We start from the raw sequence: 224,349 nt of genomic DNA on the forward strand, positions 1-224,349 counted from the left end.
CCATGTAACACAAACGGGCTACCGCTTCGCGTGCACGGAAGGGATCAGCAACCGAACACTGAGGGCAATATACAAGTCACCAAAGAAAGCAGCTATCCCCAGCCTGAGCACTTCACACCGGCCGCGGCACAGGCGATTGGCTGAATGGAACCCGGAGTAGCGAGTGCTCTCACAAAACTCGCGGGGCTTGGATCGCGCACGGTCTGTTTCATCGCACCGCTTAACGAACTGGCGCAGCCCCTGCAAGCTCCGGCCCGCTTCGCGGCCGACGGGTCGATCGGGTTTGCGTGCACGCGACGCGTTTGCCGCACGTGGGTTTCCCTTGCTTACCCGGCGGCAGCGCGTAGCGCTGTGCCGAAGCTATTTCGTGCTGAACCAGCACGCTTGACGTTATCGGGCGGCAGACCGTGCGCGATCCAAGCCCGGTTGGGCCTTTGGGGGCACTCGCTACTCTGGGTTCCATTCAACCAATCGCCTGTGCCGCGGCCGGCATGAAGTGCTTAGGCTGGGGATAGCTGCTTTCTTTGGTGACTTTCTTTGCAGCAGCAAAGAAAGTTACCCCCGCCCCGGGGAGGGGCAATGCTAATAAACCAACGCGAATGTGGGATCCGGCGAAGAACCCGAGGCTACCCCCCCGTCCCCCTCTTGCGATTAACAATCGCAGTCTCCGATAAATCAACCTCCCGCATCAGCTTATTCAAAGTCTCATCATTGATAGCCTGCGAATACCGCAACTTCAGCAACTCAGCCCGCTCCGCCCGCAACGCAGCCATCTTGAGCCGCGTCTCCATCATCTCGCTCTTCTTGGCGGCGACACGCGGCGCCTCTTCCTCACCCAACTGCTCCAGCCGGCGCCGATACAAACTCATCACCCGCGCCGTCGAATCGGCGCACCGTGCCGAAGCGGCTTCGTCCATCTGCTCGATCAACTCGTCGTGCGTATCGTCGATCGCGCGAATCGCCGCCTGCGCCGCACGACGCCGCGCCATCCGCTCCTCCGCCGCGTGCGGATTCTTCTCGCGCTCGATGCCGAGCAGCATCAGCGGCAAACCCACCACCGCGATCAATAGGGACACCAGAATCACCGCCGACGCGATGAATATCGCCAGATCGCGTCCTGCGAGCGGCGCGCCATTGTCCAGCGACACCGGCAGCGACAGCACGCCCGCGAGCGTCACCGCGCCGCGCACGCCGCCGATCGTCGTCAGCGCCAGCGTGCGAAAGCCGGGCGCGGCGCTGTCGAGTCCCTGCTTCGCCGTCTTGCGCGCCGCGACCCAGCGCAGCGAGTACACCCAGACGAAACGCAGCGCGTACAGCGCGATCACGGTCGCGAACACATAGCCGATCAGCAGGCCGACCTGCGCATCGCTGTCGTGATGCGCCTCGATCAGCGCCTGTCCGAGAATGTGCGGAAACTGCAGCCCGAGCAGGATGAACACCATGCCGTTGAAGACGAACTCGATCATCGTCCACGTGCTCGTCATGCGCACGCGCACCGCGCTCGGAATGCTGTCGCGCAGGCTCTGGATGTTCATCATCATGCCCGCCGACACCGCCGCCAGAATGCCCGAGCAGCCGAGATGCTCGGCCACGACGTACGACGCGAACGGAATCAGGATCGTCAGGATCACGCCGGCAGCGGGGTCGTCGTCTTCGGAGAACTTCAGGAGACGCGCCGGAATCTCGGTGACCGCCCAACTGATCGCCGCGCCGATCACGAGCCCGCCCGCCGCGATGATGAAAAAGCTGATCGTCGCGTCGCGCAGCGAGAACACGCCCGTCAGCGCGGCCGCGATCGCGAACTTCAGCGCGACGAGGCCCGATGCGTCGTTCATCAGCGCTTCGCCTTCCAGGATATGCATGAGGCCCGCCGGAATGCGCTTGCGCCCCGCGATGCCCGTCAGCGCGACGGCGTCGGTGGGCGAGAGCACGGCGGCGAGCGCGAACGCGACGGGCAGCGGCATCGACGGAATCATCGCGTGAAGAAAGTAGCCGAGCACGCCGACGGTGATGAACACGAGTCCGAGCGCGAGCATCAGGATCGCGCGGCGCTGCATGTAGAGCTCGCGCTTCGGAATGCGCCAGCCGTCCGCGAACAGCAGCGGCGGAATGAACAGCAGCATGAACAGCTCGGGATCGAACGTGACGTGCAGTCCGAGTCCCGGCCACGCAAGGCACGCGCCGATCGCAATCTGGATGAGCGGCAGCGGCAGCTTCACCGGAAGCAGGGAGAGCCCGAATCCGGAGAGCGCCACCGCGAGCAAAAGAATGAGGACGGTAAAAACGATTTCCATATGTGCGATGCAGCCGATACCCGTTGAGCGCGGCGTCTTACATTGATTCGATGAGCCGAAAGTTTAGCCCGGCCCGACAGTGCAGGCAGCGAAGAGGGCAGGACGATCACGCACCGAGACGGTGCGTATGCACGTGAAAGCGCCTGTTGGCGGTGCATCGCGCGAAGCAAATCACGGCGATGCGCGGCGCGCCGTGCGCATGGAGCTTGCTTTATCGCAAGCCACGGGACATCGAGACTCCCGACGAGATCACCGAGGGCGGTTCTTATGACGAAGGTACGCAAGGCGTGGGCGATCGATCAGGCGAGGGCATCGGCATGGTGATCGCAAACCCCGAAAAAACGACCGTTTGCGCGCGCAGCTTCGAGCTGGGCGTGACATCGGGATTCGACCGCTATTCGGTCGAACACGGAGACTGGACGCTGTCGAGCGTCTTTCAGCCAGTATTCAGCCTGTCGCACATGCGCGCGGTCGGCTACGAAGGTCTGCTGCGCGCGCACGATGCGCTCGATCGTCCGGTGTCGCCGCTCGATGTGTTCGGGCAGGCGTCGCGCGTCGGCGAAGCGCTGCAGATCGACCGGCTCGCGCAGGCGCTGCATCTGGAGAACTTCAAGATGCTCGGCGCGCAGACCGAATGGCTCTTTCTCAACGTGCATCCCGGCGCGCTGACCGAGCCGTATCACGCGGCGGCGCTGCTCGCGAACCTGCGGCGGCTCGACATCGAGCCGCGCCGCGTCGTGCTCGAAGTGCTGGAGCAAAGCGCGGAAGACATCGAGCGGCTCGCGCTCGCGGTGCAGCAGTTCCGCGAGCACGGTTTTCTCATCGCGCTCGACGACTTCGGCGCGGGTCACACGAACATCGAGCGTATCTGGCAACTCGATCCCGATATCGTCAAGCTCGACCGCGTAATGCTTTCGCACGCGGGCCACAACGTGCATGCGCCGCCCTCGGCGCGCACGCTCAAGCAGCGGCGCAACATGGAGGCGGTGCTGTCGGGGATCGTGTCGCTGCTGCACGAAGCAGGCAAGCTCGTGCTGATCGAAGGCGTCGAGACGGAGCACGAAGCGCAACTCGCGCTCGCGAGCGGTGCGGATTTCGTGCAGGGATTTTTCTTCGCGCGACCGCATCCGGGACTGGCCGACGGCATGCACGCGCGCGACATCATCGGCGAACTGACCGATCGATATCGCATGCAGACCGAAGCGCGCGAGCGGCGCGTTGCCACACGCCTTCAGCCGTACATCCGCGCGTTCGAACGCGCCGCGGAACGGCTCGCGGCAGGCGAACCGCTCGACGAAGTGTGCTGGAATTTCCTCGCGCTCGATCACGCCGCGCGCTGCTTCCTGCTCGATCAGAACGGCAGGCAGGCGGGCCGCAACGTCGTGCTGCGCGCCGATCGCGCCGCGCACGAAGCGCGCTTTCTGCCGCTCATCGACGCGCAGGGCGCGAACTGGCTGCGCCGCCCGTACTTCCGCGCGGCGCTCGGCGATCCCGAGCGTGTGCATGTGACGAAGCCGTATCTGTCGATCAACGAGGCGATGCCGTGCGTCACGCTGTCCGTGGAGACGCGCTCGCAAGGCAAGCGCTGCGTGTTGTGCGGCGACATCGACTGGCTGCCCGACGATATCGACTGATCACTTCGCCACGACCACCGGAATGCCCTTCAGCGACGACGCACCTTTCATCGTGCCGATGGCGGCGCGCACCGCATCGCCCGTCGCTGCTTCGATGCCGATGCGCGCGGCGATGTCGCGTTCGCTGCGCTTGACCATCGCGACGTTCGCCAGCTTCACGTGACCGTAGCCGCGCACCTTCTCGAACAGCGCGGCGAGCGCTTTTACTTCGTTCGCGTTATCGGCGTTCACACGCGATAAGGCGCGCGACATCGTGATCTCGAAGTCGTCGGCGAGTTGGCGTTCCATGCGGCGTTCGAGCGTCTTGCCGAACGGATCGAGCACGGTGCCGCGCAGCGCGCGGAACTTCGCCAGTCCGCCGAACACGGGCCACATCCACTGGCCGAACGTCTTCTTCTTCGGCACGCCGCCGTGCGACAGAACCGGCGGCGCGAGATTGAACTTCACCGTGTAGTCGGAGCCCGCCGCGCCTTCGAACTGCGCGGCGAGCGCGGCGCGAAACGCCGGGTTCGCATGCAGGCGCGCGACTTCGTACTCGTCCTTCACGGCGAGCAGTTTGTAGAACGAGATCGCGATGGCGCGCTTCACGTCTTCGTTCGTCGAGGCTTTTGCGAGCAACGCACGATAACGGCCGACGACCTTCGCGCCGCCATAAGCGAGCAAACGCTCTTCGCGATCGCTGATGAGTTCGGGCAGCGTCATCTCGCTCATCGGGATGTGCTGCGCCTGCACGCGCGCCGTCAGCGATTCGAGCGCGGTCATGTCGTGCGCTGCGAGACGGCCGATCGAAAACGCGAGCTTGTTCGCCGCGACCGCGACGTTGTTCAGCTCGATCGCGCGCATCAACGCTGCCAGCGACAGCGGCACGAGACCGAGCTGCCACGCGAAGCCGAGCATCAGAATGTTCGCGCCGATGGTGTCGCCAAGAAAACGCTGCGCGATCGCCTGCGCGTCGCAACTGCGCATCGCGTCGTGCGCGCCGGGGCCGGCGGCGTGGTGCATCTTGGCGAGCAGGGCATCGGCATGAAGATTGGCTTCGGGGTTCTGCACGAAACTCGCGTTCGGAATCGCGTGCGTATTCACGACGATCTTCGTGCGGTCGTGCCGCACCGTCTGCAACGCTTCCGGACTCGCGCCGACGACCATGTCGCACGCGAGCAGCAAATCGGCCTGTTGCGTATCGATGCGCACCTGATTCAAGAGCGCGTCCGTCGCGGCGAAGCGCACGAACGACAGCACGGAGCCGCCTTTCTGCGCGAAGCCCATGAAGTCGAGCACCGACGCGCTCTTGCCTTCCAGATGCGCCGCCATGCTGATCAACGCGCCGACCGTCACGACGCCCGTGCCACCGACACCCGTCACGAGAATGTCGTAGGGCGCGTTGTCGAGCGCGCCTTGTGGCAGCGGCATCGCATCGACGCGGCGCGCGAGCTCGGCGGGATCGAACGCGTGGCCTTCGGCCTTCTTCAGCTTCGCGCCTTCGAGCGTGACGAAGCTCGGACAGAAGCCGTTCACGCACGAATAATCCTTGTTGCACGACGACTGATCGATGCGGCGCTTGCGTCCGAGCTCCGTTTCGACCGGCTCGACGGACAGGCAATTCGACTGCACGCCGCAATCGCCGCAGCCTTCGCAGACGGCTTCATTGATGAAAAGACGCTTGTCCGGATCGGGAAACTCGTTCTTTTTCCGGCGACGGCGCTTTTCCGCCGCGCACGTCTGGTCGTAGATCAGCACGGTGACGCCCGGCGTGTCGCGCAGGCGGCGCTGCACGGTATCGAGTTCGCCGCGATGATGAAACGTCGTGCCGCGCGGAAACTGATCTTCGTGACCGATGTACTTTTCCGGCTCGTCGCTGACGACGACCAGCAGCGCGATGCCTTCCGCTTCCACCTGCCGCGCGATCTGCGGCACGGAAATGCTGCCGTCGACGGGCTGGCCGCCGGTCATCGCGACGGCGTCGTTATAGAGAATCTTGTACGTGATGTTCGCCTTCGCGGCCACGGCCTGACGAATCGCGAGAATGCCCGAATGGAAGTACGTGCCGTCGCCCAGATTCTGGAAGACGTGCTTGGTCTTGGTGAACATCGAGTGCGACGCCCAGTCCACGCCTTCGCCGCCCATCTGAATGAGGCCGGTCGTGTCGCGCTCCATCCACGACGCCATGAAGTGACAACCGATGCCCGCCTGCGCGACGGACCCTTCCGGCACTTTCGTCGATGTGTTGTGCGGGCAGCCCGAGCAGAAATAGGGCGTGCGCTTCACGGCATCGGCGACGTTCGACAGGATTTGCGGCGCGACAAGATCGACGACCTTGTCGCGGCGATCGAGCACCGGCTTGTGACGCGCGAGCCATTGCGCGAACACCGGTAGCACGCGCGACGGACGCAGTTCGCCGAGCGCGGAAAGCAGCGGCGCGCCATCGACGGCGTTCTTGCCGACGACAACCGGCCGCGCGCCATCGACGCGGTTATACAGATGATCCTTGATCTGCTGCTCGATGACCGGACCTTTTTCTTCGATCACGAGCACTTCGCTCAGGCCATCGACGAAGGTTTCCAGCCGCGTCGTTTCGAGCGGATACGACAGCCCGACCTTGTAGATGCGCACGCCGGCGGCATCGAGATCATCGACGGTGAGTTCGAGGCGGCGCAACGCTTCCATCAGGTCGAGGTGCGCCTTGCCGCACGTCACGATGCCCACGTTCGCGCGCGGGCTCGGCGCAATCCACTTGTCGATGCTGTTCACGCGAGCGAAGTGGCGCACGGCGTCGATCTTCGCGGCGAGGCGCGCTTCGATCGTCAGGCTCGGCAGATCGGGCCAGCGGTTGTGCAGACCGCCCGCCGGCGGCGTGAAATCTTGCGGCGCTTTCCAGTCGAGCTTCAGGGCATCGAGATCGACGGTCGAACCGGATTCGACCGTTTCCGAAATCGCCTTGAAGCCGATCCACGCGCCCGAGAAGCGCGACAGCGCCCAGCCGTAGAGCCCGAATTCCAGCATGTCCGCGACGTTCGACGGATTCACCACCGGCATGTGCCAGGAAATCATCGTCTGGTCGCTCTGATGCGGCATCGACGACGACACGCAGCCGTGGTCATCGCCCGCGACGACCAGCACGCCACCGTGCGGCGACGAGCCGTACGCGTTGCCGTGCTTGAGCGCATCGCCCGCGCGGTCGACGCCCGGTCCTTTGCCGTACCACATCGCGAACACGCCATCGACGGTGCGTTCCGCGTCCGATTCCACGCGCTGCGTGCCGAGCACGGCCGTTCCGCCGAGTTCCTCGTTGATCGCGGGCAAAAAGCGCACATCGTGCGACGCGAGCAGTTTCTTCGCCTTCCACAACTGCTGATCGACCATGCCGAGCGGCGAGCCGCGATAGCCGCTGACGAAGCCCGCCGTATTCAGGCCGGCGGCGCGGTCGAGTTCGCGCTGCATCAGCACGAGGCGCACGAGCGCCTGCGTGCCGGTCAGGAAGATGCGGCCTTTGGTGGCGGAGAGGTTGTCACCGAGCTGATAGTCGGACAAAGCGGGAGGCGAAAAGATATCGGCGGGGACGCGCGCGTTCATGGGTTCTCCAGTCTTTCTAGGTATGCGAGGCAATGCGACATTCTTTGTCGACAAATGCAGAATGTTTTTGCGCACTTGCCCCGATTCCGCGCGCATCGAGGAGCAACCGGCCTATTTTCGAGATGAGCGAGAGGAATTTTCTCGATCCGGTGCGGCTGCGCGTAAACCCGGATCAGGCAGCGGCTCACGAAGGGACTAATCTGAACGCCTGGAAAGCCGACAAAAAGCGACGCCGATGAAGCTCTTCTACTGGCCGAAGACGCGCGCCTTCCGCGCGCTGTGGATGCTCGAGGAAATGCGCGTGCCGTATCAGCTCGAGTTCGTGAATATCCGCGCGGGCGCGCAGAACAATGCGAATTTCTGCCGCGTCAATCCGATGTCGAAGCTGCCCGCGCTGGAAGACGGCGGGGTGCGCGTCGCGGAATCGGGCGCGGTGCTGCTCTATCTCGCGGATCGCTATCCGGAAACCGCGCTCGGCGCGCCGCTGGACGATCCGTCGCGCGGCCGTTTTCTGCAATGGATGTTTTTCACGGGTTCGTGTCTGGAACCCGCGATGGCCGAGCGCATGACCGGCGCGCAAGGCAACACGGTGAGTTTCGGCTGGGGCGATCTCGGACGCGTCGAGCACGCGATCGAAAGCGCGCTGGAAGAAGGTCCGTGGCTCCTCGGCGAGCAGTTCACCGCCGCCGATATCCTCGCCGCGAGCACGCTGCAGATCGCGTTCAAGGCGAAGCTGATCGAACCGCAGGGCGTGCTTTTCGATTACGTCGAGCGCTCGCTCGCGCGGGAAGGCTACGAGCGCGCGTCAGCGATCGATCGCCGCGAGGCGGAGCGGCTCGCGTTGGACGCCCATATAGGTCTCGCGCATCCGTCGAACGAAAATTAAGGAAACGCGCGCGGCTTCGGGATGCCCGCGCCGGCTTCGATATCCGACACCGCGCGCCGATGCGCCAGTTCGACGGCTTCGGCGCGGTCGGCGAGACCGTCATCGCCGCCGACGGTCGTCCACGGCTGCACCGCCTTGTCGTGATGACGGATCTCGTATTCCGCGTCCCAGCGCGAGCCCTGGAGCTCGACCGGCCTCACGTGGATGGCGTAGACGCCATAAAGGAAGACCTGCTCCGGCATGATGACCTCCGATGCAGCCATGCAGCGTGGCTAGAGTTCGATTTCCCCAAGGATGCGGTGCGCGAGCGCCCGCGCTTCGTTGAGCGCTTCTTCCTCGTTCCCGGATGCGGCCTCCACCTGGTAGAGCGTCGCATCGGCATCCCCGCCGTCGTCGCGCGCGAGCGAGACGAGACCCTGGAACCTGCCGCTGTCGATGGCGCGCACGCCGATCGTCGCCGTATAGATGCCTTTCGTATAGGTGGTGTCTTCCACGATGGATTCGCCTCCGGGCAAGGACGAAATCCATGCTAGCACGCAGATATTTAACGCGTGCGACAGCTATTGCAGCAGTTCTTCGACCTCTTCCAGCGAAGGCGAATGCGCGCCCGAATGACGGCACGCCGCCGCGCCCGCCGCGAGCGCGAACTTCAGATGATCGGACCAGCCGCCGTGGCGCGCCATCAGGCTGTAGAGCAGTCCGCCGATGGACGCATCGCCTGCGCCGACCGTATCCGCCACTTCGACGCTCGGCGGGCGCGCGCTGAATTGCTCGTCGCCCGCGTAGAGCGTGGCTTGCGCCGAGCCGCGCGTGACGAGCACGGTGGCTTGCGGGTTCATCGAGCGGATTTTTGAGAGCGCGTCCGCTTCGGGCATGCCCTTGAACAGCATGTGCAGATCTTCGTCCGACACTTTGATGAGATCGGCGAGGCCCGCCATGTTGCGCAGGATCGGCTCGTAGCCGTGCTCCATCAGATTGCGATAGTTCGGGTCGAAGCTGATCTTCACGCCGTGCTCGCGCAATTCGGCGGCAAGTTTCGCGAGCGTGGCGCCGAGCGGCTGGCGCACGAGGCTGATGCAGCCGAAATGCGCCCACTTCACGCGCTCCATCCAGCCTTGCGGCAGCCGCGACGGATCGAATGCCAGATCCGCGCCGTTCTCGCCCATGAAGTAGTACGTAGGCGGTTGCGTCTTGTGGACGATCGCGAGCAGCGGCGGACGCTCCACTCGCTGCATGAAGCGCATGTCCAGACCCGATGCGGCGCTCGCTTCCCACAGGTCGTCGGAGAAATTGTCCGTGCCGAGCGAGCCGGCGCAGGCCGTCGGCAGGCCGAGCCGCGCGACCGCGCGCGCGACGTTCCAGCCTGCGCCGCCCGGACGCGACAGCCAGCTCGACACGTCCGTGCGGATCATGTCGGTGAGAATGTCGCCTGCCGACACGAATTGCGGGAAGTTGGGTTGCTCGCTTGCCATCGTTGTCACCGTGAGGTTTGGGGCGGAGAAAGCGCGTTCAGCACTTCGTAGCACGCGCCCATCGTGTGGTAGTCGGTTTTGCCGGCGGGACTCTTCTCGTCGCCGTACTTGCGGTTGTCGCACGTGAGAATGCGAAACCACGCGCCATATTCGTGATCGACGAAGTGCGCCCAGCTATAGCGCCACAGTTCGTCGTAGCAGTCCCAGAAACGCTCGCGGCCCGTGCGCGCGCCGAGCAGCGCCGCCGCCGCGAAGCTTTCTGCCTGCACCCAGAAATATTTGTCGTGATCGCAGATCGTGTCGTCGGGACCGAAGCCGTAGTAGAGGCCGCCGTGACGGCTGTCCCACGCGCGGCTGAATCCGGCGTCGAACAGTTCGACGGCGCGGGCGCTAAGCCACGGCAGCGCGCGATGCCGCTCCAGTATCAGCAGCAGCTTGGCCCATTCGGTCTGATGCCCCGGTTGAAAGCCCCACGGACGGAAGATGTTCGAGCTGTCCGATTCGTTGTAGTGCCAATCCACCGACCAGTCGCGGTGAAAGTGCTCCCACACCAGCCCGTTCGACAGCTTCGCCTGACGCAGCGTGATATTGCCGGCGATCTTTTCCGCGCGGTCCAGATAGATGACGTGGCCGGTCGCCTCGTACGCGGCGAGCAGCGCCTCGGTCGCGTGCATGTTCGCGTTCTGCCCGCGATAGCCGGAAAGTTGCCAGTCGGCAGTTGCTTCGTCGGCGTAGAGGCCGGCGTCCGCATCCCAGAAACGCTTCTCCATGATCGCGAAGGTTTCGTCGATCATCGGCTTCGCTTCGTCGATGCCCGCCATCGCCGCGTGCGCACAGGCAAGCAGCACGAATGCCATGCCGTAGCAGTGGCGCGTGCCGTCGAGCGTGCGCTTCTGGCCGTCGCGCCACTCGAGTTCCCAGTCGTAGCCTTCGTTCGCGGCGTCCCAGTGTGCGTCGCGAAGAAATTTGAAAGCGTGGCGCGCGTCGTCCTGATACGCGGCGTCGCCGAAGTGGCGGTACGCCATCGCGTAATTGAAGACGAAGCGCGTGCTGCTGACGAGATGACGCGTCGTGCGGTCGTAGACGCTGCCGTCGTCCTTGAAGAAATGAAAGAAACCGCCGGACGGGTCGCGCGCGTTGGGTGCGTAGAACGCGAGCGTGTCGCGCACGTGCGAGAGCAGGAAGTCGCGGCTGCGGAAATCGGTCTCGCGTTCCACTGACACTTCTTGCGCGATGGCAGGTAAGGCGGTCATGTTCATGGCGTGCTGATGTCCTGTCTCGTGCCCGAGCTCGCGCGAGGAACGAAAGTGACGGCGACGAGCGTATCGGCCTGGCTCGGCGGGCTCGATTGATCTTCCAACAGCAACTCGACGCCGCGGCGCCCGAGCGCTTCCTTGTCGACGGTGACGGTCGAGAGCGGCGGCGTGCTTTGCGCGGCGGCCGGAATGTCGTCGAAACCGACAAACGCGATGTCGTCCGGCACGCGCAACCCGTGCGCGAGACAGACGCGCATCGCGGCGAGGGCCGCTGCATCGTTATAGGCGAAAACGGCGTCGGGCAGCGGACCGGATTGCGCGCGGGCGTCGGCGATCAGGCGCTCCATTGCGTCGGCGGCGGCGAGATCGGCGGGCAGGCCCGCCTGCGTCATGATTTCTAGCGTCGGATCGAAGAGCAGGCCGGCATCGAAAAACGCTTTCCGATATCCAAGCGCACGCTGCGCGATGCTGTGATGCGCGAGCGACCCGCCGATGAACGCGATGCGCCGCCGCCCTTGCGCGAACAGATGCTGCATCGCGAGCGACGCACCTTTCACGTTGTCGATGTTGACCGAGCGGAAACCCGGCGCGCGCAGATCGATCAGCACGGTGGGTCGCGCGAGCGAATGCAGGTGCGTGAGCAATTCGGGCTCGACGAAACCCGCAACCGCGATGGCGTCGGGCGCGTGCAGCCGCATTTGCTGCGCGAGATCGTGCGTCGGCCCGGCAGTGAGCACCGACGGCACGAGCCGCCGTTCGCGGCACGCTTCCTCGAAACCGTTCAGCACGTGCGAAAAGAACGGGCTGACGGCGAAATTGTTGTGCTGACGGTGCAGCAGAAAGGTCACGCGACGAATGCGCGTGCGCAACTGCCCGGAGTCATAGCCGAGTTGCTGCGCGACTTCGACGACACGCACGCGCGTCGCCTCGGACAAGCCCGGTTGATTCTTGAGCGCGCGCGACACCGTCCCGATCGAGACGCTTGCCGCACGCGCGACATCGCGAATGGTGGTGGCCATCGTGGTGTTCTCTGTCTCCGCCTGTTTGTCGGCTGTCTTTGGTTGCTTAGCGAGCGCGCACGATGTTTATCGCGCCCGCCCGATTCGCTTTTCGAGGGCGATTGTATAGTAAAAAATCGCAAAATCACCCTCGCGGGAGATTGGAGAAAACCAGTAGCCCCTTGTTGTATATACGTTTCCTTGCGGTTTGTTTGTTTAGTAAAATTTAGGAAACGCTAGGCCGATGTTTCCCGATCGTGGATCGAGCGCTTGTCGGGGGTCCAGACATCGAGAACGAGATCATCGTCCCAGTAGTGGCACAGCACCGGCATGCTCATGCGGCCCCGCAGCTTCGCGTGAACGTCGTCGCCGTTCTGGCTCCAGCCTTCGATCGGCCTGCGCCAGTGACACGCGACGACCGCGCCGTTACGCGACAAGGTCTGATGAATATGCTCGACGATATGCCATAGCTGCGGCTCGTCAAGGTAATAGCCGATTTCGCTGATCACGACGAGGTCGAACTTGCCGCTCGGCCAGGCATCTGGCAACAGCATCTGCTGGACCTTCACGTTCGGGCATTGCGCGACGCGTTGCCGCGTGAGCGCGACGGCGTCCTCGGAAATATCGGTGGCGATGAGTTCGTCGCAGCGTGCCGCGAGCAGCGCGGTCAGCTCGCCGTTGCCGCATCCGGGCTCGAACGCGCGCGCATAGTGCTCTTGCGGCAGCGAAGCGAGCGTGAGCGCCCGCTTGCGTCGCTCATACCAGCGATGCCTGATCTTCCAGGGATCGTCGTTTTCGCGATACAGGTCATTGAAGTACTGCTTAGTATTGTTGTTTGTGTTGTAGTTCATATGAGTACGACTTCGAAAGGCCGCGTCAGCCGGGCCAACACATGCTCAGGCAGTACTGGCGCCTGGCCGGTTGCGGCGTCAGGTTCGAGTTGGCTTCGGAAAGCCTGCACGGCCCGAAGCTTCCGGGCGTGCGTTGCGCCGTCGAGAACGATACGGCGAGCACGGCTCCATGGCACGCGCGTATCGTCCGGCGACGCCCAGTGCCACGTCCAGAGCGGCACCTCCACGCAAGGCAGTTCGAGCGCTTCTGCCGCAGCATGAACGGCGCGCCCGGCTGCCTCGTGGTCGGGGTGCCCATCATAGCGCCATGTGGTGAAAACGATATCGCCCGGTTGAAGATGTTTGGATAGCAATCCTGACAAGCCGGCATCGATACGGCCCGGTTCGCCGTCCTGAAGTCCGAGTCTGACCACCTGCACATGACGCAGACGCAACCGCTGCAGCGCAGCCCTCGTTTCCAGCGGGCGCACGCGTGCAAGGCGTTCAGGCGGCCATTCGGGCGAATTCGGATGGCTCGCAGTGCCGTCCGTCACGGCGACGATGAGTATGTTTCGGCTGATTTCCGAGAGACGCGCGAGCAGTCCTCCGGTGCCGAGGATTTCGTCGTCTGGGTGTGGCGCAACTACGACAGCGCGGCCACCGAATGGCACGAGTTCCGCGGGATCGACTTCAGGCAGCGCGCCGAGACGCCCCCATCCCTGCCATGCGGATTCGGGGGTGCCGTCGCCGGAAATGGCGCGGTCGGTGGCGGTGTCGGTCGTCGACTGGTCGGCCGGCGCCCGCGTGCTCACACTTGCCATGAAATCTGTTCCTCCTCGATGACGCGCTCGGCGAGCGACGCTTCGTCGCGCTCGGCGTGGCTTTGTCGGATGAATACGGGCAGGTCGGCCATGAGTTGCGCAAAATGCGCGTCCCGGCACAGCGGACCTGCGCCGAGCGCACGGCCCGCGTGCTCGACGACGAATGCCGCTGCGTGCTCCGCCGCGAGCCGTGCGCGCATCGCGGGCGCCATCGCGTCGGCGGCGGGCTCACGATCGATGAACGCCGCCGTTTCGCGCAGCAGTGCAGCCGTGGCGCACAGCGTCGTGTCGATGGAGCCGAGATGCGCAAGCTTGTGCGGGCCAGCGCGATGCTTCGCGTCGCGCGCGACGAACGTGGCGATGCCAGCGGCCGCGCCGAACCAGCAAGCGGCGATTCCCGCGCCGCCGTGCCAGAAGCCTGGCCGCTCGAGATAGGCGCGTGGCGAGCCGATGAGTCGCGCGCTCACGCGCTCGAAGCGAACGTCGACGCTCGCGCTCGCTCGCATGCCGACCGCTTGCCAGCCAGTGCCGGTGATGTTCACGCCTCGCTCTCTCAGGTCGACGGCTGCGAGCACCGGTTCGTTGCGCTCGTTCCACGCCGTCACGAGCGCATGCGTGACCGATGCCGCGCCGGAACACCAGGACTTCGTGCCGTGCAGCAGCACGGTCTGCGCTTCCGGGTCGCCCAGCGCCGAGAGACGCGCGTTCGGTGGCTCGGCCGCCCACACGGCCCATGCGCTGCCGTCCTGCGGCTGTGCATAGCCGAGTTCCGCAAGGATCGCGAGCGCATCCGTATGACCTTCGTACAGCTTGACCAACGACAGGTCGAACGCTGCTACCACGCCAAGGGCGCGCCAGCGCTCGACAGTGCGGCCCTCGCCGGGCAAGGGCAGACGGTCGAGGCTGGCATCGATCAGCGCGCGCAACGCGCGTCCTGCGTCTTCGGCGCTGCCGCGTTGAAACGGTAGCTCGCCGAGGAAAGCGCGCAGCGTGGACGCCGTCGCATGGTCTTCGACGCAATTCATGTTTCGTTCCGCGCTCGGTGAGTGACGGGCTGTGTCCGCATGACGTGTCCTGTGTGCGCTTTCTGCGTGGTTATGGACAAGAGTGTGGCAAGGGACATGCCCGGGCGCCATTCGGCCAAAAGGAGTAGGCCGAAACGCGGGACGGCAGGCAACGAACGAAATTGAATCGAGACGTCGAGTCAGGTGTTTTGGCCTATCCCGTTTGGCTGAATCGACGCCGGCGCGGAGCCGGGCTCAAATGACACGAAGGCCGCATGTCGCGGCCATCGTCGGAGGAAAGGAAGATGATGGAGCAGGGAGCGTCGCCGCCGCGCGGGTTTGAATCAGCGGCGAACGGGAGCGCCGACGCGCTTGCCGTCGCGCGCAGGTTCGGGCGCGGTCTTGCGCGCGCCCCAGCGCTGCGCGAGCACGGCGCACACCATGAGCTGGATCTGATGAAACAGCATGAGCGGCAACACGACCGCGCCGACCGCATGCGAAGCGAAGATCACTTTCGCCATCGGAATGCCGGAGGCGAGGCTTTTCTTCGAGCCGCAGAAAATGATCGTGATCTGATCCGCGCGCGAGAAGCCGAGGCGCTTCGCAGTGAACGCCGTGATGAAGAGCGCGGCCGCCAGCAGCAGAATGTTGACCGCGAGCAGGCCGGCGAGCGTGGAGAGCGAGATCGAATGCCAGATGCCTTCGTTGACGGCCTCGCTGAACGCCACATACACGACCAGCAGAATCGAGCCCTGATCCACGAACTTGAGCATCGCGCGATGCTTGTCGATCCATTTGCCGATGGCCGGCCGCAGCAGTTGCCCGGCGATGAACGGCACGAGCAGTTGCAACGTGATGTTGCCAACCGTCTGCCAAGGCGAGCCGGTCGTCGCGCCGTGATTGCTCACGACGAGGCCGACGAGCGCCGGCGTGATGAAAATGCCGAGCAGGCTGGACGCGGACGCGCTGCACACGGCAGCCGGCACGTTGCCCTTCGCCATCGAGGTGAAAGCAATCGACGACTGCACCGTCGAAGGCAGCGTGCAAAGGAACAGGATGCCGGTGTAGAGCGCGGGCGTGACGAGCGGCGTGAGCACCGGCTTGAGCACGAGGCCGAGCAGCGGGAAAAGCGCAAAGGTGCTGAGCAGCACGACGAGATGCAGGCGCCAGTGGGTCGCGCCGGCGACGATAGCTTCGCGCGAGAGTTTTGCGCCATGCAGGAAGAACAGCAGACCGATGGCGATATCGGTGATCCAGTTGAAAGCCATCGCCACGCCGCCACGGCATGGCAGGAAGCTCGCAATGATGACCGTGCCGACGAGCGCCAGGGTGAAATTGTCGGGGAGAAATTTGGGCCGTGCCATTCAGAGAATCTCGTGCCTGGACGTCCCGAACAAGCTGTCCGGCGTTTTCGGCGTCAAGTCAGTAAAAACCATGATTTTCGCTCGTACCCGATTAAATTGGCAAATTCATTTGCCGGATCGATTGATTACCAAACCGCATGGACGCTCGTTTCCGAGCAAAAAAGCGGTTTTCCGGCAGCAACATTTGGACCTTTAACAATGGTTTTCCGGTCGGAAATTTCGTCACATGATTGGGCGTCCGAAACGCCTGCATGAAGCGAAAAACTCTGACGTAACACGGTGTTACAACCATCGAGCAGGCATAACACTTTTTGGCTCGACTGCCGACTCGACGCCCAATAAATTGTTGAATACACCGGTCGGCGGGTTTTTGCATCGTATCGATGCCATAGCCCGGGTGCTCCGACTACGGCCGGTTGTCCTCCTGGCGCGCAGCCCCGCTTTCGACGCCACGGACGAGAACATCGGTCGGACGTTGGCAGTTTGGACATGGCGCTCACTGGCTTTCGCAAGACTACCCGGCTTTTCGTATCTGCCGCGCTCGGCGCGCTGGCGGTAGCGGGTTCGCTCGCGCTCGCAGGGCCGCGCGCCGAATGGCTGTCGTCGGCGGTGTTCGACGATTCCGTGAGCAGCCGGCAATCGCTGCATTACACGCCGGTGGCCGCGAAAGATGGCCTGACGCCCGTCAGCGCCGAAGTTCGCCCCGGCCCGCGCGCCGATCAGGCGGTTCCGCTTCGCGGTTCGGGCTCCATCCGCGCCGACATCACGCGCTACAACGAAGAGCGCAGTCTGCCGCGCCCGCCCGGGCGTCCGTCGGACGATGGCCGCACGCCGGCCAACGCAAGCTACCGTAACTGACCACTTCTCTTCACCAGCGTCTGGCGGCGTTCCGTGCATGATTTCGGGCGGAGCGCAAAAGTATCGGCGCGTCTAGTTCCGCTGTCACATTGACGTAATCGCGCCACAGTTGCGCGTCGAATTTCTCTCAGACGTTCCCCTCTTTTTTCCGCGCAAGGACAATGCGCCGTGCGCGGAAAAATGTCTTTTTTCGGTATTTCAGAAGGCTTTCTGTATCTCAAAAAGGCCCGCCGATACTGGCTTTGCAAGGCGTTGATTTCGATGAAAGCCAGCGCGCGCCCGCGACGCCATGTGCCTTTTCGCGTCTGCCACCAGTCAGCATTATCCGAACCGCTATACCCGCAATAACCAAAAACATTTTTGGCCGGAAAAATGGTCCGTAAAGATGGTGCCGCTCCACATGCGATGCCTCTTTCGCCCATTCGTCCGTCAGGCCCGGTCAGACGAGGCGAGTGCAAAGCCCCTCGCCCGCCAAGCTTTCAATTTTCGACAAAGACAGGAGAGTTCATGAAGTCAACCGTCAACCGTGCGCCGAAGACTACGGTGAGAGCAACGGTCAAGGCCACCGCAGTTGCCGCAGCGATGCTCGGCCTATTCGCCGCGGGGGCGGCACACGCGCAGTCGAGCGTTTCGCTGTACGGGCAGGTCGACGAATGGGTCGGCGCGCAGAAATTCCCCGGCGGCGATCGCGCGTGGAATGTGAGCGGCGGCGGCATGTCGACGTCGTACTGGGGTATGAAGGGCGCCGAGGATCTCGGCGGCGGCTACAAGGCGATCTTCACGTTGGAAAGCTTCTTCCGCGCGCAGAACGGCCAGTACGGACGCTTCCAGGGCGACACCTTCTTCGCGCGCAACTCGTACGTCGGCATTCAAGGTCCGATCGGCACGTTCACGGCGGGCCGTCTGACGACGCAGCTCTTCGTCTCGACGATTCTCTTCAACCCGTTCGTCGACTCGTACGTCTTCTCGCCGATGGTCTATCACGTGTTCCTCGGCGCGGGCACGTTCCCGACGTATCGGACGGATCAGGGCGTGATTGGCGATTCGGGCTGGAACAACGCCGTGCAGTACACGTCGCCGGACTTCAACGGTCTGTCGGGCAGCGTGATGTACACCTTCGGCAACCAGGCCGGCGACGGCCGCTCGAAGAAGTACAGCGCGCAGTTCCTGTACTTCCACGGCCCGTTCGCGGCGACCGGCGTCTACCAGTACGTGAACTTCAACAACACGCCTGGCGATCTGACTTCCGTCGACGGTTTCGCGACGCCCGGCTACAAGAGCCAGAGCGTCGGGCAACTGGGCGCGTCCTACGACCTGAAGTACGTCAAGTTTTTCGCGCAGTACATGTACACGAAGAACGACTACGAAGGCCCCGGCACCTTCCACGTGAACACGGGACAAGGCGGCGTGACGATTCCCCTCGGGCCGGGCACGGTGATGGCGTCGTACGCTTACTCGCGCAGCAACGGCGGCCTCGATCAGACGCACAAGAGCTGGGCGCTCGGCTACGACTATCCGCTGTCGAAGCGCACCGACGTCTACGCCGCGTACCTGAACGACAAGTACACGAGCCTGTCGTCTGGCGATACCTTCGGCGTCGGCATCCGCGCGAAGTTCTAAGCGAGTCAGGCCGCATCGAACGAAAACACCGCGCCTCGAGCGCGGTGTTTCCGTTTCTGCATCGGGAAAAATCAGCCGATCGCGAGGCGCTTCTTCGCGCCGTCGTACTCGCGCTTCAGCCGCTGAACCAGCTCGGCGACGCTCGGCACGTCCTGCATCAGGCCGACGCCTTGTCCCGCGCCCCAGATGTCCTTCCACGCCTTCGCCTTGCTGCTCGTGCCATCGCCGAAGTTCATCGCGGTCTTGTCGGACTCGGGCAATGCGTCCGGATCGAGCCCGGATCGGACGATGCTCTCGCGGATGTAATTGCCGTGCACACCCGTGAAGAGATTCGTGTAGATGATGTCCGCCGCTTTCGCATCGACGATCGCGCGCTTGTACTCGTCCGGCGCATGCGCTTCCTTCGTTGCGATGAAGCGCGTGCCCATGTACGCGAGGTCCGCGCCCATTGCCTGCGCGGCGAGGATGGAGCCGCCGTTGGCGATCGCTCCCGACAGCACGATCGGACCGTCGAAGATGCGCCGCACTTCGCCGACGAGGGCGAACGGCGACGTCGTGCCCGCATGGCCGCCCGCGCCTGCCGCGACGAGAACGAGGCCGTCGACACCCGCTTCGAGCGCCTTCTGCGCATGACGCAGATTGATGACGTCGTGCAGCACGATGCCGCCATACGAATGCACCGCGTCGATCATTTCTTTGACGGGCGCGCGCAGGCTCGTGATGAAAATCGGCACCTTGTGCTCGACGCACACGCGCACGTCCTGTTCGAGCCGCGCGTTGGATTGATGAACGATCTGATTGACTGCGATCGGTCCGATGACCGCGTCGGGGTTCGCCGCCTTGTGCGCCGCGAGCTCGCTCTGGATCTGCGTGAGCCATTCGTCGAGCTGTTCGGCGGGGCGCGCGTTCAGCGCCGGAAACGAGCCGACAACGCCCGCCTTGCACTGCGCGAGCACGAGCTCGGGATAACTGACGATGAACATCGGCGAGCCGACGACTGGCAACGCGAGGTGCTGCAAGATGGCGGGCAGGGCCATGGCACAAGTCTCCTGAATGTGTCAGAGCAGCGTCGAGGCCACTCCGCGAGCGTCGCTTGCGACTGGCACGCACCTTCATTGTCCGGGAAAGCACGTGCGCGTGGCCAGCGAACGATCGTTCGATTATAGCGATAGCAGTTCACGTGACACATCGGCGAATCCCGAGGAACTCTTCGGTTTCGATGTTTGCGCGCATGGCGGCGCCCCGGCGACTGCATGAGCGCGCCTACAATCATCGGCAATACCACGAACAAGAACACATCATGTCTTTCGGAGACTACGAGCCGTTTCGCGTCGATGCCGCGGGCGTCGACATCGTCGGCATGAAAGGTGGTGACGGGCCGCCGCTTCTGCTCATGCATGGCCATCCGCAAACCCACGAAATCTGGCACAAATGCGCCGGCGAGCTCGCGAAGCACTTCACCGTGATCGCGACGGACTTGCGCGGTTATGGTGCATCGGGCAAGCCTGCGAGCGACGCGCATCACACGCCGTACTCCAAGCGCGCGATGGCCGCGGATCAGGTCGCGGTGATGCGTCATTTCGGCTTCGAGCGCTTTCTCGTGTGTGCGCACGATCGCGGCGCGCGCGTCGCGCATCGCATGGCGATGGATTTTCCCGATGCCGTCGACCGGCTGATGCTGCTCGATATCGCGCCGACGCTCGCGATGTATGAAGCCACCGACCGCGAATTCGCGACGGCCTACTTTCACTGGTTCTTCCTGATTCAGCCGACGCCGCTGCCCGAGCTTCTGATCGGCGGCAATCCGGATGCCTACATCGATCGCGTGATGGGCAATCGTCACGCGGGCCTCGCCCCGTTCGCGCCGCACGCGTTGCAGGCATACCGCGACGCGCTGGCATCGCCCGGTACGATCTTCGCGATGTGCGAGGACTATCGCGCGTCGGCGAGCATCGATCTCGCGCACGATCGCGCCGATCTCGAACGCGGGCTGAAAGTCGCGTCTCCGCTACGCGTGCTGTGGGGACGGGAAGGCGTCATCGAGCGATGCTTCGATGCGCTCGAAGAATGGCGGCGCGTCGCACGCGACGTGAGCGGCCGCGCGTTGCCGTGCGGCCACTACATTCCCGAGGAACAGCCCGAGATGCTGCTCGCGGAAATGCTCGCTTTCTTCGCCGCCGATGCGCCCTGAAACCCGCGCCGGCATTGGTTCTTACGCGAGTTCAGGTGAGCGTTGGAAGTTTGTAGGGAAAGCACCGATGCACGTGAAATAGTGTCGCGCTACGATGTCTTGGACGTTGATCACGTCCCTATGATTCTGCCGCTTGCCGTAGCTGACAAGCGGCTTTCTTTTTGGCGGTGCGCTTGCTACGCCGCCGACACGACGTCGCCGCTCACCTTCACCGAGCCGCCGCGCGCCAGTTCCCCGACCATGTTTTCGATGAGCGTCCTGCGTTCGTGAGACGCCGCGAGCGTATCGGCGGCGGCGCGCATCGCGCGGGCGTGTTCCGTCATCGAAAGGATCGCGTCCAGCGTCATCGTGCGCACTTCCATCAGCTTGAAGACGATCAGCACCTTGAGCGCGTTCTTCGCGTTGCGCGCGGGATCGGCACGCAGATAGTCGAGACGTGAAGCCGCTGTATCGAGCGCACGCTTGACATCCGTGAACGGCGCGCCGTGGCCGGGAATCACGATATCCACGTCGAGCCGTGCGATCAGATCGAGCACCGCGCGCTCTTCCGCGAAGCCGCTGTCGCCTTCGAGTTCGGGGAAGATCACGCCGAAGCCGTTTTCCCACAACGCATCCGCGCTGATGAGCACGCGCGTTTCCGGACAATGGAGCATGAGCGAATGCGGATCGTGGCCCGGCGCGCCGAGCACGTTCCAGTCGAAGCCGCCGAGCGCGAGCATCATGCCGTTGTCGATCGTGCCCGTGAAGCCGAACCGGTCGCAGCGCTGGCCGGTCGCGCGGAACGTGAGCGCGTCTTCGTCCCACGCGCGCACGGCGTGCGCCTCGCTCGCGGGAATCAGCGTGTCGCACGCGTAAGTCTGCTGAAGCAGCGCGTTGCCGCCGCAATGATCCGAATGCAAATGCGTATTGACGATGAGATCGAGCTTGCGCGCGCCGAGCGTCTGCCTGACGAGCGCGAGCGTCTGCGGCGCATGCGACGCGTAGCCGGTATCGACGATCGCCGTGCCTTCGGCGCTATCGAACAGCACGTTGTTCGACGAGAGCCAGCCGCGCTCGAAGACCGTCATCGACTCGGGGAGCGCCTTCACGCGCGTTGCTCCAATGGCATGACGACGATGGTCGCCGTCGCCTTCATCACCGTTTCGCCGAGCTGATTGCGCGCGCCGCCTTCGAGCTTCACGAGATCGCCGTCGAGGCTCGGCTTCCATTTCGCTTCGGTGACGCGCCAATGCATCGTGAGGACGTCGTTCGCCTTCACCGCGCGCGTCAGCCTGATGCCGAACTCGAGACCGAGCGGCTGCGCGTCGCGCGAAAAATGCGCGGCGAGCATCGCCATCAGATGCGCGGTCGGCTGCGTGCCCGATGCGATGAGCGTGCCGAAGCGGCTTGCGCGCGCGTAGGCGTCGTCGTGATGCAGCGGGTTCGTGTCGTTGACGAGCGTCGCGAAGTGCCTGATCGAGTCGGGCGGCAGTTCGAGCATCGCGTCGAAGGATTCGCCGATCGTCACGACACGCGCGCCTTGTCTGCGGCTCTCGACGCGCGCGAGCACTGCGCGCTTGGCGTCATCGTCGTAAGCGGCCCACGCGGCGATTTCGTCGATGGTGCGACAGCAGCCGTCGCAGAAGCCGGTTTCCGGATTCATGCGACAGACATCGACGCACGGCGACGCTACGGCGGTCACGACTCCGCAGTCTCGCGCAACGCTACATCGACGACCGGCGCGCCCGTCAGCTCGACCAATTCCTGCGGCGAGAGATTAAACACCGCATGCGGATGCCCGGCCGCGGCCCACAGACTTTCGAGCGCGAGCAAGTCCTCGTCGATGAGCGTGACCGGCGTGACCGCGTGGCCGATCGGACACACGCCGCCGATCGCGTAGCCGGTCTTCTCGCGCACGAACTTCGCGTCCGCGCGCGCCAAAGCGCCGACGCGCGCCGCGACCTTCGCTTCATCGACGCGATTCGCGCCGCTCGCGATCACCAGCACGGGCGCGTCGTCTTCCTTGCGGCGAAAGAGGATCGACTTCGCGATCTGCGCAACCGCGCAGCCGAGCCCGGCCGCCGCTTCCGCCGAAGTCTTGCCGGTTTCGGGCAGCATCACGACATCGTGCGGATGCCCGCGTTCCTTCAGCAACAGCGCGACGCGGCGCGCCGATTCCGGTAATGAATCGATCATCGTGTTCCTTTCGTGTTCCTTTCGTGTTCACGCGCAGGCTGCGACGCCATCGCGCTTTTTCGTGAAGATCGCCTTGCCTGCACGCGACGAACTTGGCTTGTCGATCGCGCGCGAAATGAAGTCGCCGATCTCGACGAGCTGATCCAGATCGACGCCCGTCTCGATGCCGAGTCCGTTCATCAGATACACCACGTCTTCCGTCGCGACATTGCCGGTCGCGCCCTTCGCATACGGACAGCCGCCGAGACCCGCGACCGACGCGTGGTAAATCTCGATGCCTTCGAGCAGCGCCGCATAGATATTGCCGATGGCCTGGCCGTACGTATCGTGGAAATGCCCGGAAAGACGTTCGCGCGGAAACACCTTCTGCGCCGCCGCCATCACTTCGCGCGTGCGTTTCGGCGTGCCGATGCCGATGGTATCGGCGATATCGATTTCATCGCAGCCGAGCGCCTTCATGCGCTCGACGACATCCACGACCGATTCGATGCTCACTTCGCCCTGATACGGACAGCCGAGCGCGCAGGAAATGCTGCCGCGCAGCCGCATGCCCGCGTCCTTCGCGGCTTTCGCGACCGGCTCGAAGCGCGCGATGCTTTCCGCGATGCTGCAATTGATGTTCTTCTGCGAGAACGCTTCGCTCGCCGCGCCGAAGATCACGATTTCATCGGCTTTCGATTCGAGCGCGCCTTCGAAGCCGCGCATGTTCGGCGTCAGCACCGAGTAGATCGTGCCCGGACGGCGCTCGATGCCGGCCATGACGGCGGCGGCGTCAGACATCTGCGGCACCCATTTCGGCGACACGAACGACGTCGATTCCACATTGACGATGCCCGCGCTCGCGAGCCGGTTCACCAGCTCGATCTTGGTTTCGGTGGGGACGAACTGCTTTTCGTTCTGCAGGCCGTCGCGCGGCCCGACTTCGACGATTTTCACTTTTGACGGAATCATGTCTCTCTCCTTTCGATGTGTTCTCAGTATCCGCGCCTGAAATCGACGATGCCGCTGATGGGCTCGCCGCGCGCGAGCGCCCTGATCTTGCCCGCGATCTGCACGATGCTTTCCTCGCGCAGCGTTTCCGCGGAAATATGCGGCGTGATCGTCACGCGCGGATGCGTCCAGAACGCGTGATCCTGCGGCAGAGGCTCGGTGTGGAAGACATCGAGCGTCGCGGCGGCGAGCTGGCCGCTGTCGAGCGCGGCGAGCAGATCGTCATCGACGAGATGCGGGCCGCGCGCCACGTTCACCAGATACGCGCCGCGCGCGAGCTTGCCGAACGTGCGCCCGTTCAGAATGCCTTCGGTGTCCGGCGTGTGCGGCAGCAGATTGATGAGCACCTTGACGCCATCGAGAAAGGCGTCGAAGTTCTCCGGTCCCGCGTGGACCTGAACACCTTCGATCGTCTTCGGCGTGCGACTGTAACCGCGCACCGGAACGCCGAGTTTCAGCAAACTCTTCGCGACTTCACCGCCGAGCACGCCGAGCCCGAGCACGCCGACCGTGAACGATTCGCGCGCGTGCTGCGGCAGCTTCTGCCAACGATGTTCGTGCTTCAGCGCTTCGTATTCATCGAAGCGGCGCATGTAGCGCAGCACGCAATACGTCGCGTATTCGATCATCTGCTGCGCCATGCCGGTGTCTTCCAGACGCACGAGCTTCGCGTTCGGCGGCAGCGTGCCGGGTTCCTTGCGCTCGACATCGAGAATCGCATCGACGCCCGCGCCCAGATTGAACACGGCCTGAAGATCGGGGCGATTCGCGAAAAGCTCGCGCGGCGCGCGCCAGACGATCGCGTAATCGGCGCTCGCGGTGTCGCCCGGCTCCCACACGCGCAGGTCCGCGTCCGGCAGTTCGCGGCGCAGGCCGCCGAGCCAGGCGTCGAGATCGGCGCCCTTTTCGTAGAAGATGATTTTCATGGCCGCTTCGGTTTAGTTCGCGTGCTTATGTCCGCAGGCACGCTCTGCCGTCTCCACGCCGACATTTTGCGCGGCCTGAGCGCGCATGCCCAGCCGCTCGATCAGCTTGCGGTCGGCTTCGGCTTGCGGGTTGCTCGTCGTCAGAAGCTGATCGCCGTAGAAGATCGAATTCGCGCCCGCGGCGAAGCACAGCGCCTGCAGCGCTTCGTCCATCTGCTCGCGACCGGCCGAGAGACGCACCATCGCCTTGGGCATCGTGATGCGCGCGACCGCGATCGTCCTCACGAACTCGAACGGATCGAGCGCTTCGGTGCCGGTGAGCGGCGTGCCCGCGACCTGTACGAGATTGTTGATCGGCACCGATTCCGGATACGGCTCCATGTTCGCGAGCTGCGAGATCAGCCCCGCGCGCTCGCGCCGCGATTCGCCCATGCCGACGATCCCGCCGCAGCACACGTTGATGCCCGCGTCGCGCACGCGTTCCAGCGTGTCGAGACGGTCCTGATAGGTGCGCGTCGAGATGATCTGGCCGTAGAACTCCGGCGATGTGTCGAGATTGTGGTTGTAGTAATCGAGGCCCGCATCGCTCAAGGCCTGCGCCTGATGCGTCTCCAGCATGCCGAGCGTCACGCAGGTTTCGAGGCCCATCGCCTTGACGCCGCGAATCATCTCCTTGATCGGTTCGAGATGGCGATCCTTCGGATTGCGCCACGCCGCGCCCATGCAAAAACGCGTCGCGCCGTTGGACTTCGCGACTTCGGCGGCCTTCAGGACTTCATCGACGTCCATCAGCTTTTCGGCCTTCAGACCCGTGTCGTGATGAACCGACTGCGGGCAGTACGCACAGTCTTCCTCGCAGCCGCCGGTCTTGATCGACAGCAGCGTGGACAACTGCACCGCGTTCGGATCGAAATGTTCGCGATGCACGGTCTGCGCGCGATACAGCAGATCGTTGAACGGCAACGCGTACAGCGCGACGACATCGGCGACGCGCCAGCGCTGCATCGGTTGCGGCGTGGCCGTGGAAGGGGTCTCGGCGGCGATTTGTTGCGTCATGGTGTCAATCCTTTCGATGAAGCGGGTCTGTCAGAAGGCCGATGTCAAGCGTTTCGGCGGCGCGCTTTGCGTCGTTCGGCGTGAGATGCGGGATCACGCCGATGAGCGGCGCGTCGATGCGTTGTTTCAGTGAAGCGATGTTTTCGTCGGGATACAGCATGTCCGGATCGACGCGATTCGCGACCCAGCCCGCGAGCTTCAGGCCGCGCGACGCGATCGCTTCGGCGGTCAGAAGCGCATGGCTGATGCAGCCGAGCCGCATGCCGACGACGAGCACGACGGGCAGATTCAGCGCGAGCGCGAGATCGGCGGTGTCGTGCGTGTCGGTGAGCGGCACGCGAAAGCCGCCGACGCCTTCCACGACGACGATATCCGCTTGCGTGACTGCAAAGCGATGCGCGTCGACGATCCTCGAAATGTCCAGCGCGATGTCTTCGCGTCGGGCCGCGATATGCGGCGCGATCGGCTCGCGCATCATGAACGGCGTGCGAATGTCGTTCGGCAGCGCGACGTTCGCGGCGGCGTCGAGCTGATCGGCGTCTTCGTTGTGCAGCACGCCGTCGCGCAGGATCGCGCCCGAGGCGATCGGCTTCATCGCGGCGGCGCGCAGGCCCGCCCGCGCGAAACCGTGAAGCAGCGCGCAGGAGACGAAGGTCTTGCCGATTTCCGTATCGGTGCCGGCGACGAAGAAAGACAAGGCGGTCATAGCGTACTCAAAGCGTGATCGAGGCGCGCGAGATCGTCGTCGCTGTGCGCGGCGGACAGCGAAATGCGCAGGCGCGATGTGTTTTGCGGCACCGTCGGCGGACGAATCGCGGGCACCCAGAGGCCGTGCTTGTCGAGCGCGGCGGCGATGGCCAGCGTTTCATCGTTGCCGCCGATCACGAGCGGCTGCACGGCCGTATGCGAATCGACGGGCATCCAGCGCGTGCGTTTCAACATCGCGCGCGTGGTTTCGATGAGCGACGCGAGATGCGCGCGCCGCTGATCGCCTTCATCGCCCGCGATGATTTCGATGCTCTTCGACACCGCATGCGCGACGGCCGGCGGCGACGCCGTCGTGAAGATATACGGACGCGCGCGCTGCACGAGCCATTCGACGACGGTTTCATCCGCCGCGACGAACGCGCCCGACACGCCCGCTGCCTTGCCTAGCGTGCCGACATAGACGAGATGCGGCGAGCGCAACCGGAGCGCCGCGAGCGCGCCGCGTCCTTGCGGGCCGAGCACGCCGAAGCCGTGCGCGTCGTCGACGATGAGCCACGCGCCGTACTTTTCCGCGAGCTCGGTGAGACGCGCGAGCGGCGCGATATCGCCGTCCATGCTGAACACCGTGTCGGTGACGATGAGTTTCGTCGATGCATCGTCGCGCGACGCGTCGAGCATCGCGTCGAGCGCCTGCATGTCGGCGTGCGGATAAATCTGCGTCTGTGCGCGCGAAAGGCGCACGCCGTCGATCAGCGACGCGTGGTTCAGCGCGTCGGAGAACACGAGCGTGCCGCGTCCGGCGAGCGCGGTCACGATCGCGAGATTCGCCATGTAACCGGTGCTGAAATAAAGCGCGCGCGGGTTGTCGACGAAACCGCCCGAGAACGCGGCGAGATCGTCTTCCAGTTGCGCGTGCGCGCGCGAATGGCCGCCGAGCAGATGCGAGCCGCCGCTGCCCGCGCCGTAGCGCGATGCCCCTTCCGCGAGCGCCGCGCGGATCGCGTCGTGCGCGGCGAGGCCGAGGTAATCGTTGCTCGCGAAGCCGATGATCTCGCGGCCATCGACCGTCATATGCGCGGAGCACGCGCTGTCGATGGTCTTGCGGCGGCGTCGCAGGCCGCGCGCGTCGATATCGGCGAGGCCTTGTTTCAGCGTGTCGTAGAGCGCTTGCGATGTATTAGTGTTCATGCGGTCCCGCCAAGCGTGGCGTCGAGGGTGTCGTGCGTGCGTTGCGCGAGGAGCACGAGTTCGTCGTCGGTGAGGATGTATGGCGGCATCGCGTAGACCGTCGTGCCGATCGGACGCATCAGCAGTTCGCGCTGCAAGGCGTTGGCGAAGAAACGGCGCGAGAACGTCTTGTCGTCGATATCGACATCGAACGCGAAGATCGTGCCGCGATTGCGCAGGTTCTTCACGCGTTCGTGTTTGCCGAGCCGCGCTTCGAACGCTTCGCGCAGCAGCGCCGACTTACGGCGATTCTCCACAAGCACGTTCGCGCTGTCGAACAGATCGAGCGTCGCCAGCGCGGCGCGGCACGCGAGCGGGTTGCCCGTGTACGAATGCGAATGCAGGAAGCCGCGCGTGACGTCGTCGTCGTAGAAAGCGGCGTAGATTTCGTCGCGCGTGAGCACGATCGAAAGCGGCAGGTAACCGCCGCTGATGCCTTTCGACAGGCAGATGAAATCCGGCCAGATGTTCGCCTGCTCGCACGCGAAAAAAGTACCGGTGCGCCCGCAGCCGACCGCGATTTCATCGGCGATCAGATGCACGCCGAACTCGTCGCACAGCGCGCGCAAACGCGAAAGATACGACGCGTCGTACATCGCCATGCCCGCCGCGCATTGCACGAGCGGCTCGACGATCACCGCCGCGAGATGCGATGCGCGTTGCTCGAACAGCGCGCGCATCGCGGCGATGGCTTCGTCGACACTGACCGCGGCCGGCGATGCGACCACGTGCGCATGGCGAATCAGCGGATCGTAAGCGTCCTTGAAAATGGCGACGTCGGTGACGCCGAGCGCGCCGATCGTCTCGCCGTGGTAGCTGTTTGCGAGGCACGCGAATTCGCGTTTTTCGCTTTGCCCGCGATTGCGCCAGAAGTGAAAGCTCATTTTCAGCGCGATCTCAACCGCCGACGCGCCATCCGACGCGAAAAACGCATGACCGAGCGTGCGCTGCGTGAGCGCCGACAGACGCTCGGCCAGTTCGACGGCGGGTGCGTGCGTGCAGCCCGCGAGCATCGCGTGTTCGAGCGTGTCGAGCTGATCTTTCAGCGCGCGGTTGATGTCGTCGTTCGCGTGGCCGAAGAGGTTGACCCACCACGAACTGATCGCATCGAGATAGCGGCGGCCTTCGTGGTCGTAGAGCCACACGCCCTTGCCGCGCGCGATCGGCACGAGCGGCACGCGCTCGTGATGTTTCATCTGGGTGCACGGATGCCACACGGCTGCAAGCGAGCGGGCGACCCAGTCCTGATTGGCTTCTGTGTTCAAAAACGGCTCCCAGGCCCGCGCGCGGTGCGGACCGGATACGTCGGGCAGGCCTCGAAGCGCCTGCGTTGCTGGGAAAACTGCGTGCATCAATTATCCCTAAAACGTGCGCAACCTTCCGTAATCGGAAGGTTTTTTGGTCATGCGTGCGTGCGTGATGGAAATGCGAAAACGCGCTATCGGACGTAACTTCGCTGATTTCGACGCGTTGTCGCGCGAAAGATGCAAAAACGCCGGCGCGAGGCCGGCGTTCGAGGGAAACGGGAAAGGGCGCTTTCAGCGCGAAGCGGTCCGCGTCTCGGCCGCGGGATCGTTCCAGACGACGCGATTGTTCACCGCGTAGAGCCTGCACGGGTCGGCGCTCTGCTTCTGGCAGCTCGCGATGGCGACGGACATCGGATCGTCGCCGCCTTCGGCCCACGACCACGCGCCGGAATCCGATACGGCGAACGCGCGGCTCGAATACTGCGACAGGAAGTTGCGATAGCCCGCGCGGCCGTTTTCATCGAGGAACGGCACGGACTGCACGGCGTCGAGGTCCGCGAAGGCGGTCGCCTTCGGCATGTGCGGCTCGGAAACCTGATACTGCACGGACGTCGGCATGCCGATCTGCGCGAGGAACGCCTTCACGCGCGGCCACCAGATCTGCACGCCGTCGCGATCGCCGACGAGCCGATGTGCGTCGTTCTTGTAGGTGCCGAAATCGACCATGTTCGCGCGCGCGCCGTGCGACGTGAACGCGGTGTACATCTGTGCGGACAAATCGCCTTGCCAGACCGAATCGTTGTCGCCGTAAAGCCACAGCGACGGCAGACGCACATGCTCGCCGTAAGCGCCGAACGCGTTGACGAGATTTTTCTGCCAGCCCGCGCATTCGTCCTGACGCAGACCGCCCGAAAAGTTGATGAGACCGCGCACGCCGGGCGCCGCGACGGCATCGCGCGCGCCGTAGGCGATCGCCGTCAGGCCGCCGTGCGACGTGCCTGCGACGACGATATGCGTATGGTCCACATACGACTGCGCGCTCATGTACGCGACGGTCGCGGCGACGTCCTGCGCCTGCGCGAAACCGTTCGCCTCGACGTTGCAGCCGTTGCCGGCGTACTCGCCGCCCGAGCCCGCGAAGCCGCGGCGATTCGGCACGACCACGACGTAGCCGTGGCGCACGAACTCACGCGCGAGCGCGACCGGACGATTGCGCGGCTGCGCGTGCGAATCGCCGGGAAGCTTGCCGTGATTGAAGACGATCATCGGGAACGGGCCCGCGCCGTCGGGTTTGAACACCGTGGTTTCGAGCGCGATATCGCCTTCGGGGATCTGGACGACGGATTCGTTCAGACCATTCGTGACGGCGGGCAGGCCGGCGTCGAGCGAATCGGGAATGTGCGAGAGGGTCGCGCTGAACGCGGGCGCCTGGAGACCTTCGGACTGACGCACGCCGCCGATCGGTTCGGCGCGCACGGCGGATGTGACGAACGACGTCGCGAGCGAGCACACCATGCTGCATCCGACTAACCAGGTTCTGATCGCCATCCGTTGAACTCCGACTGCGCTTCCAATCAATGCGTTGATACGGCGTGGCCCCAAAGACATCTTTTGAAGTCAAACCTATCGCGCTGCTCGTGAAGAGCAGTATCGGCTGCGGGTTCCGGGAGTCATGTCTGAAAAAGACATGACAATTGGCTTCAAAACGGGGCTTCGCTGCGAGTGTCCGGGCACGGGAATGACTGCGCCCTGACATGTACAGAGATTAACCGTTCAAAATTGCACTGCACAATAAGTGCAACCCCGTAACTGTTTAATCTGAAAGAATATTTTTAGGAAATTAGTACCGTCGCGCCCTCATATTCTTAAAAGGATATTTAGCTTTCTTTTACCTGACCGTCGACGTATATCCAGCGTCCTTCGCCATTGCGGGTGAAGCGGCTCGCTTCGTGCAGCCGATGCGCGCGCCCGCCCACCTTGTAGCGCGCGACGAACTCGACTTCCTCGTGATTCCTGTCTATCGGCGTATGGCGTTTTATCTGAAGCCCGAGCCAGCGCGTGCCGGCGTCGGAGGCATCGAGATCGGGCGGGCAGGTCGATTCGGCCCACGTCGCGCGCAGATACGCCGTGTCGCCGAGCACGTAGGCGGTGTAGCGCGAGCGCATCAGTTCCATCGCGTTTGCGGGCGTTTCGTTGCGTTCGATGAAACGCCCGCAGCAATCGTCATAGCGCGGCGCGCGTGAATTCGGGCGCTGGTCGGGCGCGGCGCCGCCGCACGGGCAATCCACCGGCTTCATTGATCCACGCCCGGCATCTCGACATGACGCGGCTGGCTGCGCACGCGATCGAGCCACGCACGGATCGCCGGATAGCGCGACAGATCGAGATTCGCTTCATCGGCGACATGCGTGTACGCGTAGAGCGCGATATCGGCGATGCTGTAGCGCTCGCCGACGAAAAACGTGCGCGTCGCGAGATGCTGCTCCATCACGTCGAGCGCGCGGTACGAGCCGGCGATTTTTTCGGGGAGCCGTGCATCGTCGGGCTTCTTCAGGAATTGCAGGATGAACCGCGCCACCGCGACGAACGGCTCGTGACTGTACTGCTCGAAGAACATCCATTGCAGCACTTGCGCGCGTTCGAGGCGGTCGGTCGGGATCAGCGGCGAGCCATCGGCGAGATAGCTGATGATCGCGCCGGATTCCGAGAGCGCGGTTTCATCGTCGATGACGAGCACCGGCACCTTGCCGTTCGGGTTGAGTTTTCTGAACGCGTCGGTGCGCGTCGCGCCGTGCATCATGTCGACTTCATGCCACACGTAAGGCAGGCCGAGCTGTTCGAGGACTAGGCGAACCTTGTAGCAGTTGCCCGATGCGGACACGCCATGTACCTGATAAGTCACGTTTGCTCCGGTCTGTGGTTTCACCATTCGAGCTTCGTGCCGTCGTACTGGACGAAGCTGCCGTTGAATTGCTCGCGCATCGCGCCTGCTTCGGCGATGACCGCGCGCATGCCCGATACGCTGTGCGCCACATCGATCGCCGCCGACGGGCCGCCCATCTCCGTGCGCACCCAGCCCGGATGCAGCGCGATGCACGCCGAATGACGCGATTCGATCGACGCCGACTTGAGCGCCGAATTGAGCGCCGCCTTGCTCGCGCGATACAGCCAGCCGGTCGTGCCGCTCGCCTCGGCGATGCTGCCCATCTTGCTCGACACGACCGCGAGCACGCCGCCGGCGGCATCGGTGAGCGGCAGCAGCACGGGCAACAGTTGCATCGGGCCGCGCACGTTGGTGTGCATCACCTGGTCGAAATCCTCCGCGCCGATAGTTTCGACGCCTTCCGTGCGCGGACCGTACACACCCGACACGACGATCGCGACATCGAGTCTTTCTTCGTCGAGCTGCCACGCGAGCGCGGCGATCTGCTCGGGCTGCGTGACATCGAGGGGGAAGGTTTGCGCGCCCATCGCGTCGAGCGCGGAGAGCGAAGTTTTGTCGCGGGCCGTGGCGAGCACGCGCCAGCCGTCGCGGGCATATTCGCGCGCGAACTCGTGGCCGAGGCCGCGCGACGCGCCGACGATCAATACCGTTTTCATGAGCGATACGTTCCGTTGGTTGCCGACCTTGCGACTATAGCGCGCGACCCGCGGTCGCGCCGCGCGCGCCGGCGTTTCGGCTATCGTTGTGCGCTTTCGAATACGTAAGACCAGAAAGATGATGCATACCGATGTCGTGATCGTCGGCGCGGGGCCGGCGGGTTTGTGTCTCGCGAATGCGTTGAGCGGTGCGGGTCTGTCGATCGTGCTGATCGAGCCGCAGAGCATCGAGGTGCTTCGCGACCCCGCCTTCGACGGACGCGAGATCGCGATGACGCAGAAATCCGTCGCGTACCTGAAGACGCTCGGCGCGTGGGAGCGCATCGATGCGCACGCGAAATCGCAACTCTCCGACGCGCGTGTGTTCAACGGATCGTCGCCGTTTTCGATGAAGATCGGCCATGCGCTGAGCGGTCACGCCGAGCTCGGCTGGCTGGTGTCGAATCATCTGATCCGGCGCGCGGCGTTCGAAGCGGTCGAGCATGCTCGCGATTCGGGCGCGGAGATCCGCGTGATGGCGTCGGAGCGCGTGATCGATGTCGATACCGACGCCTGCGGCGCGCGCGTGCGGCTCGAGAGCGGCGCGACGATCACGGCGCAGCTCGTCGTGGCGGCGGACAGCCGGTTCTCTACGACGCGCCGCTTGATGGGCATCGCCGCCCAGATGCACGATTTCGGCAAGTCGATGCTCGTGTGCTGCATGACGCACGAGGCGTCGCACGAACACGCGGCGTGGGAGTGGTTCGGTTTTGAACAAACGCTCGCGCTCCTGCCGATGAACGTCGACCCGGAAAGCGGCGCGCATCGCTCGTCGGTCGTGGTGACGCTCGGCGCGCGCGAGATCGAGCGGCTGAATCGGCTCGACGCGGATGCGTTCAATCGCGAGATCGAACGCCGATTCGAGCGGCGCCTCGGCGCGATGACGCTGCGCTCGACGCGGCATGTCTATCCGCTGGTGTCGGTTTATCCGAAGCGATTCGTCGCGAAGCGCTTCGCCACGGTCGGCGATGCGGCGGTCGGCATGCATCCGGTGACGGCGCACGGGTTCAATTTCGGGCTGACGGGCATCGAAACGCTGTCGGGCGCAATCGCCGAAGCGCACGCGGCGGGAGTCGATATCGCCAGCGATGCGTTGCTTGCGCGTTACGAGCAGAAGCATCGGCACGCGACGCGGCCGCTTTATCTGATCACGCGGTTCATCACGGAGATTTACACGCGGGATTCGCTGCCGGCACGGATCGCGCGGGATGCGATGCTGCGGATCGGGGAGCGGTTGACGCCGTTCAAACGCGCAGTGGCGATGTCGTTGGCGGGTGAGTGAGATTTAGCCTATTTCGTTTGGATGACTAGGTATCTTTCGGGCGGGTTCGATAGAGTGACGGCTGTCGCAACGTCGAAGGAGCCAAGCATGTTCAAGACTATCCGGGCGGAATTGCCGTGGAATATCACCGCCGAAGAGATTCAGGAGTACGCAGAGCAGGCCGCTATCCGGCGCAAGCTTGAGGTGGAAAGCCGCAAAGGGACGCCCGAGGAATATATCGACAGTCCCGAGTACAACGATCGTTTCATCGAGCATCTCCTGAATTTTCCTAAGCTCGACGTGGAGGACAACTTCTTCGATCGTCACCCGGACCGGGGAGCCTCCGATGTATCTGGCTGATACGGACGTGCTCAGCGAAACGAGGCGGGAAGAGCGGGCCAATGAGGGCGTTCGCGCGTTCTTCCGGCAGGCCAGAATTGACGGGCGGGTCGTTCACCTCTCCGTCGTTACAGTCGCGGAACTTCGGCAGGGCGTCGAGCGCGTGCGCCGCAGGGGCGATGCACGGCAGGCCGCGGGGCTCGAGAAGTTGGTGGACAACGTCCTGCGGGAGTACGACAAGAAAATCCTGCCGGCGGGCAAGGAGATCGGCGGGCTATGGGGAAACTTGCGCGCGCCGCATCCTGAACCCGCCCTGGACAAGCTCATCGCTGCAACGGCTATTTTTCACGGGCTGACGGTCGTCACGCGCAACGTCCGAGACTTCAAAGAAACGGGTGTTGAAATGCTGAATCCCTTCGAATAGTGACAACTATTTCGGCCCGGTGCGCCCGGGCCGACTGAAACACTCAAACCAGCTCCAGCCCCATCGCCGTAGCCTCCCCACCTCCGATACACAAACTCGCCACGCCGCGCTTCAAGCCTCGCGCCTTCAACGCCCCGATCAACGTAACAAGAATCCGCGCACCCGAAGCCCCGATCGGATGCCCGAGCGCGCAAGCGCCGCCATTCACATTGACCTTGTCGTGCGGCAGATCGTGATCACGCATCGCGGCCATCGTCACGACGGCGAACGCCTCGTTGATCTCATACAGATCGACATCACCCGCACGCCAGCCGTTCTTCTCGAACAACTTGCTAATGGCGCCCACCGGTGCCGTCGTGAACAGCGCCGGCTGCTGCGCAAACGTGCTATGCCCGACGACGCGCGCAATCGGAGTCACGCCGAGCCGCTTTGCCGTCGATTCGCGCATCATCACGAGCGCTGCTGCGCCGTCCGATATCGACGACGAATTCGCCGCCGTCACCGTGCCGTCCTTGGCGAATGCCGGCTTGAGCGACGGAATCTTCTCGATATTGGCCTTGAACGGCTGCTCGTCGCGACCGACGACGACATCGCCCTTCCTGCCTTGCACGGTAACCGGTGCGATTTCCCATGCAAACGAGCCGTCGTCGTTCGCCCGTTGCGCGCGCCGTAGCGATTCCACCGCGAATGCGTCCTGCGACTCGCGCGAGAACGCATACGACGAAGCGCATTGCTCCGCGAACGTGCCCATCAGGCGGCCTTTCTCGTAGGCGTCTTCGAGCCCGTCGAGGAACATGTGGTCGAGCACCTGAGCGTGCCCCATGCGCATGCCGCCGCGCGCTTTCGGCAGCAGATACGGCGCGTTCGTCATGCTCTCCATGCCGCCCGCGACGATCACGTCGGCGGAGCCCGCAAGCAGCATGTCGTGCGCGAACATCGCGGCGCGCATGCCGGAGCCGCACATCTTGTTGATCGTCGTGCAGCCGGTCGAAAGCGGCAGGCCCGCGCCAAGCGCCGCCTGACGCGCGGGCGCCTGCCCCTGTCCCGCGGGCAGCACGCAGCCCATGATCGCCTCGTCGATCTGTTCGGGCTTCACACCCGCGCGTTCGATCGCCGCGGCAATCGCCGCCGCGCCGAGCTGCGGCGCGGTCAGCGCGGCGAAATCGCCCTGAAACGCGGCCATCGGCGTGCGCGCGGCCGAGACGATGACGATCGGATCCTTCTGCGGGTCTTTCTGTGTCTCACTCATGTTTCATCTCCTTGATGACGTCTTGAATGACGCCGGGAACGTCTCCGAGACGCGCCGCATCGGACACCAGCACGTCGTTTTCCGTGGGATACGCGCCGCCGCGCGTCAATGCGGCGATGCACGACCGGTAAACCGGATCGATTTCTTCCTGAGCGCCGATCATCATGCCCATGTTGCGCAGGCGGCCGTCGTGCACGCCGTAGGTCCAGCCGTGCACGGTGAGTTCCTGTCCGCGCGCCCAGGCATCGTTGACGACGGTCGTGCGGCACACGTTGATGGTTTGCTCGATCGTGTTCAGCTCGACGAGCCGACGATGCCGCGCGTCGCCGATCGGCCAGTCTTCGAGCAGCGCGGCGTGCTTTTCGCGCACGTCCTCGACGTGACGCAGCCAGTTATCGGCGAGACCGACACGCCGTCCGACGAGCGCCGCACCCACGCCCGAGCAGCCGTAATGACCGACGACCATGATGTGCTTCACCTTCAGCAGATCGACGGCGAACTGGATCACCGACAGGCAGTTGAGATCCGAGTGCACGACCACGTTCGCGATGTTCCGATGTACAAACACCTCGCCCGGCGGCAGGCCGATGATCTCGTTCGCCGGTACGCGCGAATCCGCGCAGCCGATCCACAAATACTCGGGCGTCTGCTGATGCGCGAGCCGCTCGAAGAATTTCGCGTCCTCGCCGAGCTTGTGCGCGACCCAGTTCTGGTTGTTCGCGAACAGATGGGCGAGGGGATTGTTGTCGTTGTCTTGGTTCATGTTCATTGAGCAATGCGGGACGTGCGCGCTCAAGCGGCGCGCGCGTCGGATCGTCCGGGCTTCTCGAAGCGCTCCGGATAACGGATGCAGAATCGGACGTCCCGGTCATAGGGAAAGAAGTCGGCGAGTTCGCCGCGCAGCAGTTGTTCCTTGTAATGCTGCCAGAGCGCGGGATCGAAGAAATCCGCGTGATGGCGCATGAACGCTTCGCGCACGCGCGGATCACCGAGCAAAAACGTGCCGTACGTCTCGGGAAAGATATCGTGCGGTCCGACGGTATACCACGGTTCGCCGGACATTTCGTCTTCCTCGAAACGCGGCGGCGGCACGCTGCGCACGTTGCAATCGGTCAGATACTCGATTTCATCGTAGTCGTAGAACACGACGCGACCGTGCCGCGTCACGCCGAAGTTCTTGTACAGCATGTCGCCGGGAAAGATGTTGGCCTGGATCAACTGTTTGATCGCATCGCCATACTCTTTGATGCCGTGATCGATTTCGTCAGCGCTCGCGTTCTTCAGGAACAGATTGAGCGGCAACAGGCGGCGCTCGATATACACGTGCCCGATGACGAGATTATCGCCTTCGTATTCGATCATCGAGGGCGCTTCGTTTTCGAGCTCGCGGATGAGTGCGTCATCGAGACGCGCGACCGGAAGCGCGACACTCGAATATTCGAGCGTGTCAGCCATGCGGCCCAAACGGTCATGCCGCTTCACGAGCTGATACTTGTCCTGGATCTTCTGCCGCGTGGTTTCCTTCGGCGGAGGGAATGCGTCCTTGATGAGCTTGAACACATACGGAAACGAAGGCAGCGTGAAGACGATCATCACGAGCCCCTTGATGCCGGGCGCGACGATGAACTTATCGCTCGAATGCGACAGATGATGCAGCAAGTCGCGATAGAAATCGTTCTTGCCCTGCTTCTGCAAACCCACCGACGTATAGATTTCCGCTTTCGGCTTACGCGGCATGATCGTGGCGAGGAACTGCACGAACGCCGACGGCACTTCCATGTCGACGAGAAAGTACGAGTGCGAGAAGCTGAAGATGATGAGCACCTGCTCGCGCGACAGCAGCACGGTATCGAGCGCGAGCAGGCGAGGCGACGTGTGCCGGATCGCGATGGCGAAGGGCAGGAGCGCATCGCCGTTGATGATGCGCCCGACGATATACGCCGCCTTGTTGCGAAAGAACAGCGACGACAGCACGTGAATCTGAAAATTCGGCGCGGGCGTGAGATCGCCGAAGGTGTCTTTCAGCGTCTGCATCACGCATTGCACGTCGCGCGTCAGGTCTTCGAACGGCGGCTCGAGCTGAAAGTTCGTAACGATGCGCTCGATCGTCGCGGCGAGGCCGTCGCGTTCCGGGTAATACGCGCGATACGTAGGCTTCGCGGCGGGTTCGTCGTTTTCGATGTATTCGGTCGAGATCGCGGGCCGCACGAAGATGAAATCGTTGTTGAAGTACGAGCGATGCAGGATCTTGCAGCACACCGAGTTGAAGAACGTCTCCGCGCATTCCGGCTGTCGATGCGTCGTCAGCAAGCCGATGTAATGCAGCTTGATCTGCTGCCAGACGTCGTCGTCGATGTTCTCGGCGTCGTATTCGTCTTCGAGCAGCGCCACGCATTCGGCGACGCGCTCGTCATACGACGTGATGCGGTCGCGCGCGAGCTGCTGCACCGCGAGCCATTCGGCGCGCTCGAACAGCGTCTTCGCCTCGATCGCGGCCTCGCGAAACACGCGGTAATGATGCTCGAAGCCTTCGAGTATCGTCTTGGCGACATCGAAGCCGATTTGCGACGAGAGCAGCTTGGGGAAGTGATTCATGTCGGCCATTCACTCCGCACGTTGACGTCAGCGCGTTGACTTCGGATCACGCGGCTTTCGGTTTGCGCGCGCGCTTCTCCATGCCCGCCGCGAGCAGCGCGCGTCCCTGTTCCTCGTAGGCAGCGAGCTCCGCGAGCGTCGTGTTCAGGTCTTCGAGCTGGCGCGTCAGCACTTCGCGATGCGCGGCGATCGTATCGACGAAAGCCTGAAGCTGCGTCGCGGTGCCGGTGGGCGAATCGTAGAGATCGAGCAGCGTGCGAATTTCCGACAGCGTAAAGCCGAGCCGCTTGCCGCGCAGCGTGAGCTTCAGCCGCGTGCGGTCGCGCGGCGAGTACACGCGCCGCAGGCCGTTCGCGCCTTCGCGTTTCGGCGCGAGCAGGCCCTGATCTTCGTAGAAGCGGATCGCGCGCGGCGTGATGTCGAACTCGCGCGCCAGTTCGGTGATCGTGTAGTGCGTCGGTTGAGTCATCGCGGGCGGACAGCGCAAAAGCGCGCGCAACGTTAGAATGGACGTTTACGTTATCGTCAACGTAGCCAATTTGCAACGCGGCGCAAACCCGGAGGCAGACACCGAATGAACGCACTCGAACACCAGCTCGACTATGTTTTCGCCGACGCATTGCCGGAATCGGGCGGCGTCAGGGAAGTGGCGCCGGGCGTGTTCTGGCTGCGCATGCCGCTGCCGTTCGCGCTCGATCACATCAATCTCTGGCTGCTGCGCGACGAAATCGACGGTGAAGAGGGCTGGACCGTCGTCGATTGCGGCATTTCGAGCGACACGATCCGCGCGAACTGGGAGCGCGTGTTCGAAACCGTGCTCGACGGCCTGCCGGTGCTGCGCGTGATCGTCACGCATTGCCATCCGGATCATCTCGGCCTGGCCGACTGGCTTTGCAAGGGCGGAGACAAAGCGCGCTGGAACGTGCGCCTGTGGATTTCGCTCGGCGAATACGCGATGGGCCGCGTGATGGCCGCCGGCGATGGCTCCAACGCGGGCGGCGAGCGCGCGGCGGCGCATTTCGCGGCGCACGGTCTGACCGACGCGGCCTCGCTCGACGCCTTGCGCAACCGTGACAGCTATTACCCGACGCTCGTGCCGTCGATTCCCGCGGAATACCGGCGTATCCGCAATGGCGATGTCATCAGGATCGGCGCGCGTGACTGGGAAGTAGTGACGGGTTACGGTCATTCGCCCGAACACACCGCGCTGTTTTCTGCAACGGACAAGCTGCTTATTTCCGGCGACATGGTGTTGCCGCGCATCTCGACGAACGTATCGGTGTTCGCGATCGAGCCGGAAAGCAATCCGCTCGCGCTCTATCTGGAATCGCTCGGCCGCTACGAAACGATGCCCGCCGATACCCTCGCGCTTCCGTCGCACGGCAAGCCGTTTCGCGGCGTGCAGACGCGCATCGGGCAATTGCGGGAGCATCATCGCGCGCGGCTGGCGGAAGTGCGCGAGGCCTGCGCGCAGCAACCGTGCAGCGCTGCCGATATCGTGCCGATCATGTTCAAGCGCAAGCTCGACATTCATCAGATGACGTTCGCGCTCGGCGAAGCGCTCGCGCATCTGAATCTGCTCTGGCTCGATGGAATCCTGAAGCGTGAAACCGGCGATGACGGTGTGATCCGTTTCTCGCCGGCCTGATCATTTACTGCACCGAAACGCCGCCGAAATTCACGCGCCCGAACGGACTCACGCCATAACCGCTGACGTTAGCGCGCGTGAGTGCCGCCGCAGTCGGATAGACGAGCGGAATCCACAACGCCTGATCGTGGATGATCTTCTGCGCATCGACATACGCCTTCGTGCGTTTCGCGACATCGGGCGTAGCCTTGCCATCGGCGATGAGCTTGTCGAGTTGGGGATCGCAATAACGCGCGAAGTTGATGCCCGACTTCACCGCATTGCAACTGAATAGCGGCGACAGGTAATTGTCGGGATCGCCGTTATCGCCCGCCCAGCCCATGAACAGCATGTCGTGCTGACCTTGCTTGGCCTCCTTGATCAGCTCGCCCCATTCGATGATTTTCACCTGCGCCTTCACGCCGATCTTCGCGAGATCGGCTTGCAGCAGTTCGGCGCCCGCCTTGGGATTCGGGTTCAGCACGCTGCCGTTCGGACGCACCCAGATGGTCGTGTCGAAGCCGTTCGGAAAGCCCGCGTCGGCGAGCAGCTTCTTCGCATCATTCGCGGAGTACTTGTACGCCGCAATGTTCTTGTCATAACTCCACGTATTCGGCGGATACGGATTCACGGCTTGCGTCGCCGTGTTGTCGAAGACGGTTTTCATGTACGTCGTGCGATCGAACGCCATGTTGATCGCCTGACGCACCTTCGGATTGTCGAGCGGTTTTTTCTGCGTGTTGAGCGCGACGAACGCCGTCATGAACGCGGGCGCCTCGCTGACTTTCAGCGACTTGTCCTTCTTCGCATCGAGCACGTCCTGCGGCTTCGGCGACAGCGCGATCTGGCATTCGCCCGCCTTGATCTTCTGCGCGCGCACGGCCGCGTCGGGCGTGATCGCGTAGATCAGGCGATCGATCTTCGGTTTCGTGCCCCAATACGACGGATTGACGTCGTAGCGAATGATCGAGTCCTTCGTATAGATCTTCAGCACGAACGGGCCGGTGCCGATCGGCTTGCTGTTCAGATCGGTCTGCTGGTTGGCCTTAAGCAACTTGTCCGCGTATTCCGACGAATAGATCGATGCGAAGCCCATCGTGAGAATCGGCACGAAGGTCGCGTTCGGCTCGTTGAGCTCGAATTTCACGGTGTGGTCGTCGACTTTCGTCACGGCCTTGATCAGCTTCACGAGGCCCATCGACTGCGCGTGCGGAAAGCCGCTCGCGCCCGCGATCTTGTGCCACGGATTGCTGTCCGAGAGCATGCGCTCGAACGTGAATACGACGTCGTCGGCGGCGAGCGGGCGCGTCGGCTTGAAGTAATCGGTCGCTTGGAACTGAACGTTCGGACGGAGATGGAAGGTGTAAGTCAGCCCGTCGCCGCTCACGTCCCACTTCTCGGCGAGCGAGGGCACGACTTTCTTCGTGGCTTCATCGTAGGAGACGAGCGTGTTGAAAATGACATCCGCGGATGCGTTGGTCGTCACGAGCGAATTGAACTGCACGACATCGAAACCGTCCGGGCTCGATTCGGTGCAGACGGTAAGCGGTTTGGACATCGCGAGCATCGGCGCGGCGAAGCATGCGAGGGCCGTAGCCGCGGCGAGGAGTTTGAAACGCATGAGATCTCCCGTGATCTTCATTCTTGTTCGTGGATGAGCGAGGGGCACGCGCAGCAAGCGGCGCGCCCGGCGCGGCTAGCGTAGCGAATGCGTGCGCCTTCGACAACGATTCGATCGGCATACGCTTATACGGCGCGCTTCGATCGGATGCACGCGCGGCTTGCCGAAACGGGGTGCATCGGGCTAAACTTGCGCCGTCTTTGGGGAGTAGCCTTCCTTCGCGTGCGAAGGAGAACGCGTCAACATCCTCGGCTCTGCTGCCGTGGCGCGTTCGACCGGAACGGTTTGGCGAGACCATCGATGCGCTATGTCGTTCCTGGTCGGACGGCGCGTGGCGCATCGTGGTTCGCTCGACGTCCGGCCGTGGAATCATCGTGTCCCCACAACTACAACATCCCTGTCTTTCGCGCACACTTGCGCGCCCATCGCATTTTTCGATGCGAGGTGCCGCATGACGATGCTCTTTCTCGAACTCGCGCTGATGCTCGCAATCATTCTGATCGCGTCGGAGCTGTTCACGAACGCGCTCGAACATCTCGGCGAGCGGCTCGGCATATCCGAAGGCGTGACCGGATCGCTGTTCGCGGCAGTCGGCACGGCCTTGCCGGAAACGACCGTGCCGATCATCGCGTTGCTCGGCGGCACGTCCAGCCGCGCGGTCAACGAGGAAATCGGCGTTGGCGCGATCCTCGGCGCGCCGCTGATGCTCGCGACGCTTTCCACTTGCCTGATGACGGTCGCGATCCTCAAGTCGCGTGGTTTGCGCGGCAGGATCATGCCGGAGCGCAGCGGCTTCGTGCGCGATCTCAACTTCTTCCTGATTGCGTTCCTGATCGCCTGCGCCGCGATGTTCGTGCCGCATCATGCGTGGCCGGTGCGCGCGATGTTCGCGGCCGGACTCGTCGCGCTGTATGTCATTTATGTGATTTCGACGTTCAGAGCGTCGGCGCGGCTCGTCGAGGGCGGGCACGGGACGGAGGCGCCCGAGGCGTTGTTCGCATCGCGGCTCGGCATGCGGACTTCGCTCGGCTCGATCATGCTGCAGTTTCTCGTGGGCATCGTGCTGCTCGTGGGCGGCGCGAAGGGCTTCATTCATGGCGTCGAGGGCGTCTCGCACGCGCTCGGCATTTCCCCGCTGCTGCTGTCGCTCATCATCATTCCGATTGCGACGGAACTGCCCGAGAAGGTGAACAGCATTCTTTGGGCGCGACGCGGGAAAGACACGCTCGCGTTCGGCAACATCACCGGCGCGATGGTGTTTCAGGGGACGTTGCTGCCTGGGATCGGGATCATGTTGACGCCCTGGGAGCCGCGCGTCGAAGTGCTGACCGGCGTGCTGATCACGCTCGCGGCCGCCGCGTGGTTGCGGCTCAATGCGCGGGTCAATGGCGTCGTGCTGTGGGCGCTGCTCGGCAACGGCGTGCTGTACGGCGCGTATCTCGTGCTGACACTGTCGCGCTGAGGGCGCGCTGAAAAGAAGAATGCCCGCCGAAGCGGGCATCGAGGGCGAAGCGGCGCGCCGACCGATCGGCGCGTTGTCGTTGTTGTTAAAAGGATTATCGGCGCAGAAAAAGAAAACTTTAGACACGCGCCGCATGATCTCGCCCGCCAATGGCTCGCGCCCCGCGGCGATCCCTGACGGAACGCGCCCCGCGGGCGCCATTGCCGAAACTGGGGCGCTTTCCCGCCTCATCTCCGCGCTTTGAAACCGGGCCGCCGACCCGATAATTCGCCGATACCTGCAATGCTGCCGCTCACTGAAATTCGACAACGTGACACGGCATTGCTCGAACAAGTCAATGACGGCCGTTCGGCAACTATCGAGGTAACCCAAGCAAACCATGAACAGCTTTGATCTGTCGAGCGCCGAAGCCGCGACTCCCGAACAGCAATTCCAGCAGGATCTCGTCGTCATTCTGGAAGCTGCGCAACAGCACCGGCAAAACGGCGAATTCAGCGACGCCGAAAATCTCTATCAAACGATCCTGGAAGCGGTGCCCGGACAGCCGGACACGAGCTTTCATCTCGGGACGCTGTACATCGAGACGAAAAGGCCGTCCGCAGCATTGCCGCATTTCGAAAGCTGCATCGGATCGATGCCGCAGAACAGTCAGTACTGGTTCGCCTATGTCAACGCGCTGATCGAGGACAAACAGGACAAGGCGGCGTGGATTGCCTTTGAAATCGGTCAGAAACACGGGTTGAACGGGCCGCTGGCCGAGCATCTGATTCAACGGATGACGGGGGCGCCCGTGCTCACGCTTTCGCGTGTCGCGCAGCCGGCGCCGACAGCGGTCGCCGAATCGAAGTCGAAAAAGGCGGGCATGAAGGGCGTCCGCCGTCCGTCGTCGCAGGATATCAATCGCTTTACGCAGTCCTTCAACAAGGGCAATTTCAAGGATGCGGTCAAGATCGCGCAGATGCTGACGCAGCGTTACGCGCTCGACGGATCGAGCTGGCGTTGTCTCGGGGTTGCGCTCAATCGCGATGGCCGACACGCCGAGTCTGTCGCACCGCTGAGAAAATCCGTCGAACTGATTCCCGAGGATATTCAAACTCGCGTATTGCTCGCCGATACGCTCGTCGTGTTGCATCAACACGCTGCGGCGGAAGCCGAATGCCGCTCCATCATCGAACACAAACCCGATGTTGCCGAGGCGCACCGTCTTCTGGGCATCGCGCTGTCGGGAACGGGCAAATTCGAAGATGCCGCCGCCGCTTGCCGCCGGGCCATCGAGCTGGCGCCTTCTTCGCCCGCGACGCACGGAACGCTTGGCATGTTGATGCTCGAAGCAGGCAGAATGTCCGAAGCCGCCGAGTGTCTACGCAATGCGGTTGAACTGAATCCCGATGACGTCGCGTCTCACAGCAATCTGTTGTTCAGCCTGGTTCATCGAATCGATATCGATCAGAAGACGCTGTTCATGGAGCATCGCAAATTCGCGGAGCGCCATGAGGCATCGATCCAGCGAGTGCAACTGAACCCGGACATCGATCGATCGACGGACCGCAAATTGCGCATCGGTTTCGTTTCGGGCGACCTCTTTCATCACGCGGTCACGTCTTATGTGCTTCCCGTGTTGAAGAGCCTGGCCGACGATCCGAGTCTCGAGATCTACGTTTATCAGAATCACACCGTCGAGGATGCGCATACCGAGCGTCTCCAGAGCTGTGCTTCGCAGTGGCGCCGCGTGGCGAGAATGTCCGATGATCGGCTCGCGAGCACGATTCAGGCGGATGACATCGACATACTGGTCGATCTGTCGGGGCATACGGGCCGCAATCGACTGCTTACGTTCATGCGGAAACCCGCGCCCGTACAGGTGAGCTGGATCGGTTATCCGGCAACGACCGGGCTCTCGGCAATGGACTATTATTTTGCCGACCGCTTCTGTGCGCCGTTCGAACTTGCGTCCGAGCAATTCATCGAAGCGCTCGTGCATCTTCCTGCGATCGCGCCTTTCATCGCACCGGAGGCGTGTCCGCCGGTCAATATCCTGCCCGCGCTGCACAACGGCTACGTGACCTTTGGCAGCTTCAACCGGATCAATAAGGTGCGCCCGGAAGTCATCGCGCTTTGGGCGAAAATCATGCACGCCGTGCCGTCATCGAAAATGCTGGTCGGCGCCATTCGCAGAGAAGGCGATCGAAGCGATGAGGCGCACTACGCGGAGCAATTCGCGAAGGAAGGCATTTCGCGCGACAGGCTGATGTTCGTTCCGCGGTCGGCGACGGCCGTCTATTTGCAGCAGCATCATCAGGTCGACATCTGTCTGGACGCGTTTCCGTTTTCCGCGTCGACCACGACGCTCAACGCGCTGTGGATGGGTGTGCCGACGCTGACGATGGCCGGCAATTCCCTCGTTAGCCGTGGCGCGACGACCTGGCTTTCGCACGTCGGTCTCGAATCCTTCGTCACGAAGAGCCAGGACGATTTCGTGCAGTCTGCACTGTCGATCGTAAGCGATCTGCCTGCGCTGAACGAGCTGCGCCTTGGACTTCGCGAGCGTTGCATTCAGTCAGCGGCGTTTCAGCCGGATGTCGTCGCGAATGGCGTCGCACGCGCCTTCAGGACGATGTGGCAACGGTGGAGCGAAGGACTTCCCGTCGCGAATATCGATGTCTCGCATCCGCCCGGCGCGTGATGAGAAGCGACTGTTGATTGATCAAAAAAAGGCCGTTCTCGTTGTAGAGAGAACGGCCTGATTCATTGCATCCGATCTTTGCGACGACGCGTGACCGGATGAAAGCAAGTCACTGTTGCCGACTAATCCTGTCCGCGCTGATAGAAACGCTGTTCGACCGGCACGTAAAACTCTTCGAGCGATTCGGGCACGCGGGCGTTGAAACCTAAAACCTGACGCGTCCACGAATTGCACGTGTGGATGTTGGCATAACCGAACAGCCGCGCGTAGTCGAGTTGGGGTTTGAAGAAGGGGCTCGTGAAGGTGAGCGTCAACGCCCGTCGCGGCAGATGAGTCACATTGCGTCCGGTGGCGTGCCACAGACGCGAATCGAACATCAGAACCGAACCTCGCGGGCCGATGGCGCGCGACGATTCCTTGTAGAACAGTTCATCGTCAGGTGTCTGCTGCAGGTTTTGCGAGTGCGACAGAAGATGCGTTGCGCCGTTATCCACCGTGAAGTCGTCGAGCATCACGAGGATATTGAGCATGAAGCGGCGGTTATCCGAACCGAAGCGGATGTCGCGGTGAACCTGATGCACATACGAGCGGGAATCGTGCTCGTTGATCACGCCGCCGTACGAATTGAGGATGAAGTTTCCGCCGAAATATTGCTTGAGTATCGGCTCGACAACGGACAACTCGTCGAGCAGATCGATATAGCATTCATCGTCCATCAACAGGTGATGCAATGTTCCGGTGGTGTTATCGAGAACGCCGTTGCGCTGCCTGATCTGATTGCGCTTTTCGAGCGATGAAGGCAGTGCCGCAACGAGCGAATCGATCAAATCTGCGCGAACGATGTTCGGCAGGACGGCCCAGCCTTGCGCGGCAAGAGCAGTGTCTACGTCAATGATATTCATTGTTTATGCGCCATCAGGCGGAGAAGACGGCTCGCTGAACTCGGTGGATAGCAGAGCCATGCAAACGACATTGAGATACCGGCCGTCTTTGAAAACGGCCTGCCTGTGAAGACCTTCGGCGCGGAAACCCAGCTTTTCATAGAGCGAGATGGCGCGAGCATTGCCTTCCAGCACGTTCAAAGCGATGCGATGCAGATTGAGATCGACGAACGCATGCGCGAGTGTCGATCGTGCAGCGGCTTCGCCGAATCCTCGGCCGCGCGCGGATTCCGCGCCTATTTGAATCGAGAATTCGGCGCTTCTGTTGAGCCAGTCGATGCCAAGCAGATAGGTCACACCGATCAACTCTCTCGAACTCTTTAGGCAGACGGCGAGCCGCACGTTATTGACGCGCGAGCCGAGGTAACCGTCGAACCATTTGTCGTCGATTTCACGGCCGACATAGCGGAAGTTTCCGCCTAAGAGACTTACCAGAGACCGGTCGGCGCGCCATGCATTGATGGTGGAAAGGTCGCCGCGTTCCAGTTCGCGCAGGAAGATATCGTCTTTGATCATGTAAGCCGCTCCAATACGCTTTGCACGATCGGTTCAAGATCGCCCGTGGTCAGCCTTTGATCGCAAGGAAGGAACAGCGCGGATGCAGGAATGGTGCGCTCGAATTCGGGCGCATCCTTCGATTCCGCAACGTCGGGCCAATACGTGGGCGTGTAGATGCGCTGTTGCCGCAATTCTTCGCGCAATCCTGCCGGTGCGTCGAAAAGGGGATAGCAAAGGGGAACGGCATTATCGCGATCGAAGTGAATCGCAAAGCGATTGTGCCGTTGCAGCCTTTCGTGGAGGTAAATGAAATTCTCGACTCGCCGCGCCCGCACTGCATCGTAATCAATGGACGCGAGGATGCGCTGCGTCAGGTCCGACATTCGCAGCGGTTCCTGATGCTTGAGACTTTCTTCGGCGGCTGCATATGCGGCGTAACCCGCTTCGGCATCGTCCGCGATTCGGCGCAGAAGGTGCGCGCAGCGTTGTATCGATGTCTGATCGCTCGCGTCGGGCATGTCGATGTGCTTGCGCGTCACGAGATAGCCGCCGTCCGGCACACCGACGAATTTGCGCGGCGAGTAAATCGTCGCAAGGCAATCGCGAGGCTGCGCGAACAACGCCTGCGCATTGTCGATCACGACACTGTCGCGCGGAAAACGGTCGAGTACGTCGTCGACCTGACGATCGCAAAGCCCGAAATAGTTCACATAGACGAGCCATTCGTCTTGCTGAAGTTCGACGGACTGCGGACGCATTTGCCGGTCGATCGCGTAGCGCTTCACCGGTATGCGCGCCATGTGTAGCGGCTCCAGCATCGCGTCGCAAATGTACCAGGGCATCCATACGGCCTTCGGACGCAGCGAACGCACAAGCGCAAGAAAAGCTGCCCGCGATGACTGGAAGCGAAGCGCATCGTCATGCAGGAAAGATCTGGCGCGCGGCAGTTCCAGTTCGAAATATCCGCCGACCGCGCGCGGCATGACGGCGCTCATGAACCGGACCCTACTGAAAGCATTTCCCTGACGCGGTCTTTGCTATTGAACATGAGTACATCGAGAATGGACAAGCCAGGCTGGAACGCATGATCGAACTGTGGATACGCGCTCAGATTCGGTTCGACGAACGCCAGTTCGACACCGTTCGAGCGGAACGTCTTATCGTCGTAAAGGTCGCGGCCGCCGGGAAGATTCACATAGATCCGGGCGCGTTCTTTCGCGCAAATATCCAGAACCCGATTCACGCCCTTGAGTTCCGAATTCCCGAATTGCGTCGAGCTGGCGACGAACTCCGTAGCGATATCGAGGTATTTGCACACATCCACGACAGTCTGCGAAGCAAGCGTCGAAATCTGCGCAACCGGCGCAGACAAACACTGCTCGATCAGTTGGCTGACGGCTGCGTAGTGCGGCGCTTTGGCGTACGCGTGCCGAATCGATTCGAGCATCTTGCGCAGCCAGATATCCCGCGGCTGTATCTGAATGTCCCTGATTTTCAGAGACGGACTCGCGCCCGACAAAGGCACCGTCACATAGCGGTTCCCATCGTCGGCAAGTACGCGATTCCGGTTGATCCAGCCGTTCTTGATGAAATTGACGTCGTCGTAGAACACGAAGCGATCGACATCGGCAACGAGCTGAAAATAGCCGATGTACGGGAAAAAATAAGGCTGCATGATAGCCAGCCTCATGATCAGCATTCCTTGATGATATCGACGATCCTGCCGATGTTGGCATCGGAGAGTCCGGGGTAAATCGGCAGGCACAGCACGCTGGAAGACGCCTGCGTGGCCACCGGCAGATTGCCGCGATGCGCAGACGGCAGCCCGCGATACATCGGGAAATCCGAGATCAGCGGATAGAAATAGCGGCGAACCATGACTTCGCGGTCACGGAACTTTTGATAAAGCTCGTCGCGCGTCAGCGGGAAAGCGGAGTCGACCAGGATCGGGAAATATGAGTAGTTCGAGACCTTTTCGCCTGCGTCGCCGAGGCATTGAATGCCGGGCACGCCGCTCAGAAGTTCGCGATAACTCGCGTCGATTCTTTTGCGAGACGCGAGCGCCTCATCGATGTACCGAAGTTGCAGCAGCCCGAATGCCGCATTCACCTCGCTCATTTTTCCGTTGATGCCGGGCGCCACGACCGTGACTTCATCCACGAAGCCGAAGTTCTTGAGATGATCGATTCGCTGCTTCGTCTTTGCGTCGGGGCATACGATCGCCCCGCCTTCGAACGTGTTGAACACCTTCGTCGCATGGAAGCTGAGCACGGCCATATCGCCGTGTTGCAACACGCTGCCGGATTCGGTCTGCACCCCGAATGCGTGGGCTGCGTCGTAGATCACCTTCAGGTTGTAGTTGTCGGCGATCTTTTGAATTGCATCGACGTCGCACGGGTGGCCATAACAATGCACGGGCATGATCGCCGTCGTCTGCGGTGTGATCGCTTCTTCGATCCGCTTCGGATCGAGATTCAACGTCTTCGGATCGATATCGACGAAAACGGGCTTGATGCCGTTCCAGAGCAATGAATGCGCGGTCGCGACGAACGAATACGGCGTGGTGATGACTTCGCCGGTAATCCGGTGCGCCTGCAGCGCCGTGACGAGCGCGAGCGTCCCGTTCGCGAACAGCGAAAGGTGTTTCACGCCGAGGTAGTCGCAAAGCGCCTTCTCGAGCTGCTGATGAAACGGCCCGCCGTTGGTCAGCACCTTGCTCGACCAGATTTCCTCGAGATACGGAAGAAACTCGTCGAGAGGCGGAAGATGCGGCTGGGTGACGTACAGACGCTCATCGACCAGTTCGGCGACGGATTCAAAGGGAAGACTGGCGGTCATGGTAGGGGTCTCACGCTTCTGCAAGTGAAGAGAATTATGAGATGCGCCGCGCATGTTCGATGCGGCGATGTGGCGCCCAAATACCCGCCAATTCCCGGCTTGCGATGCGATGCGCGAAGGCTGCCTGGAAAGGGCTGCGCGTTGGGTCGACGATGGGAACGGAAGCGGTACGAGAAGCGTCCGCAGCGGTGGAGAAGTGAGAAAGAAAGCGGGCCGGAGCCGGCCCGCTCGGGCACGGATTAGAACCGCGCAGCCTGCTGATATCGTCCGGCGGCCTGAGCCTGATCCATCGCGCGCCGATACCCGGTTCCGAGAAGCGCCTGCGCGGCTTCCGCGCGGCCCATCATCGATTCGATGCTCGCCTGAATCCGGCGGATGACGACGAGCGCCTCTTCAGACTGCTCCTTCTCGATGGCCATCACGAGCGCCGTGCGCGCTTGCGTGAGCTCGGCCGCCTTCACCCAGTCTTGCGCGCTGGCCGCCGCTTCCAACGCTTCCGTGAGCGCCCAGGCGCGCTGAATGATTTCATGCTGTTCCATGAGTCCTTCTCCTTACGACTTGTTGGTGGCCAGCGCACCCGCGCTGTTGGTGCCGCCGAAGAGTGCGGTCAGATAGCTCGCCTGCGTCGCCATTTGCGACATCAGCGTGTTGAGCGCCGTGAACTGATCGTTGTACTGCGTCGTCAATTGCTGCGTGTACGTAGTCAGCGTCGCCTGCTGATTGGCGATATCCGAGAGATCCTTGTTGAGCGCCGTCGTGCGGGCATCGATGAGACCGCCCGTCGCGAGGAACGACGTCAGGCTATTGTTCAGTTGCGCGGCGACGCCGTCGGTCGTGTTGAACAGCGATGCCACCGCGCCGGAATTGCTGGTGAGCGCATCGGTGAGCGCGTCTTCGTCGGTTTTCAGCGTGCCGTCCGGTTGCAGCGCAATGCCGATCGATGCGAGATTCACCTTGCTCGCGCCGCTGCCGATCCCTCTGCTGATCGTGCTCGAGATCGTGTTCTTGATCGTGTTCATCATCGAGTCGCCGAGCAGCGCGCCTTGCGAACTGGCCGTCGCATCGAACGACGTGAGCGATGCCGCTGTGCTGATGAAATTGTTGTACGCCGTGACGAACGCATCGATGGTCGTCTTCTGGCCGCTCACGTCCTGACCGATCGTCAGCGTTTGCGTGGTGCCGACCGAATCCGACGTGAGCGTCATGTCGATGCCGGTAATCGAGCCCTTGATCGTATTCGATGCGCTCGACACCGCCGTGCCCGCTACCGTCAGATGCGCGTCCACGCCCGTGGTCGCCTGCGTCCAGCCATTCGCGCCGTCGATGATCGTGTGTTCCGGCACTTCGATGGTTTTGGTCGAGTCGTTCGGATCGACATCCGTCGTCGTGGTCGACGACGTGACCGCGAGCTTCGTGATGGGCGACCCGATCGAGCTCGCGTCCGGCGTGACAGCGACATTGATGGCGTTGTCGAGTCCCGTCGACGCGGAGCGCAGCACGAGGTGCGCGCCGTCCGTGCCGGTGACGATGGTCGCCGTGACGCCCGGATTGTCGGACGCCGAATTGATCGCGGTCGCGATGCCCGAGAGCGTGTTGTTGGTGTCGTCGAGCGTGATCGTGCTCGACTTGTCGCCGACCTTGATGGTCATCGATCCGGTGCCGAGCTTGTCGGTCGTCGAAAAGACGCCGGACGTCAGCGATTGCGCCGATGCGACGTTTGTCACGTTGACCGCATAGCTGCCCGCGACGGCGCCCTTGCCCGCGGTGGCGCTGAGGCCCTTGCCGTTCGTGGTCGCGGTGAAGGCCGACAGCGTCGTGCCGTCGGCGAGATTCGAGAGCGAACTCTGCAGCAGCGAGAGCACGGACTTGAGCGAGCCGACCGCCGTGAGCTGCGTGTTGTCGGCGGTCTTCTTGTTGTTGAGCGCGTCGGTCTGTCCCGCGACCTTTGCGTTGACGAGCGCGGTGACGAGCGAGTTCACGTCCACCGTCGAATTCGTCGAGCCGCTGATGATCGACTGTGCTGCCTGTTGTACGGCGCTGGTCGGATCGACAGTGGTGCCCGATGTGGAGGTCGTGGCTACGGTGGTCATGTGTGCTCCGTTCGTTTCGTCTGGCGATCGTCAGAAAATGGGCGGAAACGCTGAGTTTTCCGCAAACGCGAACCGGGAGACGAGCTCCCGGTGCGCTGACATGCTTTCTTGCTGTGATGCTTCGAGATGACCGGCGCGCATGAAGCTGAACGTGCGTGCCGGTTACCGCGTCGGCGATGTTGCTTAGCCGAGGAGCTTGAGCACTTGCTGCGGCATCGAGTTCGCTTGCGCCAACACCGAGATACCAGCTTGCTGCAGCACTTGCGCCTTGCTCAGATTCGCCGTTTCCTGCGCGAAGTTCGCGTCCATGATCTGCGACTGAGCCGACGACAGGTTCGTCGCTTGCGCCGACTGAGCCGACGCCACCGACGAGAAGCGGTTTTGCGTTGCGCCAAGGCTTGCCTGGAGCGTGTTGATCGTCGCGAGAGCGTTGTCGACCGAGTAGATCGCCGCTGCCGCGCCGCCGCTTGCCGACACGTCGATGCTGTTCACGGACGGCACGTCCGACGCCGTGTTCAGGGACGCCAGTTCCGTCGCTTGCGCGCCGGTCGTAGGAGCCGTACCGCCGCTGAATGCCGCGCCCTTGAGCGTGAAGCCGCCAGCCGTCGCCGCGCTGAACAGGTTCGTGCCGGTGAACGCTGCGCCGGTGTTGTCCTCGTAGGTGAAGCCGCCGCTGCCGTCGGCCTTCACGGTCACCGAAGTGATCGTCGCGCCGGTGGACGTGTATGCGCCGCTCGAGTCCAGCGACAGACCGTCGATCGTGCCGAGGGTGGAGCCCTTGCCCGGGGTGCCGATCGCACCAGCCGAGACGTTGGCCGTCGACAGATCGACCGAAATGCTCTGGCCAACGTTCGCGCCGACCTGGAACGACAGGCTGCCAGCCGAGCCGTCGAGCAGGCTCTTGCCGTTGAACGTCGTTTGCGACGACACACGGTTGATTTCGCTGATACGCTGGCTCACTTCCTGTTGCAGCGCCGACTGGTCCGACGTCGACAGCGAGCCGCTCGAAGCCTGCACGGCCAGCTGACGAATACGTTGCAGGTTGTCAGCGATTTGCGACAGGCCGCTGTTTGCCGTCTGAACGAGCGAAACGCCGTCGTTCGCGTTCGACACGCCTTGATTCAGACCGTTGATCTGAGCCGTCATGCGGGTCGCGATGGCCAGGCCGGCTGCGTCGTCCGCGCCGCTGTTGACACGCTTGCCCGACGACAGGCGGGTGATGGCCGACGACAGCGCGTTTTGCGTGCCGTTGAGGTTCTGCTGGGCAACCAGCGAGTTGATGTTGCTATTGATACCGATCATTTTTTGCTCTCCTGGGAGACTTTGTCTGGCTTAGGCTTTGGCACCGAGTGTTGCCTGGCGGTCCTGCGCTCGGTGATAGCCGGCCGCCTACTTGTGGTTATCGGGCCCCTCGAAAAAAACTTAAGGCCTGCGCAAACGATTTGTGTAATGAATGCCTTCGTAAGCGTCCGCGGCCCCGTCCGGCAAGGCTCGCGTTTCGCGCGTATGCTTTTCGGTCCGTTCCTTTCGCGCATCCGGAGCACACATGCAGACACGCAATATCGGCACATCGGACCTGAAAGTTGCGCCGCTCGTCTTCGGCGGCAACGTCTTCGGCTGGACCGCCGACGAGCGCACGTCGTTCTCGATCCTCGACGCATTCGTCGATCACGGCCTCGATTTCATCGACACCGCGGATGTGTATTCCGCCTGGGTCGACGGACACCAGGGCGGCGAATCGGAGACGATCATCGGCAAGTGGTTCAGGGACAGCGGCAAGCGTCACAAAGTCGTGCTCGCGACGAAGGTCGGCAAGCTGAGCACGCGCGCCGGACTCACGGCGGCGAATATCGCGGCGGCCGTCGACGATTCGCTGCGGCGCCTGAAGACCGATTACATCGACGTCTACTTTTCCCATTACGACGACGAGCACACGCCGCTCGACGAGACGCTCAACGCGTATCAACAGCTCATCAAGGCGGGGAAGGTGCGGGTGATCGGCGCGTCCAACTACACGGGCGAGCGGTTGGGCGAAGCGCTGAAGACGGCGAAGGATTCGGGCTTGCCGGCGTATCAGATTCTGCAGCCGGAATACAACCTCTACGACCGCGAAGGCTACGAAACCGATCTCGAACCCGTGGCCGCGAAGCACGAGATCGCGGTCACGCCGTATTACGGTCTTGCGAGCGGTTTTCTGTCGGGCAAGTACCGGTCGAAAGCGGATACGCAGCACAAGGTGCGCGGCTCGCGTGTCGAAAAGTATCTGAATCCGCGCGGTTTCAGGATTCTCGACGCGCTCGACGAAGTGGCGAAGCGCAGTGACACGACGCCGGCAACGGTGGCGCTCGCGTGGATGATCGCGCGCCCGAGCGTGACGGCGCCGATCGCGAGCGCGACATCGGTGCCGCAGCTCGAAAGCCTCGCCGCCGCGACGCGCATTCGGCTTGCCGCGGAAGACATCGAATTGCTCGACGAAGCCAGCGCGTGGCAGAAATAGATCTGTTGCATCAATGAGTTGGGCCAACGAGTGATAGTTGGCAGCGGCGCGGTGTTCTGGTAACATCGCGCCCGAATCGAGAAATGTGCCCGATTTCCTGCCTTCGCCGCTGACGATCACTGACATTGGCACCGTCATGACAACGTGAATAAGCGGCGGTGAACGGCTCCGAAATGCGCTTTCAAGTCCTTCTTCGAAGGCGCGCGCCGCTCCCGCGGCTGAATCTCAAACTCTCTCTTTTCCGGCCTCCGTGGCCGCTTTGCTCGTGTCCGTCGCGCATTTTGCATCTGGCGGACGATCGGAGTGCCGGGGCGCGATAGTTTCATCGTCGCGCGCTTAGAAATACGTTTAGCAACCAGGATTTACATGACCACTATCGTCCTCAAAGAAAACGAGCCGTTCGACGTCGCGATTCGGCGTTTCCGCCGCACCGTCGAGCGCAATCGCTTGATCGCCGAACTGCGCGAGCGCCAGTCGTACGAAAAGCCGACCACCGAACGCAAGCGCAAGAAGGCAGCCGCCGTCGCGCGTCTGCGCAAGCGCCTGCGCAGCCAGATGCTGCCGAAGAAGATGCACTAAAGCATCGAGTTCGGGCGAGGACTCGCTTCTCGCCCCGGACGGCAAAACGGCGGTGCGACCCGTAAGGGCGCACCGCCGTTTCGTTTTACGCTTCGGATCGCGTCGAAATCAGACGAACGCGTGACGTTTGCCGAGCGCCGCGAGCAGTTCCGGCCAGGATTCGATATCCGCGTAGTCGTGAACTTCTTCCAGTTCGATCAGCAGATCGATGATGTTGGGATCGTACGCATTCACGTGCGACGCATAGAGCGCCCGCAGCAGCTTGCCATCCTGAGCATGCCGATAATAGGAAATGCCGACGCCTTCGAGCTCCGGCCGATACACGTCGTCGCGCACCAGCGAACCGATCGCGCACTTGCGGCCTTCCGGGCTCCGCAGCCGGCAAGAACCGTTGTCGTCTTCCGACACCGCGCGCTGCGTCAGCAGATGCTCGCTGACGCGCTCGTAAATGTCCTTCGGGCTCAACATCGTAATGGGGCTCAACATCACAGCACCTGCAATGGCTCAAGCAGCCGTTTTCAAAAGTTCGGCAGACAACCCGAACTGACGCGCGATCGACGTGAGCCGCTCGCGCCACTCCCACTTGCCGAACACGTCGTGCACGTTCTGCAGGCAGGAAAGCAATTCGACGGTAGTGGGATCGAACACATTGATGCGCGCACGCAGCAGCGCGCGCCTGAGCGCCGCGACGCCGACGTCCATGTACGCCGGAATCTGCTCGGGCGGTTTCGCGATGTAGCGGATGGGCACGCCTTCCATCGCAGTGACGTAGTCGCGCGGCTTGATGAAGCTGCCGACAGGACAGCCGCCGCAGTATCCGCGATACGCACCGCCGCCCTGCGGCAGCAACGCCGCTTGCCCTTGCACGAAGAGATGCTGTACTGCGCTGTTGAAAATCTCCTGATGGGTCAGGAAGTTCAAGCTTTTCATGATCTTCTCCCCTGCGCCCCTGCGCAGCGGCCAAGCGTTGGAGTTCGAGAACCTGCACCTGTTGCATCTGTAGCACCGGAGCAGCGGCATCGTTGCGAATGTGGCGCAACCTGAATCGACGCCTGGCTGTCCGGACACTGCTTCGAGCACGACGGTTTCCCGGTCTGGGCGTGGGTCTCACAACGCCCGATGCGCTCGCGTCGGACTTTTCTACACTCAGTGAACGGTCCGTACACCGTCAGTTATAACGGTTCGGCCCGGTAAAAAGGTGCGCCAACGCACGCGAGAAACCCATTTTTACACGCGCCGAACGATCGTGCAGCGCGGAAAACCGGCCTAAAACCCTTGTAATTCGCGGCTTCGGGCGTGCTTCACTGCAATAAAAACCTCTTCTATCGGGATTTACCCTGATTTTCGCGTTTCGCACTCAAAGATGTTGTCGAAAAGCAAAAATCCCCTCCATAGGAATGGCCTCATTGTGAGGATTTCGCGACAGTCTGGCGTTTCGTCTTAGGTTTTCCTCGCGAGCGGCAGCCGACCACGTGATCGTTGACCATGCCGGTCGCCTGCATGAAGGCGTAGCAGATGGTCGTGCCGACGAACTTGCAGCCGTACTTCTTGAGCGCGCGGCTCATGGCGTCGGACTCGGGCGTGGATGCGGGCGTCGGATTATCGGCGTCGCGCGGCGTGTCGATGGTCTTGTCGCCGACGAAGAACCAGACGAAGTTCGCGAACGAGCCGTGTTCCTGCTGGATCTGCTGCACGGCGCGCGCATTGGTGATGGCCGATTCGATCTTCGCCCGGTTGCGCACGATGCGCGCGTCTAGCACGATCCGCTCGATGTCCTTTTCGGTGAAGCGCGCCACCTTGTCGATCTCAAAGCCCGCGAAGAGCGCGCGATAACCCTCGCGCTTGTTGAGAATCGTCGACCAGGAAAGGCCCGCCTGCGCGCCTTCCAGCACGAGCATCTCGAACAGATGCTGATCGTCGCGCGACGGCACGCCCCATTCGTTGTCGTGATACTGAATCATCGCGTCGGTGGTGGCCCAGGCGCAGCGGATTTGGTCGGTGTCTGGCATGGCGAATCCTCGTTCTTTTTGGATCGCGTCAGCATAGCGGAACGTTCGCGCCGCGCCATCTATGCCGTTCGGCCAATTGGCGCGCGTCGCGGGCACCGGTAAGCTTGCGCCCATGATTCAATTCCAGCACTCGACAACTCAAGGCTTTCTGCTCGGCATCGACGGCGGCGGAAGCGGTACGCGCGTGATTCTGGCCGACGCGCAAGGCAACGAACTGGCGCGCGCGAGCGGCGGCCCCTCGGGCCTCGGGCTCGGCGTCGAGCGCGCGTGGCAATCGATCGGCGATGCGTGCCGGCGCGCATTCGACGCCGCCGCGTTGCCCTTCGACTGGCGTCGCTGCGCGCTCGGATGCGGCCTCGCGGGCGTGAACAACGCGGACTGGCTCGCGGCATTCCTCGCGGCGGCGCCGGACGTGCGCGCGCTGAGCGTCGAAAGCGACGCCTACACGACCGTTCTCGGCGCGCACGGCGGCGAATCCGGCGTGATCGTCGCGCTCGGCACGGGCAGCATCGCGGCATCGCTGGACGAGGGGGGCGTATGCCGCATCGCGGGCGGCTACGGTTTCCCGAGCGGCGACGAAGCCAGCGGCGCATGGCTCGGCCTGCGCGCGGTGGTTCATTTGCAGCGCGTGCTCGATGGCCGCGCACCGGAAGACGCCTGGTCGCGCGCGCAGCTCGCGTTGACGGGCGCGACCGATCGCGACAGCCTCGTTGTGTGGCTCTGCAATGCAAACCAGACCGCCTACGCCACGCTTGCGCCCACGGTGTTCGAGTTCCGCGATCATCCGGTCGCGGCACGGCTGCTCAAGCGCGCGGGGTTCGAGATAGAGCGGCTGGTCGCGGCGCTCGATCCCGCGGGCGCGCTGCCTGTCGCCCTGTGCGGCGGGCTTGCCGTGCCTTACGCGCCGTTCGTGCCCGCCGCGTTGCGCGAGCGCGTGCGGGCGCCGCGCGCGGATTCGGCAGCGGGCGCGCTTGAACTGGCGCGCCGAGCGGCGTCCGCGGCAACGGCTCCCGACAACTCGCCGCGATAAAATAGCGTCCTTTGCGGCATCACAAAGGCAGTCATGTACTCGGTCATCGCTACTGATCTCGACGGGACGCTCCTCAACAGCGACCATCAACTCGATCCCTTCACCGCCGAAACCGTGCGTACGCTTTCGGCGCGCGGCGTGCCCATCATCATCGCGACGGGCCGGCATTATCGCGATGTCGCCGGTATCCGCGACGTGCTCGGCGTCGACGCGTACCTCATCACGTCCAACGGCGCGCGCGTGCATGCGCCCGGCGACGAGCGCATCTATTCGCGCGACCTCGACCCCGCCGCCGTGCGCCGGCTCGTGCAGCCCGAACTCGCGGGCAGCGAGCACGTCATCGTCAATCTGTTTGCCGACGACGCGTGGCTCATCGATCGCCACGCGCCCGAACTGCTGGTCTTTCACCAGGATTCGGGCTTCAAGTACGAGGTGATGGATCTGCGCGAGCATGATGGCGAGAACATCGCAAAGGTGCTGTATATCGGCGATCCGGCGGATCTGAAAGTCACCGCAGCGAATCTGGAGCGCGAGTTCGGCGATTCGCTCTACGTGACGTATTCGCTGCCGGACTGCCTGGAAGTCATGACATCGGACGTATCGAAGGGACGGGCGCTGCGCTTCGTGCTCGAACGGCTCGACGTGGATGTCGCGCAGTGCGTCGCGTTCGGCGACAACATGAACGACATCGATCTGCTCGAAACCGCCGGGCATCCGTTCATGATGAACAACGCGAACCCCGATCTCATCAAACGCCTGCCGAACGTGCCGCGCGTCGGAAACAACTTCGAGGCGGGCGTCGCGCATCAGTTGCGCAAGCTGTTCGGTATTCGCGACGAACTCGCGTCGCCGGGACAGACGCCCGCCTGAGCGTCCGCCGCGGCGGGCCGCCGGCATGCGTCGGCGGCCCGTTTCACTTACCCGCGATGTCCCCAGTTGTTGCCGTAACCGCCGTTGCCGTAACCACCGTGGTTCCAGCCCGCGCGGTTCCAGCGGCCATTGTCGTGGCCGTAGCCGCCGTGCCAGCGCGGCGCTTCATGGCGATAGTACGGCGCACGGTACACCGGCGCCGCCGGACGCACGTACACCGGAGCCGGCGCCACGTAAGCAGGCGCGCCAAGGTTGACGCCGATGTGGAGATCGCTGTGAGCCTGAGCCGCTCCGACAGCACCGATTGCCAGGCCGGTCGCGACGAGCATTTGGGTGACGATGCGCTTCATTGTGTTTCTCCTTTAGGGCGACGTGTGTCGCATGAGTCCAATGTAAGCGCCCGCCGTCTTACAGGCTTCGACGAGTTGTTACGGTGTGCAAGGGCGGCGTAAGGGACGCGGAAAGGAGCGCGGGAACGGCAAAATCGCTGGAAGCCTTATCGGACGGGCATCGCGCGCGCTGCCAATTGCCGCAAAAATAGCCGTCGCGACAATTCATAAGCATGCTGCGTAATTCGGCATTACATTTGTCGCGCGCGTTTAATCATTCGCACGCCCGGTGTGGCGCAAAAACAAAAACGGGCGCATCGTGCGCCCGTTTTCGTTACCGCGAATTTGCTTACTTCTGACGCGTCAGCGACGGATAAAGCACGCCCGCCAGAATCGCGCCGACGATCGGTGCGATCCAGAACAGCCACAGCTGATCCAGCGCCCAGCCGCCGACGAAGAACGCCTGGCTCGACGAGCGCGCCGGATTCACCGACGTATTCGTGACCGGAATCGAGATCAGATGGATGAGCGTCAGGCACAGGCCGATCGCGAGCGGTGCGAAGCCCTTCGGCGCGCGGTCGTCGGTGGCGCCGAGGATCACGAACAGGAAGAAGAACGTCATCGCGACTTCGCAGATCAGCGCTGCGATCATCGAGAAATGGCCCGGCGAGTGCTCGCCGAAGCCGTTCGCGGCGAAGCCGCTCGTCGCGAACTCGAAGTTCGGGTTGCCCGTCGCGATCAGGTAGATGACCCATGCGCCGAGCGTCGCGCCGATCACTTGCGCGGCGATGTACGGCACGAGATCGCGCACCGGGAAGCGGCCAGCGGTCGCGAGACCGATACTGACGGCCGGGTTCAGGTGGCAGCCGGAAACGTGTCCGATGGCGTACGCCATCGTCAGCACGGTGAGACCGAACGCCAGCGAAACGCCGGCGAAACCGATGCCGAGTTCAGGAAAGGCCGCAGCGAGCACGGCGCTTCCGCAGCCGCCCAGTACGAGCCAGAAAGTACCGAAAATTTCAGCGCCGAGACGCTTCGACAAATGCATGATTCTGCCTACGTGAAAAAGATGAAAGCCATTGATTTGAAACAAGAACGTCATACGCGCTTGCGGAGCGGAGTTTAAGCTCGCTCTCTTTTACAAACTGTCAAAAATGGTGGATCGGCTCTTAATTCACGGGCATCAGATCGAAACTTCGGATTGTTCCTTGTCAAGAAGGTGTGTTAAACGCTAAGCGCTTAATTCGACACGCGAAAAAAAGCCGCCCGGCAAGCGGGCGGCTTTCGATACAGCCTGAAGCAGGAAGCGGGGCGATCAGCCCACAGCGACCTGGCGCAGCACCGGGCGCTTCGCGGCCTGGAGCATCGCCGTATAGCTCTCGACGTAGTTCTGAGCCATCGTTCTGGCGCTGAAGCGGCGCTCGAACTGCGCGCGGATTTCGGTGCGCGAGAGTTCGTCGAGACGTTGCAGCGCGCCGACGGCGCCTTGCACGTCTTCGCAGATGAATCCCGTCACGCCGTGGTCGATCACTTCCGGCACCGAACCGCGGTTGAACGCGATCACCGGCGTGCCGCAGGCCATCGCCTCGATCATCACCAGACCGAACGGCTCGTTCCAGTCGATCGGGAAGAGCAGCGCCTTCGCGCCCGACAGGAATTCCGGCTTCTGCGCCTCGTTGATCTCGCCGATGAATTCCACATGCGCTTCCGAGAGCAGCGGCTCGATCGTCGACTTGAAGTATTCCTGGTCGACCTTGTCCACCTTGGCCGCGATCTTCAGCGGCAGACCGCTTTGCGCGGCGATCTTGATCGCGAGATCTGCGCGCTTTTCCGGGCAGATGCGGCCGAGGAACGCCAGATATTCCGGCTTCTTGTGCGGCTGCGGCGTGAGCAGTTCGTCCGGCAGACCGTGATAAACGGTGTTCAGCCAGTTCGCCTGCGGCAGCGGGCCGCGCTGGTTATCCGAAATCGAGATCACGTTCGCCTTCGTGAACGTGTTGAAGATCGGTTGCAGTTCCGGCAGGTCGAGACGGCCGTGCAGCGTCGTCACGAAAGGCGTGTCCATCTGCGTGAACAGCGGGAACGGCATGTAGTCGAGGTGAAAGTGCAGCACGTCGAATTCGTGCGCACGGGCGCGGACGTTTTCGAGCAGCAGCATGTGCGGCGCGAGCGCATCGCGGATGGTCGGATCCAGACGCAGCGCACGCGGCCAGGCCGCTTCCAGCGTCGCCTTGGTTTGCGAATCGCCGCTCGCGAACAAGGTTACATCGTGGCCGAGGTCGACGAGCGCGTCGGTCAGATATGACACGACGCGTTCAGTGCCGCCGTAGAACTTCGGAGGAACTGCTTCGTGCAACGGTGCAATTTGTGCGATTCGCATAACGTGACTCTCCTTGTTGTTGGGCATCGTAGTCACGCTCCGGTCGAGCGCTCAACACATGCCATCGGGCGGGCCGCGTGTGGTAGTGACGCCGCCCGAGATCGGCCCGGAGATGCAGAAAACAGCACGACCGGGTTATCCCTTAATGCCCATTATCGGGATCGAGAGCGGCATTTCACGTCATTTTTCAATCGCTTATCGTTGTTACAGCGCGAAACATGTGCTGTTACGAAGTCAGAAATTGCACCGATGAACCCGATGTAGACGAGTCTGAAGCGTGGAGCAGCCGCAGAGCACAGGTCAGCAAGTCGCGATCCCGCCTCGACGAAGTCGCGCGAGCCCCGCAAATCGGAGGTTTGGCATTAAGTCAGACGAATATATGCCGATAATTAATAGCTCCCGCTCGGCAAACTCCGGCCGCTCTCGTGTAAGAAATTTTCCTACACGAATCTTCGCGAAAATCCGTCGCTGCGTCGGAAGCTTTGTCCGACAGGCGCGCCTCTGCGCATCGGCGACAATCGAACCGAAACCAAACCACACGCGCGGGGCCGGATTCGCTTGTCCGTTGCGAATTCGCGCAAACGTTCCCCCGCCAGGCCTGACCAGCCACGTATCGATTCGGGGAAGAAGATGACGATCAGCAATACGAGTACGCTCGCGGAAATCCGCGAGGTGAACCTGTCGTACTTGCTCCTCGCACAGCGGCTCCTTCAGGAAGACCGCGTTTCGGCGATGTACCGCCTCGGCCTTTCCGACCAGGTCGCCCAGGTGCTGACCGCGCTGACGCTCGCGCAGACGGTGAAAGTGGCGTCGTCGAGCCATCTGCTGTGCCGCTTTCGTTTCGACGATCACGCGATCCTCGCTTCGCTCGCCGACAAGGACAAAAGCGCGTCGCTCGCGCACGCCCACGCGGCGATCCTGCTGGCCGACGGTCCCGTCGAGCAGATCGGCTAAAGGCGCGAACCGCCGATGGCGACGAAAAGCGTGGTCGCGGAAGTCCGCGAAATCACTCTGGCGATCGAGCTGATCGAGCTCGGTGCGCGCCTGCAATTGCTCGAAGCGGAAACGAGCCTGTCGCGCGACCGTCTCATCAAGCTCTATAAGGAGCTGAAGGGCGCGTCGCCGCCCAAGGGCATGCTGCCGTTCTCGACCGACTGGTTCATGACTTGGCAGCCGAACATCCATTCGTCGCTGTTCCACGCGATCTACCGCTTCATGGCGGACAACGACAAGAACCAGCCGACGATCCGCTCGATCGTGAAAAGCTACCGCCTGTATCTCGAACACGCGGCGCTCTACGGCGACGAGCCGGTGCTTTCGCTCACGCGCGCATGGACGCTCGTGCGCTACTTCGAATCCGGCATGCTCCAGACGAACGCCTGCACGCGTTGCGGGGGGCGCTTCGTCGCGCATGCGTACGATCTGCGCGCCGGCTACGTCTGCGGGCTGTGCCAGCCGCCGTCGCGTGCGGGCAAGACGCGCAAGGCCGCGTCGACACAAAGCGCCGCCGAGCCCGCGCCGCGCATCGCGGCCTGACACGGCGCGGCTTCATCTCATCCTCAAAGTTTTCGGGTCGAGTGCCGTAAACCACTTAACGGCGGTCTTACCGCACCCAAACGTGAGGACTCGACTGTGCTGATTTTCATTGGATCGCTCGTGACATTGCTGTCCGTCTTCGGCGGTTACGCGCTCGAAGGCGGCCACCTTGGCGCGCTCATGCAGCCGGTGGAAATCCTGATGATCGCGGGCGCGGGCATCGGCGCGTTCATCCTCGGCAATAACGTCAAGACGATCAAGGCGACCATCCAGGTGCTCCCGACGCTCTTCAAGGGCGCGAAGTACGACAAGAGCATGTACATGGAGCTGATGGGCCTGCTCTACGTGCTGCTCGCGAAGGCGCGCAAGGAAGGCACGCTCGCGCTCGAAGCGGATATCGAAGATCCGTCGAAGAGCCCGGTCTTCAGCCAGTACCCGAAGATCCTCGCGGATCATCACATCGTCGAATTCCTGACGGATTACCTGCGCCTCATGGTGAGCGGCAACATGAATGCGTTCGAGATCGAAAGCCTCATGGACGAGGAAATCGAAACGCATCACGTCGAGGGCGAAGCGCCCGCGCATGCGCTCACCAAGGTCGGCGACGCGATGCCTGCGTTCGGCATCGTCGCGGCCGTGATGGGCGTCGTGCACACGATGGCGTCCGCCGATCAGCCGCCCGCGATTCTCGGCGAGATGATCGCGCAGGCGCTCGTCGGCACCTTCCTCGGCATTCTTCTTTCCTACGGTTTCATCGGGCCGCTCGCGAACGTCGCGGAACAGCGCGTCGCGGAGCAGACCAAGATGTTCCAGTGCATCAAGGTGACGATCCTCGCGAGCCTGAACGGCTACGCGCCCGCGATCTCGGTGGAGTTCGGCCGCAAGGTGCTGTTCTCGACGGAACGTCCGTCGTTCTCCGAACTGGAAGAACACGTGCGCCGGGTCAAGTCCAAGTGACTTCCCGACTGAACGAGACACAGCGATGAGCAACGACAGCGAACGTCCCATCTTCATCAAGCGCGTGGTCGCCGGCAAGAAAGGGCATCACGGCGGCGCGTGGAAGCTCGCCTACGCGGACTTCATGACCGCGATGATGGCGTTCTTCCTGCTGATGTGGCTGCTCTCGTCGACGTCGCCAGTGCAGCGGCGCGGCATCGCGGAGTATTTCCAGATGCCGCTCAAGGCCGCGATGGTCGGCGGCAAGACCGTCGGCATGGACAACAGCATTCTCACCGGCGGCGGCCGCGACATTTCCAGCAACGAGCCGGGCGCGGCGCGCAAGACCTTCGGCAGCACGCAGCTCGCGCAGCGCGCGTCGTCGGATGCCGACGAAGAACTGCTCAAGGCCGCGCAAGGCGAGCTCGAACGGCGCGAGCAAGTGCGCCTGCACGACCTCCAGGTGAAGCTGATGGCCGCGATCGAGGCCAATCCGACCCTGCGCCAGTTCAAGCAGCAGATCCGCATCGAATCGACGCAGCAGGGCTTGCGCATCGAGATCGTCGATACGCAGAAGCGCCCGATGTTCGCGCTTTCCAGCGACAGCGTGCAGCCGTACATGCGCGACATCCTGCGCGAGATCGGCAAGAGCCTGAACGACGTGCCGAACCGCATCGTCGTGCAGGGGCACACCGACGCCGTGAAGTACGCGGGCGGCGAAAAGGGCTACAGCAACTGGGAATTGTCGGCGGACCGCGCGAACGCATCGCGGCGCGAGCTCGTCTCGGGCGGCATGGACGAAGCGAAGGTGCTGCGCGTGCTCGGTCTCGCGTCGACGCAAAACCTCAACAAGCAGGACCCGATGGACCCGGAGAACCGGCGCATCAGCGTCATCGTGCTCAACCGCAGATCCGAAATTTCGATGATGCGCGACGACGGCTCGCCCGGCGCCACGCTCGACAACGGCACGGAAGAAAACGGCGCGCCATCGACGGCGCTCGGCCAGCTCATCCCGGGCATCGCGGCAAAGCCCGCGGCGCACTGAGCAAATTCCCTGAAAAACGCTCAAGACTCGACACGTTTCGACCGTCATCACGGCAAGAGACAAACATGATCAAACACATTCTGGCAATCGACGATTCGGCCGCCATGCGGCAAATCCTCTCGGCGACGCTGGCGACGGCGGGTTACGAAGTGACCGTCGCGTCCGACGGCGACGAAGGCCTGGAGTGGGCGCTCGCGGAGCGCTTCGATCTGGTTCTGACCGATCAGCACATGCCGGGCAGAAGCGGGCTCGATCTGATCGTGGCGCTGCGCGCGAATCACGCGTACAAGGCGACGCCGATCCTGGTCCTCACGACCGAAGGCGGCGAACCCTTTAAGGACGCGGCGCGCTCGGCGGGCGCAACGGGCTGGATCGAGAAGCCGCTCGACCCGGACCTGTTGACGGAGCTGGTCGCCGCGCTCTCCGAAGACACGCAGCACTGAACTGAAGTCAAAAGACAACTAGCGCACGCACGCGCCGATGGTGACTCAAGCATGACACTCGACATTACCCAGTTCTATCAAACCTTCTTCGACGAAGCCGATGAACTGCTCGCGCAGATGGAGCAACTGCTGCTCGTTCTGGATATCGCGAATCCCGATCCCGAAGACCTCGCGGCCATCTTCCGCGCGGCGCACTCGATCAAGGGCGGCGCGGCGACGTTCGGCTTCACCGCGCTCACCGAAACCACGCACATCCTCGAATCGCTGCTGGACCGCGCGCGCAACAACGAGCTCGTCCTGCGCCGCGACATGATCGACACCTTCCTCGCGACGAAGGACGTGCTCTCGGATCAGCTCGCCGCGTATCGCGCGAGCGCCGAGCCGGATGCGGCCGCGGCCGCCGCGATCTGCGCGAAGCTCGAGCGTTTGAAGAACGAGAACGCCGCGGGCACGGGCCAGGTCGAGCCGCCTTTGCTGCCGGGCACGCAGCACGATGCGAAGAGCGCGAACGTCGCGCCCGCCTACGAAGGCCCGAACGCGCCGCCCGCGCACGTGCTCTCGCAGGCGATGGACGTCATCGAGGACGACGGCAACTGGGACGGCGCCTTCGAACTCGCCGATGCAACGAATGCAGGAACCGCTACCGCCGCGACGCCGGGGCACACCGGCGCGCCGGTGGCGGAAGTTGGACCCCACCTGAAAATTACGCTACGGGGGGTGGGCGAGAAGGACCTGGCGACTCTGACCGAGGAGCTGGGCAATCTGGGAAGCATCGTCGGAGAGAAGAAGACGGACGCCGAGTACGTGGTTTGGCTCGACTCGGACGTCCCGGCCGACGATATCGTCGCCGTGTGCTGTTTCGTGATCGATGAAAAGCAGATCACGATCGGCCATGGCGATGCATCGGCGCCAGCCATCGAAGCGCAGCCGGCAGCATTGGCCGCGCCTGCGATGCAACCCACGCTACACGAGGAACCGAAGCAATCGCAGGCGGCGGCGCCTGCATCCGCGATCGGAAATGAAGTAAAAGAAGAAACGGCAGCGGCGGCGGTGCAAACTGCCGCCCAGCCGTCCAAAACCGCAAGCAGCGACGCGGACAAGAAAGCGCGCCCGCAAGCGGCCGCATCGGCGGAAGGCAGCTCGATTCGCGTCGGCGTCGAGAAGGTCGATCAGCTCATCAATCTCGTGGGCGAACTCGTCATCACGCAGGCGATGCTCGCGGAAACCACGAGCACCTTCGATCCCGCGCTGCACGACCGCTTGTTCAACGGCATGGCGCAGCTCGAGCGCAACGCGCGCGACCTGCAAGAGGCCGTCATGTCCATCCGCATGATGCCGATGGATTACGTTTTCAGCCGCTTCCCGCGCCTCGTGCGCGACATCGCCGGCAAGCTCGGCAAGGAAGTGGAACTCGTCACGTTCGGTCAGGCGACCGAGCTCGACAAGAGCCTGATCGAACGCATCATCGATCCGCTCACGCACCTCGTGCGCAACTCGCTCGATCACGGCATCGAAACCGTGGAAGCACGCCGCGCGGCGGGCAAGCCGTCGACCGGACAGCTCGTGCTGTCGGCGGCGCATCACGGCGGCAATATCGTGATCGAAGTGAGCGACGACGGCGCCGGACTGCGCCGCGACAAGATTCTCGCGAAGGCGCAGAAGCAGGGCATGCAGGTCAGCGAATCGATGAGCGACGAAGAAGTCTGGCAGCTCATCTTCATGCCGGGCTTCTCGACCGCCGAGCAAGTTACGGATATTTCCGGACGCGGCGTCGGCATGGATGTGGTCAAGCGCAACATCCAGTCGATGGGCGGTCACGTCGAAATCATGTCGCGTCAAGGCGCGGGCACGACGACGAAGATCGTGCTGCCGCTCACGCTCGCGATTCTCGACGGCATGTCCGTGAAGGTCGGCAACGAGATCTTCATTCTGCCGCTCAACTTCGTGATGGAGTCGCTGCAGCCCGTGGCCGAAGACATCTACACGGTCGCAAATGGCGAGCGCGTCGTGCGCGTGCGCGGCGAATATCTGCCGCTGGTCGCGCTGCATCGCGTGTTCGACGTCGAAGGCGCGCGCACCGAGCCGACGCAAGGCATCGTCACGATCATGCAGACGGAAGGCCGCCGCTTCGCGATGCTGATCGACGAGCTCGTCGGACAGCAACAGGTCGTCGTGAAGAACCTCGAAACGAATTACCGCAAGGTGCACGGCATTTCCGCCGCGACCATCCTGGGCGACGGCAGCGTCGCGCTGATCGTCGACGTGGCCGCGCTCAATCGCGACTCGCGCGCACAGCACGGCGCGCACACCCACTAATACCGAAGGAGTCTTTCATGGCAGACGTTCAATCGATTCTTACCGCTGCGCCTTCGCGACGTGACGCACAACATGCCGAAGCCGCGGGACAGGAGTTTCTCGTGTTCACGCTCGGCGCCGAGGAATACGGCATCGACATCCTGAAAGTGCAAGAGATTCGCGGCTACGACAACGTTACACGCATCGCGAATGCGCCCGGGTTCATCAAGGGCGTGATCAATCTGCGCGGCATCATCGTGCCGATCGTCGATATGCGCATCAAGTTCAATCTCGGCCGCGTCGAATACGACAACCAGACGGTCGTGATCATCCTGAACGTCGCGCATCGCGTGGTCGGCATGGTCGTGGACGGCGTCTCCGACGTGCTCACGCTCACGCAGGAGCAAGTGATGCCCGCGCCGGAATTCGGCGGCACGCTCGCGACGGAATATCTGACGGGCCTCGGCACCGTGGACGGCCGCATGCTCATTCTGATGGACATCGAGAAGCTCATGACGAGCCGCGAGATGGAATTGATCGACACCGTCGCCGCATAAACGCAATCAGGAAAGCAGGAAAAGCCATGCTGAAGAAGTTGTCGATCCGCACGACGCTCACGCTCGTCGGCCTGTTGTTCACCGGCTTCGCGGCGCTGATCGGCGTGCTCGCGCTCGTCGGGCTGAACGCCGCCAGTGCGTCGCTCACCGCGCTCGCGCAGGAAGACATGGTCGCGATGCGCGCGCTCTCGGAAACGTCGTCGTATCTGCTGCGCTCGCGCATCACGCTGGACAAGGTGCGCTCGCTCGCCGAAGCGGGCAACGTCGAAGAAGCGAAGAAGTCGATCGATCGCGGCCAGTATCTGCTCGACAAGAGCAACGAGAACTGGAAGCTCTACCTCGATACGAACAAGCCGACGCTGCCCAAGGAAACGCTCGACGCGCTCGTCACGCACCGCGAGACGCTCGTGAAGACCGGCGTGGAGCCGGAGTTCGCGGCAATTCGCGCGAACGACATGGCCGCGTATCATGCGATCGCCGACACGAAGATCAGCCCGATGTTCGTGAATTTCGATCAGGCCGTGACGGCCGCCGTCGCCGCGCATCAGGCGCATGCCGAAGGCTCGCGTGCGAGCACGGCGTCGCATATCGCGTCGCTCAACATGACGATCGGCGCGGTGCTCGCGCTCGCGGTGCTGATGCTGATCGGCTCGCGCCTGGCGCTTTCGAGCCTGATCGTGAAGCCGATCAACGAAGCCGTCGATCACTTCGACCGCATCTCGCGCGGCGATCTCTCGCAGTCCGCGCAAACGGACAGCAAGAACGAAATCGGGCAGCTCTTCGCGGGCATCGAGCGCATGCGCGGCAATCTGACCGCGATGGTCGGCGCGGTGCGCCGCGGCTCGGAATCCATCGATGTCGGCGCGCATGAGATCGCGAGCGGCAACACGGATCTGTCGCAGCGCACGGAAGAGCAGGCGGCGTCGCTGCAGGAGACGGCGTCGAGCATGGAAGAGCTCACGAGCACGGTGAAGCAGAACGCCGACAACGCGCGCCAGGCGAGCCAGCTCGCGGTGAACGCGTCGGATATCGCGTCGCGCGGCGGTGAAGTCGTCGAGCAGGTTGTCGAGACGATGCACGCGATCGCGTCGAGTTCGAACAAGGTCGTCGACATCATCGGCGTGATCGAAGGCATCGCGTTCCAGACCAACATTCTCGCGCTTAACGCGGCTGTGGAAGCGGCGCGCGCGGGCGAGGAAGGACGCGGTTTCGCGGTCGTGGCGGGCGAGGTGCGCTCGCTCGCGCAACGCAGCGCGGCGGCGGCGAAGGAAATCAAGACGCTGATCGGCGATTCGGCCGCGAAGGTCGACAGCGGCACCGAACTCGTCGCGCGCGCCGGTCAGACGATGGGCGAGATCGTGCAGGCCGTGCGCCGCGTGACCGACATCATGGGCGAAATCAGCGCGGCGTCGGAAGAGCAGTCCGACGGCATCGAGCAGGTAAACCGCGCCGTCACGCAGATGGACAGCGTCACGCAGCAGAACGCAGCGCTCGTCGAAGAGGCGGCTGCGGCTGCGGCATCGCTGGAAGAGCAGACGCGTCAACTGAAGGATGTGGTCGCGCAATGGCGTATCGACAGCGCTGCGCCGGTGCGTGCTTCGAGCGCGACGACGGCGGCCGCCCGTCTTTCGCCGGCTGCGCGCGTCGAGCCTTCGTCGCCTGTCGTTGCGCCGAAAGCGGAAAAACACGCGAAGGCCATCGAGAACGCGAAAGTTGCGCCGGAAGCGGCCGTTATCAAAGAGAAGGAAGTGGTCAAGCACGTCAGCGCCGCGAAGCCCGCGCCGCGAGTCGTGAAGCCCGCACCGCGCGCCAAGGCGACGACCGCCGACGACGGCGACTGGGAAACTTTCTGACACTGTCTGACACGAGAGGGCCATGCGAAGCCGCATGGTCATCCAATCAATCGCGAGGCGCGCGCGCGACGAACACGCCAAGGAAGCACGGAACATCATGACGGCAACGCGCAACGTGCGCATCGAACTGGCCGGCGGCGTACGCGGTCCGGAAGTCGAGCGCGATTTCGAATTCACGGCGGCGGATTTCGCCCGCATTCGCGAGCTGATTCATCGGCGCGCGGGCATTTCGCTGTCGGACCATAAACGCGACATGGCGTATAGCCGCCTCGCGCGACGTCTGCGCGCCTGCGGCATCGATACGTTCAAGCAGTATCTCGACCGCCTCGAAACCAACGAGGACAACGCCGAATGGGAAGCGTTCGTCAACGCGCTGACCACGAATCTCACGGCGTTCTTCCGCGAGTCGCATCACTTTCCGATTCTCGCGGACTTCGTGAAGCGCCGGCAGCAGCCGTTCTCGGTGTGGTGCTCGGCGGCGTCCACCGGCGAAGAGCCGTATTCCATCGCGATGACGCTCGTCGAAGCGCTCGGCGATCACGCCGCGCGTCAGTGCACGGTGTTCGCGAGCGACATCGACAGCCAGGTGCTCGCGAAGGCCGAAGCGGGCGTGTATTCGCTCGATCAGGTGAAGGCGCTGCCGGTCGAACGCCTGAAGCGCTTCTTCCTGAAGGGCACGGGCTCGCACGCGGGCCTCGTGAAAGTGCGCCCCGAACTGCGCGCGATGGTGAACTTCGGCCGCGTGAACCTGACCGATGCGCGCTACGACGTGAAAGGCCCGTTCGACGTGATCTTCTGCCGCAACGTGATGATCTACTTCGACAAGCCGACGCAAGGACAGGTGCTCTCGCGTTTCGAGCCGCTGATGAAGCCGGGCGCGCTCCTGTTCGCTGGGCACTCGGAGAATTTCACGTATGTGTCGCAGGCGTTCCGGCTGCGCGGCCAGACGGTCTACGAACTCACGCGCGACATGAAAGTCGCGAGCGGCGGCAAACGCGTGCTCGCCGGAGAACCGGCATGAGCGCGCTGCCGATGGCGTCGAACCTGTATTTCGACAATCACTTCAAGAAGCAGGGCGTGAAGCTCTTGCCGAACGAGTTCTACATGACGAGCGAAGACATGGTGCTCGTCACCGTGCTCGGCTCGTGCGTGGCGGCGTGCATCCACGATCGCACGGCGGGCATCGGCGGAATGAATCACTTCATGCTGCCCGACGACGGCTCCGACGCGTCGCTCGCCGCTTCCGATTCGATGCGCTACGGCGCATACGCGATGGAAGTGCTCATCAACGAACTCATCAAGCGGGGCGGGCGGCGTGAGCGTTTCGAAGCGAAGGTGTTCGGCGGCGGCGCGGTGCTCGCGGGCATGACGACCATCAACATCGGCGATCGCAACTCGGAGTTCGTGCGGCGCTATCTCGCGCTGGAAAAGATTCGCATCGTCGCCGAGGACTTGCAGGGCGCGCATCCGCGCAAGGTCGCGTTCATGCCGCGCTCCGGACAGGTGATGGTCAAGAAGCTCAAGACCGCGCATGACCCGATCGTCGTCGAGCGCGAGCAGGCGCTCGTGCAGCGCACGCCGGAAGAACGCGCGGAGCGGCTCGCGAAGGCGCGTGCGCGCGTCGAACTGTTTCAGTCGAATGCCAAACCGCGTGCCGAGTTGTTTTCGACGAACGCATCGGCGGCAAAGCGCCCGCGCGTCGAGTTGTTCACGTCGCGTCTGAAGACGGCGGAGGAAGCATGAACACAGCGCAAAAAATCAAGGTTTTGTGCGTCGACGACTCCGCACTCGTGCGCAGTCTGATGACGGAAATCATCAACTCGCAGCCCGACATGCACGTGTGCGCAACCGCGCCCGATCCGCTCGTCGCGCGCGAGCTGATCAAGCAGCACAACCCGGACGTGCTCACGCTCGACGTCGAAATGCCGCGCATGGACGGCCTCGACTTCCTCGAAAAGCTGATGCGCCTGCGGCCGATGCCGGTCGTCATGGTGTCGTCGTTGACGGAGCGCGGCAACGAAATCACGCTGCGCGCGCTCGAGCTCGGCGCGGTCGATTTCGTCACGAAGCCGAAGGTCGGCATTCGCGAAGGCATGCTCGACTACGCGGAAAAGCTCGCCGACAAGATCCGCGCGGCATCGCGTGCGCGCGTCAGGCAGGTCAGTCATGCGGCGCAGGCGCAGGCGCAGACGCAGGCAGCGGCCCACAAGCCCGCGCCGCATTTCAACAACCCGCTCGTGTCGACGGAAAAGCTCGTGATCGTCGGCGCATCGACGGGCGGCACGGAAGCGATTCGCGAAGTGCTCGTGCCGCTGCCGCCCGATGCGCCCGCGGTGCTGATCGCGCAGCACATGCCGCCGGGCTTCACGAAGTCGTTCGCGCAGCGCCTGAACGGCCTGTGCCGCATCACGGTGAAGGAAGCAGAGCACGGCGAGCGCGTGTTGCCGGGCCACGCGTATATCGCGCCGGGCCACGCGCATCTGGTGCTCGCGAGGAGCGGCGCGAACTATGTCGCGCATCTGTCGGATGCGCCGCCGGTGAACCGGCATCGGCCATCGGTGGACGTGCTGTTCCGCTCGGCGGCGCAGCACGCGGGCAAGAACGCGATCGGCGTGATCCTGACCGGCATGGGCCGCGACGGCGCCGCCGGTCTTCTGGACATGCAGCAGGCGGGCGCGCACACGCTCGCGCAGGACGAAGCGAGTTGCGTGGTGTTCGGCATGCCGCGCGAAGCGATTGCAATGGGCGGCGCAAGCGAGATCGCGCCGCTCTCTGAAATGAGCCGGCGCGTAATGGCGCGGCTTGCCTCGATGGGCGAACGCGTTCAGCGCGTCTGATTTTTGGATTGAATTCGCGGCGTCGCCGCATTGAGAAAACAAGGGAGTAGTGATGGACAAGAACATGAAGATCCTCGTCGTCGACGATTTTCCGACGATGCGCCGTATCGTGCGCAACCTGCTCAAGGAGCTGGGCTACGGCAACGTCGACGAAGCCGAAGACGGTGCGGCCGGCCTCGCGCGTCTGCGTGGCGGCGGTTTCGACTTCGTGATCACCGACTGGAACATGCCGAACCTCGACGGCCTCTCGATGCTGCAGCAGATCCGCGCAGACGCGGCGCTCGCGCATCTGCCGGTGCTGATGGTGACGGCGGAATCGAAGAAGGAAAACATCATCGCGGCGGCGCAAGCGGGCGCGAACGGTTATGTGGTGAAGCCCTTCACGGCCGCCACCCTCGACGAGAAACTCACCAAGATTCTCGAGAAGTTGGCCAAAGCCGGGAGCTGATCGTGAACGATCTGACCACTGAACTCGCAGCGGCGGTCGCCGCCGTCGCCGAAGCCGAGGGCGATCCGTCGAGCGACCGTATCCTCGCGCGCATCGGCCAGTTGACGCGCACGCTGCGCGACTCGATGCGCGAGCTCGGCCTCGACAAGCAGGTCGAAGCCGCGGCGCAAGCCGTGCCCGACGCGCGCGACCGGTTGAAATATGTCGCGACGATGACGGAGCAGGCCGCCGAACGCGCGTTGAACGCGATCGAGCTCGCCAAGCCGATGCAGGAAGCGATGCAGACCGACGCCCAGGCGCTCGACGCGCGCTGGGCCAAATGGTACGACGCGCCGCTCGCGCAGGGCGAAGCGGGCGCGCTGCTTGCTGAAACGAGGACGTTTCTGCAAAGCGTGCCGGAGCGGACTCAGGCGACCAATGCGCAATTGCTGGAAATCATGCTCGCGCAGGACTTCCAGGATCTGACCGGTCAGGTGATCAAGAAGATCACGGACGTCGTGTATCTGATCGAACAGCAATTGCTCGGCGTTCTGCTCGAGAACATCGCGCCGGAGCGTCGCGAGCAGTTCGCGGCATCGGCGGCGGCGTTGATGTCGTCGTCGGCGGCGGGCGGCAATCCGGAAAGCCTGCTCAACGGGCCGCAGATCAATCCCGAAGGACGCAGCGATGTCGTGCAGGATCAATCGCAAGTGGATGATTTGCTCGCGAGTCTCGGTTTCTGACACTTATTTGCAATCAAACGTCATTTCGACGTACTCAGCGTTACAGGAGAACGCGAAGCGCATACCATTGCGCTTCGCGTTTTTTCCTATGTGCGCTGGCGAACATTAGAGATCTTCCGTGCGGCTGGCATACTAGATGGTATTCGCGTCTCTAAAAGTAGTGCGAAAAGTGGTGGCGCATCAGTCACGCAATCGTCAAGAGCCGGCCGCAAGCAGAGGGCGCGCGGACGGCCGGAAATCGACAGGAGGCCCAGTGAAGGCACCAAAGCAATCCCGTCATGGGCATCTGGCAAGCGCGCTGGCGGTCGTCGCCGGCGCATTGAGCGTGTGCGCCGCGGCGCCCGCGTACGCAGTGCTCGGCGGTGACCCGATGACCCCGCCGCAAGGCGCCATGACCACGAATGCCGTCGCGCGCGCGGCCGTCGCAAGCGGTGCGTCGAACGCATCGGCGGCATCGGCGTCGAATTACACCGTGCGCTCGACAACGCTCGCGAGCGGCACCGTCGTCAACGAATATTTGTCCGCAGAGGGCACCGTATTCGGTATTGCGTGGCATGGGCCGCGCGTGCCGGATCTCGCCGGCCTGCTCGGCAACTACTTTCCGCAATATCAAGAGGGCCTGAAGGCGCAGCGCGCCGCGCGCGGCGGGCGCGGACCGGTGAGCGTGCAGGATTCGGGGCTCGTCGTGGATTCGGGCGGTCACATGGGCGCGTTCGCGGGCCACGCGTATCTGCCGCAATCGTTGCCGGCCGGCGTGTCCGCCAGCGATATCCAGTAAGCGACGGGAGACTTCAGTATGCATAGCAAGACACTCGGCCTTCCCGCCTCTTTCCAGCGACGCGGCGGCTTCGCCCGCTGGCTCGGCGTGCTCTGTCTTTCCGTCATGCTCGCCGCTTGCGGCGGTGGCGGCGACGACAACTCCAGTTCCGGCGGCTCGTCGGGCGGCTCTGGCGGTTCCGGCGGCGGAGGCGGCGGCTCGGGAGGCGGCAGTTCGACCACCAGCACCGCGAACGCGCAGCCGATCCAGCCCAACGGCACGAACGCGGTGCCGATCAACGTCAACTCAGGCGTCGCGGGCTTCGTCAACATTCCGAACGTGTCGGTGACGGTGTGCGCGCCGGGCTCGTCGGTGTGTCAGACCATCGACAACATTCAGGTCGATACGGCCTCGTTCGGCCTGCGCATTCTCGGATCGGCGGCGCAGTCCGTGCTCGGCAGCCTGCCCAACGTGCGCGCGTCGAACGGCGGCCAGCTCGCCGAATGCGCCGGTTTCGCCGATGGCTACACGTGGGGCACCGTGCGCACGGCCGACGTGAAGATCGGCACCGAAATGGCATCGGCCGTGCCGGTCCAGATCATCGGCGACCTGAACGCATCGGCGGCGCCGACGGGAAGCAACGGCTGCCCGTCCGGCAATGACGAAAACGATGTCGGCGACATCGGCGCGAACGGCATTCTCGGCATCGGCCCGCAGACGTATGACTGCGGCAGCGGCTGCGTGAGCACCGCGCTCAACGCGATGTACTTCTCCTGCACGAACGGCGCGAACTGCACGGGGGTCACGGTGCCGCTCGCGCAGCAGGTCACCAATCCCGTCACGAAATTCGCGGTCAACAACAACGGCGTGATCGTGCAGTTGCCCCCGATTCCGGATGGCGGTGCGGCGAGCGCGTCCGGCGTGCTGATCTTCGGTGTCGGCACGCAGAGCAACAACGGCATCAGCGGCGTGACGAAGTACGGCACCGACCCGTATGGCGACCTCACCGGCACCTACAAGGGGCAGACGTACAAGACGTTCTTCGACTCGGGATCGAACGGCAACTTCTTCCAGGACAGCTTCCCGCTGTGCTCGAATACGAGCGCGTTCTATTGCCCGAGTTCGGAGCAGTCGCTGTCGACGACGATCCGCGGCACCGAAGGCAACAGCGCGAACGTGCCGTTCCAGCTGGTCAGCGCGCGCACGCTGACGCAGGGCGGCAACAAGTTCGCGTTCAACAGTCTCGGGGGGCAACTGGGCATGTCGAACTTCTTCGACTTCGGCTTGCCGTTCTTCTTCGGGCGGCACGTGTATGTCGGCTTCGAGTTGCCGAACAGTTCGGCGTATGTAGCGTTCTGACCGGTTACGCGGTCTCGCAAAGACAAACCGGCTGCGTTTTCGCGCAGCCGGTTTTTTTCACTCGTCGTTCGCGTGCGGTGTGCGCGGCTTGCGCGGCGCGCGCTCGGCGAGCGCGTCGTAGACCCGGCGTGGCAGCATGTGCATCAGCATCCCTGCGATGCGCATCTGCCACGGAAACGTCGCGTAGCGGACCTTGCGCGCGATGGCGTCGGCGGTTTTCGCGGCGAAGCGGTCGGCGTCCATGAGGAACGGCATGCGATACGGATTGTGCGCGGTCATTTCCGAGCGCACGTAGCCCGGCGCGATCGTGACGACGGAAACGCCCAGCGGCCGCATCTCGACGCGCAGCGCTTCCAGATACTTCGCCACCGCCGATTTCGACGCGCTGTAGGCGCCGCCGCCCGGGAGCCCGCGCACGCCCGCGACGCTCGCAATGCCGACGAGCGTGCCGCGCCGCGCGGCTGTCATCGACTCGACGAAGGGCTCGAATGTCGCGACCATGCCGAAGTAGTTCACGTCCATCACGGTGCGGAAGGTATCGAGATCGCCGTGCCCCGTCAGCGCGCCGCGGCTCATGCCCGCGTTCGCGATGACGATATCCGCCGCGCCATGTTCGGCGATGAACCGGCGTGCGGCATCGGCGAGCGCATCGGCGTCGCGCACGTCGGCGGGATAGATCGAAATGGAGCTTTGCGGATGGCGGGCCGCGAAGGCGGCGAGGGCGTCGGCACGGCGGGCGACGAGGCCGAGCACGGCCCCGCGCTTCACATATTCCTCGGCCAGTGCGAGGCCGATGCCGCTCGATGCGCCGGTGATGAAGACCTTCAGGCGAACTGCATTCATGCCGGCGCGGGGATGGTTTGTTACTCGGGTTTTACTTCTTGTCGCGGGCTTGCTGGACGAGGAAGTCCATCACTTGAGTCGTGCCCGGCAGGCTGTTGGTCATCGCCGGACCGGTTTCGTATTTGCCCTGCACAACGACCGTCGGCACGCCGTCGATCTTGTAGTCCTGCATCAGCTTGGCGTCGCGTTGCACGGCGCTTTGCGTCGAGAACGAGTTATAGGCGTCCATGTACTTCTTCGGATCGACGCCCTGCGTCTTGAGGAAATCCGCCTGCGCCTGCGGCGTCAGCAGATAGTTCTTCTTGACGTGAATCTCGTTGAAGACGGCAGGCGTGACTTTCTCCGCGACGCCGAGCGCGTCGAGCGCGTGATACATCTTCGAGTGCGGGATGAAGTCGTCGCGGAACGCCACGGGCACACGCTTGAATACGACGTCCGGACCTTGCTTCTTCGCCCATGCCTCGAGGTACGGCTCGAACTCGTTGCAGTGCGGGCAGCCGTACCAGAAGAACTCGAGGACCTCGACCTTGCCCGCAGGCGCGCCGATCGGCTGCGCGGCCTGCAGCACCGTGTAGTCCTTGCCCGCGGTGGGCGCGGCCATTGCCGAACTCGCGAGGGTCACGGAAGCGGCTGCGATGCCAAGGGAAAGAGCCAACGCGCTAAACAGTTTTTTCATGATGGAAGAAGGTACGCAATGGGAGCGACGGTACGAAAACAGGCCCATAAGTGGGACATACGACGCTTAAGCCACGCTTAAAAACCGTGGACGCGCCGGCGCTTGCCGTGGGGAAAGCGCGAGGCGCGTTGACCTTATTGCTTCGAGAAACGGATGACGGCCGTATCGACGCCCGCATCGGACAGGCGCTGGCGCGCGGTGTTCATGTCCTCGAACTTCGCGAACGGGCCGATACGCACGCGATAGTACGTCACGCCGCCCGCATCCCGCTGCGTGACCCGCGACTCGAAGCCCTGGAAGCCGAGGCGCGCGCGCTGCTGTTCGGCGTCCGCCTGCGTCTTGTACGCGCCCACCTGCAGGAAGTAGCCGGTGTTGGGCTCGCCGGGCGCGGGCGGCGTGGTCTTGGCTGTTGCCGGCGCGGAGCCGCCCTTCGGAGGCGTGGCGTTCGCGTTGCTCGTCGCGTTCGGTGCGTTGGGCGTGGTTTCGGGCTTCTTCGCGGGCGACGTGCTCGCGGTCTTCGGCGCGGAAGCGGTCGCGCCCGACGGCGGCACTTCGACGATCTGCGGCTCGTCGAGCATGCCCGACGACTGCGTCTGATTGTTCGTCTGACCCGGCGCGGTGTTCGGCGGCGTGGGCTGCGCGGCTTGCGGTACCGCCTGGCCCGGCGTCTTGCCTTGCAGCGGACGATTCGGATCGTAGGGCTGCGCGGCGGACGGCGCGGAGTTCGCTTCCGACGGCGGCGGCGCGACCTTCGCCACGAACGGCGTGGGCGCGCGCGTGATGTAGAGCGCGACGATCACGGCGATCGCGAGGCCTACGATCAGGCCCAGCACGATGCCGATAAACGTTCCCCCGGTTTGCTTCGACTGCTTCGATGTGCGGCGTGGTTTTGCCATCGTATGAATCACCTGCGAGAAAGTCTTCTGGTTGGGCGACGATTATAGCGGCGGCTCAAGACAAGCCCGCGCCAGGCATCTGTTCGCGCACGCCGAAAATTCCTATTTCCGTGCGTGCGCGGCAGGGGTTCACATTTTTTGAGGAGCGGATACGCCGATGGTCGCGAGGCCGTTTTCGAGGACCTGGCGCGTGGCCGCGAGCAGCGCGATGCGGGCGGTGCGCTCTTTCTCTTCGTCGACGAGCACGCGCTCCGCATTGTAGAACGAGTGAAATTCGCCAGCGAGATCGCGCAGATAGAACGCGACCGCGTGCGGCGCGAGTTCTTCCGCGGCGTGCGCGAGCATCTCGGGGAACTCGGCGAGCTTGTTCAGGAGCGCCATCGCGCGGTCGCTCGACAAAGGCGACAGGTCGGCCTGCGCCGCCTTCGATACGTCGCCCGCATAGCGTTCCTTCCAGTCGTTCAGGATCGTGCAGATGCGCGCGTGCGCGTACTGCACGTAGTAGACCGGGTTCTCGTCGTTCTGCTTCAGCGCGAGGTCGATGTCGAACACGAACTCGGTGTCGGCCTTGCGCGAGATGAGGAAGAAGCGCACCGCGTCGCGGCCGCGGCGGATAGTCTCTTCGTCGATCTGATCGGGTGCGGTCTCGTGGCCCGGCGTGAGGCCGCCCGACCATTCGATCAGATCGCGCACCGTGACGTAGCTGCCCGCGCGCTTGGAAATTTTCACTTCCTGGCCGTCGCGCATGACGGTCACCATCTTGTGCAGCACGTAGTCGGGATAGCCCTTCGGAATGCCGACGCCGAGCCCTTGCAGACCCGCACGCACGCGCGCGATCGTGCCGTGATGGTCCGAGCCCTGGATGTTGATGACCTTCGTGTAGCCGCGCTGCCACTTTGTCACGTGATACGCGACGTCCGGCACGAAGTACGTGAACGTGCCGTCGGACTTCTTCATGACGCGGTCTTTATCGTCGCCGTCGTCGGTGGTGCGCAGCCACAGCGCGCCATCCTGCTCGTAGGTCTTGCCGGCATCGACGAGCGCCGCGACCGTCTTCTCGACGCGCCCTTCGTTGTATAGCGACGACTCCAGATAGAACTGGTCGAACTTCACGCCGAACGCGGTCAGGTCCATGTCCTGTTCGTGGCGCAGATACGTCACCGCAAAATGACGGATGGCTTCGAGATCGTCGACGTCGCCTTTGCCTTTCACCGGCTCGCCGTCTTTTGCCGCGACGGTTTTGCCCGCCATGTAGTCGCGCGCGATATCGGCGATGTACTCGCCGTTGTACGCGGCCTCCGGCCATTCGGCATCGCCCGGCTTGAGGCCGCGCGCGCGCAGTTGCGTCGATGTTGCGAGATTGCCGATCTGCACGCCCGCGTCGTTGTAGTAGAACTCGCGATGCACGTCGTAGCCCTGCGTTTCGAGCAGGTTCGAGAGCGCGTCGCCGAGCGCGGCCTGACGGCCGTGGCCGACGTGCAGCGGGCCGGTCGGATTCGCCGAAACGAATTCCACGAGCACGTGCCTGCCCGCGTCGCGCGTCGAGCGGCCGAACGCGGCGCCTTCGCCCAGCACGGCCGGGATCACGTCTTGCTTCGCCGACGCGGCAAGACGCAAGTTGATGAAGCCCGGACCCGCGACTTCCGCGCTCTCGACGAGACCCTTCGCAGCCGGCAGACCGAGCACCGCATCGACGATCTGCTGTGCGAGCTGGCGCGGATTCGCGCGCAGCGGCTTGGCGAGCTGCATCGCGACATTCGATGCCACGTCGCCGTGCGCCGCGACCTTCGGTCGTTCGAGGACGATCGCGGGCGAGACGAAGGCCGCTTCGCTGGCGCCCTGCGTAGCTTGCGCGACCTGCTTGACCGCGTCGGTGAGGAGCGTTTCGAGAGTGTGTTTATGTGCGGGCAGCATGCTGAAAGTGATCCAGTGGAGCGAGTCCGATGGGTATGGCGATTGGATTGAAGCTGGCGCGCGCCCGGAACTCGAAGGCGCGAAAGAACGCCGGTCGCCATGTCTGCGAGGCTTCGCGAACATATAACCGTTTGGACCGGTTATATACCTACAAAGTGGGGATTTTAGCAGGTGCTAATATGTCGAATCAGGGTGTTGTCACGTTGTCAGGGAGACCGGCTAGTCTGCGCGGTTTGTGCTCAAACCGGTTTGCAAACCGCCTACGACCCAACATAAGCAAAAGGACCATGCCATGCTGATCACATTCAAGACCCCGGCCGCACCGGATGTCATGATGCTGGACAATCTCGCGGAGTACCTGCTCGGCATCATCGGCAAGCAGCTCACGGAGCGGGGCGTCATTACGCACGATGAACTACCTACGGCCATCCAGAAACTCGAGGCGGCCGTAGTCACCGACAAGAAAGAGCGCGCCGAGCACGACGGCCATTTCCACGAAGGCGAGGCAGGCCACGAGCCGCACGAGATTCCAATCGGGCTGGCGCAACGCGCGTATCCGTTCCTCGACATGCTGCGCCTCGCGCAGAAGGACAACACGGACATTCTCTGGGGCGTCTGAGATTCGCTGCGCTGCTTCGGCTCGGCCATTAACGAAAAAACCCGCATCGGCGACGACGCGGGTTTTTTTCTTCCGATGAAACCAGCTTACTGCGACTGACCGTTCGTCCCGGGTTTCGGCGTGGCCGCTTTCTTCGGCTTCTTCGGTTTCTTCTTGTGCTCGGTCTGCGGCACCGAGTACGACGACGCAGTCGTGCTGCTGGCCGGCTGCGCGATCGCCGCCGGGCTTGCGGCAAGAACGGCGGCTGCGATCGCAACGCTTACGGCGGGCGTCAGCTTCTTCATGCGACTTATCTCCGTGACGAAAAATGCGTGTCCGTCCTCGTGACGGCGCATCGCAGGAGCAAGTCTACGGAAATCAAAAAATTCCCGCCTATTGCGTGGCGCTTTTCTTCGGCATCACGCGCCGCGTATGTTTTTTCCCAACGTTTTCGCGAAAGCCCCAATACCACCGCATCGTTCAGCGCTGCGGCGCGAGCGCGCGTTCGGCGTCCGATGTGGACATCGCCATGCGTTCGGCATAGCTCGCCAGTTGATCGTCGCCGATCTTGCCCACCGAGAAATAGGTGCTGTCGGGATGCGCGAGATAGAAGCCCGAGACGCTCGCGGCTGGCAGCATCGCGAGCGATTCGGTCACGCTCATGCCGATCTCCTCCGCCTGAAGCACTTCGAACATATCGCGTTTGACGAGGTGATCGGGACACGCCGGATAGCCCGGCGCGGGACGAATGCCGACGTACTTCTCCGCGATCAGCGCATCGTTGTCGAGCGTCTCGTTCGCCGCGTAGCCCCACAATTCGCGGCGCACGCGTGCGTGCAGCGCTTCGGCGAACGCTTCCGCAAAACGATCGGCGAGCGCCTTCAGCATGATCGCGCTGTAGTCGTCGTGATCGGCCTCGAACTGTCGTTCCTTTTTGTCGACGCCCAGGCCCGCCGTCACCGCAAAAATGCCGATGTAGTCCTTCACGCCCGAGTCTTTCGGCGCGATGAAATCGGCGAGCGAGCGGTTCGGGCGCATGACGCCATCGACGACCGGACGCACGCCCTGCTGGCGCAGATTGCGCCATGTCATCGCGACCTGCGAGCGGGTTTCGTCCGTGTAGATTTCGATGTCGTCGTCGTTCACCGTGTTCGCGGGCAGCAGCATGACGACGCCGTTCGCCGTCAGCCAGCGGCCCTGAATGAGGCGCGAGAGCATCGACTTGCCGTCGGAGAAGACGCGCCGCGCCGATTCGCCGACGATCTCGTCGTTGAGGATCGCGGGATAGGGGCCGGCGAGATCCCAAGTCTGGAAGAACGGACCCCAGTCGATGTAATTGGCCAGGTCCGCGAGATCGTAGTTCTTGAACACGCGCCGACCGATGAAGCTCGGCTTCTTCGGCGTGTACGCGTTCCAGTCGATCTTCGTCCGGTTGGCGCGCGCCTCTTCGTAGGTGACCATCGGCAGCGCTTTCTTGTTGGCGTGCTGCGTACGGATGCGGTCGTAGTCGCTCTTCAGTTCGTCGAGATACTTCGCGGCCCCTTCGTCCGACAACAGGCTCGACGCGACCGAAACGGAACGCGACGCGTCCGGCACATACACGACCGGACCTTCGTAATGCGGCGCGATCTTCACGGCGGTATGCACGCGCGATGTCGTTGCGCCGCCGATCAGGAGCGGCGTCTGCTTGCCGCGGAAGTATTCGTCGCGCTGCATTTCCGACGCGACGTACGCCATTTCTTCGAGACTCGGCGTGATGAGACCCGACAGGCCGATGATGTCCGCGCCCTCTTCCTTCGCCTTCTGCAGGATGGTCGCGCAGGGCACCATCACGCCCATGTTGACCACTTCGAAGTTATTGCACTGAAGCACGACCGACACGATGTTCTTGCCGATGTCGTGCACGTCGCCCTTCACGGTCGCGATGACGATCTTGCCCTTCGGACGCACGTCCGCACCTGCATCGGCGAGACGCTTCTTTTCTTCTTCGATGAACGGAATCAGATGCGCGACCGCCTGCTTCATCACGCGCGCCGATTTCACGACTTGCGGCAGGAACATCTTGCCCGCGCCGAACAGGTCGCCGACGACGTTCATGCCGTCCATCAGCGGGCCTTCGATCACGTTGATCGGACGGCCGCCGGCCGCGTCGATCTTCTGCCGCACTTCTTCCGTATCTTCGACGATGAAGTTCGTGATGCCATGCACGAGCGCATGCGACAGACGCTGCTCGACCGGATGATTACGCCATTCGAGGTTCTCTTCCTTCTTCGCGGCGCCGGTCTTGAACTTGTCGGCGCTTTCGAGCAGACGGTCGGTGGAGTCCTCGCGGCGGTTGAGCACGACGTCTTCGACCATGTCGCGCAGTTCGGTGTCGAGATCGGCATACACGCCGAGCTGGCCGGCGTTCACGATGCCCATGTCCATGCCCGCCTGAATCGCGTGATACAGGAACACGGTATGGATCGCCTCGCGCACCGGATCATTGCCGCGGAACGAGAACGACACGTTCGACACGCCGCCGCTTACCTTCGCGTGCGGCAGATTCTTCTTGATCCAGCGCGTCGCGTTGATGAAGTCGACCGCGTAGTTGTTGTGCTCTTCGATGCCCGTCGCGATCGCGAAGATGTTCGGATCGAAGATGATGTCTTCCGGCTCGAAGCCGACTTCGTTCACGAGAATGTCGTAGGAGCGCTTGCAGATCTGCGTCTTGCGCTCGAAGGTATCGGCCTGGCCTTGCTCGTCGAACGCCATCACGACCGATGCCGCGCCGTATCGGCGGATCAGCTTCGCGTGATGCTTGAATGCGTCCTCGCCTTCCTTCAGCGAAATCGAGTTGACGATCGCCTTGCCCTGCACGCACTTCAGGCCCGCTTCGATCACCTCCCACTTCGACGAGTCGATCATGATCGGCACGCGCGCGATATCCGGCTCCGAAGCGATCAGATTCAGAAAGCGCACCATCGCGGCTTTCGAATCGAGCATGGCTTCGTCCATGTTGATGTCGATGACCTGCGCGCCGTTCTCGACCTGCTGGCGCGCGACGGCGAGCGCTTCATCGAACTGGCCGTTCAGGATCATGCGCGCGAACGCTTTCGAGCCGGTCACGTTGGTGCGCTCGCCGACGTTGATGAAAAGCGAGCCGTCGGTGACGTTGAACGGCTCGAGGCCGGAGAGACGCATCGTGTGGTCGGTCATATCGTGTATCTCGTTTCGATGTCAGGCGGCGTCGCGATATTGCGAAGGGAAGGCGCGCGGCTTCACTTCGGCCAGCGCTTTCGCGATCTCCGCGATGTGCTCCGGCGTCGTGCCGCAGCAGCCGCCCGCGATGTTCACGAGGCCCGCTGTCGCGAACTCCTTCAGCAATCCCGACGTTACATCGGGCGTTTCATCGAAGCCGGTGTCGCTCATCGGGTTCGGCAGGCCGGCGTTCGGATAGCAGGACACATACGTGTCGCACAGCTTCGCGAGCTCCGCGATGTACGGCCGCATCAGCGCTGCGCCGAGCGCGCAGTTCAGGCCGAAGGTGAGCGGCTTCGCGTGACGCAGCGAGTTCCAGAACGCCTCGACCGTTTGCCCCGACAGAATGCGACCCGATGCATCGGTCACGGTGCCCGAGATCATGATCGGCACGAGCTCGCCGGTATCGTCGAAGAGTTGATCCAAAGCGAACAGCGCGGCCTTCGCGTTCAAGGTGTCGAAGATCGTTTCGACGAGGAACAGATCGCAGCCCGCATCGAGCAGCGCCTTCGCCTGTTCGTAGTACGCGTCGCGCAGCTCATCGAACGTGACGTTGCGCGCGCCCGGATCGTTCACGTCCGGCGAAATGCTCGCGGTCTTCGGCGTCGGCCCGATGGCGCCCGCGACGAAGCGCGGTTTATCCGGTGTCGAATATTTGTCGCAGGCTTCGCGCGCGAGCTTCACCGACTCGATGTTCATCTCGGCCGCGAGCGCTTCCATGCCGTAATCGGCCTGAGCGACGCGCGTTGCGCCAAATGTGTTCGTCTCGAGGATGTCCGCGCCCGCCGCCAGATATTGCTCGTGAATCTCGCGGATCACCTGCGGCTGCGTGATCGACAGCAATTCGTTGTTGCCCTTGATGTCGCGGCCGTAGTCCTTGAAGCGCTCGCCGCGATAGGCGGCTTCGTCGAGCTTGTAGCGCTGGATCATGGTGCCCATCGCGCCGTCGAGAATCAGGATGCGCTTTTGCAGCAGCGCGGGCAGCGCGGCGCCGCGCGTGTAGACGCGCGCGGATGCCGGAGATGCTTTGGGAATGGCGTTCTGGGTCATGACGGACGAGGCCTGCACCAAATGTGAAATAGCCTGACATTGTAGCCGCAGCGCGAGGCGGTCGCTGTCGCGCGCCGCCGGGAGACACGGGAGACGCGGGCGAAAAAAACCCCGCCGTTGCCGGGGCGGGGTCTTCGGGAAGTGGCGAGTGTCGCCTGAGCCGCAGATCCGTGCGGCGGCGGGCGCGGGACGGCAGCCGGCCGCCCGCGCAACGCAAATCAGTGAAGCACGACGGGCTGGTTCATCAAGACATCGAACTGGCCGAGGAATTCATCGACATCCTCGAGCGATGGCTCTTCCGAGATCAGTTGCTGGACGTGCTCCCGGAACTTCGCCGCAAGCGCGCCGTCGATGAAGATCTCCCGCTGCGTGTTCTTGTCGACGATCTCGTAGCCGCCCGCCTTCATGGCGAGATGGTTGTCCTGCGGCGGAAATTCGACAACGCAATAGTTGGGGCTGTTGTAGATCATTTGCATGGCGACACTCCTTATTCCTTGTTTGCTCCGTGGCAATCCTGAATCGTAATTGGAGCGATTGGGTTGGAATTCAAGGGGTGGCCTCGATGTGATGCCGGTTGTACCGAGGCTTTCATCTGCAGCAAAAACTGGAACAATCATGCCGTTCCACGTAAAAAATTCCCCAGCAACGCCGAAAAGCGCTGCGATTCCTCCACAGGTGACAGGTGCGCCGCGTTGAGTAGTTCGAATCGCGCGCCCGGAACCGTGTCTGCAACGACCTTAGAGGCAGCATGCGGCGTGCCAACATCGTGCTGGCCCGCAACGACCAGCGTGCGTTTGTTCACAGAGGCGAGCTTGTCACGCGCATCGAAACGGCTGACCGCCTCCGCCGCACGCGCAAATCCTTCGGCGGGAGTGCGCGCGATCGACTCTCCGATCTGCTCGACCACTTCGGGATGCGCCTTGCGGAATTCGGGCGTGAGCCAGCGTTCGAGCGTCGCTTCCACGATACTCGCAGTCCCGTTTTCGCGCACGGATTCCGCCCTCTGCGCGAAGGTCGGGCGCGCGTCCTCGGGGATGAAGGCCGGCGCGCCGACGACCGTCAGCGTTTCCACCTTGTCCGGGTGATTGATCGCGAGCTTTTGCGCGACCATGCCGCCGATCGACAATCCGACCACATGCGCCGAAGGCGCGCCGAGCTGGTCGAGCATTTGGGCGAGATCGTCGGCGAGGTCGTCGATCGTGAAGTCGTCGGGCGAGGCGGTCGTCTCGCCGTGGCCGCGCAGGTCGTAGCGCAGCACGGTGAAATCGTTGCGAAAGTAACCGGCCATCTGATCCCAGACGGACAGATCGCCCGCCAGTTGATGGATGAAGACGAGCCAGGGGCCGCCGCCTTCGTTGTCGAGAACATAGCGTGTATCGATGCGATTGATCGTCAACTGCATATCGGCTCCGTAAAGAATGCGGTTTGCGATGCTGTTTCCGATGACTGCATTGAAATGCGCGCTTTCGTCATGCCCGGTGTCACGAAGTGTGACGACGGCGTTACGGGTTGTCCGCCTGGGGCGTCTCGGGCGCGGCGAGCGCGGATTCGTCAGACGCACCTTGCGTGCCTGAAGCGGCGTCCGGCTGCCGCGCGGCGGGCTGCGTGAGCGTGCCCGCCCAGAGCAGTTCGATTTGCATGCCGTTCGGCTCGGTTTGCAGAATCCGCACGGGCAGCCAGCCGATCGAAGGCGCGAGCCAGATGTCGAGCTTGCGACGGTCGCCTGCCTTGCGCGGCAGGCGCGTGAAGTGCCGCGCCGTCGTGAAGCCGCCGCGCGCCTGCACGGTTTCATCGCCGACGGTTTCGATCGGCCAGATTTCGTTGCTGTCGTTATCCGCGACGCTGAACTGGCGCGTGACGCCTGGCTTGTATTTGTCCGGCGCGCCGCGCACGAGGCTTGCCAGTTGCATCACGACGCTGAAGCGGTCCTGCGCGCCGTCCGCGAGCGGCTGGCTTTGCGGCGTCTTCGTGTAGACGATCTGCTTCGTCTCGCGGTTGAAGATGGCGATATCGGCAGCGCGACGGCCGCGCTGTTCGGAATATTGCTCCGGCGCGATGCCGAATCCGTCGATATGACCTTTGCTCGAATACACATAGGGACCGACGAGAGGCAGTGGAATCGAGACGACCATCTCGTAGCGCTGGCCGTCGTTGATCCAGTGGATTGTGCCGGTCTGATTCATCATGCCGTTGACGAGCGTGTCGTAACGCAGTTCGCCGCTCGGCGGAACGCTGAATTTGTCGCCTGATATCGCGGCGGGCGCAGGCGCTGCGGCTTGCGTGGGCGCAGCAGCGGGTGCAGAAGCCGCTATGCCCGAAGCTGCGGCTGGCGCCTCCGGTTGCGGTGTCGTCGCGCTCAGAACCGGCGCGGGAGCGGGTGCAGGCGCTGCGATTTTCGGCGGCGTGTGCGGGGCAGCGGCGGGTTTCGGCGGCGCGGGTTTGGGCGCAGGTGCGGGCGCGGGCGGCGCGATCGGCTTCGGCGTCAGCAATTCCACCTGCACGGGCGGCGCTTCAGGCGGCGCGTTCGTCGGCTGCCGGTTGTGCTCGATCCACCGCATCGCGCTCAAATGCAGGCCCGCGACGATCAGCACGGCCAGCGCCCAGCGCACCCAGCGTCGTGGCGAGGCAGAATCGGCGGCGGAATCGGGCGGCTCGCCCGACGCGGTGCGAGGACGGCGGAATTGAAACAGTGGCATCGTGCGGAGTGAAAAGCGCGTAGTGCGGACAGGACGCGGGTCGGGCGAAAGGCGTAAGACATGCGCGATGGAAGCGATGTTCCTCGCGTTCGAATCAGCGCTCGCCCGCTTTGTACCCCAGTTCATACGACAGCCCGCGCGCGCATTCGCGTAATGCGGAATCGATTTCACCGCCCCAGTGCGTGTCGAACGTGCCTTCGTGCCCCAACGCGATGAGACCGAGCGCGAGTTCGCCGGTCGAATCGAACACGGGCGTGCAGAAGGCGTGAATCGTCGGCAGCAGCATGCCTTCGACGCGCGCCGCGCCGTGCTCGCGCACATCGGCGAGAACGGGTTCGACATCGGCCATCGACTGCTTCGTGGCGGCGAGTTCGCGGTCGAGCATCGCCTGCGTCTTGCTGCGCGGCAAATACGCGGCGAACAGCAGGCCCGTCGCGGACGTGAGCAGCGGCATGACGTCGCCCAGCTTGAGCGATGCCTTCGCCGGATGGCTCGACTCCATCCAGTGCACGACGGTCGGCCCCTGATTGCCCCATACCGCGATGCCGACCGTCTGGTCCAGCCGGTCGCGCAACTCCGCGAGCGCGATGCGCGCGAGCCGCACGCCATCGACGCGCGCGAGCCGCGCCAGGCCCATCTGCAACGCGAAGCCGCCGAGCTCGTAACGGCCCGATACCGGATCCTGCGACGCGACGCCGAGCCGCAAGAAACTCACGAGATAGCGATGCGCCTTCGCCGGGCTCATGCCCGCGCGCTGCGCAAGATCGCGCAACATCATCGCGCGCGGTTCGTTGGTGAGCACGTCGAGCAGCCGGAAGCCGACTTCGATCGATTGAATGCCGGAGCGCGTTTTCTCTTCGGCGGCGTCATTGATGTCTTCGTCGTCTGACAGGGAAGTGGATTGCATGTGCAAAAAGGCTTATGCCGTTCGGCCGGGTGTCGGCGAGGGATTCACCATCGTAAAATAGATTTCCCTTAACGTCATCCCAAGTCACCGACACTCGCTCCATGAAACTCGCAACCTTGAAGGACGGCACGCGCGACGGCCAGCTGATCGTCGTATCGCGCGATCTGCGCACGGCGGCCATCGCCGATGGAATCGTATCGACGCTGCAACGCGCGCTCGACGACTGGACCTTCTATGCGCCGCAGCTCATGGAAGTCTACGAAGCACTGAATCTCGGGCGCGCGCGCAACACGTTTTTGTTCGATCCGAAGTCCTGCATGGCGCCGCTGCCGCGCGCGTTTCAGTGGGCGGACGGTTCCGCTTACGTGAATCACGTCGAGCTCGTGCGAAAGGCGCGCAAGGCGGAAATGCCGCCCGAATTCTGGACCGATCCGCTGATGTATCAAGGCGGCAGCGACGACTTCATCGGTCCGACCGACGACATCGTCTGCGCGACGGAATCGTATGGCATCGACTTCGAGGCAGAAGTCGCGGCGATCACGTCCGACGTCCACATGGCCGCGATGCCCGACGAAGCGCTGCGAAGCGTGCGCCTCCTGATGCTCGTGAACGACGTCTCGCTGCGCAATCTCATTCCCGCCGAGCTCGCGAAGGGCTTCGGCTTCTTCCAGAGCAAGCCCGCGACCGCGTTCTCGCCCGTCGCCGTCACGCCCGACGAACTCGGCGACGCGTGGCGCGAAGGCCGCGTGCATCGTCCGATGATCGTGCACTGGAACGGCAAGAAAGTCGGCCAGCCGGATTGCGGCACGGACATGGTGTTCCACTTCGGCCAGCTGATCGCGCACGCGGCGAAGACGCGCAATCTGCGCGCTGGCGCGATCGTCGGTTCGGGCACGATCTCCAACAAGGACGCGAAGCGCGGCTACTGCTGCATCGCCGAGAAGCGGTGTCTGGAGACCATCGAGCATGGCGCGCCGCAGACGGAATTCATGAAATTCGGCGACAGCGTGAAGATCGAAATGTTCGATGAAGACGGCAAGTCGATCTTCGGCGCGATCGATCAGGCGGTCGTGCAGCCGGAGCATTGAACGGGTTTCGCCCGATGCGGTGTGCGTAAGCCACGCCTTACACTTTGCCGGGCTGCTTGCGTGCAGCAATAAAACGATCAAAAAAAGGAGACGTCGATGGCGGCAGGCAAGTGGAAAATTCTGGCGAGCGCGATGTTCACGCTCGCCGCGACGACAGCGGCGTTCGCGCAGCAAGCGCAACACGTGAAGATCGGTCTCGTGCTGTCTCTCACGGGGCCGGCCGCGTCGCTCGGCATTCCCGCGCGCGATACCGTCGCGCTCCTGCCGAAGGAGATGGGCGGCAAGCCGGTCGACTACATCGTGCTCGACGACGCGTCCGACACCACGCAAGCCGTGCAGACCACGAAGAAGCTCATCAGCGAAGATCAGGTCGATGCGATCATCGGCTCGTCGATCACGCCGAACTCGCTCGCGATGATCGATGTCGTCGCGCAAGGACAGACGCCGATGATCTCGCTCGCGTCGTCGTCGAAGATCATCGAGCCGGTGGACGACAAGCGCCGCTGGGTCTTCAAGACGCCGCAAACCGACGCGATGATGGCCTCCGCCATCGCCGAGCACGCGAGCAATCACGGCGTGAAGACGCTCGCGTATATCGGTCAGGCGGACGCGCTCGGCGAGACGTTCTACGCCGAAGTCGCGAAGTTCGCGCAGCTGCACAAGATCGAAGTGGTGGCCAACGAACGCTTCAACCGCACCGATCCGAGCGTGACCGGGCAGATCCTCAAGATTCTCGCGGCGAAGCCGGACGCCGTCGTGGTCGGCGCGGCCGGCACGCCCGCCGCCTTGCCGCCGAAGACGCTCGCGCAGCGCGGCTACAAGGGTAAGGTTTATCACAATCACGGCGTCGGCAACCGCGACTTCCTGCGCGTGTGCGGCGCGGATTGCAACGGCACGTTCCTGCCCGCGAGCCCGGTGCTCGTCGCCGCGCAGTTGCCCGACGATCATCCGGCCAAGCGCCTCGCGCTCGAATACATCAAACTGTACGAGGCGAAGCAGGGCGCGGGCACGGTGTCGGCGTTCGGATCGTATGCGTGGGACGCGGGCATGCTGCTCAACCGCGCGGTGCCGATCGCAATGAAAGCGGGCGCGCCCGGCACGCCTGCGTTTCGCAGCGCGCTGCGCGATGCGCTCGAAGGCACGAAGAATTTCGCCGACACCAACGGGCAGGTCAACATGACGCCCAACGATCACATCGGCCTCGATCAGCGCGCGCGCGTGATGGTCGAGATCCGCGACGGCAAATGGATCTATCAGCCGCGCTAATTTTTCATCGACAAGACCATGAGCGATCTCTCCTTGTATGCGGGCTACAAGTCGCTGGCGTTGCGCCGCCATCCGCACGGCGTCCTCGAAGTGGTGATGCCCGGCGCGGGCGCGAACAAGAGCGGCCTCTCCACCGCTGACGCCAACATGCATCGCGAGCTCGCGGACATCTGGCGCGACATCGACCGCGATCCGGAGACGCGCGTCGCGCTGATCCGCGGCGAAGGCAAGGGCTTCTCGGCGGGCGGCGATCTCGCGCTCGTCGAAGAGATGGCGACCGATTTCGACGTGCGTGCGCGCGTGTGGCGCGAGGCGCGCGATCTCGTCTATAACGTGATCAACTGCGGCAAGCCGATCGTCTCCGCAATGCACGGCCCGGCCGTCGGCGCGGGGCTGGTCGCGGGCTTGCTGGCCGATATCTCGATCGCGTCGAAGTCGGCGCGCGTCATCGACGGGCATACGCGCTTAGGCGTCGCCGCGGGCGATCATGCGGCGATCGTCTGGCCGCTGCTGTGCGGCATGGCGAAGGCCAAGTACTATCTGCTCCTGTGCGAGCCGGTGAGCGGCGAGGAAGCGGAACGCATCGGGCTGGTGTCGCTCGCCGTCGACGAGAGCGAGCTGATGCCCAAGGCGATCGAAGTGGCGAATCGCCTGGCGCAAGGCTCGCAGACCGCGATCCGCTGGACCAAGTACGCGCTCAACAACTGGCTGCGCTCGGCGGGGCCGACCTTCGATACGTCGCTCGCGCTGGAATTCATGGGTTTCGCGGGCCCGGACGTGCATGAAGGCGTGCGCTCGTTGCGCGAACGGCGCGCGCCGGACTTTCCGGGCGGTGCGCCGTTCTAGGCGACGCCGATTCATACGCAAGAAGACAAGGAGAATCGAATGACCGATAACGCTGGCGGCACGCCGCCCTTCACGATTCCCGGTTTTTCCGGATTCGGCCAGGCCGACATGATGGGCAAGATGTGGGAACTGATGCGCCTGAATCCGTTCGCCGCCGCGATGCCGGGCGGCGGGCAGGGCGTCGGTCCCTCGCTCACGATGATGTCCGACATGCTCGCTCCGCTCACGAACATCGAAGAGCTCGACAAGCGCGTGACCGACATGCGCGCCGTCGAGCAGTGGCTGAAGCTCAATCTCAACATGCTGCAATCGGCGATTCAGGCGCTCGAAGTGCAGCGCGCGACGCTCGCGACGTTGCGCGCGTTCGGCGCGTACGCGCAGACGTCGGTGGAAAGCGCGCATCAGGCGGCGACCGACAAGGCAAAGGGCGCGTCCGCGGGATGGCCGATGAGCGGCGCCGCGAAGCAGGAAGCGCCGAAGGAAGAAAAGACCGGCGCGGCATCCGAGGAAAGCGACGAAGCAACGGACAAACCGTCCGCGCCGCCGCCCGGTTTCGATCCGACGGGCTGGTGGAACGTGCTGCAATCGCAGTTCAATCAGCTTGCTCATCTTGCGATGCTGCAGCCCGGCATGACCGGCCCGCTCGGCGCGACTGATGACCAACCGTCCACCGCTGACGGCAATGCGCCCGAACAACCGGCGAAGGGCGGCGAAGACAAGCCCGACGCCGCGGCGGCAAAGAAGGCGCCTGCCCGCAAGTCCGCGCCCCGCAAGAAACCCGCCTGATGCACCGCCTCTGGATTTTTCTGTCCTGAACCCAGCGCTCGGCGGCGTGTAACGTCCGCCGGGCCTGCCGATTCTTTCGATGGGCACTGCGCCGTCGAACCGCATCGTCTCCGTTTATTTTCTGCACTGAAACGAATCTCAGCACCGATGCACGTTTCGATTCTGTCTATGATGAAACGTCGACGGTGCGAGTAGCTTGTCCACCGTTCGGGGCGGGCACGTAACGTGCGACAGTATTGACGGATATATCGGGATAGATCTGTCCATGACAAACTCATCACAACAAGACTTCGACGTCGAACCGGCCTCCGATGACTCCGACGCGTCGGACCCCGCGCCACGGGGCGTTGCGGCATCGGGCGTCACGGGAATCGGCATCGGAGCGATCGCTCAGGAAATTGGTCTGACGAAGGACACGTTGCGTGTCTGGGAACGTCGCTACGGTTTTCCGCTGCCGATGCGCTCGCCTGGCGGCGAAAGGCTGTATCCGCAGGAACAGGTGACGAAGCTGCGGCTCGTCAAGCGTCTGCTCGACGCGGGGCATCGCCCGAGCAAGGTGCTCGCGCAGCCGGTCGATATGCTGCAGCATCTGGCCGAGAGTTCCGGCGTTGGACAGGATGCGCCCGACGCCGAGCTCGATCATCTGATTTCGCTGCTGCGCAGGAGCGCATACGAGGAGTTCCGCTTCTGGGTGTTGAAGCGCGCCACGCGCGACGGCCTCGAGCGCTTCGTGCTCGACGTCGCGGCGCCGCTGGCTGCGCGTGTCGGGAATGCCTGGGCGGCGGGTACTTTGCAGGTTTACCACGAACATCTGTTCAGCGAGGCGATCCAGTCCACGATGCGCACGTTGATGCGTCCGCTCGGCGACGCGCTGCGCGGCCGTGGCGGCCGTCCGCGCGTGCTGCTCACGACGCTTTCCGGCGAGGGCCACGGCCTCGGCATTCTGATGGCCGAGGCCATGTTCACGCTCTCAGAATGCGAGTGCATCCAGCTGGGGCTGCAAACGCCGCTGCACGATGTCGTCGATGCTGTGGCGGCGCATAACATAGACATCGTCGCACTGTCGTTCACGGCGGTGCTGCCGGCGCAGGCGATCGCGAACGGGCTGACCGATCTGCGCAATCTGCTTCCATCGCATGTGCGCATCTGGGTCGGCGGCAGTAGCCCGGCGCTGCGCCGCAAGTTGAACGACGGCGTGGTTCACATCGCAGGGTTGACCCCGATCGATGAAATCGTCGCGGATTGGCGTCAATCGGCCGTGCTATGATCAAAAACGCTCGCTACGGCGGGTCTCGGCGCGGAAGTTCGCAATGGATGCGCATCGCATCACTGTCACGCGAACACGCCATACTGCGCGGCCGGCTCGGGTGCCACTTGAACATACCTCAGGCACAGGTTTGGCTTCTCACCCACGGTAGAACAAGACGCACAACCGGCAACATTTGCACAGGAAGTGCAGTGTTTTCGCGGGACGCGACGCGTTGCCGCAGCGCCAAATTCGAGCGCTCGTTGTCGCAATCGCCTTTGGCCGACCGAATCCCGCGTAAAATTGAAAGCTTGGTTGCTCGCATGCAAGGTATTCGCGCACGCGTCAGCCGAACGTCATATAGATATAACGTCGCATAAGTGGCATCAGGGGTGGACAATGAACACCATGCTTTATCCGGAACTTTATAAATCGCTGGAATCTGTCCGCTGGGACATGGAGAAGGACATTCCTTGGGACAAGTTCGATGCGTCCCTGCTCACCGACGAGCAGGCCAGGACCATCAAGATGAACGCGATCACCGAATGGTCCGCTCTTCCCGCAACCGAAATGTTTCTGCGTGACAACCACCATGACAGCGATTTCTCCGCTTTCATGAGCGTGTGGTTCTTCGAGGAGCAGAAGCATTCGCTCGTGCTGATGGAGTACCTGCGCCGCTTCAAGCCCGACATGGTGCCGACCGAAGAGGAACTGCACGCGGTGCGCTTCGAGTTCGATCCGGCGCCGCCGCTCGAAACGCTGATGCTGCACTTCTGCGGCGAAATCCGCCTGAACCACTGGTATCGCCGTGCGGCCGAGTGGCACACGGAACCGGTCATCAAGCACATCTACGAAACCATTTCGCGCGACGAAGCTCGTCACGGCGGCGCGTATCTGCGTTACATGAAGAAGGCGCTCGCCAATGCGGGCGACACCGCGCGGGCCGCGTTCGCGAAGATCGGCGTGCTGATGGCGTCGGCGCGCCGCACCGAGAAGCCGCTGCATCCGACCAATCTGCACGTCAATCAGGCGCTTTTCCCGCGCGATACGGTGCAGTCGCGTCTACCCGATCCGGAGTGGCTGGAGCGCTGGCTGGACGATCAGATCCGCTTCGATGACAGTTGGGAAAAGAAGGTCGTCGAACGGATTCTGCACAACCTGTCGATTCTTTTCGAGCGTTCGTTCGCGACCGCGCAGGAACTGAACCGCTATCGCAAGGAAGTGACGCAGCGTCTGCAATCCGCACCGGGCGGAGCGGCCGAACAGCCGGCTTGACGCGTTCAGGCATCACGGACGAGACGGCCCGCCGGGTTTGAACCGGCGGGCCGTCTCGCTTTCATCGACACGTTCGCAAGATGGCGCGTGGCACAATGCGCGCTTTCAGCACACCGCAACGAGCGCCGCCATGCCCGCCATTTTCGAACGCAAGATCACCACGCGCGAAGCACTCGCCGCGCGTCGTCCGGCACTGGCCGGTCCCGTCGTGTTTACCAACGGTGTTTTCGACATCCTTCATCGGGGGCACGTGACCTACCTCGCCGATGCGAAGGCGCTCGGCGCGACGCTCATCGTCGGCGTGAACAGCGATGCGTCCGTGCGCATGCTCGGCAAGGGCGACGATCGCCCGATCAATCGCGAAGACGATCGGATGGCGCTGCTCGCGGCGCTCGAGAGCGTCGACTGGGTCGTGAAGTTCGAGGAACAGACGCCGTTGCAACTGATCGACGCGCTACATCCCGACGTGCTCGTGAAAGGCGGCGACTACGACATGGACAAGCTGGCCGAATCGAAGCTCGTGCGCGGCTGGGGCGGCAAGGCGCTCGCCATTCCGTTCGAGCACGATCGATCGACGACCGCGCTGCTCAGGAAGGTCCGCGAGCAGTCCTGATTCGCGCGCCGGATCATTGTCCTATAGGCGTGGATTGCACGTTCGCGGCCGGCGCCGGTCCGCCGACGCGCGGCTGATCGAACGCTTCATCGGGGCCGAGCGCACGCGTCGCGAGCGCTTCCGGATGCACCTGCTGCAACAGATGATGCGGCTCGCGCGCGCCCGCGGCGGGCAGCGGTCCGAACATGCCGCGCATGACGGTGAACATCAGCAGGTTGGCGAGAATAAGGAGGGCGATCAGCCAGCGCAGCATTCCTGGGCTCCGTCCGTCAATCAAATTAGCAAATCAGGATGAATGGCGCGCTGTCGCGTCGCGCGCGATGAGCGCGAGGCCGGACAGCACGAGGGAATCGTGTCGAGTATGCGGCACGTCGAGCGCGCCCGCGATTTCATTGGCTGCGCCGCCGCCGAGCACGAGACGGACCTCCGCTTGCCAGTCCGCTTTCAGGTCGCGCCACGCACGCTCGATCAGACTCGCCTGCGCAAGCAGGCATCCGGCCGAAAGGGCCGCAGCCGTGTCGGTCGCGAAGTGACTGCGCGTCTGGTTCAACGCTTCACGCGCCGATGCAGCGTCGAGCGTCGGCAGTTGCGCAGTGTGGCTGCCGAGCGATTCCATCATCAGCGACCATCCGGGCGCGATCAGGCCGCCGGTGAAGACGCCGTCGGCGCGCAGCGCTTCGAGCGTGGTCGCTGTGCCGAAAGTCGCGACGAGCAGATGCTCGCCGGGATACGCAGCGCGCGCGCCGATCATGCCGGCCCAGCGATCGCTGCCGAGGCGCGTCGGATCGGCGTAGTTGTTGACGACGCCGCATTGCGCGGCACGCGCGCGCACGACGGTGCGCGTCAGTGTCGGCCAGCGGGCGTCGATCAGACGCTGGATGCGGTTGTGCACCGGCATGCCCGCGACGTTCGAGATCCACGCGCTCGCCGGTTCGGGCAGCGTGCCCCAGGCGTCGAGCGCGGAATCGTCGGCGATGGTCGAATGGTGCGCGTGCTCGAAGGCGCCGTTGGCGAGCGGCGCGCCGTCTTCATCGACGAGCGACCATTTGATGCGGCTATTGCCCGCGTCGATGAGCAGATACCGCGCTTCACTTCTCGACGCTGTCACGGACGTTCCTTCGCGAGACGCAGCGTCAGTTCGCCGGTCGCGACGGCGCGCGGGCCTTCGGGCGCGTCGATCAGCAACTGGCCGCTGTCATCGACACCCGATGCGATGCCGCGCGTCACTTCCATGCCTTGATCGATGAGCGCCACTTCGCGTCCTGCCCAGGCGTGCGCGTCGAGCCAGCGTTGGCGGAACGGCCTGAAGCCTTCGGCTTCGAAACGCGGCAGCGCGGCGTCGAGCGCGTTGAGGAGGGCGGCGAGGGTATCGGTGAGATTGGCGTCGGGCCATGCGCGCGCGAGCGTGGCGGGCGTGGCTCCTTGGGCAGGTGACGCGGCGAGGCGGTTCGCGTCGTCGACCTGTGCGGCGAGTTGTTCCGCGCCGTGCAGATTCATGCCGATGCCGATCACGACCGCTGTCGCGTCCGGCGTGTTCCACGCGGTTTCGATCAGAATGCCAGCGAGCTTGCCGTCGTCGAGCAGGACGTCGTTCGGCCACTTCAATGCCGGACGCGCGGACGGCGAGAGCGGCAGGCGCGCGAGCGCATCGAGTACCGCCGTGCCGATGGCGAGGCTCAGGCCCGACAGCCCTTCGATCGGCCGCATCAGCACGCATCCGACCGACATCAGCAGCGCATTGCCCGGCTCGGCGAGCCATGCGCGGCCGCGCCGGCCGCGTCCCGCGGTTTGCGAATACGCGATGCGGACCACGGGCGCGGGCGTGCCGTCGTGCCGCGATGCGCGCAATTGCTCCATCAGGTCCGCGTTGGTCGACCCGGTTTCATCGACGATGTCGATGGTCCAGTCGCGAGCAGGCCGCTCGGCGAGTGCAGCGAGCCGGGAGCGGTCGATGCGCCAGGGCGCGTCGGGGGCGAGGGGAGTGGAGTTCATGGCGGGTATTGTAGCGGCATAGCCTGCAAATCAAGCGCCGGCCCGTCGGTGGAAATAAATCTATTTCCTCAAGCTAAATCTATTCCCTCAAGCGCGACAGCATCTCGCTCACCTTTGCGTTGAGGACTTCGACGCCATATTTTCGATGCACATCCTCGAGATAGATCGAATCCCAAGTCGCTTCGCTATCGCGCCAGTTTGGATACGCCCTGAAATACAGCTCCATCCCGACCGCGATCGCAAAACCGGGCGCGAGGTTCGGCACGTCCTTGATGATTTCCTGCTTAACTAAACCGTACGCATCCATCATCGCGGATACCGAACCGTCGATTCGTGCGTTTCGAAAGAAGGTGGCTCCGCTTGCCTTATACACTCCCCTGCACGCCATCATTAGGCTCTTGAAGTGTTTGTCGCAGTTGATATAAGCGAGTTGAAGCGCAGCAGAGAGATGCCTATCGGTAACGCTGCCCCTCGGTGAGCGCTCTTGATATTTTGATCGATCATTCATGAACTTTTAGTTTTAAGGGTGCAAGGAAAAGAGCGCCTAGCCGGATGTCGCATCTCGTTTAGGTGGAACATAAGCTGCTTCGGAAGCTTCGCAAATCAATTGTTTTCGCCAAATGTTGGGGGCCAGCAAACTGACATGATGCTGTTGAAGTGCAGATGCTGGCGCAGCATCGTCGGGGAATTAACTGTCTGTTGGCAGAGAGGTGGATAATTCTTCTTTCATCAATATATCAAGTGATCAAATCGCAATTGCCGCATACCGAACCGCCGAGCCGCGTTTCATTTGATTGACGTCAACGGTGCGCTCCAGCAGGCAAACGCGTATTGCATACACAACGAGCCGCACCACGCAATTTGAGTCGCTCAGGGCCTTGCTACATACATACAGTTATCGACGAATAATGTCGTGAGTTGGCTGCACATGGCGGCGTCAGTCAGGGGGTATTCCTTGCCGCTTGATTTGCTGACATTAAAGCGTCCATCTCTGCGAACACGTCGTCGTGCGGAATCGACGGCCTCGGGTCACGTAGCGAGGCCTCGACCTCATCGCGAAACCATTTGTCGTAGCGTTCGGCTTCTGCGGACGTCTCGAACTCGGGAAGGAAGGGATTGGAACTCGCGGTCATTTCAGTCACATGGGCGTTGTTCGGGGCACTATATCCCGACGACTCAAGTGGATCGCAACACGAAAATTCCGATCCTCGCGTGTTCGGGGATAAAAACCGGCCCCAACACCAACCCCGCTCCCCGCAACGCACTTCGCTACAATGTCCTCTCCCCTTTAACCGCGTCTCATCGCGCCATCGCTCCTTGGACTTCGACACGCCGCCGCGCCTAAGAGTGGAAGCCGGTCAGCAGGGCAAGGTGGTCCGGCTTTCAGGCCAGTGGACCGCGCTCGCGCTCGCCCGCGACCGCGCGAAAAGCGGCGTGACACGGCGGCTGCGCGCCATCGGGCGCGAAGCGATCGGGCAGTGGGATCTGCTGTCCGTCGAGCGGCTCGATCACGTTGGCGGACAGGCGCTCTGGCGCGTCTGGGGCCGCAAGATGCCGGCGACCATCGCGCTGTCCGACACGCAGCGCGAAATTTTCGAGCGCGTTGCTCTGCTGGATGCCGAGCGCGAAGAGCCCGAACCCGTCGATCGCGTCGATCCGGTCACGCGGCTCGGGACACTGATCTTCACGTTCTTCGACCATCTCTACGACGGCCTCGCGATGTTCGGCGCATTCATGCTCGATCTCATCGGGCTCGTCCGGCGTCCGCAACGCATTCCGTGGACGGAGATCTCCGCGAATATCTATAGCGCCGGCGCGCAGGCGCTCGCGATCACCGCGCTCGTCGCGTTCCTGATCGGCATCGTGCTGAGCTACCTGTCCGCGCAGCAGTTGCGAGTGTTCGGCGCGAACCAGTACATCGTCAATATTCTCGGGCTCTCGGTGATCCGCGAACTCGGGCCCGTGCTCTCCGCGATTCTCGTCGCCGGGCGCTCGGGTTCCGCGATCACCGCGCAGATCGGCGTGATGCGCGTCACCGAAGAACTCGACGCGATGCAGGTCATGGGCATTCCCCACGGCCTGCGGCTCGTGCTGCCGCGCGTGATCGCGCTCGGCATCGCGATGCCGCTGCTCGTCATGTGGACCAACATCATCGCGCTCACGGGCGGCGCGCTCGCCGCGAAGCTCGTGCTGTCCATCGACATCAATTTCTTCATCCGCTCGCTGCCGTCCGTCGTGCCGATCGCGAATCTGTGGATCGGGCTCGGCAAGGGCGTCGTGTTCGGCATGCTGATCGCGCTCGCGGCCTGTCACTTCGGTTTCCGCATCAAGGCGAATTCGCAGAGTCTCGGCGAAGGCACGACGACGTCCGTCGTGACGTCGATCACCGTCGTGATTCTCGCGGACGCCGTGTTTGCGATCCTGTTTCAAAACTCGGGGTTATGACCGACATGTCGACCACGCTCGCCACCGCCGTGCGTCATCAGCCGCCGCCCGTCATCGCGGAGCCGGTGATCGAAGTGCGCGATCTGACGAAGCGCTACGGCCGCACGGTCATCCACGAGCATCTGAATCTGGACGTGCGGCGTGGCGAGATCGTCGCGTTGCTCGGCGGTTCCGGTTCCGGCAAGACCACGCTCGTGCGGCAGATTCTCGGGCTCGAGTTTCCGACATCCGGCACCATTCGCGTGCTCGGCGAGGAATGGGCGCAGATGGACGAGGAAACCGCGAAGATGCTGCGCACACGCTCCGGCATGATGTTTCAGCAGGGCGCGCTGTTCTCTTCGCTGACCGTGTACGACAACATCGCGCAGCCGTTTCGCGAGCTCGGCAAGATTCCCGAGGATCTGATCCGCGAGTTCGTGATGCTGAAGCTCGAAATGGTCGGCCTGTCGTGCAAGCACGCGACCAAGATGCCGTCGGCGTTGTCGGGCGGGATGGTGAAGCGCGTGGGCATCGCGCGGGCGATCGCGCTCGAACCCGAACTGCTCTTTCTCGACGAGCCCACCGCCGGCCTCGATCCGAAGGCGTCGGACGAGTTCGTCGATCTGATCGCCACGCTGCATCGCGCGCTCGGGCTGACCGTCGTCATGGTCACGCACGATCTCGATACGATGGTCGCGCTCTCGACGCGCGTCGCGGTGCTCGCGGAACGGCGCGTGCTCGTCGCGGCGCCGGTGGAGGAAGCGTGCGCGGTGGACCATCCGTTCATCCGCGAGTATTTTCTCGGGCGTCGCGGGCGCCGCGCGCTGCAGGCGCTGCCCGCCGAGCGCCGCGCGAAGCTGCCGCCGGCCGCGCTCGAAGACGCGCCGATCAGCGTCAATAAATAGCCGCGTCGGGCGATCGCAAGCACGCGAAGTAAAAGGAACCTGCCGATGGAAAACAAATCACATGCGTTCTGGACCGGGCTCTTCACGATCGTCCTCGTGCTGGCCATCGCGTTCGCCGTGTTCTTCTTCAATGTGGATCGCACCGTGCGCGTGCCGTACGATCTCATCGCGCGAACGAACGTCACCGGGCTCTTCACGGACGCGGCCGTGCGTTATCGGGGGCTGGGCGTCGGCAAGGTGCAGTCGATCAGTTTCGACAGGTCGCATCCGGGGCAGATCCGCATCCGCATTCTCGTCGACAAGAACGCGCCGATGACGCATTCGACCTTCGCGACGCTCGGCTTTCAGGGCGTGACGGGCATCGCGTTCGTGCAGCTCGACGACACGGGCACTGACACCGCGCCGCTTGCCTCATCGCCGCAGCATGTGGCCGAAGTGCCGATGCGTCCCGGTCTGTTCGAGCAGTTGCAGCAGCGCGGCGACGTGATCCTGAAGAAGTTCGAGCGCCTTTCGGAGGACGCCGACAAGTTCCTCTCCGACGACATGCGCAATCAGATCATGGATACGACGAAGAGCCTGCAAGGCGCCGCCGACGGTATCGCGACACTCGCGAGCCAGGTTCAGCCCGTGACGGCGCAGTTGCCGCAGACGTTGAAGCAGATCAACACCACGCTCGCCTCGACCAATCAGCTGATGCAGAACCTGAATCGTCCGGACGGCCCGCTCGTCACCAATCTGAACAAGGCGGGCAAGGCCGCCGAGGAAGCGGGCGCGGCGCTTTCGGACATGAACGAGTCGCTGCGTTTCATCACGGCGCGCGTCGGTTTCGAGGCGCTGCCGCGCTTCTACTCGTTCTCCGATGACGTGAGCGCGGCCGCGCGGTCGGTCGATCGCGCCGCCGACGCATTCAGCACCAATCCGCGCAGCGTGCTCTTCGGCGCGCCGAAACGGGAACCCGGACCGGGCGAGCCGGGTTTCACGTGGCCCGCGAAAGCCGCGCATTGAACGAGATGAAGACATGGCAAAGATCGACTTGAGAGCAGCTACAGCGACGTTCTCGCTCGCCTTAATCACAATGCTGACGGCGTGCGGATCGACGCCGACCGCGATGCCGAACGCGCGCTACGACCTAGGCACGCCGCCCGCCGCAAATGCATCGGCGAACGCCGCGCCGATGCCGCCGGTGAAAGTGCTTGCGGTGGGCGCGCCGCGCAATCTCGAAACCGATTCGTTCGCGTATCGGCTGAGTTATGTCGATGCACAGCGCACCGGCAGCTATTCGGACAGCCACTGGACGATGCCGCCCCCGCAATTGATGACGCAGCGTCTGCGCGAGGCGCTCGCGGCGCGCGGCCCGATTCTCTCGGGCGCGGACCCCGTGCGCGCGGTGCCGCTGCTCGAAGTCGAGCTGACGAGCTTCGAGCAGGTCTTCGACGCGCCCGAACAGAGCCACGGACTCGTCTCGGTGCGCGCGACGCTCACGCAGCAAGGCCGTGTCGTCGGCCAGCGGAGTTTCGCCGCGAGCGCGAGCGCGCCGAGCGCCGACGCATCGGGCGGCGCGCGGGCGCTCGCGGCCGCATCGGACGATGTGATCGCGCAACTCTCCGCGTGGCTCGCCGCGCAACCGCTTTCCGCTTCGCGATGACGGTCCGCAGATTCACCTTCCGCCGAGCACGGAGGCGCCCGCGCGGCTCATGACGATCAAGCAATGGCAGCGCCGCCCGTCGGCGTTTTCCCGGCAGGCGCTCGCCGCATACGCGGCGCTCGTCGTCTATGGATCGCTGTATCCGTTCTCCGGCTGGCGCTCGCTGGGCCTGAGCCCGCTCGCGTATCTCACCGATCCGCTGCCGCAATACCTGACCGCCTTCGACGTCGTCACGAACGTGCTCGGCTATATGCCGCTCGGCACGCTGATCGTGCTAGCGCTGTATCCGCGCGTTCGCGGCACGCTCGCCGTGGGCGCGGCGCTCGTCGGCGGCGCGTTGCTTTCCGGCACGATGGAAGCGATCCAGACGTATCTGCCGACGCGCGTCGCCTCCAATCTCGATCTCGCCGCCAATGCGTTCGGCGCGCTCGTCGGCGGCGTGCTGATCGCGCCCGCGACGAGCGCGCTGCTAGATCGCGGCTTGCTCCGGCGCATCCGTTTCACCTGGTTCGAGCGCGACGCGGCATATGTGCTCGGCCTGACGGCGCTGTGGCCCTTCGCGGCGATGTTTCCCGCGCCGTTTCTCTTCGGTGGCGGCGACCTGCCGCGCGTGCTGTGGGACGAGCTCGATCCGGCGATGCAGGACGCCATTCTCGCGTGGACGCCCTCTTCATGGGACGTCGAAAGCTGGCCCGACCGGCTCGGCGCGCTTTTGCCCGACGACGCATGGGAAGCGCTCATCACGTCGACGAGTCTGTTTGCCGCGCTCGTGCTCGCGACGCTCCTGACGCGCGCCCGCGCGCCGCGCATCCGCCTGATGCTCGGCCTGATCGCGCTGACGCTCTTCGCGAAGGCCGGCGCGACATTCCTGCAATCCCGCGCGGGCCTGACGTTCGACTGGGCCACGGACGGCGCGCTCGAAGGCATCGCGTTCGCGACGCTGGCTGGCGCGCTGTCGGTGTCGCTGCCGCGGGGCTTGAGGGCGGCGCTCGCGGGCGGGGCGCTCGTCGTGTCGCTCGCGCTCGTCAATCTGCTGCCGGTGAATCCGTACTTCGACATCGTGCTCGCAGACTGGCGGCAAGGCCGGTATCTGCATTTCAACGGCCTCGCGCACTGGCTCGCGTGGGTGTGGCCGTATGCGGCGCTCGGCTGGCTGGCGTCGTCGGCGGAGCGTGCGTTGCTGGCACGGCGGCGCGCGCGCAAGGCATCGGAGCGCTAGTCTTCGGCGCCAAAGGGCGGGCACGAACATCGCTCGCTATAATCGACCGACACTCTCATCGCACCCGCTCATGGATTCCTTCTACAAGTACCACGTGTTCTTCTGCCTGAATCAGCGCGATGCCGACGCGCCGCGTCCGAGTTGCGCGAACTGCAACGCGCAGGCCATGCAGGAGCACGCGAAAAAGCGCGTGAAGCAACTGGGCCTCGCGGGCGAAGGCAAGGTGCGCATCAACAAGGCGGGATGTCTCGACCGCTGCGAACTGGGGCCGGTCGTCGTGGTGTATCCGGAAGGCACCTGGTACACGTATGTCGATGAAACCGACATCGACGAAATCGTGGAATCGCATCTGGCCAACGGCAAAGTCGTCGAACGTCTTCTGATCGATCAACCCGCATAAAAGCACGCATAAGAGCACGCATGAACGCGCAAACCGAAAAATTCCTCATCGACGGCCCGGTCGGCAAGATCGAATGCGCGCTCGATCGCACCGATTCGGCCCCGCGTGGCATTGCGCTCGTCGCGCATCCGCATCCGCTCTTCGGCGGCACGATGGACAACAAGGTCGCGCAGACGCTCGCGCGCACTTTCGTGCAGCTCGGCTACACGACGTACCGCTCGAACTTTCGCGGCGTCGGGCAAACCAGCGGCGAACATGACAACGGCATCGGCGAGCAGGACGACCTGCTCGCGCTGATCGACCACATGCGCGCGCAGCCGGGTCAGGCCGATGCGCCGATCGTGCTCGCGGGCTTTTCGTTCGGCACGTTCGTGCTGTCGCACGTCTCGAAGCGCATGCTTGAAGCGGGCAAGGAAATCGAGCGCATGGTGCTGGTCGGCACGGCGGCGAGCCGCTGGGACGTCGCGCCCGTGCCCGACACCACGCTGGTGATTCACGGCGAAGTGGACGATACCGTGCCCATTCAATCCGTCTACGACTGGGCGCGCCCGCAGGAATTGCCCGTTGTCGTGATTCCGGGCGGCGAGCACTTCTTTCATCGCAAGCTGCATATTCTGAAGCGCGTGATCGTCGATGCATGGCGGTGAGCGGCGCAAGCTATTCGAAGGGCTTTGCGCGTGCATCGATTGCGATCGGTAAAAGCGGCTAAGCGCAGCCTGAAAAACGTTAAAACGCGCTGCAAAGGCGCAGATTCAAAGGAAACGGCGAGCGGCCCGCGCGTATAATGGCGCAGATTTTTTACGCTGTTTCCGGCCTCGCGGTGCGCTAGTTCAAGCGTCTCGCGGTCTTCGGAACTCTGGCTTTCGAGAACCGTTTTCGCGTCCGTCTGTCGAACGAGCGCTTTTCTCCGCGGCGCCACGCGTGCCGCTGTCATGGCGAAAAGCCCGACCAACAGCGACGGTCTGCCTGTTCAACCCGTGCTTCGCCGATTTTCCGATCCTTATCGGCATCGTCGCAGCCTGCTTTTTCCGCCGATCGATCCTATGCGCTTTATCCCTTCCGGCTTGTCTCTTCCGTCTGTTTCCGCTTCTGTTTCCGTTCGCGCAAAAACCGCTATTGTTCTGCCCGCCCTGCTGGTGGCCGCGAGCGCGTTCGCGCAAGTGCCGCCGCCCGACGTGACCGCGCGCTCGTGGGTGCTCGTCGATGCAACCAGCAATCAGGTGCTCGCGTCCGGCAATCCCGACGAGCGCGTCGAACCGGCGTCGCTCACGAAGCTGATGACCGCGTATCTCGTCTTCGACGCGCTCAAGTCGAAGAAGATCAACATGGATCAGACCGTCATGCCGAGCGAGGCCGTGCGCCGCGTGCGCACGGACGAGTCGCGCATGTTCATCGAGGCGAACAAGCCGGTCACGGTGCACGATCTCGTGTACGGCATGATCGTGCAGTCGGGCAACGACGCGGCGATCGCGCTGGCGGAACTCGTCGGCGGCAGCGAAGGCAACTTCGTGACGCTGATGAACGCGGCCGCGAAGCGCATCGGCATGAAGCACACGAATTTCGCCGATGTGAACGGCATGCCCGATCCGCAGCACTACACGACCGCGGGCGACCTCGCCGTGCTCTCGACGCGCCTCATCCGCGACTTCCCCGAGTACTACAGCATCTTCTCGGTGAAGGATTTCACGTACAACAAGATCAAGCAGCCGAACCGCAATCGCCTGCTGTGGCTCGATCCGACCGTCGATGGTCTCAAGACCGGCCACACGAAGGCCGCCGGCTACTGCCTGATCGCGACCGCGAAGCGTTCGCTTGCCGGCACACCCGACGCAAGCCGCCGTCTCGTCGCCGTGATGATGGGCGAGCCGAAAGAGCACAACCGCGTGCAGGACAGCCTGAAGATGCTGAACTACGGCTACACCGCGTATGACGCGGTGCGTCTGTACAAGGCCGATCAGGTGATCGAATCGCCGCGCGTATACAAGGGCGCGACCGACAACGTGCAGGCGGGCGTCGCGACGGATCAGTACATCACCGTGCCGAAGGGTCTCGGCGACAAGGTCAAGCCGACCGTCACGCACAACGATCTGATCGTCGCGCCGATCAAGAAGGGCCAGCAGGTCGGCACCGTCAAGATGATGGCGGACGGCAAGGAAGTCGCGCAGTTCCCGCTCGTCGCGCTGCAGGATGTGCCGGAGGCGGGCATGTTCGGCCGCCTGTGGGATTCGGCGTTGCTGTGGTGGCAAAAGCGTAAGTAAGGAGCGAGCGATGAGTCACGCCGAAGCATTCGATCCGGTCGTCTATCTGAACGGCGAGTGGGGGCCGCTTTCCGAAGCGCGCATTCCCGTGCTCGACCGCGGGTTCATCTTTGGCGACGGCGTGTATGAAGTCGTGCCGCTCTACGCGCAAGCCGATGGCGCGCGCCTGCCGTTCCGCCTCAGGCAGCATCTCGCGCGCCTGAATCGCAGTCTCGGCAAGATCCGCATCGACAATCCGTTCGATGACGCCGGCTGGCGCGCGCTGATCGATCGCGTGATCGAAGCAAACGCCAGCGCGGGCGATGCGCTCGTCTACATTCAGGTGACGCGCGGCGTCGCGAAGCGGCGTGGCCACGCGTTTCCGGCGGGCATCACGCCCACGGTGTTCGTCATGCTCGGCCAGCTCGTGTTTCCGAGCGCGGCGGATCGGGCGCGCGGCGCGGTAGCCGTGACCGCCGAAGACAAGCGCTGGCTGCATTGCGATATCAAATCGGTGTCGCTGCTCGGCAACGTCTTGATGGCGCAGCACGCCGCCGAGAACGACGCGCTCGAAACCATCCAGTTGCGCGACGGTTTGCTGACCGAGGGATCGTCGTCGAACGTGTGGGTCGTGAAGGGCGGCACGCTGCTGGGCGCGCCGCGCGGACCGCGCATTCTGGAAGGCATCCGCTACGGATTGATCGAGGAGCTGGCGCGCGAAGCGGGTATCGCCTTCGAGGAGCGCGATATCACCGAAGCCGAATTGCGTTCGGCCGATGAAATCATGATCAGCTCGGCGACGAAGGAAGTCATGCCGATCACCACGCTCGACGGTAAAAGCGTCGGCGACGGCCGTCCCGGTCCGGTCTATGCTGCACTGTACGACGCCTACCAGCGGGCCAAAGCGCGCGAGTTCGCGGAGGAAGCCGCGCGTGCCAAATCAGGCAAGAAGTGAAGGAGAACGCCATGACTGACAAGCCACAATCCACTGACCCCACCGACAGCGCGAAGCACAGCGCCGACGAGCTCTTCGACTTTCCCTGCGATTTCCCGATCAAGGTGATGGGCAAATCGCATCCGGAATTTCACGACACGATCGTCGGCGTGCTCAAGGCGTTCGACCAGGATTTCGACGCATCGCGCGTCGAGTCGCGGCCGTCGTCCGGCGGCAACTACACGGGGCTCACCTGCACCGTGCGCGCGCAGAATCGCGCCCATCTCGACGATATCTATCGCGCGCTCACCGGCCATCCGATGGTCAAGGTAGTGCTTTGAGCTTGCCCGCGAGCGCATCGCACACCGCCGGCGTGCGCTCGTAGAGCAGCCTGAACTGCTCGGCTTCATCGAAAATCCATTCCCTGAACGCCTGCACGCGCTTGGTCTGAAGGAGCGCCGTCGGGCACACGAAGTAGTATTTCCACGGACTCGGGCCGTCGACGTTGAAAAGCCGCACGAGCCGCCCCGCGCCGATTTCCTGCATCGCGAGCGAGCGCCGCACCAGCGCGATGCCTTGCCCGTCGATGGCCGCCTGCAGCAGATTCGACGAATCTTCATACAAGACGCCGCGCTTCGGTTCGGGCACATCCGTGAGGCCGGCCGCGTCGAACCACGGGCGCCAGAGCTCGTCGTCGGAGCGCAACAGCGGCAGCGTGGCGAGATCACGCGGCGCGCGCGGCAACTCGCCGCCACGAAAATTCGGCGCACAGGCCGGAAAGAACACTTCATCCATCAATTCCTCCGCGTGCAGCCCGGCGTACTTGCCGAAGCCAAAGCGAATCGCTACGTCTGCGTCGTCGCGATGGAAGTCGATGAGCGCGCTCGTCGTCAGCAATTCCAGATCGATGTCCGGATGCTGCTCGATGAATCTGCCGACGCGCGGCGTCAGCCAGCGCGCCGAAAACGACGGAATCGTCGAGACGATCAGCCGCCGGTCGCGATCGCCCGAGCGGATGCGGCGCGTCGCTTCCGCCAGCGCGACCAGCGCCGCGCGCACTTCGCCGGCGTATTGCCTGCCGCGATCGGTCAGGCGCACGCGCTTGCCGTCGCGCGCGAACAGCGACACGCCGAGCTCGGCTTCCAGCGCGCGAATCTGATGACTGACCGCGCCGTGCGTGACGAAAAGCTCGTCGGCGGCGCGGGAAAAGCTCTCGTGACGGGCGGCGGCTTCGAAGGCGCGCAGCGCGTTCAGGGCGGGAAGCTGGCGGAGGTCCATGTGGATTGTCGGCGTTGTCGTTGTCAATACAGCTCACATAGCAGTGAAAATTGATCGTTTTGCCTGATGCCTTGCCACGCCTAGGATTGTAGTCATCGAAACGTTCCCAGGCGGAGTGGATCATGCGAGAAATATCAACAAGCGTCACCTTTGAAATCAAGCCCGGCGAAACCGTGCCGATGCGCATCGCGCGCGGCACGAAGCTCTCGGTCAACGGCAACCCGGTGTGGGCGACCCGCAGCAACGACATCGAGGATTACTGGCTCGTTCCCGGCGACAGCCTCAAACTGCGCGAACGCGAGCGGCTGTGGCTGTCGGTCGAGGGCGACCGTCCGGCGTATGTCGTCTTCACGATCCTGCCCCGTTGCGACGAACGCGCGATGCACTGGCTTTCGACGCGCATCGAGCGCCTCGCGCGGCGTTTCGGTTCGGGCTGGAGGACGGTCTGAGCGGGTTTGACGTCAACTATTCGAAATTGCCATCGAAGGCATGCGAATTCACCATCGGCGGGCATGGGGCTATTTCGGTAAACTACCGGCACCATGTCCGCCACACCGCTCGCAGTCCCACAAGAAATTCACGACGCGCCCGACACCGTGCTCAGTTCCGGTGATTATCCGGTCGCGTTGCGCTGGCGCGGCCTCGAGCCGTACGGCCAGAGTTTCGGCGCGATGCGCGCTTTCACCGACGGCCGCACGCCCGACACGCCCGACGAAATCTGGCTCGTCGAGCATCCCCCCGTATTCACGCTCGGCCTCGCGGGCGATCCGGCGCACCTTCTGCTCGCCGGAAGCGGCATTCCGCTCGTCAAGGTGGATCGCGGCGGACAGATCACGTATCACGGACCGGGCCAGATCGTCGCTTATCTGCTGATCGATTTGCGCCGTCGCAAGCTGATGGTGCGCGAGCTGGTGCGCCGCATCGAAGAGGCCGTGATCGAAACACTCGCGACGTATAATCTGGCGACCGATCGCAAGGCTGGTGCGCCGGGCATCTACGTGGCGCGGCCTCCTCAACGTGCGAACGATCGTATTCAAACGCATGAGGGCGCGAAGATCGCTGCGCTCGGACTCAAGATTCGCAACGGCTGCAGTTATCACGGCGTGAGCCTGAACGTGAACATGGATTTGCAGCCGTTCCTCGCCATCAACCCGTGCGGCTACGCGGGACTCGAAACGGTCGACATGGCGACGCTCGGCGTCGCGGCCGACTGGCGCGACGTAGCTCTCCTGCTGGCCGGTCGGCTGGCACTTCAAATCGGCGGCCTTCCCGCAACTGCCGCTGCAACAACCGGATCGACCGAATGACTGACGCAACCGCAAACCTCGCCGGCGACGCTGCCGCTCCTGCTTACGACGCCACTGCCAAGCAGAAGGCGCAAGCGAAGACGTCGCGCATTCCGATCAAGGTCATCCCGATCGAAAAGCTGAAAAAGCCGGAGTGGATTCGCGTGCGCACCGCGACGGGCAATTCGCGCTTCAACGAGATCAAGAAGATCCTGCGCGAGCACAGCCTGCATACGGTGTGCGAGGAGGCGAGCTGCCCGAATATCGGCGAATGTTTCGGCAAGGGCACCGCGACGTTCATGATCATGGGCGACAAGTGCACGCGCCGCTGCCCGTTCTGCGACGTCGGCCACGGCCGCCCCGATCCGCTCGATCCGGACGAGCCGATCAATCTCGCGCGCACCATCGGCGCGCTGAAGCTGAAGTACGTGGTGATCACGTCCGTCGATCGCGACGATCTGCGCGATGGCGGCGCGGCGCATTTCGTCGAATGTATCAAGCACGTGCGCGAGCATTCGCCGGAGACGCGCATCGAGATTCTGACGCCGGATTTCCGCGGCCGTCTGGATCGCGCGATCAACATCCTGACCGCCGCTCCGCCCGACGTGATGAACCACAACCTCGAAACGGTGCCGCGCCTGTACAAGGAAGCGCGTCCGGGTTCGGATTATCACCATTCGCTGAAGCTGCTGAAGGACTTCAAGGCGCTGCATCCGGAAGTCGCGACGAAATCGGGCCTGATGGTCGGCCTTGGCGAGACGGAAGAGGAAATTCTTCAGGTGATGCGCGATCTGCGCGCGCACGATGTCGACATGCTGACGATCGGTCAGTATTTGCAGCCGTCCGAGCATCATCTGCCGGTGCGGGCTTACGTGCATCCGGATACGTTCAAGATGTACGAGGAAGAGGCGTACAAGATGGGCTTCACACATGCTGCCGTCGGCGCGATGGTGCGGTCGAGCTATCACGCGGATGAGCAGGCGCATGGGGCAGGGGTGGTTTGATATTGCCGCTTGCGGTGGATTGGAACAAAACCCACGGGAGACCGTGGGTTTTTTGTTGGCGCGAGCCATTCACCGATCTGCTAACTCGTCCAACTCGTGTTGAATCTGGGGCAACCGCGGATGAAGATACGCTGTTGTATCTCATGGAGCTTTGATAATGGTTGGACAACCCTCGCAGGCAGACGTAGTGCTGTATGAAACAGAAGACGGCAGAGCCAGGTTCTTTCTCAGAGCCGATGACGGCTCAGTCTGGCTTTCACAAGCCGAGCTTGCCGAGCTTTTCCAGTCAACCCCGCAGAACATTACTCAGCACGTTCGATCGGTCTACGCTGAAGGCGAGCTCATCGAGGAGGCAACTTGTAAGCGCGGCTTACAAGTTCGAAGCGAAGGAGCGCGCGAAGTCCGCCGTACAGTCCAGTTGTATAACCTGGACGTCATCCTTGCGGTCGGCTATCGCGTGAAGTCGCAACGTGGAAGGCAGTTCCGGCAGTGGGCGACGGCTCATCTGAAGGAATATCTGACCAAAGGCTTCGTCATGGACGACGAACGCCTGAAAGGCTCCGAACAATCGGATTATTTCGACGAGCTTCTCGAGCGCATCCGGGACATTCGTTCTTCGGAAAAGCGTTTCTATCAGAAGGTGCGCGACCTTTTCGCGCTTTCAATCGATTATGCCGACGACGCTGAGTCCACCCGCCACTTCTTCGCCGAAGTTCAGAACAAACTGTTTTTTGCTGCCACGGGCCACACCGCAGCAGAACTGATCGTGGAACGCGCGGACGCGGACCAGCCGAACATGGGCCTGACGTCATGGAAAGGCGGGCGTGTGCGCAAGGGCGATGTGACGGTGGCGAAGAATTACCTGAACAGCGAAGAACTGCGCGATCTCAACCGCATCGTCAGCCTGTTTCTCGACTTCGCCGAATTGCGCGCGCGCCAGAGACAGAACCTGCGCATGAGCGATTGGCGAAACTACGTCGATAGCTTCATGACGTTTAACGAGCAGCCGCTCCTGCAAGGGAATGGTCGAATGAGCCAGACATCGATGAGCACGATGGTGGCGGAGTTGTACGAGAAATTCGACGTGACTCGACGCAAGCTGGAAGCACGCGATGCCGACGACGCCGATCTGCGCGAGCTCGAAGCAATCGATAAGCAACTGAGGAAACGGAAGCAGGATTCCGTCTGACCGCCCACTTCCTTCCAGAACCCCGGACACCCCTATTCCGGATTTCCGGAAACTCAGATTCCGCCTAAACTCATCGCCATAAATACCTCGACAGATCAAAGGCTTACAAATATTGAAACCTGGCATCGCCCTTGCGATATAAGCGGCACGGCCACCGAGCCGCCCATAAAAGTTTAGGAGACAAGCCGATGACCCCTCTCGCATCCCAACGTCCCTGAATCCGTCGACGAAGCGGCTATCGCTTACGCGACGCGATTCTCCCGTGCGCATCCCACAGAAGCATCGCGCACTGAAAAAGCGTCCACGCTCGCCGCTGGCACCCTTCCGCCAACAGCCTGTCATTGCCTGGAACCATCGTGAAAAAACCTCTCCATAAAGTCCTGTACGTGCAGGTGATCGTCGCCATCATCATCGGCATCGCGCTCGGGCACTTCTATCCGACACTCGCCACCGACATGAAGCCGCTCGGCGACGGATTCATCAAGCTCATCAAAATGGTGATCGGGCCGATCATCTTCTGTACCGTCGTAACCGGCATCGCGGGCATGGAGGACATGAAGAAGGTCGGACGCGTCGGCGGCAAGGCGCTGCTCTACTTCGAAATCGTGTCGACGTTCGCGCTCATTCTCGGCCTCGCCGCGACGCACCTGCTCAAGCCCGGCGTCGGCTTCAACGTCGATCCGGCCACGCTCGATCACAAGGCCGTCGATTCCTTCGCGACGAAGGCGCACGGCCAGAGCACGGTCGACTTCTTCATGCACATCATCCCGGACACGCTCGTGTCGGCGTTCGCGCAGGGCGAAATTCTCCAGATCCTGCTGATCGCGCTGCTGTTCGGTTCGGTGCTCGCGCATATCGGCGAGCGCGGCAAGGTCGTGACGAACTTCATCGAAGGTCTGTCGAGCATTCTGTTCGGCATGGTCGGCATCATCACGAAGCTCGCCCCGATCGGTGCGTTCGGCGCGATGGCGTTCACCATCGGCAAGTACGGCATCGGCTCGCTGCTGCCGATGCTCAAGCTCGTCGGCACGTTCTATCTCACGTCGATCGTCTTTGTCGTGTTCGTGCTCGGCGCGATCGCACGCATGGTGGGCTTCAACATCCTGAAGTTCGTTGCGTACATCAAGGAAGAGATGCTGATCGTGCTCGGCACGTCGTCGTCGGAAGCCGCGCTGCCGCAACTGATGCTCAAGCTCGAAAAGCTCGGCTGCTCGCGCTCGGTCGTGGGTCTCGTCGTGCCGACCGGCTATTCGTTCAACCTCGACGGCACCAACATCTACATGACGATGGCCGTGCTGTTCATCGCGCAGGCGACCAACACGGACCTCACGTGGGGCCAGCAGTTGACGCTGCTCGCGGTGACGATGCTCACGTCGAAGGGCGCGAGCGGCGTGACCGGCGCGGGCTTCATCACGCTCGCGGCGACGCTCGCCGTCGTGCCGACGATTCCGCTCGCGGGCATGGTGCTGATTCTCGGCATCGACCGCTTCATGAGCGAGTGCCGCGCGCTGACGAACATCGTCGGTAACGGCGTGGCGACGGTCGTCGTGTCGGCGTGGGAAAAGGAGCTCGACCGCAGCAAGCTGAGAGCGGCGTTGTCGCGCGATGTCGACGTGACCGACCCCGAAGAAGCGAAGTCGGCCTAAGCACGTTCGGCAATCGGACGACGCGATCATGCAAGCGGCGAAGCCTCAGTCTGCGAGTGCTTCGCCGCAGTCGTCTGCGGCGTCCTCGAAGCCTTATCCCGAAGGCGCGTATGACACAATGACAGATCCTCATCCGCGGGAATCTGCTCACGTGACGCGCCGCATCCTCGTGTTCTTCGCGCTCTTCGCCGCGCTCGTGGCGTGCTGCGCGCTCACGTGGTACATCGCGTGGCGAAGCGGCATCGACGAACTCAGGCTCAATGCCGCCGCGCGCGTCGATCGCACGACGAACACGCTCAAGAGCACGCTCGACCGTTACGAATATCTGCCGTATCTTCTGTCGCGGCATCCGGTCGTGCAGAACGCACTCGATCATCCCGATCCGGCCAACGTCGAACGCGCGAATCGCTATCTCGAAGACCTCAACGCGCGCGCGCATGCGACCGTCACGTATCTGATCCGCGCGAACGGCCTCAGCGTGGCCGCGAGCAACTGGAACGGCGCGGACAGTTTCGTCGGCGTGGACTACAACTTCAGGCCGTATTTCGTCGATGCGATGAGAGGCGGCGTCGGCCGCTTCTTCGGTATCGGCACGATCTCGACCGAACCCGGCTATTACATCTCGCAGCCCGTCTATCGCGACGGCACGAAAGAGATTATCGGCGTCGCGGTCGTGAAGCTCAATCTCGAATGGCTGCAAGGCGCCGATGCGTCCGAGCCGCTCATCGTCACCGATGATCACGGCGTAATTTTTCTGTCGTCGGTGCCGGCGTGGAAATATCACACGGTGCGGCCGCTGCCGCAGAACATCGAAGCGTCCGTCTACGCAACGCGCCAGTACGCACAGCAGGCGATCACGCCGCTGCCGATGACCATCGTGAAAACGCTCGAAGGCGGCGCGCAGATCGTGCGCGTCGGCGGCGGGCGGGACGGGCACCGTGCGCCGGCCTATCTCGCGACGCATCGCTCGATCGGCGAGCCCGAGTGGCAATTGATCACGATGGCCGCGCTCGATCCCGTCGAAAGCGCCGCGCAGAACGCGGTCATCGTCACGGCGCTCGTGTTCGTGTCGCTGTGCCTGCTCGCGTTCTACTGGCGCATGCGGCGCACGCGCGTGCGCGACATGATCCGCAGCCGCGAGTTGCTGCAGACCGCGTATGCGGAACTGAATCAGCGCGTCGCGGAGCGCACGGCGGACCTGTCGGAAGCGAACGCGCAACTCATCCGGGAAGTGAACGAGCGCACGCGCGCCGAACAGGATTTGCGCGCCGCGCACGACGAACTCATTCAGGCAAGCAAACTCGCCGCGCTCGGCCAGATGGCGGCCGGCATCACGCACGAACTGAATCAGCCGCTCGCCGCGCTGCGCAGTTTCTCCGACAACACGCGCGTGCTGATCGACCGCGGCGATCAGGCGGCGGCGCGCGAGAATCTGGAAGCGATCGCGTCGCTGACCGAGCGCATGGGCAACATCACGAATCAGCTGAAGCTCTTCGTCACGAAGGCGCGGCCGAAGAACGCGCGCGCCGACATTGCGCGCGCGCTGCGCAACGTGTTCTCGATGCTGCGTCCGCGCATGAAGGACGTCGCGATCGAAGTCGCGCCGGAACTCGCCGATGGCGCCGCGCCGATCTTCGCGCGCTGCGAGGATCTGCGGCTCGAGCAAGTGTTCATCAACTTGATCGGCAATGCGCTCGATGCGGTCGCGTCGTGCGACAGGCCGCGCATCGTCGTCGAACTGGAAGCGCGCGATGACGCGATCGAGATCGTCGTGCGCGACAACGGTCCCGGCATTCCCGCCGACGCGCTGCCGCGTCTTTTCGAGCCGTTCTTCACGACGAAGGAAATGGGACACGGCCTCGGTCTCGGTCTCGCGATTTCATCGGCGATCGCGCGCGATTACGGCGGCTCGCTCGTCGCGCGCAATCGTGTCGCGCCGATCGTCGCGGACGGCCCCGAAGGCGGCACGCAAGCCGACGCCGACGGCTCGTACGGCGCAGAATTCGTGTTGACGCTGCGCCGTGCGTAACACATCGCTGGAGTAACACATGAGCACCGGTTTGCAGGTGATCTTTATCGAAGACGACGAACTCGTGCGCCGCGCGAGCGTGCAGAGTCTTCAGCTCGCGGGATTCGACGTGACGGGGCACGGGAGTGTCGAAGCCGCCGCGCGCGCGATCGACGCGAGTTTTCCGGGCGTGATCGTGAGCGATATTCGTCTGCCCGGTGCGAGCGGCCTCGATCTGCTCGCGCAATGCCGCGAGCGCGCGCCCGAAGTGCCGGTGATTCTCGTCACCGGCCACGGCGATATCTCGATGGCCGTGCAGGCCATGCGCGACGGCGCGTACGACTTCATCGAAAAGCCGTTTGCTTCCGAGCGTTTGATCGAAGCAGTGCGACGTGCGCTGGAGCGCCGGTCGCTCGTACTAGAAAATCAGGCTCTGCGGCGCGAGCTCGCGGGGGCGGGGCGAAGCCGCATCATCGGACGAAGTTCTGCGATCGAGCAGGTGCGGCGGCTGATCGCGAACGTCGCGCCGACGGACGCTTCCGTACTCATCAACGGCGATACGGGCGCGGGCAAGGAACTGATCGCGCGCAGCTTGCACGAGATGTCGCCGCGCCGCGACAAGCCATTTATCGCGGTCAACTGCGGCGCGCTGCCCGAGCAGATGTTCGAATCGGAGATGTTCGGCTACGAGGCCGGCGCGTTCACCGGCGCGCAGAAAAAGCGCATCGGCAGGCTGGAGGCAGCGTCGGGCGGCACGCTCTTTCTCGATGAAATCGAGAGCATGCCGCTTTCCTTGCAGGTGAAGCTGCTGCGCGTGCTGCAGGACGGCGTGCTGGAGCGGCTCGGTTCGAATCAGCCGGTGCGTGCGAATCTGCGCGTCGTCGCGGCCGCGAAAGGCGACATGAACGAGCACGTCGCCGACGGCACGTTCCGGCGCGACCTGCTGTACCGGCTGAACGTCGTGACGATCACGCTGCCGCCGCTGAACGAGCGCCGCGAGGATATCGTCCCGCTCTTCGAACACTTTCTGCTCGATGCCGCCGTGCGCTACGAGCGGCCCGCGCCGCTCATCACGGACCGTCAGCGCGCGGAGCTGATGCAGCGCGACTGGCCCGGCAACGTGCGCGAGTTGCGCAACGCGGCGGATCGCATGGTGCTCGGCATTCTGGATGACGGCGGCGCGGCGTCGCTCGATACCTCGACGCAATCGCTCAAGGAACGCACGGAGCAGTTCGAGCGCGTGGTGATCGCGCAGGCACTGGAGCAGTGCGGCGGCGCCGTCGCGGTGGCGGCGGACCGGCTGCAGCTCGGCAAAGCCACGCTGTACGAGAAGATCAAAAGGTATGGGATCGCCGTGAAAGGCGATTCCGATCGCTCATGAAAAACGCCCGCTGATGCGGGCGTTTCCTGTGTGCTGTGTCGGATGTCGGGCTCAGGCAGCCGAACCGAGCGCCTTGTCGAGCAGTTGATCCAGCTCCGCGAAAGTCGGTTCGCCGACATAGCGCTTCAGAATCTTGCCGTTCTTGTCGATGACGAAAGTCGTCGGCGTCAGTTGCACGTTGCCGAACTGCTTCGCGGCGCTGCCGTCGTCCATCGCGACCTTGAACGGCAGGTTGCGCGTCTGCGCGTAGTTGCTCACGTACATCGGCGCGTCGTAGTTCATCGCGACCGCGACGAACTCCAGGCCGCGGCCCTTGAACTTGTTGTATGTGTCGATCATCTGCGGCATTTCCTTCATGCAGGTCTCGCAGCTCGTCGCCCAGAAGTTGACGAGATAGACCTTGCCCTTGAGATCGCCGGATGTCGAAATTTTTTGTCCCGAAAGCAGCGTAAACGTGGCGTCGGGCGCTTTCTGCTGGCCGCCGAAGGCGAAATACCCGGTACAGGCGATCACGCCCGCGACGAGCGCCATGACGATATAGCGCAGCGGGCTCTTGGCGCGCGTGGAAGTGTCTTGCGTGGCTTGGGACATGTGGAACCTCGGAATGCTCTCCGGCCGAACGGAGACTGCTGCATATTTTAGCGCCAATTTCGCGATGGGTTCATGACGCGCCGATAAGCCCGGCATCGCAGCGCGATAATGATGGTTTTCACGCATCCGTCTGTCATGAAACGAGCTTTCACGCTTTTTCGTCTGAAAAATATCGCGCGCGCGACGCTGTGCGCATCGATCGCATGCGGCGCGCTGCTCGCGTGTACGCCGTCATACGACTGGCGCACCGTGATGAATAACGACGATGGTTATGAAGTCACGCTGCCGGCCAAGCCGCGATCGGACGAACGCAAGATCGACATCGCCGGCCAGTCGATGACGATGCGCATGCAAAGCGCCGAAGCCGGCGATGCCGTGTTCGCGGTCGGCACCGTCGTGCTGCCGAGCGCCGATCCGGCCTTGCAGCGCGCGACGCTCGAGTTCCTCCAGCAAGGCCTGGCGCGTAACGTGAACGCGAAGCCCGAAGCGCGGGCGACGCAGTTCGACCTGGCCGCGGGCGGCCGCGTGACGGGCAGCGAGATGAGCCTGAAAGGAGAGAGCGGCACGAAGCGCGAGTCCCGCACCATCCAGGCGCGATTCGTCGCGCGGGGTGCACATGTCTATCAACTCGCGATCGTGTCAGACAAAGCGCCGCCGCAAGAGCAGACGGATCAATTCTTTACGTCCTTCAAACTCTTTTAGAGGGACACCTCGAATTCAGCGATTACTGACTTAAGAAGCGCCTTAGGCCATTCTCAAGAGCCAAAGTTTCTTCGTAAGTTAACGCGCTAATTCGCGGATTCATATGGACTTTTTCCGCTATCCACAATGTCTGTGGATAACTATGTGGAAAACAGTGTGCGGTAGCGCCCAAAAGCCCGCTTCATACGGTTTACGTTACTTTGCCTCCGTTCGCGGCAAGTTAAATAGTTCAATAAAATCAATAATCTGTGAAATGAGTGCAAATCGGGGTGGTGGCTGGACCGGAAAGTGGTGCGGAGCGCTTCATTGTGCATAAGTCAAGTCTTGACAAGCTCGTTTCCGGTAAGCAGGGCTCGGACCAACTGTGCGTGCAGGCTTCAAGCACTCGCGAGCGAACGGCGGTACTGCACGGCCTCGGCGACGTGAGAGACGTCGGGCATCTCCGAACCGGCGAGGTCCGCGATCGTTCGCACGACCTTCAGCACCCGGTAATACGCCCGCGCCGACCAGCCGAAGCGCTCGCCCGCTGCACGCAGCAACGCCTCGCCGGCCGGGTCGGGGCGGCAGACGTCATCGGCTTCGCGGCCATTCAGTTCGCGATTGGTTTTGCCCTGACGCCGCGCCTGTATGTCGCGGGCGGCCGCGACGCGCGCCGCGACCATCGCGCTCGATTCGCCGCGCTCCGCACCGCGCGCCGACAGTTCGGCAGGCGATAGCGCCGGCAGCTCGATTTGAATATCGATGCGGTCCATCAACGGCCCCGACAGCTTGCGCAGATAACGCGCGGCGACATCGGGCGAGCAACGGCAGCGCCCGCCCGGATCGCCGCGCCAGCCGCACGGGCACGGATTCATCGCTGCAACGAGCTGGCAGGCGGCGGGAAAGTCCGCTTGCTGCGCGGCGCGCGAGATCGTGATCTGCCCGACTTCGAGCGGCTCACGCAGCGTTTCGAGCACTTTGCGATCGAATTCCGGCAGCTCGTCCAGGAATAAAACGCCGAGATGAGCGAGCGTGATCTCGCCGGGCTGCGGCGGATTGCGCCCGCCGACGAGCGCCGCCGCACTCGACGAATGATGCGGCGCGCGAAACGGCCTTCGCCGCCACTGCTCGGGCGTGAAGCCGACCGCGCTCGCGGAGAGGATCGCGGCGGAGGTGAGCGCTTCGTCGTCGCTCATGGGCGGAAGCAGCCCCGGCAGACGCGCGGCGAGCATGGACTTGCCCGCGCCGGGCGGGCCGATCATCAGCAAATGATGACCGCCGGCCGCCGCGACTTCGAGCGCGCGCCGCGCCGCCGGATGACCGATGACGTCAGCGAGATCGGCGGACGACGCGGCCATCGGGGGAAGCGTCACGGCTTCGATCGGCCGCAGGCGCGCATCCGGCACGCCGTTGAGATGCGCGCAGAGCGTCGGCAGGTCCGCCGCGCCGAACACGTCGATGCCGGGCACGAGCGCTGCCTCGGCCGCGCTCGCGAGCGGCACGTAGATTTCCGGGATGCGTGCGCTTGCCTCTCGCATCGATGCGTAGTGGCGCGCCGCGCCGCAGACCATCGCGAAGGCGCCGCGCATCGGACGCAGCGCGCCGGTCAGCGAAAGTTCGCCCGCAAACTCGCGATGCTCGAGCGATTCGGCCGGAATCTGCCCGCTCGCGGCGAGAATGCCGAGCGCGATCGGCAGATCGAAACGGCCGGATTCCTTCGGCAGATCGGCGGGCGCGAGATTGACGGTGATTCGGCGCACGGGAAAGTCGAAGCCGCAGTTCTGGAGCGCGGCGCGCACGCGCTCGCGGCTTTCGCGGACTTCGAGATCGGGCAGACCGACTATGGAAAACGACGGCAACCCGTTGGCGAGATGGACTTCGACGACGACTTCGGGCGCGCGCCCAGGAGCGGGCGCGCGGCTGCGTACCACGGCAAGCGACATGATTTCACCTGAAACGGCGCTTCGATCGCGCCGGCAATAAAACTAGAAACTCACGGCTCGCTAGCCGAGGTGTGCGATAGGCGTTTCCGGCGCCTTTAGTCTTGCGCGGCGGAGCCTCCGCCGGTCGCGAGACGCTGCTCCAGTTGCGCGACGCGCTTTTCGAGTTCCTCCAGACGGGCGCGGGTGCGCACGAGCACCTGCGTCTGCGTGTCGAATTCCTCACGCGTGACGAGATCGAGCTTCGAGAAGCCTTGCGACAGCATCGCCTTCATGTTCCGTTCGACATCTTTCGCGGGCGAATTCTTGAACAGCTCGCTCATCTTCTGCTGCAAGTCGTTGAACACGTCGTTGGGCTGCTTCATCGTTTCTCCCTTCTTGCACAAAAAAAGTGCATTCGTTGTTAGGTCAGTGCCCCGAAATATCGAATGTTCGAAATTGGTGCGCGCCGCCTTGCGACCGCCGCGCACCTCGAAGCACCTTTGAGGCGCCGCGATTTTAGCGCTGCCGCGCCCTCGCGTTGTCCGCCCATGCCCTTTTTACGGGACCTCCAGACCACTCTAGCAATGAACCTACCCCGACGCCAGCACGCGGAACGCACGTTGGCCGTTCGGCCGACCCTTCGCACGAAGGTTTCCGTAAAGACGCGCAAACCCGCATGAATGCTCGCTTGGCATACGAGTTGCATAAATGGCGCGCGGCTTTTCAGCACGCTTCTCTGAGCGGCCCGGCAGGGCGGACGTGGCGGTAACACCCAGCGCATCCCGCTTTAGAAGGCATCGAAGGACCACACCATAGCGAGAGGGATACATGAAGCTCATTACCGCAATCATCAAGCCGTTCAAGCTGGACGAAGCGCGTGAAGCGCTGTCGGCCATCGGCGTCTCGGGCATCACGGTGACCGAGGTGAAAGGCTTCGGCCGGCAGAAAGGGCACACCGAGCTCTATCGGGGCGCGGAGTACGTCGTCGACTTCCTGCCGAAGGTGAAGATCGAGGCGGCCGTGTCCGACGACATCGTCGATCAGGCGATCGAAGCCGTCGAGCGCGCCGCGCGCACCGGGAAGATCGGCGACGGGAAGATTTTCGTCACCGCGATCGAGCAGGTCATCCGCATCCGCACCGGCGAGACCGGCGCCGACGCGCTCTAACAAGAAATTGGCGACGAATTTTCGTGATAGGGGAACCAGAAGAATGCGTAACTTTTTGATGTCACTGTGCATGGCGGGCGCGCTGCTCGGCGCGGATGTCGGCACTGCGCTCGCCCAGGATGCGTCCGCGCCGGCCGCAGCCTCGGCGCCTGCATCGTCGGAACCCGCTGCAAGCGCGCCCGCAAGCGCCAACACGGCGATGGCGTCGTCGGCGGAAGCTGCCGCGGCCGCTTCGGGTGCATCGGACGCCGCGCCTGCCGCGCCGACCGAGCCGTTCATGGTCGATTCGTCGAAGATCAGCTCCGGCGACACTGCGTGGATGCTGACCTCCGTCGCGCTCGTGCTGTTCATGACGATTCCCGGTCTCGCGCTCTTCTATGCCGGCATGGTCCGCAAGAAGAACGTCCTCGCCACCGTCATGCAAAGCTTCGCGATCTGCTGCCTGATCACGATTCTCTGGACCGTCGTGGGCTACAGCATCTCGTTCACGCCGGGCGGCTCGTTCATCGGCGGGTTCTCGCGGGTGTTCCTGCACGGCATGGCCTACATCAAGGGCGACAAGGCGACGACGCTCACCGTGAGCCATCTCGCCTCGACGATTCCGGAGTCGGTCTACTTCGCGTTCCAGCTGACCTTCGCGATCATCACGCCGGCGCTGATCACCGGCGCGTTCGCCGACCGCATGAAGTTCTCGGCGATGCTCGTGTTCATGACGCTGTGGTCGCTGATCGTCTACTCGCCGGTCGCGCACATGGTCTGGGAACCGACCGGCTGGCTGGCATCGGCAGGCGTGCTCGACTTCGCGGGCGGCACGGTGGTCCACATCAATGCCGGTATCGCGGGCCTGATGTGCTGTCTCGTGCTCGGCAAGCGCGTCGGCTACGGCCGTGAAGTGATGGCGCCGCACAATCTCGTGCTGTCGCTGATCGGCGCATCGATGCTGTGGGTCGGCTGGTTCGGCTTCAACGCGGGTTCCGCGGTCGCAGCCGATGGCCGCGCCGGCTTCGCGATGCTCACGACGCAGATCGCCACCGCGTTCGCGGCGTTCGGTTGGATGTTCGCGGAGTGGATCACGAAGGGCAAGCCTTCCGTGCTCGGCATCATTTCGGGTGCGGTCGCGGGTCTGGTGGCGGTGACGCCGGCTTCGGGCTTCGTCGGCGTGACGGGCGCGATCGTGATCGGCATCGTCGCGGGCGTGGTCTGCTTCTGGTCGGCGACGTGGCTCAAGCACAAGTTCAACTACGACGATTCGCTCGACGCGTTCGGCGTGCACGGCGTGGGCGGGATCATCGGCGCTTTGCTGACGGGCGTGTTCGCGGTGAAGGATATCGGCGGCTTCGATGGCAGCATCCTCGTGCAGGCGAAGGGCGTGCTCGTGACGCTGGTGTACAGCGGCGTCGTGAGCTTCATCCTGCTCAAGGTCATCGACATGACGATGGGCCTGCGCGTCACCGAAGAAGAGGAACGCGAGGGCCTCGACGTCACGTTGCACGGCGAGCACGTCGAGTAACGAGTTCGCCGCAACCGGCGCGTCGCGAGAGGGCGCGCCGGAACGGCCAAGCAACGAGCGCAGCGATTTTGCCCGCCTTCGAAGGCGGGCATTTTTTTGGCCGATGCATTTTCGCGGGTTTCGTCAGGCGCGGAGGCCAAAGCTATCGCGCAGGCGCCGTGTGGCACCGGCCGGGAAACCTTGTCGATTGGTGGTTCATCCCCAGTTAGGCAAAGCAATTGCTCTACAATCTTTCCCTCCCGGTGTCGACCAGAGTCGGCGCTGGCCCACGCAAAGCTCGCGAGAAATTCATGGTTCCGCACTTAGTTACGGCGTTAAGTGGCCCGCTGCTCGACCTCGAGCGGAAAATTCTCGAGGCCATGCCTGCTATCGAGCGGTGGTTCCGGCTCGAATGGCAAGAGCACACGCCGCCGTTTTACTGTTCCGTCGACCTGCGCAACGCGGGGTTCAAGCTCGCGCCCGTCGATACCAATCTCTTCCCCGGCGGCTTCAACAATCTGCCGCAGGAAGTGCTGCCGCTCGCGGTGCAGGCGGCGATGGCGTCCATCGAGAAAATTTGCCCCGACGCGAAGAATCTGCTCGTCATTCCCGAGCGCCACACGCGCAACGCCTTCTATCTGGAAAACGTCGCGCGGCTCGCGCTGATCATGCGGCAGGCGGGGCTGCACGTCCGCTTCGGCACGCTCGACGAGAACATTCACGGCCCGGTGACCATCGCGCTCGCGGATGGACAAAAGATCGTGCTGGAGCCGCTCGAACGCACGCCGCGGCGTCTCGGACTCAAGAACTTCGATCCTTGCTCGATCCTGCTCAACAACGATTTGTCCGCCGGCATTCCGCCGGTGCTGGAAAATCTGCACGAGCAATATCTGCTGCCGCCGCTGCACGCGGGCTGGGCCGTGCGCCGCAAGTCGACGCATTTTTCCTGCTATGACGACGTCGCGAAGAAGTTCGCGAAGATGGTCGAAATCGATCCGTGGATGGTGAATCCGTATTTCGCGCACGTCGAAGGTGTCGATTACGAAGCGCGCACGGGCGAGGAAGCGCTCGCGGAAGCCATCGACGGCGTGCTCAAGAAGATCGCGAAGAAGTATCGCGAGTACGGCATCAGCGAGCGTCCGTACGTCGTGATCAAGGCGGACGCCGGCACCTACGGCAAGGGCGTGATGACCGTGCACGACGCGAGCGAGGTCGCCGCGCTGACCAAGCGCGAGCGCACGAAGATGAACGACGCGAAGGAAGGCCTGCAAGTCCACGACGTGATCGTGCAGGAAGGCGTGCATACCTTCGAGCGCGTCGAGGAAGCGGTCGCCGAGCCGGTCGTGTATATGATCGACCGGTATGTGGTCGGCGGGTTTTATCGCGTGCACGAGTCGCGCGAACGCGACCAGAATCTCAACGCGCCGGGCATGCATTTCGTGCCGCTCGGTTTCGAGCACACGGCACTGCCCGACACGCACGCGAAGCCCGGCGCCGCGCCGCCGAACCGCTTCTACATGTATGGCGTGGTGGCGCGTCTCGGGCTGCTGGCGGCATCGGTCGAGCTCGAGAAGACCGATCCCGAAGCCATTCAGGTGTGATCAGGTGTGAAATTGCGGCTTGCGGTAAGCTCGCAGGCCGCGCACCGAACTAGCAAACTGCCATGAACATCCTCTTTATCGCCGATCCGCTCGATCGCTTCAAGATCTACAAGGACACGACCTACGCGATGATGGCCGAAGCCGCGCGGCGCGGCCACGTGCTCTACGCGTGCGAGCCGCAGCATCTCGCGTGGACCGGCGCAAAGGTCGAGGCCAGCGTGCGGCGTTTCGCGATCGTCGGCGACGAAGCGAACAGTGATCGCTTGCCGTGGTACGCGGCCGAGCAGGCCGAGCATCTGCCGCTCACGCATTTCGATGCCGTTCTGATGCGCAAGGACCCGCCGTTCGATCTGGAATACGTGAATGCGACCTGGCTGCTGGAGATCGCCGAGCGCAACGGCGCGCGCGTCTTCAACAAGCCGCAGGCGATCCGCGATCACTCGGAGAAGCTCGCCATCGCGGAATGGCCGCAGTTCGTCACGCCGACGCTCGTCACGCGCGACGCCGCGCGCCTGCGCGCTTTCCACGCCGAACACGGCGACGTCATCCTGAAGCCGCTCGACGGCATGGGCGGCATGGGCGTGTTCCGCGTGAAGGCGGACGGAATGAATCTCGGCTCGATCGTCGAGATGCTGTCGGAAGACGGCGCGCGCACGGTGATGGCGCAGAAGTTCATTCCCGAGATCAAGGACGGCGACAAGCGCATCCTCGTGATCGGCGGCCAGCCGGTGCCGTATTCGCTCGCGCGCGTTCCGCAGGGCAGCGAAGTGCGCGGCAATCTGGCGGCGGGCGGTCTCGGCCGTGCGCAGCCGCTGTCGGCGCGCGATCGTGAAATCGCCGAAACGCTCGGACCGGTGCTGCAAGCGCGCGGCCTGCTGCTGGCCGGGCTCGACGCGATCGGCGACTATCTGACCGAAGTCAACGTCACGAGCCCGACCTGTTTCCGCGAGATCATGGATCAGACCGGCTTCGACGTCGCGGGCATGTTCATCGACGCGCTCGAACGCGCGGCGCAATAAGTCTGTCGGCGCACGGAACGCGTCCGGACGCCGCGTCAGACTCACTCCGAAGGGACTGTTAGAATTGATGTCCCGGCGCACGGGGTTTTGGGGCGCAATCGTGTCTCGATACTCGTCGGGTAACTGAGCCGCAAGGCGGTTGATTTCCGCCTTGGCAGCATCCACCTTAGCTTTGTGTTCCGCGCCGCTCGCGCGCTTTCGAGCGGAATCGGACGTTATCGTCTGATTTTTGTCGCTAATCGTCGCTTGAGGCAACATCCTGACATGGCTGGCATCCTGATCATCGCGCACGCACCTTTCGCTACCGCACTACGCGAGTGCATCGCGCATATTTACGGCGGCTTGCCCGCGCGCATCGGCGTCATCGATGTGACGCCCGACTGCGATCCCGTCGAGGTCCGCGCGTTCGCGCGCTCCGAAATCGATCGCCTGAAGGAAGACAACGGCGCGATCGTGCTGACCGATGTCTTCGGCGCGACGCCCGCGAATATCGCCGCGAGCCTGCACGATGCCGATGTGCGCGTCCTCGCCGGCTGCAATCTGCCGATGCTCGTGCGCGCCGTCTGCTACCGCGCGACGCCGCTCGACACGCTCACCGAAAAGATTCTTCAGGGCGGCTCGAAGGGCATTCAGGAACTGGATTCGTCCACGCCGCTCAATCCCTGCGCGCTCGCCACCAAAGCCGCCGGCTCGCCCGATCCTGCATGCTCGGCAAGCGCGGATCTCGTGAGCGCCAAGGCGGCCGCCAGCCACTGACGCCGCTCATTTCATTCATCTAGCGTTTCGGAGCATCATGCTGCAACAAGAAACAACAATCGTGAACAAGCTGGGGCTCCACGCACGCGCTTCCGCCAAGCTCACGCAACTGGCGGGCAATTTTCAATGCGAAATCTGGATGAGCCGCAACGGCCGCCGGATCAACGCGAAGAGCATCATGGGCGTGATGATGCTGGCGGCGGGCATCGGCAGCTCGGTGACGATCGAAACCGAGGGCTCCGACGAAGCCGAAGCCATGCAGGCGATGCTCGCGCTCATCGCCGATAAATTCGGGGAAGGGCAGTAAGCGCTTCATCGCCGTATCGGGCCTGTGAAAAGCCGCGCTTCGACGCGGCTTTTTTGCGCCTCCGATTTGCTTGACTTCGAGCAACCGTCCCGGCCCTGACGCGACCGTGTGTTCAGGGACTCATCGCCGCATTCGAATTTATAATGGACGCGCGGTTGGCCCGCCGAGGGGGCTCGAGAGACCGCGACAATCAAAACTAGAGGAGGTGCGCGTGTCCTTCACGCTGCATGGAATTCCCGTCTCGCGCGGCATCGCCATTGGGCGCGCATACCTGATCGCGCCGGCGGCGCTCGACGTAGACCATTACCTGATCGAACCCGATCAGATCGACGCGGAAATCGCCCGATTTCACGCGGCGCAGGCGGCCGTACTCGCGGAACTCGAAGCGCTGCGCGAAGACCTGTCCGCCGATGCGCCCAGCGAAATGGGCGCGTTCATCAATGTCCATATGATGATCCTGAACGATGCCATGCTCGTGCAGGAAACCATCGATCTCATTCGCACGCGCCGTTACAACGTGGAGTGGGCGCTCACCGAACAGCTCGAAATTCTCGGCGGCTACTTCGACGAAATCGAGGACGAATACCTGCGCGAACGCAAGGCCGACGTCGAGCAGGTCGTCGAGCGTCTCCTGAAGGCGCTTGCCGGCGCGCCGACGGCTGCATCGCTCGTCGTACACACGGCGGCGAGCAACGGCCACAACGAGATGATCGTCGTCGCGCACGACATCGCGCCGGCGGACATGCTCCAGTTCAAGACGCAGGCGTTCAAGGGCTTCGTGACGGACTTAGGCGGGCGCACGTCGCACACGGCGATCGTGGCGCGCAGTCTGGGCATTCCGGCGTCAGTCGGCGTGCAGCAGGCGAGCGTGCTGATTCGTCAGAACGATCTCATCATCGTCGACGGTGATCATGGCATCGTGATTGTCGATCCGGCGCCGATCGTCCTCGAAGAATATTCATACCGCCAAAGCGAGAAGCTGCTCGAGCAGCGCAAGCTCCAGCGCCTGAAGTTTTCGCCGACGCAAACGCTCTGCGGCACGAAGATCGAGCTGTGCGCGAACATCGAATTGCCGGACGACGCGCAGGTCGCGGTCGAAGCGGGCGCGATGGGCGTGGGCCTGTTTCGTACCGAATTTCTCTTCATGAACCACAAGGATCAGTTGCCGGAGGAAGAGGAGCAGTTCGAGGCGTACAAGCGCGCGGTCGAGTTGATGAACGGCAAGCCGGTGACGATCCGCACGATCGACGTCGGCGCCGACAAGCCGCTCGATTCGATGACGGCTGGCGACGGCTACGAGACCGCGCCCAATCCGGCGCTCGGCCTGCGTGCGATTCGCTGGAGTCTGTCCGAGCCGCAGATGTTCATCACGCAGTTGCGCGCGATTCTGCGCGCGTCGGCGTTCGGCGCGACCAAGATCCTGATTCCGATGCTCGCGCACGCGCAGGAAATCGATCAGACGCTCGATCTGATCCGCGAGGCGAAGCGACAACTCGACGAAGAGGGCATCGCCTACGATCGCCAGATTCAGGTCGGCGCGATGATCGAGATTCCCGCGGCGGCCATCGCGGTGCGGCTGTTCCTGAGCCGGCTCGACTTTCTTTCGATCGGCACGAACGATCTGATCCAGTACACGCTCGCGATCGATCGCGCCGATAACTCCGTCGCGCATCTGTACGATCCGCTCCATCCGGCGGTGCTGAATCTGATCGCGTTCACGCTGCGCGAGGCGAAGCGCGCGGGCGTGCCGGTGTCGGTCTGCGGGGAAATGGCGGGCGATCCCGCCGTCACGCGGCTTTTGCTCGGACTCGGTCTCACCGAGTTTTCGATGCATCCGAGCCAGTTGCTCGTCGTGAAGCAGGAGATTCTGCGTTCGAGCCTGAAAGCGCTAGAGAAGCCTGTCGCTGACGTACTCGCCGCCTACGAGCCTGCGGAACTCGAAGCGGCGCTTGCCGCGTTGCAGAAGGCCTGATTCAACTCGCGTCATTTCACGTCGCGCGCGCCGCAGACCGGGCAATCCGGCTGGCGCGCGATTCTCATCGTGTTCCATTCCATGCGCAGCGAGTCGAGCATCATCAGACGACCGCCGAGCGTCTCGCCGAAGCCGCCGATCACGCGCAGCGCCTCCGCCGCCTGCATCGCACCGATGATGCCGACCGTCGGCGCGAACACGCCCATCGTCGAACAGGCGACTTCCTCGAACGGCTGATCCGGCGGAAACACGCACGCGTAGCAGGGCGAGTCCGGCGAACGGAAATCGAACGTGCTGATCTGCCCGTCGAAGCGCAAGGCCGCGCCCGACACGAGCGGCACGCCATGCGAGACGCACGCCGCGTTGATCGCGTGACGCGTCGCGAAGTTGTCGCTGCAATCGAGAACGACGGTCGCTTGCGGGACGTTTTCATCGAGCCACTTCGAGTCTGCGCGCGCGTCGACCGCGTCGATGACGATATCCGGATTCAGCGCGTTCAAGGTCTCGCGCGCCGATGTCACTTTGGGCGCACCGACCGACCGCGTCATGTGCACGATCTGCCGCTGCAGATTCGTGAGATCGACGGTATCGCCGTCGACCAGCGTGATCTTTCCGACGCCCGACGCCGCGAGATACATTGCGGCGGGCGCGCCGAGACCGCCCGCGCCGACGATGATCGCGTGAGCATCGAGAAAGCGCTGCTGCGCCTCGATGCCGATTTCATCGACGAGGATATGGCGGGAATAGCGAAGGAGTTGGTCGTCGTTCATCGCGAAAAGAAGCGCTGGCTGGAACGAAGCATTCTAAGCGCGCAAAAGACAAAAGGCTTCGCAGCGTCATGCTGCGAAGCCTTTTGCGGGAACGACAGGCAGATTACTTCGTTTGCTGCGCGGTCGGCGCCGAAGCCGGTTGCGCGCCCGAAGCCGGCGACGAGCCCGGCGTGGCCGGCAGCGCCGGAGGCGCGACGACCGGCGCGGACGCCGAACGCGGCGGCTTGTTCTGCGCGAGCTTGCGTTCGCTGTACGACTTCGACTCGACGACCTGCTTGCCTTCGAGCTTGTTCAGCCCTTGCTGCAACATGAAGTCGTCGCTGCTGCCGAACTCGACCGGCTTGCGCTCGCGATCCTTGCGGCGCTGTTCGGGCGTCTTCTTGTCGTTCTGTTCCTCGAGAATGCGCAGTTGCTCCAGGCGATCCGCCTCGCGCTGTTCCTGCTCCTTCTTCTCGTTCGGGTCCTGCGTGTTCGCGAGGTGATTCGAGTAATCGACTTCGCGCGTGACGAGCGCGTCGTCCGGATCGCCGTCCGCGTATTGATCGACCGGAACGTCCGGGCGCACGCCCTGGTTCTGGATCGACTTGCCGCTCGGCGTGTAGTAGTAGGCCGTGGTCAGGCGCAGGGCGCTGTCGGCGGTCATCGGGCGGACGGTCTGCACCGAGCCCTTGCCGAAGGTCGTCTTGCCGACGATCAGCGCGCGATGATGATCCTGCAGCGCGCCCGCGACGATTTCCGACGCCGACGCCGAGTACGCGTTGGTCAGCACGACCATCGGCACCTTCTTGAAGATTTCCGGCACGCTCTTCAGCGGGTCCGCATCGAAGGACGGCAGGCGGTAGTTGTCGTAGGTGTCGCGGAAGGTTTGCTTCGCGTCCGCGATTTGTCCATTGGTCGACACGACCACCGAGTTATCCGGCAGGAACGCGCCCGCGACGCCGACCGCGCTCTGCAAGAGGCCGCCGCCGTTGTTGCGCAGGTCGAGCACGAGGCCCTTCAGGTTCGGCTGCTGGCGCGCGAGGTCCTGCAGTTTCGCGGCGAGGTCCGGCACCGTGCGTTCCTGGAAGCTTGTGATGCGGATGTAACCGTAGCCCGGCTCCGGCACCTTCATTTTCACGGACTGCACGCGGATCAGGGCGCGCGTCACGGTGAGCGGGAACGTGCGGTCGTCGCTCTTGCGGAAGATCGTGAGCGTGACCTTCGTGCCCGGCTCGCCGCGCATCTGCTTGACGGCCTTGTCGAGCGTCATGCCGCGCACGGGCTTGTCGTTGATGCGCGTGATGAGGTCGCCCGGACGAATGCCGGCGCGGAACGCGGGCGTGTCTTCGATCGGCGAGATCACCTTGATGAGACCGTCTTCCGACGAGATTTCGATGCCGAGGCCCGCGAAGCGGCCCTTGGTCTGCTCCTGCAGTTCTTCGTAATCGGTCTTGTCGAGATAGGACGAGTGCGGGTCGAGGCTCGACACCATGCCCTTGATGGCGGCGGTGAGGAGCTTTTTGTCGTCGACCGGTTCGACGTATTCGTGCTTGATTTGCCCGAAAACTTCGGCGAAGAGCCGCAATTGTTCGAGCGGCAGGGGCGTGGAAGCGGTTTGCTGCGCGGACGCGGAGATCTGCAGGGTTGCGAGTGCGCCGGCAGCAATGCCAACGGCGACCAGGCCGAAGTTTTTCAGGTTCTTTCGCATAGAAGGTGCGGTCGGAATCGTATGGGCTGCAACGTAAGTGTGACGGGCAGTATACCCGCTCGCCTCGATTGACGACTTAATCGCAACTTAAATGCCTGATGCTTTGGCGCCCGGCAGCGTAGGGTTGCGCACGTTTCGCGAAGAATCTGTCGGTACCGCTGGCGCGCCGTCAGCCGCACGCCATATGCGGCGAGGGCGTCTGTTTACGGCACCCTCGCCCGACCCGCGAGACGGGTGTCAGCCCGCTTTGCCTTGCTTGGCGACAGCCGCCTGCGCGGCCGCGATGGCTTCAGGATCGCCCAGATAGTAGTGCTTGATGGGCTTCAGGTTCTCGTCGAGTTCATAGACGAGCGGCACGCCGTTGGGGATATTCAGCCCGACGATGTCCTGGTCGGAGATGTTGTCCAGATACTTCACGAGCGCGCGGATCGAGTTGCCGTGCGCCGAGATCACGATCTGCTTGCCCGTTTTGATGGCCGGCGCGATCGACTCGTTCCAGAACGGCAGCACGCGCGCGACGGTGTCTTTCAGGCATTCGGTAAGCGGCAACTGCTCGCGTGGCACTTTCGCGTAGCGCGGATCGCCGAACGACGCGCGCTCGTCGTCCGGTGCCAGTGCGGGCGGCGGCGTGTCGTAGCTGCGGCGCCAGACGAGCACCTGATCGTCGCCGTATTTCTTGGCCGTTTCCGCCTTGTTCAGGCCCGCGAGCGCGCCGTAGTGCCGCTCGTTCAGGCGCCACGAATGCACGACCGGGATATACATCTGGTCCATTTCGTCCTGCACGTGCCACAGCGTTCGGATCGCGCGCTTCAGCACCGACGTATAAGCGATGTCGAACTTGTAGCCCGCTTCCTTCAGCAGCACGCCGGCCTGGCGCGCCTCGCGGTTGCCCTGCTCGGTCAGGTCGACGTCGACCCAGCCGGTGAAGCGGTTTTCCTTGTTCCACGTCGATTCGCCGTGGCGGATGAGCACTAGCTTGTACATGATGTCGGTCGGTCAGTTGGAAAAGCGGGTGCGCCGATCGCGCCCCGTCATCCTGCACCTGCGGACGGGGCGCCGCCATCGGCCGGACGGCAGAGGCCATCGCGGGAAACGGTTATTTTATAATGCCCCGATTGCCCTGATTTCCCTTTCTTCCTTTCCTACTCAATTTCGGCGGCCCTCGACGTGAAGTTTTTCACTGATTACACGAATATCGCACTCATCGTCATCGCGCTGGTTTCCGGCGCGCTGCTCCTTTGGCCCGCCGTCATGCGGCGCGGACGCGGCGGCGTAAGCGCTGCCGAAGCCACCACGCTCATCAACCGGCGCAATGCCGTGGTCGTCGACCTGCGGCCCGCGGCGGAATTCGCGAAGGGGCACCTGCCGTCGGCACGAAATATCGAATTGACGGAGCTTCAAGCAAAAATCGGCCAGATCGCAAAGAATAAGAGCAATCCGGTCGTGCTCGTTTGCCAAACCGGTCAGGAATCGCAGCGCGCGAGCCGCACCGTGTCCGAGGCGGGCTACGCCGAGGTCCACGTTTTGCAAGGCGGAGTAGACGCCTGGCAAAAAGCAGGCATGCCGGTGGTGAAACAAGGAGCAGTCAAGTGAAGAAAGTCATGATGTACAGCACGGTCGTGTGCCCGTATTGCCAGATGGCCGAACGTCTACTAAAGTCCCGCGGGGTCGACGCGATCGAGAAGATCCTGATCGACCGTGAACCGGGCCGGCGCGAAGAAATGATGACGCGCACCGGCCGGCGCACCGTGCCGCAGGTTTATATCGGCGATACGCATGTCGGCGGCTATGACGATCTGTCTGCACTCGACCGCAAAGGCGGGCTCGTGCCGCTGCTCGAATCTGCCTGAAGACGCATTCGCGGCGCGCGTTTCAATGTGTTTGCGCGCGCCGCATACTGAAATACCTAGGAAATCATTATGTCCGACGAGAACAATCAGCCGTTTTTCAACATCCAGCGCATCTACCTGAAGGACATGTCGCTCGAGCAGCCGAACTCGCCCTCCATCTTCCTCGAGCAGGAAATGCCGTCGGTGGAAGTCGAAGTCGACGTGAAGGCCGACCGCCTCGCGGAAAGCGTCTTCGAAGTGCTGGTCACGGGCACCGTCACGGCGAAGGTCACCGAGAAAGTCGCGTTCCTGATCGAAGCGAAGCAGGCAGGCATCTTCGATATCCGCAATATTCCGGCCGAGCAGATCGATCCGCTCGTCGGCATTGCGTGCCCGACCATCCTGTTCCCGTACCTGCGCTCGAATATCGCCGACGCGATCACGCGCGCCGGTTTTCCGCCGATCCACCTCGCGGAAATCAATTTCCAGGCGCTGTACGAGCAGCGCATCGCCCAGCTCGCGAGCGCGCAGGAAGGCGCGGCGAACGGCGCGACGCACTGACCGCCCACTGAGTCTGCCGGACCGGAGCCGAGCATGAAAGTAGCCGTTCTCGGCGCCGGCGCGTGGGGCACCGCACTTGCGGGCCACCTCGCGACCCGGCACGACACGAAGCTCTGGGCGCGCGATGCCGCGCTCATCGAATCTCTCTCACGCACGCACGAAAACACGCGCTATCTCAAAGACGTTGCGCTGCCGCCCGCGCTCGGCTTCGAGACGGATTTCGTCGCGGCGCTCGCGCATGCTTCGGCGGACGACGCGCTGTGTGTCGTCGCCACGCCCGTCGCCGGCTTGCGCGAACTGTGCCGTGCGATGCGGCAGGCCGGCATCGTGCCGGCGCATATCGTCTGGCTGTGCAAAGGCTTCGAGGCCGACACGCAGAGTCTCCCCAATGAAGTCGTCGCGGCCGAATTGCCCGAGCATCGCAGCAATGGCACGTTGTCCGGCCCGAGCTTTGCACGCGAGGTGGGGCAGGGCTTGCCGGTCGCGCTGACGGTCGCGAGCGCGTCGTCGGAACTGGCGGCGCGCACGGTCACGGCGTTCCATCACGGCGCGATGCGTATTTACACCGGCGACGACGTGATCGGCGTCGAAGTGGGCGGCGCGGTGAAAAACGTGCTCGCCATCGCGACGGGCATCTCCGACGGCCTTGGCCTCGGCCTGAATGCACGCGCCGCGCTCATCACACGCGGGCTCGCGGAGATGTCGCGGCTGGGCGTCGCGCTCGGCGGCCGCGCGGAGACCTTCACCGGGCTGACCGGCCTGGGCGATCTCATCCTCACCGCGACGGGCGATCTGTCGCGCAATCGCACCGTCGGTATGCAGCTCGCGACCGGACGCACGCTCGACGAGATTCTCGCGGCGCTCGGCCATGTCGCGGAAGGCGTGCGTTGCGCGCGCGCGGTGCTGGCCCTCGCGCAGGCGCGGGGCATCGACATGCCGATCACGCAGGCGGTATGCCGCGTGCTCTTCGATAACGTGACACCGCGCGATGCGGTGCAAGCCCTTCTCAGTCGGGACGCAAAAGCAGAGTAAAAGCTGAATACGCGGAGGTGCGTGTGCGATGGCCAAGCTCGAAGCGCTGAAAGCCGACATCACGACGCTCACCGTCGACGCCATCGTCAACGCGGCGAACAAGTCGCTGCTTGGCGGCGGCGGAGTCGACGGTGCGATCCATTGCAAGGCGGGCAAAGGCTTGCTGCGCGAATGCAAGGCGCTCGGCGGGTGCGAAACCGGCGACGCGAAGCTCACCGGCGGCCACGATCTCCCCGCCACCCACGTGATCCACGCGGTGGGCCCGCGCTGGAGCGGCGGCAAAAAGAACGAGCCCGAATTGCTCGCGCGCTGCTACCGGCGTTCGCTCGAACTCGCCGAAGAAGCCGGCTGCAAATCGATCGCGTTTCCCGCGATCAGTTGCGGCATCTATCACTTTCCCGTGGATCAAGCCGTGCCGATCGCGGTGCGCACGGTCATCGAAACGCTGCCTTCCACGCCATCCATCACACGCGTCATCTTCGCGTGCTTTGAGGACGACATGCTCGCGCGCTATCAGGCCGAGCTCGATGCGGCAAAGGCTCAAGCGCCGCCTTCGAAGCCCGCCTGACGCCACGCCTCGAACGTCACGATCGCGACCGTGTTCGACAGATTCAGGCTGCGGTTGCCCGGCCGCATCGGCAGGCGCACGCGCTGTTCGGTCGGGAAGCGCTCCAGCAAGGCGGGCGCGAGACCGCGCGTCTCCGCGCCGAACACGAACCAGTCGCCCGGCTTGAACGCGTGATCGAAGAACGGTGTCGAGCCGCGCGTCGTGAACGCGAACATCCGCGCGGCGTCGGGCGCTTCCTTCGCGATGAAGGCATCCCAATCCGCATGCACGTTCATTTCGGCGTACTCGTGATAATCGAGACCTGCGCGGCGCAACTTCGCATCGTCGAGCGGGAAGCCGAGCGGCTCGATCAGATGCAGCCGCGCGCCCGTATTGGCGCACAGGCGGATCACGTTGCCGGTGTTCGGCGGAATTTCGGGTTCGACGAGTACGACGTTGAACATATAGTGCTGTGGTTAAAGAGGGTTAATCCTTCGGTGTACGCAGTGCCACGAAATTGGTCACGCGCCGCGCGCCGGCAAGCTTGAGCATTCGCGCGAGGGCATCGAGCGTCGCGCCGGAGGTCATCACATCGTCGACGACGCCGACATGCTTGCCGCGCACATCGCCCGAAATCGAGAACGCACTCGCGACATTGCGGCGGCGCGCATCCTGATCGAGCCGCGATTGTGCTGACGTATGCCTCACCCGCGCGACGATCGACGCATCGCTCGGCACACCCATCGATCGCGCGAGCGGCCGCGCGATCGCCCACGCCTGGTTATAGCCGCGCGCGACGATCCGTGCGCGCGAGAGCGGCACCGGCACGATCACGTCGGGCACGGGCAGATCGCTGTCTTCGAAGAGCGCATGCAGATTTCGCGCGAAGGTCTCGCCCGCGGCAAGCCGTGCGCGAAATTTCAGCTCGACGGCGAGCGTATCGAGCGGCGCGCGATAGTCGGCGAGCGCGAGCGTGTCGTTGAAAGCGGGCGGCGATTCGAGGCACGCGGCGCAGTGCGCGCGCGTGTCGTCGCGTTCGCGTCTCATGTCCGATGCGCCGAGCGGCAGCGCGCAAGTCGCGCAGCGCAGGCGCGGCTCGTTCCAGTATTGCGCGTCGCAGCCTTCGCACAGCAGCTCTTGCGACAAATTGCCGCACAAAGCGCACTGATTCGGCAAAGCGATATCGGTGAGCCGTTTGATCGTCGACGCGAATTTACGAACGCGCGACGGCATGGGCGTTCGGAACGGGAGACGAATACGGTCGGCTTTCATGACGGCGAGATCGGAAAAATCACGGCTCGAAGCGCTAAACACGCGCAATCGTTGCGCCTCAGGAGGCGTTTATGCCTCGTATCAGCGGTTCGCATGGGTTGTTTTCGAGACGACCGAGTATACTTCGCACTCTCATCGAAAAGATCGACATGTCCCCGACATCCCCCGACACTAGCCGTCCGGCCTATGATCCGCGCCGTCTGCGCGCGATCTTCGACGGACGCGCCGCCGCCTTCGACGACGTCGCTTTCCTGCCGCGCGAAATCGCGCAGCGCATGCGCGAACGGCTCGAATACATCAAGGTCGCGCCGCTGCGCGTCCTCGATGCGGCGTGCGGCGTCGGCGCGGACCTGGGCGGTCTTCGGGAACGCTTCGCCGAGGCATCGGTAATTGGTGTCGATATTTCGTCCGCGATGCTCACGCGCGCCCACGCCGCCGAATCCGCGGATGCCGAGAGCGGCGCAGGCTGGCGCCGTTTTCTTCCGTCGACGCTCGCGAAAGCGTTCGGTGCGCGCGGTCCGCAACTCGCGCAGGCGGATTTTTCCGCGCTGCCGTTCGCATCGGACGCGTTCGAATTGCTGTGGTCGAATCTCGCGCTTCATTGGCACGTGCGCCCCGACCTCGTGTTCCCCGAATGGCAGCGCGTGCTGAAGGTGAATGGCCTTTTGATGTTCAGCACGTTCGGCCCTGACACGCTGCGCGAACTCAGAGCCGCCTATCGCGAAGCGGAGCGCACGCTCGGTCTTGCGCCCGTGCCGCACGCGATCGATTTCGTCGACATGCACGATCTCGGCGACATGCTCGTGGAAAGCGGCTTCGAAATTCCGGTCATGGATCAGGAAGTCCTGACGATCACGTACAAATCGCCCGAATCGCTTTTCGCCGACGTGACGCGCTGGGGCGCATATCCGTCCGAGCGCGCATTCGAGGCGGGTCGCGCCGACGCGAAAGCCATGCGCGACGCGGTTCATCGCGCGCTGGAAGCGCTGCGCGGCGACGACGGCACCATTGCGCTGACCTTCGAAGTGATCTACGGCCACGCGTGGAAAGCGGTGCCGCGCATGACGGCCGAAGGACACGGCATCGTGCGGCTGGAAGATATCGGACGAGGCTCAAAACCGAAACGGTAAAGGGGTAAAGAGCGCCGTTGTTATGTCTGAAATTTGCGCGAAAAAAGCGCGCAAAAAGGTGCGTCAAAAGGGCGCAGAAGCTTGTGGCGCTTGGCTTTGCGACGTTACGACCCTTGCTTGTGGATGCCACCCAAGACGCCTATAATGCGTCAGTTTGTCGCCCGGACTGACACAATTCTGGGTGAAATCCGAGCAAAAGTGTGTGATTGCGTGCGGATTGACGGAGACAGCGATGCAGGCCAGTCAGACGCTGACGGAGTCCGAGCCGGTCATCAAAGACTGGCTGATGAAGCGAAACTGCTCGGTGTCGCCGCGTCAGTTTGTGGGCTTTTACCTGTCGCTTGCTTTGTTTTCGCTGGCAATCGCAACGCCGCTGTTCCTGAACGGCGCCTGGCTGGTGCTGCCGTTCACCGGAGTCGAGTTGGCGGTCGTGGGCATCGCGTTCGTGAATTACGCACGCCATGCCGTCGACTACGAACGAATCCGGTTGTATCGAAACCGGTTGTTGATCGAACAGATGAACGCCGAAGTGCTGACGCAGTTCGAGTTCAACCCGCGCTGGGTGCGGGTCGAAACTGGCGCGACACCGAGAGAGCCGCTCACGATCGTATCGCGCGGTCAATCGGTGAAAATCGGACAACACCTTGCACAGCATCGTCGCGAACAATTTGCAGCCGAGTTGCAGGCGTCATTGAGACGTCTTTGAGAGGAGCCGGCGCTCGCGCGATGTAACGGGGGGTCGAGGGTTTGAATGGAAAATTTGGGTAAGGATGCTATGAAAACAATCAAGCGAGCCCTCTCGGGCGTGCTGGCGGCAGGCGCACTGCTCACCGCCGGCGCGGCCTTGGCGGTCGAAAACAGTCCAGGCGGTCCCGCTGTCAACGAGATCAACTTCCAGCCGCCCGTGACGAAGATCGCCGAGGAGCTCTACGGCCTCCATATCTTCATGCTCATCATCTGTACCGTCATCTTCCTTGGCGTGTTCGGGGTGATGTTCTATTCGCTCTTCAAGCATCGCAAGTCGAAGGGCTTCAAGCCGGCCAATTTCCACGAAAGCACCACGGTCGAAATCATCTGGACGATCGTGCCGTTCGTCATCGTCATTCTGATGGCGCTGCCGGCAACGAAGGCCGTCGTCGCGATGAAGGACACGAGTAACGCCGACCTCACCGTCAAGGTCACGGGTTATCAGTGGAAGTGGGGCTATGACTACGTGAAGGGTCCGGGCGAGGGCATCGGCTTTCTCTCCACGCTTTCCACGCCGCGCAGCCAGGTGAACGGCCAGCAACCGATCTCCACGCTGTATCTGCAGGAAGTCGACAACCCGCTCGTCGTGCCGGTCGACAAGAAGATCCGCATCATCACCACGGCGAACGACGTCGTGCACTCGTGGTATGTCCCGGCGTTCGGCGTGAAGCAGGACGCGATTCCGGGCTTCGTGCGCGACACCTGGTTCAAGGCCGAGAAGGTGGGCACGTACCGCGGCTTCTGCACGGAACTGTGCGGCAAGGAGCACGCGTACATGCCGGTGGTCGTCGAAGTGCTGTCGGCTGACGACTACGCGAAGTGGGTCGACGCGCAAAAGAAGAAGATGGCCGCAGGCCAGGACGATCCGCTCAAGACCTACACGATGCCGGAGTTGATGGCGCGCGGCCAGCAGGTCTATACGTCGAACTGCGCGGTCTGCCACCAGCCGACCGGCAAGGGCGCGGGCCAGTTCCCGGCGATCGACGGCTCGAAGATCGCGACCGGCTCGATTGCCGAGCATCTGAACATCGTGTTGCACGGCAAGGGCGCCATGCCGCCGTGGCAGGGCGTGTTGAACGATGTCGAGCTTGCATCGGTCGTCACGTTCGAGCGCAACAACTGGAGCAACCATACCGGCGACCTGCTTCAACCGAAGCAAGTCATCGACGCCAAAGCGGGCAAGATGCCGCAAGGCGGCGGCACCTCGGCGGCGGCATCGGCGCCTGAGGCTGCGAGCGCCGCGCCCGCGGCCGCGGAAGCCAGCGCGCCGGCTGCATCGGCTGCGCAAACGACGCAGGCAGCAGCGCCGGCAGCAGGCCTCCCCGCCAGCATCTATTTCGAGACGGGCAAGGACACTCTGCCCGCCGACGCCAGCAACGCCGTGCAAGCCGCGGCCGCTTACGTGAAGGCCCACCCGGACGCGAAGCTCGCGCTGTCGGGCTTCACGGACGCGACCGGCGGCGCCGACCTGAACGCCGATCTCGCCAAGCGCCGTGCGCAAGCCGTGCGCGATGCGCTCAAGGCGGCGGGCGTTCCGGAAGATCACATCGTGCTGAAGAAGCCCGAGTCGATCACGGGCGGCACGGATGCCAAGGAAGCACGCCGCGTAGAAATCAGTCCGGCTGCTTGACGTGACTCACTTCCGCTCTTCCTTCGCACACTGGATGCAACGGAAGAGCAGGTGGGAAAGCCAAGTGCCCCGAGTATTCGCTTTAGGAGATGATTGTCATGTCTAGCATCGGACACGATGTAGGCGCAGGCCACGACCACGCGCACGACGACCATGCGCACCATGTGCCGCATGGCTGGCGCCGGTGGCTGCTCGCCACCAACCACAAGGACATCGGTACCCTGTACCTGCTGTTCTCCTTCATCATGTTCCTCTCCGGAGGCGTGATGGCGCTTGGCATCCGTGCCGAGCTCTTCGAGCCGGGCCTGCAGATCATGCGCCCCGAGTTCTTCAATCAGCTGACCACCATGCACGGCCTCATCATGGTGTTCGGCGCGATCATGCCGGCGTTCGTCGGCTTCGCGAACTGGATGGTGCCGCTGCAGATCGGCGCATCGGACATGGCGTTCGCGCGTATGAACAACTTCAGCTTCTGGCTGCTGCCGGCCGCTGCCGTGCTGCTCGTCGGCTCGTTCTTCGTGCCGGGCGGCGCAACCGCCGCAGGCTGGACGCTGTACGCGCCGCTTTCCACGCAGATGGGCCCGGGCATGGACTTCGCGATCTTCGCGGTCCACATCATGGGTGCGTCGTCGATCATGGGCGGCATCAACATCGTCGTGACGATCCTGAACATGCGCGCGCCCGGCATGACGCTCATGAAGATGCCGATGTTCGCGTGGACGTGGCTCATCACAGCGTATCTGCTGATCGCCGTGATGCCGGTTCTGGCCGGCGCGATCACGATGGTGCTGTTCGACCGTCACTTCGGCACGTCGTTCTTCAACGCGGCGGGCGGCGGCGATCCGGTCATGTACCAGCACATCTTCTGGTTCTTCGGTCACCCCGAGGTGTACATCATGATCTTGCCGGCGTTCGGGATCGTGTCGCAGGTGATCCCGGCGTTCTCGCGCAAGCCGCTGTTCGGCTATAGCTCGATGGTGTACGCAACCGCATCGATCGCGATTCTGTCGTTCATGGTGTGGGCGCACCACATGTTCGCGACCGGCATGCCGGTGACGGGCCAGTTGTTCTTCATGTACGCGACGATGCTGATCGCGGTCCCGACGGGCGTGAAGGTGTTCAACTGGGTGGCGACGATGTGGCGCGGCGCGCTCTCGTTCGAAACCCCGATGCTCTTCGCGATCGGCTTCCTGTTCGTGTTCACGATGGGCGGCTTCACGGGCCTGATCCTGTCGATGGCGCCGCTCGATATCCAGATGCACGGCACGTACTACGTGGTGGCGCACTTTCACTACGTGCTCGTAGCGGGGTCGCTCTTCGCGCTGTTCTCGGGCTGGTACTACTGGGCGCCGAAGTGGACCGGCTGGATGTACAACGAAATGCGCGGGAAGATCCACTTCTGGGCGTCGATGATCACGTTCAACGTCACGTTCTTCCCGATGCACTTCCTGGGCCTGGCGGGCATGCCGCGCCGCTATGCGGACTACCCGGCGCAGTTCACGGACTTCAACCAGGTCGCGACGATCGGCGCATTCGGTTTCGGTCTCTCGCAGGTCTACTTCCTGTTCGCGGTCGCGTTGCCGACGTATCGCGGCGGCGGCGAACTCGAGAAGGCCGGCGACAAGCCGTGGGATGGCGCGGAAGGTCTCGAATGGACCGTGCCGAGCCCGGCGCCGTTCCATACGTTCGAGCATCCGCCGACGGTCGAGTAATCAGAGTGTCCGGTTCGCGGGGCTTTTCGAGGAACGCCCCGCGAACGAGAAAGCAAGGAAAGCATGGCCCCGGATCCACAAAAAAGACGCACGCCCGAAGAAATACGCGCGGGCAACAAGCGGCTCGGAATCATCATGATGTTGATTGCCGCCGTCTTCTTTCTGGGTATCGTCGTCAGGCAATACCTGTTGTCGCGAGGGTAGGAAAGCAACGTGTCGACTCCGCAGGAAAATTCGCATATCGACCGGTCCTTCAACCGGTCGATGCTGGTGAAGCTCTTCGTCGTGGCCGCGCTGATGTTCGGCTTCGGATTCGCGCTCGTGCCGATGTACCGCGCGATCTGTGAGATCACCGGCATCAACAATCTCGTGCAGCGCGACGTCAGCGCGCGCGAGGCGAAGAACACGCAGGTCGACATGAGCCGCACGATTTCGATCGAGTTCGACGCGAACGCGCGCGGCCCGCTGGAGTTCAAGCCGGAGCAGCACAGTCTCGATCTGCACCCCGGCGAAGTGACGACGGTGATGTACGAGGTGACCAACGAGCAGAACCGCACGGTAAAGGCGCAGGCCATCCCGAGCTACGCGCCGAAGCAGGCCACCGAGTATTTCAACAAGATCGAATGCTTCTGCTTCACGCAGCAGACGCTCGCACCGAAGGAAACGAAGCGCATGCCGGTCGTGTTCGTCGTCGATCCGAAGCTGCCGAAGGACGTGAAGACGATCACCTTGTCGTACACGTTTTTCGAGCTGGATGCGCCGAAGCAGGCGGCGAACTGAAGATGAACGACGCGCGCGGGAAGGGCGGCTTTCTCAAGCTCGTGAAAGCAGTGTTCTGGTCGTTTTTCGGCGTGCGCCGCCGGGCCGACCTCGAGAGCGATGCGGCGCAGCTCAATCCGCTGCATCTCATCGCGGCGGGCATCATCGGCGCGGTGTTGTTCATCGTCGTGTTGCTGCTGATCGTGCGCGCAGTAGTGGGATAGACGGAACGCTGGAAGCATCAGCGTCGAAAGAAAACTCAAGCAACTGGATCGAAGTGGAGAATCAACAATGAGCGGTCAAAACGAGAGCCCGTACTATTTCGTGCCGCATCCGTCGCGGCATCCGGTTATGGCCGCGACCGGCCTGCTGGTGATGCTCGCATCGCTGGCATCGTGGGTGAACGGCCATACGTGGGGCCCGGCCGGCACGTTCATCGGCCTGCTGTTCGTGCTGTTCGTGCTGTGGCACTGGTTCGGCGACGCGATTTCCGAATCCGAAGGCGGCATGTACGGCAAGCGCGTCGACGTGTCGTACCGCTGGAGCATGAGCTGGTTCATCTTCTCCGAAGTGATGTTCTTCGGCGCGTTCTTCGGCGCGCTGTTCTACGCGCGCGCGATCGCGATGCATCAGCTCGGCAGCCTCGACTACAAGCTGATCTGGCCGGACTTCACCGCCGTGTGGCCGAACAACGGCCCCGCTGCGCTCGTCGGTCACTTCCGCGCGATGGTGCCGTGGCCGCTGCCGACCATCAATACGGCGCTCTTGCTGTCGTCCGGCGCGACGCTGACCGTGGCGCACCATGCGCTGCGCGAAGACCATCGCAAGAAGACGATCATCTGGCTGGGCGCGACGGTTCTGCTTGGCATCATCTTCCTGTTCTGCCAGGGCTACGAATATTTCCACGCGTACAACGAGCTGAACCTCACGCTCAATTCCGGCGTGTACGGCTCGACGTTCTTCCTGCTGACCGGCTTCCACGGTTTCCACGTGTTCCTGGGCGGCACGATGCTGGCGGTCGTGATGATCCGGCTGATCCGGGGGCACTTCACGGCGGAGCACCACTTCGCGTTCGAGGGCGCCGCGTGGTACTGGCACTTCGTCGACGTCGTGTGGCTGGGTCTGTACGTCGTCGTCTACTGGCTGTAAGCGGAATATCGAAAGCGGGCGCGCACTGCGCGGCCCGCGATGCAAGACTGGCGGCGACGCCGGTCCGAGAGCAAAGAAGCAGTGACCAACACGCCGCCCTCGATGTCCCAAGGGGCGGCGTTGTCGTTTGAAGGGGCGCTTGGCGAAGCGGAAGCGTGAAAGTGCCGCGGCGCGACAATACGTCTCGTAGGGACGAACCCGCGCGGCGGGTTATCGTCGGGATCAGCGTCCGATGGGAATGCCCGACGATTGAATCCAGCCCATCCAGTGCGCAAACAGGATGAAGAGGAAGAGGGAAATGGACAGCCCGACGCGCATGGCGAGCGACCACACCATCCGCTTCGTCCTGCCCCGGTCGGTCATCATGAAATAGAGCGCCGAACCCAGGCTGCCGATGATCAGGATGAATGCAATAGCAACGATGATGTGCATGAAACCAGCCAGCGATTGTGCTCAGGAACAACGGTGAGCAGTATTAATTTGGATCATCTCATTATCTCACTCGATCCCATGCGCCGTGCGGCGCCTCAGCGGATGCCGCGCATATGAAGATTCGCTTCTGGCCCACGCTGCTGATTTTGATCGTCGTCGCGGTGACGGTGCGTCTCGGCTTCTGGCAGCGCGACCGCGCGCATCAGAAGGAAGCGCTCAACGCGCAGATCGTCGCTTTCGAGAATGCGCCCGCGCGCGAGATCGGCACGGAGCCGTTGCCGCTCAAGTCGATCGAATTTCATCGCGTCGAGGCGCGCGGCGTGTTTCTGCCCGAGCGCGTCGTGTATCTGGACAATCGTCCGTATAACGACCAGCCGGGCTTTTATGTCGTGATGCCGCTTAAACTCGAGGGCGGCGGCTACGTGCTCGTGAATCGTGGATGGCTGCCGCGCAACATGGCGGACCGCACGGGCATCGAGCGCTACGAGACGCCGAAGGGCGTCGTCGAGGTGAAGGGCATTGCGCGCGCGAATGCGTCGCAGGCGTACGAGCTGGGGCATGGCGGATCGGCGGCGCACGAGCAGATTCGTCAGAATCTCGACATCAAATCGTATGCGGCGGAAACCGGGCTCGCGCTGCAGCCGTTCGTGATCCAGCAGACGAACGACACCGGCGACAGACTCGTGCGCGACTGGCCCGCGCCGACGCTCGGCGTCGAGCGCAATTACGGCTACATGTTGCAGTGGTGGGGCATGGCCGCGGCCGCCGTCGCGTTCGGCTTGTACGCCGCGCGCCGCGCCGCGAAGAAAGACGACGTAAGCGACGGCGAAGCCGAGCACCACGCCTGAAATTTGACCGAACAGAGGCAGTCTTACCGATGCAATCACAACGCTCCACCGCCGACGCAGACAAGACGCGCACCCGGCAACGCACGGCCTCGAAAGGCTCGTGGATCAGCGGCCGATGGATGCTGCTCCTGCTCGCGCTCGTGTGCGCCGCGCCGGTGATCGCGTCGTACCTGATGTACTACGTGTTCAAGCCGGCGGGCGGCACGTCCAGCTATGGCAGGCTGATCGATCCGCAGCGGCCGATTCCCGCGCAACTCGTCGTCACCGACGAAAAAGGGCAGAGCCTGCCGTTCAAGTCGCTCGAAGGCAAATGGCTGATGATCATCGTCAACGGCAGCGACTGCGACGAGCAATGCGCGACGCGCCTCTACTTCATGCGCCAGGTGCGTGCGCTGCAATCGGGCGAGCGCGAGCGCGTCGTGAACGTATGGCTGCGCACCGATGACAAGCCTGTTTCCGACGTCATCAAGACCGCCTATCCGCAGCCCGACACGCGCATGCTCGTCACCGACGAGAAGGCGGTCGCCGCGTGGCTGCCCGTCGATGACGGCACGAAGCTCACGGATCACATCTTTCTCGTCGATCCGAACGGCAATCTGATGATGCGCTTCCCGAAGAACCCCGATCCCAAGAAGATCAACGCGGATGTGGCGAAGTTGCTGAAGTGGTCGCGAATCGGATAAACGCGGGTTGAGGTAAGCGAATATGTTTCTGCTGCAATTGGGTCTGATCGGCATCTGCGTCGCGCTGCTGCCGCTGTCGTATGTCTGGGTCAAGGCCGATGACGATAAATTCAGAAAGCTCGTCTGGCTGACGACCTTTCTGACGCTCGATCTCATCATGTTCGGCGGCTTCACGCGCCTGACCGATTCCGGTCTCGGCTGCCCCGACTGGCCGGGTTGTTACGGCACATCGTCGCCGTTCGTCGCGCATGCGCAGATCGCGGCCGCGTATCACGCGATGCCGACCGGTCCCGTCAGCATGATGAAGGCGTGGATCGAAATGCTGCACCGCTATTTCGCAATGGCGATCGGCGTGCTGATCATCGCGCAGGTGATCATCGCGTGGACGGCGCGCATCAAGAAGCGCCCGCTGCACGTGTCGCCGTGGTGGCCGACGGGCATTCTGCTGCTCATCCTGCTGCAAGGCGCGTTCGGCGCGTGGACCGTCACGCTGAAACTGCAACCGGTCATCGTCACGACGCACCTGCTGCTCGGGCTCGCGCTGCTCGGCGTGCTCGGCTGGCTCGCGGCGCGCATGACGCCGATTCCCTCGCTCGACTCTGCCGCCGCGCGCTGGATGCCCGCCGCGGCATTCGGCTTGCTCCTGCTCGTCGTGCAGGTGGCGCTCGGCGGCTGGGTCAGCACGAACTACGCAGTGCTCGCCTGCACGGACTTCCCGCTGTGCAATGGCCAGTGGATTCCGCCGATGAACTTCGAGCACGGTTTCCATCTGTGGCGCGCGCTCGGCATGACCGGCGATGGCGACGTGATCTCGCAGGATGCGCTCGTCGCGATTCACTGGACGCATCGCATGTTTGCGGTCGTCGTCGTGCTGTATCTGCTGTGGCTCGCCTTGCGGCTGCGACGATTCGAATCGCTGCGCAAGCCCGCGAACGGCGTATTGTTGATGATCGTGATCCAGTTCCTGACGGGCATGTCGAACATCGTGCTGCAATGGCCGCTGCCGGTCGCCGTAGCCCACAACGGCGGGGCCGCGATCCTGTTGCTGCTGCTCGTTATGCTAAACTTTCGAATCTCTTCAAGCCGTCCCGGCCGCGCCGCAGTTCCCGCGCGCGACGTCGTTTCAGCGTGACTCCACATTCTCATGGATAGCACGACACTCCATTCCCACTTCGGCAGCCGCGTCTCGCAATATCTTGCGCTGACGAAACCGCGCGTCACGCAGCTCGCCGTGTTTTGCGCCGTCATCGGCATGTTTCTGTCCACGCCCGGCATGGTGCCGTGGGACAAGCTCGTCGGCGGCGCAGTCGGCATCTGGTTGCTGGCCGGCGCGGCTTTCGCGATCAACTGCCTCGTAGAACAGAAAGTCGATGCGAAGATGCGCCGCACCGCGTGGCGTCCGTCCGCGCGCGGGCAGATCACCACGACGCAGATTCTGATCTTCTCCGCGATATTGGGCGGCATCGGCATGTGGACGCTCTACACGTTCACGAATCCGCTCACGATGTGGCTCACCATCGCCACGTTCGTCGGCTATGCGGTTATCTATACGCTGTTGCTCAAGCCTTACACGCCGCAGAACATCGTTATCGGCGGCGCGTCCGGCGCGATGCCGCCCGCGCTCGGCTGGGCAGCCGTCACGGGCACGGTGCCCGGCGACGCGTGGATTCTCGTGCTGATCATCTTCGTGTGGACACCGCCGCATTTCTGGGCGCTCGCGCTCTATCGCCGCAAGGACTACGAGAACGCCGGCCTGCCCATGCTGCCGATCACGCACGGCGAGAAATACACGCTGCTCAACATCTTTCTGTACACGCTCGTCTTGTTCGCCGTCACGCTGATGCCGTATATCTCCGGCATGAGCGGCGTGGTGTATCTGGCGAGTGCCATCGCGCTCGGCGCGGTGTTCATCGGTTATGCGTGGAAGATGTACCGCGACTACTCGGACGCGCTCGCGCGCAAGACCTTCCGCTATTCGATCGTGTATCTGTCGCTGCTGTTCGGCGCGCTGCTCGTCGATCATTACGTGCGCACGGTGATCGGCGCATGACGGCTGCTCTTCGTCGCATCTTCGCGCTGATGTTCGTGGTCGCGCTGCTCGCCGCATGCGAGAAAGCGCCCGAGTTCAAGAACCTCGACATCACCGGCAACAAGCAGTTCGGCGCCGATTTTTCGCTGCCCGACACGCACGGCAAGACGCGCACGCTCGCGGACTTCAAGGGTAAGGCGGTCGTGCTGTTCTTCGGCTATACGCATTGTCCGGACGTCTGCCCGACGACGCTCGCCGAACTCTCCCAGGCGATGCAGCAGCTCGGCGACAAGTCGAAGGACGTGCAGGTGCTGATGGTCACGGTCGATCCCGCGCGCGACACGCCCGAACTGCTGGGCCAATACGTTGCCGCGTTCAACTCGTCGTATATCGGTTTGCGGCCGGCGAACGATGCGCAGCTCGCGCAGATCGCGAAGGACTTTCGGGTGTACTACGCGAAGTCGCAGGGCAAGACGCCCGACGACTACACGATGGACCACACCGCGGCCAGCTACGTGTTCGACAAGGACGGCAAGCTGCGTCTCTTCGCACGCGACGGGCAGGGCGTCGATCCGTGGGTTCACGACCTGAAGCTGCTGGTCGACTGATCGCGACAGCGGTCAGCAAGGGCCGCTTTCCAATTCACTTATCCAGCCGACGGCTCGGGCAGATTCAAACCCGGCGCGAGGCGCGTCGCTTTGAATTCGATGATGTCGTAGTGCGCGAGTCCCTGCCTCGCGAACGGATCTTCCGCGATGATCGCATCGAGCCGCTCGCGTTCGATGCCCGATGCCAGAATGACACCGCCTTCGCGCGGCACCTTCGGCCCCGCGACGACGAAAACGCCCGCGGCGAAATAACGTTCGAGATAGACACGATGCGCGTCGAGCGCATCATCGATTTCGGCGAGCGCGCCGGTATATCGCAGGTTGATCACGTACATGTCGCTTGCCTCCGGCGCAAGAATTTGTGACTTCGTGTCGCGATTTTATCCGCCCTTGCCGCGCGTGATATTCACATGAACATTCTGTATTTACCCTCGCACCAACGCTGTGCGAATATCCGTCGCGTCGGTTCGTATCACTGACCGAACACGAAACCGGAATCCCGCAGCAAGAACGCATCGAAACAGGAACACCATGCAGCGCAGAAATTTGCTCAAAGCCATTGCCGCCGTCGCGACGTCCGCCTCCTTGTTCACCAGCCTCGCCGCTCACGCCGATGACAAGGTCATCAAGGTCGGCACGATCAGCGGCCCCGATGCGCAGATCTGGCAAGTCGTCCAGAAGGTCGCGAAGCGCGAAGGACTGAACGTGAAGGTGATCGAGTTCAACGACTACGTGCAGCCGAACGCCGCGCTCGATGCCGGCGATCTCGACGCGAACAGCTTTCAGCACCAGCCGTATCTGGATAGCCAGGTCAAGCAGCGCGGCTACAAGATCGTGAACGCCGGTCTCACGTACATCTCGCCGCTCGGCGTGTACTCGAAGAAGCTGAAGTCGCTGAAAGACTTGCCGCAAGGCGCAAAGGTTGCAGTGCCGAATGATCCGTCGAACGAAAATCGCGCGCTTCTGCTGTTGCAAAGCCAGGGCGTAATCAAGCTGAAGCCGGGCGCCGGCACGAACGGCAACAACGCGACGGCACTCGACGTGGCGGAAAATCCGAAGAAGGTCAAGCTCGTCGAGCTCGATGCCGCGCAGTTGCCGCGCACACTCGCCGATGTCGATGTTGCCGCGATCAACACGAACTTCGCGCTTGCGGCAGGCCTGCAACCCACGAAGGATGCAATCGCGCTCGAGGACGTTCATAGCCCGTACGCGAACCTGATCGCCGTGCGCGCGAAGGACAAGGATCAGCCGTGGGTGAAGAAGCTGGTCGCGGCTTACCAGTCCGAAGACGTGCGTCAGTTCCTCAAGAGCGAGTTCAAGGGCTCGGTTGTGCCTTCGTTCTGAGAGAGCGATCGCGCGCGGTAGCCTCAACGGCGTCCCTCGGGACGCCGTTTTTCATGGCGAAGCGGTTCAGTCGACGCAAATCGGCTGCAGCTCTTTTTGCCACAGGATGCCCGGCCCGTCCTGCGTAGCGGTGAAGCCGGTTCGCAGGAACAGCGCGCACAGATCTTCCTGAGATGCCTCGAGCCGGCAGGTCACCTGATCGTAACGCGCGCCGTGCGCGAAGTTCGTGCATGCCGCGACGAGTTGCCCGCCGAGTCCCCGCCGGCGCGCACCCGGTTCGACGAACAGCAATTCGATACGTGCCCGACGCTCGGATTCTGCCGTGAGTATGGCGGCGCCGACGCGTGTCGCGTTCGCCTGTTCCGCAACCCAGCATGCGATGCGCGGCGTATTCACCTGCATCGCGAAGAGGAAGCCCGACACCATCTTCGCCGCATAGGCCTCACTGAAAAGCTTGGGCTTTTCGCCGGAATAGAGATGCGCATGGCGCTCGATCATCCAGCCGAAGTCGCCACCTCGCGGCACGCGCAGCCGCGTCTCGCCGTCGGTATGCACCGGTGAGAGCAGCCGCTCGACGTCCGCCATCGCCGTGCAAAGCTGATCGATTTCGGCAGCCGTCAGCCGCTTGAGCAGCGTGGCGGTTTCGGCAGAAACGTGAAGGTCGATCTCATCGACCTGCGCTTTTGCCTCGGCCGTGATCCGCAACAGATGGGCGCGGCCGTCCGCCTCATTCTTTCGCCGTATGACCAGACCGAGCTTCTGGAAGTTGTTGATGAGCCTGCTCAGATAGCCCGTGTCCAGACCCAGGTTGCGTGACAGGTCGGCCGCCGTGGTGGCGCGCCCGTGCGCAAGCTCGTGCAGGATCCGCACTTCAGTTAACGAAAAGCAGCTTTTATGCAGCCGCTCGTGAAGCGCGCCCGTATGGCGTGCATAAAAACGGTTGAAGCGGCGCACCGCTTCGACGGCCCGGCCCGGATCAGAACTGCCCATCGTGTGAGTCTCTCAAAGTTTTGTTGAAATTTAATTTTGATTCCGAACTAATGGGTACATTGTGCCAAAGAAGCACGACCGTGCGAATACGAAAATGCCCGAAAAATGGGTAAGTTGGCAATCAAAGGACCAATTCGGCAACTGGATCGTTCATACGGGTAATTCCCGATGGCGAAGGTCCTCGTGGCTAGCGCAGTAAATACGCGACAACCTATTGATTTGTATAGTATTTTGACGTTTGTTCTCAAGTCGTCTCTTAGAATTGACTGGTATTATGTTGGTTATATAATGGGCTCCAATTCGGCTGGTGAGAGCATTCGATGGACCATCGCTGGGAGCCTTTGAGACCTGACGCACGAAGCGATACGCCGCTTTACCTTCAGTTGGCCTCGCGTCTGGCAGCGGCGATTCATGCAGACAACTGGACGGCCGGCGAGGCGCTGCCTTCGGAGCGCACGTTGTCGGAGGGAGTCGGGGTATCGCGGATCACGGCGAGAAAGGCCATCGCGCTGCTCGTCGAGCAGGGGTTGATCCGGCGGGTGCGCGGTGCGGGTAATTTCATTACGCCGCGCGTCGAAGATCCGCTGTCCCGGCTGACCGGTTTCACCCGAAAGATGGAGCAGCGCGGCTTCACGCCTGACTCGATCTGGCTCGATCGCGGACTGCGCGCAGCGAATCGCGACGAAACCGTGCGTCTGGGTCTGCCACCGGGCGCGGCCGTTGCAAGTCTGCGGCGGCTGCGGCGCGCGGACGGCATCGTGATGGCGGTCGAGCATTCCGCCTTGCCCGTCGCCGTCGTGCCGGACCCGCTGGCGATCGGTGCATCGCTTTATCGCTATCTGGAGGAGAACGGGTCGTCGGTGGTGCGGGCGCTGCAACATTTCCGCGCGGTGAACGCGGGCGCCGAGATCGCGCGGCTGATGGGCGTGGCGCCGCGCGCGGCGCTCCTCGTGATCACGCGCATCGGCTATTCGGCGGATCAGCGCGCGATCGAATTGACGGACACCTACTGTCGCGACGACTACTACGACTTCGTCGCGGAGCTGCATCGATAAGCGTCGGCACAGACGCGCATCACGTAAAGAGCATCACGAGAGCGGAAAACAGAACCAGAGGACCCAAGGAAGCCGTTCGCATCTTTCTAACGAAAGCCTGCTCGCAGCACGGCGCGGACGGCGCTGAACCTCACCCCAAGCATCGCGTACTTCCAGAGAACTTCATGCTGAAAGGAAACATACTCACGACCGACGGCTGGATCCACGGAACCGTCCGCTTCGAGAACGGCCGCGTGACGGCGCTCGAAGGCCATATCGCCGATCCGCTCGCGAACGACGCGCCGTACATCCTGCCCGGCTTCATCGACCTTCACGTGCACGGCGGCGGCGGGCGCGACATCATGGAAGGCGGCGACGCGGCGGACACCGTCGCCCGCCAGCACGCGCAACACGGCACCACGAGCCTGCTCGCCACCACGATGACCGCGCCGCGCGACGAACTCATGGCCGTCGTCGCGGGCCTGGGCGAACAGGCGAAGCAACGCGCAGCGGGCGGCGCGCGCATGCTCGGCGTGCATCTGGAAGGCCCGTACATCAATCCGGGCAAGCTCGGCGCGCAGCCCGACGCGGCCGCCGTCGCGGTGCGCGACGAAGTGCTGAAGTACCTCGAACTCGCGCCGATCCGCGTTGTCACGATCGCGCCGGAAATCTCCGGGCATCTGGACATCATCGCGGAGATGGCCGCGCGCGGCGTGCGCGTGCAGCTCGGCCATTCGCTCGGCACCTACGACGACGCCGTCAACGCGCTCAAACACGGCGCGCGTGGCTTCACCCATCTGTTCAACGCGATGTCGCCGCTGCATCACCGTGACCCCGGCATGGTCGGCGCGGCGCTCGCGCATGCCGAATACGCCGAACTCATCCCCGATCTGCTGCACGTGCATCCGGGCGCGATCCGCGCCGCGATGCGCGCGATCCCGCGTCTGTACGTCGTGACCGACAGCACGTCGGCGGCCGGCATGCCCGACGGCGAATATCGCCTCGGCAGCCAGCACGTCACCAAATGCATGGGCGGCGTGCGTCTCGCGGACGGCACGCTCGCCGGCAGCACCCTGACGATGGATCAGGCGCTGCGCAATCTCGTCTCGCTGGGCATTCCGCTCGCGGACGTCTCGAATCGCCTTTCGCGCTATCCCGCCGACTATCTCGGGCTCGAAGATCGCGGCCGCATCGCGCGCGGCGCATGGGCCGATCTCGTCGTACTCGACCGGGAACACGCGCTGACCGCCACGTATGTCGAAGGAGAATCAATTGTCGAATATGCTTAATGAGGCGCTGGAGTCCGCCGACGTCGTCGCGGCCCAGCTCGCCGATACCTCGCGCATCGAAGCGCTCGCGGACAAGCTCAAGGAGCAGCCGCGCAATGTCGCGCTGACGGTCGCGCGCGGCAGTTCCGATCACGCCGCCAGTTATTTCGCAAGCCTGACGATGAGCCGCATCGGCGTGCCGGTCGCCTCGCTGCCGATGTCGGTCGCGACGCTCCAGCAGGCGCCGTTGCGCGTGTCGGGCCAGCTCGCGGTCGCGTTTTCACAATCGGGCAAGAGCCCCGATCTCGTCGGCACGATGCAGGCGCTACGCCAGGCCGGCGCGTTCACGGTCGCGGCTGTCAACGTCACCGGCTCGCCGCTCGAAAGCGCGTGCGAATACTTCCTGCCGTTGCTCGCCGGTCCGGAACTGTCGGTGGCCGCGACCAAGAGCTATATCGCGATGCTGTCGCTGTCGGCCATCGTGATCGCGCACGTTCAGCGCGACGTCGAACTGCTCAACGCGCTGAAGTCGCTCCCGGATGCGCTGCGCGCCGCGGGCAAGCTCGACTGGACGCGCGCCGTGAACGAACTGAAGGACGTCGACCGCATGATCGTGATCGGGCGCGGTCTCGGTCTCGCCATCGCGCAGGAAGCGGCGCTCAAGCTGAAGGAAACCTCGGGCATCCAGGCCGAAGCGTTCTCCAGCGCGGAAGTGCGTCATGGCCCGATGGAAATCATCGACAAGGACTATCCGTTGCTCGTATTCGCGCCGCGCGGGCCGGAGCAGGCGGGCCTCGTCCAGCTTGCAGCCGACATGCGCGCACGCGGCGCGCGCGTGCTGCTCGCAGCGCCCGAGGATGTCGCGGAGGCGGAATTGCCGCTCGTCGCGACCGATCACCCGGCGCTCGATCCGATCGCCGCGATTCTTTCGTTCTATGTGATGGCCGCGGGTCTGGCCGCCGCGCGCGGGCGCAATCCCGACGCGCCGCGTCACCTGAACAAGGTCACCGAAACCCATTGAGTGAGATAGCCGATGCGCCGTGCCGAGGAGTCCCTGTTGAATCATTCCATCGATAACCCGAACGACGTCGTGTTGCTCGCGCCGTTCACCGGCCCCATCGTGCCGCTCGCCGATGTGCCCGATCCCGTGTTCGCCGAGGGCATGTTCGGCGATGGCATCGGCATCGATCCGCTCGATAACGTGCTCGTTTCACCCTGCGACGGCACCATCACGCATCTCGCGCGCACGCATCACGCGGTGACGCTGCGCACGAAGGAAGGCGCGGAGATTCTGGTGCATATCGGCATCGACACGGTCGAGCTGGGCGGCGAAGGCTTCGCGCCGTTGGTCGAGCAGGGTGCGACGGTGCGCGCCGGTCAGCCTTTGATCGAATTCAACGCCGATTACGTCGCGCAGCACGCGCCGAGCCTCGTCTCGGTGATCGCTATCGCGAACGGCGATGCCTTCGACGTCACCGAACGCGCCGGCCGCGGCGTGCTGAAAGCGGGTGCGCGACTGCTGGTTCTGCGCGCCAAACACGGTGAAAAGGCGGAAACGGCGCGCAGCGGCGCGGTGGTGCTCGAAGAGGCGCGCCGCAGTCTGACATTGGCGCACGCGGGCGGTTTGCATGCGCGTCCGGCCGCGAGGGCGCGTGAAGCCGCGCGCGGTTTCGACGCGAAAGTCGAAGTGCGTTACGAAGGCAAGAAGGCGCCCGTCGAAAGCGTCGTCGGTCTGCTCGGTCTCGGCGCGGGCGAAGGCGCGACCATCGAACTGGTCGGTATCGGCTCGCAGGCGCAAGAAGCGGTCGAAGCGGTCGCCGTCGAATTGCTGCGCGCCGCGCACGGCGAAGTCGAAGAGACGCCCGCGCGTCAGAAGTCGCCTGCGCCGGTTGCGAAGGCAGCCGCATCGGGTGAGCCGCTGCCGCCGAACACGCTCGCGGGCGTGTGCGCGTCGCCGGGCATCGCGGTCGGCAAGCTCGTGCGCTGGGACGATCAGGAGATCGTGCCGCCCGAACAGGCAAACGGTTCGTCGGCAGCGGAAAGCCGTGCGCTCGATAAAGCCATCGCGCAAGTCGATGCCGAACTCGGCGAAACCGTGCGCACCGCGTCGCAGCGCGGCGCGGTCGGCGAAGCGGGCATTTTCGCGGTACATCGCGTGCTGCTCGAAGACCCGACGCTCGTCGACGCCGCGCGCGATCTCATCAGTCTCGGCAAAAGCGCGGGCTTCGCGTGGCGCGAGGCGATCCGCGCTCAGATCACGCTGCTCTCGAACGTGCAGGACGATCTGCTCGCCGAGCGCGCGGCCGACCTGCGCGATATCGAAAAGCGCGTACTGCGCGCGCTCGGTCTCACCAACACGGCGGCGCGCGAACTGCCGCCCGAAGCGGTGCTGGCTGCGACCGAATTCACGCCGTCGGATCTTTCGTCGATCGACCGCACGCGCGTCACCGCGCTCGTGATGGCGCGCGGCGGCGCGACCTCGCATGCGGCGATCATCGCGCGTCAGATCGGCATTCCGGCGCTCGTCGCGATCGGCGATGCGCTTCAAGCGATTCCCGAAGGCACGCAAGTCGTCGTCGATGCCTCGGCGGGCCGCTTCGAGCATGCACCGACGCAAGTCGACGTCGAGCGCGCACGCGCCGAACGCGAGCGTCTCGCGAACGTGCGCGAGGCGAACCGCAAGCTGTCGCGGGAAGCGGCATCGACGAAAGATGGCCGCGCGATCGAAGTCGCCGCGAACATCGCGACGCTCGACGACGCGAAGGCCGCCGTCGAAAACGGCGCGGACGCGGTCGGCCTGTTGCGCACGGAACTGCTTTTCATCCATCGCCAGTCGGCGCCGACGGTCGACGAGCACGCGCAAAGCTATCAGGGCATCGTCGATGCGTTGCAGGGTCGCACCGCGATCATCCGCACGCTCGATGTCGGCGCGGACAAGGAAGTCGATTATCTGACGCTGCCGCCCGAAGAAAACCCCGCGCTCGGTCTGCGCGGCATCCGGCTCGCGCAAGTGCGTCCCGATCTGCTCGACGACCAATTGCGCGGCCTGCTCGCCGTGAAGCCGCTCGGCGCCGTGCGAATTCTTCTGCCGATGGTGACCGATTCAGGCGAGTTGCAGCGCCTTAGGAAGCGCATCGACGAACTGGCGCGCGAAGCGGGCCGCACCGAGCCGATCGAAGTCGGCGTGATGATCGAAGTGCCGTCGGCGGCACTCCTCGCCGATCAGCTTGCGAAGCACGCGGACTTTCTCTCGATCGGCACCAACGATCTCACGCAGTACACGCTCGCGATGGACCGCTGCCAGCCCGATCTCGCCGCGCAATCCGACGGCCTGCATCCGGCCGTGCTACGTCTCATCAAGGCGGCGGTGCAGGGCGCGGAGAAACACGGCAAGTGGGTCGGCGTGTGCGGCGCGCTCGGCGGCGATCCGGTCGCGGCGCCTTTGCTCGTCGGCCTCGGCGTGACCGAGTTGTCGGTCGATCCGGTGTCGGTGCCCGGCATCAAGGCGCGCGTGCGCAATCTCGATTACCAGCTTTGCCGTCAGCGCGCCGAGGATTGCCTCGCGCTCGAATCGGCACAGGCAGTAAGAGCGGCAAGCCGCGAAATCTGGCCGCAGGACTAACCGTCCGTCCTTTGGCTGATTTCGTGGAAGCCTTTCAGCAAATCCCGAAGCAGTAACGACAAGACTTATATTTTTGGAGAACCCGATGTACGCCAATCCGTTTGCAAAGATGCAGCGCCTGGGCCGTGCCCTGATGCTGCCGATCGCCGTGCTACCGGTGGCCGGCCTGCTTTTGCGTCTCGGCCAGCCCGATGTCTTCAACATCAAGATGATCGCCGACGCAGGCGACGCGATCTTCACCAACCTGCCGCTGCTCTTCGCCATCGGCGTCGCGGTGGGCTTCGCGAAAGACAACAACGGCACGGCGGGTCTTGCCGGCGCGATCGGCTATCTCATCGAAGTGGCCGTGATGAAGGACATCAACGACAAGCTCAACATGGGCGTGCTGTCGGGGATCATCGCCGGTATGGTGGCCGGCTACCTGTACAACCGCTACAAGGACATCAAGCTGCCCGAGTATCTGGCGTTCTTCGGCGGCAAGCGCTTCGTGCCGATCGTCACCGGCGTCGCGTGTCTGATACTCGGCATTATTTTCGGCTACGTGTGGCAGCCGGTGCAGGGCGCGATCGACGCGGCCGGCAACTGGCTCACGACAGCGGGCGCACTCGGCACCTTCGTATTCGGCGTGCTGAACCGCATCCTGCTCGTCACGGGCTTGCATCACATCATCAACTCGCTTGCGTGGTTCGTGTTCGGCTCGTACACGCCTGTCGGCGGCGGCGCAGTCGTGCACGGCGACCTGCATCGCTTCTTCGCGGGCGATCCGACCGCAGGCGGCTTCATGACCGGCTTCTTCCCGATCATGATGTTCGGCCTTCCGGCTGCCTGTCTCGCGATGTTCCATGAAGCGCCGAAGGACCGCCGCGCGGTCGTCGGCGGCCTGCTGTTCTCGATGGCGCTGACTGCGTTCCTCACGGGCGTGACCGAGCCGATCGAATACAGCTTCATGTTCCTCGCTCCGGTTCTCTACGCGATCCACGCGGTGCTGACGGGCCTGTCGCTCGCGATCTGCTCGGCGCTCGGCATCCATCTGGGCTTCACGTTCTCGGCGGGCGCCATCGACTACGTGCTGAACTACGGCCTGTCGCAGCGCGGCTGGCTGGCGCTCGTGATCGGCGTGATTTACTTCGTCATCTACTACGGCCTGTTCCGCTTCTTCATCCGCAAGTTCAACATGGCGACGCCGGGCCGCGAGCCGGCCACGACCGACGCGCAAACTGATGTCGATACCACGGTCGAAGGCGGCCTGATCCCTCCGCTTCCGGGCTCGGTGGCCGTGTCCGCGTCGAATACGCGCGCTGCGAAGTACATCGCGGCGCTCGGCGGCGCGTCCAATCTGACGCTCGTCGATGCCTGCACGACGCGTCTGCGTCTGTCGGTGGCGGATACGGAGAAAGTGTCGGAACCGCAGTTGAAGAGCATCGGCGCGCGTGGCGTGCTGAAGCGCGGCGCGACCAGCGTGCAGGTGATCATCGGGCCGGAAGCGGACCTGATCGCCGATGAAATCCGCACCGAGCTCGAGCATTCGTCGACGCGCGGCGCGACGCCGGCATCGTCCACGCCGGCGCACTCGGCACAACCCGTGGCGGCGGCAACGAGCGTCGATCAGACGCCCGGCCCGCTCGATCCGGACCCGTTCCGCTGGCTCGCGGTGTTCGGCGGCGCGACCAATGTCGTATCGCTCGACGCAGTCGCCGCGACGCGCCTGCGCGTCGTAGTGCGCGATCCGTCGTCGGTGGATAAGCAGCGTCTGTCTTCGCTGGATGTGGCGTGGGTTTCGGCCGATACGTTCCACATCGTCGTGGGCGCGGCGGCGCAGCGTTACGCAGCGCAACTGTCGACGCGCCTGTCGGCCAACGGCGGCGGCGCTGCACCGATGCCGGCGTGATGCGGTAGTCGATGTTTCAAGCAAACGGCGCCTGCGGGCGCCGTTTGTTTTTCCGCGCAGAGCCAAAAGAAAAAGCCCGCCGTCTCATCGACGGCGGGCTTCGCAATTTCTGCGACGGCAACGTCAGGAATTACGCGTAGTCGTGCAGCGCCGAACGCATTTTCTTCATCGCGCTCGCCTCGATCTGGCGAATACGCTCCGCTGAGACGCCGAACTCGTCGGCCAGTTCGTGCAGCGTCATGCCGCCCGAACCGTCGTCCTGCACGTCGAGCCAGCGCGCCTTGATGATGCGGCGGCTGCGCTCGTCCAGCGACTCGAGCGCGTCGGCGAGGCCGTCGCTTTGCAGCTTGTCGAACTGGCGTGCGGCGATGACGTTGGTCGGCTCGTTGTGTGAGTCGGCCAGATAGGCGATAGGCGCGAACGCTTCCTCGCCGTCCTCGACCTGGCCTTCGAGTGCGATGTCGCCGCCCGACAAGCGCGTTTCCATCTCCGCGACTTCCTCGCGCTTCACGTTCAGCTCGCTGGCGAGACCCTCGATTTCATCCGGCGTGAACGCCGAATGGCTGCTCTTGTGGCTGCGCAGGTTGAAGAACAGCTTGCGCTGCGCCTTGGTCGTGGCGACCTTCACCATGCGCCAGTTGCGCAGGATGTACTCGTGGATCTCGGCCTTGATCCAGTGCATCGCATACGACACCAGGCGCACGTTTTGCTCCGGGTCGAAGCGCTTCACCGCCTTCATCAGACCGATGTTGCCTTCCTGGATCAGATCCGCGTGCGGCAGGCCGTAGCCCAGATAGTTGCGGGCGATCGACACGACGAGGCGCAGGTGCGAAAGCACGAGCTGGCGCGCCGCGTTCAAATTGCCGTGTTCGCGGAATTCGGTGGCGTACTGACGTTCCTCTGCCTGCGACAGCATAGGAATGCGGTTCACTGCTTGTATGTATGAGTCGATGTTGCCGATCTGGCCGGTCAGCATCGACGATTGTGCGTACGTCAGCGCGCCTGCCGAAGATCCCTTGGCAGGTGCCGAGCTCAAAACATTCGGAAGGGTCATCGCATGGGTCACGCTCATAAGCTCCTTATCAACAATTCGCGTGCCGCTTAATGGCGGCGCAAGTCAGACACGATCTTAGCACTCCGGTTCAGCGAGTGCTAAGTGTTAGAGCGAAGGGCAATGTGGGAGTTCCCACAAAAACTATCGTATTTGCGGGAGTGATAGGACAGACTGTTGCGTGTCGATGGGAAATACGTGCCGTTTCGGTGCTCGCTTTCGAATCGGTTACTTCTCTTGTGCGCTGCGGCGAAAGAAAATTCAACAAAATGCGGCGTGCTGTTGCGATTCCTGCAAATGTGTCAAAAGATCACTAGAATCGGCCAACAACATCCTCGATGAAAACACGCCCGTCTTGCGAGTAAATGGGGTGCTCATGCAGAAAAACAAGCTTTCCTGGCATCGCCCGCTGGTGCGCCTGTCTATTTGCGCGGCGCTCGGCATGGCGTCGGCGGCGGCACATGCCGACCGGTTCGGCGTTCAGATCGGAGGCGGCGTGTCCAACCGCGACTTCAAGAAAGCCGATCTCGGCCTGGTCTGGGACCCGAATCTGACGTGGTGGGAAATCGGCGGATATCACTTCACGCTGCTCGGCGAAGGGCACGTGGGGTACTGGCACTCCACCCTGGACTACGCCACCAACCCGGATATCTGGGAATTCGGCGTTACGCCGATGTTGCGGTTCGTGAAGAGTTCGGGCTACTTCCGGCCGTTCATCGAGATCGGCGTCGGTGTGCGGCTGCTGTCGCACGCGCGCATCACGCCGTTTTTCACAGCATCGACGGCATTCCAGTTCTCGGACGTGGTGGGCGTCGGCATGATCTTCGGCGAGAAGCAGAGCTATCAGGCGGGCTTTCGGTACCAGCATCTTTCGAACGCGGGTATCAAAGAGCCGAATCCTGGTATAAATTTCAGCCAGCTATATCTGCAATACAACTTCTGACGAGGCGCCGGCGCATCGGATCCTCGACACAAGGGGAATGGACAGATGCCGGCAAAAACCATTGAGGCCATACGCGGCCTCGAGCGCGATCGCTTCCGTGCGATGGTCGAGGGCGATGGCGTGGCGCTGGACGCGCTGCTGGCCGAAAACGTCAGCTACGTGCACACGAACGGCAAACGGGAGACAAAGCGTCAGTTCATCGACGCCATCACCGCGGGCCGGCGCCGCTATCGCCAGATCGAGATCCAGTCGCAGGATGTGCTGCCTGCCGGCCGCGATACGTGTCTGGTGTCGGGCCGCGCGCTGGTGGAAATGGAGTCGAAGAACGGCGCGCTGCTCTTTCCGATCGCCTACACCGCCGTGCATGTCCAGACCGAAGGCCAGTGGCAACTGCTCGCGCTGCAGGCAACGCGCGTGGCCCTCGAATAGCCACGCGCGCCGTCCTCAGGCTTCGAGGGCTGCCTCGTCCTGCCCCTGCCGCACGCTCTCCACGCTCTGCGCGATCCGTCCCGATCGATTCACAGCGCTCACGACCGCATCGGCGACCGCGAGCGCCGGATTCGCATGCACCGCGACGCCGAAGCGCGTCGGGCCATCGCCGACCCGGCAGCCGACGAAAGCCGCGGTGTCGCCGCTCGCCGTGACGGCCGTCTCGAACCAGTTGACGGTCGCATCGACATCGAGCGCCGCCGCGACCGTCCGTGCGTAGGCATCGCCGCTTGCCGCGCTCGCTGCGGGAGAAACCGCGACGCGCCTTCCGAACACCGCGAGCGTCGACGCATCGACGCGCGATACCGGTCCGCCCGCGTCGAAATATTCGCGCCTGAAGAGTTCGCAGATCGCTTCGCCGCTGATTTCGGCGCCGGACGTATCGGTCACTTTCTGAACGGCGTGGCTGAATTCGATCTGCACGCGACGCGGCGGCGTGAAGCCGAGCCCGCGTTCGAGCAGATACGTCGAGCCGCCCTTGCCGGACTGGCTGTTCACGCGGATGACGGCGTCGTAGCTGCGGCCGAGATCGGCCGGATCGATCGGCAAATAGGGCACTTCCCACACGGTGCCGGGCACGCGTTGCGCAAAACCCTTGCGGATCGCGTCCTGATGCGAGCCGGAAAACGCCGTGAACACGAGATCGCCCGCGTAAGGATGGCGCGGATGCACCGGAATCTGATTGCAGCGCTCGACGACGCGGCGCACGGCGTCGATATCGGAGAAATCGAGGCCCGGATCGATGCCCTGCGTGTAGAGATTCATCGCGAGCGTGACGAGATCGACGTTGCCGGTGCGCTCGCCGTTGCCGAAAAGACAGCCTTCGATGCGGTCCGCGCCCGCGAGCACCGCCATTTCCGCCGCCGCGACCGCCGTGCCGCGATCGTTATGCGGATGAACCGACAGCACGATGCTGTCGCGATAGCCCATGTTGCGGTCCATCCACTCGACCTGGTCGGCGAATACGTTCGGCATGGCGGCTTCGACCGTCGCGGGCAGATTCACGATCATTTTGTGATCGGGCGTCGGACGCCAGGTTTGCGCGACGGCGTCGCACACTTCGCGTGCGAACGAGAGCTCCGTCATGCTGAAGGTCTCGGGCGAGTATTGATAGATCCAATGCGTGTCCGGCCGTGCTGCTGCGCATTCCTTGATGATGCGCGTGCCTTCGACCGCCAGCGCCTTCACGTCTTCCTTCGACTGATTGAACACGATCTTGCGGAACGACGGCGCGATTGCGTTATAGAGATGCACGATCACCTTGCGCGCGCCCTCGACGGCTTCGAACGTGCGCTCGATCAGTTCGCGGCGCGACTGCACGAGCACTTCGATGGTCACGTCGTCCGGAATGCGCTTTTCGTCGATCAACTTGCGCACGAAATCGAAATCCGTCTGCGATGCCGACGGAAACCCCACCTCGATCTCCTTGAACCCGATTTTCACCAGCATCTCGAAGAACTCGAGCTTCGCCGCGATGCTCATCGGCTCGATCAGCGACTGGTTGCCGTCGCGCAGATCGGTGCTCATCCAGATGGGCGCCTTCTCGATCGTGCGGGTCGGCCAGCGGCGGCCAGTCAGACGGACTTGCGGAAACGGGCGGTATTTCTCGGCGGGGTTCGGCATCATGATCGTCGATCTCTCTTCGGACGGTTTGCGTAGCGCCTGCGAGAGAGTCCGTGTCCGGCGGCTGGCCGGGCGTGGCGGAATGCACGAAAGACCAAGCCGCGCGCGCGTTCACACGAATCACCAGCGACGGTGACGCCTGTGACCAACGTGAACGTGCGCGAAGCAGCGTGCATGTGACCCTCGCGTTTTCGTTTCGCGGGATGCGCGAACGAAAAGCTGACGACTACAGGTGGTAAGAAAAGGAACTACAGGACACTGCGGGAGGACCACGCGCTTTGCAGCGCGCGGCGCTACGTCTGGCGACTTACGCTAGACGTAGCGATAGGGGCCGCGCTAGGCGGCCCGAAATAATTCGGAGGGAGGAGGACTGGGTGAAGCTCATGCGTTCGACTTTAAACCAGCGTTGAATACCGTGTCAAATGGGGTTTGTCTGATCGGCGATCGGCTTTCGCACGGTTTCAGCGATAACTTCCACCTGGCGCGCCACTGCGGGCGGCACCGGCACGTCGCCGCGCAGCACGCATTCGATCCAGCGCGCGGTGGTCGCGGCATCGAGCGCTTCGGGAAGATCGATGTGCGGCGCGTGCGGTTGCGAGTGCTCCGGCGAGATCAGCGTTTCGACGCGGCCGTCGTGAAACCAGTCGACCTGGACCTGGCGGCGCGTGTCCGCAACGGCTTCGCCTTCGGTGCCGCGCGCGAGCAGCGCGCCGCCCGCCGCCGCGTCGGGATGTTCGGATAGCAATCCCGTCAGGCTCTCGCGATATTCCGGATGCGTGTAGTTGACGAGCCTCAAACCCGGGTCCGCGAACGGCTGAAGAATCTTCACTAGCGTATGCGTCGAGTTGCGCACGCCCATGCGTCGCCGGAGCGCGAGCAGGCGTGCGAGCTTGGGCGCCAGCACGGTGATCGGCGCGAAAGCGAGACGGCGAGACGCGAGGCTGTCTTCGATTTCATCGTGCGAAGCCGCGTGCGCGATGCCGAGTTCCGTGAAGATTTCAGCGCTCGTCACGCGGCCGGGATCTTCGATGACGCCGTGAACCAGCACCGGCACGCCTTCGCGCGCGAGCAGAAGCGACAAGAGCGGCACGAGGTTCGGCGTCTTGCGCGCGCCGTTATAGCTTGGAATCGATACGGGTCGCGCGTGCTCGCGTCCGTCCTGCACGTGCAGCGGCTCGAACGAGCGATGCGCGGCAGAAAGCATCGCGGCGAGCTCCGCCGATGTTTCGCCTTTCACGCGATAGGCGAGCAGCACCGCGCCGAGTTCGAGCTCGGGGACGCGGTCTTCGAGCATCGCTTCGTAGAGCGCGTAGGTGTCATCGCGGGAGAGGGCGCGTGCGCCGTTCGGCCCGCGGCCGATTTCCTTGATGTAGCGTGCACAGGCGAAAGTGGGGGAAGCGGATTCGGTCATCGGAAAGGGGATGCGTGGATCGGGCGCTCATTTCCGTAACGGGAGCGATGCCACCGCGCGTTTCAAGGTGCAGGAGGTTATTGAGTACCGCATTTGACGGGCGCTGGCAAGCTGCGGCGGCCGAACGTTTCGCGCGGATCTCGTCCTGAGCTTACGATCGAGCCGGTGTCACGCATCACAGCGAAGGCTCGGCGAAAGCTCGCAAAGCCGCGCCGCGCAAGCCTTGCAGGCCTCGCCACGATTTATGCGCGCGCGTTAAACTCGACTTTCTCGCCGGCCGTCCACGCCAGCGCATTCGTCCATCAATCTGTACATCAAAAAACAGCAACAGGAGAGCGGGATGAGTTACGTGTTTCCTCCGGCGCCGGCAGCGGCCGTGCCCATCGACGGTTCGAACGAGCAGTTTCCCGTGCGCCGCATCTATTGTGTCGGCCGCAACTACGAAGCCCACGCGCGCGAAATGGGCCACGATCCGGACCGCGAGCCGCCGTTCTTCTTCAGCAAGCCCGCCGATGCCGTGCTGTACGTTGCGCCGGGCTCGACGGGCGAATTCCCGTATCCGTCGCAAACGAAAAATTTGCACTTCGAGATGGAGCTCGTCGCCGCCATCGGCAAGCAAGGCAAGGACATTCCCGCCGATAAAGGGCTGGATTACGTCTACGGCTACGCCCTCGGCCTCGACATGACGCGCCGCGACCTGCAAGCCGAAGCGAAGCAGCTCGGCCGCCCGTGGGACACCGCGAAGGGCTTCGATCGCTCCGCGCCTATCGGTCCGATTCACCGCGTGTCGAAAGTCGGCCATCTGGAAAAGAGCGCGATATGGCTCTCCGTCAACGGCGAGGAAAAGCAGCGCTCGGACATCTCGCAACTGATCTGGTCGGTCGGCGAGACGGTCGCTTATCTGTCGACGCTCTTCGAGCTCTTCCCCGGCGATCTCATCTTCACCGGCACGCCCGAGGGCGTCGGCGCGGTCGTGAAGGGCGATTTGCTGAAGGGCGGCGTGGAAGGCATCGGCGAATTTTCGGTGCGCGTCGTATGAAGCTCTACAGCTATTTCCGCAGCTCGGCGGCGTATCGCGTGCGCATCGCGCTGAATCTGAAAGGGCTCGACTACGAGTACGCGCCGATCCATCTGCTGCGCGACGGCGGCGAGCAGCTCAAGCCCGCCTATCGCGCGGTGAATCCCGACGGCATCGTGCCTGCGCTCGTCGATGGCGACGACGTGCTCACGCAGTCGCTCGCGATCATCGAATATCTGGAGGAGACGCATCCCGAGCCCGCGCTTCTGCCGAAAAGCCCGTCCGATCGGGCGTTCGTGCGCTCGGTGGCGATGCAGGTCGCGTGCGAGATTCATCCGCTCGACAATCTGCGCGTGCTCAAGTACCTGAAGCACACGGTGAAAGTGCCCGACGAGACGAAGGACGCGTGGTACCGGCATTGGGTCGAGACCGGCTTCGAATCGCTCGAAAAGCGCCTCGCCGCCGATAAGCGGGTGGGCGCGCTGACTTTCGGCGACACGCCGACCGTCGCGGATCTGTGCATCGTGCCGCAGGTGTTCAACGCGCGGCGCTTCGGCATCGACGTGAGCCGTTTTCCGACGATCGAGCGCATCGCCGATCACGCCGATCAGCTCGATGCATTCCGGCGCGCCGCGCCCGCAGAGCAGCCGGACGCTGAATGACGGGAGATTTTGCGAGTTATCTGTCGGGCGCGGGGCTGGGCGCGAGCCTGATCGTCGCGATCGGGGCGCAAAACGCGTTCGTTTTGCGGCAGGGCTTGAAACGCAGACACGTGGGCATCGTCGTATCGATCTGCGCGTTCATCGACGTGCTGCTGATCGGGCTCGGCGTCGGCGGAATGGGCGCGCTCATCGCGCGTGCGCCTTTTCTGCTCGACGTGATTCGCTGGGCGGGCGCGATCTTCGTGTTCCTGTACGGCTTGCGCGCGTTTCTCGCGGCGTGGCGCGGGCCGGGGCATCTGAACGCGTCCGAGGGCGAATCGCAGACGGCGCTCGGCGCGGCGTCCACCGTGCTGGCACTGTCGCTGCTCAATCCGCACGTCTATCTGGACACTGTGGTGCTGCTCGGCGGCATCGGCGCGCGGCGCGGCTGGCCCGGCAATGCGTGGTTCGCGGCCGGTGCGATGTGCTCGTCGATCATCTGGTTCACCGTGCTCGGCTACGGCGCGCGCCTGCTGGAACCGTGGTTCGAAAAGGACGTGTCATGGCGCGTGCTCGATGTGATCGTCGGCTGCGTGATGTGGTGGATCGCGGCTTCGCTTGTCTTCGCGCGATGAAAAAAGGCGTCCACACGGACGCCCTTTTTAGCTTCAGCCGAGCAGCGCGTCTGAGAATTCTTCAGCGCTGAACGGCTGCAAATCCTCGACCTTCTCGCCCACGCCGATGAAATACACCGGAATCGGACGCTGCCGCGCGATCGCGGCGAGAATGCCGCCCTTCGCGGTGCCGTCGAGCTTCGTCACCACGAGGCCGGTCAGGCCCAGCGCATCGTCGAACGCCTTCACTTGTGCGAGCGCGTTCTGGCCCGTGTTCGCGTCGATGACGAGCAGCACTTCGTGTGGCGCATCGGGCATCGCTTTCGCGATCACGCGGCGCACCTTGCGCAGCTCTTCCATCAGATGCAATTGCGTCGGCAGGCGGCCGGCGGTGTCGGCCATCATCACGTCGATCTTGCGCGCGCGCGCCGCACCGACGGCGTCGTAGATGACCGCGGCGGCGTCGCCGCTTTCCTGCGCGATCACCGTCACGTTGTTGCGCTCGCCCCAGACCGTCAGTTGCTCGCGCGCGGCGGCGCGGAAGGTGTCGCCGGCGGCGAGCAGCACGGACTGGTTGAAATGCTGCAAATGCTTCGCCAGCTTGCCGATACTCGTCGTCTTGCCGACGCCGTTCACGCCCGCGATCATCATCACGAGCGGTTGTGCGCGCCCGAGCATCAGCGATTTCTCGAGCGGGCGCAGCAGATCGATCAGCAATTCGCGCAATGCCGCTTTCACTTGCGATGCGTCGGTCAGGCGCTCCGCGCGCACTTTCTCGCGCAGCGATTCGAGCAGGAATTCGGTGGCGTCGACGCCGGCGTCGGACATCAGCAGCGCCGTTTCGAGCTCTTCGTACAAATCTTCGTCGATCTTCGCGCTGACGAAAATGCCGGTCAGGTTGTTGCTCGTCTTCGAAAGCCCATGACGCAGGCGCGAAAGCCACGACTTCTTCGCGGCGGCATCGAGCGTGGGCGGCGGCACGATCTCTTCGCTCGCCTGGTCCGTTTCAGGCGCGCGCAGCCATTGCGACGATGTCCGGCCTTGCCAATATTCCTTCGATTCCTCGGAGCGAGGCGCAGCGGGGGCAGCGGGCGCGATGGGGGCGGCGGGTTTCGCGGCCTCGGGCGCAGCCGGCGCGGGTTCGGCTCGCGGCTTAGGCTTCGCTTCTTCCGCTGGCGCCTGTTCCGGCAGCGCGTCGGCGCCGAGCGCCTGCCGTTCCAGTTCGGCCTCGGAGATTTCTTCGTCCTCGGCCGCCTCGACGGATTCGTCCTGAGGCATGTCGAGCGGCTCGTCGGCCGGCTTTTTGAATCGTTTGAAGAAGCTGAACATGGATGTGTGACGATGATGCGCGTGTGATCCAGCGGCCCGTGCGCGCCTTCGAGTCGCTTCACGCGAGGTCCGCGCAGTGGGATAGGAGGCGCATATTTTATCAGGCGCCGCCGTCCGCGCCCGTGCGGCTCCCGGCATGGCGCGCGCGTGTGGTAACGTTGGCTTTCATTGCCTGCGCCGGCCGATCTTCAAGCAAAAACACCCGGCGTGCACGATTCCAACCATTCGTTTATGTCCCGCTCGTCCGCCACCCGAACCGCCTTGCCCAGCCACACGCCGTCGCGCGGAGGCAATCCGCACACGATCCGCATCATCGGCGGAGACTGGAAGCGCACGCCGCTGCCCGTGCTCGATCTCGACGGCCTCAGGCCCACGCCCGATCGTGTGCGCGAGACGCTCTTCAACTGGCTCGGCCAGGATCTGACCGGACAACGCTGCCTCGACATGTTCGCCGGCAGCGGCGCGCTCGGTTTCGAGGCCGCGTCGCGCGGCGCCGCGCGCGTGCTGATGATCGAGCGGAGCGCGAAGGCTGCGGCGCAGATGCGGGCGAATCAGACGAAACTCGGCGCCCGCAACATCGAGGTGGCGGAAGCGGACGCGCTGCGCCTCGCCGCCAGCCTCGCGCCCGGCTCGTTCGACGTGATCTTTCTGGATCCACCGTTCGGCGATCAGGCGCTGTTGCTGCGCGCGCTGGAAATCGCAGTGCCGCTCGCCGCGTCCGATGGCGCGATTTACGTCGAATGCGGCGATGCGCTCAATATGGCGGAGATCGACGCGCTGGCCGGCTGGACGGTCGTGCGCGAAGGCAAGGCGGGCGCCGTTCGCTATCATTTGCTGCGCCGCGAAAATGAGGAATAATGCGCGTTCCCCATTTTGACGCAGCCGAACGGCCGAAAAATGGGCAGGAAATGAGGCAGAGTTGGTCGTCGCAGCCACGCGGCCCAATGTAAATAGAAGAGGAGAAAGCTCATGGTTGTCGCCGTGTATCCGGGTACGTTCGACCCGCTCACTCGCGGGCATGAAGACATCGTCCGGCGCGCATCGAGCATATTCGATCAGCTCGTCGTCGGAGTCGCGGACAGCCGCGCCAAGAAGCCGTTTTTCTCGCTGCGCGAGCGGCTCGATATCGCGCACGATGTACTCGGGCACTACCCGAACGTGCAGGTGAGCAGTTTCACAGGGCTATTGAAGGATTTCGTGCGCAAGAACAACGCGCGTGTGATCGTGCGCGGCCTGCGCGCCGTGTCGGATTTCGAATACGAGTTCCAGATGGCCGGGATGAACCGCTATCTGCTGCCCGACGTCGAGACGATGTTCATGACGCCGTCCGACCAGTACCAGTTCATTTCGGGCACCATCGTGCGCGAGATCGCGCAACTGGGTGGCGACGTGAGCAAGTTCGTGTTCCCGTCGGTGGAAAAGCGGCTGATCGACAAAGTCACCGAGCTGACGCAGCAAGACCCCGCGGCGCCTTGAGTGTCGGGCCCGCGCGCTCATTCATCCGAAGCGCGCGGGCGTCATGCCGGTTTCGACACCGGCGCAAGAGAGTGAAGCATGTCCCTGATCATTACCGACGAGTGCATCAACTGCGACGTTTGCGAGCCCGAGTGCCCGAACGACGCCATTTCGATGGGTCCCGAGATCTACGTGATCGACCCGAACAAATGCACGGAATGCGTCGGCCATTTCGATGAGCCGCAGTGCCAGCAAGTGTGCCCGGTCGAGTGCATTCCGCGCGACCCGGCGCACGTCGAAACGCCCGAGCAGTTGCTGGCCAAATATCACGCACTGATGGCGGCGAAGGGTTCTTCCTAAGCCAGTATCTCGCCTAGAGCCGCGACGAGCGCGTCGCATTCGGACGGCGTGCCGATCGAGATGCGCAAATGCTGATCGATGCGCGGCAGCTTGAAATGGCGCACGAAAATCTCTCTCGTCTTGAGCGCGGCCGCGAGCGTCGCGGCATCGTGTGCAGAATGTCGGGCGAACACGAAGTTGGCCGCGGACGGCACGACGTCGAAGCCTAGCGCTTGCAATTGCCCGATCAGCTTTTCCCGGCTCGACACTACTTTCGCGCAACTATCCTCGAACCACGCCCGATCCTCATACGACGCCAGCGCTGCGGCTTGCGCGAGGCGATCGAGCGGATACGAGTTGAAGCTGTCCTTCACGCGCGTGAGCGCTTCGATCAGCGCCGGATCGCCGAACGCGAAGCCGACCCGCATCCCCGCCAGCGAGCGCGCTTTCGAAGTCGTCTGCACGACGAGCAGATTCGGATACGTATCGATCAGATTCACGGCCGACTCGGCGCCGAAATCGACGTACGCTTCATCGACAATGACAGGCGCATCCGGGTTGGCCTTCAGCAGAACCTCGATCTCCGAAAGCGGCAATGCGCGGCCCGTCGGTGCGTTCGGATTCGGCAGCAGCACGCCGCCGTTCGGCGCGCGGTAATCGTCCACATCGATGGCGAAATCGGAATTCAACGGCACCGTCTCGTACTCGACGCCGTACAACTGCGCGTACACCGGATAGAAGCTGTAGGTGATGTCGGGAAAGCGGATCGGCTGGTCGTGCTTGAGGAGCGCCTGGAACGCGTGCGCGAGCACTTCGTCGGAACCGTTGCCCGCGAACACCTGCTCGACGCGCAGCCCGTGATGCTTCGCCACGGTTTCGCGAAGCGCGCGCGCGGTCGGATCAGGATACTTGCGCAACGACGCGCCATCCTCGCCGAGCTCGCGGCGAATCGCCTCGACGACGCGCGGCGACGGCGGATACGGGTTTTCGTTCGTGTTCAGCTTGACGGGATGCGCCAGCGCGGGTTGCTCGCCCGGCACATAAGGCGTCAGTCGATGGACGATATCGCTCCAGAAACGGCTCACTTTTTTCGACTCCAGATCAAGAGTTGCGGTGCAGGTTCATCACGGCGCGCTCGGTCTCGCCGGCGACGACGAAAGGCATCACGGCGAGCGCGCGCTCGATCGACTGATCGATCACATCCTGTTCCTCACGGCGCGGCGGCTTGAGCACGAAGTTCGCGACGTCCGGTTTCGCGCCGGCGCGCGCGCCTTCGGGAATCAGTTCGCGCGGATGCCCGATGCCGATGCGCAACCGCCAGTATTGCTGCGACGACAGATGCGCGGAAATGTCCTTGAGCCCGTTATGTCCGCCGCTGCCACCGCCGAGCTTCATTTTTACGGTGCCGGGCGGCAGGTCGAGTTCGTCATGCGCGACGAGAATCTCATCGGGAAGAATCTTGAAGAACTGCGCGAGCGCGACCACCGATTGTCCCGAACGGTTCATGAAGGTCTGCGGTTCGAGCAGATGGATTTCGTGACCGTGCAGGCGTCCCTTGCCATAGAAGCCGTGGAAGCGGCGTTCTTCGCGCAGCGTCGCGCCGGCGTCGCGTGCGAACTGGTCGACGAACCAGAAGCCCGCGTTATGCCGCGTCGCGGTGTATTCGGCGCCCGGATTGCCCAGGCCGACGATCAGCTTGATCATTTCAGTTTCGTCTAGTGCGAAAAAAACCCGCCGGGCTTGCGCTCCGGCGGGTCACGTCGACCGTTCCTGAGAACGAATCGAGAGGATAGCGTATTTCCGCGTGCTTATTTGCCCGCTAATTTTCGAGCTTGTCTGCCAGCTTACTCGGCAGCCGGCGTTTCGCCTTCAGCAGCTTCGCCCGCTTCCGACTGGACAGCAGCCGGAACGGTCGCCGATGCCACCACCGGGTTTTCCGCTTCGACCGAGACCGTCAGGCTCACGCCCTTCGGCAACTGGATGTCCTTCGCGTGCATCGTCTGGCCGGCTTCGATCTTCGCCAGATCGATTTCGAGGAACTCGGGCAGGTCTGCCGGCAGGCATTCCACTTCCAGTTCCGTCACGACGTGCGAGATCACCGCGCCCGACAGCTTCACGGCCGGGTTGGTTTCCTGGTTCATGAAGTGCAGCGGCACCTTGGTGTGCAGCTTCTTCTTCGCGTCGACGCGCTGGAAGTCCACGTGCAGCACGAGCTGCTTGAACGGGTGGTATTGCACGTCGCGCAGCAGAACTTGTTGCGACTTGCCGGCCACTTCCAGATCCAGAATCGACGAGTGGAAAACTTCTTTCTTCAGGGCGTGCCACAGGGCGTTGTGGTCGAGTTCGACCAGTTGAACGTCCGTTTCACCGCCGTACACGATACCCGGGGTCTTGCCCGAGTTACGCAGGCGGCGGCTCGCACCCGTACCTTGCTTGCTACGCTCGAAAGCGACGACTTTCATGTTTGACTCCTCTATCTGCCCGCGACCAGGCAGGGAAACCGGGATCATCGAAAAAGTGTGATCCCAAAACAAACGATGCGAACCTTCGTCCGTTCGCATCGATCATGCAAAAACGCGAAGCCCGAGCTCCGCGTTTCTTGCTTAATGCTTTTAACCTTCGGCGAAGAGCGACATCACCGAGTCGCCGCGCCGGATTCGAGAGAACGTCTCCGCGAGCAGACCCGCGCTCGACAGCGGACGAATCTTCGGGCACGCGAGCGATTCGGCGGACAGCGGAATGGTATCCGTGACGACGAGCTCGTCGAGTTCCGACGACGCGATGCGTTCCGCCGCGCCACCCGACAGCACCGGGTGCGTCGCGTAGGCGAAAACCTGCTTTGCACCGCGCGCCTTCAGCACTTGCGCCGCCTTGCACAACGTGCCGGCGGTATCGACCATGTCGTCCATGATCACGCAGGTGCGGTCTTCGACTTCACCGATGACGTTCATCACCTCGGCGACATTCGCCTTCGGACGGCGCTTGTCGATGATCGCGAGGTCCGTGTTCAACTGCTTGGCGAGCGCACGCGCGCGCACCACGCCACCGACGTCAGGCGACACGACCAGCAGATGATCGTGGTTCTGCTTGCGCAGATCGCCGAGCAGGACGGGCGTAGCGTAGATGTTGTCGACAGGGATGTCGAAGAAACCTTGAATCTGGTCGGCGTGAAGGTCCATGGTGATCACGCGATCGACGCCGGCAATTTCCAGCATGTTCGCGACGACCTTCGCCGAGATGGCCACTCGCGCGGAACGCGGACGGCGGTCCTGGCGCGCATAGCCGAAGTAGGGAATAGCTGCGGTGATCCGGCCTGCGGATGCGCGCTTGAGCGCATCGACCATGATCATCAGTTCCATCAGGTTGTCGTTCGTCGGAGCGCAGGTGGACTGCAGAACGAATACGTCTTTGCCCCGAACGTTTTCCTGAATCTCGACCATGATCTCGCCGTCTGAGAAGCGGCTGACCATCGCTTTGCCGAGAGGAATTCCAAGGATTTTGACGACTTCCTGTGCAAGCGCGGGATTTGCGTTGCCAGTAAAAACCATCAGGCCGTCACTGCTCATCGTGCACCTGTCTGCGGCTGGAAACGAGAGGAAAAACGCGAGAAAAGAAATGGCAGGGGAGGAAGGACTCGAACCCTCGCATGCCGGAATCAAAATCCGGTGCCTTGACCAACTTGGCGACTCCCCTACACAAACTTTGAGTTTCGCCGGAAGTGTAGGACATGCCCGGCAAAACAAAACCTATGACGCGAAAGCGAAGAGAGGATGAGAATCCAGACTTGCCGTTACCACGCTCTTCCAGCTTGCCGGCAGTTTGGCTTGCGCCATTTCCGCTTCGGCCTGGCTTTGAAAGGCAGCAAACACGCTTGCTCCAGATCCGGTCATTCGCGCCGGTGCGAGATTGGAAAACCACTCGAGCACCTTTGCAACTTCCGCGTACTTTCCTGCAACTACAGCCTGCATGTCGTTTCGACCGAAGCTGTCTGGCCAGTTTGTGTCTGACCTTTGCTCTGCAAGAAAGTCCATCATTGTGACGACTTTCGTATTCCGTGTCAAGCTTTTCTCGGAGAAAATCGCCGCGGTCGGGACGTGAGCATCGGGCGCTACCACCAGGAAGAAACGTTTCGGCAGATCGACTGCCTGAAGCGCCTCGCCCACACCTTCTGCGAATGCATTTTGTCCGAAGACAAAAAACGGCACGTCCGCGCCGAGTTGCAGGCCGAGATTCTGCAGAATCTCACGCGAAAGATCAACACCCCAGAGACGATTCAGCGCTAAAAGTGTTGTTGCCGCGTCGGAACTGCCTCCGCCGAGGCCCGCACCCATCGGCAGGTGCTTGTCGATCTCGATTTCTACGCCGAACTTCGTGTCCGTGTGCTGCTGAAGCAGGCGCGCGGCACGCACGATGAGATCGTCGGCTTCAGGCACGCCTGGCACGTCCGTCTTGCGCGTGATGACGCCATCGTCGCGACGCGTGAAGTGCAGCCGGTCGCCCCAGTCGAGCAACTGGAAGACGGTCTGCAGCGAGTGATAACCATCCGGACGGCGGCCCGTGATGTGCAGGAAGAGGTTCAGCTTCGCGGGCGCGAGGCAGTCACGGAGCGATTCGGTCGATGAGGCCATACGTGATGCTTGGAAACGAATGCGGCAAAGTTATTGATCGAGCACGAGCTTGATGTCGAGCGGCGGTTCGTTGCGCACGAGATTCACGCGCTTGACGCCCGTGGCAGGCGCATCGGCATAGGCGAGGTAGTCGATCGTCCATCCGTCCTGCTTGATTTCCTTCGGACGGCCATTGGACGATTCGGGATCGAGCGTAGTCTGCGCGCGCGAACTCGGCGCGGCGGACGGCTGCAGCCAGTAGCGCAAGCCTTCCACCGGCAGCGCGAAACCGAGCGTGTTTTGCATGAGCTGCGATACGTTGTCGGCGCTCATCGGTTGCCGGTTGGGTAATTCGAGCGTCGCGAGCGACGGCGACGACGTGACGATCGCCATCGTCTGGCCGAGCGGATTGCGCAGTTGCAGCGTGACGGTATCGCCCGTTTCCTGCCAGTCGAAGTTGCCGTATGCGTTACGCTGCACGCCGTTCTGGTCGTTGTACTGAACGGCGAAACGTCCGTGATACGCGCGGCTCGTCTGCGTGGCGAGGGAGGTGCTTGCGTTCGTCGTCGTGGGTACGCGCGGCTGTACCGCGCAACCGGACAGGATCAGCGCAGCGAGCGCCGTGAAGCCGAGCGCGCCACGCCGGAGCGACGCGCCGTTGAAGAACTCGAATGCCATCAAAGGTCGTTTACCTGGAGTCGTTTTAGCGTTTTGACGAGCGTGTCGTTATCCGGTTCGAGCTTCTGCGCCTGCCGCCAGGTGGCGCGCGCCTGATCCTGCTGCCCGGACTTCCACTGGACCTCGCCCAGATGCGCGCCGATTTCGGCGTTCGGCTGAAGGGTATAAGCGTTCTTGAGAATCTTCTCCGCTTCGGCCGAATTGCCCTGACGGAAGCGCGCCCAGCCGAGGCTGTCCATGATGAACGCGTCGTTGGGCGCGAGCGACACGGCCTTTTCGATCAGCTTCACGGCCTCGTCGAGCCGTTGATTGCGATCGACGAGCGAATAGCCGAGCGCGTTGTACGCCTGCGGATTGTTCGGCTGCGTGCGCATGAGCGTGCGCAGCTGAGCCTCCATGACGTCGTAATGGCCGTTCTTCTCCGCTGCCATCGCGTAGTCGTAGATGAGGTCGGGATCGTCCGGGAACGCGGCCACGGCCTTCGCGAGATTCGCTTCGGCTTCCTTGTAGCGATGTGCCTCGAAGAGAATGGCCGAGTCGGTGCGCGCGAGCAGCGCGAGATCGCGCGGATCGGAACTTTGCAGACTGCCGATCAGCGCCCGGGCGTCGTCGACCTTGCCTTGCTTCGCGAGCAGTTGCGCGCGCGTGATCTGCGCGGGCAGATACTGCTGGCTCGTGCGCGGAATCTTGTCGAGCCACTGACTCGCGGCGGCGTCGTTCTTCTGCTCGAGCGCGAGTTGCGCAAGATAGATGTACGCCTGGCCGGGGTCCGCGCCTGGCGTGCTTTCCGCCGTCTTCGCGTAGAGATTCAGAAAGTCCTGCGCCTTGTCGAACTGCTTCTTCTGGATGTTGATGAGCGCGAGCGCCATCAACGGCGTCAGGTCTTTCGGATCGTTCTTGCGCATGATCTCGAACTGCTTTTGCGCATCGTCAATCCTGTCGGCCGACAGATACAACTGCGCGAGCGCGAGCCGTGCGTCATGCGATTTGGGATTCTTGTCGAGATATTTCTCGAACGAGGCGATGCCTTCCTTGCGCTCGTCCGGGCCCATGCGCGCGAGCGTCAGCGCGGCGGGAAGATAGTCCGGCTTGAGTTGCAGCGCCTTTTCGAGCGATGCCTTCGCGCCCGGCGGATCATCGGCGACCAGTTGTTGCCGCGCGAGCGCGAGCTGCGTCTCGGGCCGGTCCAGATCGTTTTTCGTCAGATCTTTGAGCACGTTGAGCCCGCCGATGCGATTCGGTCCGCGCGCGAGCAACGTCTGCAACGACAGGATGGCCTCGCCGCGCTGCTCGGGCGATACCTTGGCGAGTTCACGCTCGAGCGTGGGCTTCGCGTCTTCGGGCTTGCCCGCGACGATCAGCAGCGATGCGCTCAATTGCGCCGCGCGCTCCGAATGCGGCGCGAACTGCTGCCAGAGTTGCGCCGACGTGAGTGCATCGTTCGGGCTTTGCGCGGCGATCGCGATTTCAGTTGCACGCTGCGCGAAACGCGGATCGTGCGTGTCGCGGGCGAGCGCGAGATAGGTCTGGAATGCGGGCGCGGGCTGGCCGCGCTGCAACGCGACTTCGGCGGCCAGAACCTGAAACACGATCTGGCTGGACATCGAGACGTTCGGCAAGTCCTGCTTCTCCGCGCCGCTCACCGGCGCGGTCAGCAGATCGGCCGCGCTTTGTGCGTCGGACTGCTCATCGGCACTCGGAACGGGCGTCGCGTTCGGTTCCTGAGCGTGCGCGGGCGCGCACGCCAGCGCGGCCATCGCGAGCGCAATGGCGCCAGCGATTCGCGACATTGGCACGGCGAACGAATGCGTCGAGCTGACCCGACGCTTCGCAAACAGCTTCATGACGAACGAGTTCATGGAAATCCAGACGATGTTTCGGTCGATTGTAACGCGGTCGCTAAAATACCGGCACACTCGTCCCAGCAAGACGCTCTCCAGAAAAATGCCCGAACTGCCGGAAGTCGAAGTCACCCGCCGCGGAATCGAACCCTATGTCGCCGGACGCCGCGTCGAGCACGTCGACGTGCGCACGCCCGCGCTGCGCTGGCCCATCCCGAAGCATCTTCCGAAGACGCTCGATCATCAGAAGATCGAGAAAGTCGAGCGGCGCGGCAAGTATCTGCTGTTCGAAACCGCCGAGGGCTGGCTCATCGTTCATCTCGGCATGACCGGCACGCTGCGCGTGTTGCGTCACGTGCCGAAGCCGCCCGAAGCGGCGAAGCACGATCATGTCGATATCGTGTTCGACGACTTCATCCTGCGCTTTCGCGATCCGCGTCGCTTCGGCGCGATCCTCTGGCATCCGCGCGCGGACGGCGACGTGCTCGATCATCCATTGCTCGCGGGCCTAGGCGTCGAGCCTTTCTCGCCGGAATTCTCCGGCGCGCTGCTGTTTCGCGAGACGCGCGGGCGCAAGGTGTCGGTGAAGCAGGCGTTGCTCGCGGGCGGAATCGTCGTGGGCGTGGGCAATATCTACGCGTCGGAGAGTCTCTTTCGCGCGGGCATCCGGCCGACGACCGCCGCCGGGCGCATCTCGCTCGTGCGCTATGACCTGCTTGCGGACGCCGTGCGGGTGACGCTCGCCGCCGCCATCGAGAAGGGCGGCAGCACGCTGCGCGACTTCGTCGGCAGCAATGGCGAATCGGGCTACTTCCAGCTCGACTATTTCGTCTATGATCGCGCGGGCCTGCCGTGTCACGTCTGCGGAACCGCTATCAAACAGATCGTTCAAGGGCAGCGTTCGACTTACTTCTGTCCGCGCTGCCAGCGCTAATTTCCGATGCTCGCTCTTACAGATTTTTCGTCGCGCCTCATCGCGTGGCAACGCATTCACGGCCGCCACGACCTGCCGTGGCAGAACACGCGCGACGCATATCGCATCTGGCTTTCGGAGATCATGCTGCAGCAGACGCAGGTCTCGACCGTCATCCCTTACTACGCGCGCTTTCTCGAACGCTTTCCGACGGTGACGTCGCTCGCCGATGCGCCCATCGACGACGTCATGGCGCTCTGGGCCGGGCTCGGCTACTACTCGCGCGCGCGCAATCTGCATCGATGCGCGCAGACGGTGGCGCACGAACTTGGCGGCACGTTCCCGCAGACCGTCGACGAACTCTCGCTATTGCCCGGCATCGGCCGTTCGACGGCGGCGGCGATCGCGTCGTTTGCGTTCGGCGCGCGGGCGACGATCCTCGATGGCAACGTGAAGCGCGTGCTCGCGCGTGTGTTCGGCGTCGAAGGCTTTCCGGGCGAAAAGAAAGTCGAAAACGCGATGTGGGCGCTCGCCGAATCGCTTCTTCCCGATGCCGCGAACAAGGAAGACGTGACCGCATACACGCAAGGCCTGATGGACCTCGGCGCGACGCTCTGCGTGCGCGGCAAGCCGGATTGCGCGCGTTGTCCGTTCGCGTCGGATTGCGTGGCGAAAGTCGAAGGGCGTCAGCGCGAATTGCCCGCTGCGCGCCCGAAGAAAGCCGTGCCGACGCGCAAGACATGGATGCTCGTTCTGAAGGACGGCAATTCGATCCTGCTGCAGAAGCGTCCGTCGATCGGCATCTGGGGCGGTCTGTGGAGCCTGCCCGAAGCTGCGGACGAGGCTGCGCTCGTCGAAGTCGCGCAGAACCTCGGCGCCGATGTGCATTTGCAGCGTCTAGCGCCGCTATCGCACGCGTTCACGCATTTCAAGCTGGATATCGAGCCGCGTCTGGCTGAAGCGCGCTGCGCGCCGCGCGAGTTGATGGACACGGAAACGGTCTGGGCGCCGCTTTCCCGCATCGATGCCTACGGCGTGCCCGCTCCGGTGCGCAAGCTGATCGATGCGCTGACCGGCCCGCTCATCTAAAGCAGTTGATGGTGCTGCATGTAGTGATGCACCACGTCGATGCGCGCACCCGCGTCCATCAATTCCATGAGCTTCTGGCGCGCGCGCATCGGGATCGGCAGGATTTCGGCGAGGCGGTTCGACACCCACGTCGGATCGTCATATAGGAACGGCTCGACGAAAGGCAGGTTCTGCGGCTCGCGTTCCTTTATCGTGTCGACGATCCGCTCAAGCACTTCCGCGCACGCGCCGAACTTGGCGAGCGCCTCGGCGCCTTGCAGCGGTTGATCGTCGCCCAGCAACTCCGCCGTGCCGACGAGCAGATTGCTCGGCTCCACGCGATGATCCGTCAGTCTGAAGCGCTCGGTCCCGCGTGCCTGGACGAGTAGAAGGCCGAAGGTATCGACATCGCATTCCGAGATTTCGGCGAGACAGCCGATGTGCTCCGGCACCGAAGGATCGCCCGGCGACGCGACCTCGTGCCCGCTTTTCAGCAGGCACACGCCGAACGGCGTCTGCTCGCGCAGGCACTCGCGCGCCATGTCCAGATAGCGTGCCTCGAAGACTTTGAGCGGCAGCAGGCCGCCCGGAAACAGCACGGTGTGAAGCGGGAACAGCGGCAAGTCGGCCAAAACGGGATTCGCGGACATCGCGCCCCTCCAGAGTGGACCGCCGGCGCGGCGATCAGGTTCGCGTGTGAGGCGCGCTGTCACCCAGCCGGGATGGGCGCGTCACGATGCCGCACGATCACATTTGCCGTCTCGCAAAAGCGCGCGGCGAGCGCCTCCGCGATGAACACCGAGCGATGCTGGCCGCCTGTGCAGCCGATCGCGACAGTGAGATAGCTACGGTTGTCGTCGCGAAAACGCGGCAGCCATTTGCCGACGAATGCGCCGACGTCGTCGATCATCTCGCCGACCAGCGGTTGCGCGGTCAGAAAATCGATGATCGGCTGATCGAGGCCCGTGAACGGACGCAACTCGCGGTCGTAATACGGATTGGGCAGCGCGCGCACGTCGAACACGAGATCGGCGTCGAGCGGCACGCCGCGCTTGAAGCCGAACGATTCGAACATCAGCGTGAGATCGGCGGCGTCCGTCTCGACGAAGCGCTTGACCCATGCGCGCAGCACGTTCGAACGCAAGTTGCTCGTGTCGATCTGATGGCCGTATTCGGCGAGGCCCGCGACCAGTTCGCGCTCGCGTTCGATGGCCTCGGCGAGCGAGTTCAGCACGCCGACATCGGCCTCGCGCATCGGCGGGCCGGAGAGCGGGTGGCGGCGGCGCGTCTCGGAGAAGCGCTGGATCAGCGACTGCGTGCTCGCGTTCAGGAACAGCACGCGCAGATCGTAGTCGTGCGAAAGCGTGTTGATGATGGCCGGCACTTCGTCGAGCGAGAGGCTCGAGCGCGCGTCGATCGCGACGGCGAGTCGTGTCTGGCCTTCCTTCGCAAGATAGGCGGCGAGTTCGGGGAGAAAGCGCGGCGGCAGATTATCGACGCAGTAGTAGCCCCCGTCTTCCAGGGCGTTCAGCGCAACGGACTTGCCGGAACCGGAGATGCCGGTGATCAGGATGATACGCATGGGTTTTCGGGGTTCGCTTTCTCTTAGCTTAGCACCTGCGCTCGATTCGATTCGATACGCGCAACGTCCTCCCGGCGCGCTCAGATCAGCTTGCCGGGAAACTGGCTGTCGGGGTCCTGCATGGCAAGGCGCTGACGATCCATGAAGTCGCGCAGAGTATCGATGCCGCGCAACTGCAGAATCGTGTTGCGCACGGCGGCCTCCACCAGCACGGCCAGGTTACGGCCCGCCGCGACCTGAATCGTCACTTTGCTGATCGGCAGGCCGAGCACGTCGACGGTCTGACTTTCGAGCGGCAGGCGCTGGAATTCGCCATCCGGCCGGCGCACGAGCTGCACGATCAGCTTGAGCTTCATTTTCCGGCGCACGGCGGTTTCGCCGAAAATCGTCTTGATGTCGAGCAGGCCGAGACCGCGCACTTCGAGCAGGTTTTGCAGCAGCGGCGGGCAGCGGCCTTCGACGAAGTCGGGGCCGAGGCGCACGAAATCCACTGCGTCATCCGCGACGAGACCGTGACCGCGGCTGATGAGCTCGAGCCCGAGTTCGCTCTTGCCGAGGCCCGAGTCGCCGGTCAAAAGTACGCCCATGCCGAGGATGTCGATGAACACGCCGTGCAGCGTCGCGCGCGGCGCGAGAATGCGCGACATGTACGCACGCAGGCTGTCGATGACCGCGGCCGCGGACATGCGCGTCGTGAAGAGCGGCGTGGACGAGCGCGTGCAGCGCAGGACGAGTTCCGGCGGCGCGCCGACTTCGCCCGCGACGACCAGAAACGGCGGCTCGAGCGCGATCAGCTCCGCCATGTGGCGCGAGCGGTCTTCATCGGACTGGCGTTGGTAGTAGTTGATCTCGGCGTCGCCGAGCACCTGGATACGGTTCGGGTGAATCAGGTTCAGGTGGCCGACGAGGTCGGCGCTCGATGTCGCGTTTGCGACGGTCTCGCTCGAGAAACCACGTTCCCAGCCCTCGTGCCCCGTGAGCCAACTGAGCTTCAGGGCGGCGGCGTTGTCGTCGAAAATACTTTGGGCGTTGATGCTGGACGTATCCATGAGGCCGGAACTCCGTTGGAAGCCGGGAGCAGCCTTCGCGTGCAGACGAAGCGGGTTGCTTCGCTCTTTTCGCATGGCGCTGCGTTTGACCGATTGTGCCCCAGAAGCTTTACGTAAGCGAGGCGCGCCGCGTGCCGGAGCAGCGGGCGCAAGTCGCTATGTTTTCAGGGCTATCACGGTTGCCATTGCGTGAGCACTTGATAAAGCGCCTCACGATCTTCTTCCTTGTGCAGACGCTCGCGCGCCTCGCCATCGGAGAGCAATTGTGCGATCTCCGAGAGAATTTCCAGATGCTGTTGCGTCGCCTGTTCGGGCACGAGCAGGAAGATCAACAGCGAGACCGGCTGGCCGTCGGGCGATTCGAACGCGACCGGTTCGGCAAGGCGCACGAACGCGGCGACCGGTTGCTTCAGCCCTTTTATGCGGCCGTGCGGAATGGCGACGCCCTCGCCGAGGCCGGTCGAGCCGAGGCGCTCACGAGCGAAGAGATTGTCGGTGACGGTGCTGCGGGCGATGCCGTTCTGGTTCTCGAAAATCAGGCCCGCTTGCTCGAATACGCGTTTCTTGCTGGTAACGGGCAGTCCGAGAACCACGTTCTCGATGGGAAGAAATTTGGCTAAACGATTCATGTTGGCAGGCAGATGCGTGGCCTGATAGCTCCTCATCGTGGCCGCTGTCTGAAAGCGCTCACGGCGATGGTGAAACGAAAGTGCGCTGGCGGCGTTTTTCCTGCAGCGTGCGTGTCATAACCGAAATTAACCGGACCATTATAGAACAGGGCACAGTCCGATGGTGCGCCGCGCCATTGCACCATTCCCGATCAAATGTGCAGGACAAAGCCCTGAAAATCAATGGCTTGTACCTCTCTACGGCCAAAATCCAACAAAAAAGCCGCCAGTCGGGGCGGCTTCGGTTGGGCGCATGCTCGTGTCGACCGTTTTCGGATAGTCGAGGTTTTCCTCGAATCATGCCCGCCGTCCGTGGCGGCGGGGCTTCCCTGTCATCCGTCGGTCAGGCCGTGAGCACGCGAGTCGAACGCTCAGGGCGACGGCGCTTCCACTTCGTGCGGTTCGCCGCGGTACTTGACCGATTCGTGAGCGTGGCCCTGAATCTTGTCCTTGTGCTTGATGACTTGCCGGTCCAGCTTGTCGACCATCAGATCGATCGCCGCGTACATATCAGCGTCACAACTCTCGATAAAAATGTCCTTGCCCTTGAGATGCAGGTTGATTTCCGCCTTCTGCCTCTTTTCCTTTTCCCTATGATTGTCGACCGAGAGGACAACGTTGCCGTCGATAACTTGATCGAAGTGACGGAGCACCCTGTCCAGCTTCGTGATCACATACTCGCGCAACGCAGGCGTCAATTCGAGGTGGTGTCCGCTGATCTTCAGATTCATAGTTGCTCTCCAAGCTAGTGGCCGTGAGATCACGTCGGCTCGTCCGATACCGGTCGGCTGTGCTTCCCGTCAGCGCGTCATGCCGGCGCGACTGAAAAACGGGATGCATCGGCCGGCACGTCCGCGCTTTCGCAATGCGGCCGGTAAACGCCCACCGCAACACGCGATGGACTACAGAGACGGGTCATAGAGACTTGCGCAGATTCACTGCCGGGATCTTGAGGGCTTCGCGGTACTTGGCGACGGTGCGCCGCGCGACCACGAATCCTTGTTCCGCCAGCAGTTCGGCGATGCGGCTGTCTGAAAGAGGAGTTTTGGTGTCTTCCGCTCCTATCAGTTGCTTGATGAGTGCGCGAATCGCCGTGGACGATGCCGCGCCTCCTGTGTCGGTCGAAACGTGCGATCCAAAGAAGTACTTAAATTCAAGCGTCCCGAATGGGGTGAGCATGTACTTGCCTGTGGTCACACGTGAAACCGTCGACTCGTGTAATCCCAGCGTATCAGCAATCTCCCGCAAAACCAAGGGCCGCATGGCGATTTCGCCATGTGCAAAGAAGTTCTTTTGACGCTCCACAATCGCTTGTGCGACGCGCAGAATCGTCTCAAACCTCTGCTGAATATTCTTGATGAGCCAGCGCGCTTCCTGAAGCTGCTGACGCAGTGACCCGCTGCCCGGATCGCCGCGATTGTTGCGCAGAATGTTCGCGTACAAATGATTAATGCGCAGCTTCGGCACGATCTCGGGATTGAGTTCGGCGGTCCATCCGCTCGCGGACTTTCTCACGAGAATGTCCGGCACCACGTAATCCGCTTCGCTTTTGCCGTACGCCGCGCCCGGAAACGGCTCCAGCGACTTGATCAGCAGATGCGCGTCCCGAAGGGCGTCGTCGCCGGCTTTCAACTGTTTGCGCAAACGCGTGAAGTCGCGCGCCGCGAGCAGTTCCAGATGATTCGTGACGATTTCGAGCGCGAGCGTGCGCGTGGGGGAGCCGTCGAGCCGCAGCAACTGCAGCTTCAGGCATTCCGATGCCGACCGTCCGCCGACGCCGGGCGGATCGAAGCTCTGGAGCAACGCGAGTGCCGCGCTCAGTTCGTCGATCTCGACTTCAAGCTCTTCCGGCAGATCGGTTTGAACTTCATCGAGCGATGAAGTCAGATACCCGTCCTCGTCCAGCGATTCGATCAGGAAAATGACGAGCGCGCGGTCCCGCTGATTCGCCGCGGTCATGCGCAACTGAGCGGTCAGATGGTCGCGCAGCGTCGTGGTCGATTCGTGGATCTGCAGCGGCGGGAGATCGTCGTCGTCGGAGGCGTTGTTCGCGCGGCCGTAGTCTTCGAGATTCCATGAACTGGAATCCTGGCTGTTGTCCGAACCCAAGCCGTTGTATTCGTCGACGCCCTGCGGCTCGCTGTTTTCCGAACGTTCGGAACTCGACGACGACGATGACGAGCCATTGTTCATCATCGGCTCGGAGGGCGCGCTCGGCGCTCCCGGCTGTGCAATCAGCGAGCCGTCCGCGGCGACGCGCAGCGGGCTCGCGATCCAGTCGTCGTCGTTCTCGAGGAGCGGATTCTGGGCGACCGCCATCGCGACTTCCTGCTGCAGTTCGAGCGTAGACAACTGCAGCAGCCGGATCGACTGCTGCAGTTGCGGGGTCAGCGCAAGATGCTGCGAGAGGCGGAGTTGGAGGCTGGCTTTCATGGCAAAGTTTTAATCATTGTAGAGAGTTTGCCACGCGCGCGAAACCTCGCGGGGATTCCAAAAAAGCCGTGCCGCCCGGGAAGGCGGCACGCAAGTTTTGCTGGTTCGGACTGGTGCGGCGCACTATGCGCGCCACACCACGAGCGCGGTCACATCCGGAAATGCTCGCCGAGATAGACGCGCCGCACGCTCTCGTTCTCGATGATCTCGCCCGGCGCGCCGGCCGCGAGCACGGAGCCGTCGCTGATGATGTACGCATGATCGCAGATGCCGAGCGTCTCGCGCACGTTATGGTCGGTGATCAAGACGCCGATGTTGCGCTGCTTCAGAAACTTCACGATCTTCTGAATTTCCAGCACGGCGATTGGGTCGACGCCCGCGAACGGCTCGTCGAGCAGGATGAAGCTAGGGTTGGTCGCAAGCGCGCGCGCGATTTCCACACGACGGCGCTCGCCGCCCGACAGCGACAACGCCGGATTCTCGCGCAAATGCGCGATCTGCAATTCGTCGAGCAAGGCTTCTGCGCGCTGGGTTATGGCGTCTTTAGACAGGCGTTTTCCCGAGGCGTCCGTCTGCAGTTCCAGCACCGCGCGGATATTTTGCTCGACAGTGAGCTTGCGGAACACCGACGCTTCCTGCGGCAGATACGACAAACCGAGATGCGCGCGCTGATGAATCGGCAGAAGGCTGATCGATTTGCCGTCGAGATCGATCTCGCCGGCATCGAGCGGCACGAGGCCGACGATCATATAGAACGACGTGGTTTTGCCCGCGCCGTTGGGCCCGAGCAGTCCGACCACTTCGCCGCTCTTCACGTCGAGCGACACGTCTTTCACCACGGTGCGCGACCCGTAACGCTTCTTCAGATTGCGGACGACGAGCGAACTCGATTCGCCTTCCGGCTTGCGGTGGGGCATGGCGGGCGAATTCACTGCTGCGGCTGTCCTTGAATGGTGTTCGACGGAGAAAGCGTGGCGGGTGATCCGTTCAGCGGCGCGGCGCCGCCCGAACGCGGTGCGAGCATAGCGCGCACCCGGCCGCCCGGATTGCCGGGACCGACCTGGTCCTTGCCCGCGGTCGCCGTGTAGAAATCCTTCTGGCCGTCGTAGGTGATCACGCTGCCGTGCACTTCGTCCTGCACCTTCGTCTGGCCTTGCAGGCGGCGCACGACGGCGCGCGTCGTGAGCTTGGTGAAGTCATTCTTGCCGTCGTAGTCGATGCGCACGGCGTTGCCGTCGATGTACTCGTCCACGCCGTCACGCTTCTGGCGGAAGTACGAGAGATTGTTGCCGGTCGACGTGCCCGTCGCGTACTGATAGCCCTGCGGATCCTGCGTGACTTCCACGCGATCCGCCTTGATGATGATCGTGCCCTTGGTCGCGACGACGTGACCAGTGAAGATGTTCTTCTGGTTGAGGTCGTCGTAGGACATGTTGTCCGCTTCGATGTTGAGCGGCTTGTCGCGGTCGGCCTTCTCGGCGTGCGCGGGCAGCGTAACGAACGCGGCGGCGATGGCCAGGGCGGCAGCGAGCCCGGCCCGCGCGGCGTGCGTGGCGCGGCGCGCGGGCGTTGCGCGCGCATGGCCGCCATCGGGACGAGGGAACCTTTCGTTCATGCAGTCAAAATTCGGATGGGAGTGCCGGGATTATTTGGACGAGCCGCCGTTGATATCCGTGGCGGCGATCGCGCCGCGCACGTTACCGAATAGCTTCATTACCCGGGTCACGTTGTTGTAGTTCATGCCAGCGGCCGTCATCACGGACGGGCCGCGCTGAAGTCTAACCGGTTTTTCCGTTTCGATGACATCGTCGTTCACCAGCACGCGAAAATGCTGGGAATCTGCCTGCATCTGCGGATCGCCGTAACCGGCCGCGCGCAGGATGCGTGCGTCGTCATAGAGATCGACGATCGAGACGTCGCCGTTGACCGTGCCGCGCAGCGCCGTCGCCGTGACGGTCGGCTTTTGCGGCTGGAACATGCGGAGCGCGGGCAGCGTCAGGTCGCTGATTTCATCGTCTTCGTAATGCACCATCGACTTCGCCGTCAGACGATATTGCGTCGTGCCGGTGGCGTCGAGCTCCGACACGGAAAAGTTGTTCGCGAAGTAATCGGGCGTGTGGCGCTTTTCGGCCGCCGGCGCCTGCTGGGCCGGCGGCAGCGTGGCCTGCAAGAGCCAGTAGGTGATGCCCGCAAGCGCCGCCATCGCGAGGAGCGGCAGCAGCGAGGCGAGGCGGCCTGGACGGTGCATGCGCTCAGCCTCCGAGCGCTGCGGCGAGCAGCGCGTCGTAGCGATGCTGCGCGCGCAGGATCGCGTCGCACACTTCGCGCACCGCGCCGTGGCCGCCGCGCGCTTCCGCGACCCAGTGCACGCGCTGGATCACTTCGGGATGCGCGTTCGCGGGCGCGGCCGCGAAGCCGCAGCGGCGCATCACCGCGAGGTCGGGCCAGTCGTCGCCCATGTAGCCGCATTCGTCGGCGGCGATGCCGGTGGCTTGCAGCAGTTCGGCGAGCGCGACGGTTTTATTCTCGACGCCCTGATAAAGATGCGTGATGCCGAGTTCGCGCGCCCGTGCCGCGACGATGCCGGATTGCCGCCCCGTGATGATCGCCGTCTGCACGCCGACCGACTGCAGCATTTTCACGCCGTGGCCGTCGAGCGAATTGAACGACTTCATCGAGTCGCCCTCAACGCTGAAGTACAGGCTGCCGTCGGTGAAAACGCCGTCGACGTCGAACGCCATCAGCTTGAGCCGGCTCGCGCGTTCGGCGGCGGTGGGAGGCTTTTGGGCCATCAGATTACCTTCTTGGAGAAGAGGTCGTGCATGTTCAGTGCGCCGATCAAAGTGGCATCGGCGTCCACGACCAGCATCTGATTGATGCGATGGCGCTCCATCAGTTCCACGGCTTCGACCGCGAGATGGTCCGGCGCGATCGTGCGCGGATTACGCGTCATGACGTCGCCGATCTTCAGTGCGCGGAAATCGCCGTCGCGCTGCAGGATGCGACGCAGGTCGCCGTCGGTGAAAATGCCGTGGACGTGGCGACTTTCGTCGATGACGGCCGTCATGCCCATGCGTTTGTCGGTGATCTGGAAGAGTGCGTCCGAAACGGTCGATTCCAGTGACACGACCGGCACTTCGTCGCCCACGCGCATCACGTCGCGCACATAGGTCAGCAGGCGCCGGCCGAGCGCGCCGCCCGGATGCGAGCGCGCGAAGTCGTCGGGGCCGAAGCCGCGTGCGTCGAGCACGGCGACGGCGAGCGCGTCGCCGAGCGCCATCGCGGCGGTCGTGCTGGCCGTGGGCGCGAGATTCATCGGGCATGCTTCCTTTTCGACGCGCGCGTTCAGGTGCATATCCGCCAGTTGCGCGAGACTCGATTCGGGACGGCCGGTGATCGCGATAAGCTTTGCCCCGAGTCGCTTGATGAGCGGCAAAATGGCGACGAGCTCTTCGGTTTCGCCCGAGTTGGACAGCGCGATGAAAATGTCGTCGGCAGTGACCATGCCGAGGTCGCCGTGGCTCGCTTCGGCCGGATGCACGAAGAACGCGGGCGTGCCCGTGCTCGCGAGCGTCGCGGCGAACTTGCGCGCGACATGGCCCGATTTGCCGATGCCCGACACGACCACGCGGCCGCGACAGCCGAGCAGCGTTTCGACCGCGTTCGTGAAGTTTTCGTCGAGTAGTTCTGAAAGCCCGCGAACGGCGTCGGCTTCGATCTGGATTACGTTGCGAGCCAGCGCCAGCGCCCGGTCGCCATTGATTTTCGCTATCATTCGCGGAGTATAGCAAAGGCGTTTCCGAGCCGCCCCCGTGGGGGCTCCGCGCGCCGCCGCCTATCCGCCCCCCGCAAGCCCCGTCGTCAGGGGCCGTTTTCGAGATGCCGGAGCGCGCGAGCAAGCGCCTCGGAAAACTGACGAACGAGGACGCTAGACGGATGACCTCTCCGCTCGAAATGACGCTGTTGCTGCTGCTCTGCTCCGTGGCAGGCGTCGTTGTATTCCGCTATTTCAATCTGCCGCCGATGCTCGGCTATCTGGCGGTCGGCATCATCGTGGGTCCGCACGCTGCCGGTATCGCGCCGGACGCGGACCGCGCGCAGCATCTCGCCGAATTCGGCGTCGTTTTCCTGATGTTCTCCATCGGGCTCGAATTCTCGCTGTCCAAGCTACGCTCGATGCGGCGCATCGTGTTCGGGCTCGGCGCGAGCCAGGTCGCGGCGACCATCGGGCTCGCGATGCTCTTCGGCTGGATCGCGAGCATGTGGACGGAGATGTCGTGGCAGGCGAGCTTCGCGCTCGGCGGCGCCATGTCGATGTCGTCGACGGCGATCGTCAGCAAGCTGCTCGCGGAACGGCTCGAACTCGAATCGGAGCACGGCCGCAACATCTTCGGCGTGCTGCTGTTCCAGGATCTCGCCGTCGTGCCGCTGCTCATCATCATCGCGGCGTTCGCGAACGGCAAATCGTCGCAACTGGCGATGTGGCTCGGCATCGCGGCCGTGAAGATCGTCGTCGCGTTGACGGTGCTGCTGTTCGTCGGCCAGAAATTCATGACGCGCTGGTTCGATCTCGTCGCGCGCCGCCGTTCGCAAGAACTCTTCATGCTGAACCTGCTGTTGGTGACGCTGGGCGCGGCGTTCATCACCGACAAATTCGGTCTGTCGCTTGCGCTCGGCGCGTTCATCGCGGGCATGTTGATCGCCGAAACGCCGTACCGGCATCAGGTGGAAGAGGACATCAAGCCGTTTCGCGACGTGCTGCTCGGTCTCTTTTTCGTGACGACCGGCATGCTGCTGAATCCGCGCGTGATCTGGGAGCATCCGTTTCTCGTGCTCGGCTTTTTCGTCGTGCCGATTCTGCTCAAGGCCGTGATGATCACCGGTCTCGCGCGGCTCTTCGGCGCGACGCCGGGCGTCGCGATGCGCACCGGTCTCGGGCTCGCGCAGGCGGGCGAATTCGGCTTCGTGCTGCTGAATCTGATTCTGGATTCGCATCTGGTCAACTCGACCGTCCTTCAGGCGATTCTCTCGGCGATGCTGCTTTCGATGCTCGCCGCGCCGTTCATCATCCAGAACGCGGACCGGATCGTGCTGCGGCTGTCGTCGACGGAATGGATGCTGCAATCGCTGCAGATGACGAAGATCGCGACGCAAAGTTTGAAGCAGAGCGGCCACGTGATCATTTGCGGCTATGGCCGCGCCGGGCAGAATCTCGCGCGCATGCTTGAGCAGGAGGGCATCTCCTACGTTGCGCTCGACCTCGACCCGGATCGCGTGGCGGCAGCGGCAGCGGCGGGCGAATCGGTCGTGTTCGGCGATGCCGGGCGGCGCGAGTCGCTGCTCGCAGCGGGCCTGCATCGCGCGGCGACGGTCGCGATCACCTACGCGAACACGCCTTCCGCGATGCGCGTGCTGCACAACATCCACGAACTCGCGCCGACTTTGCCCGTGATCGTGCGCACCGTCGACGACGCCGATCTCGAAAAGCTCACCGCGGCCGGCGCGACGGAAGTGATTCCGGAAATCGTCGAAGGCAGTCTGATGCTCGCGTCGCACACGCTGGTGCTGATGGGCGTGCCGATGCGCCGCGTGGTGCGGCGTGTCGAAGAAATGCGCGATGCGCGCTACAGCCTCTTGCGCGGCTATTTCCACGGCGCCGATGACGCCGACGACGACGATGGCCACGAGCAGGTGCGGCTACAATCCGTACCGATCGACGCAAATTCCGAAGCCGTCGGGCATTCGCTCGACGATCTCGGGCTCGTCGGCAATGGTGTCGAGGTGACCGCGATCCGGCGCCACGGCATCCGGGGTGTCGAACCCGACCCCGACACCAAGCTGCGCGCGAACGATATCGTCGTGCTGCGCGGCCTGCCCGAAGTGTTGGCGCTCGCCGAAGAACGGCTCTCGCGCAACCGACGGGCGGCGTAATTTCCTCTTTTGTCACCAAGGCGAACGCGCGGCCTCACGGCGCGGACTCCGGAGAAGTCATGTCCCTTACCCCTTCGAACGCCCAGCTCGACGCCGCGCGTTTCATCAAGGAGCGCGTGCGCACCGTCGAGAACTGGCCGCAGCCCGGCGTGCAGTTCCGCGACATCACGACGATCCTGCAAGACCGCCGCGCGCTGCGCATGCTGATCGACCTGTTCGTCCAGCGTTATATCGACGAGGACGTCGACGTGATCGCCGGCATGGACGCGCGCGGATTCATCATCGGGCCGATTCTCGCGTATGAACTGAGCCTCGGTTTCGTGCCGATCCGCAAGAAGGGGAAGCTGCCGTACAAAACGCTCTCACAGTCGTACGACCTGGAATACGGCAGCGCGACCGTCGAGATTCACGAGGATGCGTGCAAGGCGGGCGATCGCGTGGTGATCGTCGACGACCTGGTCGCGACCGGCGGCACGATGATGGCCGGCAAGATTCTGCTTGAGCGGCTCGGCGCGCAAGTGGTCGAAGCGGCGGCGATCATCGATCTGCCGGATCTCGGCGGCTCGAAGCTGCTGCGCGACAACGGCGTGCCGCTCTATACCGTGTGCGAATTTGGTGGACATTGAGATGCCCAATTTTCTGCTCTTTCTCGCCGCATCGGTCGCGATCACGGTCGCGCCCGGTCCCGACAACCTGCAAGTGCTCGCGCGCGGCATCTCTCAAGGGCGGCTCGCGGGCGTCGTCGCGGCGTTCGGCTTCGCGTTCGGCGTGATCTTTCATACGACGCTCGCGGCGCTCGGCATCGCGGCGCTGCTGAAGTCTTCGCCGCTCGCGTTTCAGGCCGTGAAGCTCGCGGGCGCGGCGTATCTCGTTTGGATCGGCATCAAGGCGCTGCGCAGCCACGGCCTGGCGACCGCGCACGCGCGCCCGAGCCAGCCGCTCACGACCGTGTTCCGTCAGAGCGTGATCGGCAACATGCTGAACCCGAAAGTCACGCTGTTCTTCATCGTGTTTCTGCCGCAGTTCGTCGATCCGCACGGCGCGCAAAGCGTCATGCTGCAGATGTTCGAACTCGGCGGCCTGTTCATGCTCCAGACGGTCGTCGTGTTTTCGCTGTTCGGCATCGGCGCGGGCATGATCGGCGTGTGGCTGAAGCGCCGTCCGCGCCTGGGCGTGTGGCTCGACCGTCTCGCGGGCGTGACGTTCATCGCGCTCGGCATTCGCGTCGCGTTGCGCGACTGATTCGTCATGACGCTGCCTGCCATCATCGCTGCGCGCCGCTTCGACGTAGCCGCGCACGCGCCGTTTTTCATCGCCGATGAGCGCGTCGGCTGGATTCGCCGTTTCGATGTCGACGCGCTGCGCCGCTGGCCGTCGATCTTTGCGATCGACGATGAAAGCGTGCGTTTGCATCCGTCGCTCGAAACCGTCGAAGCGCGCACCGAAGCGCTGCGCGAAGTGATCGCCACGCTGCATGCCGAAGGCAAAATCCCCGGCTGGCGCGACGAAACCTACGCGATCCGCAATCACTTCGACGCACCGCCGCTCGCGTTCATCGAACGCGCGGCGTCGCGCTTCTTCGGCACGATGACCTACGCGGTGCATCTGAACGGCATCGTAAAATATCGGGATAAAGCGCCGCAGTTGTGGATCGCGCGCCGTAGCGACACCAAGGCGACCGATCCCGGCATGCTCGACAACGTCGTGGCGGGCGGCATCGGCTGGGGTTTCGAAGTCATGCCGACGCTCGTGAAGGAGTGCTGGGAAGAGGCCGGCATGAGCGCCGAGCTCGCTTCCACGGCGACGGCCGGCGGCACGTTTCACGTGTTGCAGTCGCTTCCCGAGGGCACGCAAGCCGAGCAGATTTTCGTCTACGACGTGTCCCTGCCGCCCGATTTCGCGCCGCGCAATCAGGATGGCGAAGTCGGCGAGCACCGTCTCGCGCGCATCGAGGATATCGCGCGCTGGATCGAGGAGGGCGCGCTCACCGTCGACGCCAGCCTCGCCACGCTCGATTGCATGCTGCGGCATCAGTGGATCGACGAGGACGCGTGCGAAGGCATCGCCGCGCTTTTCGATCCGCCGCAAACGTAAAAAGAACCGAACGAGGACAGGTCATGTCGACCGAACACAGTTTTTACCTGAAGTTGTCGTGCCCGGACCGCCCGGGAATCGTGCATGCCGTGTCGGGCTTCCTGTTCAACCTCGGCGCGAATATCCTCGACTCCGCGCAGTTCGGCGACAGCCGCACCGGCGAATTTTTCATGCGTGTGCATTTTCAGGAAGTCGGCGGCGATCCCGGTCTCGATGCGCTGCGCAAATCGTTCGCCGATCTCGCCGATGAATTCGGCATGCGCTGGGAGTTGCACGACGCATCGGTAAAGCCGCGCGTCGTCATCATGGTGTCGAAGATCGGGCACTGCCTGAACGATCTGCTGTTCCGCTACCGCACCGGTCAGTTGCCGATCGAGATTGCCGCGATCATCTCGAATCACAAGGATTTTTATCAGCTCGCCGCGAGCTACGACATTCCGTTCCATCATCTGCCGCTGCTCAAGGCCACGCCGGAAGCGAAGGCTGCGCAGGAAGCGCGCGTGCTGGAAATCGTCGATCAGCACGACACCGATCTCGTCGTGCTCGCGCGCTACATGCAGATTCTGTCGGCGGACATGTGCGAGAAGCTCGCGGGCCGCGCGATCAACATCCATCACTCGTTCCTGCCGAGCTTCAAGGGCGCGAAGCCGTACTATCAGGCGTTCGACCGCGGCGTGAAGCTGATCGGCGCGACCGCGCATTACGTGACATCGGATCTGGACGAAGGTCCGATCATCGAGCAGGAAGTGGAGCGCGTCGATCACAACATGACGCCGGATCAACTGACGGCGATCGGACGCGATGTCGAATGCGTGACGCTCGCGCGCGCGGTGAAATGGCACGCGGAGCATCGCATTCTGCTGAACGGGCACAAGACGGTCGTGTTCCGTTGAGCTTTTCCCTTTCTGAAGCTGTATAAGCAAACGCCCGCGAAAGCGGGCGTTGTTATTTCTGGCTCCTGGTCGACGCTCAAACCAGCCGCAAATAAATCAGCTCTCGCTTGATATACGCGTAAAAGATCGGCGCGGCGATCACGCCGGGAATGCCGAACGCGGCCTCCATCGCGAGCATCGCGAGGAGCAGTTCCCACGCACGCGCCTCGATCTGCCCGCCGATGATGCGCGCGTTCAGGAAATACTCCAGCTTGTGGATGAGGATCAGAAACGCGAGCGACGCGACCGCCGTGCCGAACGACACCGACAGGGAAATGCCGACGATGATGGTGTTGGAAATCAGATTCCCGATCACCGGCATCAGCCCGACGATGAACGTGATGAGCACGAGCGTTTTCGAGAGCGGCAGCTTTTCGTGAAAGAGCGGCAGCGCGACGAGCAGATACAGCGCGGTGAAAACGGCGTTGATCGCGGAAATCTTGATCTGCGCGAACACGATGCGGCGGAACGCGTCGGAGAAGCGCGACGCGCGGGCGACGAGCGCGGTCGACAGCGGCAAGCGATGATGCGACTGCCGCGGCGCGCTGACGGCAATGATCGCCCCGATGATCATTCCGATGAGGATATGCCCGAAGCCGCGCGCCATCTCCTTGCCGCCTTGCTGAAGCATCTCGGCGTGCCTGTGCATCAGGTCGGTCGCCTTTTCCTTCATCTGGATGGAATCGACAGGCAGGTAATTCGCGACCCAGTCCGGTACGGAAAGCCGCGCGCTCGACGTGATGCTCATCAGCTGATCGAGCAGTTTCTGCATGCTCGGGAAATCGTGCTCGAAATGCTCGATCGTCGCGACGGTCGCGCCCGTGAGCCCGCCGACGATGATCGCGGAGATCAGCCCGACCGAAATGAGCCGCGCGCCTTTGCTGACGACGTGGCGCTCGATCACCGGCGCGATCATGTGCGTGAGCTGGTACACGAGCATTCCGGCCAGCATCCCGCCGAGCAGTTGCAGCCTGAGCGTGAGATACAGCGCCAGCAGCGCGAGGAGATAGCTGCCGATCTCCACCGCGGACAGCTTCGGCGAGCTCATATCGCTCGTCAGCCTGACATGGCGAGTGGGCAAGTCCCGGACTCGCGCCTCCTCGTTGGCCGCTTCGTTGCGCTTCGCCATGACTGCGTTCCTTTCCCCTGCTGCATACGACGGTTATTCGTGCCGCGGCGCGCGCGGCGCATTCGACAGTCCGGCTGGCAGCGCACGGCGCCCCGTTGCATGAGGCCGGCGCCGTGGATCAGGCCGCCGATTTAGCTCGTTGCAACAAGGGTGCCAGATATCTGCCGGTAAAACTCGCCTTCGATTTCGCGACCTGCTCCGGCGTCCCCTGCGCGATGATCTGCCCGCCGCCCGCGCCGCCTTCCGGACCGAGGTCGATCACCCAGTCGGCGGTTTTGATCACGTCGAGATTATGCTCGATGATTACGACAGTATTACCCTGATCTCGCAGCCGATGAATCACTTCGAGCAAAAGCGCGATGTCGTGGAAGTGCAAACCGGTCGTCGGTTCGTCGAGGATATATAGTGTCCGACCGGTATCGCGCTTGCTCAGTTCCAGCGAAAGCTTGACGCGCTGGGCCTCGCCGCCCGACAGCGTGGTCGCGGACTGGCCGAGCCGGATGTACCCGAGGCCGACGTCGAGCAGCGTTTTCAGCTTGCGCGCGACCACCGGCACCGGCTTGAAAAACTCGTGCGCGGCCTCGACCGTCAGGTCCAGCACTTCGCTGATGTTCTTGCCCTTGTACTGCACTTCGAGCGTTTCGCGGTTGTAGCGCTTGCCGTGACACACGTCGCAGGGCACGTAGACATCCGGTAGAAAGTGCATTTCCACTTTCAGCACGCCGTCGCCCTGACACGCTTCGCAGCGTCCGCCCTTCACGTTGAACGAGAAGCGGCCGGGGTCGTAGCCGCGCTCCTTCGCCGCCGGCACGCCCGCAAACAGTTCGCGGATCGGCGTGAACAGCCCGGTGTAGGTGGCTGGATTCGAGCGCGGCGTGCGGCCGATCGGCGATTGATCGACGGCGATCACCTTGTCGAAATGCTCCAGACCTTCGATCGACTCGTACGGCGCGGGCTCGGTCGACGAGCCGTATAAATGCTGCGCGACCGCGTGCTGCAGCGTGTCGTTGATGAGCGTCGACTTGCCCGAGCCCGACACACCCGTCACGCAGGTCAGCAGTCCGACCGGCAGATCCAGCGTGACGCGCTTCAGATTGTTGCCGTGCGCTTCGACGATGCGCAGCATGCGTTCGTCGGGCGCGTTGCGCTCGGCGGGATAGCTGATCGTGCGCTTGCCGGACAGATACTGGCCGGTGATCGAATTCGCGTCTTTCTGCACCTGGTTCGGCGTGCCCTGCGCGACGATCACGCCGCCGTGCTCGCCCGCGCCCGGTCCCATGTCGACGACGTAATCTGCCATGCGGATCATGTCTTCGTCGTGCTCGACGACGATCACCGAATTGCCGATATCGCGCAGATGCTTGAGCGTGTCGATGAGGCGGTCGTTGTCGCGCTGATGCAACCCGATCGACGGTTCGTCGAGCACGTACATCACACCCGTCAGCCCCGAGCCGATCTGCGACGCGAGCCGGATGCGCTGCGCCTCGCCGCCGGAAAGCGTTTCGGCGCTGCGTTCCAGCGACAGATAATCCAGTCCGACGTTGTTCAGAAACGAGAGCCGCGCGACGATTTCCTTGATCACCTTGTCGGCGATTTCGCCTTTCGCGCCTTCGAGCCGCAGCGTCTGGAAATAGCCGAGCGCGTCGCGCAGCGGCCAGCCGCTGATTTCAAAGATGCCGCGCGCCTGTTCTTCCGCGCCGACTTTCACGAAGCGCGCCTCGCGCCGCAGACGCGTGCCTTCGCATGCCGGGCAGGGCTGATTGTTCTGATACTTCGCGAGTTCTTCGCGCACGGCGGACGAATCGGTCTCGCGATAGCGCCGCTCCAGGTTCGGGATGATGCCTTCGAACGCATGCTCGCGCACCGATGCGCGCCCGCGCTCGTTGATGTACGAGAACGGAATCGACTGCTTGCCCGAGCCGTAAAGCAGGATCTTGCGCACCTTTTCAGGCAGGTCTTCGAACGGCGCGTCGATCTCGAATTCGTAGAACGCCGCAAGGCTTTGCAGCATCTGAAAATAGAACTGGTTGCGCCGGTCCCAGCCTTTCACCGCGCCCGCCGCAAGCGACAGCGACGGATGCGCGACCACGCGTTTCGGATCGAAGAACGTGATCTGGCCGAGACCGTCGCATTCCGGGCACGCGCCCATCGGATTGTTGAACGAGAAGAGACGCGGCTCCAGTTCCGGCAGCGAGTACGAGCAGATCGGGCACGCGAACTTGGAGCTGAACAGCTTTTCGCGTTCGGTGTCCATTTCGAGCGCGATCGCGCGGCCATCGGCCAGGCGCAGCGCGGTCTCGAACGATTCCGCAAGACGTTGCTTCACGTCCGCCCGCACTTTCAGGCGGTCGATCACCACGTCGATCGTGTGCTTGTCGTTCTTCTTCAGCTTGGGCAGCGAATCGACTTCGTAGATTTTCGCGACGCCTTCGTTCGCCGTGCCGCCGCCCGAGCGGATGCGAAACCGGATGAAACCCTGCGCCTGCATTTCCTCGAACAATTCGACGTGCTCGCCCTTGCGATCCGCGACGACGGGCGCGAGGATCATCAGCTTGGTCTCTTCGGGCAGCGCGAGCGCGGCGTCGACCATTTGCGAGACGCTTTGCGCCTCGAGCGGAATCAGATGATCAGGGCAATACGGCGTGCCGACGCGCGCGTACAAAAGACGCAGATAGTCATGGATTTCCGTGACGGTGCCGACCGTGGAGCGCGGATTATGCGAAGTCGCCTTTTGTTCGATGGAAATAGCCGGCGATAAACCTTCGATCAGATCGACGTCCGGTTTTTCCATCAACTGCAGAAATTGCCGCGCATAAGCCGAAAGGCTTTCCACGTAACGGCGCTGGCCTTCCGCATACAGCGTGTCGAACGCGAGCGACGACTTGCCCGACCCGGACAGCCCCGTGATCACGATCAGCTTGTGGCGCGGCAAGTCGAGATTGACGTTCTTCAGATTGTGGGTGCGAGCCCCACGAATGCGAATTTCTTCCACGAGTTCGTTCCGGCGTTTTTTCGGATGCTTTCGGATGTTTTCAGCGGCTTTTTTCTCGCTCCGGCTGGGCATGTCGGCTCTGCCGGGCGGAAAGAGAGAGGGCCAAACCTGCTACTATAACGACTTTTAAAGGGCGCAGCGCCCGAGCCCCCCGGGGCCGGATGCGCGTCGATCGGTCGGCGCGGGGACTTGCCGGCCGCCACGTGCGGCGCGCTTGGGCCGTGCGTTCCATATAGTGCCGTTTCGAGCAAGAACAAGGCGGCCGCGCCTGGCTGCGCCGCAGGCCAGGCCAGACGCGACCCTCATCCATTTCCCGTTTCTGATGTCCAATCCGTCTGCCACGTCCACACGTCTGAGCGCGCCGGAATTGCGCGCGACCGTGTCGCTCGCTGCCATCTTCGCGCTGCGCATGCTCGGGCTCTTCATGATCATGCCGGTGTTTTCCGTCTACGCGAAAACCATCCCCGGCGGCGACAACGTGCTGCTCGTCGGCATCGCGCTCGGCGCCTACGGCGTCACGCAGTCGATGCTCTATATCTTCTACGGCTGGGTTTCCGACAAGTTCGGGCGCAAGCCGGTCATCGCGTTCGGTTTGCTGGTGTTCGCGCTCGGCAGCTTCGTCGCGGCGATCGGACATTCGATGACGTGGATCATCGTGGGCCGCGTCATTCAGGGGATGGGCGCGGTGTCGTCGGCGGTGATTGCGTTCATCGCCGATCTGACGCATGAGGAAAACCGCACCAAGGCGATGGCGATGGTCGGCGGCAGCATCGGCGTGTCGTTCGCGGTGGCGATCGTCGGCGCGCCGATCGTGTTCCACTGGGTCGGCATGAGCGGGCTTTTCACGGTAATCGGCGTGCTGTCCATCCTCGCGGTGGGCGTAGTGTTCTGGATCGTGCCGGATCCTCCTGCGCATCCGGTCCACGTCAAAGCGCCTTTCGCCGAAGTGCTGCACAACGTCGAATTGCTGCGCCTCAACTTCGGCGTGCTGGTGCTGCACGCCACACAGACGGCGCTTTTCCTCGTCGTGCCGCGCATTCTCGTGGACGGCGGACTACCGGTCGCGTCGCACTGGAAAATCTACCTGCCCGTGATGGCGCTCGCGTTCGTCATGATGGTTCCGGCCATCATCGCGGCCGAAAAACGTGGAAAAATGAAGAGCGTCATGCTGAGTGCGATCGGGCTTATCCTGATCGGCCAGTTGTTATTGGGCGCCGCTCCCCATACGCTATGGTCCGTAGCCGCCATTCTGTTCGTGTACTTTCTCGGCTTCAACGTGCTGGAGGCGTCCCAGCCGTCTCTGGTGTCGAAGCTCGCACCGGGCACGAGAAAGGGCGCGGCGGCGGGCGTCTACAACACGACGCAATCGATCGGCCTTGCGCTCGGCGGGGTGATCGGCGGCTGGCTGCTGAAGCTCGACGGCCCGAGCGCGGTCTTTTTCGCCTGTTCCGCGCTGGTGCTCGCATGGCTCATCGTCGCGGCGAGCATGAAGCCGCCGCCGCGCAAAACCGAGCGCACGGCCTGAGAGAATCGTTGAATCATCGAATCGAACCGGCACGGTGCGGCTGAATCCACGTCTGAAGACGGGGCCGGCCCAATCGCATCGTACGGTTGACAGTTTGCAAGGAATTTACCGGAGAAATCATGGCATCAGTCAACAAGGTCATTCTCGTGGGTAATCTGGGTGCCGACCCGGAAACCCGCTACCTCCCGAGCGGCGACGCCGTGGCCAATATCCGTCTCGCGACGACGGACCGTTACAAGGACAAGGCCTCCGGCGAATTCAAGGAACTCACCGAGTGGCATCGTGTGGCGTTTTTCGGCCGGCTCGCGGAGATCGTGAACGAATATCTGAAGAAGGGCTCGTCGGTTTATATCGAAGGGCGTATCCGCACGCGTAAATGGACCGATCAATCGGGCCAGGAACGCTATTCGACGGAAATCGTCGCTGATCAGATGCAAATGCTCGGCGGCCGTGGCGGCGCGGGCGGCGGCGGCGATGAGGGCGGCTATAGCCGTAGCGCCCCGATGGAGCGTTCCGGTGGCGGCGGCGGACGCGCGCCGGCTGGCGGACGCGCGAGCGGTGGCGGTGCTGGCGGCGGTGGTGCCGGCGGTTCCAGCCGTCCGAGCGCGCCAGCGGGCGGCGGTTTCGACGATATGGACGACGATATTCCGTTCTGACCATCGGGCAACACTTCGCGCATCTATCGATGGGCCTCCTGCTTTAGAGCACGAGGCCCATTTTGCATTGCGGCAAGGCGCTTTCTGAATTCTCGCGCGGGCTCTCCCTTTTTTCGCCGCGAAATATTAATCTCTCGGCATCGCGTGGATGACCGAGTTCGCCTCAATTCAGAGGTTTGAGAGCGCATGAAAGGCTAATCGGATTTTTCCTATGGTCTGCGAAATATTCGCATTCTATTTTTGAAATAATTATTCAAGAATTAAAAAGCGATATTTATTTGCTTGTTGTCATCGAGTTGGACGCGTTGGCTGAGTTTGTTTATCGAGCTTCACTAAACGCTGTTCGACAAATAAATAAGGGGTTAGGAATGCAAAAGAACATTCTGCATTTTTTGGCCCGCAATTCGACAAGCAAACCAAGACCAACAATCAACCGGGGGCCCTCTTGAAGCTTCGAATAATATTGGCTGACGATCATCCTTTTGTTCTCTTGGGGATGAAAGCGCTCTTTGCGGCTGACGACGGAATGGAAGTCGTCGGCGAAGCGAACAACGCGAGCACTTTGCTGGCTGAACTCGCTACCAAGCCGTGCGATGTGCTGGTCACGGATTTCGCCATGCCCGAACCGGGCGTCGATGCAAATGACGGGCTCAGGCTCATCCGACAGGTGCGTCAGGATTACGCGAATATCAGCATCGTGGTGCTGACCAGCGTAAGTAATGTGGCGATCCTGCGCTCGATTCTGAACGCGGGCGCGATCAGCCTCGTCAACAAGGCGGAGCCGATCGAGCTGGTGGCAACGGCTGTGCGGCATGCGTGCGTCGGAAGGCGTTTCGTCAGCGCTTCGTTTGTCGCCGCGCTCGCGGAAGCAGGTACCGAGACTGAGTTTTCCTCGGAAGAGCCGCGTCTTTCCCCCAGAGAGATCGAGGTCGTCCGATTGTTTGCCAAAGGGCATTCGATTACGGAGATCGCGAGAGAGCTCGATCGCGACGTGCGGACCATCAGCCGTCAGAAGCGCGATGCGATGAACAAGCTCGGGGTTCGGAACGATCCCGGACTGTTCGCATTTGTCCGTGCGCGCGGACTCGGCTGATTATTAGATTTACGTATACAAATTCGGATGCGTCTTATGTGTCTCAATGTTTCGGTATCCGATGCTTGTGTTTCACCCCTTTATGTTGATTTGAGTTCGCGGAAAGCAATGAGGTTGGAGTCGATGGAATTCGAGAACGAGGACCGAGTGTTCTCGCACGCCAAGCGGATAAAACTGGCCATAGCGGATGATCATCCGCTGGTCATCCTCGCAATCGAGCGGCTTGCCGGACATTTTCCCAATGTCGAAGTGGTGAGTCGGAACACGAACTCCACGCAGCTCGACGAGTCGCTCGCGCGGCACGAATGCGACGTAGCCGTCATCGATTTCTTCATGCCGGGTGGCCGCTATGGCGACGGAATCGAATTGATCCAGCACATCGCGAGTCAGTATCCGGAGGTTCGCATCGTTGTCATGTCACGCAACGACGACGCCGCGCTCGTCAAGCAGGCGCTGGATGCGGGAGCCCATGCGTTCCTCAGCAAGGAGGACCGGCTCGATCTGATTTACGTCGCTATTGTTTCTGTCATCGCCAACGAAACGTATCTCGGACCTGCCATACGCCGCATGCTGGCCCTGGCCGATGCCGAAAGCCACGCGCGTTTCATCCGGCAGAGGCTAACGAATCGCGAACTGGAAGTCATCGAGCGCTATGCACGGGGGGCCAACGTCACCGAAATAGCCCGGGAACTCGGACGCAGCGTGAAGACCATCAGCGCACAAAAATGCGCGGCGATGCGAAAACTGGATTTATCGACGGACACTGATTTGTATCGATTCATCGCGGACAGCAGTTTGATATAGCCTGCCTTGCAGGCGCGACACGTAGTTTTCCGGAGCCGGCATGAGACAACGCGCAATCGATTGACGACTGACGCGTGCCGGATAGTCTCCACATAACGCATAAGAAAATGAGAACGAAAACGCCGCTACGAGCGATCGTTGCCGACGACCATCCGGTTGTCGTTAAAGGAATTCAAAGCTTTCTGGAGCGTGATGGCGCGGTCCGAGTCGTCGCCACTGCGCGGGACACATTGGAACTCGCCGACGCAGTTGATACCACACCGTGTGACTTCGTCTTTTCGGACATCGGCATGCGTGGCATCGACGGCGAAAACAGTTCCATCTCGTTTCTCAAGCGCTTGTCGTGGCAGGAACGCAGACCGAAAGTCATCGTGCTCACGATGCTTTCCCAGACACGAATGCTGGCGGGGCTCGTTCAAATCGGCGTCGACGGCATCATCGACAAGCGCGACGGACTCGAATGTCTGGGCGACGCGATTGCCACGGTCGAGGCGGGTGGCTGCTTCCTTTCGCCATGCGTCGAAGCGGCGGTGAGGAGCCTGCCGCTTACGTCGCCGGCGCGCGCGGGCGTGCTGAGCCGGCGCGAGTGGGAAGTGTTTCAGCTCTATGCCCGGGGGCTGCTGGTTCATGAGATCGCGGATCACTTCGGGCGAAGCCGAAAAACGATCGCCACGCAGAAACGAAGCGGCATGCGCAAACTCGGACTCGAAAGCGAAACGGAACTCGTCAGCTATTTGCAGCAGGTCGGTTTGATCTGAACCTGTGTGTCCTAATGGCCCCGTTTAATTTCGGAGCAAATTGGGATGGTTCTGATTCGATCTCGATGCGTTGCGCCTCAGACTCAAGCGACTAGCCTTCGACAGGCAAGCACGAAGCGCGGATGCACTTGGCATTCCCGCGGTCTTGCTCAGCCGGCGAAGCAACTGTCGTTGCAAGCGTCGGCCCGGATTTTAGGGGTTCGAATTGAGATCACTGTTAGCGCGTTGCCTGCTTCTTCTCTGGCTTTTCGCGCCTCTTTATTGTCACGCCGCCGAGCCGGGCATTCCCGCCAGCGCCGCACAGGGAATCGCCGCGGCCAACGCGGATACGAATAGCGCAACAGTCACATTCGAGCTCGACGATTCCGAGCGCGGCTATCTGCACACGTTGAAGCCGATCGTCGTGGGCGTGATCGAGGGAGAAGGTTCCGCGGACGCGCCGCTGGAACCGCCTCGAGTGGCGCTCGCGGAAATCGAGAAATCGCTGGGCGTGACGTTCGACGCAAGAAGCTTCGACGATTGGGCCAAGGCGGCATCGGCGCTTCAGCGTGGCGAGATCGACATGATCGTGGCGTCGAGCCCGCCGGGACGCCTGAATTACGCCATGCGCTCCGAATTGCATCCACTCGATTCATTGATCAAGCGGGCGTACTCGCAACCCCCCGAATCGCCTTCCCTCGCTGAACAGACCGGTTCATCTGTTGCCACAGTCTGGAACATCACGGCCTTGCGCCTGCTGCCGGCCCTCATCGGCATTGCCGCGGTGCTGTTCGTGACGCTTCGCGCCTTCATCCGCTTGCAACAGGAAATGAGCCGGCGTGTAGAGACCGAGCAGCGCCTCGGTACGCAGCTCAGTTTTCAGCAAACCATGATGGAGGTCGTGCCGTATCCGCTCGTCGCGAAGGACATGCACAATCGCTATGTCGCGGTGAATCGCGCCTTCGAAGGGGCGCTCGGCGTGCGGCGCGAAGACATTCTTGGGCGTACAAGCCTCGAGGTCGCCGCGTGGGGCACCGAACATAGCCGTGTGCTCCACGAACTGACCGCCATGACGCTGAATACGGGCCAGCGGCAGGAGGTCGAAGCGGAATTCCGCGATGACGAGAATCATCCGCGCTGCGGCCTGTTCTGGACCGGTGCGTTCACGGCGTCGAACGGAGAGCGCGCGGGCGTCGTCGGCACGATGATCGACATCACCGATATCCGCGACGCCGAAACGCGCGCGCGGCAGACCGAGCGGCGTCTTCACGACGTCACGCGGTCGCTGCCCGCAGTCGTGTTCCAGTTGCGACGCGCGAATGACGGCACGTACAGCCTTCCTTATATCGATGGCGATACGCGTCAATTGCTCGGACTCAACGTCGCCGCTCTCGCCGATGACCCGATCCACGCGTTGACGCACGTCCACCCTGAGGACAGCACCCGTCTGCTCGGCGAAATCGAAACGTCGGCGCGCACGCTCGAGCCCTTGCATACCGAGTTCCGTTCGACCATCGATGGCGTCACTCGCTGGATTCGCGCCGATCTCGTCGCGCATCGCGAAGACGAGGGCGCCGTCGTGTGGAGCGGATATTGGGCCGATGCCAGCGTGGAACATGCCCGTGCAGACGAACTCGCGCGCGCGCGATATCGCCGAAGCCGCGTCCCGCGCGAAGGACGATTTCCTGGCAATGATGAGCCACGAAATCCGCACACCGATGAACGGCGTCCTGGGGCTCGTCGAAGTGCTCGAGAACACACGGCTGAATCCCGACCAGTCGCAGATGCTCGGCATGATTCAGGATTCTGCGAGCGCACTTTTGCAAATCCTCGACGACCTGCTCGATTATTCCAAGATCGAGGCCGGGCGATTGGCGATCGAGTCGACTTCCATCGATCTGCGCGAACTGGTAGATAGCGCCGTCGGCCTGCTCGCAGGGCGCGCGCATGAGAAGGGCTTGCGCGTGCGCGTCGACGTGGCGCCGGAAGTGGCTGCGACCGTCAGAGGCGACAGCGTGCGTCTCAGACAGATTCTCTTCAACCTGATGAGCAACGCGATCAAGTTCACGATCAAGGGCGAAGTGGCGCTCCTTGTTCGCGTAGTCGAGCACCGCGACTGCGAGCAGGTGATCGAGCTGTGCGTCAAGGACACGGGAATAGGCATTGCCGCCGAGGCCCAGCAGAGCTTGTTCGAACCGTTCGTGCAAGCAGAGACATCCACGACGCGCCGATTCGGCGGCACCGGGCTCGGACTGACCATTTGCAATCGCCTCGTCGAACTTATGGGCGGATCGATGAGTCTGGAAAGCGCAATCGGCGTCGGAACCGCGATGGCCGTTCGCCTCGCGATGCCCGTCGAAACCTTGAATTATCAGATCGAGGGGCTTCGCGGTAAGCGAGGCATCGTCGCGATCGACGACGACCGCGTCGCGGCGGCGCTGATGCACTATGGCGAAGCGCTTGGTCTCGCGCTGCAGCGTCACGCTCCCGGCGAGCTCGCGCGGAAGAAGCTGCAATCGCTCGAGGACGTCGATATCGTCTTTATGAGCGATGCGCAGAAAAGCTCATCGCCGCTCGGCTCGCGCGTGATTCACGTAACCGAGAAGCCGAAGCCCACTGGCTACCGGATCCTCGATGACGACATCCGTGTGAGCGTCAATCCGATCTCATGGCACGGACTCGGAGCGGCGTGCGTCGCCGCACTGACGGGCATGCCGCAGATCGCATCCGGCCTGACGCTCGGGCCGGAAACGAAGATGGCGGCGCCGGATCGGGAAGATGCACTGCGTCTTGGAAAGCTCGTGCTGGTGGCCGAAGATCATCCGGTGAATCAGGAGTTGATCCGTCATCAGCTGTCGTTGCTCGGTTTTGCCTGCGACGTCGTGCACGATGGCGCCGAGGCGCTCACGGCGCTGTCGTATACGCGCTACGGATTCCTCATCACCGATTGTCACATGCCGAACGTGACCGGCTACGAGCTCGCGCGCCGCATTCGGGCCGGTGAAGCCGGCACGTCACGTCGCTTGCCGATTCTCGGCATTACGGCTAGTACCGCGCCCGACGAGTTGCACAGATGCCGCGAAGCCGGCATGGACGACTGCCTCGTCAAGCCTACTCGCCTTGCAACGTTGCGCGAGCATCTGAACCGCTGGTGGGCCACTGATAGCGCCGTGCCTGTTTTCGACGCGCACTCGCAGCAAGTTACTGCCGAGCCGGCACGCGATGCAGACGAACTCGATCTGAGTGCGATGGCGCAACTATGGGGCAGTGAATCGACGGTAAAGGCGCTGCTGGATGCGTTCGTGTCATCGTTCCGCGAAGATCTCGTCGCGCTTGCGCAATTGCTCGATCGCGGCACGGTCGACGATCTGCGCGACTGGCATCATCGCGTGATCGGTGCGGCCAGTGTGTTGCAGTATCGACCGCTGATTCAGGCGCTCGAAGACTTCCGTCACGATTTGTCGAAGAAGTCGCGGGAAACGCGTCATCGCGAAGGATTGGCGCTCATCGAGCGATGTGAGCAGTTGCTCGATCGGATCGATGCGCAGGGCGCCACGATAATTTAGATCGTGCACCGCATGCGATGCGGCGCACAGGTGGCCGCATCGCGCATTTCAGTCGATTGACGATTCGAGACTCTCGCTGGTCGACTCGCTGTCGCGGAAAAAGCTCAGCGCGAAGTCCACGAACGCGCGCGTCTTGGCCGGCACGTGTTTGCGTCCAGGGTAGACGATCGACACTTCCTTGTCGGCATCTTTCAGTGCGTAGTTGGGCAGGATCCGGACGAGCGCTCCGGTTTCGAAGTCCTGCGCCACGTGGCTCTCTGGCACCACCGCGATTCCCATTCCCGACAAGGCGGCTTGCCGGAGCATCGGCGAACTGTTGACGGAATAAACAGGATCGAGCGTGACGCTTTCTGGCACGCTCGAAGGCCCGATAAACGACCACGCGGACCCGTGGATCTCAGCGGACGGTGCGAGAAAGTCGTGCTTCGCGAGTGCGGCGGGGCGAGCGGGCGTGCCTTGCCGCGACAGATATTCCGGCGATGCCACGAGCACGGCGCCTACCCTGAACAGCGGACGATTGATGAGCGTTCCACTGCTGACCAGATGAGGAACGACGATACCGACATCAAAGCCTTCCGCGACGATATCGACCGGACGATGCAACAACGACAGGCGCAGTTTCACGCTCGGATAGCGCTCGTGAAACGCACGCAGCATCGGCGTGAGACCTAGCAGGGAAAACGAGGCCGATGCGACGAGCTTGAGTGTGCCGGACGGATCGGCGGAGTTGTTTGAAATGGAAGCTTCGATGGTCTCGACTTGCTCGATCACTGCGCGGCAGCCGTCCGCATAGGCGCGGCCGGCTTCGGTCAGTGCGACGCTGCGTGTCGTGCGGTTCACCAAGCGAGTGTTGAGGTGCGCTTCCAGTAGCGAGACGTAGCGCGTGACCACGGCGTTCGACAAGTCGAGCGCGGCGGCAGCGCGGCCGAATGATTCGGTTTCCGCAACCTTGAGAAAGACACGCATTGCGTGGAGTTGGTTCATGCAGAAACCGATCGGAAAAGCATTCGATGAACGCGCCGTGACGACGGTTGCGTGCGAAGCGTCATGAGACTGCATCGCGTGCGCGATATTAAGGCCTACGTTGCAATGGTCGAATCGGAGGTTTCCGAAGGCTAGCGAGTGTGGCGGTTTTGGCACTGTCGCGTGGATGCAACTGTTCTGCAGCCGCGCCCAAGGGTATACGCGCCATGAGCACGCGCAACTATAGGTAACCTAAGCATTTATTCATCTTGAAAATGCACTTTTCGAAATGTTCGAAAAGTCTTTTGTGTTTCCTTTGTCGTCTTCTCAAAAAAACAGGCCAATAAACTTTGCTTCGCCGTCTATCGGTGCTGAGGCAAGCGAGTGAATCAGAAGACTCCCCACTCGAAAGGCGTTCAGGCTGAAGCAACTCATCGAGTCGCAAGGCTCACTCAAAGGAATTCGCATGAAAAAGAATCTGATCGTAACGGCCGTCGCAGCACTGGCCGCATCGTTCGCAACCGCTGCGAGCGCGCAAAGCAGCGTCACGCTGTATGGCGTGGTCGACGCCGGCTTCACGTACGTGAATAACGTGTTCAACGAGAACGTGAACCGTGACTCGTTCAAGGGCACCTACGTCGGCATGACCGGCGGCAACGTGCAGCAGAGCCTTTGGGGCCTGCGTGGCGCAGAAGATCTGGGCGGTGGCATGAAGGCGATCTTCACGTTGGAGAGCGGCTTCAACTTGGGCAATGGCTCCCTCGCAAACGGCGGCGCGCTCTTCAATCGCCAGGCTTACGTCGGCGTGTCCTCCTCGCAGTTCGGCACCGTCACGCTGGGTCGTCAATACGACTCCACCATTGACTACCTGGCTCCGCTCAGCGCGGCAGGTACGTGGGGTGGCACCTATTTCGGCCACATCGGCGGCAACGATAACCTGAACAGCAATTTCAGCATTGCAAACGCTGTCAAATACCAGACCGCTAACTACGCTGGCTTCTCCGCGAGCGCACTGTATGGCTTCTCGAACCAAGGCGGAAACTTCAGCAACAATCGTGCATACAGCCTCGGCGCAGGTTATGCCAATGGTCCGTTCAAATTCGGTCTCGCTTATATGCAAGCGAATGGCGTGAATTCGGAGACAAATCAGGGTGGTGCAGTCGTGGGCAACCAGTATGTCTCGTTGAATGACGGTGACGCCGGTTCGGTGCCCGGCCGCCGTCTGCGCACGTTCGGCGCCGGTGCCGGCTACTCCTTCGATGCGATGACGTTCGGTGTTCTGTGGACTCAGTCGCGCCTGGATAACACGTACCTGAGCAACAATTCGACGTACGTGAACAACTTCGAAATCAATGGCCGATACATGCTGAGCCCGGCTCTGTCGCTCGGTGCCGCATACACCTACTCCCAAGGCAAGAGTGAGGTCGCAGGCGACTCGGCAGACACGTTCCGCTATCATCAGCTCGGCCTTCAGGCTGACTATTCGCTCTCCAAGCGTACCGACGTCTACGTCGAAAGCGTAGCGCAACTGGGTTCTGGCGGTGCTACGGCATGGATCTCGAACAACGGCACGTTCGGTCCGTCCACCAGTTCGCGTCAGATCGTCTTCAGCACGGGTCTGCGTCACCGCTTCTAAAAGCGGTTGAGTTGTAGGCTGTAACAAAAGGGCACCGCAAGGTGCCCTTTTGCATTGGTTTGCGGGACGGGAAAGATATGCATCGCGAAGCCGTATGCTCTACGATGAGATCGCGGCCGATATCCGTGCGGAGATCGATCTTCGAGTTCTGGCCGTTACGAGGAGAGCAGGCATGATCGCGTTACGCAGAATGCATCGTCGTTGGATCGCAGGATTGGTTTGTTCGCTCATCGCTTCGAGCGCCGCACTCGCCGACACCGTCGCGCTCAAAGCCAACCTGCAACCCTCGAGCGAAGTGCCGCCGCGCGTCAGCAAGGGCCACGGCGTACTCGACGCCACCTTCGACACCGACACGAAACTGCTCACCTGGACTGCGACCTACGCCGAGCTATCTGGCCCGGTGACGATGGCCCATTTCCACGGCCCCGCGCCCGTCGGACAGAACGGGAAAGTTCAAGTGCCCGTCGATAAAAAAGCCCTCGCGAGCCCGATGACAGGACGAGCAACGCTCACGGAGCAGCAAGAAATCGACCTCATGGCGGGGCAGTGGTACTTCAACGTTCACACGCAGGAAAACCCGACCGGCGAGATACGCGGTCAGGTGATGCCCGCCAATTGACGCAAGCAAGAGCGACGATCCGCCGATGAGCTGGCAAAGCGTCCTGGCCTGCTGGTCTGTGCGCACAGGCATGCGTCCTCACTCGGCGAAACCGCAACTCGACGTCGAGTTCGCGCGAAGATACGCATCCCGTCGACTGTGGACGCCGCGCGTGCCGAAGGGCTGGCAGCTCGATATCCGCGATACGAGCGCCGATGCTCCGTTGCGCGGCGAATGGCTCACACCCGGGACGATCCCGAGCGCAACCATCCTCTACCTTCACGGCGGCGGTTACTACTTCTGCTCGCCGCGCAGTCATCGTGCGATCACATTCGGCCTTGCCACGCGGGCAAGCGCGCGCGTGTTCTCACTGGCCTATCGACTTGCGCCGGAACATCGCTTTCCCGCAGCGCTCGACGATAGCGTCGCCGCCTACCGCCGTTTGCTCGCCGATGGCGTTCCCGCGCAATCGATCGTGATCGCGGGCGATTCCGCCGGCGGCGGCCTCGCGCTCGCGACGCTGCTCGCATTGCGCGATGCAGCCGATCCATTGCCCGCGGCGGCGGTCCTGTTCTCCCCGTGGACGGACCTGACCTGCGGCGGCGATTCGATGCGACTCAACGAAGGCCGCGATCCGATGTATCACGCGTCGGTGTTTCCACGCGTGGCCGCGCAGTATCTCGGCACCGCCGACGCGCGCGATCCTCGCGCATCGCCGCTATTCGGTGACTTCGCAGGTTTGCCGCCGCTCCTGATTCACGTCGGCGACACGGAACTGCTGCTCGACGATTCGACGCGCGTCGCGACGAAAGCGCGCGCAGCGGGCGTTCGTGTCGACGTGGAAATCTGGCGCAAGGTTCCGCACATCTTCCCGATCTGGGCGCCGTTCATGCCCGAGGCGCGTGAGGCGCTCACGCACGCCGCTGCGTTCATCGAAGCGGCGACGTCGGCGGCGCGGAATCATCGTCCGCTCAAAACCTCGATGGTCTGATAAGCGCGCTCGACGGCCGACGCGCCATAGCGCCGCTCCAGCCTGCGCACGGTGAAGTGGCCATGCGCCATCTGCTGAAAGTGATCGATGAACACCGTGTTGACCATCGCGCCGAGCACCGCGCCGATCGCGGGAATCGACTTCGCCGCCACTTGCTCGCTGACCTGCACCGAGAAGCGCGACGCGATCGTCTGCAGAAACTTGAGCAGCGCCGTCGAGCCATGACTGCTCAGCCCCTTCGCGGCGACTTCACTGGTCGCGCGCGAAACCGACTGCGCGAGCGCGCCCCGCACGATGAAGTAGCCGATATCGGCGTTGTCGTCGCTGGCTTTGGCGCCGCCCATGCCGAGCACCATCAGGCATTGCAACTGCGTCTCGACGCGATGCACGTCCTCACCCTCGCTGCGCGCGATATCGCAGATCGAGCGGAACATCAGCGTGGTCGTGACCGGCAGTTCGACCGGCAGCGCGAAAAGTCCGAACGCGCCGCCCGCCGCGCCCGTCGTCGCGACGGCCAACTTGTGCATCAGGTTATGCGGCTTGTCGGGCGGCGGCGCGAGCAACGAATCCGACGGCGCGCTCTTCCCGATCGTGCGCAGCGCGAGCTGAAGGCACTTCTTGAGCGCGAGCTGCGTCGCCTCGTCGACCTTTTCCTGCGCGACGGACGGCATGCGGCCCATCAGCTTTTCGATGGGCGCCCCGACGACGCTCGCAAGCTTCATCGTCAGCGACGGGCTTTCCAGCAATTCCTTCGCGCGCGAGAGGGCCGCGAAATCTTCGGGCGTAAGCGGCGAGGTGATGATCGGCGTCGGTTCCATGCGATGTTTTCAATCCGAAAAGGGTGAGTCGGCACGCAGAATTAGAGTATGCCCGCGTGCTATGATTCCATTTCCGTTGACTCGTCAATCATTGCGCCCGCAATTATGGCCGTTCATACAGCCGCGAATCATTCCAGCGGACAGGTTCTGCCTTTTCGCGAATCCCTCATGGCGATGCTGGGCGTCTCGTTCGTCACGATGCTCGTCGCGCTCGATCAGACCGTGGTCGGCACCGCGCTGCCGACGATTGTCGCCGAGCTCAAGGGCTTCGATCTCTACGCGTGGGTCGCCACGTCCTATCTTCTGACTTCCGTCATCACGGTGCCGATTTTCGGCCGGCTCGGCGATTACTACGGGCGCAAGCCGTTCGTGATTGCGTCGATCGTGGTGTTCACCGTCGCTTCCGTGCTGTGCGGGCTCGCCAACAGCATGATGTTCCTCGTGCTCGCGCGCGGCTTGCAGGGCATCGGCGGCGGGATGCTCGTCGGCACTGCGTTCGCCTGCATCGCCGATCTTTTTCCGGACAATGTCGTCCGCCTGCGCTGGCAAGTTTTGATGAGCTCCGCGTTCGGGATCGCGAATGCGGTCGGGCCGTCGCTCGGCGGCATTCTCACGCAATATTACGGCTGGCGTTCGGTGTTCTACGTCAACTTGCCGGTGGGCATCATCTCGCTGTTTTTCGTGTGGCGTTTCCTGCCGCATCTTCGTCACGTCGCGCATGAAGGCAAGATGCGCCTCGACTGGCCCGGCGCGGTGCTGATCGCAGTGGTGCTCGGCGCGCTGCAATTGTTCGTCGAAATGCTGCCGAAGCACGGCTTCAGCGCGGAAATCGTCGTACTGCTGGCGATGAGCATCGCCGCCGGCTTCGCGCTGTGGAAATGGGAGACGCGCTGCGACTACGCGATCCTGCCCATCGACATGTTCCGCAACAAGGCGCTTGCCGCGCTCTTCACGCTCGCGATTCTCGGCGGCTTTACGATGTTCTCGCTGCTCTTCTACGCGCCGCTGCTGTTCCAGGGCGGTTTCGGCATGTCGCCGAAAGATGCGGGCATGATGATCACGCCGCTCGTCGTGTTCATCACGATCGGGAGTATCGTGAACGGGCGCATCGTGACGCGGCTCAAGAACGCGAATCTCATGCTGTACGTCGGCTTCGCGTTGCTCGCGGTGTCGTGCCTGGGCGTCGTCGTCGCCACGCACAACATGCCGCGTTCGCTGCTGCTCGTGATCATGCTGCTCGGCGGCCTCGGACTCGGCTTCGTCATGCCGAATCTCACCGTATTTGCGCAGCAGACGGCCGGGCGCGCGCATCTCGGCATCGCGACCGCGCTGCTGCAATCGTTGCGTATGATCGGCGGGATGATCGGCACAGCGCTCACCGGCACGCTCGTGAGCCATTTGTACGCGAGCGGCGTGAACATCGCGCTCGAAAAGGATCACGCGTTGCACTGGGCGAGCGATCTCGCCGATCCGCAGATTCTGATCAATCGCGAAGGCCAGCAGACGCTTCTCGCGCAACTGACGGCCGCGGGGCATAACGGCGCAATGCTGCTCGAAGCGGCGCGCGAGGCGCTCGTCGCCGCGATTCACATTGGTCTGGCGCTGGCGGCCTTGGTTGCAGTGGTGTCGTTGTGGCAATCGCGCCGCGTGCCGCCGGTGCGCCTGAAGGGACCGCAGGAACCGGTCATCCTCGCCGAATGACTACGGAAATCGAAAGCATGAATGAACAGGACCGTATCGCCGTGATCCAGCAGTTCGGGCGCACGTATCGCACGTTCATGTCGGCGTTCGAAGCGGCCGTTGGCCAGCCGATGCCGCGCTGGCGCATCCTGCTCGCGTTGCACGAGCATGCGGGCGTGCTGTCGCAGAAGAAGCTCGTCGAGCGGTTGAAGGTCGATCCGGGCGCGTTGACGCGGCAACTCAAGACGCTGGAAGGCCTAGGCTGGATCGTGCGCAGCGTCGATGCGCGCGACAACCGCGTATCGAATGTCGCGCTGACGGCGCAAGGGCGCGCGGTCGCCGAAGAAAGCCTGCCGCGACGCAACGCGTTCCTGCACGACACGATGGCGTCGCTGCCCGACGAGGCCATCGAAGCCTTGTCGAGCGCGCTGCACATGTTCGAGGGACGCATTCAGGAAGTGGCGGCCGCGAACGCGTCGCAGGCGGCCGCCGTCGAGGATCGCGTTTAAAAGAACGTTTCGATCACTTCGGTAACGCGATACTTCGGATCGACGACGAGAACCTGACGCCACTTGTCGAAGGTCAGGCACGGGTGCGAGATGTCGAACGCGATCATGTCGCCCACTTTCACGTCGTCGCCCGGCTTGATGCGCAGATACGCGTGCTGATCCATCAGGCCGAAAATCTCCCAGCCTTCGTCGGGCGATACATCGCGCGGCGCGTCGTTGCCCGGACGATAGTGCTTCGCCGGCTCGGGCATGCCCGCATCGAATGCGGAATCGCGCTTGCCGAGCCCGATGATCGCGCGGTCCGGTTCCGGAATCGACTGCACGTACGCCCACAATTGCAGCGCGGGTTTCAAACCCTGGCCCATCTTTTTCGCGATCGGATTGCGCGCGAAAATTTCGTTCTGCGCCTTCTTGTAGATGCCGACGTCATGCGTCAGATAGCAGCCCGGACGCAGCACGACTTCGATGGCGTCGCTGTTGGCCTTGGCGAACTCGTCGGCGACGACGTCGTACCACGCCGAACCCGCGCCCGACAGAATCGCCGGCTTGCGCGCGATCTTGCCTTCCGCGTTCAGCTTGCGCGTGATGTCCACCGCGCTTTGCAGGAATTCGCGCACCTTCGTTTCGTCCTGCAACACGCCTTCATACAATTCGATGCCCGCGAGCTCGATCGTGCCTTCCCAGCGCCCGATCGCGGCGAGCACGGCCTCGCGCTGCGCGTCGTCGCGCACGCCGGTGCGCCCGCCCGGCACGCCGAGCTCGATCAGGACATTCAGTTTCTTGCGCACTGAACTGAAGAATTCGCCGAGCTGATCGACGCCATCGGCCGAATCCACCAGACAGAAGAATTCGAAATTCGCATCCGTAAGCAACTCGGCGATCATGCCCATGTTGCGCTTGCCGACGAGCTGATTCGCCAACAAGATTCGATGCACGCCGCCGCGATACGCCGCGCGCACCTGATGCGCCGTCGCGAGCGTGATGCCCCACGCGCCGTTCTCGAGCTGACGGCGAAAGAGCTGCGGCGCCATCGTCGTCTTTCCGTGCGGCGCGAGCTTCACGCCGTACTCGCCGACGAACGCCTGCATCCACTTGAGGTTGTGCTCGATCCGATCGGAATAGAGCACGGCGGCGGGCAGGCTCACGTCCTCTTCGAGCAGATTCCATTGCAGGCGCGACGCGTCGTTCAACTGGATGCTCGTGCCCGGCACCATGCCGAGACCCTTGCCGAACGGGTCGATCGTCGCGTTCTGATAGTTTGTAACTTTCATGTGCTGCTACTCCATCGTCCGTTTAAATAAACCTCGTGCATGATCCGATGCGCATCAAGGTTGACGGTGCTATGTTAATCAAAGTAGCATCCTCGATGGAAATGTTATTTAGTAACACACGCCTCTCGTAAACCCTTGTAGAGACCATGAACGGCCACGCCGACTCGCTCAGCATCGATATCGTCGCACGCATCGCCGAACGCGCGCCGGAGTTGCGCAGCGCGGAGCGCAAGGTCGCCGCGCTGATCCTCGACGACATCGTGAGCGCGTCGCGCGCGAGCATCGGCGCGCTGGCGGACAAGGCCGAAGTCAGCGTCGCTACGGTCACGCGTTTTGCGAAGGCGGTCGGCTGCGAGGACGTGCGCGAACTGAAGCTGCGGCTCGCGCAGGCCGCGGGCGTTGGGCAGCGGTTTTTCAGGCGCGATCCGGATGCGGTGCCCGATTCGCTCGCCGCGCGCATCTTCGAGGAAGTGCAGGCGACGCTCGCGCAGAATCAGGGCGCGCTCGCAGCCGCGCCGATCGCGGAAGCCGCCGATGCGCTCGCTGCCGCGTCGATGATCTACGTGTTCGGCATGGGCGGCGGCTCGACCGCGCTCGCGGACGAGATGCGCTTTCGCCTCGTGCGGCTCGGGCGGCCGGTCGCGTCGTATCAGGACGGGCTGCTGCAGCGCATGGTGGCGTCGACGTTGTCGAGGGAGCAGGTCGTCATCGCGCTTTCGGTGACGGGGCAGACGCCCGAGATGGTCGACAACTGCCGCCTCGCACGCGAGTACGGCGCGCGCGTGATCGCGCTGACCGCGCCCGCGTCGCCGCTCGGGGCGCTGGCGGACTGGCTGATTCCCGTCATCGCGATCGAAACGGACTTCATCTACAAACCGTCGTCGTCGCGCTACGCGATGATGATGGCGCTCGATTTGCTCGTCACCGAACTGGCCGTCAAGCAGGCCGATCACAGCCGCGAACTCTTGCGCCGCATGAAGCTCGCGCTCGATTCGCATCGCGGCGGCGAGCGTCAACCCCTGGGAGACTGATCATGGAAAAAGCCGACACGCTGATCATCGGCGCGAGATTGATCGATGGCACCGGCGCGCCTGCCATCGAGCGCGATGTCGCGGTGCGCGACGGGCGTATCGTCGCGATCGTCGAGCCGGGCGGTTTGTCCGCGTGGAGCGCCGATGAAACGTTCGACGCGCGAGGCAAAGTGCTCGCGCCCGGTTTCATCGACGTCCACACGCACGACGACACGCACGTGATCCGCTCGCCGCAGATGATGCCGAAGATCACGCAGGGCGTGACGACGGTGATCGTCGGCAATTGCGGGATCAGCGCGTCGCCGGTGACGCTGAAAGGCGATCCGCCCGATCCGATGAATCTGCTCGGCGATGCCGCCGCGTTCAAATATCCGACCTTCGCCGCGTATGTCGACGCCGTGAATGCCGCGCGTCCCACAGTGAACGTCGGCGCGCTGATCGGGCATACGGCGCTGCGCAACAATCATATGGACCGGCTGGATCGCGCCGCCAGTTCCGATGAAGTCGCGGCGATGCGCGCGCAGCTCGAAGAAGCGCTCGATAACGGCGCGCTCGGCTTGTCGAGCGGGCTCGCGTACGGATCGGCGTTCAACGCGCCGCCGGAAGAAGTACAAGCACTTGCCGAGCCGCTCGCAAAAGCGGGCGCGCTTTACACGACGCATATGCGCACCGAGTTCGACGCCATTCTCGACGCGATGGACGAGGCGTACCGCGTCGGGCGACATGCGCGCGTGCCGGTGGTGATTTCGCATCTGAAGTGCGCGGGGCCGTCGAACTGGGGGCGCAGCACGGAAGTGTTGAAGTCCATCGAAGCAACGCGCGAAGGACAGCCTATCGGCTGCGACTGCTATCCGTACAACCGCAGTTCGTCGACGCTGGATTTGAAGCAGGTGACGGGCGATATCGACATCACGATCACGTGGTCGACGCCGCATCAGGAGATGGCGGGCAAGCTGATCCGCGAAGTCGCCGATGAATGGAAGGTGAGTCAGCAGGAAGCCGCGAAGCGTCTGCAACCGGCGGGCGCGGTGTATCACAACATGTCGGAAGACGACGTGCGGCGCATCCTCTCGCATCCCGCGACGATGGTCGGCTCGGACGGCTTGCCGAACGATCCGCTGCCGCATCCGCGTTTGTGGGGCGCGTTTCCGCGCGTGCTCGGGCATTACGCGCGCGACACGGCGCTGATTTCGCTCGAAGAAGCCGTGCGCAAGATGACGAGCCTGTCGGCGCGGCGGTTCAGTCTTGTGGAGCGCGGTGAAATTCGAGTGGGCTATCACGCGGATCTCGTCGTGTTCGATCCCGAGCGGGTGCGAGATGCCGCAACGTTCGCAGAGCCGCAGCAGGCGGCGGACGGCATAGACGCGGTTTGGGTGAATGGGGTTTTGACGTATCGCGAGCAGGCCGTGACCGGCGCGCGCGCGGGACGTTTCGTGGCGCGCGGCGCTGCATCGAAGCTGGATGCGGCGGGCGCGTTCTGAATATTGGTTGATTTGGTAAAGGAGTGAAACGATGAAGCGTTATGGCGTGGAAGGTGGCAAGGGACAAGGCGGCGCGCATATGCCGTTCGCACGCGCGGTCGAGGCCGATGGCTGGCTGTTCGTGTCGGGCCAGACGCCGATGGAAGACGGCGAGGTGATCAACGGCGGCATCGTCGAGCAATCGCACAAGACGATTCAGAATGTCATCGCCATTTTGAAAGAGGCGGGTTACGGCACGGAACACGTCGTGCGCTGCGGCGTGTGGCTCGACGATCCGCGCGACTTCGCGTCGTTCAACAAGGTGTTCAAGGAATACTTCGGCGCGAATCCGCCGGCGCGCGCTTGCGTGGTTTCGTCGATGGTTGTCGACTGCAAGGTCGAGGTGGATTGCGTGGCTTATAAGAAGGCGTAAGGGACAAGGCGGCTCTGGTTCATGAGAAGCAGAGCCGCATCTCTACTCACTGCCTCGCCAGCCGCGCATTATCCGGCATCGGCAAATTGAAGTTCGTGCGAAACGGGTTGATATCGAGCCCGCCGCGCCGCGTGTAGCGCGCATAAACCGCGAGTCTTTCCGGCTTGCATTCCCGCATGATGTCCATGAAGATGCGCTCGACGCATTGCTCATGAAAGCCCGTGTGCTCGCGGAAAGACACGATGTACCGCAGCAATGAAGCATGATCGATCTGCCCGCCGTAATAGCGGATCTGTACGCTGCCCCAATCCGGCTGTCCCGTCACCGGGCAATTCGACTTCAGCAGATTCGAGAACAAGGTTTCATCCACCGACCCTTCATCGTGCACCGCCTTCAGCAAAGAAGGGTCCGGCGAAAAAACCTCGCAATCGAGATCGAGCCGGTCGAGCGACAAACCGTCGAATTCCTCCATCGCCAGCTTGCCGAAATCCGCCGGCGCCGCGAGTTGCACCGAAACGGTCGCGCCGCAAATCGCGGAAACATCGCGCTTGATGGCGGCGCGAACATCATCGATCGAATCGAATTGCGTCTGCGCGAACGAGCCGAGATACAGCTTGAACGACTTCGACTCCACGATGTTCGGCGAATCCGCGGGCACGAAGAACGTCGCCACCGCGATCTGCGGCTTGCCGCGCCGGTTCAGCCACGAAAGCTCGTACGCATTCCAGATATCGGTGCCGAAGAACGGCAGGCGCGCGGGCACGCCGATCGAGTCGCGCGCGCGCTTGCGGTCGATCGGAAACAGCAGCGACGCATCGTACTGTTCGGTGTAGTGGACGGGCTTGCCGAGCGGAGATTGATCGGGTGTCATGTTGCGTTCGCTATGCCGCTGAGAACGTGCCCGGTCGCGGTCACGACGCGAGCCGATTCGCAGTGGCGAATTTGATCGTCGAAGAAAAAGTCGGGCTCGAATTCGCGCAGGAATTCGCCCTTGTCCAATCCGCCGAGAAACATCGCTTCGTCGATTTCGATGTCCCAGGCCATCAGCGTGCGGATCGCGCGTTCATGCGCAGGCGCCGAGCGCGCGGTGACGAGCGCGGTGCGGATATGCATCGGCTTGTTGTCGTGGTCGTCGGCGATGCGCTGCAATTTGTTGAGCGCCGCCAGCAGCGGCTTCAAAGGTCCGCCGGGCAACGGCTGTTCGCGCTTGTCGATTTCGTGACCGACGAACGCGCGCAAGCCATCGCTTTGAAACACGCGCTCGGCTTCATCGGAGAACAGCACGGCGTCGCCGTCGAACGCAATGCGAATCTCGTCCGCGTAACGGCTCGCCGCGCGCGGCGTTTCGGGCAGCACGCGCGCGGCGGGAAAACCGGCGGCGAGCGCATCGCGAACGTCGTCCGGATTCGCCGACAGAAACAGCGACGCGTGCAGCGGCTTCAGATACGCGAACGGTGAACGTCCACGCGTGAACACGCCGCGTTCGATCGCGAGGTCATGCTCGCGGCACGAATGAAACGCGCGCAGGCCGCTGATCGGATCGCTGCGCGACAGAATCACCACTTCCACGCGCTGCTCGCCCGCATTCAGCGCGAGCAGCTTGCGGATCAGGCCGAAAGCGACGCCCGGCTTCGCGGGCGTGTCGAGCCGCGAGCGTTGCAACGCCTCGTATTGCGCGAGATCGCCCGTCTCGAAGACGCGGTTCTCATCCTCGAAATCGAAGAGCGCCCGCGACGAAATCGCGACGACGAGCTTGTCTTCGAGCGTGAACTTGGGCATCGCTTACGCCAGGAACAGCTTGTAGACCGGATTCGCCTGCTCGTCCCACCACGGATAGCCGAGCGTCGCGAGGAAGCGCTCGAACTCCGCGTTGTCCGACTGCGGTACCTGAATGCCGACGAGAATCGAGCTGGTGTCCGCGCCCTGGTTCCGATAATGGAACAGGCTGATGTTCCAGTCCGGCGCCATCGACGACAGAAACTTCATCAGCGCGCCCGGACGCTCGGGAAATTCGAAGCGCAGCAGGCGTTCATCGTGCGCGAGCGGCGAGCGGCCGCCGACCATATAACGGATGTGCTGCTTCGAGAGCTCGTCGTGCGAGAGATCGACGGTCGCGAAACCATGCTCGATGAACGCCGACATCATCTGCGCCGTCTCTTTGCGCGACTTGATCTGCACGCCGACGAAGATATGCGCGGCTTTTTCATCGGCGATGCGGTAGTTGAACTCCGTCACGCTGCGGGTGCCGACGAGCTCGCAGAACCGCCTGAAGCTGCCGCGCTCTTCCGGAATGGTCACGGCGAACACGGCCTCGCGGGCCTCGCCGACTTCCGCTCGCTCCGCGACGAAGCGCATGCGGTCGAAGTTCATGTTCGCGCCCGACGTCACCGCGATCAGCGTCTTGCCTTCGATGCCCTCGCGCTCCGCATACAGCTTCGCGCCCGCGACGGCGAGCGAGCCTGCCGGCTCCAGCACGCTGCGCGTGTCCTGAAACACGTCCTTGATCGCGGCGCAGAGCGCGTCCGTATCGACGGTGACGACTTCGTCTAGCAATTCATTGCACAGCCGGAACGTTTCCTCGCCGACGAGCTTCACCGCCGTGCCGTCCGAGAACAAACCGACTTCGTTCAGCGTGATGCGCTCGCCCGCTTCGATCGACCGCGCCATCGCGCAGGAATCCTCGGTCTGCACGCCGATCACCTTGATCTCGGGCCGCACCGCCTTGATGTACGCCGCGACGCCCGCCGCGAGTCCGCCGCCGCCGATCGGGCAGAAGATCGCGTGAATCGGGCCCTGATGCTGGCGCAGAATTTCCATCGCGATGGTGCCTTGTCCGGCGATCACATCCGGATCGTCGAACGGATGCACGAAGGTGAGGCCACGCTCCTGCTGAAGCTGCACGGCGCGCGCGTAGGCGTCGCTGTACGACTCGCCCGCGAGCACTACTTCGACCGTCGGGCCGCCGTGCGCGCGGATCGCGTCGATCTTCACTTGCGGCGTGGTCGTCGGGACGGCGATCACGGCGCGGCAGCCGAGCCGCGCCGCCGACAATGCCACGCCCTGCGCGTGATTGCCCGCCGACGCCGTGATGACGCCGCGCGCGAGTTCATCGGCGGTGAGGTTCGCCATCTTGTTGTACGCGCCGCGAATCTTGAACGAGAAAACCGGCTGATTGTCTTCGCGCTTCAGGAACACGGAATTGTGCAGGCGCGCGGACAGGTTGTGCGCGGGCTCGAGCTCGCTTTCGCGCGCGACGTCGTACACACGCGCGGTCAGCACTTTTTTCAGGTAGTCGGGATGTGTCATGCGAGGAATCGTCTGGCGGCCGCAATGCGCGCGGGTTTTTGAGGGCGAAAGCATCAATGATAGCGCCAACCGCGCGTTTTCCGGGCGCGCCATGCGTTTAGACCGTCCGGACGGTCGTGCAAAAAAGTGTCGAAAATGACATGAACTCGTCGCGAATATGCACGCAAAAGCCCCTTCTGGCTGCTAGCGCCCGCCGACGCGCGTCATCGCGATGGGTTAGAATTTCCTTTTACGAATCAGCAATCAGGATCGGCAGATGCACCGGCAGCTTCGGATCGAATTCTCGGCGCATGTCTCCCGCGAGTCGCACCCCGCGGCGGAGCGGCATGCCCGTCACGCGCGATCGTGGCGTTGATCCAGGGCACATCGAAGGCGCCGTGAATGATGCTCGCCAGACAGGCAGATAGCGAGCGATCCGGCGGCCTTCGCCAAGATAAGTCTCATTCGAAAATTTGCGCCCCCACGCGCATCGCCGGCGTTTCCGCTTCTCAGAGCGCGAGCGCCGGCACACCGAACCGTCGAACATGAACGCACCTCAAGCCTTCGATCCGAACGGCGCCCATGCCGCCTTGGCGCTCGATGTAGAGCCCCGTCTGCGCGAAATTCCCTATAACTACACGTCGTTTTCCGATCGCGAAATCGTCATGCGGCTCCTGGGCGACGATGCCTGGGCCGTCCTCGACGAACTGCGCAACGAGCGCCGCACCGGCCGCTCGGCGCGCATGCTGTACGAAGTGCTCGGCGATATCTGGGTCGTGCGACGTAATCCGTATCTGCAGGACGACCTTGTCGACAATCCGAAGCGCCGCGCGCTGCTCGTCGAAGCGCTGAATCACCGTCTCGCCGAAATCGAGAAGCGCCGCAGCGCCGATCTCTCCGCCCACAGCGACGAAGCCGGCAGCCGCGAACGCGCCGAGCGCGTGCAATTGCTGATTACGGCCGCGCGCCGCGCCGTCGACGACTTCGCCGCGGAATTCGGCAGTATGGCCGACCTGCGCCGCCGCGCAGCGCGCGTGCTCGGCAAAGAGACGCAGAAGGACAACATCAAGTTCGACGGCCTCTCGCGCGTCTCCCACGTGACGGATGCGACCGACTGGCGCGTCGAATATCCGTTCGTCGTGTTGACGCCGGACAGCGAAGCCGAAATCGCCGGTCTGATCAAGGCGTGCTTCGAGCTCGGACTCACCGTGATTCCGCGCGGGGGCGGCACCGGCTATACCGGCGGCGCGATTCCGCTGACGCCGTTCTCGGCCGTCATCAACACCGAAAAGCTCGAACAGCTCGGTCCGGTCGAAATGACGGATCTGCCGGGCGTCGATCACAAGGTCGCGACGATTTTCTCGGGCGCGGGCGTCGTTACGCGGCGCGTCACGGAAGCGGCGGAGCAGGCGGGCTTCGTGTTCGCCGTCGATCCGACTTCGCTCGATGCATCGTGCGTCGGCGGCAATGTCGCGATGAACGCGGGCGGCAAAAAAGCGGTGTTGTGGGGCACGGCGCTCGACAATCTCGCCTGGTGGCGCATGGTCGATCCCGACGGCAACTGGCTCGAAGTCACGCGTCTGGATCACAACTGCGGCAAGATTCACGACGTGGAAGTGGCGCGCTTCCGGCTCGACTGGTTCGACGGCAATCGTCCGCCGGGCGAGAAGCTTTTGCGCACCGAAAACCTCGACATCACGGGCCGCACGTTCCGCAAGGAAGGTCTCGGCAAGGACGTCACCGATAAATTCCTCGCTGGTCTGCCCGGCGTGCAGAAGGAAGGCTGCGACGGTCTGATCACGTCCGCGCGCTGGATTCTGCACAAGATGCCCGCGCACACGCGCACCGTCTGCCTCGAGTTCTTCGGCCAGGCGCGCGACGCGATTCCAAGCATCGTCGAGATCAAGGATTATCTGTTCGAAACGTCGAAGCAGGGCGGCGCGATTCTCGCCGGTCTGGAGCATCTCGACGAACGCTACCTGCGCGCGGTCGGCTACGCGACCAAGAGCAAGCGCAACGCATTCCCGAAGATGGTGTTGATCGGCGATATCGTCGGCAATGATGCGGATGCCGTCGCTGCCGCCACGTCGGAAGTCGTGCGCATGGCGAACGGCAAGAGCGGCGAAGGCTTCGTCGCGGTGAACGCCGAGGCGCGCAAGCGCTTCTGGCTCGACCGCTCGCGCACGGCCGCGATCGCGAAGCACACGAACGCGTTCAAGATCAACGAAGACGTCGTGATCCCGCTCAATCGCATGGGCGAGTACACGGACGGCATCGAACGCATCAATATCGAACTGTCGATCAAGAACAAGCTGCAACTCGTCGATGCGCTCGAAGCGTTCTTCCGCACCGGCAAGCTGCCGCTCGGCAAGACCGACGACGCCAACGAAATCCCCAGCGCGGAGCTGCTCGAAGATCGCGTGCAGCAGGCGCTCGATCTGTTGAAGCGCGTGCGCGAGCGCTGGACGTTCGTCGGCGACAAGCTCGACATGCCCTTGCGCGAGGCGCAGCACTATCTCGTGAATCTCGGCTACGAGGCGCTCGCGGAGAAGTTCGCGGATCGCGTCGACGTGCAGCCGGACGCCAATGTCTTCCACGTCGCGCAGGACCGCACGGTGCGCATTTCGTGGAAGCAGGAGATTCGCGCGGAACTGCGTCAGATTTTCAATGGCGGCGAGTTCAAGCCGATCCTCGACGAAGCGCAGGCCATCCACAAGCAAGTGCTGCGCGGCCGCGTGTTCGTCGCGCTCCACATGCACGCGGGCGATGGCAACGTGCACACGAACATCCCCGTCAACTCCGACAACTACGCGATGCTGCAGGACGCGCATCACGCGGTCGCGCGCATCATGAGGCTCGCGCGTTCGCTCGATGGCGTGATTTCGGGCGAGCACGGCATCGGCATCACGAAGCTGGAGTTCCTGACGGAAGAGGAAATCGGCGATTTCCGCGCGTACAAGCAGCGCGTCGATCCGCACGGCCGCTTCAACAAGGGCAAGCTGTTCGAAGGCGCGGATCTGCGC

The 224,349-nt window shown here is 63.2% G+C and carries 220 protein-coding genes, 1 tRNA gene, 1 pseudogene and 1 riboswitch (1 of these 223 only partly in view); of the genes and pseudogenes, 118 read left to right on the forward strand and 104 right to left on the reverse strand.

Annotated elements, in window-relative coordinates:
* Positions 1-626 precede the first annotated feature (626 nt).
* Entirely contained in the window at positions 627-2,294 is a 1,668-nt protein-coding gene (locus AWB74_RS12770) for a Na+/H+ antiporter (RefSeq protein WP_061147136.1), read from the reverse strand.
* Positions 2,295-2,611: 317 nt separating this feature from the next.
* Between AWB74_RS12770 and AWB74_RS12775 the strand changes: the two genes are divergently transcribed.
* Positions 2,612-3,928 carry an EAL domain-containing protein gene (locus AWB74_RS12775; RefSeq protein ID WP_061147318.1) on the forward strand — a complete coding sequence of 439 codons (1,317 nt, stop codon included), beginning with the start codon at positions 2,612-2,614 and terminating at the stop codon, positions 3,926-3,928.
* Here AWB74_RS12775 and AWB74_RS12780 read toward each other — a convergent pair whose 3' ends face one another.
* Positions 3,929-7,498, reverse strand: a complete 3,570-nt coding sequence (locus AWB74_RS12780) for an indolepyruvate ferredoxin oxidoreductase family protein (RefSeq protein WP_061147137.1) — start codon at positions 7,496-7,498, stop codon at positions 3,929-3,931. It lies immediately after the preceding gene.
* Positions 7,499-7,733: 235 nt separating this feature from the next.
* On the opposite strand from AWB74_RS12780, the gene AWB74_RS12785 reads away from it, so the two are divergent.
* A complete protein-coding gene (locus AWB74_RS12785; RefSeq protein WP_061147138.1) occupies positions 7,734-8,384 on the forward strand; it encodes a glutathione S-transferase family protein in 651 nt (216 codons plus the stop codon).
* On the opposite strand, the gene AWB74_RS12790 is transcribed toward AWB74_RS12785, so the two are convergent.
* The 9 genes from AWB74_RS12790 to AWB74_RS12830 all read right to left on the reverse strand — a co-directional run bounded on the left by AWB74_RS12790 (position 8,381) and on the right by AWB74_RS12830 (position 16,129).
* The gene (locus tag AWB74_RS12790; RefSeq protein ID WP_061147319.1) at positions 8,381-8,626 is read right to left on the reverse strand and encodes a hypothetical protein; all 246 of its coding nucleotides are present in this window, start codon (positions 8,624-8,626) and stop codon (positions 8,381-8,383) included. The genes AWB74_RS12785 and AWB74_RS12790 overlap by 4 nt on opposite strands.
* A gap of 30 nt (positions 8,627-8,656) precedes the next feature.
* Positions 8,657-8,878, reverse strand: a complete 222-nt coding sequence (locus tag AWB74_RS12795; protein WP_061147320.1) for a hypothetical protein — start codon at positions 8,876-8,878, stop codon at positions 8,657-8,659.
* 66 nt (positions 8,879-8,944) lie between these two features.
* Complete coding sequence (locus AWB74_RS12800; protein ID WP_061147139.1) at positions 8,945-9,856, reverse strand: carbohydrate kinase family protein; 912 nt, start codon at positions 9,854-9,856, stop codon at positions 8,945-8,947.
* A 5-nt stretch (positions 9,857-9,861) separates the two neighbouring features.
* Positions 9,862-11,115, reverse strand: coding sequence for an AGE family epimerase/isomerase (locus tag AWB74_RS12805; RefSeq protein ID WP_061147140.1), 1,254 nt, complete (start codon positions 11,113-11,115; stop codon positions 9,862-9,864).
* Positions 11,112-12,131, reverse strand: coding sequence for a LacI family DNA-binding transcriptional regulator (locus tag AWB74_RS12810; RefSeq protein ID WP_061147141.1), 1,020 nt, complete (start codon positions 12,129-12,131; stop codon positions 11,112-11,114). The genes AWB74_RS12805 and AWB74_RS12810 overlap by 4 nt, the downstream gene beginning before the upstream one ends.
* 215 nt (positions 12,132-12,346) lie before the next feature.
* Positions 12,347-12,961, reverse strand: a complete 615-nt coding sequence (locus AWB74_RS12815; RefSeq protein ID WP_061147142.1) for a class I SAM-dependent methyltransferase — start codon at positions 12,959-12,961, stop codon at positions 12,347-12,349.
* Positions 12,958-13,761, reverse strand: a complete 804-nt coding sequence (locus AWB74_RS12820) for a PIG-L deacetylase family protein (RefSeq protein WP_061147143.1) — start codon at positions 13,759-13,761, stop codon at positions 12,958-12,960. The genes AWB74_RS12815 and AWB74_RS12820 overlap by 4 nt, the downstream gene beginning before the upstream one ends.
* Positions 13,749-14,786, reverse strand: a complete 1,038-nt coding sequence (locus tag AWB74_RS12825; protein ID WP_061147144.1) for a hypothetical protein — start codon at positions 14,784-14,786, stop codon at positions 13,749-13,751. Before AWB74_RS12825 ends, AWB74_RS12820 begins: the two co-directional genes overlap by 13 nt.
* A 323-nt stretch (positions 14,787-15,109) precedes the next feature.
* A complete protein-coding gene (locus AWB74_RS12830) occupies positions 15,110-16,129 on the reverse strand; it encodes a bile acid:sodium symporter family protein (RefSeq protein ID WP_061147145.1) in 1,020 nt (339 codons plus the stop codon).
* Positions 16,130-16,618: 489 nt separating this feature from the next.
* On the opposite strand from AWB74_RS12830, the gene AWB74_RS12835 reads away from it, so the two are divergent.
* Together AWB74_RS12835 and AWB74_RS12840 are read left to right on the forward strand one after the other, a co-directional pair.
* Positions 16,619-16,987, forward strand: coding sequence for a hypothetical protein (locus AWB74_RS12835; RefSeq protein ID WP_061147146.1), 369 nt, complete (start codon positions 16,619-16,621; stop codon positions 16,985-16,987).
* A gap of 507 nt (positions 16,988-17,494) precedes the next feature.
* The gene (locus tag AWB74_RS12840; RefSeq protein ID WP_061147147.1) at positions 17,495-18,607 is read left to right on the forward strand and encodes a porin; all 1,113 of its coding nucleotides are present in this window, start codon (positions 17,495-17,497) and stop codon (positions 18,605-18,607) included.
* Between the two features lie 71 nt (positions 18,608-18,678).
* On the opposite strand, the gene AWB74_RS12845 is transcribed toward AWB74_RS12840, so the two are convergent.
* Positions 18,679-19,644: an NAD(P)H-dependent flavin oxidoreductase gene (locus AWB74_RS12845; protein WP_061147148.1), complete on the reverse strand. Its 966-nt coding sequence runs from the start codon at positions 19,642-19,644 to the stop codon at positions 18,679-18,681.
* 263 nt (positions 19,645-19,907) lie between these two features.
* Here AWB74_RS12845 and AWB74_RS12850 point away from each other — a divergent pair, with 263 nt between their 5' ends.
* Positions 19,908-20,798, forward strand: a complete 891-nt coding sequence (locus tag AWB74_RS12850; protein WP_061147321.1) for an alpha/beta fold hydrolase — start codon at positions 19,908-19,910, stop codon at positions 20,796-20,798.
* A 176-nt stretch (positions 20,799-20,974) separates the two neighbouring features.
* On the opposite strand, the gene AWB74_RS12855 is transcribed toward AWB74_RS12850, so the two are convergent.
* The 13 genes from AWB74_RS12855 to AWB74_RS12915 all read right to left on the reverse strand — a co-directional run bounded on the left by AWB74_RS12855 (position 20,975) and on the right by AWB74_RS12915 (position 32,727).
* Positions 20,975-21,886: an MBL fold metallo-hydrolase gene (locus tag AWB74_RS12855; RefSeq protein ID WP_061147149.1), complete on the reverse strand. Its 912-nt coding sequence runs from the start codon at positions 21,884-21,886 to the stop codon at positions 20,975-20,977.
* The gene (locus tag AWB74_RS12860; RefSeq protein WP_087038975.1) at positions 21,883-22,479 is read right to left on the reverse strand and encodes a DUF1289 domain-containing protein; all 597 of its coding nucleotides are present in this window, start codon (positions 22,477-22,479) and stop codon (positions 21,883-21,885) included. The genes AWB74_RS12855 and AWB74_RS12860 overlap by 4 nt, the downstream gene beginning before the upstream one ends.
* Entirely contained in the window at positions 22,476-22,973 is a 498-nt protein-coding gene (locus tag AWB74_RS12865) for a YbaK/EbsC family protein (RefSeq protein ID WP_061147150.1), read from the reverse strand. Before AWB74_RS12865 ends, AWB74_RS12860 begins: the two co-directional genes overlap by 4 nt.
* A 27-nt stretch (positions 22,974-23,000) precedes the next feature.
* Positions 23,001-23,924 (reverse strand): hydroxymethylglutaryl-CoA lyase, encoded by a 924-nt coding sequence (locus tag AWB74_RS12870; RefSeq protein WP_061147151.1) that lies wholly within the window; start codon positions 23,922-23,924, stop codon positions 23,001-23,003.
* A 23-nt stretch (positions 23,925-23,947) separates the two neighbouring features.
* Positions 23,948-24,889, reverse strand: a complete 942-nt coding sequence (locus AWB74_RS12875) for a 2-hydroxyacid dehydrogenase (protein WP_061147152.1) — start codon at positions 24,887-24,889, stop codon at positions 23,948-23,950.
* A 12-nt stretch (positions 24,890-24,901) separates the two neighbouring features.
* On the reverse strand, positions 24,902-25,945 hold the full coding sequence (gene bioB, locus AWB74_RS12880) for a biotin synthase BioB (protein ID WP_061147153.1): 1,044 nt from the start codon (positions 25,943-25,945) through the stop codon (positions 24,902-24,904).
* A gap of 4 nt (positions 25,946-25,949) precedes the next feature.
* Positions 25,950-26,651 (reverse strand): dethiobiotin synthase, encoded by a 702-nt coding sequence (gene bioD, locus AWB74_RS12885; RefSeq protein WP_061147154.1) that lies wholly within the window; start codon positions 26,649-26,651, stop codon positions 25,950-25,952.
* Complete coding sequence (gene bioF / locus AWB74_RS12890; protein ID WP_061147155.1) at positions 26,648-27,841, reverse strand: 8-amino-7-oxononanoate synthase; 1,194 nt, start codon at positions 27,839-27,841, stop codon at positions 26,648-26,650. The genes bioD and bioF overlap by 4 nt, the downstream gene beginning before the upstream one ends.
* Positions 27,838-29,145: an adenosylmethionine--8-amino-7-oxononanoate transaminase gene (locus AWB74_RS12895; protein ID WP_061147156.1), complete on the reverse strand. Its 1,308-nt coding sequence runs from the start codon at positions 29,143-29,145 to the stop codon at positions 27,838-27,840. The genes bioF and AWB74_RS12895 overlap by 4 nt, the downstream gene beginning before the upstream one ends.
* 273 nt (positions 29,146-29,418) lie before the next feature.
* Complete coding sequence (locus AWB74_RS12900; protein WP_061147157.1) at positions 29,419-30,675, reverse strand: dienelactone hydrolase family protein; 1,257 nt, start codon at positions 30,673-30,675, stop codon at positions 29,419-29,421.
* A 329-nt stretch (positions 30,676-31,004) separates the two neighbouring features.
* Complete coding sequence (locus AWB74_RS12905; RefSeq protein WP_061147158.1) at positions 31,005-31,424, reverse strand: YchJ family protein; 420 nt, start codon at positions 31,422-31,424, stop codon at positions 31,005-31,007.
* Entirely contained in the window at positions 31,421-32,029 is a 609-nt protein-coding gene (locus tag AWB74_RS12910) for a glutathione S-transferase family protein (RefSeq protein WP_087038980.1), read from the reverse strand. Before AWB74_RS12910 ends, AWB74_RS12905 begins: the two co-directional genes overlap by 4 nt.
* 20 nt (positions 32,030-32,049) lie before the next feature.
* On the reverse strand, positions 32,050-32,727 hold the full coding sequence (locus tag AWB74_RS12915; RefSeq protein ID WP_061147160.1) for an SDR family oxidoreductase: 678 nt from the start codon (positions 32,725-32,727) through the stop codon (positions 32,050-32,052).
* Positions 32,728-32,845: 118 nt separating this feature from the next.
* Between AWB74_RS12915 and ubiM the strand changes: the two genes are divergently transcribed.
* The 3 genes from ubiM to AWB74_RS12930 all read left to right on the forward strand — a co-directional run bounded on the left by ubiM (position 32,846) and on the right by AWB74_RS12930 (position 34,790).
* Positions 32,846-34,048 (forward strand): 5-demethoxyubiquinol-8 5-hydroxylase UbiM, encoded by a 1,203-nt coding sequence (gene ubiM / locus AWB74_RS12920; protein WP_235024559.1) that lies wholly within the window; start codon positions 32,846-32,848, stop codon positions 34,046-34,048.
* A gap of 87 nt (positions 34,049-34,135) precedes the next feature.
* On the forward strand, positions 34,136-34,387 hold the full coding sequence (locus AWB74_RS12925) for a hypothetical protein (RefSeq protein ID WP_143749215.1): 252 nt from the start codon (positions 34,136-34,138) through the stop codon (positions 34,385-34,387).
* Positions 34,374-34,790 (forward strand): type II toxin-antitoxin system VapC family toxin, encoded by a 417-nt coding sequence (locus tag AWB74_RS12930; protein ID WP_061147162.1) that lies wholly within the window; start codon positions 34,374-34,376, stop codon positions 34,788-34,790. Before AWB74_RS12925 ends, AWB74_RS12930 begins: the two co-directional genes overlap by 14 nt.
* Positions 34,791-34,833: 43 nt before the next feature.
* Here the strand turns inward: AWB74_RS12930 and AWB74_RS12935 are convergent, their stop codons facing one another.
* Genes AWB74_RS12935 through AWB74_RS12950 form a run of 4 tightly spaced genes read right to left on the reverse strand, consistent with a single transcriptional unit; the run spans position 34,834 to position 39,103 of the window.
* Entirely contained in the window at positions 34,834-36,039 is a 1,206-nt protein-coding gene (locus AWB74_RS12935) for an acetyl-CoA C-acetyltransferase (RefSeq protein ID WP_061147163.1), read from the reverse strand.
* Positions 36,032-36,808, reverse strand: a complete 777-nt coding sequence (gene can, locus AWB74_RS12940) for a carbonate dehydratase (protein ID WP_061147164.1) — start codon at positions 36,806-36,808, stop codon at positions 36,032-36,034. Before can ends, AWB74_RS12935 begins: the two co-directional genes overlap by 8 nt.
* Positions 36,809-36,831: 23 nt before the next feature.
* Positions 36,832-38,634 (reverse strand): bifunctional isocitrate dehydrogenase kinase/phosphatase, encoded by a 1,803-nt coding sequence (aceK, locus tag AWB74_RS12945; protein ID WP_061147324.1) that lies wholly within the window; start codon positions 38,632-38,634, stop codon positions 36,832-36,834.
* A gap of 46 nt (positions 38,635-38,680) precedes the next feature.
* Positions 38,681-39,103: a MerR family transcriptional regulator gene (locus tag AWB74_RS12950; RefSeq protein ID WP_061122269.1), complete on the reverse strand. Its 423-nt coding sequence runs from the start codon at positions 39,101-39,103 to the stop codon at positions 38,681-38,683.
* A gap of 105 nt (positions 39,104-39,208) precedes the next feature.
* Here AWB74_RS12950 and AWB74_RS12955 point away from each other — a divergent pair, with 105 nt between their 5' ends.
* Positions 39,209-40,282, forward strand: coding sequence for an MBL fold metallo-hydrolase (locus AWB74_RS12955; protein WP_061147165.1), 1,074 nt, complete (start codon positions 39,209-39,211; stop codon positions 40,280-40,282).
* 4 nt (positions 40,283-40,286) lie between these two features.
* Here the strand turns inward: AWB74_RS12955 and AWB74_RS12960 are convergent, their stop codons facing one another.
* Positions 40,287-41,882: an ABC transporter substrate-binding protein gene (locus AWB74_RS12960; protein WP_061147325.1), complete on the reverse strand. Its 1,596-nt coding sequence runs from the start codon at positions 41,880-41,882 to the stop codon at positions 40,287-40,289.
* A 183-nt stretch (positions 41,883-42,065) separates the two neighbouring features.
* Positions 42,066-42,245, forward strand: a riboswitch (yybP-ykoY riboswitch).
* Positions 42,246-42,333: 88 nt separating this feature from the next.
* Between AWB74_RS12960 and AWB74_RS12965 the strand changes: the two genes are divergently transcribed.
* The 3 genes from AWB74_RS12965 to AWB74_RS12975 all read left to right on the forward strand — a co-directional run bounded on the left by AWB74_RS12965 (position 42,334) and on the right by AWB74_RS12975 (position 46,027).
* Entirely contained in the window at positions 42,334-43,344 is a 1,011-nt protein-coding gene (locus AWB74_RS12965; protein ID WP_061147166.1) for a sodium:calcium antiporter, read from the forward strand.
* A 19-nt stretch (positions 43,345-43,363) separates the two neighbouring features.
* Positions 43,364-43,588 carry a hypothetical protein gene (locus AWB74_RS12970; RefSeq protein ID WP_061147167.1) on the forward strand — a complete coding sequence of 75 codons (225 nt, stop codon included), beginning with the start codon at positions 43,364-43,366 and terminating at the stop codon, positions 43,586-43,588.
* Between the two features lie 135 nt (positions 43,589-43,723).
* A complete protein-coding gene (locus tag AWB74_RS12975) occupies positions 43,724-46,027 on the forward strand; it encodes a tetratricopeptide repeat protein (RefSeq protein WP_061147168.1) in 2,304 nt (767 codons plus the stop codon).
* Positions 46,028-46,149: 122 nt separating this feature from the next.
* Here AWB74_RS12975 and AWB74_RS12980 read toward each other — a convergent pair whose 3' ends face one another.
* The 8 genes from AWB74_RS12980 to AWB74_RS13015 all read right to left on the reverse strand — a co-directional run bounded on the left by AWB74_RS12980 (position 46,150) and on the right by AWB74_RS13015 (position 53,696).
* Positions 46,150-46,929: a phytanoyl-CoA dioxygenase family protein gene (locus AWB74_RS12980; protein ID WP_061147169.1), complete on the reverse strand. Its 780-nt coding sequence runs from the start codon at positions 46,927-46,929 to the stop codon at positions 46,150-46,152.
* A 3-nt stretch (positions 46,930-46,932) separates the two neighbouring features.
* Positions 46,933-47,484, reverse strand: coding sequence for a GNAT family N-acetyltransferase (locus tag AWB74_RS12985; RefSeq protein ID WP_061147170.1), 552 nt, complete (start codon positions 47,482-47,484; stop codon positions 46,933-46,935).
* The gene (locus AWB74_RS12990) at positions 47,481-48,461 is read right to left on the reverse strand and encodes a hypothetical protein (RefSeq protein ID WP_235024560.1); all 981 of its coding nucleotides are present in this window, start codon (positions 48,459-48,461) and stop codon (positions 47,481-47,483) included. The genes AWB74_RS12985 and AWB74_RS12990 overlap by 4 nt, the downstream gene beginning before the upstream one ends.
* Positions 48,458-49,156: a WbqC family protein gene (locus AWB74_RS12995; RefSeq protein ID WP_061147327.1), complete on the reverse strand. Its 699-nt coding sequence runs from the start codon at positions 49,154-49,156 to the stop codon at positions 48,458-48,460. The genes AWB74_RS12990 and AWB74_RS12995 overlap by 4 nt, the downstream gene beginning before the upstream one ends.
* Before the next feature lie 2 nt (positions 49,157-49,158).
* Positions 49,159-50,304, reverse strand: a complete 1,146-nt coding sequence (gene vioA / locus AWB74_RS13000; RefSeq protein WP_061147171.1) for a dTDP-4-amino-4,6-dideoxy-D-glucose aminotransferase VioA — start codon at positions 50,302-50,304, stop codon at positions 49,159-49,161.
* 239 nt (positions 50,305-50,543) lie between these two features.
* Positions 50,544-50,843: a hypothetical protein gene (locus AWB74_RS13005; protein WP_061147172.1), complete on the reverse strand. Its 300-nt coding sequence runs from the start codon at positions 50,841-50,843 to the stop codon at positions 50,544-50,546.
* A 12-nt stretch (positions 50,844-50,855) separates the two neighbouring features.
* On the reverse strand, positions 50,856-52,394 hold the full coding sequence (gene fliD / locus AWB74_RS13010) for a flagellar filament capping protein FliD (protein ID WP_061147173.1): 1,539 nt from the start codon (positions 52,392-52,394) through the stop codon (positions 50,856-50,858).
* A 183-nt stretch (positions 52,395-52,577) separates the two neighbouring features.
* A complete protein-coding gene (locus AWB74_RS13015; RefSeq protein ID WP_061147174.1) occupies positions 52,578-53,696 on the reverse strand; it encodes a flagellin in 1,119 nt (372 codons plus the stop codon).
* Positions 53,697-53,940: 244 nt separating this feature from the next.
* Here AWB74_RS13015 and AWB74_RS13020 point away from each other — a divergent pair, with 244 nt between their 5' ends.
* Positions 53,941-54,891, forward strand: coding sequence for an aldo/keto reductase (locus AWB74_RS13020; protein ID WP_061147175.1), 951 nt, complete (start codon positions 53,941-53,943; stop codon positions 54,889-54,891).
* A gap of 366 nt (positions 54,892-55,257) precedes the next feature.
* Entirely contained in the window at positions 55,258-55,470 is a 213-nt protein-coding gene (gene rpsU, locus AWB74_RS13025) for a 30S ribosomal protein S21 (RefSeq protein ID WP_061147176.1), read from the forward strand.
* A 108-nt stretch (positions 55,471-55,578) separates the two neighbouring features.
* On the opposite strand, the gene AWB74_RS13030 is transcribed toward rpsU, so the two are convergent.
* From AWB74_RS13030 to AWB74_RS13040, 3 genes are all read right to left on the reverse strand, one after another.
* Positions 55,579-55,956: a hypothetical protein gene (locus AWB74_RS13030; protein ID WP_235024561.1), complete on the reverse strand. Its 378-nt coding sequence runs from the start codon at positions 55,954-55,956 to the stop codon at positions 55,579-55,581.
* Between the two features lie 18 nt (positions 55,957-55,974).
* Positions 55,975-56,400, reverse strand: coding sequence for a hypothetical protein (locus AWB74_RS13035; RefSeq protein ID WP_061147178.1), 426 nt, complete (start codon positions 56,398-56,400; stop codon positions 55,975-55,977).
* 473 nt (positions 56,401-56,873) lie between these two features.
* Positions 56,874-57,479 (reverse strand): DNA-3-methyladenine glycosylase I, encoded by a 606-nt coding sequence (locus AWB74_RS13040; protein WP_061147179.1) that lies wholly within the window; start codon positions 57,477-57,479, stop codon positions 56,874-56,876.
* 112 nt (positions 57,480-57,591) lie between these two features.
* Between AWB74_RS13040 and AWB74_RS13045 the strand changes: the two genes are divergently transcribed.
* Positions 57,592-58,509: a BadF/BadG/BcrA/BcrD ATPase family protein gene (locus AWB74_RS13045; protein ID WP_061147328.1), complete on the forward strand. Its 918-nt coding sequence runs from the start codon at positions 57,592-57,594 to the stop codon at positions 58,507-58,509.
* Between the two features lie 33 nt (positions 58,510-58,542).
* Positions 58,543-59,379: a Cof-type HAD-IIB family hydrolase gene (locus tag AWB74_RS13050; RefSeq protein WP_061147180.1), complete on the forward strand. Its 837-nt coding sequence runs from the start codon at positions 58,543-58,545 to the stop codon at positions 59,377-59,379.
* Between the two features lie 47 nt (positions 59,380-59,426).
* On the opposite strand, the gene AWB74_RS13055 is transcribed toward AWB74_RS13050, so the two are convergent.
* From AWB74_RS13055 to AWB74_RS13065, 3 genes are all read right to left on the reverse strand, one after another.
* Positions 59,427-59,729: a hypothetical protein gene (locus AWB74_RS13055; protein WP_061147181.1), complete on the reverse strand. Its 303-nt coding sequence runs from the start codon at positions 59,727-59,729 to the stop codon at positions 59,427-59,429.
* 328 nt (positions 59,730-60,057) lie between these two features.
* Positions 60,058-60,756 carry an aquaporin Z gene (aqpZ, locus tag AWB74_RS13060; RefSeq protein WP_061147329.1) on the reverse strand — a complete coding sequence of 233 codons (699 nt, stop codon included), beginning with the start codon at positions 60,754-60,756 and terminating at the stop codon, positions 60,058-60,060.
* Between the two features lie 267 nt (positions 60,757-61,023).
* Complete coding sequence (locus tag AWB74_RS13065; RefSeq protein ID WP_061147182.1) at positions 61,024-62,088, reverse strand: glycosyltransferase family 4 protein; 1,065 nt, start codon at positions 62,086-62,088, stop codon at positions 61,024-61,026.
* A 636-nt stretch (positions 62,089-62,724) separates the two neighbouring features.
* On the opposite strand from AWB74_RS13065, the gene flhD reads away from it, so the two are divergent.
* The 15 genes from flhD (at position 62,725) to AWB74_RS13140 (ending at position 76,876) form a co-directional block, all read left to right on the forward strand.
* Entirely contained in the window at positions 62,725-63,042 is a 318-nt protein-coding gene (gene flhD / locus AWB74_RS13070; protein WP_200821967.1) for a flagellar transcriptional regulator FlhD, read from the forward strand.
* A gap of 15 nt (positions 63,043-63,057) precedes the next feature.
* Complete coding sequence (gene flhC / locus AWB74_RS13075) at positions 63,058-63,624, forward strand: flagellar transcriptional regulator FlhC (RefSeq protein WP_061147184.1); 567 nt, start codon at positions 63,058-63,060, stop codon at positions 63,622-63,624.
* Positions 63,625-63,720: 96 nt separating this feature from the next.
* A complete protein-coding gene (motA, locus tag AWB74_RS13080; protein ID WP_061147185.1) occupies positions 63,721-64,581 on the forward strand; it encodes a flagellar motor stator protein MotA in 861 nt (286 codons plus the stop codon).
* Between the two features lie 25 nt (positions 64,582-64,606).
* Positions 64,607-65,605: a flagellar motor protein MotB gene (gene motB, locus AWB74_RS13085; RefSeq protein ID WP_061147186.1), complete on the forward strand. Its 999-nt coding sequence runs from the start codon at positions 64,607-64,609 to the stop codon at positions 65,603-65,605.
* 65 nt (positions 65,606-65,670) lie between these two features.
* Positions 65,671-66,048 carry a response regulator gene (locus tag AWB74_RS13090; RefSeq protein ID WP_014190195.1) on the forward strand — a complete coding sequence of 126 codons (378 nt, stop codon included), beginning with the start codon at positions 65,671-65,673 and terminating at the stop codon, positions 66,046-66,048.
* Positions 66,049-66,099: 51 nt separating this feature from the next.
* Positions 66,100-68,364, forward strand: a complete 2,265-nt coding sequence (gene cheA / locus AWB74_RS13095; RefSeq protein ID WP_061147187.1) for a chemotaxis protein CheA — start codon at positions 66,100-66,102, stop codon at positions 68,362-68,364.
* A gap of 17 nt (positions 68,365-68,381) precedes the next feature.
* Positions 68,382-68,900: a chemotaxis protein CheW gene (gene cheW / locus AWB74_RS13100; RefSeq protein ID WP_061122291.1), complete on the forward strand. Its 519-nt coding sequence runs from the start codon at positions 68,382-68,384 to the stop codon at positions 68,898-68,900.
* A 26-nt stretch (positions 68,901-68,926) separates the two neighbouring features.
* Positions 68,927-70,753 carry a methyl-accepting chemotaxis protein gene (locus AWB74_RS13105; protein WP_061147188.1) on the forward strand — a complete coding sequence of 609 codons (1,827 nt, stop codon included), beginning with the start codon at positions 68,927-68,929 and terminating at the stop codon, positions 70,751-70,753.
* A 97-nt stretch (positions 70,754-70,850) separates the two neighbouring features.
* Complete coding sequence (locus AWB74_RS13110; protein WP_061147330.1) at positions 70,851-71,774, forward strand: CheR family methyltransferase; 924 nt, start codon at positions 70,851-70,853, stop codon at positions 71,772-71,774.
* Positions 71,771-72,496, forward strand: a complete 726-nt coding sequence (gene cheD, locus AWB74_RS13115) for a chemoreceptor glutamine deamidase CheD (RefSeq protein ID WP_061147189.1) — start codon at positions 71,771-71,773, stop codon at positions 72,494-72,496. Before AWB74_RS13110 ends, cheD begins: the two co-directional genes overlap by 4 nt.
* Positions 72,493-73,590 (forward strand): protein-glutamate methylesterase/protein-glutamine glutaminase, encoded by a 1,098-nt coding sequence (locus AWB74_RS13120; RefSeq protein WP_061147190.1) that lies wholly within the window; start codon positions 72,493-72,495, stop codon positions 73,588-73,590. The genes cheD and AWB74_RS13120 overlap by 4 nt, the downstream gene beginning before the upstream one ends.
* Before the next feature lie 52 nt (positions 73,591-73,642).
* On the forward strand, positions 73,643-74,038 hold the full coding sequence (cheY, locus tag AWB74_RS13125) for a chemotaxis response regulator CheY (protein ID WP_061122445.1): 396 nt from the start codon (positions 73,643-73,645) through the stop codon (positions 74,036-74,038).
* A gap of 2 nt (positions 74,039-74,040) precedes the next feature.
* Complete coding sequence (gene cheZ, locus AWB74_RS13130) at positions 74,041-74,760, forward strand: protein phosphatase CheZ (protein WP_096032020.1); 720 nt, start codon at positions 74,041-74,043, stop codon at positions 74,758-74,760.
* 253 nt (positions 74,761-75,013) lie between these two features.
* Positions 75,014-75,538: a DUF2844 domain-containing protein gene (locus tag AWB74_RS13135; protein ID WP_061147191.1), complete on the forward strand. Its 525-nt coding sequence runs from the start codon at positions 75,014-75,016 to the stop codon at positions 75,536-75,538.
* An 18-nt stretch (positions 75,539-75,556) separates the two neighbouring features.
* A complete protein-coding gene (locus AWB74_RS13140; protein ID WP_061147192.1) occupies positions 75,557-76,876 on the forward strand; it encodes a DUF3443 domain-containing protein in 1,320 nt (439 codons plus the stop codon).
* Positions 76,877-76,933: 57 nt separating this feature from the next.
* On the opposite strand, the gene AWB74_RS13145 is transcribed toward AWB74_RS13140, so the two are convergent.
* The 4 genes from AWB74_RS13145 to argS all read right to left on the reverse strand — a co-directional run bounded on the left by AWB74_RS13145 (position 76,934) and on the right by argS (position 81,205).
* The gene (locus AWB74_RS13145; RefSeq protein ID WP_061147193.1) at positions 76,934-77,719 is read right to left on the reverse strand and encodes an SDR family oxidoreductase; all 786 of its coding nucleotides are present in this window, start codon (positions 77,717-77,719) and stop codon (positions 76,934-76,936) included.
* 31 nt (positions 77,720-77,750) lie between these two features.
* Positions 77,751-78,395 carry a thiol:disulfide interchange protein DsbA/DsbL gene (locus tag AWB74_RS13150; protein WP_061147194.1) on the reverse strand — a complete coding sequence of 215 codons (645 nt, stop codon included), beginning with the start codon at positions 78,393-78,395 and terminating at the stop codon, positions 77,751-77,753.
* A gap of 134 nt (positions 78,396-78,529) precedes the next feature.
* Entirely contained in the window at positions 78,530-79,291 is a 762-nt protein-coding gene (locus AWB74_RS13155) for an SPOR domain-containing protein (RefSeq protein WP_061147195.1), read from the reverse strand.
* Between the two features lie 129 nt (positions 79,292-79,420).
* Entirely contained in the window at positions 79,421-81,205 is a 1,785-nt protein-coding gene (argS, locus tag AWB74_RS13160; protein WP_061147196.1) for an arginine--tRNA ligase, read from the reverse strand.
* A gap of 292 nt (positions 81,206-81,497) precedes the next feature.
* Between argS and AWB74_RS13165 the strand changes: the two genes are divergently transcribed.
* Positions 81,498-81,824, forward strand: a complete 327-nt coding sequence (locus tag AWB74_RS13165; RefSeq protein WP_061147197.1) for a DUF1840 domain-containing protein — start codon at positions 81,498-81,500, stop codon at positions 81,822-81,824.
* 86 nt (positions 81,825-81,910) lie between these two features.
* On the opposite strand, the gene AWB74_RS13170 is transcribed toward AWB74_RS13165, so the two are convergent.
* From AWB74_RS13170 to AWB74_RS13200, 7 genes are all read right to left on the reverse strand, one after another.
* Positions 81,911-82,108, reverse strand: coding sequence for a hypothetical protein (locus tag AWB74_RS13170; RefSeq protein WP_087038983.1), 198 nt, complete (start codon positions 82,106-82,108; stop codon positions 81,911-81,913).
* 175 nt (positions 82,109-82,283) lie between these two features.
* Positions 82,284-85,001 carry a methionine synthase gene (gene metH / locus AWB74_RS13175; RefSeq protein ID WP_061147199.1) on the reverse strand — a complete coding sequence of 906 codons (2,718 nt, stop codon included), beginning with the start codon at positions 84,999-85,001 and terminating at the stop codon, positions 82,284-82,286.
* A gap of 21 nt (positions 85,002-85,022) precedes the next feature.
* Positions 85,023-86,093, reverse strand: coding sequence for a homocysteine S-methyltransferase family protein (locus AWB74_RS13180; RefSeq protein ID WP_061147200.1), 1,071 nt, complete (start codon positions 86,091-86,093; stop codon positions 85,023-85,025).
* Positions 86,094-86,311: 218 nt separating this feature from the next.
* Positions 86,312-86,569 carry a BTH_I0359 family protein gene (locus AWB74_RS13185; protein ID WP_061147201.1) on the reverse strand — a complete coding sequence of 86 codons (258 nt, stop codon included), beginning with the start codon at positions 86,567-86,569 and terminating at the stop codon, positions 86,312-86,314.
* Positions 86,570-86,706: 137 nt separating this feature from the next.
* A complete protein-coding gene (locus tag AWB74_RS13190) occupies positions 86,707-87,495 on the reverse strand; it encodes an alpha/beta fold hydrolase (RefSeq protein ID WP_061147202.1) in 789 nt (262 codons plus the stop codon).
* Between the two features lie 100 nt (positions 87,496-87,595).
* On the reverse strand, positions 87,596-88,789 hold the full coding sequence (locus AWB74_RS13195; RefSeq protein WP_061147203.1) for a DUF3108 domain-containing protein: 1,194 nt from the start codon (positions 88,787-88,789) through the stop codon (positions 87,596-87,598).
* Positions 88,790-88,883: 94 nt separating this feature from the next.
* Positions 88,884-89,696: an IclR family transcriptional regulator gene (locus tag AWB74_RS13200; RefSeq protein WP_061147204.1), complete on the reverse strand. Its 813-nt coding sequence runs from the start codon at positions 89,694-89,696 to the stop codon at positions 88,884-88,886.
* Positions 89,697-89,797: 101 nt separating this feature from the next.
* Here AWB74_RS13200 and AWB74_RS13205 point away from each other — a divergent pair, with 101 nt between their 5' ends.
* From AWB74_RS13205 to rfaE2, 7 genes are all read left to right on the forward strand, one after another.
* Entirely contained in the window at positions 89,798-90,784 is a 987-nt protein-coding gene (locus AWB74_RS13205; RefSeq protein ID WP_061147205.1) for a fumarylacetoacetate hydrolase family protein, read from the forward strand.
* A 132-nt stretch (positions 90,785-90,916) separates the two neighbouring features.
* Positions 90,917-92,050 (forward strand): ABC transporter substrate-binding protein, encoded by a 1,134-nt coding sequence (locus tag AWB74_RS13210; protein WP_235024566.1) that lies wholly within the window; start codon positions 90,917-90,919, stop codon positions 92,048-92,050.
* A gap of 18 nt (positions 92,051-92,068) precedes the next feature.
* A complete protein-coding gene (locus tag AWB74_RS13215; RefSeq protein ID WP_061147207.1) occupies positions 92,069-92,896 on the forward strand; it encodes an enoyl-CoA hydratase/isomerase family protein in 828 nt (275 codons plus the stop codon).
* A 39-nt stretch (positions 92,897-92,935) separates the two neighbouring features.
* Positions 92,936-93,682 (forward strand): PhaM family polyhydroxyalkanoate granule multifunctional regulatory protein, encoded by a 747-nt coding sequence (locus tag AWB74_RS13220; RefSeq protein ID WP_061147208.1) that lies wholly within the window; start codon positions 92,936-92,938, stop codon positions 93,680-93,682.
* Positions 93,683-93,947: 265 nt separating this feature from the next.
* Entirely contained in the window at positions 93,948-94,949 is a 1,002-nt protein-coding gene (locus AWB74_RS13225; RefSeq protein WP_061147209.1) for a MerR family transcriptional regulator, read from the forward strand.
* Positions 94,950-95,327: 378 nt separating this feature from the next.
* A complete protein-coding gene (locus tag AWB74_RS13230; RefSeq protein ID WP_061122312.1) occupies positions 95,328-96,203 on the forward strand; it encodes a ferritin family protein in 876 nt (291 codons plus the stop codon).
* Positions 96,204-96,333: 130 nt separating this feature from the next.
* Positions 96,334-96,816, forward strand: coding sequence for a D-glycero-beta-D-manno-heptose 1-phosphate adenylyltransferase (gene rfaE2, locus AWB74_RS13235; protein WP_061147332.1), 483 nt, complete (start codon positions 96,334-96,336; stop codon positions 96,814-96,816).
* Positions 96,817-96,829: 13 nt separating this feature from the next.
* On the opposite strand, the gene AWB74_RS13240 is transcribed toward rfaE2, so the two are convergent.
* The 5 genes from AWB74_RS13240 to relB all read right to left on the reverse strand — a co-directional run bounded on the left by AWB74_RS13240 (position 96,830) and on the right by relB (position 99,941).
* On the reverse strand, positions 96,830-97,069 hold the full coding sequence (locus AWB74_RS13240) for a hypothetical protein (RefSeq protein WP_061147210.1): 240 nt from the start codon (positions 97,067-97,069) through the stop codon (positions 96,830-96,832).
* A 33-nt stretch (positions 97,070-97,102) separates the two neighbouring features.
* Entirely contained in the window at positions 97,103-97,924 is an 822-nt protein-coding gene (locus AWB74_RS13245; protein WP_061147211.1) for a type III pantothenate kinase, read from the reverse strand.
* Complete coding sequence (locus AWB74_RS13250) at positions 97,921-98,808, reverse strand: biotin--[acetyl-CoA-carboxylase] ligase (protein ID WP_061147212.1); 888 nt, start codon at positions 98,806-98,808, stop codon at positions 97,921-97,923. Before AWB74_RS13250 ends, AWB74_RS13245 begins: the two co-directional genes overlap by 4 nt.
* A gap of 79 nt (positions 98,809-98,887) precedes the next feature.
* Positions 98,888-99,316: a hypothetical protein gene (locus AWB74_RS45620; protein WP_143749217.1), complete on the reverse strand. Its 429-nt coding sequence runs from the start codon at positions 99,314-99,316 to the stop codon at positions 98,888-98,890.
* 433 nt (positions 99,317-99,749) lie between these two features.
* On the reverse strand, positions 99,750-99,941 hold the full coding sequence (relB, locus tag AWB74_RS47215) for a type II toxin-antitoxin system RelB family antitoxin (protein ID WP_087038985.1): 192 nt from the start codon (positions 99,939-99,941) through the stop codon (positions 99,750-99,752).
* 184 nt (positions 99,942-100,125) lie between these two features.
* Between relB and AWB74_RS13265 the strand changes: the two genes are divergently transcribed.
* From AWB74_RS13265 to AWB74_RS13310, 10 genes are all read left to right on the forward strand, one after another.
* Positions 100,126-101,253 (forward strand): MlaE family ABC transporter permease, encoded by a 1,128-nt coding sequence (locus AWB74_RS13265; RefSeq protein ID WP_061147214.1) that lies wholly within the window; start codon positions 100,126-100,128, stop codon positions 101,251-101,253.
* A 5-nt stretch (positions 101,254-101,258) separates the two neighbouring features.
* Positions 101,259-102,137 (forward strand): ABC transporter ATP-binding protein, encoded by an 879-nt coding sequence (locus AWB74_RS13270; RefSeq protein ID WP_061122448.1) that lies wholly within the window; start codon positions 101,259-101,261, stop codon positions 102,135-102,137.
* A 45-nt stretch (positions 102,138-102,182) separates the two neighbouring features.
* A complete protein-coding gene (locus AWB74_RS13275) occupies positions 102,183-103,142 on the forward strand; it encodes an MlaD family protein (protein ID WP_061147215.1) in 960 nt (319 codons plus the stop codon).
* 13 nt (positions 103,143-103,155) lie between these two features.
* The gene (locus tag AWB74_RS13280; RefSeq protein WP_061147216.1) at positions 103,156-103,782 is read left to right on the forward strand and encodes an ABC-type transport auxiliary lipoprotein family protein; all 627 of its coding nucleotides are present in this window, start codon (positions 103,156-103,158) and stop codon (positions 103,780-103,782) included.
* A 49-nt stretch (positions 103,783-103,831) separates the two neighbouring features.
* Complete coding sequence (locus AWB74_RS13285; protein ID WP_061147217.1) at positions 103,832-105,001, forward strand: VanZ family protein; 1,170 nt, start codon at positions 103,832-103,834, stop codon at positions 104,999-105,001.
* Positions 105,002-105,071: 70 nt separating this feature from the next.
* Complete coding sequence (locus tag AWB74_RS13290; RefSeq protein ID WP_014190236.1) at positions 105,072-105,401, forward strand: (2Fe-2S) ferredoxin domain-containing protein; 330 nt, start codon at positions 105,072-105,074, stop codon at positions 105,399-105,401.
* A 20-nt stretch (positions 105,402-105,421) separates the two neighbouring features.
* Positions 105,422-106,048, forward strand: a complete 627-nt coding sequence (locus AWB74_RS13295; protein WP_061147218.1) for an alpha/beta hydrolase — start codon at positions 105,422-105,424, stop codon at positions 106,046-106,048.
* Positions 106,049-106,444: 396 nt separating this feature from the next.
* Positions 106,445-107,659 carry a D-alanyl-D-alanine carboxypeptidase family protein gene (locus tag AWB74_RS13300; protein ID WP_061147333.1) on the forward strand — a complete coding sequence of 405 codons (1,215 nt, stop codon included), beginning with the start codon at positions 106,445-106,447 and terminating at the stop codon, positions 107,657-107,659.
* 10 nt (positions 107,660-107,669) lie between these two features.
* Positions 107,670-108,593: a D-amino acid aminotransferase gene (locus AWB74_RS13305; protein ID WP_061147219.1), complete on the forward strand. Its 924-nt coding sequence runs from the start codon at positions 107,670-107,672 to the stop codon at positions 108,591-108,593.
* 11 nt (positions 108,594-108,604) lie between these two features.
* Positions 108,605-108,913 (forward strand): DUF493 family protein, encoded by a 309-nt coding sequence (locus AWB74_RS13310; protein ID WP_061147334.1) that lies wholly within the window; start codon positions 108,605-108,607, stop codon positions 108,911-108,913.
* Here AWB74_RS13310 and AWB74_RS13315 read toward each other — a convergent pair.
* On the reverse strand, positions 108,897-109,850 hold the full coding sequence (locus AWB74_RS13315; protein WP_061147220.1) for a transcriptional regulator GcvA: 954 nt from the start codon (positions 109,848-109,850) through the stop codon (positions 108,897-108,899). The genes AWB74_RS13310 and AWB74_RS13315 overlap by 17 nt on opposite strands.
* 122 nt (positions 109,851-109,972) lie before the next feature.
* Here AWB74_RS13315 and AWB74_RS13320 point away from each other — a divergent pair, with 122 nt between their 5' ends.
* From AWB74_RS13320 to AWB74_RS13350, 7 genes are all read left to right on the forward strand, one after another.
* On the forward strand, positions 109,973-110,299 hold the full coding sequence (locus AWB74_RS13320; RefSeq protein ID WP_061147221.1) for a DUF2917 domain-containing protein: 327 nt from the start codon (positions 109,973-109,975) through the stop codon (positions 110,297-110,299).
* Between the two features lie 93 nt (positions 110,300-110,392).
* Entirely contained in the window at positions 110,393-111,157 is a 765-nt protein-coding gene (lipB, locus tag AWB74_RS13325; RefSeq protein WP_061147222.1) for a lipoyl(octanoyl) transferase LipB, read from the forward strand.
* Positions 111,154-112,140: a lipoyl synthase gene (gene lipA, locus AWB74_RS13330; RefSeq protein WP_061147223.1), complete on the forward strand. Its 987-nt coding sequence runs from the start codon at positions 111,154-111,156 to the stop codon at positions 112,138-112,140. Before lipB ends, lipA begins: the two co-directional genes overlap by 4 nt.
* A 157-nt stretch (positions 112,141-112,297) precedes the next feature.
* The gene (locus AWB74_RS13335; RefSeq protein ID WP_061147224.1) at positions 112,298-113,329 is read left to right on the forward strand and encodes a virulence RhuM family protein; all 1,032 of its coding nucleotides are present in this window, start codon (positions 112,298-112,300) and stop codon (positions 113,327-113,329) included.
* A 356-nt stretch (positions 113,330-113,685) separates the two neighbouring features.
* Positions 113,686-114,975, forward strand: a complete 1,290-nt coding sequence (locus AWB74_RS13340) for a dicarboxylate/amino acid:cation symporter (protein ID WP_061147225.1) — start codon at positions 113,686-113,688, stop codon at positions 114,973-114,975.
* A 28-nt stretch (positions 114,976-115,003) separates the two neighbouring features.
* A complete protein-coding gene (locus tag AWB74_RS13345) occupies positions 115,004-117,004 on the forward strand; it encodes a sensor histidine kinase (protein WP_407642438.1) in 2,001 nt (666 codons plus the stop codon).
* A 19-nt stretch (positions 117,005-117,023) separates the two neighbouring features.
* Positions 117,024-118,364: a sigma-54-dependent transcriptional regulator gene (locus AWB74_RS13350; RefSeq protein WP_061147226.1), complete on the forward strand. Its 1,341-nt coding sequence runs from the start codon at positions 117,024-117,026 to the stop codon at positions 118,362-118,364.
* Positions 118,365-118,415: 51 nt separating this feature from the next.
* On the opposite strand, the gene AWB74_RS13355 is transcribed toward AWB74_RS13350, so the two are convergent.
* Complete coding sequence (locus AWB74_RS13355; RefSeq protein ID WP_061147227.1) at positions 118,416-118,955, reverse strand: peroxiredoxin family protein; 540 nt, start codon at positions 118,953-118,955, stop codon at positions 118,416-118,418.
* A 135-nt stretch (positions 118,956-119,090) separates the two neighbouring features.
* Between AWB74_RS13355 and AWB74_RS13360 the strand changes: the two genes are divergently transcribed.
* Positions 119,091-119,657, forward strand: a complete 567-nt coding sequence (locus AWB74_RS13360) for a hypothetical protein (RefSeq protein ID WP_235024563.1) — start codon at positions 119,091-119,093, stop codon at positions 119,655-119,657.
* 377 nt (positions 119,658-120,034) lie between these two features.
* Here AWB74_RS13360 and AWB74_RS13365 read toward each other — a convergent pair whose 3' ends face one another.
* Positions 120,035-121,579 (reverse strand): YifB family Mg chelatase-like AAA ATPase, encoded by a 1,545-nt coding sequence (locus tag AWB74_RS13365; protein ID WP_061147229.1) that lies wholly within the window; start codon positions 121,577-121,579, stop codon positions 120,035-120,037.
* A 95-nt stretch (positions 121,580-121,674) separates the two neighbouring features.
* On the reverse strand, positions 121,675-121,941 hold the full coding sequence (locus tag AWB74_RS13370; protein ID WP_061147336.1) for an accessory factor UbiK family protein: 267 nt from the start codon (positions 121,939-121,941) through the stop codon (positions 121,675-121,677).
* Between the two features lie 445 nt (positions 121,942-122,386).
* Here AWB74_RS13370 and AWB74_RS13375 point away from each other — a divergent pair, with 445 nt between their 5' ends.
* From AWB74_RS13375 to ptsP (AWB74_RS13405), 7 genes are all read left to right on the forward strand, one after another.
* Entirely contained in the window at positions 122,387-122,725 is a 339-nt protein-coding gene (locus tag AWB74_RS13375) for a P-II family nitrogen regulator (RefSeq protein WP_014190273.1), read from the forward strand.
* 43 nt (positions 122,726-122,768) lie between these two features.
* Positions 122,769-124,235 carry an ammonium transporter gene (locus tag AWB74_RS13380; RefSeq protein WP_061147230.1) on the forward strand — a complete coding sequence of 489 codons (1,467 nt, stop codon included), beginning with the start codon at positions 122,769-122,771 and terminating at the stop codon, positions 124,233-124,235.
* Between the two features lie 290 nt (positions 124,236-124,525).
* Positions 124,526-125,815, forward strand: a complete 1,290-nt coding sequence (gene gshA / locus AWB74_RS13385; protein ID WP_045450259.1) for a glutamate--cysteine ligase — start codon at positions 124,526-124,528, stop codon at positions 125,813-125,815.
* A gap of 62 nt (positions 125,816-125,877) precedes the next feature.
* Positions 125,878-126,834: a glutathione synthase gene (gshB, locus tag AWB74_RS13390; RefSeq protein ID WP_061147231.1), complete on the forward strand. Its 957-nt coding sequence runs from the start codon at positions 125,878-125,880 to the stop codon at positions 126,832-126,834.
* Positions 126,835-127,098: 264 nt separating this feature from the next.
* Entirely contained in the window at positions 127,099-127,590 is a 492-nt protein-coding gene (locus AWB74_RS13395) for a PTS sugar transporter subunit IIA (RefSeq protein ID WP_061147232.1), read from the forward strand.
* A gap of 37 nt (positions 127,591-127,627) precedes the next feature.
* On the forward strand, positions 127,628-127,897 hold the full coding sequence (locus tag AWB74_RS13400) for an HPr family phosphocarrier protein (protein ID WP_061122339.1): 270 nt from the start codon (positions 127,628-127,630) through the stop codon (positions 127,895-127,897).
* Positions 127,898-128,108: 211 nt separating this feature from the next.
* Complete coding sequence (ptsP, locus tag AWB74_RS13405; RefSeq protein ID WP_200821966.1) at positions 128,109-129,869, forward strand: phosphoenolpyruvate--protein phosphotransferase; 1,761 nt, start codon at positions 128,109-128,111, stop codon at positions 129,867-129,869.
* Positions 129,870-129,880: 11 nt separating this feature from the next.
* Here the strand turns inward: ptsP (AWB74_RS13405) and AWB74_RS13410 are convergent, their stop codons facing one another.
* The 3 genes from AWB74_RS13410 to gpmA all read right to left on the reverse strand — a co-directional run bounded on the left by AWB74_RS13410 (position 129,881) and on the right by gpmA (position 133,310).
* Positions 129,881-130,639 carry a HesA/MoeB/ThiF family protein gene (locus AWB74_RS13410; protein WP_061147234.1) on the reverse strand — a complete coding sequence of 253 codons (759 nt, stop codon included), beginning with the start codon at positions 130,637-130,639 and terminating at the stop codon, positions 129,881-129,883.
* 103 nt (positions 130,640-130,742) lie between these two features.
* Positions 130,743-132,326, reverse strand: a complete 1,584-nt coding sequence (locus tag AWB74_RS13415) for a S41 family peptidase (protein ID WP_061147235.1) — start codon at positions 132,324-132,326, stop codon at positions 130,743-130,745.
* 237 nt (positions 132,327-132,563) lie between these two features.
* Positions 132,564-133,310: a 2,3-diphosphoglycerate-dependent phosphoglycerate mutase gene (gene gpmA, locus AWB74_RS13420; protein WP_061147236.1), complete on the reverse strand. Its 747-nt coding sequence runs from the start codon at positions 133,308-133,310 to the stop codon at positions 132,564-132,566.
* A 183-nt stretch (positions 133,311-133,493) separates the two neighbouring features.
* Here gpmA and AWB74_RS13425 point away from each other — a divergent pair, with 183 nt between their 5' ends.
* From AWB74_RS13425 to AWB74_RS13445, 5 genes are all read left to right on the forward strand, one after another.
* Positions 133,494-133,919, forward strand: coding sequence for a rhodanese-like domain-containing protein (locus tag AWB74_RS13425; RefSeq protein ID WP_061122344.1), 426 nt, complete (start codon positions 133,494-133,496; stop codon positions 133,917-133,919).
* Positions 133,916-134,176: a glutaredoxin 3 gene (gene grxC, locus AWB74_RS13430; RefSeq protein WP_061147237.1), complete on the forward strand. Its 261-nt coding sequence runs from the start codon at positions 133,916-133,918 to the stop codon at positions 134,174-134,176. Before AWB74_RS13425 ends, grxC begins: the two co-directional genes overlap by 4 nt.
* Before the next feature lie 69 nt (positions 134,177-134,245).
* On the forward strand, positions 134,246-134,716 hold the full coding sequence (gene secB, locus AWB74_RS13435; RefSeq protein WP_061147238.1) for a protein-export chaperone SecB: 471 nt from the start codon (positions 134,246-134,248) through the stop codon (positions 134,714-134,716).
* Between the two features lie 33 nt (positions 134,717-134,749).
* Positions 134,750-135,748 (forward strand): NAD(P)H-dependent glycerol-3-phosphate dehydrogenase, encoded by a 999-nt coding sequence (locus AWB74_RS13440; RefSeq protein WP_061147239.1) that lies wholly within the window; start codon positions 134,750-134,752, stop codon positions 135,746-135,748.
* A gap of 28 nt (positions 135,749-135,776) precedes the next feature.
* Positions 135,777-136,316, forward strand: a complete 540-nt coding sequence (locus AWB74_RS13445; RefSeq protein ID WP_061147240.1) for an O-acetyl-ADP-ribose deacetylase — start codon at positions 135,777-135,779, stop codon at positions 136,314-136,316.
* Here AWB74_RS13445 and trmL read toward each other — a convergent pair.
* Together trmL and AWB74_RS13455 are read right to left on the reverse strand one after the other, a co-directional pair.
* Positions 136,289-136,759, reverse strand: a complete 471-nt coding sequence (gene trmL, locus AWB74_RS13450) for a tRNA (uridine(34)/cytosine(34)/5-carboxymethylaminomethyluridine(34)-2'-O)-methyltransferase TrmL (protein ID WP_061147241.1) — start codon at positions 136,757-136,759, stop codon at positions 136,289-136,291. The genes AWB74_RS13445 and trmL overlap by 28 nt on opposite strands.
* A 22-nt stretch (positions 136,760-136,781) precedes the next feature.
* Positions 136,782-137,528: a ComF family protein gene (locus AWB74_RS13455; protein ID WP_235024564.1), complete on the reverse strand. Its 747-nt coding sequence runs from the start codon at positions 137,526-137,528 to the stop codon at positions 136,782-136,784.
* Between the two features lie 188 nt (positions 137,529-137,716).
* Here AWB74_RS13455 and AWB74_RS13460 point away from each other — a divergent pair, with 188 nt between their 5' ends.
* The 8 genes from AWB74_RS13460 (at position 137,717) to AWB74_RS13495 (ending at position 144,694) form a co-directional block, all read left to right on the forward strand.
* Positions 137,717-138,697 carry a methyltransferase domain-containing protein gene (locus AWB74_RS13460; protein ID WP_061147243.1) on the forward strand — a complete coding sequence of 327 codons (981 nt, stop codon included), beginning with the start codon at positions 137,717-137,719 and terminating at the stop codon, positions 138,695-138,697.
* 232 nt (positions 138,698-138,929) lie between these two features.
* On the forward strand, positions 138,930-139,403 hold the full coding sequence (locus tag AWB74_RS13465) for a DUF2244 domain-containing protein (RefSeq protein ID WP_061147244.1): 474 nt from the start codon (positions 138,930-138,932) through the stop codon (positions 139,401-139,403).
* Between the two features lie 45 nt (positions 139,404-139,448).
* Positions 139,449-141,074 carry a cytochrome c oxidase subunit II gene (gene coxB, locus AWB74_RS13470; RefSeq protein WP_061147245.1) on the forward strand — a complete coding sequence of 542 codons (1,626 nt, stop codon included), beginning with the start codon at positions 139,449-139,451 and terminating at the stop codon, positions 141,072-141,074.
* Positions 141,075-141,172: 98 nt separating this feature from the next.
* Positions 141,173-142,786, forward strand: coding sequence for a cytochrome c oxidase subunit I (gene ctaD / locus AWB74_RS13475; RefSeq protein WP_061147337.1), 1,614 nt, complete (start codon positions 141,173-141,175; stop codon positions 142,784-142,786).
* A gap of 63 nt (positions 142,787-142,849) precedes the next feature.
* A complete protein-coding gene (locus tag AWB74_RS46925) occupies positions 142,850-142,990 on the forward strand; it encodes a cytochrome oxidase small assembly protein (protein ID WP_087038976.1) in 141 nt (46 codons plus the stop codon).
* Positions 142,991-142,999: 9 nt separating this feature from the next.
* Positions 143,000-143,566: a cytochrome c oxidase assembly protein gene (locus AWB74_RS13485; protein ID WP_087038977.1), complete on the forward strand. Its 567-nt coding sequence runs from the start codon at positions 143,000-143,002 to the stop codon at positions 143,564-143,566.
* Positions 143,567-143,568: 2 nt separating this feature from the next.
* Positions 143,569-143,769 (forward strand): DUF2970 domain-containing protein, encoded by a 201-nt coding sequence (locus AWB74_RS13490; RefSeq protein ID WP_061147246.1) that lies wholly within the window; start codon positions 143,569-143,571, stop codon positions 143,767-143,769.
* A gap of 67 nt (positions 143,770-143,836) precedes the next feature.
* On the forward strand, positions 143,837-144,694 hold the full coding sequence (locus AWB74_RS13495; RefSeq protein ID WP_061147247.1) for a cytochrome c oxidase subunit 3: 858 nt from the start codon (positions 143,837-143,839) through the stop codon (positions 144,692-144,694).
* Positions 144,695-144,916: 222 nt separating this feature from the next.
* On the opposite strand, the gene AWB74_RS13500 is transcribed toward AWB74_RS13495, so the two are convergent.
* Positions 144,917-145,126, reverse strand: coding sequence for a twin transmembrane helix small protein (locus AWB74_RS13500; protein WP_061122357.1), 210 nt, complete (start codon positions 145,124-145,126; stop codon positions 144,917-144,919).
* Positions 145,127-145,239: 113 nt separating this feature from the next.
* Here AWB74_RS13500 and AWB74_RS13505 point away from each other — a divergent pair, with 113 nt between their 5' ends.
* From AWB74_RS13505 to AWB74_RS13525, 5 genes are read left to right on the forward strand one after another with little or no spacing between them, the layout of a single operon-like run.
* The gene (locus tag AWB74_RS13505; protein ID WP_061147248.1) at positions 145,240-145,974 is read left to right on the forward strand and encodes an SURF1 family protein; all 735 of its coding nucleotides are present in this window, start codon (positions 145,240-145,242) and stop codon (positions 145,972-145,974) included.
* Positions 145,975-146,003: 29 nt separating this feature from the next.
* Complete coding sequence (locus tag AWB74_RS13510; protein WP_061147249.1) at positions 146,004-146,657, forward strand: SCO family protein; 654 nt, start codon at positions 146,004-146,006, stop codon at positions 146,655-146,657.
* Between the two features lie 22 nt (positions 146,658-146,679).
* The gene (locus tag AWB74_RS13515; RefSeq protein ID WP_061147250.1) at positions 146,680-147,789 is read left to right on the forward strand and encodes a COX15/CtaA family protein; all 1,110 of its coding nucleotides are present in this window, start codon (positions 146,680-146,682) and stop codon (positions 147,787-147,789) included.
* Positions 147,790-147,801: 12 nt separating this feature from the next.
* On the forward strand, positions 147,802-148,707 hold the full coding sequence (cyoE, locus tag AWB74_RS13520; RefSeq protein ID WP_061147251.1) for a heme o synthase: 906 nt from the start codon (positions 147,802-147,804) through the stop codon (positions 148,705-148,707).
* The gene (locus tag AWB74_RS13525) at positions 148,704-149,294 is read left to right on the forward strand and encodes an SCO family protein (RefSeq protein WP_061147252.1); all 591 of its coding nucleotides are present in this window, start codon (positions 148,704-148,706) and stop codon (positions 149,292-149,294) included. The genes cyoE and AWB74_RS13525 overlap by 4 nt, the downstream gene beginning before the upstream one ends.
* A gap of 38 nt (positions 149,295-149,332) precedes the next feature.
* On the opposite strand, the gene AWB74_RS13530 is transcribed toward AWB74_RS13525, so the two are convergent.
* Positions 149,333-149,629, reverse strand: a complete 297-nt coding sequence (locus tag AWB74_RS13530) for a YciI family protein (protein WP_061147253.1) — start codon at positions 149,627-149,629, stop codon at positions 149,333-149,335.
* Between the two features lie 196 nt (positions 149,630-149,825).
* On the opposite strand from AWB74_RS13530, the gene AWB74_RS13535 reads away from it, so the two are divergent.
* Positions 149,826-150,638 (forward strand): MetQ/NlpA family ABC transporter substrate-binding protein, encoded by an 813-nt coding sequence (locus AWB74_RS13535; RefSeq protein ID WP_061147254.1) that lies wholly within the window; start codon positions 149,826-149,828, stop codon positions 150,636-150,638.
* Between the two features lie 66 nt (positions 150,639-150,704).
* Here the strand turns inward: AWB74_RS13535 and AWB74_RS13540 are convergent, their stop codons facing one another.
* Complete coding sequence (locus tag AWB74_RS13540; protein ID WP_061147255.1) at positions 150,705-151,628, reverse strand: bifunctional helix-turn-helix transcriptional regulator/GNAT family N-acetyltransferase; 924 nt, start codon at positions 151,626-151,628, stop codon at positions 150,705-150,707.
* A gap of 320 nt (positions 151,629-151,948) precedes the next feature.
* Here AWB74_RS13540 and AWB74_RS13545 point away from each other — a divergent pair, with 320 nt between their 5' ends.
* The 5 genes from AWB74_RS13545 (at position 151,949) to nagE (ending at position 159,440) form a co-directional block, all read left to right on the forward strand.
* Positions 151,949-152,683 carry a GntR family transcriptional regulator gene (locus tag AWB74_RS13545; RefSeq protein WP_061147256.1) on the forward strand — a complete coding sequence of 245 codons (735 nt, stop codon included), beginning with the start codon at positions 151,949-151,951 and terminating at the stop codon, positions 152,681-152,683.
* Between the two features lie 164 nt (positions 152,684-152,847).
* Complete coding sequence (gene nagA, locus AWB74_RS13550; protein WP_061147257.1) at positions 152,848-153,951, forward strand: N-acetylglucosamine-6-phosphate deacetylase; 1,104 nt, start codon at positions 152,848-152,850, stop codon at positions 153,949-153,951.
* A complete protein-coding gene (locus tag AWB74_RS13555; protein ID WP_061147258.1) occupies positions 153,944-154,951 on the forward strand; it encodes an SIS domain-containing protein in 1,008 nt (335 codons plus the stop codon). Before nagA ends, AWB74_RS13555 begins: the two co-directional genes overlap by 8 nt.
* Before the next feature lie 12 nt (positions 154,952-154,963).
* The gene (gene ptsP / locus AWB74_RS13560) at positions 154,964-157,552 is read left to right on the forward strand and encodes a phosphoenolpyruvate--protein phosphotransferase (RefSeq protein WP_061147259.1); all 2,589 of its coding nucleotides are present in this window, start codon (positions 154,964-154,966) and stop codon (positions 157,550-157,552) included.
* Between the two features lie 85 nt (positions 157,553-157,637).
* On the forward strand, positions 157,638-159,440 hold the full coding sequence (gene nagE, locus AWB74_RS13565) for an N-acetylglucosamine-specific PTS transporter subunit IIBC (protein WP_061147260.1): 1,803 nt from the start codon (positions 157,638-157,640) through the stop codon (positions 159,438-159,440).
* A gap of 130 nt (positions 159,441-159,570) precedes the next feature.
* On the opposite strand, the gene rpoH is transcribed toward nagE, so the two are convergent.
* The gene (gene rpoH, locus AWB74_RS13570) at positions 159,571-160,506 is read right to left on the reverse strand and encodes an RNA polymerase sigma factor RpoH (RefSeq protein ID WP_061147338.1); all 936 of its coding nucleotides are present in this window, start codon (positions 160,504-160,506) and stop codon (positions 159,571-159,573) included.
* Between the two features lie 361 nt (positions 160,507-160,867).
* Here rpoH and AWB74_RS13575 point away from each other — a divergent pair, with 361 nt between their 5' ends.
* Positions 160,868-161,434 (forward strand): acyloxyacyl hydrolase, encoded by a 567-nt coding sequence (locus AWB74_RS13575; protein WP_061147261.1) that lies wholly within the window; start codon positions 160,868-160,870, stop codon positions 161,432-161,434.
* 45 nt (positions 161,435-161,479) lie between these two features.
* On the forward strand, positions 161,480-161,863 hold the full coding sequence (locus AWB74_RS13580; protein WP_061147262.1) for a nuclear transport factor 2 family protein: 384 nt from the start codon (positions 161,480-161,482) through the stop codon (positions 161,861-161,863).
* Between the two features lie 15 nt (positions 161,864-161,878).
* Here the strand turns inward: AWB74_RS13580 and leuA are convergent, their stop codons facing one another.
* Together leuA and ybiB are read right to left on the reverse strand one after the other, a co-directional pair.
* Positions 161,879-163,549, reverse strand: a complete 1,671-nt coding sequence (leuA, locus tag AWB74_RS13585; protein WP_061147263.1) for a 2-isopropylmalate synthase — start codon at positions 163,547-163,549, stop codon at positions 161,879-161,881.
* A gap of 415 nt (positions 163,550-163,964) precedes the next feature.
* Complete coding sequence (ybiB, locus tag AWB74_RS13590) at positions 163,965-164,957, reverse strand: DNA-binding protein YbiB (protein WP_061147264.1); 993 nt, start codon at positions 164,955-164,957, stop codon at positions 163,965-163,967.
* A 340-nt stretch (positions 164,958-165,297) separates the two neighbouring features.
* Here ybiB and AWB74_RS13595 point away from each other — a divergent pair, with 340 nt between their 5' ends.
* From AWB74_RS13595 to AWB74_RS13605, 3 genes are read left to right on the forward strand one after another with little or no spacing between them, the layout of a single operon-like run.
* On the forward strand, positions 165,298-165,996 hold the full coding sequence (locus tag AWB74_RS13595) for a fumarylacetoacetate hydrolase family protein (RefSeq protein WP_061147265.1): 699 nt from the start codon (positions 165,298-165,300) through the stop codon (positions 165,994-165,996).
* Positions 165,993-166,637, forward strand: coding sequence for a maleylacetoacetate isomerase (maiA, locus tag AWB74_RS13600; protein WP_061147266.1), 645 nt, complete (start codon positions 165,993-165,995; stop codon positions 166,635-166,637). Before AWB74_RS13595 ends, maiA begins: the two co-directional genes overlap by 4 nt.
* Complete coding sequence (locus AWB74_RS13605) at positions 166,634-167,251, forward strand: LysE/ArgO family amino acid transporter (RefSeq protein ID WP_061147267.1); 618 nt, start codon at positions 166,634-166,636, stop codon at positions 167,249-167,251. Before maiA ends, AWB74_RS13605 begins: the two co-directional genes overlap by 4 nt.
* 33 nt (positions 167,252-167,284) lie before the next feature.
* Here AWB74_RS13605 and ftsY read toward each other — a convergent pair whose 3' ends face one another.
* On the reverse strand, positions 167,285-168,559 hold the full coding sequence (ftsY, locus tag AWB74_RS13610) for a signal recognition particle-docking protein FtsY (RefSeq protein ID WP_061147268.1): 1,275 nt from the start codon (positions 168,557-168,559) through the stop codon (positions 167,285-167,287).
* 231 nt (positions 168,560-168,790) lie between these two features.
* Here ftsY and rsmD point away from each other — a divergent pair, with 231 nt between their 5' ends.
* The 3 genes from rsmD to AWB74_RS13625 all read left to right on the forward strand — a co-directional run bounded on the left by rsmD (position 168,791) and on the right by AWB74_RS13625 (position 170,374).
* Positions 168,791-169,417: a 16S rRNA (guanine(966)-N(2))-methyltransferase RsmD gene (gene rsmD, locus AWB74_RS13615; RefSeq protein WP_061147269.1), complete on the forward strand. Its 627-nt coding sequence runs from the start codon at positions 168,791-168,793 to the stop codon at positions 169,415-169,417.
* A gap of 111 nt (positions 169,418-169,528) precedes the next feature.
* Positions 169,529-170,035, forward strand: a complete 507-nt coding sequence (gene coaD / locus AWB74_RS13620) for a pantetheine-phosphate adenylyltransferase (protein ID WP_061147270.1) — start codon at positions 169,529-169,531, stop codon at positions 170,033-170,035.
* Between the two features lie 78 nt (positions 170,036-170,113).
* Positions 170,114-170,374 carry a YfhL family 4Fe-4S dicluster ferredoxin gene (locus tag AWB74_RS13625; RefSeq protein ID WP_061147271.1) on the forward strand — a complete coding sequence of 87 codons (261 nt, stop codon included), beginning with the start codon at positions 170,114-170,116 and terminating at the stop codon, positions 170,372-170,374.
* Here the strand turns inward: AWB74_RS13625 and hisC are convergent.
* The 8 genes from hisC to AWB74_RS13665 all read right to left on the reverse strand — a co-directional run bounded on the left by hisC (position 170,371) and on the right by AWB74_RS13665 (position 177,497).
* The gene (hisC, locus tag AWB74_RS13630) at positions 170,371-171,438 is read right to left on the reverse strand and encodes a histidinol-phosphate transaminase (protein ID WP_061147272.1); all 1,068 of its coding nucleotides are present in this window, start codon (positions 171,436-171,438) and stop codon (positions 170,371-170,373) included. The genes AWB74_RS13625 and hisC overlap by 4 nt on opposite strands.
* Positions 171,439-171,454: 16 nt before the next feature.
* A complete protein-coding gene (pth, locus tag AWB74_RS13635) occupies positions 171,455-172,057 on the reverse strand; it encodes an aminoacyl-tRNA hydrolase (protein WP_061122384.1) in 603 nt (200 codons plus the stop codon).
* Between the two features lie 140 nt (positions 172,058-172,197).
* Positions 172,198-172,815 carry a 50S ribosomal protein L25/general stress protein Ctc gene (locus AWB74_RS13640; RefSeq protein ID WP_061147273.1) on the reverse strand — a complete coding sequence of 206 codons (618 nt, stop codon included), beginning with the start codon at positions 172,813-172,815 and terminating at the stop codon, positions 172,198-172,200.
* 150 nt (positions 172,816-172,965) lie between these two features.
* On the reverse strand, positions 172,966-173,919 hold the full coding sequence (locus tag AWB74_RS13645; RefSeq protein ID WP_061122386.1) for a ribose-phosphate pyrophosphokinase: 954 nt from the start codon (positions 173,917-173,919) through the stop codon (positions 172,966-172,968).
* 50 nt (positions 173,920-173,969) lie between these two features.
* Positions 173,970-174,046: transfer RNA gene (locus tag AWB74_RS13650), tRNA-Gln, on the reverse strand.
* 53 nt (positions 174,047-174,099) lie between these two features.
* Positions 174,100-174,981 (reverse strand): 4-(cytidine 5'-diphospho)-2-C-methyl-D-erythritol kinase, encoded by an 882-nt coding sequence (ispE, locus tag AWB74_RS13655; RefSeq protein ID WP_061147274.1) that lies wholly within the window; start codon positions 174,979-174,981, stop codon positions 174,100-174,102.
* A 30-nt stretch (positions 174,982-175,011) separates the two neighbouring features.
* On the reverse strand, positions 175,012-175,638 hold the full coding sequence (gene lolB, locus AWB74_RS13660; RefSeq protein WP_061122388.1) for a lipoprotein insertase outer membrane protein LolB: 627 nt from the start codon (positions 175,636-175,638) through the stop codon (positions 175,012-175,014).
* A complete protein-coding gene (locus AWB74_RS13665; protein ID WP_061147275.1) occupies positions 175,638-177,497 on the reverse strand; it encodes a tetratricopeptide repeat protein in 1,860 nt (619 codons plus the stop codon). Before AWB74_RS13665 ends, lolB begins: the two co-directional genes overlap by 1 nt.
* An 85-nt stretch (positions 177,498-177,582) precedes the next feature.
* On the opposite strand from AWB74_RS13665, the gene mutM reads away from it, so the two are divergent.
* Both mutM and mutY read left to right on the forward strand, forming a co-directional pair.
* The gene (gene mutM / locus AWB74_RS13670) at positions 177,583-178,413 is read left to right on the forward strand and encodes a bifunctional DNA-formamidopyrimidine glycosylase/DNA-(apurinic or apyrimidinic site) lyase (RefSeq protein ID WP_061147276.1); all 831 of its coding nucleotides are present in this window, start codon (positions 177,583-177,585) and stop codon (positions 178,411-178,413) included.
* A gap of 6 nt (positions 178,414-178,419) precedes the next feature.
* On the forward strand, positions 178,420-179,481 hold the full coding sequence (gene mutY / locus AWB74_RS13675) for an A/G-specific adenine glycosylase (RefSeq protein ID WP_061147277.1): 1,062 nt from the start codon (positions 178,420-178,422) through the stop codon (positions 179,479-179,481).
* On the opposite strand, the gene AWB74_RS13680 is transcribed toward mutY, so the two are convergent.
* From AWB74_RS13680 to kdsD, 11 genes are all read right to left on the reverse strand, one after another.
* Positions 179,478-180,110 carry an LON peptidase substrate-binding domain-containing protein gene (locus AWB74_RS13680; protein WP_061147278.1) on the reverse strand — a complete coding sequence of 211 codons (633 nt, stop codon included), beginning with the start codon at positions 180,108-180,110 and terminating at the stop codon, positions 179,478-179,480. The two genes, mutY and AWB74_RS13680, sit on opposite strands and share 4 nt — an antisense overlap.
* Positions 180,111-180,169: 59 nt before the next feature.
* Positions 180,170-181,042 (reverse strand): RNase adapter RapZ, encoded by an 873-nt coding sequence (gene rapZ, locus AWB74_RS13685; protein ID WP_061147279.1) that lies wholly within the window; start codon positions 181,040-181,042, stop codon positions 180,170-180,172.
* A gap of 80 nt (positions 181,043-181,122) precedes the next feature.
* Entirely contained in the window at positions 181,123-182,091 is a 969-nt protein-coding gene (gene hprK, locus AWB74_RS13690; RefSeq protein WP_008351692.1) for an HPr(Ser) kinase/phosphatase, read from the reverse strand.
* A 173-nt stretch (positions 182,092-182,264) separates the two neighbouring features.
* Positions 182,265-182,720 carry a PTS IIA-like nitrogen regulatory protein PtsN gene (ptsN, locus tag AWB74_RS13695; protein WP_061147339.1) on the reverse strand — a complete coding sequence of 152 codons (456 nt, stop codon included), beginning with the start codon at positions 182,718-182,720 and terminating at the stop codon, positions 182,265-182,267.
* 410 nt (positions 182,721-183,130) lie between these two features.
* Positions 183,131-183,490 (reverse strand): ribosome hibernation-promoting factor, HPF/YfiA family, encoded by a 360-nt coding sequence (hpf, locus tag AWB74_RS13700; protein ID WP_061147280.1) that lies wholly within the window; start codon positions 183,488-183,490, stop codon positions 183,131-183,133.
* A 184-nt stretch (positions 183,491-183,674) separates the two neighbouring features.
* Positions 183,675-185,192: an RNA polymerase factor sigma-54 gene (locus AWB74_RS13705; RefSeq protein ID WP_061147281.1), complete on the reverse strand. Its 1,518-nt coding sequence runs from the start codon at positions 185,190-185,192 to the stop codon at positions 183,675-183,677.
* A 149-nt stretch (positions 185,193-185,341) separates the two neighbouring features.
* Positions 185,342-186,109 carry an LPS export ABC transporter ATP-binding protein gene (gene lptB / locus AWB74_RS13710; protein ID WP_087038988.1) on the reverse strand — a complete coding sequence of 256 codons (768 nt, stop codon included), beginning with the start codon at positions 186,107-186,109 and terminating at the stop codon, positions 185,342-185,344.
* A gap of 11 nt (positions 186,110-186,120) precedes the next feature.
* Positions 186,121-186,807 carry a lipopolysaccharide transport periplasmic protein LptA gene (gene lptA, locus AWB74_RS13715; protein ID WP_061147283.1) on the reverse strand — a complete coding sequence of 229 codons (687 nt, stop codon included), beginning with the start codon at positions 186,805-186,807 and terminating at the stop codon, positions 186,121-186,123.
* Between the two features lie 30 nt (positions 186,808-186,837).
* Positions 186,838-187,440 (reverse strand): LPS export ABC transporter periplasmic protein LptC, encoded by a 603-nt coding sequence (gene lptC, locus AWB74_RS13720; RefSeq protein WP_061147284.1) that lies wholly within the window; start codon positions 187,438-187,440, stop codon positions 186,838-186,840.
* 4 nt (positions 187,441-187,444) lie between these two features.
* On the reverse strand, positions 187,445-187,984 hold the full coding sequence (locus tag AWB74_RS13725; RefSeq protein ID WP_061147285.1) for a KdsC family phosphatase: 540 nt from the start codon (positions 187,982-187,984) through the stop codon (positions 187,445-187,447).
* Complete coding sequence (gene kdsD, locus AWB74_RS13730; protein ID WP_061147286.1) at positions 187,984-188,967, reverse strand: arabinose 5-phosphate isomerase KdsD; 984 nt, start codon at positions 188,965-188,967, stop codon at positions 187,984-187,986. The genes AWB74_RS13725 and kdsD overlap by 1 nt, the downstream gene beginning before the upstream one ends.
* A 161-nt stretch (positions 188,968-189,128) precedes the next feature.
* Between kdsD and AWB74_RS13735 the strand changes: the two genes are divergently transcribed.
* The 5 genes from AWB74_RS13735 to purU are packed head-to-tail and all read left to right on the forward strand — an operon-like array spanning position 189,129 to position 194,110.
* On the forward strand, positions 189,129-191,123 hold the full coding sequence (locus tag AWB74_RS13735) for a cation:proton antiporter domain-containing protein (RefSeq protein WP_087038989.1): 1,995 nt from the start codon (positions 189,129-189,131) through the stop codon (positions 191,121-191,123).
* A 59-nt stretch (positions 191,124-191,182) separates the two neighbouring features.
* A complete protein-coding gene (locus AWB74_RS13740; protein ID WP_061147288.1) occupies positions 191,183-191,749 on the forward strand; it encodes an adenine phosphoribosyltransferase in 567 nt (188 codons plus the stop codon).
* A 1-nt stretch (position 191,750) separates the two neighbouring features.
* Positions 191,751-192,365, forward strand: coding sequence for a LysE family translocator (locus AWB74_RS13745; protein WP_061147289.1), 615 nt, complete (start codon positions 191,751-191,753; stop codon positions 192,363-192,365).
* Positions 192,366-192,371: 6 nt separating this feature from the next.
* Positions 192,372-193,217 carry an NUDIX hydrolase gene (locus tag AWB74_RS13750; protein WP_061147290.1) on the forward strand — a complete coding sequence of 282 codons (846 nt, stop codon included), beginning with the start codon at positions 192,372-192,374 and terminating at the stop codon, positions 193,215-193,217.
* 23 nt (positions 193,218-193,240) lie between these two features.
* A complete protein-coding gene (gene purU, locus AWB74_RS13755) occupies positions 193,241-194,110 on the forward strand; it encodes a formyltetrahydrofolate deformylase (RefSeq protein WP_061147291.1) in 870 nt (289 codons plus the stop codon).
* A 76-nt stretch (positions 194,111-194,186) separates the two neighbouring features.
* On the opposite strand, the gene AWB74_RS13760 is transcribed toward purU, so the two are convergent.
* Positions 194,187-195,278, reverse strand: a complete 1,092-nt coding sequence (locus AWB74_RS13760) for an AI-2E family transporter (RefSeq protein WP_061122405.1) — start codon at positions 195,276-195,278, stop codon at positions 194,187-194,189.
* 118 nt (positions 195,279-195,396) lie between these two features.
* Complete coding sequence (gene uvrA, locus AWB74_RS13765; protein WP_061147340.1) at positions 195,397-198,270, reverse strand: excinuclease ABC subunit UvrA; 2,874 nt, start codon at positions 198,268-198,270, stop codon at positions 195,397-195,399.
* 322 nt (positions 198,271-198,592) lie between these two features.
* Here uvrA and AWB74_RS13770 point away from each other — a divergent pair, with 322 nt between their 5' ends.
* The 5 genes from AWB74_RS13770 (at position 198,593) to AWB74_RS13790 (ending at position 203,106) form a co-directional block, all read left to right on the forward strand.
* Complete coding sequence (locus tag AWB74_RS13770; protein ID WP_061147292.1) at positions 198,593-199,795, forward strand: MFS transporter; 1,203 nt, start codon at positions 198,593-198,595, stop codon at positions 199,793-199,795.
* Positions 199,796-199,914: 119 nt separating this feature from the next.
* Positions 199,915-200,451 (forward strand): single-stranded DNA-binding protein, encoded by a 537-nt coding sequence (locus tag AWB74_RS13775; RefSeq protein WP_061147293.1) that lies wholly within the window; start codon positions 199,915-199,917, stop codon positions 200,449-200,451.
* A 463-nt stretch (positions 200,452-200,914) separates the two neighbouring features.
* Positions 200,915-201,544: a response regulator transcription factor gene (locus AWB74_RS13780; RefSeq protein WP_268811190.1), complete on the forward strand. Its 630-nt coding sequence runs from the start codon at positions 200,915-200,917 to the stop codon at positions 201,542-201,544.
* A 123-nt stretch (positions 201,545-201,667) separates the two neighbouring features.
* Positions 201,668-202,348: a response regulator transcription factor gene (locus AWB74_RS13785; protein ID WP_061147342.1), complete on the forward strand. Its 681-nt coding sequence runs from the start codon at positions 201,668-201,670 to the stop codon at positions 202,346-202,348.
* A 107-nt stretch (positions 202,349-202,455) separates the two neighbouring features.
* A complete protein-coding gene (locus AWB74_RS13790; protein WP_061147294.1) occupies positions 202,456-203,106 on the forward strand; it encodes a response regulator transcription factor in 651 nt (216 codons plus the stop codon).
* Positions 203,107-203,323: 217 nt separating this feature from the next.
* On the opposite strand, the gene AWB74_RS47220 is transcribed toward AWB74_RS13790, so the two are convergent.
* On the reverse strand, positions 203,324-203,728 hold the full coding sequence (locus tag AWB74_RS47220; protein ID WP_235024567.1) for a hypothetical protein: 405 nt from the start codon (positions 203,726-203,728) through the stop codon (positions 203,324-203,326).
* On the opposite strand from AWB74_RS47220, the pseudogene AWB74_RS13795 reads away from it, so the two are divergent.
* A pseudogene (locus AWB74_RS13795) lies at positions 203,675-206,651 on the forward strand (ATP-binding protein). The gene AWB74_RS47220 and the pseudogene AWB74_RS13795 sit on opposite strands and share 54 nt — an antisense overlap.
* Before the next feature lie 48 nt (positions 206,652-206,699).
* Here AWB74_RS13795 and AWB74_RS13800 read toward each other — a convergent pair.
* Positions 206,700-207,635: a LysR family transcriptional regulator gene (locus tag AWB74_RS13800; protein ID WP_061147343.1), complete on the reverse strand. Its 936-nt coding sequence runs from the start codon at positions 207,633-207,635 to the stop codon at positions 206,700-206,702.
* A gap of 445 nt (positions 207,636-208,080) precedes the next feature.
* Here AWB74_RS13800 and AWB74_RS13805 point away from each other — a divergent pair, with 445 nt between their 5' ends.
* The 3 genes from AWB74_RS13805 (at position 208,081) to AWB74_RS13815 (ending at position 210,839) form a co-directional block, all read left to right on the forward strand.
* Entirely contained in the window at positions 208,081-209,250 is a 1,170-nt protein-coding gene (locus AWB74_RS13805; protein WP_061147295.1) for a porin, read from the forward strand.
* Between the two features lie 172 nt (positions 209,251-209,422).
* Positions 209,423-209,869 (forward strand): CHRD domain-containing protein, encoded by a 447-nt coding sequence (locus AWB74_RS13810; protein ID WP_061147344.1) that lies wholly within the window; start codon positions 209,423-209,425, stop codon positions 209,867-209,869.
* A 25-nt stretch (positions 209,870-209,894) separates the two neighbouring features.
* Positions 209,895-210,839, forward strand: a complete 945-nt coding sequence (locus AWB74_RS13815) for an alpha/beta hydrolase (RefSeq protein ID WP_061147296.1) — start codon at positions 209,895-209,897, stop codon at positions 210,837-210,839.
* Here the strand turns inward: AWB74_RS13815 and AWB74_RS13820 are convergent.
* On the reverse strand, positions 210,809-211,657 hold the full coding sequence (locus tag AWB74_RS13820; RefSeq protein ID WP_061147297.1) for an EcsC family protein: 849 nt from the start codon (positions 211,655-211,657) through the stop codon (positions 210,809-210,811). The genes AWB74_RS13815 and AWB74_RS13820 overlap by 31 nt on opposite strands.
* Before the next feature lie 105 nt (positions 211,658-211,762).
* Here AWB74_RS13820 and AWB74_RS13825 point away from each other — a divergent pair, with 105 nt between their 5' ends.
* Together AWB74_RS13825 and AWB74_RS13830 are read left to right on the forward strand one after the other, a co-directional pair.
* On the forward strand, positions 211,763-213,358 hold the full coding sequence (locus tag AWB74_RS13825) for an MFS transporter (protein WP_061147298.1): 1,596 nt from the start codon (positions 211,763-211,765) through the stop codon (positions 213,356-213,358).
* Between the two features lie 17 nt (positions 213,359-213,375).
* Complete coding sequence (locus tag AWB74_RS13830) at positions 213,376-213,846, forward strand: MarR family winged helix-turn-helix transcriptional regulator (protein ID WP_061147345.1); 471 nt, start codon at positions 213,376-213,378, stop codon at positions 213,844-213,846.
* Here the strand turns inward: AWB74_RS13830 and AWB74_RS13835 are convergent.
* Entirely contained in the window at positions 213,843-215,117 is a 1,275-nt protein-coding gene (locus AWB74_RS13835; RefSeq protein ID WP_061147299.1) for an amino acid deaminase, read from the reverse strand. The genes AWB74_RS13830 and AWB74_RS13835 overlap by 4 nt on opposite strands.
* A gap of 146 nt (positions 215,118-215,263) precedes the next feature.
* Here AWB74_RS13835 and AWB74_RS13840 point away from each other — a divergent pair, with 146 nt between their 5' ends.
* From AWB74_RS13840 to AWB74_RS13850, 3 genes are read left to right on the forward strand one after another with little or no spacing between them, the layout of a single operon-like run.
* On the forward strand, positions 215,264-216,148 hold the full coding sequence (locus AWB74_RS13840) for a MurR/RpiR family transcriptional regulator (protein WP_061147300.1): 885 nt from the start codon (positions 215,264-215,266) through the stop codon (positions 216,146-216,148).
* 2 nt (positions 216,149-216,150) lie between these two features.
* Positions 216,151-217,629, forward strand: a complete 1,479-nt coding sequence (locus tag AWB74_RS13845) for an N-acyl-D-amino-acid deacylase family protein (RefSeq protein WP_061147301.1) — start codon at positions 216,151-216,153, stop codon at positions 217,627-217,629.
* 31 nt (positions 217,630-217,660) lie between these two features.
* Positions 217,661-218,041 carry a RidA family protein gene (locus AWB74_RS13850; RefSeq protein ID WP_061127122.1) on the forward strand — a complete coding sequence of 127 codons (381 nt, stop codon included), beginning with the start codon at positions 217,661-217,663 and terminating at the stop codon, positions 218,039-218,041.
* 46 nt (positions 218,042-218,087) lie between these two features.
* On the opposite strand, the gene queF is transcribed toward AWB74_RS13850, so the two are convergent.
* Genes queF through ilvA form a run of 3 tightly spaced genes read right to left on the reverse strand, consistent with a single transcriptional unit; the run spans position 218,088 to position 221,347 of the window.
* A complete protein-coding gene (queF, locus tag AWB74_RS13855; RefSeq protein WP_061147302.1) occupies positions 218,088-218,912 on the reverse strand; it encodes an NADPH-dependent 7-cyano-7-deazaguanine reductase QueF in 825 nt (274 codons plus the stop codon).
* Positions 218,909-219,820 carry a 5'-nucleotidase gene (locus tag AWB74_RS13860; RefSeq protein ID WP_061147303.1) on the reverse strand — a complete coding sequence of 304 codons (912 nt, stop codon included), beginning with the start codon at positions 219,818-219,820 and terminating at the stop codon, positions 218,909-218,911. The genes queF and AWB74_RS13860 overlap by 4 nt, the downstream gene beginning before the upstream one ends.
* Positions 219,821-219,823: 3 nt before the next feature.
* The gene (gene ilvA, locus AWB74_RS13865) at positions 219,824-221,347 is read right to left on the reverse strand and encodes a threonine ammonia-lyase, biosynthetic (RefSeq protein WP_061147304.1); all 1,524 of its coding nucleotides are present in this window, start codon (positions 221,345-221,347) and stop codon (positions 219,824-219,826) included.
* Positions 221,348-221,871: 524 nt separating this feature from the next.
* Between ilvA and AWB74_RS13870 the strand changes: the two genes are divergently transcribed.
* Positions 221,872-224,349, forward strand: the 5' portion of a protein-coding gene (locus AWB74_RS13870) for a DUF3683 domain-containing protein (RefSeq protein WP_061147346.1). It continues 1,629 nt past the right edge of the window; only the first 2,478 of its 4,107 coding nucleotides appear in the window; its start codon is at positions 221,872-221,874; its stop codon lies beyond the right edge, outside the window.

It is taken from the genome of Caballeronia arvi (assembly GCF_001544695.2).
GTDB classification, from domain to species: domain Bacteria; phylum Pseudomonadota; class Gammaproteobacteria; order Burkholderiales; family Burkholderiaceae; genus Caballeronia; species Caballeronia arvi.

What these genes read in the sequence shown, in the direction of transcription:
- AWB74_RS13050 (WP_061147180.1), top strand. Translation starts at nt 58,543, where the DNA reads ATGTACTCGGTCATCGCTACTGATCTCGACGGGACGCTCCTCAACAGC.
- AWB74_RS13290 (WP_014190236.1), top strand. Translation starts at nt 105,072, where the DNA reads ATGGATTCCTTCTACAAGTACCACGTGTTCTTCTGCCTGAATCAGCGC.
- AWB74_RS13045 (WP_061147328.1), top strand. Translation starts at nt 57,592, where the DNA reads ATGATTCAATTCCAGCACTCGACAACTCAAGGCTTTCTGCTCGGCATC.
- AWB74_RS45620 (WP_143749217.1), bottom strand. Translation starts at nt 99,316, where the DNA reads ATGAATGATCGATCAAAATATCAAGAGCGCTCACCGAGGGGCAGCGTT.
- AWB74_RS12805 (WP_061147140.1), bottom strand. Translation starts at nt 11,115, where the DNA reads ATGAACATGACCGCCTTACCTGCCATCGCGCAAGAAGTGTCAGTGGAA.
- bioB (WP_061147153.1), bottom strand. Translation starts at nt 25,945, where the DNA reads ATGACGCAACAAATCGCCGCCGAGACCCCTTCCACGGCCACGCCGCAA.
- AWB74_RS47220 (WP_235024567.1), bottom strand. Translation starts at nt 203,728, where the DNA reads ATGCAATTCGGAGCGCATGGCGTAATTCAGGCGTCCCGGCGGGCTCGA.
- AWB74_RS13790 (WP_061147294.1), top strand. Translation starts at nt 202,456, where the DNA reads ATGAGAACGAAAACGCCGCTACGAGCGATCGTTGCCGACGACCATCCG.
- AWB74_RS13170 (WP_087038983.1), bottom strand. Translation starts at nt 82,108, where the DNA reads ATGAAGAAGCTGACGCCCGCCGTAAGCGTTGCGATCGCAGCCGCCGTT.
- AWB74_RS13460 (WP_061147243.1), top strand. Translation starts at nt 137,717, where the DNA reads ATGTCCCCGACATCCCCCGACACTAGCCGTCCGGCCTATGATCCGCGC.
- AWB74_RS12905 (WP_061147158.1), bottom strand. Translation starts at nt 31,424, where the DNA reads ATGAAGCCGGTGGATTGCCCGTGCGGCGGCGCCGCGCCCGACCAGCGC.
- AWB74_RS13300 (WP_061147333.1), top strand. Translation starts at nt 106,445, where the DNA reads ATGCGCTTTATCCCTTCCGGCTTGTCTCTTCCGTCTGTTTCCGCTTCT.
- AWB74_RS12930 (WP_061147162.1), top strand. Translation starts at nt 34,374, where the DNA reads ATGTATCTGGCTGATACGGACGTGCTCAGCGAAACGAGGCGGGAAGAG.
- AWB74_RS12985 (WP_061147170.1), bottom strand. Translation starts at nt 47,484, where the DNA reads ATGATCAAAGACGATATCTTCCTGCGCGAACTGGAACGCGGCGACCTT.
- AWB74_RS13155 (WP_061147195.1), bottom strand. Translation starts at nt 79,291, where the DNA reads ATGGCAAAACCACGCCGCACATCGAAGCAGTCGAAGCAAACCGGGGGA.
- AWB74_RS13545 (WP_061147256.1), top strand. Translation starts at nt 151,949, where the DNA reads ATGGACCATCGCTGGGAGCCTTTGAGACCTGACGCACGAAGCGATACG.
- AWB74_RS12865 (WP_061147150.1), bottom strand. Translation starts at nt 22,973, where the DNA reads ATGATCGATTCATTACCGGAATCGGCGCGCCGCGTCGCGCTGTTGCTG.
- AWB74_RS13030 (WP_235024561.1), bottom strand. Translation starts at nt 55,956, where the DNA reads ATGTTGAGCCCCATTACGATGTTGAGCCCGAAGGACATTTACGAGCGC.
- AWB74_RS12980 (WP_061147169.1), bottom strand. Translation starts at nt 46,929, where the DNA reads ATGAATATCATTGACGTAGACACTGCTCTTGCCGCGCAAGGCTGGGCC.
- AWB74_RS13280 (WP_061147216.1), top strand. Translation starts at nt 103,156, where the DNA reads ATGGCAAAGATCGACTTGAGAGCAGCTACAGCGACGTTCTCGCTCGCC.
- AWB74_RS13735 (WP_087038989.1), top strand. Translation starts at nt 189,129, where the DNA reads ATGACCTCTCCGCTCGAAATGACGCTGTTGCTGCTGCTCTGCTCCGTG.
- gshA (WP_045450259.1), top strand. Translation starts at nt 124,526, where the DNA reads ATGGTTCCGCACTTAGTTACGGCGTTAAGTGGCCCGCTGCTCGACCTC.
- AWB74_RS13705 (WP_061147281.1), bottom strand. Translation starts at nt 185,192, where the DNA reads ATGAAAGCCAGCCTCCAACTCCGCCTCTCGCAGCATCTTGCGCTGACC.
- AWB74_RS13310 (WP_061147334.1), top strand. Translation starts at nt 108,605, where the DNA reads ATGACTGACAAGCCACAATCCACTGACCCCACCGACAGCGCGAAGCAC.
- AWB74_RS13195 (WP_061147203.1), bottom strand. Translation starts at nt 88,789, where the DNA reads ATGCCACTGTTTCAATTCCGCCGTCCTCGCACCGCGTCGGGCGAGCCG.
- gshB (WP_061147231.1), top strand. Translation starts at nt 125,878, where the DNA reads ATGAACATCCTCTTTATCGCCGATCCGCTCGATCGCTTCAAGATCTAC.
- AWB74_RS13500 (WP_061122357.1), bottom strand. Translation starts at nt 145,126, where the DNA reads ATGCACATCATCGTTGCTATTGCATTCATCCTGATCATCGGCAGCCTG.
- AWB74_RS13105 (WP_061147188.1), top strand. Translation starts at nt 68,927, where the DNA reads ATGCTGAAGAAGTTGTCGATCCGCACGACGCTCACGCTCGTCGGCCTG.
- cheD (WP_061147189.1), top strand. Translation starts at nt 71,771, where the DNA reads ATGAGCGCGCTGCCGATGGCGTCGAACCTGTATTTCGACAATCACTTC.
- ubiM (WP_235024559.1), top strand. Translation starts at nt 32,846, where the DNA reads ATGATGCATACCGATGTCGTGATCGTCGGCGCGGGGCCGGCGGGTTTG.
- AWB74_RS13180 (WP_061147200.1), bottom strand. Translation starts at nt 86,093, where the DNA reads ATGACCCAGAACGCCATTCCCAAAGCATCTCCGGCATCCGCGCGCGTC.
- AWB74_RS13200 (WP_061147204.1), bottom strand. Translation starts at nt 89,696, where the DNA reads ATGCAATCCACTTCCCTGTCAGACGACGAAGACATCAATGACGCCGCC.
- secB (WP_061147238.1), top strand. Translation starts at nt 134,246, where the DNA reads ATGTCCGACGAGAACAATCAGCCGTTTTTCAACATCCAGCGCATCTAC.
- AWB74_RS13215 (WP_061147207.1), top strand. Translation starts at nt 92,069, where the DNA reads ATGAGCGATCTCTCCTTGTATGCGGGCTACAAGTCGCTGGCGTTGCGC.
- leuA (WP_061147263.1), bottom strand. Translation starts at nt 163,549, where the DNA reads ATGATGCCGAACCCCGCCGAGAAATACCGCCCGTTTCCGCAAGTCCGT.
- cheY (WP_061122445.1), top strand. Translation starts at nt 73,643, where the DNA reads ATGGACAAGAACATGAAGATCCTCGTCGTCGACGATTTTCCGACGATG.
- AWB74_RS13350 (WP_061147226.1), top strand. Translation starts at nt 117,024, where the DNA reads ATGAGCACCGGTTTGCAGGTGATCTTTATCGAAGACGACGAACTCGTG.
- AWB74_RS12990 (WP_235024560.1), bottom strand. Translation starts at nt 48,461, where the DNA reads ATGAGCGCCGTCATGCCGCGCGCGGTCGGCGGATATTTCGAACTGGAA.
- AWB74_RS13410 (WP_061147234.1), bottom strand. Translation starts at nt 130,639, where the DNA reads ATGAACGACGACCAACTCCTTCGCTATTCCCGCCATATCCTCGTCGAT.
- AWB74_RS13360 (WP_235024563.1), top strand. Translation starts at nt 119,091, where the DNA reads ATGAAACGAGCTTTCACGCTTTTTCGTCTGAAAAATATCGCGCGCGCG.
- lptB (WP_087038988.1), bottom strand. Translation starts at nt 186,109, where the DNA reads ATGCCCCACCGCAAGCCGGAAGGCGAATCGAGTTCGCTCGTCGTCCGC.
- AWB74_RS13320 (WP_061147221.1), top strand. Translation starts at nt 109,973, where the DNA reads ATGCGAGAAATATCAACAAGCGTCACCTTTGAAATCAAGCCCGGCGAA.
- AWB74_RS13665 (WP_061147275.1), bottom strand. Translation starts at nt 177,497, where the DNA reads ATGAACTCGTTCGTCATGAAGCTGTTTGCGAAGCGTCGGGTCAGCTCG.
- AWB74_RS13305 (WP_061147219.1), top strand. Translation starts at nt 107,670, where the DNA reads ATGAGTCACGCCGAAGCATTCGATCCGGTCGTCTATCTGAACGGCGAG.
- AWB74_RS13020 (WP_061147175.1), top strand. Translation starts at nt 53,941, where the DNA reads ATGCAGACACGCAATATCGGCACATCGGACCTGAAAGTTGCGCCGCTC.
- AWB74_RS13645 (WP_061122386.1), bottom strand. Translation starts at nt 173,919, where the DNA reads ATGAGCAGTGACGGCCTGATGGTTTTTACTGGCAACGCAAATCCCGCG.
- AWB74_RS13165 (WP_061147197.1), top strand. Translation starts at nt 81,498, where the DNA reads ATGCTGATCACATTCAAGACCCCGGCCGCACCGGATGTCATGATGCTG.
- AWB74_RS12770 (WP_061147136.1), bottom strand. Translation starts at nt 2,294, where the DNA reads ATGGAAATCGTTTTTACCGTCCTCATTCTTTTGCTCGCGGTGGCGCTC.
- AWB74_RS13015 (WP_061147174.1), bottom strand. Translation starts at nt 53,696, where the DNA reads ATGATCGGTATCAATAGCAACATCAACTCGCTGGTTGCCCAGCAGAAC.
- AWB74_RS13355 (WP_061147227.1), bottom strand. Translation starts at nt 118,955, where the DNA reads ATGTCCCAAGCCACGCAAGACACTTCCACGCGCGCCAAGAGCCCGCTG.
- AWB74_RS13505 (WP_061147248.1), top strand. Translation starts at nt 145,240, where the DNA reads ATGAAGATTCGCTTCTGGCCCACGCTGCTGATTTTGATCGTCGTCGCG.
- AWB74_RS12825 (WP_061147144.1), bottom strand. Translation starts at nt 14,786, where the DNA reads ATGAATTGCGTCGAAGACCATGCGACGGCGTCCACGCTGCGCGCTTTC.
- fliD (WP_061147173.1), bottom strand. Translation starts at nt 52,394, where the DNA reads ATGACCACCGTAGCCACGACCTCCACATCGGGCACCACTGTCGATCCG.
- vioA (WP_061147171.1), bottom strand. Translation starts at nt 50,304, where the DNA reads ATGACCGCCAGTCTTCCCTTTGAATCCGTCGCCGAACTGGTCGATGAG.
- AWB74_RS13820 (WP_061147297.1), bottom strand. Translation starts at nt 211,657, where the DNA reads ATGGAACCGACGCCGATCATCACCTCGCCGCTTACGCCCGAAGATTTC.
- AWB74_RS12780 (WP_061147137.1), bottom strand. Translation starts at nt 7,498, where the DNA reads ATGAACGCGCGCGTCCCCGCCGATATCTTTTCGCCTCCCGCTTTGTCC.
- AWB74_RS13845 (WP_061147301.1), top strand. Translation starts at nt 216,151, where the DNA reads ATGGAAAAAGCCGACACGCTGATCATCGGCGCGAGATTGATCGATGGC.
- AWB74_RS13375 (WP_014190273.1), top strand. Translation starts at nt 122,387, where the DNA reads ATGAAGCTCATTACCGCAATCATCAAGCCGTTCAAGCTGGACGAAGCG.
- AWB74_RS12785 (WP_061147138.1), top strand. Translation starts at nt 7,734, where the DNA reads ATGAAGCTCTTCTACTGGCCGAAGACGCGCGCCTTCCGCGCGCTGTGG.
- AWB74_RS12965 (WP_061147166.1), top strand. Translation starts at nt 42,334, where the DNA reads ATGACGATGCTCTTTCTCGAACTCGCGCTGATGCTCGCAATCATTCTG.
- AWB74_RS12835 (WP_061147146.1), top strand. Translation starts at nt 16,619, where the DNA reads ATGGCGCTCACTGGCTTTCGCAAGACTACCCGGCTTTTCGTATCTGCC.
- AWB74_RS13760 (WP_061122405.1), bottom strand. Translation starts at nt 195,278, where the DNA reads ATGGCGAAGCGCAACGAAGCGGCCAACGAGGAGGCGCGAGTCCGGGAC.
- AWB74_RS13110 (WP_061147330.1), top strand. Translation starts at nt 70,851, where the DNA reads ATGACGGCAACGCGCAACGTGCGCATCGAACTGGCCGGCGGCGTACGC.
- purU (WP_061147291.1), top strand. Translation starts at nt 193,241, where the DNA reads ATGTCGACCGAACACAGTTTTTACCTGAAGTTGTCGTGCCCGGACCGC.
- AWB74_RS12950 (WP_061122269.1), bottom strand. Translation starts at nt 39,103, where the DNA reads ATGACTCAACCGACGCACTACACGATCACCGAACTGGCGCGCGAGTTC.
- maiA (WP_061147266.1), top strand. Translation starts at nt 165,993, where the DNA reads ATGAAGCTCTACAGCTATTTCCGCAGCTCGGCGGCGTATCGCGTGCGC.
- AWB74_RS13510 (WP_061147249.1), top strand. Translation starts at nt 146,004, where the DNA reads ATGCAATCACAACGCTCCACCGCCGACGCAGACAAGACGCGCACCCGG.
- AWB74_RS13240 (WP_061147210.1), bottom strand. Translation starts at nt 97,069, where the DNA reads ATGCTGCGCTGGCTGATCGCCCTCCTTATTCTCGCCAACCTGCTGATG.
- AWB74_RS13380 (WP_061147230.1), top strand. Translation starts at nt 122,769, where the DNA reads ATGCGTAACTTTTTGATGTCACTGTGCATGGCGGGCGCGCTGCTCGGC.
- AWB74_RS12845 (WP_061147148.1), bottom strand. Translation starts at nt 19,644, where the DNA reads ATGGCCCTGCCCGCCATCTTGCAGCACCTCGCGTTGCCAGTCGTCGGC.
- lipB (WP_061147222.1), top strand. Translation starts at nt 110,393, where the DNA reads ATGTCCGCCACACCGCTCGCAGTCCCACAAGAAATTCACGACGCGCCC.
- trmL (WP_061147241.1), bottom strand. Translation starts at nt 136,759, where the DNA reads ATGTTCAACGTCGTACTCGTCGAACCCGAAATTCCGCCGAACACCGGC.
- AWB74_RS13040 (WP_061147179.1), bottom strand. Translation starts at nt 57,479, where the DNA reads ATGCCAGACACCGACCAAATCCGCTGCGCCTGGGCCACCACCGACGCG.
- nagE (WP_061147260.1), top strand. Translation starts at nt 157,638, where the DNA reads ATGTACGCCAATCCGTTTGCAAAGATGCAGCGCCTGGGCCGTGCCCTG.
- AWB74_RS13190 (WP_061147202.1), bottom strand. Translation starts at nt 87,495, where the DNA reads ATGCAGTTGACGATCAATCGCATCGATACACGCTATGTTCTCGACAAC.
- ptsP (WP_061147259.1), top strand. Translation starts at nt 154,964, where the DNA reads ATGCGCCGTGCCGAGGAGTCCCTGTTGAATCATTCCATCGATAACCCG.
- AWB74_RS13785 (WP_061147342.1), top strand. Translation starts at nt 201,668, where the DNA reads ATGGAATTCGAGAACGAGGACCGAGTGTTCTCGCACGCCAAGCGGATA.
- aqpZ (WP_061147329.1), bottom strand. Translation starts at nt 60,756, where the DNA reads ATGCATTTGTCGAAGCGTCTCGGCGCTGAAATTTTCGGTACTTTCTGG.
- ybiB (WP_061147264.1), bottom strand. Translation starts at nt 164,957, where the DNA reads ATGACCGAATCCGCTTCCCCCACTTTCGCCTGTGCACGCTACATCAAG.
- AWB74_RS12870 (WP_061147151.1), bottom strand. Translation starts at nt 23,924, where the DNA reads ATGATTCCGTCAAAAGTGAAAATCGTCGAAGTCGGGCCGCGCGACGGC.
- AWB74_RS12955 (WP_061147165.1), top strand. Translation starts at nt 39,209, where the DNA reads ATGAACGCACTCGAACACCAGCTCGACTATGTTTTCGCCGACGCATTG.
- AWB74_RS13455 (WP_235024564.1), bottom strand. Translation starts at nt 137,528, where the DNA reads ATGCCGTCGCGCGTTCGTAAATTCGCGTCGACGATCAAACGGCTCACC.
- AWB74_RS13605 (WP_061147267.1), top strand. Translation starts at nt 166,634, where the DNA reads ATGACGGGAGATTTTGCGAGTTATCTGTCGGGCGCGGGGCTGGGCGCG.
- AWB74_RS13415 (WP_061147235.1), bottom strand. Translation starts at nt 132,326, where the DNA reads ATGCGAAAGAACCTGAAAAACTTCGGCCTGGTCGCCGTTGGCATTGCT.
- AWB74_RS13810 (WP_061147344.1), top strand. Translation starts at nt 209,423, where the DNA reads ATGATCGCGTTACGCAGAATGCATCGTCGTTGGATCGCAGGATTGGTT.
- AWB74_RS12810 (WP_061147141.1), bottom strand. Translation starts at nt 12,131, where the DNA reads ATGGCCACCACCATTCGCGATGTCGCGCGTGCGGCAAGCGTCTCGATC.
- AWB74_RS13525 (WP_061147252.1), top strand. Translation starts at nt 148,704, where the DNA reads ATGACGGCTGCTCTTCGTCGCATCTTCGCGCTGATGTTCGTGGTCGCG.
- AWB74_RS13815 (WP_061147296.1), top strand. Translation starts at nt 209,895, where the DNA reads ATGAGCTGGCAAAGCGTCCTGGCCTGCTGGTCTGTGCGCACAGGCATG.
- AWB74_RS13625 (WP_061147271.1), top strand. Translation starts at nt 170,114, where the DNA reads ATGTCCCTGATCATTACCGACGAGTGCATCAACTGCGACGTTTGCGAG.
- AWB74_RS13445 (WP_061147240.1), top strand. Translation starts at nt 135,777, where the DNA reads ATGGCCAAGCTCGAAGCGCTGAAAGCCGACATCACGACGCTCACCGTC.
- ispE (WP_061147274.1), bottom strand. Translation starts at nt 174,981, where the DNA reads ATGGCCTCATCGACCGAATCGCTCCGTGACTGCCTCGCGCCCGCGAAG.
- AWB74_RS13840 (WP_061147300.1), top strand. Translation starts at nt 215,264, where the DNA reads ATGAACGGCCACGCCGACTCGCTCAGCATCGATATCGTCGCACGCATC.
- AWB74_RS13250 (WP_061147212.1), bottom strand. Translation starts at nt 98,808, where the DNA reads ATGAACTCCACTCCCCTCGCCCCCGACGCGCCCTGGCGCATCGACCGC.
- AWB74_RS13490 (WP_061147246.1), top strand. Translation starts at nt 143,569, where the DNA reads ATGAACGACGCGCGCGGGAAGGGCGGCTTTCTCAAGCTCGTGAAAGCA.
- AWB74_RS13315 (WP_061147220.1), bottom strand. Translation starts at nt 109,850, where the DNA reads ATGGACCTCCGCCAGCTTCCCGCCCTGAACGCGCTGCGCGCCTTCGAA.
- ctaD (WP_061147337.1), top strand. Translation starts at nt 141,173, where the DNA reads ATGTCTAGCATCGGACACGATGTAGGCGCAGGCCACGACCACGCGCAC.
- AWB74_RS13860 (WP_061147303.1), bottom strand. Translation starts at nt 219,820, where the DNA reads ATGCCCAAGTTCACGCTCGAAGACAAGCTCGTCGTCGCGATTTCGTCG.
- AWB74_RS13120 (WP_061147190.1), top strand. Translation starts at nt 72,493, where the DNA reads ATGAACACAGCGCAAAAAATCAAGGTTTTGTGCGTCGACGACTCCGCA.
- AWB74_RS13055 (WP_061147181.1), bottom strand. Translation starts at nt 59,729, where the DNA reads ATGAAGCGCATCGTCACCCAAATGCTCGTCGCGACCGGCCTGGCAATC.
- AWB74_RS12790 (WP_061147319.1), bottom strand. Translation starts at nt 8,626, where the DNA reads ATGCCGGAGCAGGTCTTCCTTTATGGCGTCTACGCCATCCACGTGAGG.
- cheA (WP_061147187.1), top strand. Translation starts at nt 66,100, where the DNA reads ATGACACTCGACATTACCCAGTTCTATCAAACCTTCTTCGACGAAGCC.
- AWB74_RS13295 (WP_061147218.1), top strand. Translation starts at nt 105,422, where the DNA reads ATGAACGCGCAAACCGAAAAATTCCTCATCGACGGCCCGGTCGGCAAG.
- AWB74_RS12995 (WP_061147327.1), bottom strand. Translation starts at nt 49,156, where the DNA reads ATGAGGCTGGCTATCATGCAGCCTTATTTTTTCCCGTACATCGGCTAT.
- AWB74_RS13275 (WP_061147215.1), top strand. Translation starts at nt 102,183, where the DNA reads ATGGAAAACAAATCACATGCGTTCTGGACCGGGCTCTTCACGATCGTC.
- AWB74_RS13595 (WP_061147265.1), top strand. Translation starts at nt 165,298, where the DNA reads ATGAGTTACGTGTTTCCTCCGGCGCCGGCAGCGGCCGTGCCCATCGAC.
- AWB74_RS12915 (WP_061147160.1), bottom strand. Translation starts at nt 32,727, where the DNA reads ATGAAAACGGTATTGATCGTCGGCGCGTCGCGCGGCCTCGGCCACGAG.
- AWB74_RS13770 (WP_061147292.1), top strand. Translation starts at nt 198,593, where the DNA reads ATGTCCAATCCGTCTGCCACGTCCACACGTCTGAGCGCGCCGGAATTG.
- AWB74_RS13270 (WP_061122448.1), top strand. Translation starts at nt 101,259, where the DNA reads ATGTCGACCACGCTCGCCACCGCCGTGCGTCATCAGCCGCCGCCCGTC.
- ptsN (WP_061147339.1), bottom strand. Translation starts at nt 182,720, where the DNA reads ATGAATCGTTTAGCCAAATTTCTTCCCATCGAGAACGTGGTTCTCGGA.
- AWB74_RS13395 (WP_061147232.1), top strand. Translation starts at nt 127,099, where the DNA reads ATGGCTGGCATCCTGATCATCGCGCACGCACCTTTCGCTACCGCACTA.
- hprK (WP_008351692.1), bottom strand. Translation starts at nt 182,091, where the DNA reads ATGGATACGTCCAGCATCAACGCCCAAAGTATTTTCGACGACAACGCC.
- AWB74_RS12820 (WP_061147143.1), bottom strand. Translation starts at nt 13,761, where the DNA reads ATGGCAAGTGTGAGCACGCGGGCGCCGGCCGACCAGTCGACGACCGAC.
- can (WP_061147164.1), bottom strand. Translation starts at nt 36,808, where the DNA reads ATGAACATGAACCAAGACAACGACAACAATCCCCTCGCCCATCTGTTC.
- AWB74_RS12935 (WP_061147163.1), bottom strand. Translation starts at nt 36,039, where the DNA reads ATGAGTGAGACACAGAAAGACCCGCAGAAGGATCCGATCGTCATCGTC.
- AWB74_RS13145 (WP_061147193.1), bottom strand. Translation starts at nt 77,719, where the DNA reads ATGAATGCAGTTCGCCTGAAGGTCTTCATCACCGGCGCATCGAGCGGC.
- AWB74_RS12830 (WP_061147145.1), bottom strand. Translation starts at nt 16,129, where the DNA reads ATGGCACGGCCCAAATTTCTCCCCGACAATTTCACCCTGGCGCTCGTC.
- AWB74_RS13515 (WP_061147250.1), top strand. Translation starts at nt 146,680, where the DNA reads ATGTTTCTGCTGCAATTGGGTCTGATCGGCATCTGCGTCGCGCTGCTG.
- AWB74_RS13850 (WP_061127122.1), top strand. Translation starts at nt 217,661, where the DNA reads ATGAAGCGTTATGGCGTGGAAGGTGGCAAGGGACAAGGCGGCGCGCAT.
- AWB74_RS13540 (WP_061147255.1), bottom strand. Translation starts at nt 151,628, where the DNA reads ATGGGCAGTTCTGATCCGGGCCGGGCCGTCGAAGCGGTGCGCCGCTTC.
- rapZ (WP_061147279.1), bottom strand. Translation starts at nt 181,042, where the DNA reads ATGCGTATCATCCTGATCACCGGCATCTCCGGTTCCGGCAAGTCCGTT.
- AWB74_RS13440 (WP_061147239.1), top strand. Translation starts at nt 134,750, where the DNA reads ATGAAAGTAGCCGTTCTCGGCGCCGGCGCGTGGGGCACCGCACTTGCG.
- pth (WP_061122384.1), bottom strand. Translation starts at nt 172,057, where the DNA reads ATGATCAAGCTGATCGTCGGCCTGGGCAATCCGGGCGCCGAATACACC.
- queF (WP_061147302.1), bottom strand. Translation starts at nt 218,912, where the DNA reads ATGACACCCGATCAATCTCCGCTCGGCAAGCCCGTCCACTACACCGAA.
- AWB74_RS13555 (WP_061147258.1), top strand. Translation starts at nt 153,944, where the DNA reads ATGCTTAATGAGGCGCTGGAGTCCGCCGACGTCGTCGCGGCCCAGCTC.
- lptA (WP_061147283.1), bottom strand. Translation starts at nt 186,807, where the DNA reads ATGAACGAAAGGTTCCCTCGTCCCGATGGCGGCCATGCGCGCGCAACG.
- AWB74_RS13825 (WP_061147298.1), top strand. Translation starts at nt 211,763, where the DNA reads ATGGCCGTTCATACAGCCGCGAATCATTCCAGCGGACAGGTTCTGCCT.
- AWB74_RS13370 (WP_061147336.1), bottom strand. Translation starts at nt 121,941, where the DNA reads ATGAAGCAGCCCAACGACGTGTTCAACGACTTGCAGCAGAAGATGAGC.
- kdsD (WP_061147286.1), bottom strand. Translation starts at nt 188,967, where the DNA reads ATGATAGCGAAAATCAATGGCGACCGGGCGCTGGCGCTGGCTCGCAAC.
- AWB74_RS13775 (WP_061147293.1), top strand. Translation starts at nt 199,915, where the DNA reads ATGGCATCAGTCAACAAGGTCATTCTCGTGGGTAATCTGGGTGCCGAC.
- AWB74_RS46925 (WP_087038976.1), top strand. Translation starts at nt 142,850, where the DNA reads ATGGCCCCGGATCCACAAAAAAGACGCACGCCCGAAGAAATACGCGCG.
- AWB74_RS12775 (WP_061147318.1), top strand. Translation starts at nt 2,612, where the DNA reads ATGGTGATCGCAAACCCCGAAAAAACGACCGTTTGCGCGCGCAGCTTC.
- bioD (WP_061147154.1), bottom strand. Translation starts at nt 26,651, where the DNA reads ATGACCGCCTTGTCTTTCTTCGTCGCCGGCACCGATACGGAAATCGGC.
- AWB74_RS13805 (WP_061147295.1), top strand. Translation starts at nt 208,081, where the DNA reads ATGAAAAAGAATCTGATCGTAACGGCCGTCGCAGCACTGGCCGCATCG.
- AWB74_RS13185 (WP_061147201.1), bottom strand. Translation starts at nt 86,569, where the DNA reads ATGCAAATGATCTACAACAGCCCCAACTATTGCGTTGTCGAATTTCCG.
- AWB74_RS12850 (WP_061147321.1), top strand. Translation starts at nt 19,908, where the DNA reads ATGTCTTTCGGAGACTACGAGCCGTTTCGCGTCGATGCCGCGGGCGTC.
- argS (WP_061147196.1), bottom strand. Translation starts at nt 81,205, where the DNA reads ATGCTGCCCGCACATAAACACACTCTCGAAACGCTCCTCACCGACGCG.
- AWB74_RS13750 (WP_061147290.1), top strand. Translation starts at nt 192,372, where the DNA reads ATGACGCTGCCTGCCATCATCGCTGCGCGCCGCTTCGACGTAGCCGCG.
- aceK (WP_061147324.1), bottom strand. Translation starts at nt 38,634, where the DNA reads ATGAATCACTTCCCCAAGCTGCTCTCGTCGCAAATCGGCTTCGATGTC.
- AWB74_RS13210 (WP_235024566.1), top strand. Translation starts at nt 90,917, where the DNA reads ATGTTCACGCTCGCCGCGACGACAGCGGCGTTCGCGCAGCAAGCGCAA.
- lptC (WP_061147284.1), bottom strand. Translation starts at nt 187,440, where the DNA reads ATGCACCGTCCAGGCCGCCTCGCCTCGCTGCTGCCGCTCCTCGCGATG.
- AWB74_RS13005 (WP_061147172.1), bottom strand. Translation starts at nt 50,843, where the DNA reads ATGGAACAGCATGAAATCATTCAGCGCGCCTGGGCGCTCACGGAAGCG.
- AWB74_RS13365 (WP_061147229.1), bottom strand. Translation starts at nt 121,579, where the DNA reads ATGTCGCTTGCCGTGGTACGCAGCCGCGCGCCCGCTCCTGGGCGCGCG.
- AWB74_RS13230 (WP_061122312.1), top strand. Translation starts at nt 95,328, where the DNA reads ATGAACACCATGCTTTATCCGGAACTTTATAAATCGCTGGAATCTGTC.
- nagA (WP_061147257.1), top strand. Translation starts at nt 152,848, where the DNA reads ATGCTGAAAGGAAACATACTCACGACCGACGGCTGGATCCACGGAACC.
- AWB74_RS12815 (WP_061147142.1), bottom strand. Translation starts at nt 12,961, where the DNA reads ATGAACTACAACACAAACAACAATACTAAGCAGTACTTCAATGACCTG.
- ftsY (WP_061147268.1), bottom strand. Translation starts at nt 168,559, where the DNA reads ATGTTCAGCTTCTTCAAACGATTCAAAAAGCCGGCCGACGAGCCGCTC.
- gpmA (WP_061147236.1), bottom strand. Translation starts at nt 133,310, where the DNA reads ATGTACAAGCTAGTGCTCATCCGCCACGGCGAATCGACGTGGAACAAG.
- lipA (WP_061147223.1), top strand. Translation starts at nt 111,154, where the DNA reads ATGACTGACGCAACCGCAAACCTCGCCGGCGACGCTGCCGCTCCTGCT.
- AWB74_RS13640 (WP_061147273.1), bottom strand. Translation starts at nt 172,815, where the DNA reads ATGAAAGTCGTCGCTTTCGAGCGTAGCAAGCAAGGTACGGGTGCGAGC.
- metH (WP_061147199.1), bottom strand. Translation starts at nt 85,001, where the DNA reads ATGACCGACCACACGATGCGTCTCTCCGGCCTCGAGCCGTTCAACGTC.
- AWB74_RS13680 (WP_061147278.1), bottom strand. Translation starts at nt 180,110, where the DNA reads ATGTCCGCGAATCCCGTTTTGGCCGACTTGCCGCTGTTCCCGCTTCAC.
- relB (WP_087038985.1), bottom strand. Translation starts at nt 99,941, where the DNA reads ATGACCGCGAGTTCCAATCCCTTCCTTCCCGAGTTCGAGACGTCCGCA.
- flhC (WP_061147184.1), top strand. Translation starts at nt 63,058, where the DNA reads ATGGCGACGAAAAGCGTGGTCGCGGAAGTCCGCGAAATCACTCTGGCG.
- rsmD (WP_061147269.1), top strand. Translation starts at nt 168,791, where the DNA reads ATGTCCCGCTCGTCCGCCACCCGAACCGCCTTGCCCAGCCACACGCCG.
- AWB74_RS13835 (WP_061147299.1), bottom strand. Translation starts at nt 215,117, where the DNA reads ATGAAAGTTACAAACTATCAGAACGCGACGATCGACCCGTTCGGCAAG.
- ilvA (WP_061147304.1), bottom strand. Translation starts at nt 221,347, where the DNA reads ATGACACATCCCGACTACCTGAAAAAAGTGCTGACCGCGCGTGTGTAC.
- AWB74_RS13580 (WP_061147262.1), top strand. Translation starts at nt 161,480, where the DNA reads ATGCCGGCAAAAACCATTGAGGCCATACGCGGCCTCGAGCGCGATCGC.
- mutY (WP_061147277.1), top strand. Translation starts at nt 178,420, where the DNA reads ATGCTCGCTCTTACAGATTTTTCGTCGCGCCTCATCGCGTGGCAACGC.
- AWB74_RS12960 (WP_061147325.1), bottom strand. Translation starts at nt 41,882, where the DNA reads ATGCGTTTCAAACTCCTCGCCGCGGCTACGGCCCTCGCATGCTTCGCC.
- AWB74_RS12875 (WP_061147152.1), bottom strand. Translation starts at nt 24,889, where the DNA reads ATGAAAATCATCTTCTACGAAAAGGGCGCCGATCTCGACGCCTGGCTC.
- AWB74_RS12975 (WP_061147168.1), top strand. Translation starts at nt 43,724, where the DNA reads ATGAACAGCTTTGATCTGTCGAGCGCCGAAGCCGCGACTCCCGAACAG.
- lolB (WP_061122388.1), bottom strand. Translation starts at nt 175,638, where the DNA reads ATGGCATTCGAGTTCTTCAACGGCGCGTCGCTCCGGCGTGGCGCGCTC.
- hpf (WP_061147280.1), bottom strand. Translation starts at nt 183,490, where the DNA reads ATGAATCTGAAGATCAGCGGACACCACCTCGAATTGACGCCTGCGTTG.
- mutM (WP_061147276.1), top strand. Translation starts at nt 177,583, where the DNA reads ATGCCCGAACTGCCGGAAGTCGAAGTCACCCGCCGCGGAATCGAACCC.
- AWB74_RS13140 (WP_061147192.1), top strand. Translation starts at nt 75,557, where the DNA reads ATGCATAGCAAGACACTCGGCCTTCCCGCCTCTTTCCAGCGACGCGGC.
- AWB74_RS12925 (WP_143749215.1), top strand. Translation starts at nt 34,136, where the DNA reads ATGTTCAAGACTATCCGGGCGGAATTGCCGTGGAATATCACCGCCGAA.
- AWB74_RS13830 (WP_061147345.1), top strand. Translation starts at nt 213,376, where the DNA reads ATGAATGAACAGGACCGTATCGCCGTGATCCAGCAGTTCGGGCGCACG.
- AWB74_RS13065 (WP_061147182.1), bottom strand. Translation starts at nt 62,088, where the DNA reads ATGCGAATCGCACAAATTGCACCGTTGCACGAAGCAGTTCCTCCGAAG.
- motB (WP_061147186.1), top strand. Translation starts at nt 64,607, where the DNA reads ATGAGCAACGACAGCGAACGTCCCATCTTCATCAAGCGCGTGGTCGCC.
- AWB74_RS12900 (WP_061147157.1), bottom strand. Translation starts at nt 30,675, where the DNA reads ATGGCGATCAGAACCTGGTTAGTCGGATGCAGCATGGTGTGCTCGCTC.
- AWB74_RS13285 (WP_061147217.1), top strand. Translation starts at nt 103,832, where the DNA reads ATGACGATCAAGCAATGGCAGCGCCGCCCGTCGGCGTTTTCCCGGCAG.
- AWB74_RS13225 (WP_061147209.1), top strand. Translation starts at nt 93,948, where the DNA reads ATGACAAACTCATCACAACAAGACTTCGACGTCGAACCGGCCTCCGAT.
- cyoE (WP_061147251.1), top strand. Translation starts at nt 147,802, where the DNA reads ATGGATAGCACGACACTCCATTCCCACTTCGGCAGCCGCGTCTCGCAA.
- AWB74_RS13535 (WP_061147254.1), top strand. Translation starts at nt 149,826, where the DNA reads ATGCAGCGCAGAAATTTGCTCAAAGCCATTGCCGCCGTCGCGACGTCC.
- AWB74_RS13465 (WP_061147244.1), top strand. Translation starts at nt 138,930, where the DNA reads ATGCAGGCCAGTCAGACGCTGACGGAGTCCGAGCCGGTCATCAAAGAC.
- AWB74_RS12800 (WP_061147139.1), bottom strand. Translation starts at nt 9,856, where the DNA reads ATGGCAAGCGAGCAACCCAACTTCCCGCAATTCGTGTCGGCAGGCGAC.
- AWB74_RS13345 (WP_407642438.1), top strand. Translation starts at nt 115,004, where the DNA reads ATGCAAGCGGCGAAGCCTCAGTCTGCGAGTGCTTCGCCGCAGTCGTCT.
- coxB (WP_061147245.1), top strand. Translation starts at nt 139,449, where the DNA reads ATGGAAAATTTGGGTAAGGATGCTATGAAAACAATCAAGCGAGCCCTC.
- AWB74_RS13725 (WP_061147285.1), bottom strand. Translation starts at nt 187,984, where the DNA reads ATGGCCCAAAAGCCTCCCACCGCCGCCGAACGCGCGAGCCGGCTCAAG.
- bioF (WP_061147155.1), bottom strand. Translation starts at nt 27,841, where the DNA reads ATGAACACTAATACATCGCAAGCGCTCTACGACACGCTGAAACAAGGC.
- AWB74_RS13575 (WP_061147261.1), top strand. Translation starts at nt 160,868, where the DNA reads ATGCAGAAAAACAAGCTTTCCTGGCATCGCCCGCTGGTGCGCCTGTCT.
- AWB74_RS13800 (WP_061147343.1), bottom strand. Translation starts at nt 207,635, where the DNA reads ATGAACCAACTCCACGCAATGCGTGTCTTTCTCAAGGTTGCGGAAACC.
- AWB74_RS13090 (WP_014190195.1), top strand. Translation starts at nt 65,671, where the DNA reads ATGATCAAACACATTCTGGCAATCGACGATTCGGCCGCCATGCGGCAA.
- AWB74_RS13740 (WP_061147288.1), top strand. Translation starts at nt 191,183, where the DNA reads ATGTCCCTTACCCCTTCGAACGCCCAGCTCGACGCCGCGCGTTTCATC.
- cheW (WP_061122291.1), top strand. Translation starts at nt 68,382, where the DNA reads ATGGCAGACGTTCAATCGATTCTTACCGCTGCGCCTTCGCGACGTGAC.
- rfaE2 (WP_061147332.1), top strand. Translation starts at nt 96,334, where the DNA reads ATGCCCGCCATTTTCGAACGCAAGATCACCACGCGCGAAGCACTCGCC.
- AWB74_RS13205 (WP_061147205.1), top strand. Translation starts at nt 89,798, where the DNA reads ATGAAACTCGCAACCTTGAAGGACGGCACGCGCGACGGCCAGCTGATC.
- coaD (WP_061147270.1), top strand. Translation starts at nt 169,529, where the DNA reads ATGGTTGTCGCCGTGTATCCGGGTACGTTCGACCCGCTCACTCGCGGG.
- rpsU (WP_061147176.1), top strand. Translation starts at nt 55,258, where the DNA reads ATGACCACTATCGTCCTCAAAGAAAACGAGCCGTTCGACGTCGCGATT.
- AWB74_RS13530 (WP_061147253.1), bottom strand. Translation starts at nt 149,629, where the DNA reads ATGTACGTGATCAACCTGCGATATACCGGCGCGCTCGCCGAAATCGAT.
- AWB74_RS13335 (WP_061147224.1), top strand. Translation starts at nt 112,298, where the DNA reads ATGGTTGGACAACCCTCGCAGGCAGACGTAGTGCTGTATGAAACAGAA.
- AWB74_RS13495 (WP_061147247.1), top strand. Translation starts at nt 143,837, where the DNA reads ATGAGCGGTCAAAACGAGAGCCCGTACTATTTCGTGCCGCATCCGTCG.
- AWB74_RS12970 (WP_061147167.1), top strand. Translation starts at nt 43,364, where the DNA reads ATGCCCGCCGAAGCGGGCATCGAGGGCGAAGCGGCGCGCCGACCGATC.
- AWB74_RS13220 (WP_061147208.1), top strand. Translation starts at nt 92,936, where the DNA reads ATGACCGATAACGCTGGCGGCACGCCGCCCTTCACGATTCCCGGTTTT.
- AWB74_RS13150 (WP_061147194.1), bottom strand. Translation starts at nt 78,395, where the DNA reads ATGAAAAAACTGTTTAGCGCGTTGGCTCTTTCCCTTGGCATCGCAGCC.
- AWB74_RS13745 (WP_061147289.1), top strand. Translation starts at nt 191,751, where the DNA reads ATGCCCAATTTTCTGCTCTTTCTCGCCGCATCGGTCGCGATCACGGTC.
- AWB74_RS13035 (WP_061147178.1), bottom strand. Translation starts at nt 56,400, where the DNA reads ATGAAAAGCTTGAACTTCCTGACCCATCAGGAGATTTTCAACAGCGCA.
- AWB74_RS12840 (WP_061147147.1), top strand. Translation starts at nt 17,495, where the DNA reads ATGAAGTCAACCGTCAACCGTGCGCCGAAGACTACGGTGAGAGCAACG.
- AWB74_RS13400 (WP_061122339.1), top strand. Translation starts at nt 127,628, where the DNA reads ATGCTGCAACAAGAAACAACAATCGTGAACAAGCTGGGGCTCCACGCA.